Below are 230686 nucleotides of genomic sequence, written 5' to 3'. Positions count from 1 at the left end.
CTGGGACAGTCCATGCCTCCTTTGGAAAAATTATATCGCAACTTTATGGAAGCGTGCGAGTTTATGCAAAAACTACAGATTATCGACACGGAAATTTTTCTTAACCAAGCGCTCAGCACAAATAAAAAGGTACTGGCTGAAGGTGCCCAGGCTACATTTTTGGATATTGATCATGGTACCTATCCATATGTCACCTCCTCCAACACGATAGCATCCGCTGCTTGCGTTAGTCTTGGTGTCTCTCCGAAGCTGGTGAACCGAATTTATGGTATCACAAAGGCGTATTGTACCCGTGTGGGCAACGGTATCTTTCCGACAGAAATTAGCGATCCAGCAGCTTCAGACTTACGCGAAAAGGGAAATGAGTTTGGCTCTAACACCAAGCGGCCGCGCCGTGTGGGTTGGCTCGACCTTCCTGCGCTGCGATATGCTGTGATGTTAAATGGTGTAACCGATCTGGTACTGACCAAAGCGGATATCCTAAATGGGATGGCAACAGTGCCCGTTTGCACCGATTACGACATTCAAGGTAACAAAACGGCATTGGCCTCTCTTGCATTTGCCGGAGCGGATGTACAGCCGATATGGAAATTTCTTCCGGGATGGAATGATACAAAGTGTGAGATCAGCGATCCTACCACTCTCCCTGAAGAACTGAGGGCCTTTGTTTCATATTTGGAGGAAGACTTAAATGTTCCCGTGAAATACCTTTCCGTAGGACCGCTACGCGAACAATTGATTACCTTAGCACATTAGATTGCCGATATGGAACAACTACTGCAATATATCCGAAAATTTGGTTCCCTCGACGGAAGAGAAGAAAGCCTGATCAGGGGTGCCTTCAAAAAAAAGACTATCAGCAAATCAGCGTATTTCGTCACCAATGGCAAAGTAACCAATAGTATTGCGTTTGTAGAAGATGGTGTATTTCGATCGCTATATTATAATCATAAAGGCGACGATTTTACGCGATACTTTATTTATGAAGGTCGTTTTATTGGCGACCTACAAAGTTTTCTGGACCGCACACCGTCGAGCGATTATATCGAAGCATTAACTGATGCAACTATCTGGCATCTTGATATCCAAGAATTTAGGTTACTGGAAAAAGAAATCAAAATTTGGCCTCTTCTGATCTCGAAATTGTATGCTTTCGTTATCGAAAGCAAATTAAAAACGGCAAACACAATGATGAACCTTGATGCCAAAGAGCGGTATCTGTTATTCCTGAAACTATACCCCGGACTTGCCAACCGCGTGCCCTTAGCTATGCTGGCATCTTATCTGGGTATTACGGCATCGTCTTTAAGCCGTATTCGGAGGAATACCTGAACGGATTTTTTTTCCAAGGTAGCGCCCATCGGTTTAAGCAGATCATATATATTAAAAGGCAAACTCGCCTAAAGAGTACATGACATCATTATCCACAGCTCCTAAATCACCCCTTCCGTCGACAGCACTTGGGCTACTACCAACGATACAGCAACCGTGTCGTGAATACATTGTCTCGGATGTCGTCGGCAAAGTTAGCCAAACTCGTTGATTCATTGGTTACATGTTCGTTGTATACCGTAAGCTTTAGCCTATTGCTGATCTGATAAGCCACGCCATAACCCAGTGTACTGAATTTAACATCGCCATCAGCTGTAAAATTATCTGGCGCACCGATAGTCATACCGCTTGCTTTTGTATTCGGGTCATAGACGTCATAAGCCAACAAAGCTGTGATACCCGTCTCGGCAATTTCTTGTGTAAACCAGAGGTAGTAGCCGTTGAACTTACGTTGATATAGATCAGTCGTTGGCTGCGTGGTGAAACTTCTGCTCGCGTAAGGGCCCTTAATATCCGTTCCCCCAGCTACTCCGGGCTGCTCCCCAGCCACATATTCCGTTTTGAAGCTGGACTTTCCGAAGCTATTGTCGAGCTCAACCTGCAAGTTGGCACCGTAGTAGTTGCGACCTATTCCCTTGCCTTCAATATCATCGCCCGTGTGTGCGATGTAGCCCCCGTCTATAGGTGTATAATATGTCTTGGTATCGTTGCGTACAGATCCTTTATAGAAAGAACCTCCGAACCCAAGGTGCAGCTTCTTGTCTGCTAGGCTATCAAATTTAAAAGCTAAATTGCCTATTAGATCTTTCTTCGAATCGTAGTCTTTGGCCGAATGCCCACTACCGTTGACCATCGCTAAGTCCAGGTTCAAGAATTTCAGCTTTCCGCCCGGGTGATAGCTCACCATACCACCAAGATCACGTTCGCGGGGCATTATAGTTTGAAAGACGCGTGCTCGTTCAGGAAAATCACGGTAACCGGAGGAATAGACAATCGAATAACCGAATGGCCGATTAAAAAGGCCGGCTGTCAGGCTCAGTCCCTTTTGGCTGGGATGCCGCAATTGGATAAATGCATCCATCAGCTGTACCCCATCCTGTGTTGCGTCCAGCTGAAATACGATACTTGAGTAGGTGTCCACGCGGTCGATTTTGAGACGTCCACGGCGGATCATAAAGCGGTTATCGGAATTTTTAGAGAAATCGCCACCTGAAAAAGATGTTATCCCCGGCGACTGGGCCTTTTGAAATTGTGTCTGTAGATATCCGGTGATCTTGATATCATGCGGATCATAACTCGAAGGAGCGTTATTATTCTGGGCCACAGCTACACCGGGACCAGCTAACGCTAGCAGTAAAAATATTTTTCTCATTGAAAGTAACCCCTTTTTGCAGCAATGAATTTTGTGAATTAGCACTTGTCATATAAACGGTTTTAAGTCCTAAATGGTTTCACTGCAACAATAATCTCTAATTTATACGAAGAAGTTTAGACAGGCTCGGCTGCTAACTTCTACGATGTAAAAATAGAGTCTCAATGTTAATTCAATATTAACAAATTGTTAGTATATCAATTTATACACATAAAGTTAATGATTTGGTAATATTTAAGAAAACGAAGGCCGGAAATATAATTTCCGGCCTAATAGTTTAAATAGCATTTTATTCCAATCCAGTGTTATAATTAACATCAGACAATGAAATCTCAAATCCTCAACAATGTCCTTTTATTAATATCCAGGATTTTGGATTAAATTTGAATTTTTCTGCATATCATCAAATGGGATAGGTAATACGACAAAATCGGATCCATATGCTTGTTCAGATATCGTACCATGCGATGGAACATCTCTTTTTGTTCTAAGATATTCGAATATACCATGCCCTTCGAATGCCAACTCAATTCGCTTTTCTTTCCAAATAGCTTCAATCAGAGCTGTTTTAGATGTCGCAACGATATTCTCTGTGGGTGCAGAACGGTGCCTTACGACATTTACCAACGCTAATGCTTCTGCGCTAACCCCACTTGCTTGATTTGCCAAGGCCTCTGCTTTAATCAATAGGACCTCACTATATCTCAAAATCGGGGCCCAGTCAGAAACAGAAGTGTATTTTAAATTAAAAAATGCTCCGTTCTTCTCCGTAATCAGCTCTGTCCTCCGTTTATCAGTGGTTCCTATTAAGGATACAAAAGTTGGCAGCACTTGAATATCAGCCCTTAGGTTTGGAGAGTAATGTTGACCTAACGAATGATTCGTATTTGGGTTGTCGCCTCCATTATGAGCTACTGAAAAAATGCTCTCTGCAGTGGTTGTATTTCTAAAAGCTTCCAAAGGACTAGGATTTAAAGAATAGATGTTAGAATTTATAACTTTATTAGCAAACTCGACCGCTTTAGCATAATTCCCTTCATATAGATATACGCGTGCAAGAAGTGCTTGTGCGGCAGACTTCGTCGCCCTTGCAACAGTTGAGAATTCAGCCCCCCCAGAAACAGGAAGAGAAGCTTCCGCAGCCAATAAATCACTTTCAATTTGATCATATACTTGTTTTACAGAAGCTCTGGGAACATTATTATCCTCCGCAAAAGGCGTAGTTGTCGTTTTCAATATAAGAGGTACACCTGCATGTGTAGCACCAGAGGAAAAATTGTACGGCTGTGCCCATAAATTAACTAAATAAAAATAGCTCAACGCTCTTATAAATTTGGCTTCGCCAAAATATTGCGCCTCTTCAATTGCACTTACAACCCCAGGCTTTGCAGACAGATTTTCAATAAACAAATTTGCCTCGTTTATCGTTCGATAAGCACCCTGATATGCTAACCCTACCGTGGCGTCTGTAGATAATAAGGTACTAAATTGCGGCATGTTGCCAAAAAATATATTCGTCCCACAATCAGCTCCGCGGATATCAGCATAAATTAAAGCTCTTCCACCTAAAAACTCTCGGTTCTGTAAAGCATCATAAAGTCCAGTAGCACTTTTCGCAATCCTGTCTGGCGTTGAAAAAGCTTGCTCGGGAGATAAATATGCATATGGGTCCTCAAAGAGCTGTTTCCCACAAGATGCTGCAGAGAGAACTATTCCTAGCAACACCATTTTATATAGTAAATTGATTCTTTTCATTGACTTAAATTTATTGAAGTGAAAGACTTACACCAAAAGTATAAGTTCTTGGTTGTGGAACTGCACGGCTATCTACGCCAACTGCAATATTTGAATTATTCCTATTTGAATTTACTTCAGGATCTTGCCCACTATAGCCTGTAATTACAAACGCGTTATATACCTGTCCATAAACCCTCAAAGATCTGATTCCAACATTATTGAGTTTATTTCCATCAAACGTATACCCTAAACTAATAGTTCTAGCGCGCAAGAAATCCCCTTTTTCCAAAAACCTATCGGATGCCTGATTTGCTGTATTATCATTTAAAAATAACCTAGGAACATCAGTTTTCTGCCCTGGTGCTGTCCAGCGATCTAAAATTTCAGTACTATTATTTAAAAAACTATTTGTCAACAAATTAGCCCTAGTTGAATTATAAATATAATACCCTCCGGTATAAACTAAAGAAATTCCTAAATCAAATTTTTTATAACGGAAATTATTATCTAACCCACCATAAAATTTTGGAATACCGCTCTTACCTGTATAAACGGCGTCATTAGCTGTGATACCCGAAGTTACGGTGCCATCCTCTAATGTCCATCTTTGAGCTGCCGAAACGGATGGATTATAGATTTTCCTAACACCTTCCTTTGAATACCACATCGGATTACCAGTTTCCTCATCGACACCTGCCCATTGAAGTAATTTAAACTCACCCAATTTACGGCCAACACTCGCAACAGAATTACCAGAAGGGATATCAGAGTTCGCTGTTATTAATTCCGTTACTCGGTTCTTTATGGCAGTGAAATTTAAGGATGTATTCCATGTAAAGTTTTCTCTCCTCATAGTCTCCATATTAAATGTAAACTCTACCCCCCTATTATACATAGACCCGATATTGGTGTAAATCGATCCTCTTGGAACTCCGACTGTGTAGAGTGGAGTCGCATCTAAAACTAAACCTGAAATATCATTATTAAAATAATCAATTACAAAACCATACTTTCCATCAGCAACTTTAAAATCCACCCCAACATCGAATTTCCTTGTTGTCTCCCACTGCAAATCAGCATTTCCTAATTGATACGCGGAGAATCCATTTTGACTGGCGTATGCGCCCCCAGCGTACAAAGTCCTTGCAGCATAGGGGTCAATACCTCTCGAATTTCCAACTTTACCATAACTTCCCTTAACTTTCAAGTATGATAACCAATTGATAGATTTCATAAATTCCTCTTCTGATGCTACCCATCCGGCGGATATTGATGGAAAATATCCCCATTTTGAATTTATTCCAAAGGCTGAATACGCATCTGCTCGAAACGCCGCTTCAAGTAAATATTTGCCATTGTAAGAATACCCTGCTCTACCAAAGTACGATTCTAATCCAGTAGAAAATAAACCTCCGCCAGAAAGCAACATCACTTCTTCAGTTCCAGGCACTGTACCGGTATATGTATTATCGAGTATATCAGTAAAATATGCATCACTAACATTAGATGCTCCCGCGTAAGTTAATTTTTGTTTAGCATAATTATATTCTGCACCAGCAGTTGCAGAAATGCGATGAGAACCATTAATTGTCTTATCGTAATTTACATAATTTTGCCACACCCAGAGATTATTATCTCTATAATAATCTTGAATTAACCCATTATATGCAAAACCTAGCCCTCCAACAGCCGGATGCCCATATTGATGCTCATAATTGCGTAAATAATCTATACCGAACTTTGAAGTGAATTTAAGACCTTCCAACAGAGTTATTTCTCCGTAAATGTTCGCTAAAAATTGTTCTGGGGTATTTTGATTTAATTGAAGATTTGTAGTAGCTAAGGGATTGGCGATATTTCCTGTTATACCTGTCCCATTAAGAACAGTTATGTTGTTACCTAAACCTAAATAGCCTGTTCCGTTTAAATTATAGCCGTAATCATTATTCGCGTTATAGGGTGAAACAGTTGGAAACGCATTAAGACCAGCAACAGTAGCACCGTTTATATAGCGGTCAGTCAGTACACCGTTGTTCTTAGTTTTTGCATAAGACAAAGAAACACCTGTTTTAAACCATTTATTTGCTTTTAAATCGAGATTTATCCTAGCTTGACCAGTTTTAATATCGTTACCAATTAAAATACCTCTTTGGTCATTATAACGAGCTGAAGCAAAATAATTAACATTTTCAGATCCACCGGAAATTGAAACAGAATTATCAAATCCTGTTCCTTGCCTGTAAATCTCATCAAGCCAGTTGGTTCGATCATTCACACCATCCCCATTCAGATCACTTTCCTTTGCAATAACGTTAGTCACACCTCCAAATCGAGGTGCACCATTCGCTGCCTTTTCATTATTTATCTGAATAAATTGATCTCCATCTAATAAAGAAACTAGCTTTGATGCTTTACTGGTAATAAATTTCGAATCAAAAGTAACAGTATTGAATCCCTTTTTCCCACGTTTCGTAGTAATCATCACCACACCGTTAGCAGCACGAGAACCATATAAGACAGATGCACCAGCATCTTTTAGTACTTCGATCGATTCTATGTCGTTACTATTAATCATAGATAGCGGATTGAAACGCGTCCCATCACCGCTATTTAACTCACTCACATTTTCTACTGTGTTCATAGGGACACCATCAATTACATAAAGAGGTAATGAGCTTGATGAGATCGAGTTAACACCACGAATACGAACTGAAATCCCATCTCCTAAAGTTCCACCGGTAGTACCAATCTGTACCCCTGCTACCTTCCCAGACAGAGCTTGGTCAAAGCTGACATTAGACTCGGCCGCTAAGGCGTTCCCTTTCACAGTCGACTGTGAACCGATTACATCTTTGATTTGACGAACGCCGTATCCTGTTACGACCACTTCCTCAAGTGCATTGTCATTACTGTCTAACGAAATGTTAAAGGTGGATTGCCCCTCTTTTACAATTAATGTTTTGTCCGCATAACCGACTGAGCGGAACACGATAACTTTTCCTGTTGGTACAGATAGCGAATAGTTACCATTCGCATCTGTCTGTGTGGCAACGTTAGATCCTTGAACAGCGATCGTTACACCTGCCAACGGTTTACCATCAGCTCCGGTAACACGACCACTCACTTTCTTTTCCTGCGCGAATGCAACAGAAGTCAGGATCATACTACCCACGAAAAAACTGAGTAATTTGTGTTTCATATGTTTACGTTTATTAAAGATGTTTATTTATCTGAAATACCTTGGCTAGTATCAATATTTTACTTTCCAATAATTTTAATATGCGTCTAGTTAGTAATGCATTTTTCTAAAGCATAGCGCTTGTTAAAAAATGTTAAATACAAAATTATAACTTTTTTTATCTTTTACAATGCAAGCATAACTTTCTAATAACAATAAATTCATAATAAAAATTAAGACACTGTAAATCAACAAAATAAAATCAAGCAATAAAAACGTAATTGTAAATTTTATCTTAACCCGATACTCGAAACTAGCTGTTCATTATATGGTTAGAACGGAAGTTGACCACGCCGCTGCCAGCAAAATATAACATGGAAAACGCTTAGATTTCTATTACAATATCGCCTTCCTCAATGAAATTACATTTACGTAAACGCTATGTTTTTTTACGTTGGGAATGTCAAAAAATCTGCCTGATGCAATTCGGGCCACTGTAGAGCCCACTTGGAATATAAGGCCCATTATGATCCGTGAATAAAAAGTCAAGAACTGATGTATACTCTCAAAGAGCTTGGTACATACGGGACACCATTGCCAATACTGATAACACACCATCGTCCTGACTTTGAGATTCAATACCTGAAAAAGCAGATACTTCCTTTAACGGTTCCAAGGGACAACGTCCGATTGCCGAACCCGGTCACATAGGTAATTGACGTAATAAGGCCCTCAAAAAATGGCATTGTAGTTTTTTGTCCACCCGAAAAGTCGCCCGACCTCCTTATGGACAAGTTAAGGCCAAGTTCGCAGTCACTTCGACTTGTAACAAATGTGCACGCACAGTGAAAGCAGCTTAAAAGGTACACCCAACGTGGACTCACTGTGGACTCACTCCTCTTACAGTTCGAATTTGCTAATAAATTGGTCTCAAGTTGGTCCTTATCAATTAAGCCTCGTAAAATTACAAAACGGCCAAAAGTAGCGAATTAGACATGTCACATCATATAAAAATAAAGCGGCCGTTTCGAATGAAACGGCCGCTCCTAAAGTATTATAAAATACAGTGTTATTTCACATCCCACCATACAGGAGTGTAAATGACCACATTGCCTGGGTAGTTTGCATTCGAAGTAGCTTCGCTATTTGCGTACGGCATACGTAAAGGCATTCTTCCTTCACCTAATGTTGAAGCAATTGACGTTGTAAAGAAAGTAGGATACCCTGTTCTTCTCCATTCCGTCCAAGATTCAAAACCTTGGAAGCCACACATTGCATAATATTTCTGTGTAATAATAGCTTTTACCTTAGCTTCTGTATTTCCCTCAAACTTTGCATCGGGAGCTTGCGCGATATATTTTGTGGCATCGTTGGCGTTGCCGGTCGCTGCGAAACTTGTGGTAATACCGGATTCAAATAATACTTTAGCATCACCAGTACCCCAGCCTCTGACTACAGCTTCCGCTTGTAAAAATTTGCTCTCAGCGGCGGAGAACAATTTCACAGGTGCTGTCGCTGATGTTGGATCTACCGCGCGACCTCCAACAAGAGCCGATGGAGATGAAACGAGTTTAGAAGAATTTGCATTAAAATCACCCTGTAGGATATATGCAATTGTGTCTTGCCCACTTAGTTTCTCATAAAAAGAGAATCTCCTTGGATCATTATTTCTCACGAAAGCTTTAACTACAGTTGCGCTTGCGACAACATTTTGAGTTTTTCCCAAACCCACCATTTCATTATAAAATGGATTCTCGTTTCCACCTGTTGTTGTATAACTTATTGAGACATCGTCATCTAAGAAGGTCGCTTTTTTCGCATAAAGGGCTTTTATACCGGCAGCAGCTTTATTTGAATCAACATTTGAAATGCGTAAGTATGCTCTTAACTTTAATGTGTTGGCGAATGCTTTCCATTTTTCCAAATCTCCATTAAAAATCATGTCCTGACTTGAAACAGGTACTGCTTGTGGCGTTGCTAACAAAGCTAACCCTTTATCAATATAATTGAAGATGGAATCATAGACAACTTGCTGTGCCTCATATTTAGGGTTCAGGTTTCCATCTGCCTTTAGTGCTTCGGACAGAGGAATATCTCCGAAGGCATCAGTCGCTACTTGAAATGTATAGGCTTTCAATAAGTAAGCAATCCCTTTATAATTATCGTTTGCTGGCTCATTCGACTTAATAATCAATTCTGCGTTATTCAACGCATTACGATACAAAATCAACCAAGATCTGTCCATTGCAGTATTCAAAATTTGATACCTGTCAATGGAACGGTATTGTGAAGATGTAGGATTTTGTGTCCAATATTGTCCCCAAATATTTCCATACACCTGAAAGCTATTACCTACAACCTGACTAATTGCAGCTTCCACTGTAGGTAGCAATAAGCTTGGTGTAGCTGTTTCCGGATTATTGGGATTCTCGTTGATATCCAAAAATTTGTTACAGCTAGTTAGTCCTAATGCGCCAACCAAGGCTAGAACTAGAAGCTTCTTAGCATTTCTAAAATTTATAGTTTTCATACTTTACTTGCTCTTAAAATGACACTTTAACATTGATACCATAGTTACGTAATGAAGGTTGAGCCGTAAAGTCAAAACCTTGCGCATTACCGGCACCCGAAGAATTCACTTCTGGATCGGCGTATTTATTTTCACTTGGTGTCCAGATAAATAAATTGTTACCAAATACTCCTATAGAAGCCGCACCAAAAGGTGTGTTTTTCAGCATGTCTTTGGAGAACTTATAGGTAAATGTAAGATTACGCAATTTAATATAAGTAGCGTCGACCACATTAACACCAGCTTCCATGTTCGGGTAATAATCAATCTTGTCGTATGTTGCTGTCGTATTAACAACTGAATTTCCAGCATCGTCCAAGTATACCGAATTTGGAAAAATCTGGCCTATACGATCACCTCCTGACTCAGCAGAAGTACCCACAAAGCCCATGATATCCTTAGTTCTGGAGTAGAATACACCACCTTGTTTAGTATCGAATAAAGCGCTCATCGACCAATTTTTATAGTTCAAACTTGTACCCAACGAAGCCTGAAAATCTGGATTATAAGTCCCTAAATATTCCGGTTTAGAAGAAGCTATCGGCAACCCTGTTTTTTGGTCGACAATTGTACGACCTTGTGCATCGGTAGCATTGGTAACTGCATAAAACTCTCCGTACGGACGGCCGACAGCTGCTACAATGCTCATTCCTGAGAACCCGCCTATAGTAACCTGTTGAACACCATCCATCAATTCAACAACTTTGCTGTTGTTTTTTGTGAATGTTCCAAATAGCTCCCATGAGAAGTTTTCAGTCTTAACAGGCGTTCCTCTCAAGGTTAATTCCACACCACTATTTTGAACTTTACCTGCATTTACCAAACTAAGACCGTATCCTGTCGATAACGGGATAGGAATACTTAGGATTTGGTTCTTTGAATTATTTTTATAATAGGTAAAGTCAGCAGACAAGCGGTTGTTTAAAAATCCTAATTCTGTACCCACTTCGAACGACGTCGTAATTTCAGGTTTCAAATTTAAATTTCCGATGGTATTACCAGACATCAATGCAGATACATTACCGAAGGGAAATGTAGTAGACCCGAAACCTCCGGCAATCGCACTTCTAGAGAAGGTTGAAATCAATTGATATGGATCTGTGTCTGATCCGACCTGAGCCCAGTTCGCGCGAATTTTTGCGTAACTAAATTTACTTTTCAACTCCGGAGAGAATAGCTCCGAAGCAACGAATGATCCGCTTACACTTGGATAGAAAAACGAATTGTTTTTCTTAGGTAAAGTAGAAGACCAATCGTTACGAGCCGTTGCTTGCAAATAAGCAATGTTCTTATAAGACACGTTTAAATCTCCATAAACACCGACCAAACGACGGTTAGTCCAAGTATCCTCGATCAAGTCCAACGGACCATTGGAGTTTGCAAGGTTATACCATCCAGGGACGACAAGTCCGCCACTTGCATTGGTTGCAGTACTGTTAGAAGTCGTTTTACGCTGACGAATATTATTCCCAACCATTAACGACGCTTCCCAATCTTCATTGAAAGTGTGCTTCGCTGTTGCCATGAAATCGTGAACAATTTCATTCACGTTAAATTGATCAATACGATATTGGCCTGGATCAGTCTGGATATTGCCTTCAGAATAATTCCCTGAAGTATTGTCAATTGGCAAGAAGCTATATTTTGGAGACTCTGAACGTCTACGATCACTGTAATTGTCTAGACCGATTCTTTCTTGGAAGGTTAACCATTCCGTTGGCTTATAATTTATATTGAAGTTCCCCATAATACGGTTCACATCATTGAAATTATTGTAATTTTCCAACACCCAATATGGATTCATCGTATATGCGCCATAATAACCGTAAACGTCATTGTGGGCGACACCATTAGCATCTGTATAACCGTAACCGTTATAGGGATTAGACAAGTCCTTTAATCCGACAACATCAATATCTCTCGGCGTCTGCAACAAATTATTATAAACTGAGCCGCCACCTTGACCACCACCAACATTATTACTGTTGATGCGACTATAGTTTACTGAAATACCAGCGCTGAATTTATTCGAAAACTCTGTTGTCCCATTAAATCTAACACCATATTTATTAAAGTTGTCTTTTTTTCCTGGGTAAACTCCGTTAGAGTTCAAAGAATTCAAGCCTAAATAAAACGTCGATTTTTCAGATCCACCCGAAAAGCTAAGGTTGTTATCAGAAGCTATCCCTAAATCAAAAAAGTCTTTGACATTGTCTTTTACTGCAGAATATGCTTTTTTCTGACGCACGCCATTAATCGCTTGGCCCCATTCTTGAATTTCTCCTGTAAAAGGAGCTCCCCAAGACCAGTTTTCTTTAGGATCATTGGTATAGATTAACTCACCAGCTTTATTGTAACCTGATGCACCTTGGCCGTACTGATTTTGAAACTCTGGTAACTTTAGGATAGACGAAAGTGTATTTGTTGAACTAAATGTGATTTCGTTCTTGGATCCTTTTTTACCACTCTTAGTGGTAATAATCAAGGCACCATTTGACGCTCTAGATCCATATAAAGCTGCTGCAGCAGGTCCCTTTAGGACAGTAACGGAAGCAATATCATCTGGGTTGATGTCGTTACCCCTGTTTCCAAAGTCTACGCTTGCTAGATCACTACTTCCGCCCATTTTACTTGTATTATCAATTGGGGTACCATCAACAACGATTAATGCTTGGTTGTTTCCAGAAATAGACGAACCACCACGTAAAACAACACGAGAAGAACTACCTGGTGAGTTTGAAGTAGAGGTAATATTCACCCCTGCTACTTTACCTGCAAGAGAATTGATCGCACTTGAATTACGTCCTTCTGTCAGCTCATCAGCTTTGATCGTCGGCGCTGAGTATCCCAGAGAACGTTTCTCACGCTTAATCGCATTTGCTGTTACAACAACCTCTTCCAGTGCATTATCATGACTCTCCAAGGACACATTAAACACTGTGCTGTTGTTGTTTACAATAATCGTCTTATCGTCAAAACCAACTGAACGGAATACGACAACTTTACCTGCTGGTACGTTTAATGAATAATTTCCATTGGTATCTGTCTGTGTCGCCTGATTAGTGCCTTGCACTACTACCGTCACCCCCGGTATAGCTTTGCCATCAGCAGATGTCACACGACCACTAATCTTTTTTTCTTGTGCGAATGCGACCGAAGTCAGAATCATACCGCCAACAAGAAAACTTAGTAATGTTTGTTTCATGTTTTAGTTAGTTAATTTTATTATTTTTCTAATCCTCTATATTGATATTAAACTATATCCATTATGTAATCGTCTAAACATATATTGCATAGACAATAGACAGCAGCTAGTTAAGCATACCATCACTCATTATTGATAACAGTTGAAGATATTAGTAGAAGTTAACTCCCGGTAGATGTAGAGTCAATCCATTGAAAATACTCAGCTGTAAATTTACCTTTTCAGTATTTACAGTATATAATAGTTAGTGCGATTTCTATTAGCGGTTCCAAATATAGAAAGCCAAAGTTGTTTTTACAAGTTTTTTAACATACCGTCTCAAAAATGAAAAATACTGCAATAAAGACCTCAGTATTTTACAAATTCAGACAAAAGAAACAATTTAGAATAAAAAACCAACAAACAAATATACAACAGAATATTATACGGCTACATCATTATTTAACAAAACATTAACAATGATATAAGAAATTAGTAATAGCAGCATCTTTTCATTTTTTTGATTAAAAAAAATGTAATTTATAAACATTCTAAAGTAACTAGTGGGGTACTACACAAAGAGGCTCTATCCGTGAAGGTAGAGCCTCTTAGCGAATAAGCCAGTCAGTGAAGTTCTTAGTACACAGTCTACTTAGTCAATGTATTCAAACTTGGTATATGGAACCAAAACTTCAGGTATCTTGATACCTCTATCCGTCTGGTTATTTTCCAATATTGCAGCTACAATGCGAGGCAGCGCCAATGCCGAACCGTTTAACGTGTGAGCCAGCTGCATTTTGCCTTCTGCATTTTTGAAACGTACTTTTAAGCGGTTTGCCTGATAAGTTTCAAAGTTAGAAACAGATGATACTTCGAGCCAGCGCTTTTGCGCCGAACTGTACACCTCCATATCGTAGGTTAATGCTGCGGTAAAACTCATATCTCCACCACATAAACGCAATACGCGATACGGAAGGCCCAATTTTTGCAACAGCCCCTGCACGTACAAGCTCATCTCTTCAATCACCTCGTAAGACTTGTCCGGATGGACAATCTGCACAGCTTCGACCTTATCAAACTGATGGAGGCGGTTGAGTCCGCGTACATGTGCGCCATAGGAACCTGCCTCGCGACGGAAACAAGGGGTATAAGCGCAGTGTTTAATCGGAAATTGCCCTTCTTTTACGATCACATCCCGATAGATATTGGTCACTGGGACTTCCGCGGTGGGAATCAGATACAAATTGTCAGTATTAACAAAATACATTTGTCCCTCTTTATCAGGCAACTGACCTGTTGCAAAGGCGGAGTCTTCATTAACCACAATCGGCACCTGAACCTCCTCATAACCTTGCTCTGCGGCCTGATCCAAAAAGAAATTGATCAAAGCACGCTGCAGCTTGGCGCCTTTTCCCTTATATACGGGGAAGCCGGCCCCAGAAACTTTCACACCCAGTTCCAAATCCACAATATCGTATTTGGTCAGCAGTTCCCAATGTGGAAGAGCTTCTTCTGATAAAGCAGGAATATCACCGTTGGTCAGCACCACTTCATTATCTTCGGCACCCGTACCGACAGGTACGGAATGATGCGGCAGATTGGGCAGTTGTACAATCTTTTCATTCAATGCCGTTTCTATCGTTGCCAATTTATCCAAAAGCTGCCTGACCTGTTCCTTATATCCCGATGACTTGGATTTAACGGCTTCAGCTTCTTCTTTTTTGTCCTGGCGCATCAGATCTCCAATCTGTTTTGCTGCCGCATTAGCCTCTCCCGAAAGCGCGTCCGATTCAGCCTGGATCTTACGGCGGTCTTCATCCAGACGGATGATTTCGTCGACCAACCCAATTTCCTTGAAATGCTTGACAGCCAATCTTTCGATAACCGTATCCCTGTTTTCACGGATATAATTCAATTGCAACATAATGTGATATATTATTAAAATAGTGAACAAAGATAGTGAAAACTGATTTTAACCGAAAGGGAATCGTAGATTATTCATCAGCTACCCTATTCGAGAGAAAGAAAATGTTTTTCGGAGAAGTTATTCCCGAAAAACACTTCCGTCGGTACCCTCTTAACAAACTAGGTAAAGGCAAAATTCGCGGGCCACCCCCAGCCAATATTCGATCGAACTTCTGTTATCCACTTGCTTGCTTAGGCGATAGTAACCTCGTTACATAGGTACACATCCTGAATGGCATGCAGGAGCTCTACGCCCTCCTTCATAGGTTTCTGAAAAGCCTTACGGCCCGATATCAATCCCGTTCCTCCTGCTCTTTTATTGATGACAGCTGTCTTCACAGCTTCCTGGATATCATTTTGTCCGGAGGCCCCACCGGAATTAATAAGTCCTGCCCGGCCGGAAAAACAGTTAAGAACCTGATAACGACACAGATCGATTGGATGGTCAGTAGATAGCTGGCTATACATGCGTTCATCCAATTTTCCATAGGCACTCTTGCCCATATTCAGCGCTTTAAATCCGCCATTTAGCTCGGGCAGCTTTTGTTTGATGATGTCAGCCTTGATGGTTACCCCGAGGTGGTTGGCCTGCCCTGTCAGATCTGCGGACAGATGGTAATCCTGTCCGTCTACCTTAAATGCAGTATTGCGTAAATAGCACCACAATACAGTTGCCATGCCAAGAGCATGTGCTTCCTCAAAAGCTCTCGCTACTTCAATAATCTGACGGTCAGATTCTGCTGAGCCAAAATAGATGGTTGCTCCGACAGCTACAGCTCCCATGTTCCAGGCTTCGCGTATCGTACCATATAAAATCTGGTCGGCCCGATTGGGGTAAGTCAGCAGTTCGTTGTGATTGATTTTTACCAAAAACGGTATCTTGTGGGCATACTTCCGGGACACAGCTCCCAGTACACCAAAAGTAGAAGCTACAGCGTTACAGTTTCCTTCCAATGCCAGTTTAACAATATTTTCGGGGTCAAAATATTGTGGGTTGGGAGCAAATGAGGCTCCTGCACTATGTTCTATGCCTTGGTCTACGGGTAATATAGAAAGATACCCGGTGTTGGCCAGGCGTCCTGTACCAAACAATTGTCCCAGACTGCGCAGCACCTGCGGGCTGCGATCACTCCTTCCGTATACCTGATCGATAAAAGCGGCATCTGGAAGATGAAGCATATCTCTGGATACTGCGGGTTTATCAAACTCCAGCAAATCACTCGATTCGGCACCTAGATATGCCTGAATTTTTTCAATGTACTGCATAATTTATCCTTGCATTTATATAGAAAATAACCCGAAAACGGATAGAATGTTTTAGCTCCTATTATCTAGCAAAAAAAACTTAACTTTGACCATGTTATATTTAGTCCCAACACCTATTGGCAATCTGGAAGACATGACCTTTCGTGCGGTCAATGTCCTGAAAGAAGTTGATATCATTTTAGCAGAGGATACCCGGACCAGTGCTCCTCTGTTAAAACATTTTGGTATTGAAAAGAAAGTATTTGCGCATCATCAGCATAATGAACATAAAGCTGTTTCCGAAATCATCAAGTTTCTGAAAGAAGGACAGCGAATTGCCCTGATTTCAGATGCTGGGACACCCGCAATTTCGGACCCGGGCTTTTTACTGGTACGGGAGGCTATCAAGGAAGGGCTTGAGGTTCAGTGCTTGCCCGGAGCCACGGCATTCGTCCCTGCATTGGTCAATTCGGGACTTCCGAATGACCGCTTCTGTTTTGAAGGCTTTCTCCCCGTCAAAAAAGGTAGACAGACGCGATTAAAGGCCTTGGCAGAGGAAAAAAGGACGATGATTTTCTATGAATCACCGCATCGCATTCTGAAAACCATTGATGAATTTATCTCTATTTTTGGCCCGGAAAGACAGGCTTCAATTTCAAGGGAATTGAGCAAATTATATGAAGAGAATGTACGTGGCACATTGACGGATTTAAAATTACACTTCGAAAACAATCCAATTAAAGGAGAATTTGTATTTTGTGTAGGTGGATTGGAATAAACTTTGACAATCTTTAATTACTTTAAAACGCATCTAACATGAACATGGAACAATTTGCACAGGACGGACAGGATATCAAGATCATTGAAAAACTGATCACCAAAGTCCGGGACATGCTTACTCCAGGAGAAAAAATAGATTATATTGCTGTTCAGAAGAAGCCAGCAGTAACCATCTTGCCCGATAGCATCACGATCAGCAACAAGCGCATTTTTATGTGCGAATTCACCAAATTGGGACTGGCAACGGATTTCGAAATCTTTGGCTGGCAAGATATCAAAGATATTGCATTCAAAGAAGAAATTTTCGGCTCTAAAGTTACGGTGATTCCTTTTACAGGCGAAAACCTGAGCATCGACTATATTCCAAAAGTACAGGCAAGAAAGCTCTACCAGTACATCAAAGCGGCACTGGAGAATTATAAAAAAGCGGAACTGGCTGCTGAAAAGGAGAAAATTGTAATCGCTCCCGCAGCCAAAGAAATCGTCCCGGAAAAAACGGAACATGTGACTCCGGCTCCTGCTCCGCCATCCACACCGCTTTCGCAGCCTACACCGGTAATTGCTCCAGCTCCAGCACCCCCCGCAGCCGTCTCCAGTACGCCTGTCAAAGAGGAAGAAGAGGATGAAATTACGCTGAAGCTTAAGAAGTTAAAAACGCTCTTTGATAAGCAACTGATTACACAGGAAGAATACGAAAACAAGAAAAGGGAAGTTTTGTCGAGTTTATAAATACAAGCGGGAGAAAAACGATTGTGAAAAATAATTATCTATTGGCACTTTTTAGTGCCTTTTTACTGTGGCTAGGCTGGCCACCTATCCCCTATTCCAGTGTATTGCTCTTTATCGGGTTTATTCCCTTGCTTCTTGCGCTGGAAAACATCATACAGCATGATTCCATGACGAAGAAAGGAAGAAAAATCTTTCTTGTTGCAGGACTCACCGCACTAATCTGGAATACAGCCTCGATTTATTGGGTATACAACTCGATTTCGTCGGTTATGCCGGCCTTCGCAGCGGTGCTGATCAGTTTGATCCCCTTCTGTCTTGGCGCCCTCTTGATGGCTGCTGCCTTCTGGTTATACTATCGATTGAGGCGTAAAGCCAACCTCACTCTGTCGCTTTTTGGTCTAATGGGGTTCTGGATAAGTTACGAACTGCTGCACGCTTCCTGGGACCTTGCCTTTCCCTGGATGACGCTGGGAAATGGTTTCGCCACTTTTCATCAGTTGGTCCAATGGTACGATATCACTGGCGTGTACGGCGGTTCCATCTGGATCTGGGCGGTCAATATTTTAATTTTCACACTTTATCTCCACTACAAAGGCCGATATACCCTCAAAAACAAAGTAATTCACGCTATAAGTCTTGGGCTGGTCATGATCGTGCCAGCAACATACTCGCTGCTGCGCTATTCGAATTATGAAGAGCACCAAAATCCTGCGCAGCTCGTGGTCGTACAACCTAATATCGATCCTTATATCAAGTTTCAGCTCAGTCCGGAAGAGCAGCTAAGGACGCTGTTTGCATTATCCAGTTCTGTAGCTAAACCAAATACAGAGTTCTTTATCTGGCCCGAAACGGCTCTTTCGCAAAATGGCTATTTTGATGAAGAAAGCTTTCGGGACACTTATTCTTATAAACAAATCTTAAAATTTCTGGACGCTTATAAAAATGGTAACGTGCTGTCGGGCATAGAGAGCTACCAGCTGTACAATTATCCCAAAACACCGACAGCCCGCCAACTCGCTCCGCACGTCTATCAGGACAATTTCAATGCGGCAACGCTGATCGATTTCTCGTCCAAATTACAATTTTACCACAAGTCTAAACTGGTCCCGGGAGTGGAACAGATGCCTTTTGGTGCGGCAATGGAATTTTTAAAACCCTTATTTAAAGCATTTGGTGGTACAACTGGGGGATATGGCAAGCAGGCCGAACCCTCTGTATTCTATTCGCAAAGTGGCATTGGTGCAGCTCCTGTAATCTGCTATGAATCTATTTGGGGTGACTATGTGGCTAAATATGTAAAAAAAGGCGCGCAATTCATTGCCATCATCACTAACGACGGCTGGTGGGGCAACACCTCGGGCAAAGATCAGCATATGCAATATGCCAAACTCCGCGCCATTGAAAATAGAAGATGGGTTGCGCGGTCTGCCAATACCGGCATCTCCGGATTTATCAATCAACGGGGCGATATCGTCCAGCAAACAACATGGTGGCAGCCGGCTGCTTTAAACCAGGAGATCAACTTAAACGAAGAAATCACTGTTTATACGAAAACAGGAGATATTGCAGCCTATCTGGGGCTCGCTATAGGATTGGGCGGATTGTTGATTATTTTGTTGAGAAAAAAACAGTAGCGGCAGGAATCTACAGATAACATACACAGGCCGTTGGCGTTTGCGCTGTATTCATCAATAATTCTTATGTAAATAAGTTATTTAATGCATCTGATTTACTTTTTAGATTTGTAATTTTGCGCCATGCAAGTATATTTTGACAATGCTGCGACTACAGCTTTGGATCCTGAAGTGATAAAAGTCATGGTCGATGTCATGGACCACAATTTCGGAAATCCATCTTCCATCCATAGTCACGGAAGACAAGTGAAAACTATCGTCGAGAAAGCCCGAAAGACAATCGCCAGTCTTCTCCACGTATCTCCAGCGGAGATCTTCTTCACCTCCGGTGGAACAGAAGCGGACAATATGGCTATCGTTCGGTCCATAGCCGATTTTGGCATAACGCATGCCATTACATCGCCGATCGAACATCATGCGGTGCTGCATACCCTGGAGGAGCTCAAGAAAGAAGGGAAGATACAGCTTGACCTCCTGGAGGTCGACGCGAAAGGCAATTTAAATCTTGATCAGCTTGAAGTGCTTCTGAGTAACAATCCGCGCACCTTTGTTTCGATCATGCATGCCAACAATGAAATCGGAAATCTCAACGACATCGAACGCATCGCTGCTCTATGCCAGCAATATCATGCGATATTCCATTCGGATACGGTACAGACAATGGGACATTACCCGCACGACCTTAGCAAACTCAAAATAGATTTTATTACAGGTGCCGCCCATAAGTTTCACGGACCAAAGGGGGTTGGTTTTCTTTATATCAACGCCAACAATAAAATCAAACCCTTAATCTATGGCGGTGCCCAGGAACGTAATATGCGCGGCGGTACAGAAAATGTCTATGGTATTGCCGGACTTGCCAAAGCTTTGGAAATAGCATATGAGCACATGGAAGAGCACCATGCTTATATCCAGGGCATTAAATCCTACATGATCAGCGAACTTCAAAAAGCGATTCCAGATGTGACATTCAATGGTATTATCGATCCTGACAAGTCTCTATACACGGTATTGAACGTATCCTTTCCCTGCAGCGAGCTGGCCGATATGCTGCTGTTTAACCTGGACATTGCCGGCATCTCCTGTTCGGGCGGAAGCGCCTGCAGTTCAGGCACAGACATTGGCTCGCATGTACTAGGAGCTATCCGTGTAGATGCCGACCGCCCGTCGGTACGCTTCTCATTCTGCAAACATAATACAAAAGAAGAAGTGGACTTTGTGGTTTCTACCTTAAAAGAACTTTGCGCGAAAAAAAGATAACTAGATTCATTTAAGAGAAAAAGCCGAAGGTATCCCCTCCGGCTTTTTTTATTGCTCCGAATCTTGCCTCGCGGTAAGCTTCAGTTTTTTGTTAGCACATAGTATTTGGAAATATCACCGGTAATATCGTTACCCGATAAATCCAATTGACTTAATACATGGTTGCCTAGTTTGAATTTGTAATCTACCCCGTCCAATGTAATGATATTGCCGTCGAGTTTCCATTTACCCTCACGAACAAAGACATCTTCGCTCTTGTTTAGATATTTGGATGAATATTTATAGGTATTGTCTGGGTGCAGCGAGATCAGGGTTTCTATTCCATCGCAATCCGCACAGGGCATTACTCCCCTATATTCTCCAATGACAATCTCGGCCTTATCTCTTCCTTTCAGTTCCTGTAAATTATCTTTATAAGCAGCCACACTCTGTTTGGGATTGTCACATCCCCCCAAAACAAGCGTTACCAACACTCCCACTGTCCAAACAAACGTTTTCATCGCATTCCAAATTCAAAAAAATCAGCATCTAATATATTCTCTCGGAATTTACATAACAAATTAAATACCAAAATTTTAGAATCTGCTAAAAATCATCCTCATCCTCGTCTGTCAAAAAGGACAACGCGCCCTGTAATTCACCTAATGCATGAAAATTACGGCTCTTTCGAGCAATTTCAATTCCTTTTTTGTATGTAGAAATAGCAGAATCGGGTTGTCCCAGTTTTTCATACAGCTTAGCCAGATGGTAATAGGTGCCCACATAATCGGGATTGCTGTCTATTAATTGTTCAAAACGCCGGCGTGCCTCCTGCTCGTCATTCAGTTTTAGGTATTCGGCGGCAATGGCATATTTTAAAAAAGGATCTTCTGGTGTCTCCTTTAGAAATTCGTTAAGCTGATCCAATCGTGTTGACATAGTGTTTTTATTTCAAACTTAGCAATTTTGCGAGGATAAGCAATGATCTTGAAAAGCGTCCTTTTTCTATAATACTATGCTAGCATATAAAATGACATTTTACTGACTCACCCTCCGCATTGGAAAAGTATACAGACTCCGTTTAAAATATTATCAATTACACAACGGAAACACTAATAAAATAAAAATTTTATATATTTTAAAAGAAATTCCGAGTAAAAATTTAAAAAACAACAATATAGTAACGATCTTTTCATACAGAATTTTAGACTGATTACCTCTTTTTATTTGGGAGAAAATATGGTAAGTTTGGGTAAAAACCAATCGCATATGAAAATATTAGTTTGTATAAGTAATGTCCCAGACACTACATCCAAGATCACTTTTACAAATGACAACACCGCTTTTAACACCGCTGCGGTGCAATTTATTATAAATCCTTATGATGAAATTGCTTTATCCAAAGCCGTGGAATTAGCTGAAGGCGGAAAAGGTGCCGTTACTGTCATTAATGTGGGGGACGCCTCTACTGAAGCCACGATCCGTAAAGCATTGGCAATTGGTGCGGACAATGCCGTACGTATCAATGCGACACCACGGGACGCTTGGTTTGTTGCTCATCAGATCGCAGCATACGCCAAAGACAAAACCTTTGATCTGATCCTCACAGGACGGGAATCCATCGATTATAATGGTGCTCAGGTGGGGGCTATCGTCGCTGAACTGTTAAATATTCCGTCAGTCTCGATCGCGAAAAAGATTGACCTGTCTGCCGACAGTGTGAGCATCGAGCGGGAAATTGAAGGTGGCAAGGAAGTTTTGACCGCCAAACTACCGATTGTTGTCGGTACCGCGGAGGGCGTTGCTGAACCCAAGATCCCCAATATGCGGGGAATCATGAGCGCGCGCACCAAACCATTGGAAGTTCTGGAGCCTATATCAGTGGATTCATTATCCCATATCGTCAAGTACGAGAGTCCAGCACCACGTGGCACGGTCAAGCTGGTCGATGCTGCCGAAGTGGAAAAACTGGTTTCCCTTCTTCATGATGAAGCCAAAGTTATTTAATTACTAAATCTGAAAACATTATGTCTATATTAGTATATGTAGAAAATACGGATGGCAAATTCAAAAAATCGGCTTTCGAGGTCGTTTCTTATGCTAAAGCCATCGCTGATAACATCCATACCGACCTTACGGCTCTTTCCATCGGCCATGTTTCTCAAGACGAACTTGCCCGATTAGGTAATTATGGGGCATCGAAAATACTCACCGTCGACAATGAACAACTATCCACTTTCGTCAACCAAGCGTATGCGAGCATCATCGCTGAAGCAGTGCGGAGTACAGGTGCACAGCTACTGGTGCTTTCCAATTCATTTTCCGGCAAAGGGCTCGCACCACGGGTGGCCACAAAGCTGCAAGCTGCGCTTGCCGACGGCGTCCTGGAGCTGCCATCCATCGAAGGTGATAAACTGACGGTCAGGAAAACAGCATTCTCGAACAAAGCATTTGCCACGCTCGAACTGACCGCAGCCATTAAAATCATTGCGTTAAATCCAAACGCCTACGAGGCAAAAGAAACCGGCGGTACCGCTACCGTGGAGCAATTTAAGGCAAACTTAAACGCCAGCGATCTATCGACTGTCGTGAAAGAGATTGTGCGCGCCACAGACAAAGTCTCTTTACCGGAAGCGGAAATCGTTGTGTCTGCAGGACGTGGACTGAAAGGACCTGAAAATTGGGGCATGATTGAGGAACTTGCAGAGGTCCTCGGGGCTGCTACCGCCTGCTCCAAACCGGTATCCGACGCAGGCTGGCGCCCGCATGCTGAACACGTTGGCCAAACTGGTATTGTTGTGAGCCCCAATCTCTATATCGCAATCGGAATCTCAGGAGCGATTCAGCATCTAGCAGGTGTCAGCTCTTCCAAAACAATAGTCGTTATCAATAAGGATCCCGAAGCGCCATTTTTTAAGGTTGCAGACTATGGAATTGTGGGCGATGCGTTCGAGATTGTCCCTAAGCTGACGCAAGCTTTGAAAGCATATAAAGGGAATTAAACTGCTTATTCACACTTTATTTTCCCCATTTATCCTCGAGATAAATGGGGAATTTTATTTCATCATTGAATATTTGCTTTCGACCGCTATAAAAGGTGCCTAACAGCTGATGGAGGTCGGGAAATTTGTTCACCGCTAACGCAATTTATAATTGCATATAAAAGCAAATTTATCTAAGTTTGTAGACCGCTTTGGAATTAAAATGAAGAAAATCAGATTAGATATCGTTGGTTTATCCTATAGTCAAACGCAGTCTGGGGCCTATGCCCTTGTATTGGGAGAAGTGGAGGGCAACAGAAGATTGCCCATCATCATTGGCAGCCATGAAGCCCAGGCCATTGCTATCCGGATAGAAAAAATGATTCCTAGCCGCCCACTTACCCACGACCTATTTCAGTCTTTTGCAGAATCTTTCGGCATTAAACTTATTGAGGTATTGATCTACAATCTGATTGAGGGTATCTTTTATGCCAAAATCATCTGTTCTGACGGCAACAAAATTGTGGAAATTGATGCACGTACCTCCGATGCGGTTGCATTAGCCGTCCGCTTTGAAGCGCCTATTTATGCGTATGAATTTATCATGTCCTCTGCCGGAATTATTATTGAAGGCCATGAATTTGCATTTTTGGAAAATTTAGACAAAGCCAGCAAATCACAGGATCCCAATGTTATGGAAGTCGAAGAAAAGACTCCATCGAAATCACCCACCAACCCATTTTCTTCATTGACAGACGAACAATTGGAGCAAGCGCTCAACCAGGCTCTGGCTGATGAGAACTATGAGCAGGCAGCGCTGATTAGGGACGAAATTTCCAAAAGAAAGTAATTCCTTTCGTCATTGCGAAACAAAAACTCTAAATAATATCGTTTTATGTCTATTAAACTAAGATTGACCATTATGAGCTTCTTTCAGTTTTTCGTCTGGGGAGCATGGTTGATTACAATAGCCAATTATTGGTTCGGCACGAAGCAATGGGATGGTACGCAATTTGGTGCCATCTTTGCTACCATGGGCATCGCTTCGCTGTTTATGCCGACATTAATGGGTATCATCGCTGATCGCTGGATAAATGCGGAAAGGTTATATTTTATTCTGCATTTATGTTACGCAGGTGTTTTGTTCTATTTACCCCAGGTGAATGATCCAAACACCTTTTTTTATGCGATGCTGGCAGCAATGTGTTTCTATATGCCTACATTGGCGCTTTCCAATGCAATCGCCTACACAGCATTGAATCAGAACAACTATGACCTGGTCAAAGCCTTTCCGCCCATTCGTGTGTTTGGCACAATCGGATTTATCGTCGCTATGTGGATGACCAATCTAACCGGAAATAAAGCAACAGCTTATCAGTTTTACATTGCTGGTGCAGCGGCTTTGGCCTTAGCGCTGTATGCTTTTACGCTGCCGAAATGTCCTCCAAGAAAATTACAGCAGGACAACGCCTCCTGGACGCAGCTATTGGGTCTGGAAGCATTTAAACTCTTCGGCAACTACAAGATGGCGCTGTTCTTTATTTTCTCTATGTTTTTGGGAGCAGCCTTACAGCTGACCAACGCCTACGGCGATGTATTTTTGGATGAATTTAAATTTTTCCCAAAGTTCGTGGACTCTTTCGTAGTGAAATACTCCACTATTATCATGTCCATTTCGCAGATTTCAGAAACACTTTTCATTTTGGCCATTCCTTTTTTCTTGAAGCGATTTGGCATTAAGAAGGTGATGTTAATCTCCATGTTGGCCTGGGTACTCCGTTTCGGTCTTTTTGCTTTTGGCGATCCTGCAGGCGGGCTCTGGATGATCATCCTATCTTGTATCGTTTATGGAATGGCATTTGATTTCTTCAATATCTCCGGTTCATTATTTGTTGAAACATCGACGACCTCAAGCATACGCAGTTCGGCTCAAGGTTTATTTATGATGATGACCAATGGTATTGGCGCTGTATTTGGTAGTTTTGTATCAGGATGGGTCATCGACCACTATTTTACCAAAAGCTTCCAAAACGGACAGGACCTTGCACAGTATCTGGATACCTCGGTCAATGATGCCCATTTTCTGAATTTCATAAAGGAAAAAAGTGTTTCATTGCTGCCTGATGGCACGTTGAGCAACAGCCTTATGCTCAAAGACTGGCACCATATCTGGCTGGCATTCGCGATCTATACGCTTGTTATTGCGATACTTTTCGCAGTATTCTTCAGACATAAGCATGAGCGTGAACCGCAATATTCGAAATAACAAAAAGCCGCAAATGCGGCTTTTTGTATATTTGTAAGATGCAAAACACAACAACAGCATTATTAAAAGATCCGCAATCTCAAATCTACAACTGGACATTTCAATGGATTAAAGGCCTCGGTCTGGACAATCAGACCAGCCATTTTCTCAACTCCATTGTATTATTACTTGCCGTCATCCTTTTTCTAGTCATTGTCGACTATTTTAGCAAAAGAACTCTTCTGCTATTAACCATTAAAGCAATCAGGAAAAGTACCAACCGTTTTGATGATCTTCTGATCAGGAATAAGACCCTTAAACTCATTGCCCATTTCGTTCCCATCCTGGCAGCACAATATATCATCCCCATGATCTTTATGGGTTTTCCGACCTGGAAAGAGAACATCAATAAGGTGCTCGCCATTGCAACAACGATTGTGAGTTTAATGATCATCCATTCGCTGTTGAAAAGCGTGCGCGATATTCTTCGCACGCGTAAATCCTTTGCCGACAAACCGCTGGAAAGTTATCTTCAGGTCTGCCAGATCATCCTCTTATTCATCGGGGGAACCATCTGTTTCTCGATCCTGACGGGCAACTCTCCATGGTCATTTCTGCTGTCTCTAGGAGCGGCTTCAGCTATCCTCATGCTGGTTTTCAAAGACACGATCTTAGGTTTCGTCGCAAGCATACAGGTCTCAGCCAATGACTCTATACGCGTGGGAGACTGGATCGAAATGCCCAAATACGGGGCAGATGGAACGGTCAGGGAAATCAACCTCAACAATGTGAAGGTACAGAACTTCGATAAAACGATAACCACCATCCCCACACATACCTTGCTATCGGACTCCTTTAAAAACTACAGAGGTATGCAACAGTCGGGCGGACGCCGACTCAAACGGGCAATACATATCAAGATTTCTACTATCCGATTTCTGGAAAACGAAGAAATCGATAAGCTAAAGAATATTCAGATCCTACGTCCTTATATTGAGGAGCGGGCGGCCACGATTGATGCCTACAATCTGAAGCACCACATCGATCCCTCCACTCCGATCAATGGTCGCAAAATGACGAATCTAGGCCTATTTAGAGCCTACGCACTCACGTATTTACGGCAAAATCCGCAGATCCACAAAACAATGCCTCTGATGGTACGCCAGCTTGCATCAACAGAACACGGCGTTCCGCTGGAACTATATTTCTTTGTCAGCGATATTCGGTGGGAATTTTATGAAGGTATCGTATCCGATGTCTTTGACCACTTATTTGCTGCAATAAAATACTTCGATCTTGAGGTGTTTGAAAATCCTGCTTCAGACGATTTCAGGCATTTCGTAAAGGGACAACACTTCAGTGTACTGCACTGAGCCGGCTAAACGGTCTGCCCTAAAAGAGTGAAAGGTAATCCGGGGAGATTACCTTTTCACTTTAAAAACAAACTAAATTTTCAGACGTGTTTCACAACAGATCTACACATTAACCCTAACTCTTTATGAATCAAAAATTACTCTATACAAATATAGTTCTACTATGTTAAGTGCATCTTAAGTTAACTTTAAACTTAAAATTATTCGACCACAACATCTTTTGTGGCAAAATGTTCACGGTTAAACATATCGACAGCTTTAATTTGAACCTGGTATTTCCCTGCTTTCAGCTTTGGAAGGTTCGTCATCCATAAGTGACTTGATTTTTCGGGGTTGGATGGCCGGCGGGTCGTAAGCAGCTGCTTCGCCGTGTCGTACTTTGCCAAGGTTCCCAAAAAAGCAGGATCGTGTTCATTGACGTAGCTCATTTCTTTCCACTCCCCCTGATTAATACGCCACATCACCTTATCGCCTTCTTTTCCGATAAAGAAATTGGCATAAATCGGATAACGTCTGCTATACTTTTCGGGTATTATTGACGCTCCGTAAAGCTCGATCTGGTGACTTGCAGGCTTGCCGACAACGCGATAATCAAAGCTATATTGATTACCATCAATCTTTAAAATCGCATAGCCTTTTGGCGTACCGTCGCGCATGGTGGAAACCGGAATTCCTTTGTCATTCAGTTCACCCGAATACCAGTCGCCCGAAGTCGTGCCTACATTGTATTCATGATGCGGTTTTTCCTGCTTCCAGCCATCCTGTTTTCTATAGAAATACTGCCGTTGAAAATGTGTGTGCGCGGACAGCGACAGCGTATATTTAAAAGGAGCCAAAATATCAAATAGGCGCTGCCGGTCTTCATCGCGGAACACATCTGAATTTTGGTGGTACAGAGGAATGTGAAATGCCAGCACAACGAGTTTATCCTTATCGACATGCTTCAGATCATTTTCAACAAAGTCCAGTTGGTCCCTTCGAAAACCGCCCAAGTATCCCTTTCCTGTGCGTGGATTTGGATAAATAATATCATCCAGTACAATGAAATGTGCGTTGCCATAGTTGAACGCATAATTGTTTGGTCCAAATGTTTTTTCAAAAGATTCGTCCGAGAGACTGTCCGCTTTAGCATCATAATTCATATCATGATTGCCCATAACATTGTACCAAGGCAGTCCCATAGCAGATATAACCGATTTATATTTGGGCTGCAACGACAGATCGTCTCCTACCAGGTCGCCCAAGCTAATCCCAAATCGGGCAACCGATTTATCCGTAATTTCGTTGATTATACCATTCTTGAAAAACGCTAGCTCTTCCTCCGTATAAGCCTGGGGGTCGCCGAAGATAAAAGCTGAAAACCCAGGGCTTTCCTCTTGCTCATACAACGCAAAATCAATGGCTGCCGGAATTTTTCCAGTTGCGGCGACACCTGAGTATTTGGATTGTGGACTTCCCTTTGTTTTGTGGATGTAATAGAATTTTGGATGGTTATCAGTGTCCAGCGACAAGTTGTATCCACTCGGTTTAATCACAAAAATGATATTGTCGGCACCGACAGGTAGCTTATAACGGCCATCTTGATCGGTGATGACGACTTCGCGGCCGTTGCTAACGGAAACGCCAGCTAATCCTTTTTCATTTTTATCTAATTTTCCATTCTTGTTTATATCCAGATAAACCTTACCCTTTGCGAGTTCCTGAGCCTGCATTGACTGGGTCAATACGCAGGCGGCGGCGATTGCTAAAAATGCTTTCATGTGAAATGTAGTTTTGCCGCTAAAGTACCCTATTGGGATTAAAAGAAAATAAAGGGAATATAAAGTAATTATAAAACACCCATATTTTTACTATCGCGCCTGCGCAGTCGCCAGCATACGGTTGACTTCGTCAATCATTGATTTGGCCGCATCATGCATCCGGGGATTGCCAGCAAAGTCTGCATCAAGCGTAACCGCTTTTGACTTCTCTTGATAAGTATATTTCAAATAAAAACGCGGCACGGTAGAGTGTGTAGAATCTTCTTTCCACTGCGGGCCAGTCATGTCCGTATCTAAATTCCAGAAGCCTAATTCCATCGCTTTACGATGCAGGTATAATAGGTCATCTTTGGTGAATTTTACGGTATCGGTGATCAGCGAATCCTGTTTGTTCAAATATTTATAGATGCGTGTTTTTGAGTTGTATTCATTGACCATGTGGTTGGGTTCACCGTATTTGAATTCAATCGATTCAAAATCCGCAAAACGGAAAGGTGCGTTCTTGATCATATTGCTATAATAATAGACACAATACATCAAAAATGGCACAATAACACATAGGCCCAAAAAAATCTTTTTACTTTTTATTGTCATTTCTATAAAATTTTGACAAAAATAAGGATTTATATACCGTATAAAAGATTATATAAACATATGACATAAAACCTACATGTCTTCAGCTTCAAATCTTTGGTGATCCAGCATCAACAAAGGTTTTGGCATACCAGCTGTCCGAAAGATCCGATATGATGACACCCTTACGTGTGGAGACATGCACAAACTTGTTATTATGTAAGTATACGCCGACGTGGTCGATTCCTTTTCGACCAAAAGAGAAGAAGACCAGATCTCCTTCTTCCAGCTTTTCGGGTTTCTTTTTTTTGACGATGCCCTCCATATCCCTTGATGTACGCGGCAGGCTTCCTTTGTACACTTCTATATAAAGGAGGTTTACAAAACCTGAGCAGTCCACTCCGGCTTTCGTCTGTCCGCCCATGCGGTGCGGTATACCCATCCAGTCATCGATAAAGGAATATAATTGGGGATTAAGCTTTTTGGGACTCACGTCGAGTAATGCCGCGTAATTGTCGAGCCTTGACCCGGAAAACGTCTTTCCACGCGCAGTACTGGCATCGGTCAATACCGAACCCGAAGCGTGGGAATTGGAACTGAGTATTTTTCTCTTCGTTGAACAGCTAGTCAACAACAATAACGTGCTCAAAAAGAAAATGTAATAAGATCTAGCAATCATCATAGCCGATATCATTCCGGTAAAACAAACATAGAAAAATTGCTTTTTTTCCACAAGTTTTATTTCAGTGTCTCACCGCCGAACAGACGATGATGCAGAGATACATGTACTTCCTAAAAAAAGCGGCAAGTAGAAAGTCCTTTTTCTGTCAACAAGAAGGTCTGGGCGAGGAAAGAATTGTTCAGAATCGTAACTTTGCCGGCTAATTTATTTGTGAATGGAAAAATTAAAAGGTGCATTAGCCGTCTTTTTAGGTGCAAGCAGTTTCGGGATATTATCTACTTTTGTAAAAAAAGCCTATGGTCAGGGGCTTACGCTGGGGCAGGTAACAGGAATCCAGGTATTGTTTGGCATGCTGATTCTATGGATTATCTTGATCCTGATGGACGTATTTTCGGCCGGTCCAACAACTTCGGAAGCTCGAAAGTCATCCTGGGTCAAAATTCTGGTCAGTGGCACATCCACCGGCTTAGTCAGTGTATTATATTACAAATGTGTACAGCTTGTTCCAGCTTCATTGGCTATTGTATTGCTGATGCAGTATATCTGGATTGGTGTGGTCATTGAATTTATTTTTTTCAGGACCAAGCCGTCCAAAAACAATTTGATCGGGATCGGAATCGTCCTAATGGCCACGTTGTTGGCGACCGGACTGATTGAAAAGGGACTCAGCCAGCTTAATCTCACTGGAATTGTATTTGGCTTGCTTGCTGCCACGGCATACTCGGTGTTTATGATTGTAAATGGCCGCGTGGGCAATGATTATCACCCAGTACAAAAAAGTGCAATCATGGTAACAGGTTCCTGTGTGCTCATCTTTACCCTATTTCCCCCTGTTTACTTATTCAATGGACAATTTGATCATCACTATCTATATTTTGGGCTTATCCTTTCGCTATTCGGCACCGTGATCCCACCGTTACTATTCGCCTACGGCTTACCCAAAACGGGGTTCTCATTGGGCGGAATATTAAGTTCTGCCGAACTTCCGGTGGCGACGTGCATGTCATATTTCATCCTGCATGAGTCTGTGACATGGCTGCAATGGCTCGGCGTATTGTTGATCCTCGGCACAGTCATCTGGCTGAACGCCGCCAAAGAGGAAGCACATTAACGGTCTTTAATTCCGTAAAAAAGAAGCTGTTCCAGACTCAATAAAGGGAAACCTCTGAATACAACATTTTGAAAGGCTGAGAAAGGTATAGGCGTTAATGTGCCAAGGTTTCAGGAATTTCTTCCACCTCAACTTCACAGCTATCTGTTACTTCCATAAACTTCACAGGAATAACCTCATTGACCAACAATGGATCATAAAGAGAGCGTACTTTGACGTAATTTTTGGAAAAGCCATGCATATAACCGTCTTTTTCGTCCGCTTCAAACAGCACATCACCAATAGCCCCCAACTGCGATTCATAAAAAGCACGGCGTTTCTTCTCAGAAAGGATATGCAGCATCTTGCTCCGGTCACTCCGCTGTGCCCCCGGAACTGCTCCTTCCATCTGAGCCGCAATGGTATTTTCACGTTCCGAATACGTAAACACATGCAGATAAGATATATCCAGTTCGTTCAGAAAATTATAGGTGTCGATAAAGTCCTCACGGGTCTCTCCCGGAAATCCTACAATCACGTCCACGCCAATACAACAGTTTGGCATCAGATTTTTGATAAATTCTACACGTTCAGTGTACAGCTCACGTCGATATCTCCTGCGCATCAGGCCCAGGATTTTATTGCTCCCCGATTGCAAAGGCATATGAAAGTGTGGTACAAAACGTTTGGACTGGGCCACAAATTCAATGATGTCATTGGACAGGAGGTTGGGCTCAATGGAAGAGATGCGGATGCGGTCAATTCCTTCTATTTCATCCAAGGCTTTTACCAGATCCAGAAACCGGTCTTCGCGTTTACCGTTGCGAATCCCAAAATCACCGATATTGACTCCTGTGAGTACGATTTCTTTCACTCCGGAAGCAGCAATTTCTTCTGCCTGACGTACGATATCATCAATTTTGCCCGAGCGGCTGCTGCCCCGTGCCAGCGGGATAGTACAAAAAGTACAGGAATAATCACATCCATCCTGAACCTTTAAAAAGGTACGGGTACGATCACCTATCGAGTAAGCCGACACAAACTGGTTGGTCTCATCAATCGGGCCATTATAAACAATCGTTTTCTCCTGCTTGGTCAGGTCATTGATATGTTCGATAATATTAAACTTTTCAGCCGCTCCTAGCACCATATCGACCCCCGGAATCTCCGCGATTTCCTTCGGTTTTAATTGTGCATAGCAGCCTACGATCGTAATATAGGCGTTTGGGGAGTGCTTTAATGCCTCCTTGACCACCTTTCTACACTTCTTGTCTGCATTGTCAGTGACAGAACAGGTATTGATCACATAAACATCTGCCCGGCTGTTGAACGCAGTGGTCTCATAGCCCGCATCCTTAAACAAGCGGCCTATGGATGATGTTTCTGAATAATTCAGCTTACATCCAAGTGTATAGAAAGCTACCTTTTTATTCTCCATAATATTTTGCAAAATTACATTTTTTTTCAGTAACCCCTCCTATCAATTTAAGTTTTGACTTTCTCGTTATAGGGATTTTCCTTAGTTTTGACTGTCCCGGTAGAAATCAGCAACCAGCCCTGCAGGCGGCTGGCCCGCATGTTGCAAATCAGGGAGATTAAATTCACGTTATAGAAATGTAATCCATGAAACAATATTTAGATTTACTCAGGCATGTTTATACAAACGGTGTAGTAAAGACAGACCGTACCGGTACTGGTACCAAAAGTGTCTTTGGATATCAGATGCGTTTCGATCTCCGGGAAGGCTTCCCTTTGGTGACGACAAAAAAATTACATTTACGATCAATTATCCATGAGCTGATCTGGTTTTTGAAAGGTGAAACCAATATCAAGTACCTCAAAGAAAACGGGGTAAGCATTTGGGACGAATGGGCAGACGAACAGGGCAACCTAGGCCCAGTGTATGGCTCACAATGGCGCTCCTGGCCAACGCCGGATGGCCGTCATATTGACCAGATCGCGCAGGTCATAAACCAGTTAAAAAAATCTCCTGACTCCCGTCGTATCATTGTGTCGGCATGGAATGTCGCTGAAATCGAACATATGGCACTCCCGCCCTGCCATGCCTTTTTCCAATTTTATGTTGCCCCAGCGCAACCTGAAAAAGGCATATTGAAGCCACAGTTGTCTTGCCAGCTTTATCAGCGGAGCGCGGATATCTTCCTGGGGGTTCCCTTTAATATCGCCTCTTATGCCCTATTGACGATGATGGTCGCACAGGTCTGCGACATGGAAGCGGCAGAATTTATTCATACATTAGGTGATGCCCACATCTACAGCAATCATTTCGAACAGACCGAACTGCAGCTGAGTCGCGCACCAATGTCACTTCCGCAGATGAAAATAAATCCGGAGGTCAGGGACATTTTCGATTTCAAATTTGAGGACTTTGAATTGTTAAATTACCAATCGCACCCGCATATTAAGGCACCAGTCGCCGTATAATATTATCGGAGGATAACATACATTTGCCAGCAAGATTCCGCTTATTCATAGCATTTTGCGCACCACAATTTAATACAGATAAAACGATGAGTAACCCAACGATAACATTAATTGTAGCTGCATCAGAGAACAATGCCATAGGTATCAATAACCAAATGCCATGGCATTTACCCAATGATTTCAAATATTTCAAGAAGAACACGCTGGACCATTCGGTGCTGATGGGGAGAAAAACATTTGACGCTATCGGCAAAGCATTGCCCGGACGAAGGAATATCGTTATTACCCGAAACGCCGAATTTCAGGCCGATGAAGTGGATGTGGCCAACAGCATCCAGGAAGCGCTACTCTATTGCCGTGATGAACGTGAGGTATTCATCATCGGGGGAGCGAATATTTATCAGCAAGCGCTGCCTTTGGCAAGTAAAGTATTGCTGACCCGTGTTCATACAACGATACCCGGCGATGCTTTCTTTCCTTCCCTATCGTCAGAAGACTGGGAACTCGTTTCCTCAGAATTGCATGCTGCCGATGATAGGCATGCCTTTGCCTACACTTTTGAAGTGTATATAAAAAAGTAAGAGCTTTGACATAATATGCATAAGTGTTTTTTCTTATTCCTTGTCTTTTTTATGACACACAGCTATGCGCAGCAGATCGATACGGTCTATTTAGAAAAGCTGCTCCGGAGCCGGCCCGATCTTTTTCAGCCTATATTGGATCATCCAACAAAAAAAGAGGTTCAGATCCTCTACACGCAGATAGATCGTGACGAATCCAACATCCCGCATTTTAGATCATATAGTTATAGGCTGAATCCAAACTGGTACTTCTATCCAGCGAGCACGGTTAAACTTCCGACGGCCATTTTTGCCCTTGAGAAACTCAACGACCTGAACCTAGCCGAATTGACCAAAGACACTCCGCTACGCATTGATACGGCATTCGAAAGACAAACAGCAGTTGCAAAAGATGAGTCCGCCAAAAACGGCCTCCCTTCCATAGCACAGTATATAAAAAAAATATTATTGACCAGCGATAACGATGCTCAAAACAGGTTGTTTGAATTTATTGGCCGTGCGCCACTAAATGCGAAGCTCCAAAAACATGGGGCTATGCACAGCAGAATTGTCAATCGCCTGGCCATCGGCGACAAGGGAATATGGTCCAGACACACCAACCCCATTACATTCTATAAGGGCAATCAGGTCATCTATCAGCAGCCAGCGCAATATGATCCAAAAGATTATGACATTAAACTTGAAAATACACTTCAGGGAAAAGGTTATATAAACGACCGGGAACAGCTGGTACACGAACCCTGGAGTTTCGAGGGGTTAAATGCATATGCGCTGGAAGATCAACAGCTCATCTTAAAAAAACTGCTGTTTCCCGAAGCTTTTAAACGTAATGAACGTTTTAACCTACATCCGGATGATTACGCGTTACTTTACGATTATATGTCGCGTTACCCGTTTGAATCCGATTTTCCCAAATATGATACCACGGAGTTCTGGCCAACATACAGCAAATTACTTTTCTATGGCAGGGACAAAAATGCGTTTTTAAATCCAGATATCCGGATCTTCAATAAGTACGGAGATTCGTATGGATATAATATCGACAATGCTTACATTGTTGATTTCAAACATGGTGTCGAGTTTTTGCTTGCGGTCGTGGTACAATCGAATGAAAATGGCATCTACAACGACGGTATCTATGAATACGAAACGGTCACCTATCCTTTCCTGAAAAATATCGGGCAATTGATCTATCAAGAAGAATTGAAAAGAACAAAGACAATCAGACCGGATCTATCCAGATTTGATTTTAGAAAATAATATAAAGGCATTCAGTTCATGAAAGCCTTTATATTATTTTCTGCTATATTTTTTTGCAGAGGCAATCGCTTAGACCGGACGCTTCAAGGCACTTTCGATGAGCTCGGCGTAAAACTCCCCTTCCTTCATACCATAAGCACGGACTTGTTGTGGAATAAAACTCTGTGCTGTCTGTCCCGGGATGGTATTGATTTCGATGAAATAAAACTTATCGGTACCGCTTTCCAAAAAGAAATCTACACGGACCATCCCTTTGCAGTTCAGACGTACATAAATCTCCTTCAGAATACGTGCAGCGCGTTGCTGCTGCTCTACAGTTAGATCTGCCGGTGTTATTTCTTCTGTCAGCCCGGGTACATATTTGGCTTCATAGTCAAAAAATTCGCGTGTGGTACGTACCTCTGTTGCCGGTAAGACTATCAGCTCGCCCGCAGCATTGCGAAAAATCCCTTCTGAAAACTCCCGCCCCGTCACAAATTCCTCAACAATCACCTGTTTTCCCGTATTTTCAGCATCGAAGGCTTTATCAATGGCTTGCTGCAGCTGGGAAGCTTCTTTCACTTTGGTCATTCCGATGCTGCTTCCACCAGCATTGGGCTTCACAAAATAAGGAAGGGACAATTTACTTTCCACGATACGGATAGCATCCACCCGTTGCGACTCGAACAACAACACGGACTTGGCGAGAAATAACTCGGGAATACCGCTTAATACCGCTTTGGTGTACCCTTTATTCATTGTCAGTGCCGACGTCAGCGCATCACATGAGGTATACGGTATGTTCAGCAGATCAAAATAACTTTGCAGCCTGCCGTCTTCCCCGGGTACGCCATGGACCATGATAAAGGCCAGATCAAAGGTGATGGTTTCCTCTTGTAGTGGAAGTGTAAAATCTTCCTTAGCAACGGAATGGCGTTCACCATTCGGATCTTCATAAAACCAAGCCTCCTTACTGATCGTAATCCGATAAACATCGTATTTTTCGTGATCTAGCTGAGTGTATACAAAGGCTGCACTTTTGAAAGAAACTGCCGCCTCCTCCGTGTAACCTCCGGTTATTAATGCTATTTTTGCTTTCATAAATTTTAGCGATTCGAATAGCAAATATAATTTGCTATACACGGAAAAACGAATAATTTTGTGACGAATAATTTTAATTTAACCATTCTGCTAAACTGGCGTCAATATTGCGGTCTTATGCAGAATTCATCTTTAATATTATATATAGAAAATGTCCAAAATCGTACAATATCTTCAGACGCCCACATTCAGGAAGAATCTTATTGCCGCATTTATCGCGATAATCTGTCTATTTCTGGCTATATATGTTGGACTGAAAATATATACTAAACATGATGAATCGATAGCGGTTCCAAAAGTAAAAGGTCTACATATCAATGCTGCGCTGCAGGCATTGGAAAATGCAGGACTAGAGTACCAGATCGACTCTGTTTATCAGATGGATGCCAAACCCGGCCTGGTGATCGAACAAGATCCCGAACAGGGATTTCACGTGAAATCGGGTCGGACAATATACCTTACGATTATCACACAGGTGGCTCCCGAAGTTGCTTTTCCAAATATTAAAGACAAAACACTCATTGAAGCAACAGCCATTCTAAAAAATCATAACCTTAAAATAGGTGATACATCCTATGTGGCAGACATCGCCCGCGATATCGTTTTAGATGCCCAGTTTGCCGGTCAGTCGATCCGAAATGGCCGAATGATACCGAAAGGTTCGCGTATTGACCTGGTGCTGGGCAATGGCCTTGGGGCAAACGAAGTGGAAATTCCGAACCTGATCGGTCTGCCGCTGAATGAAGCTAAATTTGCGCTTTCGGGTGCAGGCCTTGGCTTAGGTACTGTCACGTACGACCCCAATGTCACCGATACAACGACTGCCGTGATCAGTGCGCAGTCACCGGGAATAGAAAAGGGATTAACGAGCCTCGGGGCTAAAATTGATGTCACGCTTTCTCTTACGGCTCCCGCTCCTACGGCAACTGGAACACCGGGGACGACAGGTATGTCCAAGCCGCAAACTAATCCGTCACAGACAAACCTTCCGGTTAAGTCTACAGTCCCAGCAAAACCGACGACAACAGGCTCACCGGCAAAATCAACAAATCCACCAGGGGCAACACAAAAAAAGGAAAATAAAAGCAATAGTCTGGGCTTCTGATGCTACGGGAAAGGATTTGACCGGCAGCCTACGAACTATAGCGCAGGAAAATACCGTTAATACATAAAAACAATAAGCTGATGAAGCAAAACAGTGATAATCTTGGCTCTGGGCAATTATCGGACTAGCGTACCTGAGTTTCTTGCAACTGAAAATATAAATGAATGAAAAATAAAAAAGGAATACCAAGCTGGCTAAAAATTGGGTTAGTCATCGTTATCGTGATCGGCGGCTATTTTGCCTGGATCTTTTACCGTGCATTTTTTGCTTCCAACGTATCTGGAGAAAAGAAATACCTTTACATCCATGAGGGTGAAAAATATGAAGACGTCCTGAAATCAATCCGGGATTCCAATCTGCTGGATGATATCGCATCTTTTGAACGGGCAGCACAGTATAAAAAATATGCCCAAAGTATTAAATCAGGCCGATATTTGTTAAGCCCCGGTATGAACAACAGGCGTCTGATCGGAAATCTGATGGGCGGCTATCAGGAACCCGTTAAATTTAGGTTCGCCAACGTTCGCCTAAAAGAGAATATGGCTGCATTGCTCGGCAAAAATTTCGAAGCTGATTCAGCAGCGTTTATCGCGATATTGAATGATGAAACTATTGCACAGAAATTTGGTTTTACCAAAGAAAATTTTATTTCAATATTTATTCCCAATACCTACGAGATTTATTGGAACACAAGTCCGGAGAAGATCATCGCCCGCTTTGACGACGAATGGAAAAAGTTCTGGAACGCTGAACGGATGACCAAAGCAAAAGCCCTTAACCTGACTCAACAGCAGGTCAGTACCTTGGCGTCCATTGTAAAAGGCGAAGCCCTGCACCAGGACGAGATGCCTATGATCGCAGGGTTATATCTGAACCGTCTGAAAAAAGGCATGTTGCTTCAGGCCGACCCGACTGTGATCTTCGCCAACAACGACTTTTCCATCAGAAGGGTACTCAACAAGCATCTGAGAATGGATAATCCTTATAACACATACATTTATAGAGGATTGCCTCCGGGGCCTATTTCCATCCCCAGCATAGCTGCTATAGATGCCGTACTAAACTTTAAACAGCATGACTATATTTATATGTGTGCCAAAGATGACTTCTCGGGCTATCATAACTTTGCCACAACAGAAGCCGAGCATTTAGTCAATGCCCGTAAATTCCAACAGGCGCTAGACGCAAGAAATATCAAAAAGTAATGTTTGTATTTGATCATCAGATTCGTGTGCGCTATGCTGAGACGGACCAAATGGGTTATGTCTATTATGGGAATTATGCTGCATTTTACGAAATTGCACGGACCGAAATGCTCAGGAGCACAGGCATATCCTATAAAGAGCTGGAAGAGATGGGCGTCATGCTTCCTGTCACGGAGATGAAAACAAAATATCTCAAGCCGGGAAAGTATGACGACCTGATTACAATACGAGTTACGATACGCAAAAAGCCTGCTGTACGCATTGTTTTTGAATATGAGCTTTTCAATGAGAGCGGTGAACTGCTCAACCAAGGGGAGACTACACTGGTATTTGTGAATATGGAGAAAAACAAACCCTGTATGCCACCACAGGTCTTCCTCGATAAAATGAGTAAATATTTTAATTGATATGGGGAAATTCCACCAATGGCTATTAAGATTTGAACCTTATTTTAGACTGATCGAATGGAGTAAGCACATCATACTGCCGGGATTTGGATCACTCCCCTTATACACCGTTGCGGTATTTTTTTTTCAGGAGCTTTCCAGAGACTCTATCGTGAGCAAGGCATCTTCCTTATCTTATAGTTTTTTGCTGGCTATATTCCCCGGTATTATTTTTCTGTTTACTTTGATTCCCTATATTCCAATCGACAACTTTCAGGAGCAGCTACTGGATTTTCTCGCAGTAGTAATCCCGAAAAATGCGTTCCTTGTCGTCGAGACCACATTGGAAGATATTATCAAAAACCAGAACGGTGGGTTACTTTCCTTTGGTTTTTTGTTTGCAACATATTTTGCCACCAACGGAATGGCTTCATTGATGAATGCCTTTAACAAGGCTTCTTTAATGACAGAAAAAAGACCGTGGGCAAAAAAACGTGTCATTGCCTTGGCCCTGGCCTTCCTGATTATCTTTGCGCTGACTGTGGGCATGACCATATTCACTATTGCTGGTATCACCATCGACTACCTGAAGGAAACAACAGGTATCAAATCCAGCATGTGGGCTATATTATTAAAAATCGCACGCTGGATGATCATTTTCGCCATTTATTTTTTTACGGTAAGCTGCATCTATAAATTTGGTCCATCTACCTCCAACAGATGGAAGTTATTTAGTCCGGGAGCATCCATGGCAACTATCCTCGCCATTCTGACATTCTCTATATTTACTTTTTATATCAACCACTTTGGCGCATATAATAAATTGTACGGGTCTATCGGGACTTTGATTGTGATCATGCTCTGGATCTATTTAAACACACTTATCTTATTACTGGGATATGAATTAAATGCTGCCATTGCCCTCTCCAAACAAACCATAGTCATCGCCAAACCTCGGATTTTCAACTCATTCAAGAAAGATGCACGCTAGCATCTTTCGTAACTATTCAAGATGTTCTGGTCTTTGCAACGGTGTGCCAATCGACTTTATAACGAGGGCTGCGACTATATGGATACCTTTCCTTTGGGATAAGTGGAAGTCTTTCAATAAAATATAGAAAAATAAAGTTTTGGAATAAAAGATTTTTTGTACCTTTGCAACTCCTACAACGTAGGAAAAAGGAGAAAATTAATTAATGGCAAAAAAACAAGAAGCAGAAAAAGAATTAGCAGCGAAAAACGCGGAGCTACAAGGTGCTGACACTAAAGTAGTGAAAGACACTGAAAAAATTGAATCAGAAGCTGATTCAAACTTAATCGACGAAATCAAATCAAACACTTGGATCACACCGGAAGGTGAATTTGACTGGGATGCGAATGATAAAGGTTTCGGAAATTATAGCGAAGCTGAACGCGCTAAACTTGAAGCACAATACGCTGATACTTTCAACCAGGTTAATCAAGGTGAAATTATCGAAGGTACTGTAGTTTCTATCAACAACAAAGACGTTGTCTTAAATGTTGGTTTCAAATCTGACGGTTTAGTCTCTTTATCAGAATTCCGTGACTTACCAGAATTAAAAGTTGGTGACAAAGTTGACGTATTTGTTGAATCTCAAGAAGATGCTAACGGTCAATTAGTACTTTCTCGTAAACGTGCTAAAACTCAAAAATCTTGGGAAGCTATCAATGAAGCATTGGAAAACGATGCTATCATTACTGGTTTCGTTAAGAGCCGTACTAAAGGTGGTCTTATCGTTGACATCAAAGGTGTTGAAGCATTCTTACCTGGATCTCAAATCGATATCAAACCTATCCGTGACTACGATGTATACGTAGGTAAAACAATGGAATTCAAAGTTGTTAAAATCAACCACGAATTCAAAAACGTTGTTGTATCACACAAAGTATTAATCGAAAACGACTTAGAAAACCAAAAATCTGAGATCGTAGCTAAATTAGAAAAAGGTCAAGTATTAGAAGGAACAGTTAAAAATATCACTGACTTCGGTGTGTTCATCGACTTGGGTGGTGTTGACGGTTTGTTACATATCACAGATATCTCTTGGGGCCGTATCGAGCATCCAAAAGAAGTTTTGTCTCTAGATCAAACAATCAACGTTGTTGTATTAGACTTTGATGATGAGAAGAAACGTATCGCTTTAGGCTTGAAACAATTGTCTGAGCATCCTTGGGAATCTTTAGATACCGCGTTGGAAGTTGGTTCTAAAGTTAAAGGTAAAATCGTAACAGTTGCTGATTACGGTGCTTTCCTAGAAATCATCCCTGGTGTTGAAGGTCTGATCCACGTTTCAGAAATGTCTTGGTCACAAAACCTACGTTCTCCTCAAGAGTTCTTGAAAGTGGGTGATGAGATCGAAGCTCAAATCTTAACTTTGGACCGTGATGAGCGTAAAATGAGCTTAGGTATCAAACAATTGACTCCAGATCCTTGGAAAAATATTACTGAGCGTTACCCTGTAGGTTCTAAACAAACTGCTGTAGTTAAGAATATGACTAACTTCGGTGTATTTGTTGAACTAGAAGAAGGTATCGACGGTCTGATCCACATCTCTGATTTATCTTGGTCTAAGAAAATCAATCACCCGAACGAATTTACTAAAGTTGGTGAAACATTAGACGTCGTTGTTTTAGAGCTAGACGAAGAAAACCGCAAATTATCTTTAGGTCACAAACAATTGGAAGAAAACCCTTGGGATACTTTCGAAACAATCTTTACTGAAGGTTCTATCCACGAAGGTACTGTGATCAAAGTGGGTGATAAAGGTGACATCGTAGCTTTACAGTATGGTGTTGAAGGTTTCTGTCCTTCTAAACACTCAGTTAAAGAAGACGGTTCTTCATTGAAAGTTGATGAAGTTGCTTCATTCAAAATCATCGAATTCAACAAAGAAAACAAACGTCTAGTAATCTCTCACTCTCGTATCTGGGAAGAAGAGAAAGAAGAAGCTCGCAAAGAAGAGTCCAACAATCGTAAAAAAGACGCTAAAGCTGAATCTTCAGCTGTGAAAAAAGTAAAAGATTCTGTTGAAAAATCTACTTTAGGCGACTTAGACGTGTTAGCTCAATTGAAAGAGCAAATGGAAAATGATAAAAACGCTAAGTAATTAGCTATTTAAATCCATAAAAAGAGGCGGTCCACATATGGACCGCCTCTTTGTTTTTAACGGTCTGCTTTGTAAATTTGTGTCTATAAGTGTTATTGTTATGTCATTCAAATCAGCCTTAATTAGCCCTGCGGAACTTCAGGAGGCACTAACAAAAAACGACCACCTCATCCTACTCGACTGCACGATCGATAAGGTTGGCCAATCGTTACAAGATGCTCCATTAGAATTACTTCCCAATTCACTATTTTTCGACATTGAAGGAAAATTTTCCGATCCTGCCTCTAAATTGCCACATACTTTGGTTTCCGAACAGGTTTTTCAACGCGGTGTGCGAGCCCTAGGCGTTGATCAAGATAGCACAGTGGTTTTATACGACCGATGGGGTATCTATTCCAGTCCAAGAGGCTGGTGGATGTTTAAGGTAATGGGATTCAATCAGGTATATATTCTAAACGGTGGTCTTCCTGCCTGGAAAGAAACAAAGTATCCATTGGTAAATGGCTATCAAGAGAACATCAAAAACGGTAATTTTGAAGCGCATTTTCAAAAAAACTTATATGCCGATAAAGAGTACATTTTAGCACATTATAGATCATCGGAAGTCAGTATCTTCGATGCCCGCAGCAAAGGACGCTTTAATGGTTTAGTAGCTGAGCCGCGTAAGGGGCTCAATGGTGGGCATATCCCCCATTCCAGAAACCTACCCTTTGAAGAAGTACTTGACGGTGTTTGCTATAAGGATGTCGCTGAATTAAAACGACAATTCGAGCATTTTAAAACAATGGAAAAAGAACATGTGTTCACCTGTGGCTCTGGGATCACCGCCTCCATACTGGCTTTCGCCTGCTATCTTTCGGGGCAGCACAACATTCGCGTTTACGATGGATCATGGTCTGAATGGGGCCGTGAGGAACTAAACCTTCCTACAGAGAAATAATCAGAATAACGTGTTCCAGGAATAGAGATTTGCCTCCAGACGGATGACCTCAGCGTCAAGTAGCTCACGAATAATCTCTATTCTTCTTTTTTCCGAGCCAACCGTCAGACCACCGACAAGATCATGCAGGCTTTTGGGTCCGGCCAATAAGCTGACTTTAACTTCTTGCTTGATTTTTGCTCGCTGGTTTTCCTGATGATTCCGGATCAGGCACAGGTCACAAACCTGACAAAATCCTGCATTCTTTTCTCCGAAATAAAGCAGCAAAGACTGACTACGGCAATGTGACTTTTCGATATAACCAATCATTCCATTGACCTGATCTTCTTTTACCTGATGGCGTTCGCGGATAAAAATATGATCGATATGCAAGTGTTTATAGTCAACGCGATTCTGTAAAAAAGTTAGCTGTGGAGCGTCAGTAGACGGCAGATAGCTTGCTATCTCCAATCCTTCCAAGGACTTTAACAGTTCGACAACCTTTGCATAAGGTATCCCAAGCTTGTTGGCAAACTCATATTCATTGATCAGAATATAATTTTCAAATACACCACCATAGGTACGCAAAATTGCCTTGATCAATTTATCATATTTTGCATATTGTACCTGCACCTTGTACAGTTCGGTATGATCTATCTCAAATTTAAACCGTGAAGGTATTGTTACTGCTTCGGACAACGTGAGCCAGCCATCACGTTCCAGAAACTTCAGCGCGTTCATCACCGGAACCAACGGCAGCTGATACTTCTTCGCAAATGTAACTACATCAAAATCCACGGTAATCCCTGCTCCAGCCCCATAGGGAATCTGGAAGTGGTTACATAGGTAATGATAACTCTGCTGGATAAAAGGAATATCCGGAAAACTTGCCTGCAGCGTGTCAAGCAATTTTTGTTCATCATTTTTCTGGTAGAGAATGACCGGATAAGCTTTTTTTCCGTCCCGTCCTGCCCTACCAGCCTCTTGATAATAGGCTTCTAAGGAGTCAGGTAGATCCAGATGGATCACAAATCGCACATCAGGCTTATCGATCCCCATTCCAAAGGCGTTGGTCGCAACAATAACACGAATATTGTTATTCATCCAGGCATCTTGTTTTTGGTCCCGTTCCGGTCCGGGTAGGCCCGCATGATAATAATCTGACGAGATACCATTGTTGATTAATATTCGGGCGATTTCCAGTGTCTCTCTGCGATTTCTGACATAAACGATACCAGAGCCGCCCAGCTTATGGATAATACGCACCATGCGTCCCATCTTATCTTCCTCCTCGATTGCCATATAAGCCAAATTGTCCCGCAAGAAACTTTTGACAAATACATTCGACGCCGGAAAACCTAACTTGCGCTGTATATCAGCAATAACCCGCTCTGTTGCTGTTGCCGTCAGGGCCAAGAAGGGGACGTCGGGATGCAGTTCTCTGAGCCTGGCCAATTCCAGATACGGTGGGCGGAAATCATAGCCCCATTGGGAGATGCAATGTGCTTCATCAACAGCAAAGAGATTAACCTTCATATAACGTATACGCTCCCTGACCAAATCACTATAAAGCCGTTCGGGCGAAAGATACAAAAACTTGATCTGCCCGTAGACACAATTGTCTAAGGTAATATCGACTTCCCGTTTTTTCATTCCGGAATAAATCGCCACTGCCTGAATACCATTTTTTTGCAGATGTTCGACCTGGTCTTTCATCAGGGCAATAAGTGGGGTAACAACAATGCATATCCCTTCTTTCATCAGAGCCGGCACCTGAAAACAAATAGACTTTCCCCCGCCAGTTGGCAAAAGGGCCAGGGTATCTTTACCCGACATGACCGATTGGATGATTTCCTCCTGTAAAGGTCGGAAGGATTCAAATCCCCAATATTGTCTTAAGATGGATAGACTATCTAATGTCATAAGTTCTCCTTATTCCAAACATACGCAAAATTATCTTTTAAGATATAATAGGATACACCCAAACTGTCAAGTTCAGTCTTTGTCTGCTGTACATACCTCAAGGAATTGGATCCATCAACGATAATCAGTTTGGGTCTGATTTGCCCAATGAGAATGGATAGCTCTTTGACGGCGTTCTTTCGGACAATGGCCAAATCAGCCTGCGGAAGCCGATCACTGCGCTGCTCGATAACGGCTATTTTACCTATAGGAAGGGAGATCAAATAATTTTTTCGCCTATCGTTGGTCAAAGGGATAAACTGGACTTGATCGCCCGCTGTCAGCGCAGAAATCTCCCGTCCGCAAGCATATTGCAGGGCAGTATGCTGTAAAGAATCAAAGGTACTATAGATCAGCCCTCTCCGGTGCCTGAAGTAGGCTATGGTCAGCTCATTTCGGGTATTATAAACCCGAAATTGTTCACTATCGATCTTCGTTGTACGATCATGGAGATCGATCAGTAGCATTGCGACTATACAAAAAAGGCCTAGATAAGCGTATTTCTTATCTCTCCATTGATACGCATATAGCAGCAAAAAGATAGCGAAGTAGGAAAGCAGTAGAAAACCGATATCGATGATATCATACCTGACTGTCGAAAATGCTAAGCGCTCAATATACTTTAAACAAGATAATATTACCGCAATCAGATACTCTAAAACATCACCCAGCATATGGTTGAGCCACTCCAATGGGCTGACGGTCATCACGAAACCGAGGTACATAATCAGGCTGGACGGAAAGTCGACAAGCAGGTTGGCAAATAGAAAATAGGTGGGAAACTGACCAAAATAATAGAGACTGAGTGGTGTTGTCAGCAGCTGGGCAGCGATGGAAATACTGAATGTGTCCCTTAGAAAGCGGAACACAGGACTTGTGACCACTATGACCCGTTCGAAAATCGGAATAAGCAGGGTCATACCGAGTACGGCTAGAAAAGAGAGCTGAAAGCCAACATCCATGATGGAACGGGGGGCACAGATCAGAATAAGTAGTGCAGCCGCTATCAAGGTATTGAACGTAGAACGGCTTCGTCTAAAGTGTTCGGCACATACGATGAAACTGATCATGATGGCCGCTCTGGCTATGGGGGGATCCAATCCAGCAATAAATGCATAAGACCAGATAATCAAGAGAGTCAGTAGAAAGGGCAGCCATGAGGCTGGCCCCCGCCAGCTGATCCGTTTAAAAATTAGCGATAGAAATCCGAAAAGTATAGCCACATGCATACCCGAAACGCTCAGCACGTGAATGGTGCCTGTATTGGTAAACGCACGGATATTATCTTCGCTGATATCGCTACGGAAACCGTACAACAATGCTGCGGCTATTGAAAAATACTGTTCCTCGGAGAAATAAGGATACAACTTCATCAGAAAGTGCTGGCGGATCCGCAACGCCATTCCCCTGATATCAAAATAGCTGGGCAAAGCTGACCCAACAATTCTATATTGTCCGGATTTCAGAAAAAGTTGATGATGGATATCCGATTTTTTTAAATAGCCACGATAATCAAACTGCATAGGATTATAAGGGGGATCTACAACTTTTGCACGGCCTTGTAACCATAGCTTGTCTCCATATTGCAGTAAGTTTTTGGATGTGTCGCGGAGGCTCACCATCATCTTACCCTTTAAAGCGATAAAATTGCCCTGCATATATCCACCGGTAACTTGTGCGGAGAACCGGATGAAGTCAGATTTCACTTTCGGTTCCTCATTCACCTCGACGACATAGCTATCGAGATTAAAATGCGAAAAATGATCTTTGACATAACGAGGGTCATTACGCCAATATTGCCAGACTCCAAACAGTAGAATAACGATATAATAAAATATCGGATAACAGCGTCCCAGCGGTCGACTACCTAGAAAATAACAGCACACTGTCAGCAGCGCCATGACCTGCAGCCCAGACTTCAGATATGAAAAGGATACCACATCAAACCCAAACAGCGGCGCCACAAGCAGCGCCATAACGTATACAATCGCGATCTTCAGTAATGGAACCCGCTCCAGCGTTTGATCGAAACTTAAATCACTCATAGCTGCCACCTTAACTGTATCTTGATTTCCGATTTTCGGCCGCCATTGATCTCATCTAGCCCTGATCCGATCGTCTCCATCCCCGGGTAAAAGTATACCCCATATTTTGCCCATATATCCAGACGATTACCGACGCGGTACCGTACGTTCATGTAGGTCCGCCAGCCCGTTGCGGTATACATGCCAAAGCTAGATCCGTAAAGTACGTCATTCTCGTATGCATACATGCGGTTGTCGTAGCTGTCTGTCTGAAAATACGCCACCCTTGAATTCAGCTGAATTTTGCCAGCGGAGGGCTTCCAGAAAATGTCCTGGTAAAATAAGTATCCGAAGGTGTTTTCTTCGTGTTCTTTTTGATACAGATTGGCCTCTGCGCGTGTACGGATGGTCCATACACGGTCCAATTTATACTGAAATTCGAGTCTCACTTGTTGTTTTGCCGTATTCACCAGCCCTGTTTCGGTATTTCCTTCTCCGGAGTAATTTACCTGTTTCAGCCGGTTGCGGTACCGGAGAGAAAGCTGGCCTTTTTTATACCACATATATGTGAGCTGACTAAAAATATCAGCTCCTAACGAGCTTGTATCTGCTTGATATCTGGCCTCGGGAAATCTGAATATGTCCACATAGTTGGACCAGAGGAGTTTTCTTGCAAGCTGATAAGTAAGCCCGAGGTAAGCGCCCTGCTCATTTGCAGTATTACTCGATTCACCAAATCCCTGTCCATAGAACGTATGGAAATTCCTCTTGTAATCGCGGATCAGCAACACGGAGGATAGACGTTGATGTAAGCTCATAATCGTTCCGAACAACCAGGCGGTCCCTCCATCGAGACTACTTGCGAACTCGCCAAATAGATGTAAGTTGCGAAACGTATAGTTTGTATATAAAGAAACATTCCGCAATAAGTCTCCTTCAAAATCGTATTGTTGCCTTAGACCACTCCCTTTTACTTTAATGGCATCCAATTGGGATTGATTGACATTGACACCGATTTTCATGCGGTTGTAGCGCCACAGTATATTTATTCCGTAAGTCATCTGATGGGCAGCATTCCGGTAGCGAAGTTCTGTAGGCGTGCGGTGCAATCCTGACACCGCGATAGTCTTAAGGATACGCTCCCCATCCTGATCCGTAACATTGCCATCAATAGATCGATAAGAAAAGTAAGGAGTGATCTCCAATGGCTGTAGCTGTATAGTTGCTGTCAAGCCACGCATAAAATTGGTTTCATTCAGTGAGGTATACTGTTTGGCGCCTATGCCCTGTCGGGCGGTGTTCTGTACAAGCCCGCCCTTGCCGAAGCTTAGACCGTTCCACATGCTGATACCCTGTCCGAATTGCAAGGCATAATCTCCGATAATGAGATTGTTTATCCGGCCGGCTTTCTTTACGGCTAAACTCACACTGTAGAAATCGAATCCCAATTTTTGCCTACCCGAAAAAAAAGGTTCGCCAGCATCTTTTTCCATATTGATCGCCAGTCGGATCTTGTCTTTAAGCGCCGCCCGGTACCGGACCGCATATTTATTGGCATCGCCAAGGTAGCGGGACCTGCTCGTATCGGTGATCTGGTATCCTTTTGCTTTTTCGAGAAGCTTCCCATAGCGGATCATCAGCTCATGGGAAAAATCTCTTAATTTAGCGTCTTTCAGTGGGCTCGTTTCTCCCACACGGACAAACGGAAGCAATAGATTTACCAACCTCGCATCAAAGCCCTCAATCGACTGCAGTTCCAGTACGTGAATAAAATTGCCGGAAACCTGACGATGCTCCAGGATACGCTGCAACAGCAAAGGGTTGAGAAACTGCAACTCGTTTAATGCTGTTCCATCGGTCTTATTGAGATCAATAGGATGTTTTAGATAGTAATACCATTTTTCGCTGATTTCGCTTAAGTCGGTATCTTCAGGAAGTTCTTCCGACAAGCTTTCAAATAACTCTTCAGGATTGATGTTCTCTTGTGCTTGCGCCATACAGGTTGATCCAACAAAACAACCTATGATGAGCAAAGTTTTGCTGCAATAGTTCATAACAGGTCTTATTCATATTGGCTACGTGTTGGCTTAAATAAGAAGCATATATCTCGGCATGATAATGATTCTTCACTATGAAGTTAGAAAATTAAACACAATAAAAAAAGGCTTGATGAAAAATTTCTCAAGCCTTTTTATTTTATTTAAGAAACGATACTAGATATCGATCTTCGCGTAACGCGCATTTTTTTCTATAAATTCACGTCGGGGAGCAACCTCATCGCCCATCAGCATGGAGAAAATACGGTCACATTCAGCTGCATTTTCAATGGTGACCTGACGCAGGGTACGTGTTTCAGGATTCATCGTGGTTTCCCAGAGCTGTTCTGCATTCATCTCTCCCAGACCTTTATAACGCTGTACATGAACGCTGTCTTCTTTACCTGTACCTTTTAACCGTTGAATAGCATTGATGCGCTGATCTTCATTCCAGGCATACTCATGTTCTTTTCCTTTTTTCACCAAGTACAGCGGAGGTGTTGCGATGTATACATACCCTCTTTCGATTAGCTCTTTCATATACCTAAAATAGAAAGTCAAAATCAGTGTAGTAATGTGCGAACCATCCACGTCCGCATCGGTCATAATAATGATGCGGTGATAACGTAATTTTTCCAGATTCAGCGCTTTTGCATCTTCTGGCGTCCCGACACTCACTCCTAAAGCGGTAAACATATTTTTGATCTCTTCATTTTCGTAGATCTTATGTTCCATTGCTTTCTCCACGTTCAGGATCTTACCGCGCAATGGCATAATGGCTTGATGTTTTCTATCGCGCCCGGACTTGGCAGTACCACCGGCGGAATCTCCCTCGACAAAATAAATTTCACATTTTGTGGGGTCGTTATCTTGGCAGTCTGCCAATTTACCGGGTAATCCAGATCCTCCCATCACGGTTTTGCGCTGTACGAGGTCGCGGGCTTTGCGAGCAGCCGCGCGCGCCTGAGCGGCAATCACCACCTTTTGGACAATGGCTTTCGCTTCACGGGGGTTTTCTTCCAGATAGACACCCAAAATTTCTCCTACAGCGACATCAACCGCTCCCATTACTTCAGAGTTACCCAATTTGGTCTTCGTTTGACCTTCAAATTGAGGTTCGGCAACTTTAACAGAAATAACAGCGGTCAATCCCTCACGGAAATCATCCCCAGTGATTTCAACCTTTAAGTTCTTAAGCAAACCTGACTTATCCGCATATGCTTTTAAAGTCCGTGTCAGACCACGGCGGAAACCCGCCACGTGTGATCCTCCCTCAATGGTGTTGATATTATTAACATAAGAGTGCACATTCTCCGAATAGGTATCGTTATACTGTAGCGCTAGTTCCACAGGAATCCCCTGTTTAATGCCTTCTACATAGATTGGTTCTGGTATGAGGGCCTGACGAGTGCCATCTAGAAACTTGACAAATTCTTTAAGACCGCCCTCAGAATAAAATGTTTCTTTCTTTTCGGAGCCGTCATCATTGGCTTCACGTTCGTCTTCCAGCGTTAAGCTGACGCCTTTATTCAAAAAGGCCAGTTCACGAAGACGGTTGGCCAAGGTGTCATAATTGTATACCGTGGTTTGCGTAAAGATAGTAGGATCAGGATGAAATGTTACAATAGTACCTGTTTTATCAGATACGCCGACTTCTTTCACATCGTACATCGGCTTACCGATTTCGTATTCCTGCTGGAATATCTTTCCTTCGCGATGTACTTCAGCTTTTAAATGAGTGGATAATGCGTTGACACAAGACACCCCTACACCATGCAGACCGCCCGAAACTTTGTAGGTATCTTTATCAAATTTACCACCAGCGTGCAATACCGTCATCACAAGCTCCAGAGCTGATTTGTTTTCTTTTTTGTTAATTCCTGTAGGGATACCACGACCGTTGTCCCGTACTGAAATGGAGTTGTCTTTATGAATCGTAACAAAAATCTCTGTACAATACCCTGCTACAGCTTCGTCGATTGAATTGTCTACTACCTCGTATACCAAATGGTGCAGTCCTTTGACACCGGTATCACCAATATACATGGATGGACGCTTACGAACCGCCTCTAAACCCTCTAATACCTGAATATTATCGGCCGAGTAGGTGGATGCATTTTTCTTTTCTTCGCTCATTGAAAACCTCTTAAATGTAATATTCAAAAATACGAAATTTAGCCCGATTTAACAAGCCTCCGGCTAAGTTTAAGCACATAAACGGAATCACTAAAATAGAGGGTAATTTCACTTTTTTGATACGAAAAATTAGAATTTCAATTTTTTTATGTTAGGTTTGTTTCAATAATTATCTGCAAATAACAAAAAGATGAACACTATAATCTCCGTTGTATCGAAAGTTTCCTTCGGCCTCTTGCTGGCCGGAGCCATTGTATCATGCAATCAGCAGGGAACAAAAACTTCCAGTGAACCTGCTAAAAATGACGCGAATGCAGTAAGCAAAGAAAGTCAGGACGGCAATAAAGATAAAATCGTTTATATAAATTCAGATTCTCTCTCAGAAAAATACCAGTATTTTAAAGACATCAAATCGAAGCTCGAAGGAAAGGTAAAAAAAGCACAAGCTGATTTACAGTCAAAAAGCACAGCATTTCAACGCGAGGTTGCTGAATACCAAAAAAATGCAGCCACAATGTCTGCTGCTGACAGACAGGCTACCGAACAAAAATTGGCCCGTAAACAAGACGAACTTGCCCGCCTGGATCAGACAGCCTCTTCTTCCATCGCAAAAGATGAATCGGATGAATTTAACAATGTTTATAACAAGATCACTGAATTCCTGAAAAAACATGCTACGGAAAATGGGTATAAACTGGTGTTAACTTACTCGAAGACTAATCCGACGGTACTCTACGCTGACCCTTCCTTGGAAATCACCAATGAAGTGATCAAGCAGTTAAACGAAGAATACAAATCTTCCAAAAAATAGAAATCACGGTTAGATAGAAGATATCACATAACCGAATAAAATAGGGCTGTTCAATATTTGTGAACAGCCCATTTTTTTAAAGGACCGCTGCATTTTTACGAACTCTCCCTGCCGACCCTTGAATGGATTGGAGCAAACAAAATTGTTTCTTATCTTGTCTTTGCAAAAATCAGATTTATGGTCAGAACAATTGTTGAAAAAGATATTGCCAGTTACGAGTGGATCGATATCTCCGAACCCACTACGGAAGATTTCGCATTCATCAAGGAACGATATGATCTCAATGAAGCATCGATAAAAGACTCCAGAGAACCTGAACATCTGCCTAAAATAGAAGAATTTGAGAATTATACATTTATTATTCTTCGGGTAATGTCTGATAATTTTAAAGAGAATTCTGACAGCATAGGCGAAGTTACAGACCGATTGACTATTTTTTATGGCAACGACTTTGTCATTACTGTCCATAAACGGCGTATTGAATTTCTGGAAAAACTTAAAAATATAGAGTTCACTTCCATCAAAACAAAAAATAGCCGGAAGCTTGCCGTCTTTATTACGACCGCTGCCGTCTTTACGTTCAGCAAGACGCTTGAACAGCTTTCCACACGAATCGATTCCTATGAGGAACTCATCTTTCTGAAGCGCATGAAGCAACAGCCCGTTCTAAAAAATCTGTATTTTATAAAAAGGCAGATTGATGTCGCCAGGAAAGTCATTTTTCTTTATAAAGAAGTTGTCGAACATTTTCATTCCTCATCCAAAAAAGATGTATATACACGTGACCTGAAGGATCTACAGATACGTACTTCGACCTTATATGAAAACCTATCGGAAAATATTACGCAGCTGCTGAATGTATTTTTTAATATATCATCGAATCATACCAATGAAATCATGCGCATCCTCACCATATTTTCTGTGTTCTTTATGCCGATCACTTTTGTGGCTGGGATCTATGGGATGAATTTTAAAAATATGCCAGAACTGGAGTGGTATTACGGCTATCCCATAGCCTTAGGAATAATGGTCGGGATATCATTAGCTATCTACCTCTGGTTTAAACGGAAAGGCTGGCTATAAGCCAACCTTTTTCTTTGCCGCTGTTACGATAAAGTCTTTAAGATAGAAGGGTTCAAAGTAGGCGACATCCTCAAACTGTTTAAGCCGAAACTTATTAGAAGCCAGCTCGGATAGGAAAGCCGCAGAATTTTTAAATTCCTTGTGCACGACAATATGATCCATCCCCCGAAATAGCTCGTCAAATTTATCTGCCCCCGAACCAAATAAATGGATACGTTGGTATGTATTCAAGAGTGCATCATAATGACTTTCATTAATGATTTCGGCTGAAGTATGTTTTATAAGTTCAGCTCTATCGTTGTAAACAGCTCCGTACACCTCCATTCGGCGTGCATCAATCATCGGAATATAAACTTCATTATCAAGCAGACCAAATTGCTCTCTATATCCCCAAAACAAGGCCTCTAGCGTGTTTACCGCTACCAAAGGTATGTCTAAACCGTAGCAGAGACCTTTCGCTGTAGATACGCCTATACGCAGCCCTGTATAAGAGCCTGGCCCCATGCTTACCGCAATTGCTGAGAGTTGACTAAAAGCACAGCCCGCTTCGTGCATCAACCGCTCCATTAAAACGGTAAGCTTTGCAGCATGGGCATTAGGCTCGTCAAGGTTTATGACTTCCAGTGTCCGCCCGTTTTCACTTAGGGCTACCGAACACACAGGAGTGGAAGTATCGATCTGTAATATTAAATTATTCATGGTTCTCTTTAAATCAAGGGACGGGATCATGTCCATGGCCACCCCAGGGATTGCAGCGTACGATTCGTTTTAAAGCCATTAAACCACCTTTAAATGGGCCGTATTTAACAATAGCTTCCTTACCGTATTGGGAGCAAGTAGGCGTATACCTGCAATTGGCACCCAAAAAAGGTGATAGAAACAGTTGATAGAAACGAATAATGGTCAGGAAAATAAAACTAAAAAAAGGTTTAATTCCTTTTATCCAAATAAGCTTGAGCACACTCATCCTGCAATTTTTTCAGCGTTTTATTCATTGCGGCATAAAACACATCAAAGGCTAAGATCTGTTTGCCGACGTATTGAATCGCCAGATACAAAGTTACATTATGTTCTATCAAAAAGGGAATTAAATCGTTTGATTTTTGTAAGCGATAGCTCTCTCGCAACATGCGTTTAATTGCATTTCGGTCGACCGCTCTTTTAAATCTACGCTTGGAAACGGAAATAATAGACTGACAGGGGGGATTTTTTTCAGTCTGCTGGCTGGTTTCAAAAATAAAAACTACTCTAAACGGATACAAAACAAAAGAAGAACCGCATTTAAAAAGCATATCGATACGCTTTTTCGCACACAACCGTTCTTCTTTTGTAAATGTATTTCTCATACGATGACTTAATCTTATCAGAAAAAGTTCCTATAAGCGGCCACCGATCCTTGTCAAAGACTAGCCTTTGTGACGGTATTCGTCAGACACTGTAAGACGTTTTCTACCTTTAGCTCTACGTGAAGCTAATACTCTTCTACCGTTTGCAGAGCTCATGCGCTCTCTAAAACCGTGTTTGTTTCTTCTTTTTCTTTGCGATGGCTGAAATGTTCTTTTCATGACGCTATTATGCTAATTTGTTCTTACTTCAATTAAATACAAAACTCCCCAAGAGGAATGCAAAAGTAAAGTTTATTTTAGATAAAAACAAACAATATTAAGAACATTTAAACTTTCAGTGAAAGAGGCGACCTAAAGCATTCAGCAATAAGACACTAACCGACGCAAACCAAAATAAAAAACAGGGGAATTAAGTTCCCCTGCGCGGATCGTAAATTCAGGACGACTCTGTTATTTGTTTTTCAGAATGTCTCTGATTTCAGTCAACAAGGTCTCTTCTTTCGTTGGTGCAGGAGGAGCTGCAGGTGCGGCTTCTTCCTTACGTTTCAAGGAATTCAAGGCTTTGATAACACAAAAAATACAAAATGCAACAATCAAAAACTGAATAACCACATTAATAAAGTTACCGTAATTAATGGATACCTCTGCCTGTTTGGCCGCTTCGTCTGCAGCTTTCAGGACAATTTTCTTCGACGAGAAATCAACTCCACCTGTTAAATATCCTATGGGCGGCATGATAATATCGTCAACCAATGATGTAACAATTTTACCAAATGCCCCACCGATCACAACACCGACAGCCAGATCAACAACGCTCCCGCGCATTGCGAACTCTTTAAACTCTTTTAAAAATCCCATATTAAACCATTTAATCTGTTAAAACTTAGTCAAAACTACTAATTGTCATATAAATCTAATCAAAATATAACAACTTTTATAATGCATTCATAATTGTCCTAAATTTTTATTTCTTAAGTCTTAGTTTCAAAAATAGAATCTAAAACGATATTCTTCAGTTTTTTATAAACTTAATTTGTTATATTTGCACGTTAACTAGGGCAAAATATCAGGATATATTGTATATTGATAGTACTTTAAATTTAAACGGTAACTAAAAAGCCCAGAATAAGATAAAGTATCTATGAAAAAGATTCTTATTGCAGACGACCATGGCATTGTACGATTAGGAGCTTCTGTCATCATCAAAGAAACCCTTAGACAAGCCGAAATCTTTCAGGCCGAAGATTTTGATGAAGTACTGGAAAAAATAACAGCAGAAGATTTCGATCTGTTATTATTGGACATTAACATGCCCGGAGGAAATAACATTAAGGTGGTTGAAGAGATTCTACAAATCAGACCGGGCATCAAAATTTTGGTTTTTTCTTCCTATGATGAATCGCTTTATGCATTACGTTATATTGAAGCAGGGGCCGCTGGCTATCTGAACAAAACGACGGCCATGGCCGAATTGAGCCACGCCATTTTGGCTATTCAGGAAAGGGGCAAATATATGTCCAGCAATGTGCAGGATCTGTACGTGCAGAAACTTACTCAAAGTAAATCTGAGTTAACCAAATTAAATCCTTTGGCCCGTCTATCTAATAGAGAAGTGGATGTGGCCAAGCAGTTGATCAAAGGCTTGGGAATTATCGAAGTATCGAGCTTACTGGAATTGAGCCCATCAACCGTAAGTACGTATAAGAGCAGGATATTTGAGAAATTAAATGTTTCCAATATACCCGAGCTCATCGAGTTATTCAGAATACACTCCAACAATTAAGAAGATCGTGTTGGAGTGCATTTTATGTTAAACCAGGTCATCCATAGTGACTACTGGGATATCCTTCACATTAAAATCTTTCAATGGCTCGGACTTTCGGTACGCATACCCCACCTCAGCTTCGAGATCCCATAACATCGGCGCCAAAAAGTTCAGACAAGTTGTGAAGCCCTGTACCGTCGCTGAAAAATCACCTGTGTCTTTCGAATTTTTAGCCTCATTTTCAATCTCAAAAGGACCATCGAAACCACGTTCCTGCAACAGGTCCACAAATCCACGCCAGTCCATGCTGTCTGACCCACCGAATCCGGGAAGCATCGCTTCATAATGGTGTCTGTCCCAGTCGTGCACGGGAATACTTACATTTGCTTTCTTCGCAAGTTCGGCATCGACGTGCTGCATGGGATACATGCCCCCCCAGTCTACACGGGCAGCCGTTTCCAGATTGCGCGTAGTCTTTACGTGGATTCGTTGCAAACGCTTGATATCCGTATTCCGGATCACCTCAATCGGATTCGTATTTTGCCACACATCATGTGAGGGATCGTAGATTTCACCGTGGGCCTGACTTGGTATCATTGCATACATCAATTTACGGGCAGCCAAAACAGCAGGCAGGTTATTATAAGTTGAACTGTAACGCGATGAACGCCAGCCTTCCATAGGGCAATTTTCATAAAGGATGGTCACTCCCAACCCTTCCGCATAGCGGACAATAGGTTCAAATATACGCTTGTACTCATCCAGATTCTTCTGAAATCCATCGATCTGATTACCAAGCTCGTGGTTATAACCGACAAAAGTACCCACTTTAACATTATTTTCATCTCCCCCAAGCAAATGGGCAATACGAATTAACTTTAATAGATGGTTTTGGTTTTTCACACGTTGCTCAGGATCTCCACCGATCATATTTTCAAAGGCTCCAAGAGAAAGCTTCAAGTCAGCTTGATTAAATAGTTCCAATGTTTCTTTCGCCTTTGCCGGTGTAAATCCATCGTAATCTAAATGTGTAGCTGTATGATCTTCTCGCGTACCATCTTTTCTAAACACGCAAAGATCTATCCCACCAGCACCGATCCGTTTTGTCGTTTGAATCAATTCAGGCAGGGACAATTTGTCAAAGGCAGAACTCATTACCCATACAGGGTTATTTAATTTTGTAGTCATAGCTTATATAATTGTATTGTATCGGTTTCTAAAGATACTAAAAAAGCCATCCGATCGAATGGCTTTTTTTGTTTTATGTCAATTACATTAATCTACATTGTCATGGAGAAAGGAATTATTTGGCCGGATTTCCGTGTTACCATCTTCAAAAGAAAGTGTAAAGCGGGACACCTGCGATTGCGAAGAATGAGGTGTATCTTCTAATGACATTTGCTTCCTTTTATATGCAGGCTCGTTTTCGAGTTCATGTAAACCGTTTGAAGACTTCAATTTCATGCTCAGCTCTTTCAAACGTAAAATACGTTCTTTGGTACGCACCAGCTGGTCCTCAAAGGAAACCTGTTCTTCTTCTACTTGTGGTAGTCCTACGTGTTCATTGGTTGTGCTGGAAGAAAAACTTGTCTTTTCTTCGTAGTCCGAAGCTGATGGAGTCGTGTACGAATCAAAGACAGTAGGCATTTGAAACTGAAAAACTGAGGGCGAGGTTTTTAACTGAAATTCGTTTTCATCAAATGACGCTTCCTCCTCGTATGCACTATCATGGCCTAGATCGTGGCGTATTACCTGCGGTTCTTCAACAGCCACTTGTTGCTGTACCGCATTTTTCGGAGCAGTGAACAGGTCAGATTGCAATGTATTGTTTGGGGTCGACGGATTATTTGTCGAAGGAGCTGCAGTTTCCACGCGGTGTACCGGAGTCACAAAACTATTTGTAGCAGGTGTTTCCTTTGGAGCAACCTGAGATACAGGCTTCACAAAAGAATTAACGGGCTCCGGTGTCAAGGGCATAGACACCTTTGTATTTTCACGTTCTTTGTCACGCTCTTCCGATGTCTGGAAACCTGTCGCGATGATGGTTACCGATAGCTCGTCCTCAAAGTTTTCGTCGATACAGTTACCCCAGATTAAATCCGCTGACAAACCCGCTTTCTCCTGGATGTAATCCGTAATGATGGCGACCTCATCCATCGTCACCTCTTTAGTTCCGGAAGTGATGTTCAACAAAATATAACGCGCGCCTTCGATTTCATTATCTTTCAATAATGGCGATGCCAAAGCACCTTCTACAGCTCTAAGCGCACGGTCTTCACCTTCAGCAACGGCATTACCCATAATGGCAACTCCGCTATCATTCATTACAGTACGAACATCCTTGAAATCGACGTTGACATAACCGGGGATAGTGATGATTTCGGCAATACCTTTCGCTGCAGTAGTTAAGATATCATCTGCTTTCGCAAAAGCGGCAGTCATGGTTAAGTTTCCAAAAATTTCGCGCAGACGGTCATTCGAGATCACCAGATAGGAATCCACATATTTACGCAGTTCAGAAAGCCCTTCTTCAGCCTGAGAGCGACGGCGCTTTCCTTCAAATGTAAAAGGAGTTGTGACAATAGCGACAGTGAGAATGCCCAGTTCTTTGGCTGCTTTGGCTAATACAGGACTTGCTCCAGTACCGGTACCGCCCCCCATACCTGCTGTGATAAATAACATCTTAGTATTGGTGCCCAACATACGTTTGATCTCTTCAATACTTTCGATCGCCGAATTTTCACCTACATCAGGATCTGCACCAGCGCCCATACCTTCGGTCAGACTTATCCCCAATTGAACTTTATTGGGAATCGGGCTCAATTCCAACGCTTGCGCATCGGTATTGCACACGATAAAATCTACCCCGCTAATCCCTTGTTTATACATATGGTTGACCGCATTGCCGCCACCACCGCCGACTCCAATAACCTTAATTATTGAAGATTGCTCTTTTAACATTTCAAACTGTATTGACATAACTTATCCCTATTTAACTTATAATGAACACGATACCGAAGTACGCCAAGCCCACTATATGTAATGTAATAATAATATAATTTCAACAAAAGTTTTCCACATTTGTGAAATTGTGGAAAACTTCAATCATTGTGGAAAACTTACTTTTTATCTAAAAAACTTGCATCATCAATCTCATTTCCATCCTTAATAAACCGTTTGAACCAAGATAGCAGTCCCTGCTCCTTTTGTTGCTGTTCGGACACTTCCTTTGTGGTCGCTGTAGGTTGTGACTTCTTTACCGGAGCAAGCATTTCCCTACGGCTATCTTCTTCCTCTTCGTGGGATTGAATACCTTTGATCAGCAAACCAATACTGGTCGCATACAAGGGGCTCTTGAGCTCTTCAAAAAGAGGCTTGGGCAGTACTTCGTTCTTGGATAGATATTCATTTGGGAACCCCACCCGACAATCGATTCCTGTGATATATTCGACAAGCTGCACAAGATGTTTTAGTTGTGCCCCACCTCCGGTGATAACGATACCACCAATAAGTTTATTCTCGTAACCGGACGATTTAATCTCATAGTATACGTGTTCGATAATTTCCTCCATACGGGCTTGTATGATATAAGCGAGGTTTTTGACGGAAATTTCCTTCGGTTCACGGCCTTTTAGTCCGGGTACACAGATCACTTCATTTTCTTTGTTCTCATCAGCCAGAGCAGATCCGAACCGTGTCTTTAACAATTCGGCTTGGGAGCGCAATACAGAGCAACCTTGACGGATGTCTTCGGTCACAATATTACCCCCAAGAGGAATAACGGCCGTATGACGGATAATACCCTCATGGAAGATGGCCACATCTGTCGTTCCACCACCAATATCAACTAATACAACACCAGCATTCTTTTCATCTTCATCCAATACAGCTTCAGAAGATGCCAACGGTTCCAGGATCAATTCAGCAACTTCCAAATTGGAATTATCAATACATTTCTTAATATTTTTGATATCGGTAACTCGTCCCGAAATAATATGGAAATTTGCTTCTATGCGACGACCGGCCATGCCGATGGGTTCCCGTATACCGGGTTCATTATCTACCGTAAACTCTTGAGGCAACACATGTATAATTTCTTCTCCTGGAGGCAGTACCAGTTTATACATATCCGAAATCAAGCGTTCGATATCTCTCCGAACGATTTCATCATCACCATCAGTCTTGGTAAATATTCCACGATGCTGAATACTCTTAATGTGCTGACCGGCGATCCCCACATTAACCACTTTAATATCCACATTAGACTGTGCCTCGGCTATTTCAACCGCCTCCAGAATACTTCCCACAGTTTTCTGGATGTTGGCGACAACTCCTCTGCTCACACCGGCAGATTCGGCTTTGCCCACACCTAATAGTTCAATTTTGTTTCCTGAGCTACGTCTCCCAACCGTAACACAAATTTTGGTAGTACCAATATCGAGTCCCACGATAATTGGGTTTTCTCTTTCAATTTCTGCTGCCTTTGAGTTCATAATTTCCTGTATTGTTGCTGTATTACTATAATGTATTATTTGCTATTTTTTTTGTTTGGTCATCCGAAAAACTCCAGTTTCCACGTTTTTCACAGATGATCTGACCCCCATATTTTACATTCACCACTCCATAAGCATTTACTCCGACTTTAGGCATTATCTGCGTATAGAATGTTTTTAATAATTCAAATTTCTGTTCCAAAGAATCCGCTGAGCCGACAATTAACTGCTGCGATCCCACACGGGGCACGAGCTCAATGTCCTGATCCGCGTTGACATAGATCTGCACAACCTGATTGCTCCACAATTCATCTTTCCCTATAAATTCAGCTACTTTCACCAGATCTTTTACCAATGGTGTCGATATGGTGTCCAGCGCTTCATTGTATCCTTCGGCGATGTTACCTGTTGCGACCATAATGTGCGGAATATACTTTAATGTGGTTGGTATCTTTAGTCCTTTTGGATCGACATAAAACTCTCGCCCATTTTTGTTGATAACCCGCATCACAGCCTCGCGCTGATCAATATGTATGCTTACAGTACCGTCCATATCCGAATGGACGCTGGCGTCCGCCACATAGGGCAGCTTTTTCAGGGTCTCCTCGACCCGATGAAAGGGAATATCATTGACTTTTTTCCCGACAAAGTTTCCATAATTCTGTTTGATCATCTTGGAAATATCTGCTTGGTCAATAAAAGCTTCTGTCCCCTCAATAACAATTTTCACTTCTTTACAAGGCTGCTGTTCGTCACGTTTCCCCACAATTGTCATAATCACGACCACAACGATCACCCCAATAAAAAATAGGGTAAAGTAGAGGACACGATTCCATTGTATGTCACGCAATTTTTTAAGCATGCTCAAAAATCTCCTGTAACGGTTTTACCAATTTATCAATATCGCCAGCGCCGACTGTAACGAGAAGTTCCGGCTTTTCATTCCTTGCAAAGTCAAGAACCTCTGCCGCAGTTGCAATCCGCTTTTGCGGCGCCGTAATTTTCTCCAGCAGCCAGCTTGAGTTAACGCCCTCAATCGGAAGTTCCCGTGCGGGATATATTTCCATCAACAACAGATTGTCTGCCATGGACAGCACCTCGGCAAACCCGTCCACGAAATCCCGTGTACGGGTAAACAAATGGGGCTGAAAGACCACATTTAGTTTCTTTGCTGGATACAGCTTTCTCATTGATGTCAGAAACGCACGCAGCTCTTCGGGGTGATGGGCATAGTCATCAATATAAATGGCTTCGGGCCTACGAACGATATATTCAAATCTTCTTTTAACTCCTTTGAAAGTCGTCAACGCTTTTTTGATGGCCGCGTCAGAAATATCCAATAACCTTGCGACCGTGATAGCAGCGACGGCATTTTCCACGTTGTGAATTCCAGGAATACCCAAATGAATGTCTTCGATTTTTCCTTTAGCATCCTGATAGTCAAAGAAGAACTCGCCATCACGGACGTGCACATTAGATGCATAAGCATCGGCAGCCTCCTGGCCAGAATAGCTGATCTGTCCTTTAAATTCAAGCCCTTTCTTTATGATCCGGGTACCATCTTCCACCACTTTATCCAAAAACAGCTGAAAAGATTCGAGCAAATGGCTCTTATCACCGTAAATATCCAAATGATCGGCATCCGAAGACGTCACAATGGCTATATTGGGATGCAGCGTCAGAAACGAACGGTCAAATTCGTCTGCCTCGACTACCACGGTATTGTTGTTACCATAGAGTACATTCGTTTCATAATTCGAGCTGATACCACCTAAAAAGGCCGAGCAATCGTAACCAGAGTCTTTTAGCACATGAGCAACCATCGTTGAGGTGGTCGTCTTGCCGTGGGTACCTGCAACGGCAATGGTATATCTGCTCTCACTTATGATACCCAGTACTTGGGATCTTTTATAAAGTATATGTCCCCGCCCCTCAAAAAAAGCCTTGATCTTGGAATCTTTTGGAATCGCTGGGGTGAAGATGACCAGTGTAGCCTCGCTCACGTTGTGAAAAATGGGATCAATAGTCTCCACATCATCTTGGTAAACAATTGGAATCCCTTCCTTGACCAGCGTCCTGGTCAGTTCTGTCTCCGTCCGATCATATCCACACACCACACAGCCCAAATGCTTAAAATAGCGTGCCAGGCCACTCATGCCTATTCCGCCTATTCCAATCAAGTATACTTGTTTTATTGCATCCAGATTCATACCTATCCTCGATTTTTATTTGCTAATTGATAAACTTCGGCAGCTATCTGCTTATCTGCATCCAACTTTCCTAGCTTCTTTATCTGCTCGCCTAACCCCGCAGCCTGTTGATGATCCTTTAATAATTCCAGGGCAGCCGGAATCAAATCTTTCTCCGCATCCCCATCCTTAATCAACACGGCTGCCTGCTTGTTGACCAAGGCCATCGCATTCTTAGTCTGATGATCTTCGGCAACATTCGGTGAGGGGACCAAAATCACCGGCTTACCAATTACACACAACTCAGAAATAGTTCCAGCACCTGCCCTGCTAATAATTAAATCGGCTGCTGCATAGGCGTAATCCATCTTCTGAAGGAAGGCCATCATCTTGACATTACCTGGAATTTTTCCTTCCAATTGAGCACGCAGCCCTTCTATATAAAAACTGCCACATTGCCAGATAAGCTGTACGTCTTCATCACGCAATAAGTCCAAATAGGCGACAACGCTTTCATTTAATGTTCTCGCGCCTAAACTACCACCAAGAACCAGAATTGTTTTTCTGCTCTGCTCGAGACCAAAGAAGGCTATCGCCTCTTCTCTTTTCCCCGCGATATCAACAGACTCTCTTCGTATCGGATTACCTGTCAGCAACACTTTGTCCGCTGGAAAAAATTGATCCATTCCTTCATAGGCAACACAGATGCGGGCGGCCTTAGCACCTACTTTTTTGTTGGTGACACCGGCGTATGAATTCTGTTCTTGTACCAGAGTCGGAACACCGACTTTATTTGCTGTCATCAATAACGGTCCTGAAGCAAAACCGCCCACACCGACAGCAACATCCGGTTTAAACTCCCGGATCACTTTTTTGGCCTTATTCAGACTCTTCATCAATTTAAATGGCAAAAGGATATTTTTCCAGAGCTGCTTTCTATTGATACCCTGAATATCCAGTCCAACAATGTCATACCCCGCAGCAGGCACTTTATCCATTTCCATACGGCCATTGGCACCCACAAATAAAATCTCATTTGCAGGATCCATCGCTTTCAACGCATTTGCAATTGAAATCGCCGGAAAGATATGTCCTCCGGTTCCACCCCCACTTATGATTACACGAATTGCCATGCTTACTCTATTAGGCCGGAATTGAGCCGATCACCACTTTCTTGGGTTTCGCTTTTTCTTCCAACTGTTCTTTTCCTTTTAATTCTTCAATATTTCTGCTCACACTTAGGATAATCCCTAGTGCTACACTAGTGAATAAGATTGATGTACCGCCCATACTCACCAAAGGAAGCGGTACACCGGTCACAGGCCCCAGACCAACCGCTACAGCCATATTGGCCAGCGCCTGTATAGTCAAACTAAACCCCAGCCCTGCAGCCAAAAACGTCCCAAACGCTTTAGGGCTCATGGTCACAATACGGATGCAACGATACATAAACGCCAAGTATAGGAAGAGCAGAATAACACCACCAATAGTACCATATTCTTCAATAATAATGGCGTAAATGAAATCTGAATATGGATGGGGCAACACATTACGCTGCACACTATTGCCCGGCCCCTTACCCAGCAAACCGCCTGTTGCAATCGCTATTTTCGCATTGTTCGCCTGATAATTTTTGTCATCTTGGAAGGATACTGTTTTCTCTACTTTTTCGGTCTGGAAAAATGATTTCACCCGACTGATATAGGTCGCCCGGCGCGGACCGAAAAAAATAACCATCAACAGCAGCACTCCGCCACCACAGCAGACAATCGCAATCTGCTTAAACGAAATCCGGCCGATCAGCAATAAAAGTACACTCACACCAAACAACATTAATGCTGTCGAAAGATTCGCCAAGGCGATCAGAATAAAAACGCCACATACAGAGCCCATGATTGGTAGAAAGGATTTTTTAACATCCTTTATCTCTTCCTGCTTACGGGACAACATGCGTGCGAGAAAAACAATAAGCGATAGCTTAGCTAAATCCGAAGTCTGGAACGTCAATCCAATACCGGGTATGGTCAGCCAGCGGCTGGCTTCGTTCACTTTACTTCCAAAAAGTAAAGTGAACAAAAGCAAAGGGATCGTTATTCCCATCATTATTTTTGAAATACCCGCATAATAGCGGTAGTCCAGCTTGTGAGAAAGATACATCAGCACAAAGCCTATGGCAATGATGGAAAAATGCTTTAACAGATACATTTCCGTACCCTTACCTTCCTTATAGGCCAAGGTGCCGACCGAACTATATACAGCCAAAAGAGACCATCCCGAGAGGATAATCACTATGATCCATATCCATCGATCACCTTTCAATTTAGACATTATGTTCTGTAGCATATCCTTATTCCTGTGGGTTATACTTTTATAATTCCATTACTGCCGCTTTAAACTTGTCCCCCCGGTCTTCATAATTTTTAAACCAGTCAAAACTTGCACAAGCCGGAGACAATAATACCGTATCTCCTTTTTGCGCCAGATGAGAAGACAGTACCACTGCGTCCTGCATAGAGGTACTATTGACAATAATCTCCACATCCTGCTCAAAAGCCTCGTGTATAGCTGCAGTATCTTTGCCTAAGCAGACAATCGCACGTACTTTCTGTTTTACCAGATCAGCTAGCATGCTATAATCGTTCCCTTTGTCAACCCCCCCCAGCAACAACACAATTGGCGTGGAAAAACTTTCCAGTGCATACCACACTGAATTGACATTGGTAGCCTTTGAATCATTGATATAATTTACACCACCGATACAGGCCACATGCTCCAGACGGTGCGGAATATTCACATATGAACCCATGCTCTCCTTCATCGCTTGATTCCTCAACTCCTGCACTTTTGCAATCAATCCAGAAGCCATGCTATTATAAATATTGTGCTTCCCCTGCAATGACAATTCCTCAGTTTTCATAGTGAACGTATCGTTATTTGGTGTATTAATAATCATTGTTTTATTGGCGGCCAAATAAGCACCCAATTCAACAATCTGCTCTTGTGTAAAAGGCAAATAAATCCCCTTACTATGATGCCTATCCAATCCCTTGACGGTCTCAGGATCGTCCAGACAATATATAAAGTAATCTTTCTCCGTCTGATTCCGGATTATTCTGAATTTTGAATCGACATAATTTGTCATTTTATGATCATAACGATCCAGATGATCCGGGGTAATATTTAGTATCACAGCAATATCTGCCCTAAAATGATACATATCATCCAGCATGAAGCTGGATATTTCCAGCACATAACAGTCAAAATTCTCTCTAGCAACCTGCAGGGCAAAGCTTTTTCCGATGTTACCTGCCAAACCGACGTTAAGCCCGCCATGTTTGAGCATTTCGTAGGTCAGCATGGTTGTTGTCGATTTCCCATTGGAGCCTGTTATACAAATCAATTTAGCTTCAGTAAATTGTGCTGCAAACTCGATCTCGGCTACTACAGGAATATTTTTTTCCTTCAGTGCGACAATCAGCGGTACAGTTTCCGGAATTCCGGGACTTTTTACCACAAGAGCTGCATTCAATATTCGTGATTCTGTGTGACTGCCTTCCTCGAATGCAATTCCCTCAGCCACCAATTGGGCCTTATAATGATCCGCAATAAGCCCTTTATCTGACACAAATACGTCATACCCCTTCTCTTTTCCAAGGATAGCGGTACCAACACCGCTCTCACCTGCCCCTAAGACGACGAGATTCCCAGACTGTGGATAATATGTGGTTGCGATATTTGGCATCGTTATCTAATTTTCAATGTTACAATAGTCAAAATGGCCAGTATAATACCAACAATGACAAAGCGCGTTACAATTTTCGCCTCGTGGTAGCCTTTTTTCTGAAAATGATGGTGCAAGGGCGACATTAAAAAAATTCTTCTCCCCTCGCCATATTTCTTTTTGGTGTATTTGAAGTAGGAAACCTGCAGGATAACGGAAAGATTTTCCAATAAAAAGACACCACATAAAATTGGAATCAATAACTCCTTACGGATCAGAATGGCGAAAGCAGCAATGATGCCGCCAATAGCCAAACTACCTGTATCCCCCATAAACACCTGTGCCGGATAGGTATTATACCACAAAAAACCCACGCAGGCACCTACAAATGCTCCGGCAAAGATCACAAGCTCGCCCGAGTTGGGGATATACATGATGTTCAGGTAATCCGAAAAAATCACGTTACCCGACACATAAGCCAAGATCGCCAGGGTCACCCCGATGATAGCCGAAGTACTCGTAGCCAAACCATCAATTCCGTCTGTGATATTGGCACCATTGGAAACCGCCGTTACAATAAAGATCACGACCACCAAAAAAACTACAAACGTCAGGTAATCGCTCTGCAAGCCAAATACTTTGAACACTTTCGCATAGTCAAACTCATTATTTTTGTAGAACGGGATATTTGTTTTGGACGATTTTACATTTTCTGCATATGTTTTTTCACCGGTCCCCTCATTAATAACTACCTCCACTGGCTTGGTGGAAGTAGGCTTATCCACACCCTTACGTACGACGATATCCGGATGAAAGTACATGGTACACGCAATGATCGCTCCCAGCCCCACCTGGCCAACAACTTTAAACTTTCCGGCCAGACCTTCCTTATTATGCTTGAACACTTTGATATAATCATCCAAAAAACCGATAGCACCCATCCAAAGTGTGGTTATGATCATGATAATGACATATACATTGGTAAGTTTGGCAAATAGCAATGTGGGAATCAATATTCCGGCAATAATGATAATTCCACCCATAGTCGGTGTACCAGCTTTCTTTTTCTCTCCTTCCAGTCCCAGATCACGAATTGTCTCCCCCACTTGTCTATTGTGCAGGAACTGGATCAATCTCCCCCCAAAAACCGTGGTAATAATCAAAGAGACAATTACAGCCATGGACGTCCGAAATGAGATGTACTGAAACAATCCCCCTCCGGGTATATGAATGTATTCGCTCAACCACGTAAATAGATGGTACAACATATTTCTATTTTTCGTTAAATGTATTCTCTAAAACTTCTTTATCGTCAAAATGATGCTTCACTCCGTTCACATCCTGATACTTTTCATGACCTTTTCCGGCGACCAGAATAATATCACCCGGATTGGCCAGCTGAAAAGCAACTCTTATCGCTTCTTTGCGGTCGGCGATAGATAACGTTTTCACCTTTTGATCCGCCTCTACCCCTGCCTCGATATCTTTGATAATCTGATAGGGATCTTCTGTGCGCGGATTATCGGAGGTAATCAAAAAGCGGTCACTATAGCGCAGCGCCGCCTGCGCCATCTCCGGTCGTTTGGTCTTATCACGGTCCCCGCCACAGCCCAATACCGTAATGATTTTTTGCTCCGGCCTACGCAGCGAACTAATGGTTTTTAGCACATTTTCCACAGCATCAGGTGTGTGCGCGTAATCAACGATTCCAAATACACCATTGGCTGATTTTACCGTTTCAAACCGGCCTTCAGCCCCTGTCAGAGTACTCAGCGCAGTCAATACCTTGACCGTTTCCTGCTCCAGCAAGATAGCTGTCGCATAGGCTGCCAACAGGTTATACGCATTAAAATCACCGATCAGTTTTACCCATACCTCCTGCCCGTCTATGCTCATCAGCATACCATCAAAATGACTTTCAATCACTTTCGCTTTAAAGTCAGCCCCTGAACGCAAACCGTAACTCTTTTTATGAGCCACCGTATTCTGTAACATCACACGTCCATTCCGGTCGTCGGCATTTGTCAGAGCAAACGCATGCGCATCTAAATCATCAAAGAACTTCTTTTTCGCTTTGATATAATTATCAAAGGTTTTATGAAAATCGAGATGATCGTGTGTGATATTCGTAAATATGCCGCCGGCAAATACCAATCCTGCGACCCGTTCCTGCACTACAGCATGTGAACTGACTTCCATAAAAGCATAATCACAACCATCATCGACCATTTCCCGCAAAAGACCGTTGAGCTGGATCGGATCCGGTGTTGTATGTGTTGCCGGTATTATTCTCGTACCGATCTGATTTTGTACAGTCGACAATAAACCTACGTGATAGCCCAATTCCGTAAACAGCTGAAATAACAGTGTCGCCACAGTAGTCTTGCCATTGGTTCCCGTTACGCCGACCAGTTTAAGCTGTTCAGATGGATTACCATAATAATTGGCAGATGCAATACCTAGGGCATACGCAGAATCCGCCACCAGGATATAGACAACCGAGTCCAGTGTTTCTACTGGCAGCTCCTCCACAATCACTGCGCGGGCACCGGAAGTGATCGCTTTATCAATGAATAAATGACCGTCAGTTTGGACACCTCGAACAGCGATAAACAAACTCCCCAGCTCCACCTTCCTGGAATCAAAGCACAAAGAGTGCACGTTAACCTCTTCGAGGTTACCCACCACCTGTTGCACAGGGATAGCATGCAATACCTTTTTTAAATCCATCGTTACTTAAGTTCTAAATTTACCGTTGTCCCAAATGGCAACCGCTGCCCGACTGTTAATGATTGCGTTATTACTCTACCTTTCCCTGAAACATGCGTTTTAAATCCTGCATTCTCCATCACATATAAGGCGTCCATCAGCCCCATTCCCAAAACATTAGGAACAACCCCTTCTTTATATTTCAAATCCATAAAAGGCACCCCTCTGTTGGACGTATCTATCGATCCTCTTGCAATCATATTCCAGTTTACCGTACCGATCCCAAGTTTTTCGTATACCTTTTTACTCGCTTCCCGCGAACCTTGCAAGGTTAACGGCAATCGACCACCTACATTAACCGCTTTAAACGTTTTTTTCCCTTGCATCTCCATATCATTGGCATAGACCATATCTGCGAGTTCTTTAAAAACAGGCCCTGCTACCGAACCACCATAGTAACCATTCCGCGGATTTCGGATCACCACAATAATGGAGTACTTCGGATCCTCGGCTGGGAAATACCCTGCAAACGAGGATTGATACCGTCTGGCACCATAACCCCGTGCACCGTCCGCCATCTGCGCCGTCCCCGTCTTACCACCGGAGGTATATAACGGACTCGCAACACTTCGTCCTGTACCCTCAGTCATTACACCTTCCATCATCCCTCTCACTTGAGCCAGTGCCTGATCGGAAGCGATCTTGTCGTTAAGCACTCTGGCCTTGAATGTCTGAATCGTATTGCCTAGATGCCTAATCTCCTTCACGAATAAAGGTGCAATCAGCTTACCGTTATTCGCTACTGCATTGTAAAACGTTAATGTCTGCAATGGCGTAATCTTCATTTCATAGCCATAAGCCATCTGCACCAAAGAAAGTCCGCTCCAGCTTTTGCTTTTAGAGGTCTTCACTAGCGGAACCCCTTCTCCAGGAATCTGTAGACCCAAAGTTTTTCCAAATCCAAAGGAATACAGTTTCGAGGTAAACTGATCAGGATTATCCTTATAAGCCTGGTAGACAAATTTCGTAACCCCGACGTTCGACGATTCCTCAAAAGCTCTCTTTGCACTGATCACAGACTTTTTAGGCGCATGCGAATCTCTAATAGTATGCTTATAAATCGGCCACGTACCATTTCCGATATTAACCGTTGTACTGGAGTCAATTTTTTTATCATCTATCAATGCTAGATAGGAAGCTAATTTGAATGTTGACCCCGGATCAGCACTCTGAGCAATAGCCAGGTTGAACTTCTCCCGATAGACCCCATCCTTATCACGCATGAAATTTGCAACTGCCCGCACCTCACCAGTTTTGACCTCCATCATCACCACACAACCTTCATCTGCATTGCTGATGATCATCTGCTTCTCCAATGCCCGTTGCGCCATATCCTGCATATTCACATCGATTGTAGAGATGATATCCGACCCATCAACCGGTGCTACCTCAATATCTCTGTTAACCGGAATCCAGACCCCACCAGCAATACGCTGCATCAATCGCTTACCGCTTTTTCCGTCAATATACTCACCGTAAGCACCCTCCAGCCCCACATGTATATTTTCCTTTACATTTTTATAGCCTATGGTCCGTGCCGCAAGATTCACAAAGGGCAAAATCCGCTTATTGTTCCTTTCTGTAATCAGTGCAGCCGGATACCGGTCTTTACCGACACGGGCAGCCTTAAATAGTGGAAACTGCTTCACTTTTTTCAAATCCTGATGCGACACATTACGTTTAATCAGTACATAACGCTGCTTTTTATTGCGTGCCTGTTTTAATAATGTCAAATATTGCCGCGATGATTTATCCTTAAAAAATTCAGCGAGCTTAATAGCTAACGAATCCACTTTTAGATTGAAGTAATCACTATCCTCTTCCGGAACAGCCATGGCATCAAAACGAAGCTCATATTCCGGAACAGAAGTAGCCAATAAGCTGCCGTCGTTGGAATAAATATTCCCACGTGCCGCTTCCACCTCACGCTCCTGAATAGAAAGACTATCTGCCAGAGCTCTCCAATGCTGCCCATCTACATACTGCAACTTCAGCATTTTTCCAAACACCAGAAATGCAAGCAGCACAATAAGTCCAAAGGCAAAATAGACGCGTACAAGAATCGTATTTCTGATGCTCATAATTCTCTATTTATCTTCTTTTTTCTCTATTACTTCGATCTTGATCGGTGGCTCCAATCGTTCTTTCAGCCCCAAAGAATCCACCCGTTTCGCAATCTCCGTCTGGGTAGACATTTTCATGAGTTCGGCAGAAAGCGACTTATGGTCCCAGCCCAGTTCTTTGACCTCTTTGCTCACTTTATCGATGCTTCGAATGGTCCGCTCCGCAAAATGACGATTTGAGATATACAACAGCATAAGAAAGGCGATAAAAGCTCCGAAAGGCAGATACTCCAATATTTTGTTTAAGGAAAGGTCTCCAACGGTAAAAAGCGTTTTAATAAACGCTTCTGTTTCCTCTGCCTTTTCCTCAACAGTTTCTTGTAGTTCATCCTGAACTTCTTCGCTCAATTCTTTCTGTCTTATTGTATTCCTGCTCATCTTTCACCCACTTTAAGACAAATCCAACTTTTCAGCAATACGCAGTTTCGCACTGCGCGATCTATTATTCACCGCCAGCTCATGCGGCGAAGCCGTAATCGCTTTACGACTCAATACATGAAATGGCTTGATCTCATTTCCATAAAAATCTTTGTCCACCTCTCCTTTAAATTTCCCTTTGGCCATAAAATTTTTGACCAAACGATCTTCCAACGAGTGATATGACATCACTGCAAGACGACCTCCGGCACGCAAGCACCCCACTGACTGCAGTAGAAATTCCTGTAAAGCCTCCAGCTCACGATTGACTTCTATCCGCAATGCCTGAAACACCTGCGCGTGGTATTTATGCTCCTTCCCTTTCGGAACCAGACGACGGATCACCTCCTTCAGCTCCGCTACTGTATGTATTGACTGCACCAGCCGTGCGGTAACAATCGTCTTAGCCAGCGACTTGGCATTCATAATCTCCCCATACATCCCGAAAATACGGTGCAGCTCCTCCTCCGGATAAGTTGCCAGCACTGTTTTTGCATCCAGATCACCAACCTGATCCATACGCATATCCAGATCTGCATCAAAGCGGATTGAAAATCCACGATCCGCCGCATCAAATTGATGTGACGAGACACCCAGATCAGCCAAAATACCATCCACATAACGCACACCATACAAACGGAGACTATTTTTTAAAAACCTAAAATTCTGATGAATCAAGGTAAAACGAGGATCATCAATCACGTTCGCTAACGCATCCGGATCCTGATCGAATGCAAAGAGCTTACCCTCAGGCCCAAGCCGGTTTAAAATTTCACGGGAATGGCCACCCCCACCGAAAGTCACGTCCACATAAATACCGCTGGGCTTGATAGCCAGCGCATCCATGCACTCTTGCAACATTACCGGAACATGATACACACTCTCCATATTCTTACATTCCAAAATCAATATCTCCCATGACTTCTGCTGCCAAAGCCGAAATATCTTCTATTCCGCCATCACCCATCAGATCATCATAACCTTGTTTAGACCATACCTCAATTTTATTAAACTGACAAGCCAGCACCAGCTCGGTTGTGATACCCGCAAACTCCAACAAACTCTTTGGCAGTAGCACCCTTCCGGCGGCATCCAATGTCAGTTCGTTCGCTCCACGCGTAAAAGCACGTACAAATGCCCGCACTTTCGGATCAAACTGATTTAACTTAGCCAATTTAGCAGTCATTAAATCCCATTCCTCCCGTGGATAAAAAACCAAATGTTTCTCAAAACCGCGATTCACTACAAGCCCATCTCGCTCAACATGAGGCATCTGCCTCTTGAGCGCAGCCGGCAACACCATCCTTCCTTTGGCGTCTAGCTTGCATTCGAATTCTCCGATCAACTGAGTCATGTCGTCAATTATCCTATTCTAATTCAAATGTAAAAGTATACACTTTCTCCCACTTTCCCCCACTTTGCTACATAAAAAAGTTTTCCACATCGAAAAATAGCTACATAACAAAAAAAAGAACAGCGGCAAAAGAACGAATAAAACCTTATTTACAAGCAGTTAAACCGCATTTTTAATCACTTCTTTCTGACAAAACTGTAGCATATTATTTTTCTGCTTTTTTTTAATAAGTGCACGTGAATTGTAAAATCTTCGGCTGCAAAGATTCGCTTTTAAGTCTTATCTCGTAAAAAAGGGGGAGAAAGTGGGAGATCATAATCACGGGACGAAATGAGTGGAGTAAAGTGGGAGTCCGAGATCAAATAAGCTAACCTTAATTCGTTATTGTCGACTAAAACCAATAATTTTGCGTAAATTTTTATTACATTAAGATATGCACAGAACACACACTTGTGGAGAATTAACGCTAGCTGACTTGGGGAAAACGGTTACCCTAAGTGGATGGGTTCAAAAATCCCGCGATTTAGGCGGTATGACTTTCATCGATGTTAGAGACCGCTATGGTATCACACAATTAACGTTCAATGCAGATGATGATGCGTCATTGCGGGCCAGTGCTCGTGAACTGGGCAGAGAATATGTCATTAAGGTAACTGGAGAAGTCATTGAGCGATCCAGTAAAAACCCAAAGATTCCAACAGGCGACATTGAAATTAAGGTGTCAGACCTTGAAATATTAAATGCAGCAAAACTACCACCTTTTACGATAGAAGACGACACAGATGGTGGTGATGATATCCGGATGAAATTCCGATATCTTGATCTACGTCGCAATCCCGTGCGCGAAAACCTTATTTTGCGTCATAGGACTTCGCAGGAAGTGCGCCGATATCTTGATTCACAGAACTTTTTAGAGGTAGAGACACCCTACCTGATTAAATCCACACCTGAAGGAGCACGGGACTTTGTCGTGCCTTCGCGCATGAACCCCGGTGAGTTTTACGCCCTGCCCCAATCACCGCAAACCTTTAAACAATTGTTGATGGTTTCCGGATTTGATCGCTATTTTCAGATTGTCAAATGTTTCCGGGACGAAGACCTACGTGCCGACCGGCAACCGGAATTCACGCAGATAGACTGTGAAATGTCTTTTGTCGAGCAGGAAGACGTACTTAATATTTTCGAAGGGCTTGCAAAGCATATCTTTAAAACCATCAAAGGCATAGATTTGGGTGCGGTTCCACGTATGACTTACGCCGATGCTATGCGCTTGTACGGTTCGGACAAACCGGATATTCGTTTCGGTATGCAGTTTGTCGAGTTAAACGATGTTGCGAAAGACAAAGGTTTCCCCGTGTTTGACAGTGCAGAATTAGTTGTTGGTATCAATGCAGAAAACTGCGCACATTATACCAGAAAGCAGATCGATGCCTTGACAGACTTTATCAGACGACCGCAGATAGGTGCTACAGGACTGGTCTACGCACGTATCAATGAAGACGGTTCCGTCAAATCTTCAGTGGACAAATTTTTCAATTCCGAACAATTGACAGCGATCGCAGAAAAGTTCCACGCGAAACCGGGGGACCTATTACTGATCATGGCTGGCAGCAAAGATAAAGTGCGTAAGCAACTCAATGAATTACGTTTAGAAGTAGCCTCGCAGCTTGGACTCCGCAACAAAGACACCTTCGCGCCATTATGGGTCGTCGACTTTCCATTGCTCGAATGGGATGAAGAAAGTGGAAGATACCATGCGATGCACCATCCATTTACCTCTCCAAAGCCTGAAGACATACCACTTTTGGACAGCAATCCGGGGCAGGTAAGGGCGAACGCGTATGACTTTGTCCTCAATGGTGTCGAAGTGGGAGGAGGATCCATCCGTATCCACGACAGAGAATTGCAGTCGTTGATGTTTAAACATTTGGGCTTCACTCCTGAAGAGGCAAAAAAACAATTTGGCTTCCTCATGGAGGCTTTCACCTATGGCGCGCCGCCGCATGGCGGACTGGCATTTGGCTTTGACCGTTTGGTTTCGCTATTAGCAGGTTTGGACACGATCCGCGATGTGATCGCCTTCCCTAAAAATAATTCGGGGAGGGATGTCATGATCGACGCTCCGGCAACCATCCATCAGGAGCAACTGGATGAATTGAGCTTAAATATTGATATAAAAGAATAAATTTTAAACTCGGCTTTCGAGAAACAATTTATTAACAGTATATTTAAAAGTTGGTTGGAAATGACCAACTTTTTTTTGTGAAAAAGCAGCAGATTAGATGTCAGAGAGTACCGCTAATACGTTTTTAAAGGAAAGTGCACAGAAAGCATTTGATATCCGGCACCGCGATATTATCAATTACAATATCGACAAATACAGCATGGCTTTCGAGAAAGGAAAAACCAAATTTGCGGATCTTGAAAACACGAAGATTAAAGCAAATTTGCTCAAGTGGAAGGTGATGGAAAACCTGGATCGATATCTGCTACAATTTGAGGCAAATTTCACTGCACGCGGCGGTAAGGTGATCTGGGCCAACCATGCTGAGGAAGCACTTGAAGAAATTCATAAAATTCTCGAAAGAAAAAAAGCGCGGTCGGTTGTCAAATCAAAATCAATGGCCACTGAAGAAATCGGGTTAAATCATTTTTTGGATTCGAAGAATATTAAAGCTATAGAAACCGATCTTGGCGAATATATTATACAACTGCTCGACCAAAGGCCTTATCATTTTGTGACACCGGCTATGCATTTAAGCCTGGAAGATATTGCGAAGCTTTTTCACGAAAAATTTGGCACACCGCTGGATGCCTCCGCTGAAGAGCTGACATTAAAAGCCAGGGAATTACTCAGAGAAAAGTATCTAGCAGCAGAAGTCGGCATTACAGGCGCCAATTTCTTAATCGCTGACACGGGCAGCATTGCCATTACGGAAAATGAGGGTAATGCCCGACTGACTTCCACATTTCCAAAGACACATATCGCTGTTGTCGGCATTGAGAAGATTATTCCAGAACTTCAGGATCTGGAAATATTTTGGCCACTTTTGTCTACACATGGCACGGGGCAAAACCTGACTGTCTATAACACTCTACTGACAGGTCCCAGACAGCCCTATGAGTCTGATGGTCCCGAAGAAATGTATGTTATCCTGCTGGATAATGGTCGCAGCAATTTATTAGCTCAAAAAGAGCAGCGTCAAGGCTTATATTGCATTCGTTGTGGAGCCTGTCTAAACGTATGTCCTATTTATCAAAATATTGGCGGACATACCTATGAAACAACGTATCAAGGCCCGATCGGATCATTGATAACTCCGCATTTAAATGGAATGAAGGAGTTTAAGCATTTAAGCTATGCCTCTACCCTATGTGGCAAATGTACCGAGGTCTGTCCTGTCGGCATTGACATACAGCGAATGCTGCTTATAAACCGAAAAGATGCGGTCGAAGGGGGAATAGCCTCCAAAACAGAAAAAAAAGCCTGGAGCTGGTACACATATGCTATCCAACGGAGAAAATTAATCGATTTTTTTGGAGGAAAATTCAAGAACTTCTTTCTTAGAAAGTTTTTTGGAAAAACCTGGGGCGACCAACGGGAACTGCCTAAAATCGCTGAAAAATCTTTCTCCCGTCAGTGGAAGGAACAGCAAAAGAATAGGGACTGACAACAAGTGTGCTGCGTTAAAAAAAGAGAGGACCTATGGTCCCCTCCTCTTACTAACACTCACCAATTATTAATATGAAAACTATTCTATTCTTGTGCACTAGCTTGCTTTTTGCTCTGTCTCACTGTCCCTTACGGCATCTTGTTTTTTAAACTCCTGTTTCCGCATTTCTCGCCCTTTTTTCCATTGAAATCTGTGCGTTTTACGGTTCTCAGCATAAGCATCTTTCAATGTTTGTTGCTGCTCAGGTGTCAACAGGCTCATCATCTTTTCATGATCCGCTTTACGCTGCTTCCGCATCTTCTCCCGGTACAATTTACGCTCGGCCGCGATCTTCTTATGATCCTGCGCCTGTCTTAGATGAAAGGCATAAATCTCTTCCCTTTGTTTATCCGTAAATTTCAGTTTCTGATCCATGCGGTCGGTTTTGATCTTGGCCACCTCCTCAGGCGTTTTGTTTTTTAAGCTATCATGTTTCCGATCCCGATGCTTATGCGCAGCAACATTGATTCCCTTTGCTTCTGCCTTAGTATCCTTTTTTTCCTGTGCGAAACCTGTTAACATTAATCCAGATAGCGCCAAACTTAACATCAATCTTTTCATCGTTTTACTTTCTTTTATAAGTTCAACTCTTACTTTATTAAGGGCTGCTTTTTCAACCTATTTATCTATAAGAGTGTTGACGACTATAGAAAGTTTAATGCGGCATTTGTTAAATAACGTTAAGAGGACTTTATTGCGACACAGCGCTCAGGCGGATGGGCAAGGTATAGGCAACACGCACTGCACGGCCGTTTTGTACACCGGGTTTCCATTTTTTTGCCTTCTTCAACAAATCTATTGCTGCCTGTCCAGTTCCAAAGTCCATGTCCCGTTTGATGGCAATATCAGTCAACGTCCCATCCCGTTCGACCACAAAAGAAATTTCAATGACCCCCGATAATCCTTGATCCAAAGCATGCTGCGGAAAGCTATAGTTTTCAGAAACCCACTTCATAAAAGCTTGCATGCCTCCCACTGGGCTTGGCATGACTTCTACGGTAATAAAAGGCTCGTCCAGATTCGCTTCCTCACTTCCCCCCGAAACAATGCCTTTTGTATATCCAGTGATCGCACCATCTTTTTTTGACGGGCCGAACTCTCCACTCGCCACATATGTACCTGCAGCATTTGCTTTCAATGTTATACGCGCTGTCATCGTATTGGGTTTGTTCAGTTCTTCCTGGCTAGCAACATCTTCAGTAACCCTATGCGCCTGCGCTACTTTTGGTTCTGACATACGTACCAAATCAAACTTCGAAACATCCTGTGCAATTTGCTGCGGTGCTTTGTCCGGCATCATTACCGGCTCTTCTTTCTTGTCGGCTTCCCTTGGGATTTCATTTAAGTCCTCCGGTTCCAACACGGCAGATGTCAATTTTACGGCAGGTAACTCCTGCTTAAAATATTTATTGTAGCTATAAGATCCAACAATAAAAACCAATGCAAAGGCAACTACAATTCCTAGACCGATATTGGTCGCCCGATCAGACAAGTTCCGTAATTCATATGCACCATACATTTTGTTGCGGCCAGCAAAGACAACATCTAACCACTCCTTACGGTAGATATTCAATTTTGAGTTCATCATCATATTAAAGTTTAAATGTTTTCATTATGATGCACGAAAGCCTTATATTACATAAAATTTTTGAACACACCTATGAAATCACTTTTATTAGCTATTCTACTATTTACCGTATATGCTTGTGATAATGCTCAAAACCAATCCCGGACTGCGGTAACCAAGGCGGAAAACAACGAAAAACTGGTTTCGCCTTATTTCGGTTTTTTAAATGAACAAAAAGATTCGTTAATAGCTCTTCCAATGGATCAGATGATGGAAAGTCCGGAAAAATACAACTATGTCATCGTTGAACATCAGGTCAGTCCCCTGGAATTTATACAGACCAGACCGGACAATAAAGATAGCAACGGTAGACAAACGGCGCAGAATTTCGCCAACAGTGAAGGCTCTCTGTTCAAAATAAAAAACGTGATCACATCTGGCGATTTTGGTATGTTGGTTGACAAGGCTTTCTTAGAACATTATAAGCCTGAGCCTTTTAGCAGGATCCAATCGGCAACCAGTGCCGATATCAGGGACAAGTTAGAAAAAAAATATAAAAGAAAAATCAATAAAAGTACCGCAGTCGCCATGCTGAATGACAAATCCCAGTTTCACCTCACCGTATTTGAACATCAGCAGGACTCCGCTCTTGCTGTATTTTCATACATAAAAGATGAGCAGTTGGTCAGCCTGGATTTTCCGGCCACTTACGATGATATCAGCACCTGGCGGGTAGATGATGGTGGAGAGTTTGACAACGATGCATTCCAGGTTTTAACCGTGCTGCGTTCTACAGAAGGCATCAGTTTCATCAGCATCTTTTGGGGGGCCGAAGGTTATGAATTAAATTTCTATCAACCGCATAAAGACAGGTTCAGTTCAGGTGCCCAGGCGTACGGTTACAGCTCACCCCTGTAGCCCCAATCGTTATTTTCCCGGTAGGTGCCGGGAAAATAACGAGATCCCTATCTTCGAAGGCATCGGCTATAAATGCATGCGTGCCAATGGAGCAACATCCTGTCCGACGAAATCTCCGGCTAGATATTTATAATAACCTGCAATAGCAATCATGGCTGCATTATCTGTACAGTACTCAAATTTGGGGATAAAAACGTTCCAACGATACTTATTTCCCATTTCCATCAACTCTTTTCTTAGTCCTGAATTCGCGGATACCCCGCCGGCAATGGCAATATCTTTTACGCCAGTCTGCTTCGCTGCCTTTTTCAATTTGTTCAGCAGAATAGATACAATACGCGATTGGACGCTTGCACATAAATCAGCAATATTTTCCTTCAGGAAGTCAGGATTTAACCTTATCTGGTCCTGTACAAGATAAAGTATTGCGGTCTTTAATCCTGAAAAACTGAAATCGAGCCCAGGGATTTGAGGCTCAGGTAACTTAAACGCTCCTGCATTACCCTCATGGGCTAATTTGTCAATAAGAGGCCCTCCTGGGTAGGGAAGATCTAGTATTTTCGCGGTCTTATCAAAAGCTTCCCCAGCAGCATCGTCCAGCGTCTCCCCTAATAGTTCCATCTCAAAGTAATCCTTTACAAGTACGATTTGCGTATGTCCCCCCGAAACAGTAAGACATAAAAAAGGAAAACTGGGTGTTGGATCATCAATAAAATGTGCCAAAATATGTGCTTGCATATGGTTTATATCAATCAAAGGGATGTTTCGGGCGAGAGCAAATGATTTTGCAAAAGAGGTTCCGACTAAAAGTGCACCTAATAATCCCGGACCCCGCGTAAAACTCACTGCATCTATCTGATTTTTGTTTATTTTTGCCTGACGAATGGCTTCTTCCACAGTAGGGATAATATTCTGTTGATGAGCACGCGAAGCCAATTCAGGCACAACACCACCATATTTTGCGTGGATAGCTTGGGTGGCAATAACATTTGAACGAATTTCACCGTTTATACAGATAGAAGCGGATGTTTCATCACAAGAAGATTCAATTCCTAAAATAATCGCCATAGCTAAAGGGTAAAAAATTTAGATTACAAAAGTATCAAAAAAATAATTAAAATAATGTCAATAGTACTAGGCAGTGTATTCGTTATACTGCTCGCATTGACTTTATCCTTACAGTTGAAGCCTGTCCAGAATTTTGCCGCACAACGTGCCATAAAATATTTGTGCAATGAGCTGGATACAAAAATCAATCTCAAGAGCATCTATTTCAAGCCTTTTAAATCAATTGTAATTGAAGGTTTTGAAATCTATACACCGCAAGGTAAAGAAATTATAAAATCTGGAAAGATAGAGGCGGCGGTTAATTTATCACAGCTATTTGAGCTCAACAAAATCGTCATCAATAAATTGACGATTGAAAACACTGAAAGCCAATTTGAGCAGTTTAAGGATAGCAGTAACATCTCCTTCCTGATCCGTTATTTTAATCCACCCAAGAAAGAAAAGAAGAAGAGTTCCAATAAGATTGCCTTCGAACTCAAGGAGCTGCTTATCAAAAACAATTCCCTTCGGTATGTCAACCATAATCAGAAACATTATGACAAGGTTGTTGATTTCGGCGATCTGGGTATTTCCAAATTCAATGCTCATTTTGAAAACATTAAAATAGATTCTAACCGCGTCTCGGCAACAATCAAGACCTTTAACCTTCGTGAGAAGAAAGGACTGATCATCAAGGGGCTGCTCGCTCGGGCTTCGGTAAGTAACAGGAGTATCGAAATGCATGACCTTATGCTTGCCACCAACCGCTCCACTCTCAAGAATTACCTGAGATTAGACTATAATCGCTTCGACGATTTTTCGGATTTCATCCATAAAGTCGATGTGAAAATACGCGCACGAGATTCGCGTATTCATTCCGAAGATATCGCCTACTTTTCCTCACCGATGCACCAGGTAAAATTCGATGCAACGATTAAAAAGGGCAACTTAAAAGGTACGGTAGCAGCCATTGATGCCTCGGAAATTGATCTTACCATTGGGAAGAACACCAAATTAACAGGCGATCTGAGGATCGTGGGACTACCCTATATGGATAAAACAAATTTTATAATTCCTGATGTATTTATTTCCACTGACTATCAGGATCTCCAGACTGTTGTTAGCAATTTAGGAAATTTAAAAAACTTCAAACTCCCACAGATCGTCGCTACCTTTAACACGTTTGCCTTTAACGGCAGTTTACATGGTCGGTACAATAATTTCAAAACTGAAGGAACCTTAAAAAGCGATATTGGCAGCATTGATATCGACGGTACCTTTGACATGCGTAAAGAGATCATCTACGCAGGCCATTTCCGGTCTAAACACTTCGATCTCGGAGCCGTTACCAAACGGAAAGATCTGGGAAGCTCGGGCTTTGACCTGCAGCTCAATGGAACTGGCACAGCCCCCAAACACTTAAAACTTGATGTAAAAGGTAATCTTATCAATTTTAATTTTAAACATTATACCTATCAACGCCTCGAGATCGAGGGCCATATAGACAATCAGTTATTTCTTGGATCCGGATCGGTATACGATCCGAATCTCAGGGTGGAGTTTACGACCGACATCGATTGGTCCGCCCAGCCCAGTTATCACCTGGACGCAGCAATTGAGCAGGCTAATTTAAAAAAGCTTCAACTTTTTCAGGGTGACTCCATCACTATTATGGATACAAAACTCCATACCAGCCTGATCGGTGACAACATCAACAATATCACGGGCGAGTTTAAATCGGATAGTGTAAGTTTCACTTCTTCCAAAGGCAGGTTCACGATTAAAAATATCCACTTTTTGGCAGAAGGGGATCAGGAGGCCCGCTCACTCACGCTACAGTCGGCTATCGGACATATCGATCTCAAGGGAAGAATAGACTTAAATACAATTGTTCCCTATTTTAAGTCACTTGCCATGCGTTATGCACCTGCCATAGGTTTCGAAAACAGCAGCTTCAACCGACAGGACTTTGACCTGAATATCAATATCACCTCCTTCCGCCCTATCGCCACCTTTTTTCGGAAAGACGTTTCGCTAGATAGCGGAGCGACATTAAATGCCAAATTTGCAAGCGAAAAACAAACTGCGAGTTTCAATTTCTATGCCCCCGAGTTTAAATATAATGGCATCCGGCTGAGACATTTGATTATTGACCAGAATGCCAGTCTCAAAAATATGGAGCTACAAACCTCCATTGACCAGATCAACTTCACGGACAGCACCTATATTAAGAATGTTAACATTTCCAATACCCTAGTCAATGACAGCCTGCAGTTCAATATTAAGATGTCAGAACTGGAAGCCAGCAATAGCCTTGATTTAAACGGTGTTATCCGCTTTGCCCATGCAAAACCTGCCTTTATCAACTTCTATCCATCCAATATCTTGATCAACAGAGAACAATGGCTTGTCAATAATGATGCCCAGCTGAAAATTTCCAAAGGTAAATGGTATTTCGAGAAACTAACCCTAAGCCATGCCGAACAGAAGGTGCATATAAACGGTATACTGTCCAATGATATTTCTGATCGGATCAATCTGAAATTTGAGGACTTTAACCTTACCTCTTTAAATGGTATTACAAAACCACACGGCATCAACCTTTCGGGCAACCTCAACGGAAGCATTGAGATTAACTCTGTTTTTAAATCCCCTTTTGTTGTGGCCAATATCAAGACCTCCCCCATTCTGTACAACAATATTCCGATCGGCTCACTGTACCTCGACGCCAACTACGACCCTGAAAACCAATTGGTAAAACTGGACAGTAAGATCCAGGAGGGCGATAAATTAATGCAGTTGAGGGGCTTTTATAATCATTTAAGTGAAAATAATAAATTAAACCTGCAGGCATCGCTCTTAAATACCGACGTTTTTGTCTTTCAACCCTTTTTACGTAATCTCGTATCGGACATCAAAGGTAAAATCAATGCGGATCTGGATATTGAAGGTGATATATTAAACCCTAAATTCAGTGGCACGGGGAAACTGCAGAATGCTTCCATGGTGATAAATTACCTGAAAACTCCTTATCGCCTATCGGATGAAATCAACGTATCAAACAACAGGATTTTCCTAACAGGACTCAAAATTTACGACCCGAAAGACAATGTAGCTACTATCGACGGGGTTGTGGACCTCAATAAATTAAGCGATCCAGATATTGATGTGACAGCTGAAGCAAAAAATTTCATGGTATTAAATACTACCATCAAGGACAACAGTATTTACTACGGCACAGCCTATGCTTCGGGCAATTTTGAATTCAAAGGGCTGACCTCCGCCATGAACATCAACATACGCGCCAAGTCCGAAGAAAATACCGTCATCAATATACCGTTTAATAATGCCAGCACCATCTCCGATAGTGATTTTATCTATTTCATCGATAAAGACTCGACCAAAACGAAAAACAAACAGAAGAAACGGGATTTCGACGGCCTGACAATGAATATGGACCTGTTAATCACCCCCAATGCTGAGATCAACCTATTTTCCAGCATGGGTGAACTTTCGGGAAAAGGCAATAGCAATCTTAATATGCGGATATCGTCATTAGGTGACTTTGAGATGTTCGGCGACTTCATTATCAATAGTGGTAAGTTTAATTTTACGGCTCAGGATTATATCAATAAAATTTTCGACCTAAAAGAAGGCGGCACAATACGATGGGCCGGAAATCCGGCGGAAGCAAATATCAATATCAATGCAATTTACCAACAAAGAACTAGCTTGGCCCCATTGTATAATGCGGCGGGAAGAGAAGAAAACCCCGAACGCGTGCTTGCACAGGCCGATATGATTTTAAAGGGACAACTGAGCCAGCCTGATATTACCTTTGATATTAACTTCCCTCAGAATCCCGGTGTCAAAGATGAACTTCAGGGCTACTTTTCCGATGCCAATAACGTCAATCAGCAGGCCCTGAGCTTAATTGTGCGGCGCAGCTTCACACCGGGGACACAAAGTGATTTTGGCAAAGAGGTGAACAACACCTTACTTTCAGCGGGAACTGAAATTGCATTTAATCAAATAAATAACATCATTGCGCAATCACTGAACATCAACTTCTTTGATCTCAATATCAAGTCGCTCAACGATGCCTCTGCATCGCTCCGTCTGTTCAATGACCGCCTCGTCCTTACGGGGGGCATCTCAGACCGCCGCAATCAGGCACTGACAGATTTAAACGTTTTCTCAGACCGCGTATCAACGGACGCAGAAGCCTTATTTTATCTTCGAAAAGATGGACGGCTCGTACTCCGGGCTTCCAATCGTCTTAATACCAGAAATTTTCTGCTCAGCCCAAATGATGGCGAATATATCAGCGCATTTGGCTTACTGTACCGCCAGGAGTTCAATACATTTTCAGAATTTTTAAGACGACTATTTCCAATAGGAAAAAAGAACAGCATCGTTCCGGCCCAGAAAGCAACAGATAAAAATAAACCCCACTAGTTCATCAGGGAGCTGAAGTGCGTGAACACCTTCATTTGGTTATAATAGGAATGAGAGGTGTGCTCAACTATCCGGCCCCACCGTATTGCTCTGCTCAATTATGCAACCAGAAGTGGATAAGGTCAATATTCATAACATAAAAAAGGCCTCTCAATTGTATTGAAAGGCCTTTCTCTAATCATTGGCTTGCTATTTATGCCAATTTTTCGAACTCTTTATACTCAATTTCGCTACTGTTTAATTTTACCAAGCCTTTTAAGTGATCAAATACTTTCAATGCTTTAGCTTCCTCAAACAGACGGTTTCCTTGCTCTCTGTCCTGTAACAACTGGATGGCAAATTGATTCAGTTGTTCATCAGAAGGTTCTTCGTTAATATTGTACATCTTGATCTGCGCATAAATGCGTTCTTTCGCTAAATTGATCACCTCATCATATTTAACTTCAAGACCATTTTCAGTAACAACACGGTTTTCAATGATTGTCCATTTCAGGTTGTTCAGAAAATCCGCAAAACCTTCATTTAATTCTTCGTCAGAAATACTTGGGTTTGTTGCTTTCAACCATTTTTTCAAGAATTCCTCAGGGAAAGTTACGTCAACTTTTTCCATACCAAAAGTATACATATCATTACGTAATTTCTGATCTGAATTCTGTTTAAATAAGTTTTCTACCTCTTCTTTTACTTTCTCAGTGAACTGTGCCTCTTCTGTCACTTCACCTTCTGCAAATAATTTATCGAAAAACTCCTGATTAAGATCAGCTTCCTCTAAACGGTTGATGTTTTTAACAGTCAATTCAAATTTCGTGACATCCAAAGCAGCAGCTTCTTCTTCACTGATACCTAAGATACGTGCCAGATCTTCAGTTTTGAAAGCTTTTTTCACATCAATCTTTACCGTATCATCTTTTTTAAGACCTACTAAAGATTTTTTGATTTTTGCATCTTCAACAATATCAGTACGGATAGAAGTCGTTTTTTCTAAACCATCTTCCTTATCTTGCTTTAATGTAGCATACAATACGTCGCCCTCTTCCGAGACTTCGGGATTCGTCATTTTTCCGTAGCTACGACGTAAATTTTTGATACGGTCTGCCAAAGTTTCTTCATCAGCTTTGATTTCGTAAGCAGTGAATTCCGTCTCAGCAGTAAATGGCAACTCAAACGCAGGAGCCAGACCAATCTCATATTTAAAGTTGAAATTGTCTTTAAAATCCCAGTTATATTGAGCATCGTCTTCCAAAGGAAGAGGTTGACCTAATACTTCCAGTTTATTCTCAGCGATATAATTCGTGATTTTTTCATTCACCAATTTATTGATCTCATCAAATAAAATAGACTTACCATACGTACGTCTAATATGTCCCGGAGGAACCTGACCCGGACGGAAACCCGGCAACTTTGCTTTCTTAGCTTGTGCCTTAATCTCTTTGTCGACTTGAGGATTATAATCTTCAGGTGCTAATGCGACATTGATTACCGCATTGATTGCATCTACATTCTCGTGTGAAATATTCATACTCTTTTTAGCTATATCGCATTCATAAAAAAATCCTCCCGAGGTTTTAAGTTCGGGAGGACATCAAGTGCGGAAGAAGGGACTCGAACCCCCACGCCTTGCGGCGCCAGATCCTAAGTCTGGTGCGGCTACCAATTACGCCACTTCCGCATTAGGATTTCTTTTGATGCCACAAAGATAGAAATGAAAGCGATATCATGCAAGTATTTTTTACTCTTTTTTTGTTTTTTTTCAATATTTTATTTTGCTCTTGCATAATACATTATTATTCATTTACTTTGAATATCAAAGTACTTTTATGGAACAGAAAGATTTATTTAAAGAGCTTGGCCAGATCAGATCACTAATGGAGAAGTCGTCCAAATTTGTTTCGATAAGTGGATTGTCCGGCGTACTCATTGGCTGTTATGCTTTAATCGGAACCGCCTTTGCCGGCTATAGTCTATACAATCCATACCACATCATGGGCATGGTGCGAGGCAATATCAGCATGGTAGATCTGCTGCTAGGCACGGCGATACTTATCTTATTGCTGTCTTTAGTCACCGGCTGGCTTATGGCTCGTAAAAAAGCGAGGAAAAACAGACAGTCCATTTGGAATATTACCAGCAAATCCCTTTTATTTGCAGTTTCAATCCCACTATTAACGGGAGGTATCGTATCTTTGGTACTCCTTGCTGGGGACTATTATCATCTGATTGCAGCCATGCTCCTCATTTTCTATGGACTGGCTCTGTCTGCCGGAAGCATATATACGTTTGCGGAAGTTAAATGGCTGGGCATATTGGAGATCACTTTGGGCTTGGTCGCTTTATGCTTTCCTGATTACGGGTTGCTGCTGTGGGGATTGGGATTCGGTGTGCTACACATCATCTATGGTTTTATCGTTTACAAAAAGTATGAATCGTGAAATTGGACCTCTCTTTATATGACAAAATATTTGAAAACAGAGTACGCCTTCAGATTATGAGCATCCTCGCCGCAAATGAAGAATATGACTTCAGTTCACTAAAAGAGTTACTCGATGTGACTGACGGCAACCTGGCTTCTAACCTCAAAACACTGGAAAAAGAGGAATATATTATCGTAGAAAAGAGCTTTGTTGACCGTAAGCCCAATACAAGATATAAAAGAACAGCCAAAGGATTAAAAGCGTTTGAAAACCATCTTATCGCTCTGGAAAACTTAATAAAACAACAGTATAAATAATTTTTTTTACTCAATTACTTTGAAATACAAAGTACTTTTAAAACAATAAACATGAAAGAAATCCGGTTAAGTCTTATGCTACACCTCTATGATTGGTCATCCAAGGTGTATGCCTCCATTTTTAAATGGAACAAAAAAGCCTGGGGGATTAGCAAAGAGGAATTTTTAGCCTACCCAGCAGGTAGCATTGGCCACCGTCTGGGACTGTTTTATGAGAGCAAAGGCTTCGACGTGATGCCCAAACTGGAAAACCACGATGTTTTCCATATCCTGACAGAGACCGGAACGGAGATTCAGGACGAAATAGCCATGCAGTATTTATTATTGGGCAATGGAAAAATCAGTCTTTATTTGTTCGGAATGATTGTCGTCGGAGGTATACTGTATCCCGAGTATACCAATGATTATAAAAGAGCATTCCGAAAAGGCCGGTCATTACAAAAATTCTATCACATCGACTTTAAAGAAATACTCCATTATCAGCTCAGCGAACTACAGATTGCTCTTTACAGCAACAATGTGCAAATAAACTTAAATAACTGAAATCATGGATAACAATAATTCATTTCATAACGGTCAATATTCGTTATTCGACAAAATCACGAACTCAACAGTCTTAAAATTATTTGTGATTTTATTTCTTTCCCTGATATTGCTCATACCGTTATCTTTGATCGAAGATTTGATCGAAGAACGCAAAACAAGGGAACAGGAAGTATCTGACGGAATCGCACTCAACTGGGGACAGGACCAGGTTGTCTCCGGACCTATTCTTGCTATCCCATATCAGCAAACAATCCGCGAATCCTCAGAGAAAAACCAAAATACCATTGTACAGGAGCACCAAGAAATGAAGTGGATATTCATCCTGCCACGAACCTGCAATATCATGGCCAAGGTCAATCCTCAGCACCTGTCGAGGGGCATTTATGAATCCGTGGTCTACGGCAGCCATATTAAACTCGAAGGTACCTTTAGCAAAATAGATCCAAAGAACCTCGAAATCCCAGAAGAAAATATTGACTGGAAGGGCAGTAAAATCATCTTAGGTCTTGAGGACTTTAAAGGTCTCGGAAAGCGTCCTACTTTATCTTGGAACAACAGTCAATTTACTTTTGATCCTGGCTTGCATAGTTTCAAATTATTTCACCAAAATCTGGTTAGCAACATCCCCCTCGCCGCCGGTCAGAACGAGCAACATTTTACGATCGAACTCGACCTGAAGGGATCTCGATCTTTGAACTTTTTGCCCCTCGGCGAACAGACCAACATTCAGGCAGAGGGCAACTGGGCAAACCCGAGTTTTACCGGCGCATTTTTGCCGGACAAACGAAATACGCAGACATCCAGCTTTTCGGCGTCATGGGAAATCCCTTCCTTTAGCCGGAAGATTCCGCAACAATGGACAGGCGACATCCAGCCTATTTACCATTTCGACGAAAACAACAGAATTGGGGACGGGTTCAATGCGCAACGTACAGATCAGACGGCCCCTGCTGCAAAAGTCGCTGCCGACGAACGGCTAACCAACAGTGATATGATAAGCATCCATTTCCTACCCGATGTCAACAACTATCAAAAAACAACGCGGGTCACAAAATATGGCATTTTAGTCATCGTTCTGACGTTCACATCCTTGCTATTCACCGAAGTCATCAAGAAAAAACGTGTGCACATTATTCAATACATCTTAATTGGTGTGGCCATGGTTCTTTTTTATACATTATTATTGGCGCTATCCGAACATCTCGGGTTTAACCCAGCCTATCTTATAGCCTCAATGGCCACGGTATTGTTGATTGGCAGTTTTATTAGGTCGATTACAAAAGACGGGAAATCAGCTTTATTGCTCAGTGCTATTTTAGCTATTTTCTACCTGTTTATTTATATCCTCATGCAGCTCAGAGATTATTCACTCATTGCCGGTACCATTGGGATTTTCATTATCCTTGCCATCCTTATGCGCGTATCAACTAAAATCAACTGGTATCAATTTGACAATAATCATGCAGATCAATAGGCATCATCTGAGGATGTACTGGATATTATTCCGTATTTTGCTAAAAAAATCATAACGCAATGACAAGTAGCCGACTTCTTTCAACAGAAAACGGCTATTTCTTTACTTCACTTAGCATTTAGTGGCAAAATCTGTAACTTGCGGGGATATTTTTCAGGAATATAGATATGAAAAAACTGACAATACTTACATTAGCAATTATGGCATGCAACCTTAGCAATGCACAAGAACAGAAACAACCCATTTCACCAAGCGGCCTTTGGGATCTTGGCCGTGTGTCGGCTGAAGGACTTTCTGCTGACGGCAAAACGTTAATTTATGGTGTTTCCAATTATAATTTGGAAAACAACAGCAGTGAAAAGAACTTATATACGGTTTCGCTGAGCAACGGAAGCGATACCCAATTTACCGATCAAAAAGGCGGTGAGACTGTCGTGCATATTGAACCCAACGGCGATGTCATTTACTTGCTGAAGGGTCAGCTCTGGAAAAAAAATCTAACGGAGGGTGAGCCAGCTCAATTAACCAGCGGCGAAACTGCACTGGACAATGTAAAATTCTCTCCCGATGGAAAATATATTCTCTTTAGCCAACCCGTACTCGTTAAAAAGTATCATAGCAAGGATAAGTACCCAGAGCTGCCAAAATCAGACGTTTATATCTATGACAACCTGGATTATCGGCATTGGGATACGTTCAATGACGGCAAGTTCAATCATCCATTTATAGCCAGTTACAGCGACGGAAAGCTCGGCGAGCCGATAGATCTTTTAAAAGACCAGCCTTTTTATAGCCCGCAGGCTCCCTTTGGTGGTGCAGAGGATTTTACTTGGTCCCCTGACAGCAAAGCGGTACTGTATGTCTGCAAGAAAAAATTTGGAACAGATTATGCCGTCAGTACCAACACCGATATTTATCGGTATGATATCGCTACCGGAGCAACTACTAATCTCACAGAAGGGATGAACGGTTATGATACCGCTCCAGCATATTCCCCGAACGGAAAAAACCTTGCATGGCTTAGCATGAAAACAGATGGATATGAATCGGATAAAAACGATATCATTCTGTTTGATAAGAATAGCTCCGTACGTTTAAACTTAACAGCGCACTGGGACGGTACGGTAAACGCCTTCCACTGGAGCAGCGACAGCCGAAAAATTTACTTCACGGCGGCGATCAAGGGGACTGTGCAGCTATTTGAACTGGAAGTACCTTCCAACGTTAAATCCCGGAGTCTGCCGCAAATAGAGCAGATCTCCTCAGGCGATTTTGATATTACTGGGATTGTTGGCCAAACTAAGGACAAGCTTATTGTCACCTTGACAAAGTTTACGCGTGCAACTGAAATCTACAGTTTTGACCTCAAAAGCAAAACTCTTTCGCCGATAACCAAAGTGAATGCTTCCAAATACGCAAAAATCGCTGATAACAAGATTGAAAGCCGCATAACAAAAGCCTCCGATGGCGCAGATCTGTTTTCGTGGGTTATCTATCCTCCTAACTTTGATCCTGCAAAAAAATACCCGACTATACTTTACTGTGAAGGCGGCCCACAATCGGCACTCACACAATTTTATTCCTTCCGCTGGAACCTGCAACTTATCGCTTCCCAAGGCTACATTGTGATTGCACCAAACCGCAGGGGTATGCCCGGCTGGGGGGTGAAATGGAACGAAGCTATCTCGCAAGATTGGGGCGGCCAGCCAATCCGGGATTATCTTGCAGCGATCGATGATATATCCAAAGAATCCTATGTCGATACCGCGCGGCGGGCAGCAATTGGGGCCAGTTATGGTGGATATTCAGTCTATCAGCTCGCCGGCGTACATCAAAACCGGTTTAAAACATTTATTGCACATAATGGGCTTTTTGACATGCGTAGCTGGTATGGCACGACCGAGGAGTTATTTTTCGCCAACCATGAACTTGGTGGTCCTTACTGGGAAATGAAAAACGAAAAATCCTACACTCAATTCAACCCCATTGAAAAGGCCAACAATTGGAATACCCCCATTTTAATCTTTCAGGGTGGAAAAGACTATCGCGTTCCTATAGGACAAGGGTTAGCCGCGTTTCAATTAGCCCAGCTCAAAAAGATCAAGAGCAGACTTGTCTACCTACCAGACGAAAACCATTGGGTGTTATCCGGACAAAACGCACAAGTTTGGCAAAGAGAGTTCTTTACCTGGCTGCAAGAAACTTTATAAAGAGAAATCATTTTAACGAAATAAAGCCTGCAATAGCAGGCTTTATTTCGTTAAAATGATAACAGGAGTCTATTGTTCACCCTTTTTACCAAAAATAGAAAGTCGAATATATTTACCCGGTTTCTCTTTCACATCCTTCATCAAATTATCCATTTCCTTGGACGCATTGTTCAGGTTATTGTACAATTGTTCATCATTCAGAAGCAGGCCGATTGAGCCCTGTCCGCTATTGATTTTGTTGGTGATACTCTGAAAATCAGACATCGCTGCATTCACTTTATTCATGGTCTGCTCAAAGTCCAGTCGCGCAGCTTTGTCGGTTATATTATTCAGATTGGCCATGATCGCGTTGATCTTGTCTCCGTTTTGTGAAAAATTGGAACTTATGGACTCCAGATTGGCCATGATGCGGTTCAATCGTCCCTTCTCATTGCCCACCAAGCCTTCTACATCTTTCGTAATCCCCTCAACATTCTTTAACGAGGTCGAAATGCTATGAATACTATTTTTAAAATCGTCCTGGAATTGCTTATCCAAAACCGTATTGACTACAGATAAGGTAGAGTCGAGCTTGATCGTAATGGTTTCAATGCGCTTCTGGATAGGCTCTACTTTGTCCATAATATTTGCCTGTACACCCGAAGTAAGGTAATCACCGTCCTTGGCCATCTCCGTACTGTTTCCCATATCAAAAACGATAGCTTTGCTACCCAGAAGATCCGTACTCGAAATACGTGCGACGGTATTTTTCGGTATTTGATAGTGCGAATGAATCTTAAACTCAGTTTTGATCTTGCCATCAGGCTGCAGAATCATTTTGGAAACCCGCCCTATCTGATAACCGTTAACCAGAACCGGCTTTGACGGAGTCAGCCCATCGACCGCATCATAGGTCGTGTAAAATGTATTATCGCTGCTGAATACGTCGTTGCCCTTCAGAAAGCTATAACCAATAAATAATAAAACTATTGCAACTGTTGCTAATATGCCGACTTTTGTTTCGTTTGATATTTTCACAAATTATTCCTTTTGTAATGCATCCTTAATTTAAGTTTAAAACAGCACAAAAGCAAATCTGTTTAACGCTCGACAGAATTTTTATAGATTTTAATTGCTGAAACCAGATTATTAACGACTTCCTGTTGCCCTTCCTCCGACAGCAGATAGCTCTCCTCCTCCCGGTTGCTGATAAATCCAATCTCAGTCAATACCGCTGGCATGCCTGCTTCTGCCAATACGGCTAAACCCTTTTCCCAGAATCCACGGCTATATCTACCGGCTTTTACATATTCTCCTTCAATCATCTGCGCCAGGCGGATGCTTTTCTCGCGGAATCTATTTTTCATCAGGGAAAAGATAATTGCACTTTCCGGATCCTTTGGATCAAAGCCCTGGTAGTTTTCCTTATAATTTGCTTCCAGTAACAGCGAGGCATTTTCACGTACAGCCGCATCCTGCTGACCTAAACGATGAGATCCCGACACCAGAGTTTCGGTACCATGTGCACTAGCGCCACTGGAATTACAGTGAATAGAAATAAACAAATCGGCTTTGTTGGCATTCGCCAAGCGAATACGCTTATAAAGTTCGACAAATTCGTCAGTCGTACGTGTATAAATCACCTTGATGCCGGGTATATCCTTTTGGATCTGGCGGCCCAGTTTCAAAGCGACGTCCAGGGCGATATTTTTTTCCAGGGAACGACGTCCCTGTGCTCCGGTATCTTTACCGCCGTGCCCCGCGTCGATGACAATAGTTTTAATCTGATAGTCAGGCGGCTGAGGTTGGCCGTTGTTCAATTGGAAAGAATTCAATAAAAAAAATCCCAAAGTAGCACACATGACGCTACACCATTTTCTAATTCTTAAATCTGATTTCATTGAATAATTATTTGCTCTACTATAAACGCAACAAAATGAGTCAATATTATTTCTTCAATAGATAACGATATTTAACATTTTTTCTATTTGTTTTTTGACTAATTTTGTCCTTCGAAGTTTAACATTATTTCACAAAAATAACATTTGTCTTTAATTTTGAAGTCGTTAATCAACATTTTAACACTATTTATCATTCTTGCAATGAGCAATTCAGCCTTTGCTCAAAGTAACATTCCTTTAAAGCAGAACGGACTTCAAAGCAAAGATCCTGTCCCGACAACCCGTCCTCTCCAAGATACATCCAAAATAAAAGCTGTTGATTCAACGGGAAGCAAGGCGGACTCTACGAAGAAAAAAGGCGGTGGCCTTCAAGCCGAGGTCAGCATTATCGCTGTTGACTCCCAGAAATCTGAAGTCGCCAAAAATATTAGCCACTTATACCGGGGTGCAAAAGTAAAATATCAGGATTTCGAATTATCGGCTGATTACATCCGTCTCGATCGCAACCAGAAAAAAATATTTGCTTCGGGGATTTATGACAAAAACGGCAAGTACGTTGGCCGACCAATTGTCATTATGGGTAATGGCGAATCCCCAAAAACGGTCGATTCCCTCTATTACGATTATGAGAAACAGGAGGGCAATACCTATGGCATCATGACCGAGGTAGACGGGGGATATATCCAGGCGAATATCGTGCGTAAAAACATCTATGATGAAATGTCCATCTATAAAGGTCTATACAGTACCTGTAATCTACCACAGCCGCACACACACTTCGGTATACATATTACCAAAGGGATTGTAACCAAAAACCAGATTATCTCCGGTCCTGCCTATCTGGTTGTCATGGGTGTACCAATGCCTGTAGCCTTCCCTTTCGCTTTCTTTCCAAAACCGGACAAAAGAGCATCAGGCTTCCTGTTCCCCTCCTTTGGAGAAGATTATACCCGCGGGTTTTCAATGCGCGATATTGGCTGGTACTTGGCGTTCAACGATTACTGGGATAGCGAAATCCGAGGGTCCCTATATTCGAAAGGTTCGTGGGAAGCATCCATCAGCACCCGATATACAGTAAACTACAAGTTCAACGGTGGTTTCAACATTCGTTATGCCAACACCAAAACGGGGGTAGAAGGTACAGACAACTATGGTTCCAACAAAGATTTCAATGTAACCTGGAATCACACCCAGCGCCAGGAAGCCAATCCGGGCACCTCTTTTTCAGCCAGCGTGAATTTTGGTACCACCTCATTCTTCCAAAATACCGGTACGGGAAGCGTTCAAAACACCTATGAAAATCTTGCCCGCAACCGCATGGGCTCATCAATAAGTTATGGTAAAGTGTTTGCGGACGGAAAAGTGAATCTGACAGCGAGTTTGACGCACAATCAGGATATGGCAACCAGAAGCATTCAGCTCAGCCTGCCAAATGTCAGTTTGAACGTGTCATCGTTCAATCCTTTCGACAGTAAGGACCGCGTAGGTGAGCAAAAGTGGTATCAGCGCATCAATGTAGGCTATAGCTTCCAGGCACAGAACTCTGTAAGTACAACAGACAGTTTATTATTTAAACCCGGAGGCTTCAAAAAATTCCAGAACGGTTTCCAGCACAATATTCCTGTCAGTTTGTCGCTCAATGCGTTCAAATATTTCCAGTTTAACACCAGCGTAAACTATACCGAACGCTGGTATCTACAGAGCACGCGGCAGCGTATCGACAACACAGCAGCCGGCTACACACAACGTATTGATACCTTGCAGGGATTTAACCGGGCTTACGACTATTCGATATCTACTGGTCTTTCGACGAAAATATACGGTATGTATCCTAAAATTGGAAAGATCCAGGCCATCCGACATGTCGTCACTCCATCGATTAACTTTAACTATAGACCTGATTTTTCAGATCCAAGATATGGTTTCTATCAGCACTATATTGATCAGTACGGTAACCAAAATGTCTATTCCATCTTCTCACAGGGAATATATGGATCGCCCTCCGCTGGAAGATCGGCGGGTATCGGATTCTCCATTGATAATAACATTGAAGCCAAGGTCAAAAGCAAATCCGACACCACAGATGGTGGTTTTAAAAAGATACCTATTCTTCAGGGGTTGACCTTTAGCGGCAACTACAATTTTGTTGCCGACTCACTTAAACTATCTCCGATAACATTTTCCGGCCGGACCGCTTTTTTCGACCAAAAGATGAACGTCAACTTTAATGGTGCATTTGATCCCTACACGGTCAACGAAAATGGTGTACGTATCGATAGATTTGCGATTAAAGATGGAAGCCTGGCGCGGCTCACGAATTTTGGTCTATCCTTTGACTACAGTTTAAATCCGAAGGCTGCGCAATCGCGCAACAACAATATAGACTCCTTAAGGAAACAGATGGCAGGCGGCGGAATGACACCGGAGCAGGCACAGGCCTTATCAAGAATCAGTTCCGACCCCAATGCCTTTGTGGACTTCAACATCCCTTGGAACCTCGCAGCCTCGTTTAGCTTTAATATGTCCAAATTTTTTAACACGAGCACGCGAAAAATGGACAATCAGATCACGAGTACGCTAAACTTACATGGCGATTTTAGCGTCACCCCCAAATGGAAAGTGACCTTCCAATCGGGTTACGACTTCAAGCAGAAGGAAGTGGTTATGACTTCTTTCAATATCTATCGGGATCTACACTGCTGGGACATGTCGTTTGGCTGGATGCCTTTTGGACGCTATCGAAGTTACAATGTGACGATACGTGCCAAAGCGTCTATCTTGCAGGATCTCAAGTTAACAAAAAGAGCAAGTTCTGGGGGCGGTTATTTTTAATAACCGCTTTCTTTTTTTGTTCTTTTCCGATGAACGATCCATGCAGCGGCGTCAGCATGAAAACAGATTATTACACGACACAACAACAGCAATTCATAGGAGTTGGGCGTAATTTTAGTAAGTTTATACCATGAAAGCAGAGATCATTACCATCGGAGATGAAATTCTTATCGGTCAGATTGTTGACACCAATTCAAGCTGGATAGCGCAGCAGCTGGGTAAATTAGACGTGGATGTCGTGCAGATGACATCCATTTCTGATACGGAGGCCGCGATCATGGCGACCTTGAACACTGCATCCTCACGGGCAGACTTGATCATTATTACCGGCGGCCTCGGCCCGACGCAGGACGATGTCACCAAAAGGACGGCGGCCAAATATTTTGGCACAACCCTCATCCGCGATCAGAAGGTACTGCAGCACGTGACCGGATTTTTTGAGGCCCGCGGATTGCCCATGCTGGAGATCAATCGGCAACAGGCGGATGTCCTCGCCAACTGCGAAGTGCTGTTCAATGACTACGGCACTGCTCCGGGCATGCTCGTTCGCCATGCACAAAAACAATATGTATTTATGCCGGGTGTACCATTTGAAATGAAGCACCTGATGGTACAGCGTGTGCTCCCAATTCTTGAGCAGCAAAACTCCGACACCTTTATTCATCACGAAACCATTCTCGTGGGTGGTATAGGAGAATCTTATCTCGCGGAGGAAATAAAAGACATCGAAGATGAACTGCCACCAAATATTAAATTAGCTTATCTACCCACATTGGCTTTTATACGTTTGAGACTTTCGGGAAAAAGTAAAAACAAGGTAGATATCTTACAACAGGTAAAGCTTTTTAAAACCAAATTACTCCATCGGTTAAAAGACTATGTGATTGCCGATCAGGATACCAGCATTGAACAGCATTTGATAAAGTCCTTAACCCGTGCTGGATTAAGCTTGACGACGGCAGAAAGTTGTACCGGAGGAAGTCTAGCGGCGTCACTCACAGCAATCCCTGGGAGCAGCGAAATATTTGTTGGCGGCACCATTCCGTACTCCAATAGGCTCAAACAGCTTCTCCTTGGTGTACATGAACACACCCTAAGTCAATTTGGCGCAGTAAGTGAACAAACTGCACTTGAAATGGCCCAGGGTGCAAAAATAAAATTTGAGACGGATTACGCGATTGCCACAACAGGTATTGCAGGTCCCGGTGGCGGCTCCATTGAAAAACCCGTGGGAACCGTTTGGATTGCGGTTGCGGGAAGAAAAAAAAGCATTTCCAGGAAATTTCAATTTAACAACGATCGGCTTATTAATATCGAGCGGACACGCATGAACGCACTTCTCCTCCTATGGAAACTGCTTTCAGAAGAAGAGGCATAAGTTTTTCAAGATTATAAAATATAATTTCATCAAAGAATGCATGTAAAGAATAATATTTTAATTTGTTGAAATTAAACCATAATTTAATTAACTTCGTTTTTCTATACTGATATTGCTAAAAATATGGCTCTATATAAACTTTTACTTCCAAAAATGGGGGAAAGTGTATCGGAAGCGACAATTACCAAGTGGATAAAACAGCCGGGTGATCTGATTGAAGAAGATGACACTTTATTGGAAATTGCAACCGACAAAGTTGATTCAGAAGTACCTTCTCCAGTAAGAGGAATTCTCAAAGAACAACTGTATGCTGCCGATCAGGTCGTCCAGGTCGGTGATGTCGTTGCCCTAATAGAAATAGAGGGAGAAACCGAAACCGCTGAGGCCAGTACTCAGGCAGCGGAAACTGCCGGCGACAGACCGGCTCTATCCGATGAGGCAGAAACAGCTCATCTAGACATCCCCGGAATCAGCCAATTATCCGCTTATGAACCCACTGTTCAGAGTTCGTCCAACGAGGGCGAAATACGTTTTTACTCGCCTTTGGTAAAGAATATTGCCCGTCATGAAGGGCTATCGCAAGAGGAGCTTGACCGCATTCAGGGTACTGGGGCTGAGGGTCGGGTGACCAAAGAAGACATTTTATCTTATGTAGCCAAACGATCGGCAAAAACAGCCGATACGGTTATTCCGGTCTCCCCGTCGATCCCCCAGAAAGAAAGCGCTCCATCCGTAACTCCGACTACCCACACTGTGGTCAGTGGGCATGATGAAATCATCGAAATGGACCGGATGCGAAGACTGATAGCTGACCACATGGTTAAAAGTGTACAGATATCGCCGCATGTGTGTTCTTTTGTAGAGGCAGATGTTACCAACCTCGTCTTGTGGCGCAACCGTGTTAAAGATGCATACAAAAAGCGGGAAGGCGAAAATATCACCTTTACACCATTATTTATAGAAGCGATCAGCAAAGCTCTCAAAGACTTCCCTCTGGTCAATATTTCTATTGATGGGCATAACATCATCAAAAAGAAAAACATCAACATCGGCATGGCCGCAGCACTGCCTAACGGTAACCTGATTGTCCCCGTCATTAAAAATGCCGATCAACTAAGTCTGGTAGGACTTAGCAAAGCGGTCAATGACCTTGCACAGCGCTCGCGGGCAAATAAATTAAAGCCCGACGATACACAGGACGGCACTTTTACATTCACCAATATTGGCGCCTTTGGCAATATTATGGGAACCCCCATTATCAACCAGCCTCAGGCAGCCATTTTAGCGGTAGGCACTATTACCAAGAAGCCGGCAGTCATTGAGACCGAATACGGTGATATGATCGGCATTAGACATATGATGTACCTGTCTCTTTCGTATGACCACCGTGCCATTGATGGTGCTCTCGGCGGAACTTTTCTAAAAAGGGTAGCTGATTATCTGGAAAACTGGGATAGCAACAGAGAGGTTTAACATTGTCAAACATACTGAAAATCAATAGGGCTAACCAAAAATTTTGGATAGCCCTATTTTTATGCACCTCTACACGTGTTCACTACAGCATCATCTCGATATTTGATCTCAAAGGGCTCAGATTGCCCTGTGGACAATGATTATTTTATGTGGCTGTACTGAGATTTGGCATACTCCTACTAAAATTTAGCTCGTTCAAAATGAAGCTTTTTCTTTTTGATCACCAAGTGGAAGCGTAAGTAAAGAAGCAACGAAGAGGTCAGCAGCCCTAAAGTAAGTCCATACCAGATGCCCTCGATCCCCCAGTCAAACATTATACCCATGACATAGCCGCTGGGCAGGCCGATCACCCAATAAGCAATAAACGTGATAATCGTAGGAATATTGACATCCCCCATCCCCCGCAATACGCCAAGTCCCACCACCTGCGTGCCGTCAAATAACTGAAAGAGACCGGCTATAATCAATAGCTGCGAGGCGATGACGACCACTGCTGTGTCGGAGGTGAAAATATAAGGCAGATAATTGTTGAAGAGAGCAAACAGCGAAGCCGTAATCGCCATAAAGAGCAAAACGAGCTGATAGGAAGATACAGCAAAGCGCTCCAGGCGAAACAGATTGCGGTTTCCGTAACTATTGCCCACCTTGATCGTTGCTGCCGCAGCAATACCACTGGCCATCATATAGGTCATTGCCGCCAGCTGTATAGCCACTTGGTGTGAAGCCTGCGCCGTTGCGCTGATGGTCCCAGCCAATAAAGAAGCACCGGCGAATGCGCCGATCTCAAATACATATTGCATGGCCACGGGAGCACCGATCTGTAATATCTTCCGTAATCGGATCCGGTCGATTACCGTAATCCTAAAATGCTGGATATAACTTTTAAATTTCTGCGCGCGCAAGACATAGGCCATCATGACAGACATCATCAGTACACGGTCGATCAAGGTACTATAACCGACGCCCTTGACCCCCATGGGAGCTATCCCGAACATCCCCTTCACAAAGATTATTGCCAAAATGATATTTAGAACATTACCCCATATTGTTACATTCATAGCCTGCTTTGTAAACCCTAATCCTTCGGCAAACTGTTTGAAAGTACTGAACACCATTAACGGCAGCATGGACAAACTTAGGATAAACAGATAAGGTTTTGCCTCTTTCACCACCGCAGGGTCCTGATCCAAATGGTCAATTGCCAGCATCGATCCAAAATAGACTAGGCAGAACAAGAGTATGCCGGTAATGATATTGAGCCAGAAGCTGTTTGACAATAAAGTTCCACACTCCTGCTTATTGTCGCGGCCATTCTCCTGTGCGATCAAAGGAGTGATTCCATAAGCGATTCCTAACCCGACGACCATAACGATCATGAACACAGCATTTACCAGCGAAACCGCTGCCAGCGGAATCGTTCCGGCAAAATGCCCCACGATAACGCTGTCGGCAGTATGTACCAGAGTATGTCCCAATTGTGAGATGACCACCGGTCCGGCGAGCACAATGGTGCTTTTGTAATACGGCTTGTAAGATTTGAATTTTCCCAACATGATCAATACGAAAAAAAATAGGCACAAAAATACAAAGATATTTCTGCTCTATCGTCATATTATAAAATATTTAGCAAATAAATAACCAAAACTTCACGCTACGCAGCACGGTGCCATTAAGTAATTTTTATGTTTCAAATGCCTTAAAATTGTCTTAATTTTACGCACTGGGCTAAAAACTATAGAAATATAAACGTAACTTAGCACTTAGTTAGAAATCAAAAGAAGAGGAAAAGAGTATGTACAATCCAGTAATAGCATTCCTAAACATCGGAACACAAGAAATGATTTTAATCGTGTTTGCCATCCTGTTGCTTTTTGGTGGTAAAAAACTTCCCGAGCTGGCAAGAGGACTAGGAAGAGGGATACGGGAGTTTAAAGATGCATCCGAGGGAATCAAAAGGGAAATCTCCGATCAGATCAATAATTTCGAAAAGGACATAGAAGTTAAACCGGAAGTCAAAGAAGAGACTTTGCCAAACGATGTAAAAGCTGCTGAAGAGAAAGCCAAAGCTGAAACGGAACAGTCTGCGGACACCGAGAACGGTTCTGAGTCAGAACAGCCAAAGAAAAAATATGAGTTTACCACTCCGGCCGGTGTCGTAGAACATAATCCACACAAGCAGCCCGACTATGGAGAAGAGCCCGCCCATATCACTTACGGCTACAACGACCACTTTGCGGAAAATAAAGGCAGTGAAACAGCCGATACAAAGGCTCCTGAACAAGAAGGCACCAATAAACCGGCTTAGTTTTCATTACATTCATTTACAATAAGATATATACAAAAGCTGTTGAATACACTATTCAGCAGCTTTCCTTTTTAACATAACCTATAATGAGCTTATTATCCCACGAAACGATTATAGCTAATGAACTTTCCATTAGCGAAAAACAAGTTCGTACCACTATTGAACTGCTGGAGGAAGGAGCAACTGTTCCTTTTATCTCCCGGTACCGGAAGGAAATGACAGGCAGCCTGGATGAAGTGCAAATCACCGCGATCCGGGACCGCTCACAGCAATTGAAGGATCTCGACAAGCGTAAAGATGCGGTATTAAAATCCATTACTGATCAAGGTAAGTTAACGCCTGAGCTGGAACTACAGGTGCTGGCTGCGGAGACAATGGCTAATCTGGAAGACATTTATCTACCCTACAAGCCAAAAAGAAAGACAAGAGCGAGTGCCGCCCGCGAAAAAGGACTGCAGCCTTTGGCCGATATACTTTTGGCGCAGCAAAACACTGATTTTTTGGCTCTGGCGGAATCATTGGTGGATGAAGAAAAAGGTGTTAAGAACAGCGAGGAGGCATTGGCGGGGGCGAGAGATATCATTGCCGAAATGATCGCCGAAGATGCCACTGTCAGATCCAGAGCTAGAGCTATATTTCTCGAAAAAGGCGAATTTGTGTCCAGAGTCGTACCTGGTAAAGAAGAGGCTGCACTTAAATATAAAGATTACTACGAATGGTCTGAACCGCTGAAAGATGCCCCTTCACACCGGGTACTCGCGATGCGTAGAGGAGAAAAAGAAGAATTGCTATACCTTGATATCGATATTCAGGAAGAAGACATTCTTCCAGCCATTGAGTCTATTTACATCAAAGCTGTCAATGAAGCAGCTTCACAGGTGAAACTAGCCCTAACAGATAGCTACAAGCGTCTTTTAAAGCCTTCTATGGAAACCGAAATCCGTGTATTGACACGTCAGAAAGCAGACGAAGAAGCTATCAAGGTTTTTGCCGACAACGTCCGTCAATTGCTTTTGGCTGCCCCCCTGGGCCAGAAAAGGCTGCTCGCAATAGATCCCGGATTTCGCACAGGCTGTAAGACAGTCGTCCTGGACGAACAAGGTCAGCTAAAAGAAAATACCACCATATTTCCACATAATGGCGCCAATGGGCTCGCTGAAGCACAGAAAACAATTAAATACCTGGTATCAAAATACGATATTCAGGCCATTGCAATCGGGAATGGTACAGCGGGGCGTGAAACGGAAGATTTTGTACGCAAACTAGCGCTCAGTGAGGTGATCGTCGTCATGGTCAACGAAAGTGGAGCATCCATTTATTCGGCTTCTGAAACCGCCCGCGAAGAATTCCCAGATTTCGACATTACTGTGCGCGGCGCTGTATCCATTGGCAGGAGACTCATGGATCCGTTGGCCGAACTTGTCAAGATTGACCCGAAATCAATAGGTGTTGGCCAATATCAGCACGATGTCGATCAAAGCAAACTCCAGACTTCCTTGGACGACACAGTTATCAGCTGTGTGAATGCCGTAGGTGTGGAACTGAATACAGCGTCCAAACAGATTCTGTCTTATGTATCCGGATTGGGTCCGGCATTGGCTCAGCAGATTATTAAATACAGGAATGAAAACGGTCCTTTTGCATCACGCCGTGAGCTCAAGAAAGTACCCCGTCTAGGAGATAAGGCGTTCGAACAAGCGGCAGGCTTCCTCCGTATACGTAATGCTGCCAATCCATTGGACTCCTCAGCTGTACACCCCGAACGCTATGCTCTCGTCGAACAGATGGCCAAAGATCTTGGTAAAAATGTGGAGGATTTGCTAAAAGATGCCGAGTTAAGAAAATCAATACCGCTGAAAAACTATATTTCGGAGGAAGTTGGTTTACCCACATTAAATGATATTATAAATGAGCTGGCCAAGCCTGGATTGGATCCACGTGAAAAATTCGAAGCTTTCTCTTTTACCGAGGGCGTCAACAGCATTTCAGATTTACGCGTGGGAATGAAGCTTCCGGGCATCGTCACAAATATTACTAACTTTGGAGCTTTTGTTGACATCGGCGTCCATCAAGACGGTCTGGTGCATTTAAGCCAACTATCAAACCGATATATCGCTGATCCTCATGAAGTCGTCAAAGTGCAGCAGCAAGTCACCGTCACCGTCACAGAAGTAGACGAAAAACGTAACCGGATCGCCCTGTCCATGAAAACAGATGAAAAAAATGCAGCTCCTAAACATAAAAAAAACGAGAACAGGCGGAATCAGGAGCCCGAAACCGATATGGCAAGTAAGCTAGCTGCGCTGGCCAGCAAATTTAAATAACACAGATCGGCAATACATTTTATTTGACAATTACCCATCCCCCTGAGATAGAACTCAGGGGGCTTTTCTTTGACGCCTTTTTATTTGTATCTTTAATGGACAATATAAGCTGAATTGATATGAAAAATTGTTTAATACTACTAGTCATATTCTCTTTCGTCGCTCATTTTGAGACAAAGGCGCAACTTGCTGACGGTGTTTATTTATCCCAAACAGGCAAAAGCAAAAATCTTATTCTGATCAAAGATCATTACCTGTCCTTTATCAGTTATGACGATATAGATAAACATTTCGGCTATACCTGGGGAGGTCCGATTCAACAACAGAACAACCAACTTACTGTGTTAGCAGAATATAATAGCACGGATAGCACCACTATTGGCAGCAAAATCAATTTAAGTTACAAAAAAGACAGTGATAAGGTGCTGATTAAGGTACATGGCTCCGACCTGCTGTTCACAAAGCAAAAAGTACAGCCCCAGCCATTGGATGCTTTATGGAGAATAACTGGACGGCAACAAAATACAAAAATACACGAAATTCCACGCTCCGATCGCAAAACGATAAAGATCCTAGTCGATGGTTATTTCCAGTGGATTGCTATTAATCCGGCACAAAAAGGATTTTACGGAACAGGTGGCGGCCGTTACACCTACCGGGACAAAGAATACAAAGAGAAAATCCTCTTTTTCTCGAGAGATAATAGCCGCGTCGGACAAGAACTTCGTTTCGAAGGGAAAATCCTGGACAACAAATGGCACCATAGCGGAAAAAGCTCTAACGGTGATGATATTTATGAAATCTGGAGTAAGGAAATTGATAAATGACAAAATGACAATACAAGAATTTCGATTATTGGAAGAGCCTAAAGACGATTGGTCACCGATACAGAAGGCCTTATGGTTTGACAAAAAAGGGGACTGGAAAACTGCCCACGATCTTGTTGATCGGCTGGATGGTACAGCAGCTGCACATGTGCACGCTTATCTCCATCGCAAGGAGGGCGATCTTTGGAATGCGGATTACTGGTATAACCGTGCCAAACAGCCTGTATTTACAGGGCCCCTAGAAAGCGAATGGGAAGAGTTGTTCAGGCGATTCTTTGCGCAATGATCTGCGGGATACGATTGTCTCAATAGATGGTACTCATCGCTTTCTCTGAACGTAGCCAGCCGCCAATGGTTTATCAATCGTAAAAAATACCATGCAAAGAACCGTGTAGTATACAGAGGAATAAAATGGCATGAATATTGATTATCATTTAGTATACTTTTCATAAATTTAGGTTAATAATTGGTTAGGTTAAAACACCTGAAGTTCCCCGCTTCAGGTGTTTTTGTGTTAAAAATCTATGCTTTTTCAAACAAGTGACCTATCTGCGCATTTATCACGCACGAGATAGATGTAGGAATTAAAGCGTCACTATTTTAAACTCACCGGCACAAATACAATTTTTTTATAACTGTCTTTTTCATACAGGACACCTATGGCCTTTTTATTTAAGAGCACCAGATCAGAATAGGCGGCATAGTCTCCTTCCACCTGCTCCGGCGCTTTTGCAATAATACGGCTGAAATACCATGTTTTGCCCTTATCCTTGCTTAAGCGCAGTGTCAAATTGTCCCTTCTGTTGGTCATTGCGGCGTTACACACCGCCAAGATATACTTCCCTTTTTTCTGCCAGGAAAGTACAGATCCCTGATTGACTGGATCGGGCAAGTTTTTGTCGTAATAGGTCGTATCCCAGGTCACCCCGCCGTCACTTGAATAAGAAACAATCCTGGATCTAACATTCCCCTGTTGGTTACGGGAATTCATATATAATCCCGTTGAGGATATCTGGGCTGCCATTGTCTCGTTTGACCCTTCAAATCCTATGCTCTCGCCCAGTTTAAATGTTTTCCCATGATCATCTGAGTAATAAGAGTGGGCAAAATAGTCCTTGCCATTCACTTTCGGGTTCCCTTCCGAATGATTTGCCGGAATATAAATACGCCCTTTAAACTTACCTGAGTCAAATTGCAGCCCATGTCCGGGCGTATTGGCATACGCACGCCAGTCTTCCTTAAAGGTATATTGCGCATGTACAGAAGGTTGATTGGGACGATGTGTTTCCAGAGTTATATTTCTAGGTTGAGACCAAGTTTTGCCACCATCAGTAGAACTGATCGACCAGCATTCACGTAAACCGTTGCCCTTACGCACCTCACCTTCATGATTATTTCCCGTATTATAAAAAAGCAGCAGACGCCCGTTTGGGTAGGCAGGGTCGAGTAAATCGACTACCGGAGCAGGGTTACCTACCTGCAAATTATCATTATCTACGGCCACCTTCAGCGGTCCCCAGGTCCGACCATTATCCTGACTGATTTTATAAACAATGTCCACATTGCCAAAGTCCCCAGCATGATCCACCCTTCCTTCTGCGAAAGCGATCAACTGACCTGATTTATCTTTTACAATGGCTGGAATACGATAGCTCTTATAACCATCTTGTCCCGAAATAAATACATCAACCTCCTGTGCCTGAATCATGCCCGCCAGCATGACAAATGCGAGCACTATGCTTATTTTTTTCATATGTTTTTCTATTAAATTGCTTGTTTATAACTGAATGTAAGACACATGTTTCCTAAGGATTTTCTGCTATTCAATCGTAGATCGGAATGCAGGTAAACATCCACTTCAGGGGATTTTGCCAGTCTTTTCCCTCCAACTTTCCTACAGGAAGTTTAATCACGACCTTATTCAAACCTTTTTTTAACCAGATAATTGTAGGTTGACGATAACTGTAACCTTCATCAACCAAGGCAATTTCCAAACTTCCTTTTTGACCAGCGTTCTGCCATTTTGGAGGACGAACCTCGTTTTCATTTATCCAAATTCTACTCATCCTGTCATCCCAGGTTCCGAGAGCCGGTGAATCGCTTGCGTACGAACGGGAAAGATCATTAAATCCGATCCAGAACTTCTGATTGCCCTCCCTGTCACTCCAGAACTCGCTGACAGCATATACAGTTGTATTTTCCAATGGCCGATCGATAGCCCCTTTTATGACATCTGACCACCAATGTCTCAGGACGACCGTACCGCCGTAAAACTCGCCAATTTTTTTCAAAAATTTGAAATCACCCTTCTTTTCATTTTCCAGCGACATCGCGAGATTTCCATGATTTGCGACAGGACCATATATTGTCCATTGCTGTGTACTCTGTCGGTAATAGGGAAAGATCAGTTTATTAAAATATAAATTTTTATGCTGCAGCAACCGCGTTTCAAATTCAGTAAATTCAGCATGCCCCTGCGCATCAGTTTTTATGTTACTACGCCATTCAAACTCGCCCCCTCCCCGCCAACTACGTTCAGCAAACGTCAATAAAGCAGGATAGACTGCATTCTGGCGAAAGATATCGCGTTCATTATTGACTGCCCGATCCGGCCACGAACACAAGATTGCTCCGTGTAATTTTCGGTTCCCTTTTGCGCTTCCGCCCAATTGCCTATAGAATAAGGTGGTAACCGCTTCCAATGGATCCATATGGTTAATATAAAGGTGCTTTGAATCCACAGCTTCAAAAGAATAATCTGCTGTGATCTCCTGTGGCCCACCCATCCAAAGCTGGCGGATAGTCTGTGGCAACAGGTTGCCTCCGGGATCCCAGCCTATTGTTTGCAGTCCCAGGCACTCTGCCCATTTTGTCATCGTTGGCAGAAATGCTCGATTATATATTTTGACCTCATCCCCTCCTATATGTAAAAAGGGTAATCCCGGATACGTATCGACAAATTCTTTTACCAAGTTCTTAATCACAGCCATACCGCTGTCACTTTGCATATCCGTTTTAAAGTACCGGCGAAATGCTGCCGAATGCCCAGGCATATCTATCTCCGGAACCAGCTGAATATGCCGTTCTCTGCAATATCCGATCAGTTCCTGCATGTCGGTGACGGTATAGAACTTACCTTTCCAACGTTCCATATTGGTAGAGTCAGTTAGACCGGGATACTTTCTACTCTCCAATCTCCAGGCAATATCTTCCGTAAAATGAAAATGGAAAATATTCAGTTTATACCTGGCCATCATGTCGATCTGTTCTTTCAACAGCGGGATACTTTGGTAATTCCGGCCTACATCAACCATATAACCCCGCCACCGAAAAGCCGGGTAGTCGACGATAGAGCAGTAAGGTATCTCACCATTGAGGTCGCCCAACTGCCTCAGGGTCTGCAGGGCGTAAAATATCCCTGTTTTATTTTTAGCTTTTATCCGTACACCGGATTGGGTCACATCAATCTGATAAGCTTCAGCTGCTGTGGGCAAGTCTATGAAATCGCCACATACCAGCGCAATATCAGGTTTCTCCTTAGCGTCTATTATTCCCGTCTGTCGCCCCCAGTCTTGCAGCAACTTCAGGAGCAATCGTCTTTCTTCCCTCAACGTATCCTGGGGAACTGCTACTCCAACGTTTTTGTGGAGGCGGTAGACGCCTTCCTTCCAGCTCACCGACCGAGGCATTGGAAGCAATGGCCTGGCTAACTGCCCCATACAGATATACGGGATGACTAGACACGCAAAACAAACGAAGTTAATTATTAAACCACGCAAGCCGATCGATAACTTCATGTGTTCTATCTCAGTGTTTTTAGAATCTGCATACAGTACCATTCCTGTCTCGGGAGATGAAAAGGTCCTTTAAAGAGGTTCCCTTTGGCCGTCTGCGCTAACGTTCCGTCGCGGTGGAGATAACCAAACCACTCCCCATTAACTTTATCATGAAAATGATCATAAGCATAATCGTGGATTTGTTGGTGCCATTTCTTATATTTTTCGTTGCCGGTCAAGAGGTAAGCCAGCAAGGTTGCAATAATAGCTTCATTCTGGGGCCACCAGAATTTCATGTCCTGCCAATATTCCTGTACAGGTTTACCATACACATCCCTAAAATAAAGGATTCCACCATATTCCTTGTCCCAGCCACGTTCCCACATATAGTCCAGCATTCGGCAACCGAGATTAATCAGGTCAGGATCATTATCCCGGTGTCTGGCTTCATGCAAAATAAACCAGGCACCTTCGATTGCATGTCCGGGATTGAGCGTCCGTCCATCAATATGGTCGATAATTTCTCCTGCCGCACCGACCTGCTCCATAACGCATTGAATATCATCCTTCACGAAATCCCCCTGTATCTGAGCGATAAAATCCGTAATGGCCTGATCACAACGGGGATCGCCAATGGTTTCCCTAATCTGTTGGGCCGTATTGATCATAATCATAGGTACACCGATACCCTTCATTGGCCTGGTGGGCTCGTATTTGGGCGCGATTAACTTCTCGCCGTTAGCATAGGCCAAGCATTCACCAAACAAAAATCTGGCTTCTGCTGCGATATCTTGGTCACCAGTGGCTTTGGCAAAGGCAGCAAAGGCAATGGCAGCAAAAGTCTCTGAGAAGAAATAACGTCGCATCCGAATGGGTCTTCCTTGTTGATCCACATGGAAATACATTTTTCCATTGCTATCGAAGCAATGCTTTTTTAAGAATTCATAGCCTGAGCGTGCCCAGACCAACCATTCATCTCTAGCCTCTACGGTGTTGTAGAGAGTAGACAATAACCAGCAGGCCCGGCCCTGTATCCATACCGCTTTGTCCGAATCAATCAAGGTACCGTCATGGTCACGCATCAGCAAATACCCTCCATATGTACTGTCAATAGATTTTGGGAACCAAAATGGAACAGTATCATTTAATAACTGATTCTGGTAAAACTTTTCCATTTGATCCAAATAGGAAGTGTCCAGTTTTTTTTCGATTTCTGTGAGATTCATATCTTATTTCTTTGATTTTGCGTTAGTTTTATTCTACTATTATATCAAAAGTTGAAACTGGCGTTCCAATTTCATTTTGAAGATTGGCTCTATTGAAAGGTTCATAAGCATACACGATCTTTTTGATACTGAAGCCCGGTTTTTCGATCGCTATTTTATTCGCTGCAACGATGTATGCATTGATACTGTGGATTCTACCTTTTTCATCAATAGCCTGGAACCCCGCTAGCGGATAACCATTTTTCGTCTTCAGTTCCTTACAGTTGTTAAAGATTAAGTAAAGGCAGCAATCGGCATGGAGCTGTTTAACGACCTGAGGATGGTCGGCATTGACCGATTGCCCATATTCATATTTTTTAACCAAATTAGCCAGACGGTGGCCAATGGTTATTTTTTCACGCGGATGGACATCCAATGAGTCACCCAGATCAAACGCAACCGCCATGTGGACACGCTCTATTTGTTTTTCCAGGCACCGTTGCGAATTTCTAAAATCGCCCCATGATGGCCTGTTCAGTCCCGGCAATTGAACAAAATAAAAAGGTAAGGTCTGATGAAACATTTTTCGCCAGGAAGAAACTAAAGTTTTAAACAGATGTTCATGAAGCTCTATGTGATGTGCATTGCTTTCGCCCTGATACCAGAGCACTGCCCTAAGACCAGTTTCCAGCCATTTACTGACTCCTGCCTCAAAGTTATACGCCGGTTGATAAGGGTGGCGTTGATTTTTTACTTTTGAGAGCGCTAGATTCTGGCTGGCACGTTTCCTGCAAAAGTCCTGTATGAAATCTGAAGTCCGCCATTGGTGAATATAAGTTGCCAATAGATCATCATTTTCCAGAGACTTCCTATCTATCCACGATTCTGTGTTTGAGCCGCCTACCGACAGGTCGATGATACCAATAGGAATTTGTTCTTCCTTTGTGATCTGTTCTGCAAACGCATACGCTACTGCTGAAAAATGAGCAGCTTGATCTTCTGTCACCGAACTCCATGAGCCTGTAAAATAGGTGAGATCGTTTACTTTTTGCAAGGCGATAGTATCCCATACTGTCGCGTTGGTTTCCATCAAGTTCCGACATTTGAAGAGACGTAGATTTTTAAGATGATCTGCTCCCTTGATGAGTTCTTCCCCTCTCATTGCATGCCGAAGCTGAAAAGCCATGTTGGACTGACCCGATGCCAAGTAAACGTCACCAAAGAGGACATTGTTTAACACGATCTTGTCCTTGCCGGCGCTTATCGAGATTCGGTATGGCCCTCCCGCCTCCATCTTCGGCAGCTTTACCTGCCAAGAGCCGTCACGGTCTGCAAAGACAATATAGCGGATTTTATTAAACATAACCTTTACCTTGATATGGGGTGTTGCTTTGCCATATATCTTATTTTCCCAGTTACGCTGAAGCACCATATTTGAACCTAGGGTCTCAGCAACCTGTAAACCGTGTTGTACCGGTGCCAGTACCCGGGCAATCTGCGTCGCGATGATATAAGCTCCCTGCTGGTTTGGATGTAAATAATCATCAAACAAATCGATACGGAACTGTAGCGGACTGTTCAGATCAATCAGCTCTACATGATTGTTCTCTGCAATTTGAGGAATCGATTTCTGTATTTGGCCGTACCAGTCACGGGTACCGGACAAAAAACGAGGATGCCCACTAAAAATAGGTGTCAAGCGACATATATAGATCTTCATCTGCCTGTTAACTGCGCGGATACCGTCAATCAATGTGGCATAATCCGACGCAAATGAATTTCTATAATTGGGCCAGTTCCTCGGGTCTGTATCATTGAGGCCAAGATGTATAATGACAATATCGGGTTGGTAGTTGAGCAGTCTTTTATATTCAGCGGTCTTATGATATGGCTTATGTCCACTTCGTAAAAGGGTGGCACCTGAATGTCCAAAATTGGCCACTTCATAAGCGTTTCCCAACAACAACTGAAGCTGAGAAGGATAAGATTCATGAGCAGGGTCTCCAAGTCCATAGCCAAAGGTGACCGAATTACCGACACAGGCTACGCGGATACGATTTTGTCCAACAGCCGATGCCGCCAGCTGGAAAAAGAGCAACAGTAACCAACTTTTCTCAAAAAGAGAACGGAATGACTTCATAAAGGATATCATATACATAACCATTGATCTGTTAAGAAATTCCTTCCGTCTCTCCGGTCGGTTTAGGTTTAAGAAATAGCAGCTGGAGCAAGAGAGCGATTAACACAGCTACTCCTAACGCAGCGAAACCGAGGCCAAAGTGTCCTTCATCCTTGAACCTGCCTAACCATTGCGTTATGGCGGCCCCCGCAAATACGCCAACCATATTCATAAATCCATAAGCGGAAGCGCGTAGATTCCTCGGTACGATCTGACACAGGATAGGCATATTGTTGGCGTCGAACATACCGAAGCCAATTCCAAAACAGATTGCTGCTCCCAGCACTGCTGTCAATGTCTGTCCTAACCCCAAAAACAACAACGCTGGTATTGTCAATCCAAGGCCAATTGCACTGGTATAAATTCTACCAAGAATTTGTTTCCTCACCCAACGGTCGCTCACCATACCGCCTACTATTACACCTACAAAGGAGGAGATTGCAATCGTTATCGTAGACAGAGGCCCTGCACTGGACATAGGGATGTGCAAGTTGTCCGCAAATAACGTTGGCAGCCAATTTTTTATAGCCCAACCCGGTAAACTGGGAGCTGCGAAATAAAACAGCAGAATCCAGAACGCCACATTGGAAAAAATCAGCATCAGGCTTTTCAGCAAGGAACATTGTCCTTCCTGGCCGTTTTCCTCTGCCGCTGGCTCAGGCCTTTTTTCGGAAAGCAAGACGGCAAGTATCACTGCATAGACTATACCGACTATTCCGAACCAGTGAAAAGCAGTATGCCAACCTTTTGAAGCCGCCAGTGTTGCGCCAAAACCACCCAGTGCCTGACCGGTATATAATCCAGTCATATGTAAACCAATGGCTAGGGATCTATTTTTTCCTATATGATAATCTGCGATCAACGAAAGCGCCGTCGGAATGTACAGCGCCTCGCTAAAACCCATAATAGCGCGAAGTATCAACAAGGTAGGGTAGTCATTTGCCATACCCATTCCATAAGTGACCGCTGACCAAACAAACAAACTTCCGACGATCAGCCATTTTCTATTACCACGATCCGCGACGATGCCAGCTATTGGGCTCATGATACCATAGATGTACAAAAAAATAGCCATCAGCGCGCCAAAGGCCTCCGCACTTTGTAATACGGGTATATCGATCTGCATCGCGTCACGCATTGTGGAAAGCATTTGCCGGTCCATATAGTTCAGTAACGCAACACCCCAAAGTAGCGCCACGACGAGCCATGGATAAAAGGATTGATGTCGTAATGAAGAAATCATTTCAGGTTCCTATTGTTGTTTATTATTCTATTTCTTGAAAAATGTAGCCAGTAAAATCTGTGCACTTCGCACACCCGCTTTGATTTCACCTGACGGTAAAACCAACATATCCCCCCATAAAACAGCTGTTGTTGTTACCGGCCCATTGGAGGGCAGATCCCCCGCTCGGCTCCATCTCCCTGATTTCAGGTCGTAACGCCAGATCTCCCTGCCAAATCCGGGATGATTGGCCTGAAGCATGTTTTTAGCGCGAATCAGCTCCTGCTTTTTTTCCGTATCTGGCTCTTTCTCAGCCTCGGAGAGTATCGTTTCCACCCGATGAAAAGTAGTCCCCCGATCCGCACTAAATAACCATAGCCCATGATCCGGTAGTACACAGGCTGTCCCAGCAGCAGCTTTAAAAGGAATATCCGTCAGTTCCAACCAGCGCTGCCCACCGTCAACAGATTTCAATAGCCCTTGATATAAAGTCGAGGCAGCACTCCGGTTTCCTTTTCTCCCCCCCACTAAGTATAAATGGTGCATATCGTCCACCAGCAGCTGCAAATGCGATACTGGGTAAGGAAGCGTTCCGACTTTCTTCCATCCGCTGCCGAGATCTTCGAGATCCAGCTGCAGCACTTGGTCCGACACTCCATCATGGCGTTCGCCACCAGCAACCAGCAGCTTGTTCCCTAAGCATACGGCCCCCATATTGGAGAGCGAAAACGGAAGCTGGGGATAGACAAACGTTTCTATTTTTCTGTTGCTAACGTCATACCTGATCAGTCGACAGGCATTTGTCTTTCCTTCCGTATTCTCTCCGCCTATAACACACAGTCCGTTGGCTACACTCAGGCTGGCGCTATAAGCAACAGCGTCCGGTAGGCTATCTTGCCCTATCAGACTGAGGCCGGCGCTATCTTTTGCATATATATAGACATCTTTCTGTATCTTTTTTTTGCCGCCTTCCCACGGTGGCAGATCCGGAAAGTTAGCTCCACCACCAATCAGCAAAAAGTCCTTGGCAAGTCCGGCTATTGGTCCTGCCAGACCAATATGTGCCTTTCCATTCTGCCTTGCGGGCAGGTCAATAGAACGATGCCATTCCAAACGGCCGGTCTGCCCGTAAACACTGCTTACCATCAATATTCCTGCTACAATCGTCATCCAATTTTGTTTTGTCATAATGATCTATTTTTGGCCAGCTTGGCCAGCCGTTTGTTCTCCTGCTGCATGAGCGCCTGTATTACCTACCATCCTCCGGTTTATCACACCCATGTGCAGCAAAGTCCTGAAAGCCAAGCTTCATAACATCTGCTTTAAAAAGTGCGAACTGCTCTATGGACATATTTTTCACGGGTAGCCGGAATTCGCCACAATTTAAGCTAATCAACTTCATAAAAGCCTTTCCAACAGCAATGCCACCATATTTGCCCAACAACGATATCATGTCAATTGATTGTTGCTGCAGTGCATTTGCTTTTTCGAGATCACCTGCTTCAAAAGCCTCCATCAGCCGTAGATACAACGGCGCCGCGTAGTTATACGTACTTCCGACGGCACCTTTGACACCCAATACTAATGCCGACAGCATGTTTTCATCCCTTCCCCAAAGCATATCATATTTCCGCTCCGCGAAATTCATACAACTTAAGAAATCCATGAAATCTTCGTGTGTATACTTAATGCCTCTGAAATTGGGTATTACACCATCAATTTTTTTTAATAATTCGATCATCGGGAAATTTCCCCCGGTCAGCACCGGAATATGATAATAATAGAAAGCTGTCCGAGGGGAGGCGCCCGCTATTTCGACACAACATTTTGCCAGCTGATCCACATTTGCCGGCTTGAAATAAGATGGTGAAGTAAACGAAACAGCATCCACTCCTACCTGTTCTGCCAGTCGGGCTAACTGCTGGCATTCTTTGATATTGGTTCCGCCTAAGAGCATCATTAATGTAAATTCCGCGTCAGTGCTTGTGAGGCTTGCCCAAGCTGTCATTACAGCGACCTTCTCGTCAAACGTCAACGATACCCCTTCCCCCGTAGAGCCGCAGATGAAAGCACCTGTTACCTTATTTTTTTTTAGCATATCGTAATATGCTGGAATCAGCGCAAGATTGAGTTCTCCCGACTCATCGAAAGGAGTAAATGGTGCAGCTATTAATCCCGATATTTTTTGCATTAGCATGATATATGTTTTGATTTGATAAATAATTCTATGTATTTGCTTCCCGTCTGATATCATCCGAGGCGGGATTGCTGTATTATGTACCTGAATAACCCGGATTTTGATGGCCAGTCAGCTTTGGATCAGCCGTCAGTGTACCTAAATCTATTGGCCACAAGACCTTGTGTTTTTGACCGTCTGTTTGTTCTAAGACACCGACCAGATTCAGGTCTTTACGAAACACTAAAGACTTTCCCTGACCATCTTGCATCCGTCTTAAATCAAACCATCGTTTACCTTCAGAGACAAATTCCTTTGTACGTTCATAAAAAATTGCCAGTTCGTTTGCTTCGAAGCTCCCCTTAGTAAACACGGGGGCTTTACCAGCGTAAGCACGGTTTCTGACGGCCATAATTTCAGCGGTCGGATCTTCTCCCAGTTTATTTTTGATTTCTGCCAACAGCAGATACGCTTCGGCCAAGCGATAAATAGGATAATCATCCGAATAGCTACGGACACCATCGATCAACGTACCCAAAAACTTTTTAAATACAATAGCAGATGTGTTCCCTTTATTAAAATTGAGAAAGGTTGCGTTCGCTCTTGTATCCTCCTTATCAAATAGGCGGTAAAGATCGATTTTGTATTCATAACGAATTATTCCCGTAGACCCGGCTTGCAGAGGATCTTTAGGAATACTCTGCCCTTTGTCGTCCACGTAGCCTGTCAGATCATCGCTTGCGGCATAAATAAAGTTATTGAAGAAAGAAGTAGCCTCACCATTCAAATAGCGAATCGTGAAAATTATTTCTGAATTACCCTTCATCGATGGCATGCTAGCAGACTGAAACAGCTCGGAGAAGCTGCTGGCCAACGCATATCTCGACATCACGCTTTCTACTGCTGCCTTCGCCAGTTTCAAATCACCGGCAACATTTTCTGGAGCCATTCCATCCACTCCTACTTTAGCCGACCATAGGTAGACTTCCGTTTTTAACATTAACGTGGCAGCCAGTGACCATTGCGCTTTCTGGTTCTTTGTTTCATAACTTCCAGCAAACGATTTTTCTGATCTGTCCACTTCCGACTTTATGAAATCTAAGGTCACTTTTTCAGTTTCGGTTCTGGCCTTATAGGCTTCTTCTGCCGACGAGGGCGTGTTTACTGCTGCCTGTGGTTCCGTAACTAAAGGGACGCGACCATATGTACGAAACAGATAAAAATAATAGAAAGCCCGTAGTCCGTAAGCTTGCCCCAGATAATACCCCTTTTGTGTATCGGTCAGATAGTCGGCCTTCTCCACTTGATAAATAAAGTTATTAACCTGGAATATTGGGCCATAAAGACCCGCCCAACTGGAGATTCCCGGCGAACTTTCACGGATATCCTGTGTGATTATCCCCGCAGCGTTCAACGACGCTGTCCCCGTAAAACTAGTACCATCTCGCAAAGTTCCACCACGCAATTCACCCAGATTCCATAAATTTTGCTGCTGTCCACGAAGCTGGTTATGAAGTCCAAGCATTGCTCCAGCTACCTGCTCATTGTTTTTCCAAAAGCTTCCGCTGGCGAAATAATCCTCTGGAATGAGATCCAAATCAATTTCTTTGCATGAGGAAAACAAAGAAATTGCGAAGCCTATGTATATAAGTATCTTTTTCATCCGTTTAATTTTTTCTATCAGATTTACTCGTCTCTGAACTTTGTACTAAATAAACTTATTGTTAAAATTGAAAATCAAAAGGTTAGCTGAAGACCAAGGATAAAGGTCCGTGGAAGAGGATAACCTCCGCCATTTTGCCCTACACTCCCACTCTCTGGTGAAAATAAGGTGTTTTTTGACCAATAATGTAAATTTTGCCCCGTCACGGATACGCTAAGATCCTCCATCTTTATTCGTTGAGCGATAGACTTAGGTAAACGATAGGAGAGATTGACCTCCCGAAATGCCAAATAGTTCCCTTTATTATAAAACATACTGCTCTCTCTGCTGGTATTATTTTTAAAAAGTTGATCTGCCCAATAATAGGTGGGGTATTGAGCATTCGGGTTGTCCGGAGTCCATGTATCAAATACACTTGTGGTGGTGTTAAATGTTCCCTGCATCATCCCTAAAAACCAAGCTTTCGGTCCATCATAGGCGACATAGCCCAATGCATAGTCAAAGCGGGTGCTAAAACTGATATCTTTCCAGCGCAAGGCCGCTCCAAAACCTCCGGTCCACCTTGGAAGAGTATTTCCCATATATACCCTGTCATAGGAATTGATAATCCCATCTTCATTTACGTCTTTCCACATAACATCTCCCAAGGCCAACGGGTAGTGTAAGTTTTTCTCACTGCTCGACATTGCATTATAAACATCCGGATGCACCAACGTCCTTGCCCCAATAAGATCTTTCAACTGCAATGCATAATTATCTAGTTGCTCCTGTGTACGAATGATCCCAATGGCCTCATAAGCAAAAGCTACGTTAGGGTCTTGTCCTTCTTGATAACCACCTACCCAAACTAGCTCTCTGGTTTTCGGATCGTAAACTTGCAAACCGCCCTGCCTATTGTTTTCAACACCGTTAAATGGCAATTTCAATATCTTATTTTTGTTATAGGCTGTATTCCAGTTAAAACTCAGGTCCCAGTCATTTTTCCGTAGCACCTGATAATTCAATCCGATTTCGATCCCTTGATTCTGCATGTCACCATTATTGGTCGTAATCGTTGTAAAACCTGCTGAAGCGGGTAGGGTTAAGTTTGCTATTTTATCTTTTGTAGTTCTGTGATAATAAGCAAAACTGAAGTCCATTCTGTTTAACATCCTCGCCTCTAGTCCTACTTCTTTTGTGATCAGACTTTCCCATTTTAAATTGGGAATAGATAGCGTTGACATGGTATACCCTACCTGACCGTCGTATTTATTCGTGCCATAGGAACCTTGGAGCGTATATGAACCTATCCCGCTGACATTACCATTTCCCCCATAACTCGCCCGCAATTTTAAGGTGTTTAACAATTTTGTTGAGCCTAAATACTCCTTCAAGAAATCCTCATTGTGCAAAGCCCAGCCTATTGAGACACCAGGAAAAGTTCCCCATCTGTTATTTAATAGTGTTGAATAACCGTCGCGACGGGCCGTTAGCGTCAAAAGATATTTTTCTTTATAATCATAGTTTACACGTCCAAAATAAGACATAATACGCTGGCGATCGTGGTAAGAATCAATACTTCGTTTATTTGCCTCAGGGCTCGTTAATCCTAGATCCATAAAATCGTCCGTAGGAGCCCCACTTCCAGCTGCCGAAAATCCATTATTATACGTATCGAAAAATTCCGAGCCCAGCATCACGTCAATGTGATGAGAGTTATCGATAACCGGTTTGTAATTCAAGACCGCATTGTAAGTTTGGTTATATATCTTGTCATAAGAGGCCGAAGAGTTGCGTGTCCGCACATAATTGCCCGGGCTCGCGAGATAATCCTTATTAAAAGACTCTACGGTTGATTGATTAAAAAACCAGTTTCCGCTTATACGCAAATTAAGGTCTCTTGCAAAATCAATAGTAAACGCCTGAGTAAGTGTAAGTTTTTGATTTAGGTTTTTCCGGATAAATTTATCATCATTTACCAGTGGGTTTCCATCTAGATAATCACGGCCAACAAGCAGATCTCCGTTAGCATTAGTGCCGCGCATTGTTGGCGGAGCTCCCAATGCGCGGGTCATATAATTACCTTCACCGTTAATGGCATCCCGCCATTTTGTGTACGCGAAATTTACACTCGAAAGAGAATGCAGCCAAGGTTTAATCCTATACTCGCCGTTCAGTATGAAAGTCGTCCGGTCATAAAAGGTATTGATTGGCATTCCCTTTTCGTTGTATTTTCCGACGCTTCCATAGTATTTACCTTTGTCATTCCCTCCTTGTAATGCTATACTATAATCTTGTGTCAGACTTGCATTGCGGAGCGCATACTTTGCGTAATCAAAATCCTTAAATAACAGCTCCTTTCCCGTAACCGGATCAACCATTGTTTGCCAGCCGTGCTGAAGTAATTCACGATTGGTATCATCAAGGAACATTGTACTCCATACGGCATTGCTCGTCATATTACCGTCGAGGATGTTTCCTTTATCGTCTTTATATTTATTACCTGTACCGAAGGGACCAACGCTAGTCAGTTGATTCAATTGAGATGGTTGATATTGTCCAGACACCTGAACGCCTTTTCGGCTCCAGTACAGATAGTCTTTTGCATCTAGGAAATCAAAAGGCATATTCAATTTATTGACACCCACTTTAGACGAAATAGTAATGTTGGAAATCCCCTCTTTTCCTCTTTTCGTAGTTATCAATATGACACCGTTTGCTGCCCTTGCACCATATATTGCTGTGGCCGAAGCATCTTTTAATACGTCGATAGATTCAATATCATTTTGATTGATATCATTAAATCCATTTCGAATTAACCCATCAACAATGACCAATGGTGCACCTCCTCCCCCATATGTTGTTCCACCTCGGAGTACAACTGTGGGAACAGCCCCCGGTCTTCCCGAAGTCTGTTGAACCCGAATGCCGGGTACAGTACCAGCTAAGGCAGAAGCTGGATTAGAACGGACTCCAGTTTCAAGCACTTTCTTATCCAGACGGCTAACGGAGCCTGTCAAATTGGATTTCTTCATCTTCCCGTATCCCACCACCACAACCTCATCCATTTGTTCGACTTTTGATTCAAGTTTAATATCCAATTGTCGGAGCTGTCCAATAGCTATTTCAAAAGGCTTATAGCCCGTTGAAGTAATGACCAAGGTCGTATTTGGATTGGTCGTGATTATAAAGGTTCCATCAGCATGCGTTTTTAACGATTGGTTGGTTCCCTTGATTCTGATGTTCACATTGCTAAGCGATTCCCCCGTCTTTGCATCTGTGATTTTCCCTTTAAATGAATGATCCTGAGCCTGGGCCAATAACATATGGCCTGCCAGAACAGACAGCGTTAACAGGGATCGTAATTTTAGGTTTGAATACATATTGGTTTGTATTAAGTATTACATATATGCAAATATATAAAATCATAAACGCAAAAAACAAATTATATTTACATTATGTATAACATATTTTTGATTTTAATTAATTATCTTTGTATTACAGTGCCTAATGCGCTACATGTAACATATATGGAATTAAATCCTTCTTTAACTGAACACCTAAAAACCATTGATACTTCTTCACTAGTAGACCGTGCGGAGAAAGAAATCATTAATCTCTTTGTCAGTCAAGGGCTAAAAGTCGGGGATGCTCTACCAAAGGAGATGGAGCTGGCGCAAACGCTTGGCGTAAGCCGCACCGTTGTCCGTGAGGCGATGCTGAGATTACGTATGGTCGGACTGGTCGAATCCAAAAAACACAGAGGAGCAGTGCTAACCAGTCCGGATCTTATCAAACCCTTACGCAAATCCCTTTATCCGACCATTATGGAAAACAAGACCCTGCAGGATCTTTTTGAGATGCGTATGGTACTGGAGGTCGGTATGGCTGATATATTGTTTGAGCATATACAGGAAAAAGATATTGAAGAGCTGGAGGCTATTGTGGCTAAAGAGCCATTAAACACCGATAACACAATTTTCGACATTGAAACCGAGGTTGCTTTTCACGGAAAACTTTATGAAATCACAGGGAACACGATTTTAAAAGATTTTCAGAACATGTTACTACCTGTTTTTCAATATGTTCACAGTAGCGGTTTATTGACAAGCCCAAGCACGTCAAAGAGCTTTATCTCTCATCGGGGCCTTGTAGATATATTGAAAGTAGGCAATGCGGAAGTTTTTCGCAATGCCATGCGAAAACATTTAGACAATCACTATCAACGTCTTTTTGCATATAAGAAATCCGTTGGATAAAGTCTTATTAATGCTTATCCACACAAGTAATGTTATTGCACAACATGTAAGATAACCTACCGACAACAGTTTATTTCCCGATCTTCCAACAGTTTTCCAGAATAGCTCACACTCTTGTTTGGTATCGCTGCGGTGAGGTTTCGAATGAACAGGGTAGGCCTATCGGAGCTAAAGACGAACTGCTCGGGAGTATGTCCGTCTTCTAACAGATGAGCAACTAGAGCTATTATTATTTGCGCGCTAGCAATTTTGTTTATTAGTCGTTTTATGTAATACATATATTTGTTACTTTAGCATGATAAACTGACCTTTTAAAATCCGGGTAATGAAACTGAAATCGTTTTTATTTGTATTACTTACACTGCCGATCGTAAAAAACGCTTCTGCACAAAAAAGACCAAATATCGTCATCATCATTTCCGATGACCATGCTTACCAGACAATTGGTGCCTATGGCTCAACATACGGAAAAACACCACAAATTGACCGTATTGCTGCGGGTGGTGCAATATTCAAAAACACCTTTGTCAACAACTCCATCTGCGGCCCAGCACGGGCGACATTGTTGACCGGTAAATACAGCCATAAAAATGGTTTTAAGGATAATGAAAACTCCGAATTCGACTTCCGTCAGGATCTTTTTGTGAAACAGCTCCAAAACGTCGGTTATCAAACGGCATGGGTAGGCAAGATTCACCTGGGGGACAAACTACAGGGTTTCAATTATTATGATATTCTTGTCGGTCAAGGAACATATTTCAATCCAGATTTTATCAGCAAACAGGGCCGTAAACGCACCGAAGGGTATGTCTCAGATATTGTTACTGAAAAAGCAATCCGATGGATGGACACGGTAGATGCGAACCGGCCGTTCTGCCTGGTCATCGGCCATAAGGCTACACATCGAACCTGGATGCCCGATCCAAAAGACTTTGGCACGTATGATTCTGTCCATTTTAGCTTACCGACAAGCTTCCATGATAATTACCAAAGTAGGCAGGCAGCAGCGCTACAGGAAATGTCCATAGACAAGGATTTGCAGATGGGCTATGATCTGAAAATGTTCAAATCACTGGAAGACATGATGGCTGATGGTAATTTCAAACGGATGAACCAAGCCCAGAAAGACAGCTATATAGCGTATTACCGTCCGATATTTGAACAACTGAAGCAAGATAAACTAACAGGAAAACAGCTGGCGGAATGGAAATTCAGACGCTATATGGTCGATTATCTTAATACGGCACAGTCTATGGACCGCAACATTGGCAAAGTGCTTGATTATCTGGATAAAAGATCTCTCACTGAAAATACAATTGTGATCTACCTCTCGGACCAAGGATTTTATATGGGCGAACATGGTTGGTTTGATAAACGCTGGATGTACGAAGAGTCTTTTCGTACGCCAATGGTAATGCGGTATCCTGCCCTGTTGCCTCCGTATTCAGTCATTGATGCGAAAATTGTCAACGCCGACATTGCCCCCACACTTCTAGAACTGGCCGCTGTCAAAAAGCCGAAAGACATGCAAGGCGAATCGTTCGTTCACGTCCTAAAAAATAACAAAGAGGAACATCGCAAAGTTCTGTTCTATCACTATTTTGAGAACGGGGAACATGCCGTGAGTCCACATTTTGGGGTCAGGGATGATCGTTACAAGCTGATTAGGTATTATAAACGCGTTGAAAACTGGGAACTTTTTGATCTGAAGAAAGATCCTCATGAACTCCAAAATGTATACAAAGACCCAGCCTACTCGGATGTTGTCAAAATGATGAAAAAGAAACTTGCCGCGCAAATACAAAAATTTGACGATAAAGAAGCTGAAGGTATTTATCGAGTCAATATCGACCGCTGATCAAAATGAAGGATGGCCAAGACGGTTTTTTCCGATTATTTTCGGACCAACTTCCGACCAACTTCTACCTTTCATCGGGATTTCATCGGGACGGCATCGGGATTTCATCGAGCCAACCCGATGAAATCCCGATGAAAAAACGATGGCCACCCGATGTCAGCACGAAGAAAGTCAGAGTTTGATGCGGCCTTGACCAAAATAAAACTGTTCATCTAGGTCTGATTTCGTCAACATAGTATTGCAGAAGTTCTTATAAAATCCTTTTTATCATTGTCCGTTTTGTGCAATTGCTGTTGAAGCCTATTCTGACCTAAATATTACAAAAAAAACAAAAACAAAGTATAGTTATCAGGTAGATTTAATATATTTGCATTAACATTTTTTAACACATGGAACTATATACACTACTTATGTTTGAAAAACGAATGTCCAAAGGAGATGTTTTGCAGGTAAACATTTAAATATCTCCGACAACCTTTCCGCACATATAATAGCAATTCATTATTCATAATTAACTATGGCAAAAAATAACATAAATTTTGTCGTAATGGCTGCGCTATGCCTAAGTTCAAGCGCGCTATACGCGCAATCTACCATAAAAGGAAAAGTGGTTGACAACAACAACAGTCCTATTCAGGGTGCAACCGTCACCGAAACGGTCAGTAAAAAACAAGTTCAGACAGATGCAAACGGTTTATTCGAATTTCCTTCCAATGGGAGCTCATTGAATATACAGGTCCAATATGTGGGTTTTGAGTCTAAAATTGTACAGACCAATCCCAATGGGCTGACGACAGTTCAGTTACTACCGACCAATGCCCAATTAGATGAAGTAGTGGTAACCGCCTTAGGAATCTCCCGCGAGAAAAAATCATTGGGATATGCAGTTCAGGAAGTGAAATCGGTTGAATTGCAAACGAGACCAACAAATGCCCTTAGCTCGTTATCGGGAAAAGTAGCTGGTCTTCAGATAACCACTTCTGGCGGTAATATGGGAGGATCTTCCTCTGTGTTGCTCCGGGGTATTACATCCATCTCGGGAAACAATCAGCCATTATATGTCGTTGACGGAACTCCTATAGATAATACAGATTTCAACTCCAGCTCAACGATCAACGGTAGTGCCGGAAAAGATGTTGGTAATATGATTCAGGACATCAACCCCGACGACATAGACAATATATCTGTGCTAAAAGGCGCTACAGCTGCAGCGCTTTATGGTTCGAGAGCTGCCAATGGCGTTATCATGATTACAACCAAACGTGCGTCAAAAGGCGAAAAAGTAGAAATCGCACTGAATACAGGTATAGACTTTGAAAACGTTGTTCGGCTGCCCAAAAGACAACATCTCTATGGACAAGGCTATTCCACGTCTTTCCAGACCCAAACTATAAATGGTACCGATTTCAAGCTAGTAGATTATGCCGCAGACGAGAGTTGGGGGCCCAAGCTTGATGGTACGCCAGTCCTTCATTGGTATAATCTGAATCCTGAAGATGAGGCTAACTATCTCAAACCATCACCTTGGCTTTATCCAAAAAATGACGTCAGTTATTTTTTCCGCACTGGTATAGCTAATACAAATAATATTGCCATTGCAGGTAACAGTGGGAACACGAATTATCGGTTTTCATACACAAATAAAAATGTCAAAGGGACTACCCCAAATTCGCACTTGTCCCGAAATTCACTCAATTTCTCCGGGGGGACGCAGTTAGGCCGATTGAAAGTGACTTCCAATTTGAATTATATCCGCAACTCGTCTTTAGGCCGGCCGTGGACAGGTGCGTCTAATAGAAATATTATCCTAGAAGCATTCCAATGGGGGGCCGTGCAAGTGGATTACAAAATATTAGAGAATTACAAGAGAGCCGATGGAACGCCTTTAGCCTGGAATCGTACCGGTTGGCAAAATACACCAGCAGCAGAGGCAACCCGTTTTATTGACAACCCATATTGGTCAGCTTATGAATCTTATTTGGAGGACAAGAGAGATCGTTTTTATGGAAATATTGGTTTAGAATACGATGTAAATAGCTGGCTAAAACTTGGCGCCAAGGTACATGGCGATATTTATTCATTTCAGGCACAGGATCGTATCGCTGTTTACTCCCGTAGTGCCTCTCAATATGAGGAAACTAATAATAAACTGAATGAATATAATTATGAGTTTATGGCGACGGCAAAAAAGAATTGGAACAAATTCTCACTCGTCGCTTTCGCTGGAGCTAACATCAGAGACAAAAGCTGGCAAAATAATTATGCTATTACACAAGGTGGCCTGATTATCCCGAACTACTATAATTTGAAAAATGCAAATTCTGTTCGAATAGATAACTATAAATATCACAAACGCATTGCATCTGTTTTCGGCAGTGCTTCATTAGGTTATAATGACCTACTGTATGTTGATGCGACAATTCGAAACGACTGGTCTTCCACTTTGCCAGCTACAGCCTGGTCTTATGCATATCCATCATTAGCAGGTAGTTTTGTATTCAGTAATTTAGATGCATTAAAAGAACTTTCTTGGTTGAGTTTCGGTAAATTAAGACTGGGCTGGTCAGATGTTGGAAACGACACAGAACCTTACCAGCTTACGAAAGTATATGAGGCAGAACAATCTTACGAAGGCAACCCGTCGTATACCTTGCCTGCACAAAAACCCAACGATAAGCTACGTCCAGAACGTACACGTTCCTTGGAGACTGGACTCAACGTTCAACTGCTGAAAAACAGACTAGGACTGGATATCACCTATTATAACAACAATTCGAGAAATCAGATCCTTCCAGTTCCGGTATCATCCTCCTTTGGCTATGAATACAAATGGTTAAATGCGGGTAAAGTTAATAACAAAGGAATTGAAATCGTACTCAATGGAACTCCGATTAAACATGAAAATTTCTCGTGGGATGCAACCATTAACTGGGCAAAAAACAGAAATAAAGTCGTTAAGCTAGACGATCAAGTCAATACATTGAATCTCAGTAGCTCATTAGTTCAATTGGTTGCTCGCGAAGGAGAATCCTACGGCCAGTTTTTAGGTTACGACTTTGTATATGCGCCGGACGGCCAACGCGTCGTACAAGCAGATGGTACTTACATGAAAACTTCCCAATTAGTACCCTTGGGAACGATCATGCCCGACTTTACCTTTGGCTTCCAAAATACGTTCCATTATAAAAACTTCAATCTTGGCTTTCTAGTTTCTGGCCGTGTCGGAGGTAAATTTTTCTCACAAACATATAAAGTTGGTATGTATGCGGGTATACTAGACAAAACAGCCGCAAACAATATTCGCGAAACGGGGGTCGTGCTCGATGGTGTAAAAGGGAATGTCGTCTTCCACAGCGACGGCAGCTATGACGTAACAGACATTCAGCCAAATACAACAAATATCACCGCACAGCAATGGGCGCGCAACGAGTACAATGGTCCGACAACGTTTTCTATTTTCGACGCGACTTATGTGAAGCTTAGAGAAGTTACACTGGGTTATAATTTTAATTTCGCAAACTCCAAGGTCGTTAAAAATATGGGTGTTAATGTATACGGTCGTAACCTTTGGAACATCTATACCAAAAGCAAGTATATAGACCCTGAATTCACCTCTAGTGGTGGCAATGTTCAGGGCATTGAAGGAGGTAATATCCCCCTACCGATTACTTATGGTTTTAATGTAAACTTTAAATTCTAAAAAAATGAAACTGTCCAATATAATATATATTTCTTTCCTCAGCTTGGCATCTGTTGCAGCCTCCTGCTCCAAAGAGACCTTTGCGGATATCAATACCGATCCCAATCGTCCGGCAATTGTAACTACACCAACGCTTTTAGTGACTGCTGAAAAACAATTAGTTAATGCCTTGCGTAGTGAAGAGATCAGCTTAAGGGGAGCCCAACTATTTGCTCAGTACTTCAGCCAGAATATCTATACTGATCAATCGCGCTACCAGATCCCCACTAGCTATTCTGACAATTACTGGACAGCCACTTACAGGGCTCTCAACAATTTAAATGAGATCGTTAAACTCAATTCCAACGAGAGCACTAAAGCAATTGCAGCTGCCGGTACCGCTGGCACCAACGCTAATCAGATTGCTATTGCCAGAATTCTTAAAGCATATGCCTTTCAATCCTTAACAGACGTGTTTGGCAACATTCCCTACGAATCGTACGGCAATAAAGATGCTGACTTTGAAGCGCTGCAGCAAGAACCAGATAATTTAACTCCAAAATACGCTAGGCAGGAGAAAATTTATAAAGATATCCTCAACGAACTACAGCAAGCTGCTGATACCTTGCTTAAATACCCAACAGGCAATACTTTTGGATCGGCAGATATTCTCTATAAGGGATCCAATGAACGTTGGGCAAAATTTGCAAACTCTTTGCGTTTACGTGTTGCCAACCGCATCAAAGGTAAAGACGCAGCCTTGGCGACAACACATATGGCAGACGCTATAAAAAAAGGTATATTTACTTCGAATGATGATAATGCGGTATTTAAATATTCGAAAACATCACCTCATGAAGCACCTTTATTCCGTGCTACAGTAACAGCTAATCGAAAGGATTTTGCGATTTCCAATGTTCTTGTGGAGACATTGCAGGGTATCCGCGGTCCGTTTAAGATTGCAGATCCAAGGCTATCTAAATTCGCTAAACCTGCTGCAGACGGAAAATTCATCGGGCAGCCCTATGGATTACCTTTGTCTGCAGGTAATCTCTTCCCTGTTGATAAAATATCGCTACCAAGCGATGCTATTAATGCTGCGGACTATGGCGAGGTACTTTTGGAATACGCAGAAATCGCATTTATTCTAGCTGAAAATAACAGTTGGGATCAAACTAACTATGAAAATGGCGTTCGTGCTTCTTTGGAAAAATGGGGCGTATCACAAGAGGATGTAGACACTTATATAAGTAAATTACCCTCCGCCAATAAAGAAAATGTACTTTCGCAAAAATATCTGGCACTTTTCAATCAGAGTATAGAAGCTTGGTCGGAGATAAGAAGAACAGGCTACCCATTATTCCTGATCAAAAAGGGTGATGTGACCTGGAGCGGCACGGTGGAAGGCAAACCCGTTACTTATACATTTGAGCCTGAAGTCGGCAATACGATCCCTAGCCGTCTAGTCTATCCGCTCAAAGAGCAAAGCACCAATAAAACAAATTATCAGGCTTCTTTAGCCCAACAAGGAGACGACGTTATAAACACCAAAATCTGGTGGAATACCGCAAATAATTAAATCCGCTTTAAGTGCAAACCCCTGAATTTAATATTTTCAGGGGTTTGTTTATTACTATATTTTCATAACTTCGTATAATACCCCAAAGTATATATTATGGACGATCAAATACTCGACAAAATCGATCAGCTCAGCGAAGATGGCAACGCATTTTGTGATCAGGGTAATTATCAGGAAGCCATCCGTATCTGGAACGAAGCTTTAAATCTAATACCCCAACCCCAGCATTTGCATGCCGAAAGCCTTTGGCTAGAGGCCTCCATTGGCGATGCTTTTTTCCTACAGGGCGATTTCCAAAATGCCCTCCAGCACTTTGAGAATGCCAAAAGGAATATTATCGAAAATGCCTACGAAAACCCGTTTATTATGTTGCGTCTAGGACAGTGTTACCTCGAATCCGCAGATACGGAAGCGGCTCAGGAATATTTACTTCGCGCCTATATGATGGAAGGAAAAGAGATTTTTGAAGAAGAGCCGCCCAAATATTTCGATTTTCTGGCCGACAATATAGACCTTGACTGACTTGTGTCTTCTATTTCCTGCCAGCTTCAAAGTAATGCCCGGGACTAACCATCCTAGGCCTACTCCTTAACATAAAACAGGAGTACGGCGGACTGATCCGGTGGCGAATACCGTCCGGGCCACTGCAGCAGTTATTTTCATTAATTTCCTTCCGTTGAAAGAGTTGTCTAAAAAAAAATCATTTTTTAGATGTTAAAACATAAATGTTCTATATTTGCATCAATTTATAATTGATCTAAATAAACTGCTATGAAAAACAGAACATGCATTAAGATGTTCACCGGTAGTATGCTTGTCTTGCTGAATACGCAGGTAATTGCACAAGAATTATCACTGATTGTAAAAAATACCGATAATCAACCTGTCGCTCAGGCCAACATCAGACTAAATGGGAAAAATATCGGCTATTCCAATCAAAATGGCCAATTCAAATTAAACAAGCTGCCATCTGGGGAATACTTGCAATTCCGTGTTTCTTATGCAGGATATTCTCCAGTGGAGAAAACCGTACTACTGGATACGGTCAAAAGCCCCATTTTATTTCAATTAGACGGGAGACAAACCTTGGATGAAATCATCGTTACAGCCGGTCGTAAACCGGAAAGCATTTCTACGGTTCCCTCGTCTGTTTCAATCCTGACCACCAAGGAAATTGAAGCACAAAGTCAGATCAGCACCAATCTTTCGAGCATCTTGGGCAATACGGTTCCAGGCTTGGGAACTTCAACCAATAAAGCGACCAACTCGGGGCAGACGCTGAGAGGCCGATCTGTTTTGGTACTAATCGATGGTATCCCGCAGTCTACACCGCTGATGAACGGACAGCGCGATCTACGAACGATAGACCCCAGTGTTATTGAACGCGTCGAAGTGATCAAAGGTGCAACGTCCATCTATGGCAATGGCTCGGCCGGCGGAATCATCAATTACATCACCCGCAAGCCCGCTAAAGATGCTGCGCCGATACAGGGCATCACCAGCTTAAGGACGACCTTCAATCCGGTCAACAGCGCCGGAACCATGGGATATCGCGCTGCACAGACCTTATTTGGCCGCAAAAACAGATGGGATTATACCGTCAGCGCATCTGCCGATTATGTGGGGCTTCAGCGCGATGGCGATGGCGTACCACTCGGTCAGACTGACGCGCTTTCCAATACCTATCAGTACAACGCATTCCTCAAAGCCGGTTACAATATTGACAGCAGCTCCAACATTTCTGCGGTTTATAACTTTTACCGGAGTAACCAGCACAATCGATACATTAGCCAGACCGGTATATATGGGCAAAAGCCAACGATCGGTGTGAGAGGCGACGATCCCGGAAAGCCCGCCGGAACGCCATACAACCACAACGCTATGCTGACCTATGCGAAAAACAACCTACTTGGTTCTACGTCACTGGTTGCGTCCGCCTATTACAATACATTCCGGTCCATGAATCGTTATGTAGAGAAAGCGTCCGCCTGGTACGGCCCTGGGCAGACGCAGATCAACTCGGAGAAAAAGGGTCTACGCCTCAACCTCAATACCCCCTTTAACCTATTGGGATATGCTGCTGACGTCACTTATGGACTGGACCTTTTAAACGATGTCACTGATCAGAACCTGACCGACGGCCGTGTCTATATTCCCCATATGAATATGCTTAACGTGGCCCCCTATGCGCAGGTCAAGATTGACTTTATTGAAAACCTGATTTTCAAAGGTGGCGTCCGTTATGAAAACGCCACTGTCAAGATCAAAGATTTCAACACAATCGCAACAGGCCCCAACAATGAAGGAAGCATAGCTGTAAAAGGCGGTAAAATTCCCTACAAAGGTGCCACCTTCAATGCTGGACTCCGTTACAATAAGTATGCGTTTTTTAATCCCTTCATCAGTTTTTCGCAGGGTTTTGCGATCAATGAGCTCGGCCGTATCGTGCGCAGAGCAACGGATAACGATCTCGACAGCCTGAAAACAGACCCCATAATTACCAATAACTACGAAGTAGGATTCTCGAGCAACTACAGTATTTTCCAGTTGGCTGCATCTTATTTCTACAGCACCTCAAAGATGGGCGTAGAACTTGTGGACATTGGCGGATACCTGATGCCCCAACGTCTTCCAGAAGATGTTTATGGATATGAGATTGCGCTCAGTGCAACCATCAGCCCCCAACTTACTGTCGGTGGTACCTATGCTTATGTAGAAGGAAAGTCCAAAAAAGAAGACGGCACTAAATCCTACCTCAACGGCTCACGAATATCACCTGTCAAAGCAACAGGATATATCTATTTTACGCCCATAAAACCTTTGAATGTCCAGCTATTTTGGGTACACACAGGCTCCCGTGACCGTTTCTTGCCCAATGACAAAGGTGTATATAAAAACAGTGAAGGTCCAGTAAAGCAGGTCGACCTCTTTAATCTCAATGCAAACTACCAGCTCAACAGACAATGGTCGTTAGGAATGGGAATAGAAAACCTCTTCAACAAGAACTACTACCCTGTCGTTAGCCAATACCGTGCATTAAATGAAGAATACGTAAAAGGACAGGGTATGCTGGCATCATTCAACGTTAACTATAAGTTTTAGATGATAAAATCAAGCATCCTCTGGTTACATAAATGGCTGGGCATTATTACCGGAATTATTGTGCTTATTTTAAGCCTTTCGGGATGTGTATACACTTTTCAGGATGAGCTCAAATTATGGGCTTACCCTGAAAAGTATTTTATAAAGGATACTGTGCAGACAGCGTCTCCTCTGCCACTTAGCACCCTCCTTTCCAGCGCGCAACATAGTCTTGAAAAGGGACAGAAAATAACGCGGGTGGATCTATACCCAGCCAAAGATCGTACCTGGGTCTTCCGCGCCATGAAAACAGATGACAGCGCCTTTGGCCATTGGAACTACTACATCTACTACAAACGCGTCTTCGTTAATCCTTATACCGGCAGCGTACAACAGGTGGAAGATGCCAAGACAGAGTTCTTTCAGCTGGTGTTACAACTTCATCTCAACCTATTGCTCGGCAAAAAATATGGACATACTCTAGTCAGCTGGTCGGTAGCACTATTTGTGCTTATTCTGTTGAGTGGAGTTGTACTTTGGTGGCCGAAGAAATGGAAAGGCAAAAATTTACGCCGAAGCTTCTGGATTGACACCAAGATCAAATGGAAACGCCTCAACCATGACCTCCATAATGTTGTAGGTTTTTATTGTCTGTTTTTTGCTCTGGTTTTCGCAATCACGGGGCTTGTCTTTGCCTTTCCAGCATTCAAAAAAAACTATATTGCAGCATTTAATGTGCTACAACCGAAAGAACGCGTACAACAAAAGCACACTTCAACCGCGCTGCCAGCGCCGTACCTAAACGTTCAGGACAATGCTCTCGTATACAGTCTACAGCAATATCCACAAGCTGAAATGCTCTCTATCCGACTAAAAAAAGATACCGTACGGGAAATGGACATTCAGGTCAGAAGATATGAAACACGAAGTGGCGTATTTGACTGGCTGTATTTTGACAAAAAGGAAGGCAGTCTTAAGGAGATCAAATCAAGTTCGCAATTACGGTATGGGGACAAGCTTAGCGCACTTAACTTTGACATCCATACCGGAAGTATAGGTGGTATGGGAACTAAGATCATCGCATTTGTGGCAAGCCTTTGTTGTGCTTCCTTGCCGATAACCGGTTATATCATCTGGTGCAACAAGAACAAGAAGAGGAAAAAGAAGGCAAAAAAGAAAAGTTATCAACATCATGTTGATAAGTGCTGTGAATAACCCATATTTTGTTTTAAACATAGTTGTTAACATCATGTGGAAAACTAGGAATCCGCAAATACCAATCGAAACTGCGCGATACTATTCGTATAGCACGCTTATTGATCTAACCAAGGTTGGAAGCTTGGCGACCTCTCTTCACTGACGCCGGCCTCCACTCCAGCCGGCACTGAGGGATAGACTTTTAAACACAAATTTCGCTGGGCAAAATATACTTTTTTTTAAGCGTTGCGAAAACAACCTTACCAGTAAAGAGACTGCAGATGTCAGTAAAAATCGACATATATGAAAGTCGCCTGAAAATAATACGCTAACTGATGCTTGTTTATCGATAAATTTATGATTTTTGCATTCACAAAAACAACACTGTGTCAAAAGCGAAATTTCTTAAGCTTGCAAAACGCCTCTCGATCGGTATGGCAAGCATCATTCTACTTTTTATTATTTGCTTACTATCCGTACCTTATATCTTCAAAGAGCAAGTAAACGCGAAGGTAAAATCGTTGGTTAATGAACATATTAACGGTGAGCTAAACTATAAAAAGGTCCGCTTAACCTTCTTTGATCAATTTCCGCTTTTGACGGCCTCCATGGACCAGGTGCTATTAAAAGGGGCCGCTCCTTTCCATAAGGATACCTTGCTATCAGCTCAACAAGTGAGTTTTGGTCTTGACGTCCTTAGTCTGCTTAAATCCAAAATCATCATCGACAAGTTTATCGTCAGCAATGGGACCGTGAACATATTGGTGGACTCTTTGGGCAACAGCAATTACACGATCTACAAGTCGACGTCGGCTGACTCTTCTAAAACGGGCGACAATTCTGAAAGCAACGCGCTGGCATTCCAACTGATCAGATTGGAGAAGACACATGTACATTATGAAGACCGGTCCATTCCGCTATGGTTTGACGCCAAAGATCTTGACTATGAAGGCAAGGGCGATCTTATGTCCAGCATATTCGATTTAAATACGCGTGCTAAAATTGCTACTTTTTCATTTTCTTTTAACAATGAGCTGTACGTGGATAGAAAATCTATCGACGCAACCTTATTGACAAAGATCAATACAGACAACCTGTCTTTCCTTTTTGAGCGCAATGATATCCGCATTAATAAGCTTCCGGTACAGTTCAAGGGTCTATTGTCTTTTATTTCACGTGGATATCATTTGGATTTCAGGCTCAGATCCCAGAAGAGCACATTAAGCGAATTGCTTTCTTTGGTGCCAAACAGTTATGCCGCATGGGTAGATAATCTGTCTGTCAAAGGCACCTCGGAAGTGTTTGTCAACCTGACCGGTGATTATATTGTCGACGAAAATAAAATGCCTGATTTATCACTCGGGTTAACGATCAATAATGGCTATCTCGCCTACAAACAGTCCAGGAACCCATTGACAGATTGGAATGCGCGGCTAAAAATTAATCTCCCTTCTTTAAATACAGATTCCCTTCAGGTTACGCTTGACCAGTTCGATTTTAAGGTGGCTTCGGGTTATTTTAAAGCGAAAGGGGCGGCTGCCGGGCGGTCTCCCTTTAGGCTGCACGCTGATATCAAAAGTAGTCTTGATCTGGACTTGCTGTCGAATTCCTTACAGTTTCCGACGTTTTCCTTTGGCGGCAGATGGGACCTCGATGCAAAAATCAATGGAACCTATGCCAAAGGAATCCGCAAAGTCGGCCTTCAAAAACGTGAAGAGGAGTATATTGCTTCCATACCCTCTTTTGACATCAAGAATACTCTCGCCGACGGACATTTCAAACTGTCGGGTCTTCCTAAGGGACTCGACAAGATCGCATACCATCTGGAAGCAAAGAACTCCGACGGAAACATGAAAAATGCAGCTATAGCAGTGCGGGATATTTCTATACAGGCGCTTCACAATTATATAAAGGGTTATATTTCGATTTCGGATTTCAACAAGATCGCGATACAGTCTGACTTACAGGCTCTTTTCAACCTTACGGACATCAAGAGTTTCTTCCCAATTGAAGATGTCGAGCTAGCGGGGCTCGTGGACGTCAGCCTACATGCAAAAGGGCATGTTGATCTCAAGCGAAATATTTTTCCGGAAACCCACACTTCTTTTGTGATGAAAAATGGACGGATCAAATCGAAAGAATATCCCGTTCCAATGGAAGATATACACATCGAAGCCTTGGTACGCAGCGAGAAAGGTTCACTACGCGATTTAAGTGTTAAGATCCTACCCGTATCTTTTACTTTTGCAGGTGAACCATTTTTTCTGAATGCAGACCTACGCAATTTCAACAACATCAGATACGATATCCAGTCCAAAGGCAAACTCAATCTAGGCCCGCTCTACAAGTTTTTCGCTCTAGACGGTGCCAACGTAGATGGATTTATACACACGGATTTCAGTCTCAAAGGTCTTCAGAGCGATGCTGCCGCGGGCCGCTATATGCAGCTTCAAAACCGCGGACATCTCCGTGTGGGCAATATTCAGGTGCATACAGATATGTTGTCTCAGCCCATTTCGATCAAAAGGGGGGATTTCCGCTTTCATCAGGAAAAAATGAACTTTGACCGGTTCCTGGTTAGCTATGGTCATAATGCCATTTCGATCAAGGGTTATCTCAACAATATCATAAATTACCTAACCCGCAGTAATGAAAACCTGAAAGGACAATTTACCCTCAACAGTAACAGGATTAACGTGGACGATTTTATGGTTTTTGCAGATCGGCCCATACCCATAACAGTGTCGTCTCCGTCAGAATCAGGCGTTGTTCTATTACCTAAAAACCTGGATATTCAGGTGCTGGGATCCGCCAGCAATATTCTTTACAAGAAGATGAGCATCCAGGATTTTAACGGCTCCCTTCTACTAAAAGAGGGTAATCTGGCTCTCCATAACACAACGTTTGAGCTTGCCGGACTAAAGGTGAATATGAACGGCAATTACAAGCCTTTAAATCCACATCGTGCCGTATTTGATTATCAGGTAAAAGCGGACAGCTTTAACATCCAGCGTGCCTATAAAGAGATTCCCATCTTCCGTGAGATGGTGACCTCCGCAAAGAACGCCTACGGCCTCGTGTCCTTGGATTACCGTCTGGGGGGATTACTCAATGGACAGATGCAACCTATTATGCCGTCCATCACGGGTGAAGGCGCATTGATTCTGGAACAAATAAAATTTCGCGGATTTAAACTTCTCAATGGCATAAGCGCGTCGACTTCAAAAGAAAAACTCAAGGATGGTGAGGTGAAAAAGGTAACCATCAGATCACATATCAAGAATAATGTCATGACGATCCAAAGGACCAAGATGAAGATGATGGGATTCAGACCGCGGTTTGAAGGACAGGTTACCCTCGATGGCCATATGAACCTTGGATTCCGGCTAGGTCTGCCTCCTTTCGGGATTTTCGGAATACCGATGCGAATTACGGGTACTGCTGATAATTTCAAACTCAAAATGGGTAAATACAGGGAAGAAGATTTAGATATGGATATGGACAATGAAGACGCTGAAATGTATAAAGAGTTACAAAAAGAAAAGTCCGAGGCAATACAATAAACAAAATATAACAAAACACTAATCCCATATTATGCTTTAAAACATATTATTTTTCTATCTTTATTAGGAACAAATTTTTGGACAATGAGATATTTTGCAATTCTACTACTTGCGGGGCTGTCGATCTGCAGCTGGTCCAGTTTCAACGCCATTCAGCAGGATAAAAATCCACTTTATGGAAAAATTTTCCGTGATATCGATGAAATCCCTTCACTACGTCATTATACAGAAGCTTTTGGTACTGTGCTCCAAACGGGCAAACGCGCCAATGGAGATTATCGCTTTGCTGTTGGCTATTATACCAGTGACGAAAACGGCGTATGTATCCTGGAGGAACTAATGAAAGATAGCGGTAATGAGGTTAGGTATAAAATACTGGACACCATCAATATTCCGAAACTTTCAGCCAACCACAATTTTGGCACTTGCGAATACCACCCAACAGGCAAGTCAGCCGCTGATGTAATCGCTATCAGCGTCATCGACGAAAATAAGGAGTATTTCGACAACATCAAGCAGGCTTGGCGTATTGACACCAAAACTCAGAAGTTTATTCCGATAAGAGATTTAAGCGGTATCCGATGTATAAATGAGGGATATGGTCTGTAGTTTAGATCAGACCATCGCCCTCTAATCGCTCAAAAACTTGCAGGACGCCGACAACCTGAATGGGTTCCCGTAGGTAGTCTTCCTGCGAAAAGTATTTCACATCGGCTATTTCGTTACCCGGCGCTATCGTTTCCGTCAACGGATACAGAAAACAGTCCTGTTCCATGATGACCTCGGGCACAATACCATAAGCCGGAGCACTGATGTGACAATAATATGTGATTTTCTGTGGATCAAGGTCAATATTCAGCTCTTCCGAAATTTCGCGCCGTAACGATTGTAGGGCAGTTTCCCCAGCATCAATTTTTCCGCCGGGAAGATACCATGCGTTTCTGTTATTACTGTACGCCAGCAATAGTTTGCGATCTTTAATACTGATTAATCCGGCCGTTGGCAGACCTTGTGTCGTAGTAGGCATATATCTCTTATTAGTCTGGGTTGTGAAAATACTCTTTTTTACTTATCCGTCAAAATACAGTGTTGTCTTTTTCCCCTAAAGGCATGACTGGTAAGCAGTCGGTAAAACCGCTTTGGAACATGCTGCTCATGGGATCACTTCCCGCGTAGCAGTTTCTTTAAGCTGGACAGGAAGATCTCGGCGTATTCCATGGTAAAACAGAGCGGCGGCAGCAACCTTAGGGTATAAGCGCCAGCATAGCCGGTGAAAATTTTTTCATGGAATATTAATTGGTGCCGAAGAGTGGCTATATTGTCCTCAAATTCCACGCCGATCATCAGTCCACGTCCCCGAACTTCGGTAACAGCGTCTATCGACTTCAATTCGTCAATTAAAAATGTACCTACCCGGGCAGCATTTTCAATCAGCTTTTCATTTTCCATGACGTCGAGAACGGCAATTGCAGCCGCACAGCCCAAGTGGTTGCCTCCAAAAGTAGTTCCAAGTTGTCCGCTAATGGCCTTTATCCGCGGAGAGATCATCGTCGCCGCCATTGGATACCCATTCGCGATACCTTTTGCTACCGTAACAAAATCAGCCTGCACTCCGGCATGCTGATGTGCAAAAAAATGACCGGTACGTCCATACCCCGACTGTACTTCATCCATAATGAGCATGGTACCCGTCTGTGTGCAGCTTACGCTCAGCTGTCTCAAAAACTGATCCGATGCTACGTGAATCCCGCCGACACCTTGTATCGGCTCAATGATTACCGCACAGTATGCTCCTGTTTCCAGCTGCTTTCTTACACTGGAAATGTCGTTGAACGGCGTGAAAAAGTAGTGGCTGCTTTCATTTACCGGCGCCCGGTTACACGCGATGTCGGTCGCTGCAGCTGCAGCTGAAGTACGACCGTGAAATGCATTGGACATGCATAGCACCTTTTTCCTCCCTGTAAAAAAAGATGCCAGCTTCAGGGCATTCTCGTTTGCTTCGGCACCAGAGTTTGATAAAAACAGGCTGTAATCCGGATATCCACTCATTTCTCCCAACCTCTTTGCCAAGCTTGTCTGTAGTTCATTTTGGACTGTATTGGAGTAAAATGCGAGCTGTTGCAGCTGCTTTACCATTCGGTGCACAACCTCGGGATGCGTGTGCCCCACGGAAATAACCGCATGTCCTCCGTACAGATCTAAATAGGGCTGTTGTTTTTCATCATACACAAAGCATCCGGCGGCACGCTCAAGCTGGATGTTGATCTTTTCAAATATCGGAAACGGTTTCATCGAAGGGTAGTTTTAGTACAAAGCTAATATGGGCTTAAATTTGCCTATTTTTCCAGTCCAGGATGATTTTAAATAACCAGTCCAAGACAGCAGAAAAGACGAAATCGTCTTTAATCGTAAAGAACAATTGTATATTTGGAACAGTAACCCAAAAGAACGACCCATGCTTAGACCTTGGAATTTGACCATAACCATTGACCGACACTCCGCAAAGGCAATTTATTTACAGATAGCAGCGAGCATTTCTGCTGATATACAATCTGGCCGGCTGAGCAGCGGCACCGCTCTTCCGAGTAGCCGGGCACTAGCCACTCAGTTGGGTGTAAACCGTAACACAGTGGTCGAAGCCCTACAATTGCTTCTTAGCGAAGGCTGGCTGGAGAGTCAGCAGCGGCGTGGCATTTTTGTCGCCAAAGAGCTGCCCCCCCTGTACTCAGGCTCAACAGTGGACGGAACGGCGGATACTCCGCAGTCTCACCTACGTATTGTGTTCGATGATGGCAATCCGGACACCAGAATTGCGCCTATAGACCAGCTTGCGCGCGCATATCGCCAGATCTTCAAACGAAGTGCCCGCTGGAAAATGATGGGCTACGCCGAACCATGCGGGCATGCTGATTTCCGTCAGGCCATTGCCGATATGCTGAACCAGGAACGCGATATGCGTGTTACCAAAGACCATCTTTGTGTCACCCGGGGTAGCCAGATGGCCATGTACCTTATTGCCCAGTGTCTGCTTGAGCCCGGAGATAGCATCTTGGTCGAATCGCCGGGATACTGTACGGCCTGGAAGATCTTTGAGCATCGGGGCGCCCGGCTCATTGAAATCCCTGTTGATGCAGACGGCATCATTGTAGACGAGATCCTTCCTCATCTCACCGCGGCAACAAATGTCAAAGCCTTATATCTGACTCCCCATCGCCAGTATCCAACGACCGTAACCCTCAGCTCACATCGGCGGTCGCAACTCATCCAGCTCTCCAACGCTTTTGGATTTACGATTATCGAAGATGACTACGACTATGAATTTAATTTTGAGCAGCCCCCCGTATTCCCCTTGGCTGCTTCACCCGTTCTACAGCATTCTATCTATATCGGGACTTTGAGCAAAGTGGTAGCTCCTGCGCTCCGTATCGGTTATCTCGTCAGTAAGAGCGAACAATTATTACGCAATATAGCTGCTTTACGTTACCTTATTGACATACAAGGCGATAATATTATGGAGCAGGCTATACTGGAACTTATTCGGGACGGAACAATACGACGGCATATACGAAAAGCGACAGATCATTATCGGCAAAAGCGCGATCTTATGGTTCGCTTGCTCGAAGAACATCTGCAGGATCATGTCCACGTCCATATTCCTGAAGGTGGACTCGCAGTATGGCTATCCTTCAAACATCAGGTAGATTGGACATTACTATTTAAAAAGCTAAAGCGGAAATCGATACAGATTCCACACCCCGACAACTATGGTAAAAGCGATAGCTACAGAGGACTGCGTTTGGGCTATGGATCACTTTCAGAAGAACTGATCGAAGAAGGCATCACGGAATTGGCACAGATTCTAAAACATGCCCGGATTAGTTAGGTCCTGACGGGGAAGCTTGGTCAAATCTCGTAGACCGTTTCTCCATTATGACTAGACCCTAAAAATTAAAATTTCGAAATAAAGACAACGAACCATATATAATTTTGGTATCATATGACCAATTGAAAGAATAGTATAGTCAAGAAACCCAATTCAGTCAAAAATAATGCAGTAACGTAATTATTTTGTAAAAAACGGCTGTTTTTAGCTTTTTGTTCATCAAATTAACCGTAGTTTTACGGCGCAAAAATTGAAGCCCGCTACTTTTTTTTAGATTGGGCTGTATAAAAGAGAGAAAAGAGTACATTATTTTATGATTGAAAGAATACCGAGCAGGCCGTATGCCGCAATAACTGCTATCGGTGGATATATCCCACCGAACAAAAGATCCAATACCGATTTAGAGCAGTTTTGTGACACGTCCGATGAGTGGATCATCAAACGTACAGGAATTAAGGAGCGGAGGATCTTAGATGAAAATCTTGCCACATCGGATATGGCGGTCAGGGCCATTCAGGATTTAGCACAAAAATATAACAAGGATTTACGGGACGTAGATGCACTTATTGTCGCTACTTCAACCCCGGATATGCCTATGCCGGCTACGGCCAATATTATTTTAGAGAAATTAGGTCTAAACAATGTATGGGCTTTTGACGTCAATGCAGCTTGTTCTGGATTTTTGTATGCCCTGGACATGGCTTCATCCCTTGTCGAAACACAGCGCTACAAAAATGTGCTGGTCGTTGGTGCCGACAATATAAGTACATATGTGGATCTGAAGGATCGCACGACAAATATCCTGTTTGGCGATGGGGCCGGCGTCATTTGGCTCGAGCCTTCAATTGAAGGCGGTATTATGGATGCTTATCTCTGCAGTAACGGTGCAGGACGCGAATTTTTAAAGATTGAAGCAGGAGGATCCCTATACCCTATCGACAGCACACTTCCTGTCAATAGTAATCGCTTTCTTAAGCAGGACGGAAAAACGGTGTTCAAACATGCGGTCCAGTCGATGAGTGATGCCTGCACGACGGTACTGCAGCGCAACAATCTGCAAATTGAAGATATCAACTGGTTAATTCCACATCAGGCCAATCAGCGGATCATTGATGCTGTGGGTCGCAGCCTGAATATCCCCGAAGATCGTGCGTTGAGCAATATCGAATACCTGGGAAATACGATTGCCGCTACCATACCGCTTTGTATCTGGCAAAATATAAAAAAATTGAATACTGGTGATTTGGTTATGCTGACCGCTTTCGGAGCAGGCTTTTCCTGGGGAGCCAGCCTATTTAAATGGATGATTTAAGCGGCTCTAGGTATAAGATAAATAGTTCATCAGTTAAAGAGCAGGGCATCCCACTACGGAATACCCTGCTTTTTTTTAGCTGCTATTAGTAATTTAGGGACAGCCCCACACCAAATCCCATATCGCTGTCATAGTGGGTTCTAAAAGCCATATTCTTTGTCAGCACATAGTTCAGTCCGGCCATATATTCCAGATCTGAATTTACCATAAAGTCCGCCCGGATTCTTCTGGAGATAGGAATATCCTCCCGCATCAGCTGCAGGCGCGCAATACCGTCGTGATACACCTCAGCCTGAAAATTAATCAACATCGGCAGAGTATACATAAACCCTAAGCTCACCGCTTTGCGACTGTCTTTTTTATTGGTCTGACCAAAAATATTCTTTTCGTGTGTGTCCTCTCCCATCCGGCGGTAACGGTAATCAAAACCAACAAAAGGCATAAACCACTGCATCTTTCCGAGGAAACGTCCCAGATGCGTCTCTACTTCATACCCATGCATGTCGTTGTAGCCCAGCCGCCACTCCGAACCCAGCTGCCAGCGCGCATTTTGGAACATAGCCTGACCGTCATTTCCGTTCGTAGCAAAGTCGTTCTGCGCCATAAAGTGGAGCATATTGCTCTCGCGCTGCAATTCCTTATACGCTTTTGCCTTATCGGGCAGATTGGGATTTTGGTAATCGCCCACGGCGAACACACGGTTCATACCCGCCATCATATGATACAGGATATGACAGTGGAAAAACCAGTCGCCTTCCTCATTGGCTAAGAACTCGATAGTGTCAGTCTCCATCGGCATGATATCGACCACATTTTTGAGAGGCGCCTTAGCTCCTTTACCGTTTAACAGTCTAAAATCGAAGCCATGCAAGTGGATCGGATGCCGCATCATCGAGTTGTTGTAGAGTGTGATCCGCAGCACTTCACCCTTCTTAACCGGAATTTTGTCGGTTTCGGAAAGAATTTTGTTGTCCATGCTCCAGACATAACGGTTCATATTACCCGTCAGCTCAAACCTAAGCTCACGCACAGGAGATGACTTGGGAAGTTCTGTAACCTGCGGAGATTCCAACATCGCATAGTTCAATGTGACGATATCACTCTGCGCATTTGCATCATACCGGTTAGCGTCTGCATTCTTATCCATTTTACCGTGATCCATTCCCATATGCTGAGCATGCTCTTTGTTGTTCCCGCCTCCTGTAATTTCGGGATACATGACGACGTTCATATCCATCTGGTTGAGACTCATCTTCATGCCCATATCGTTGAGATCCCCATTCATTTTCATCATGTCATTCATCATCTTCATCCCTTCAAAATACTTGAGACGTGGGAGGGGCGAAATCAGCTGCTTGATTCCATTGCCGACAAAATAGCTGGCGGACTGCGTACGGTCTTCCGTCGTCGCCATAAACTCGTAGGCCACGTCGTCATCAGGAATAGTAAGCACCACGTCATAGGTTTCGGATACGGCTATCAGTAACCGGTCTACCTCCACCGGTACGACATCGTTGCCATCATTGGCCACAACTGTTATTTTCCCTCCGGCATACCGCAACCAAAAATAAGAAGAGGCACCACCATTGGAAATCTGTAAGCGTACCTTGTCTCCAGCCTTCAGTTTCCTTCCGTCAACTTCCCGTAGGTCGCTGGTGTGCGCACCATTTATCAATACCCGGTCATAATATACATCGCTCACATCCATGGCCAGCTGGCGCTTCCATTCGTTGGTGATTTTGGTCTTGAACTTTCCTGCTTTTATGGCTTCGGCATAGGACTGCGTCGCTCCCTTTTTGATGGCAGACCAGTCGTTGGCGGTATGTAGCATACGCTGGATATGATGGGGATTATAATTTGTCCACTCACTTAAAATAATTGGAATAGCCGGCAGATCGTCTATTCCTTTCCGGAAAGATTTATCATCGGACCGTTTTTTAAGAATCAGGCTACCGTACATACCGATCTGTTCCTGCCATCCGGAATGTGAATGGTACCAATGCGTCCCATGCTGGATCACAGGGAACCTATACGTGTACGTCGATTGTGGTTTTATCGGCTCCTGCGTCAGATGTGGCACACCATCCTCCTTATTTGGCAAAAAGATACCATGCCAGTGTAAAGACGTACTCTCTTTCAGTTCGTTGTGGACCACGATTTCGGCTGTGTCACCTTCCGTAAACGTCAACGTAGGCATTGGAATCTGCCCATTGACCGCAATAGCACGTTTTGCTTTCCCGGCATAGTTGACAATGGTATCACGCACATAAAGCTCATGCCGCACCACTTTCTGAGCCAAGGCGGTCATCTGCAAGGCAAACAGAAAAACCAGGATTAATAGATTGTTTCTTTTACTCATCTTATCTTTTCTTACTGCTAAAACAGCTGTTTGAAACGCAGCGATTTAAAAATAAACACTTATATAAGTAGACTGTTTTAATCAGTTTGTATGTTTAAAATAACTCCTATAATTTGCTTCGTTCTCAAAATAGGATACTTCCCCCCGGTCACCTGTAATAGCGATAATAGCTTCTGCTTTATCAACGGTTTTTCCGGAGAAGGGGTCTGTAGCTATGCGTACGGCCTGCTCCCTGGGGATCCTATCTTTGCACATTTGACAACAACCGTAGTATATTTTACCATTGTGTTCTACCAGCAGTTGTTTCTTTGCCATAAAGGCATCATTAACCATGCAGACCTCGGCAGCAGGAACAAGATCACCTTTTCTATACTGGGCAGGCTGGATAGTGTTCATGGCCGCAACGTCTTCCCTATTGCCCGCTTTCGGTAGCTGAGGGTTATGCTGAGAACGGGTGCAGGCCATTAATGAAGCGACCAGCACCGTAAGGATAAGCATTAAATAATTCATCAGTTGCCACTAATTAAGTGTCTCTACTGTGCTTCCACAACTCATCATCTGCGATCCAAAGAATGGATTTTTCACGGCCTTTTCCTTACTCAACCAGTTCCCCCCTTTTCCGTCGTTAAACATGGGGCAATGCTGATAATAAACAGGAGCCTGAAGATGGCTTACTTTCAGCAGCTGATACATCGCCTGGGACAGGGTAGCAAAAGCCATGCGCTGCTTGGCCACATCTTTTGTCTTTGCAATCGCAGCCGCATCAGCTGCCAGACTGTTCATCACCTTCATCCAGACAGTATGCTCCTCTCGAGAGAGCTTGTTCATGTCGACAGCTTTGACTGCTTGCTGCAGGGCCACGGCCTGAGCAGCTGCAGTTTGTGCATCAGTCTTTACCAGACCATCTTTTAGGGCAAAGTAGTGACTAGCCAGTTGGGACATTGTCGTACGCTGGTCTACAGCAAAGACTGCTTCCGTCTTTTCAGCATGGCCGGAATGGTTTGCCGTCGATTGCATACTATGTCCCGAATGTTGATCATGTTGGGTGGATACCGGTTTGAATACGCGGAGATATTGTTCTTCTTTAGGTAAATTGGCATACGCGTCATCTGGCGCTAAAAATCGCTCGTTATCGAAACCCGCGAGCGCAATGCGCTTGAGCACATCATCGGCATCTGTTTTTGAAGCATCATACGTAATGGTAGCCATTTTTGTAGCTTGGTTCCAGTCGACTTTTGCTACTTTTCTTTCCCCGCCCTCCCGTTCTATAACGGTCTTTACCGACGGGCTGTTTCCAGATATCTTTACTGTTTCTGTCTTTGCATGCTTAATCTGCGCTTGTGTATACGTATCGGATAATACACCCAGTATGACTAAACCGATAAATGATATTGATTTCATGATATATTTTATTAAAATTAAGTGAATACAGAAGGAAATGCCACAGGCTGTCACCGCCAACTAGAACATAATAGCGGATGTCATCCAGGTGAATTCCTATATTTATACAAATTGTGGATCGGAACAAAGGTTCCGAAAAGAGATAGCACCGGCTATCGCCAATCTCTAGGCAAGCTTGGGCGGTTGCCAGATAGAGAAATAGGCGTCCGGACAAAAAGGAGGCTTATACAATCCATAGGATTGCAGACCATCTATTGTGATGGGTGCTGAAAGTCCCTCCTCGTGAGGGGAAATAATAGGATTATACTGCAGCGCAGTGCGGCAGGTTTTCTCATTGCACTGCTTGTTACAGTCTGAATCGTGCTGATCAGATTTCGAAGGCTGGCCACCGGATTTTTTAGGATCCGACTTTTCTTCTTTGCAACAGCTTTCTGCTGCGGTATCACTTGTGTTCTGTTCGTTTTCTGCGCAGCAGGATTTTTCTACCTGGGGTTTTTCAGAATTTCCGTGGCAGGCAAATGTCCGGCCCGGCACTAAAAATAGCGCTAGAATACACAGAATTAAAACAATATTGCCTTTTGTCCACATACAAAAAAACGAACTTATTACAGTCTATCACTACAACAACAGTATTCGTGATGTTTTTACATAATAAAGGTCGTTACTATTTTTCAGTTTACTGTTATAATATTTTTTATTTTTTTTATAGAATTTCCATTCCTATTTTTCCTGCTCTTTGATCCATTTGAGCATCAACAGGCAGCCGGGTGCATAAACGCCGCCATGATCAAAGCCCTGCAACTTATACAACACTGTGTTCGTATGCCCCGTCTGTTTTAAGATCGCTGCCAAATGGGCGTTTTCTTCATATCGTGCCGGTAGTTCCAGCCGTTCATCACCAGTAATCAGTAAAATGGGTGGCGCATTCTTCCGCGCATGAGATATCGGCGCATATTCGTCGATCTGAGGTATGACCATCGACTGTCCTCGCTCTTTCTTAATGGTATAATGTGTATTCGTCTGTCCGCTGATAGGTGCCAGTCCTTTTATACGGCTATTAGCGATTCCATAAGGTTGCAAGTAGCTGCTATCCAAACCAACCATCAACGCCAGATAACCACCAGCCGAATGACCCGAAATATAGATCTTACCGGGATCACCCCCATAAGAAGATATATGAGAAAAGGTCCATGCAACAGCTTCTGCTGCATCTTCTATATAGCTTGGCGCCTTGGCTCGGGGACTTAGCCTATAATTGACCGCCACAACAGCTACGCCCTTTTCCTTTAATTCAAGCGGGATAAACTTATTGCCCTCTTCCAGCCCCCCGCCATGGAACCATACAATTGTTGAAAACCCTTTTTTTCCCTTAGGGATATATAGATCAAGCTTACACCGCTCCTTTTTATAAGCATCCGTATCAGCATTTTTACAATAGCTGATATTTTCTATTGTCTGATAGTTCTGAGCAAGAGCACAGCCTTGCGAAATCAGTAAAAAGAGGATAAAAAACAACCTGATAGACATCGTATAATGGGTTTAAGTATTCAGATTCATAAAGTTAGCAAAAACTGCTTAAATTTCTTTATCGAAATTACAAAAGCATTACACAAATACCTGCTGTTCCTAAACGAGCTGTGTCGTGCTTACTTTTCGAGCAGTGGGCATAATTATCTTCGATCCGATATAACAAATAGCCAAAAAACCTGTTATTAGAGATAACAAGAGGTTACATCAGAAAACAATCGACATAAGCATGGAAAAAATAAACATACAAACATCGATTAACGTGCGTGTGGAGACCATATGGAATGCATACACTTCTGCGGAGGACATTATGCAATGGAATCATGCTGCTGAGGACTGGCATTGTACAAGTTCGACCAACGATCTCCGTATAGGGGGTAAATTTAAAAACCACATGGAGGCTAAAGATGGATCTGCTGGTTTTGATTTCGTGGGGACATATACAGCACTTGATCCTTTTAAACGGATTGCCTATGACATGGCCGACGGTCGTCATGTCGAAATTCATTTTGATTCCAAAAAATCCTCTACAGATGTCAGCATAATTTTTGATGCAGAGTCTGAGAATCCTATTGAAATGCAGCGTGAGGGCTGGCGGGCCATATTGAATAATTTTAAATCATATGTGGAAAAAACATATGGCATACTTCCCTGACAGGACCTGCCAATCAATATGATACCGAATCAGGGGTCTTCGGACAGGTACAAAAAGGGATACTTGGATTGCTCCTGACAATGGTTATCTTTGGCTAAAATTTGACACTCGATCAAATTGCCCGGAAGCAATTTCCAGCAGAAAATTGATAAAGACATACAATATGACAATAATTAACAATTATGAAGAGTATAAGGCCTTTGAGGGCAAGTCATTAGGCGAATCTCAATGGCATAAAATCGATCAAAGACAGATTAATCAGTTCGCGGACGCAACTTTAGACCATCAATGGATCCATCTCGACAGTGAAAAAGCAAAAACAGAAAGCCCATTTAAGTCAACTATCGCACATGGCTACCTGACCTTGTCACTCATTCCTTATTTGTGGAAGCAGATTGCCGATGTTCGGAACGTCAAAATGGAAATTAATTATGGCATCGAAAATTTGCGGTTTGCCCAGCCGGTCCTGGTCGACAACGAAGTGCAGCTGCACACCCATGTTAAAAGTGTCGTCAACTTGAGGGGTGTGGTCAAGGTTACCATTGAAGCGACATTGAAAATAAAAGACAATACCAAACCCGCCTATGTCGGAGATGTGATTTTTTTATACCACTTCAATTGACGCCAACTGCACAAATTGAACCAACTTTTGAATATGCTGGATGGTTTAACAATAAAACAAGTTACGGATCATAAGGACTATCCTTATGATCTGTTGCTTTTGGCGGATGAAACTATAGCCGCAATTGAGAAATATCTTTTCAAGTCTACTGTCTATGTTGTGCAGGTACAGGATCGCGTCGTCGCCGTATTCTGTCTATGTCCAATAGACGATACGACCTTAGAAATAAAAAATATAGCTGTTTCTCCTCCCTTTCAGAACAGTGGACTAGGAAGCGGCATTTTGCGCTATATACAGCAAACATACGCAGATCAATACCCTAATCTCATTGTGGGAACAGCCGATTGTGGTACGGATCAGATCCGCTTTTACGAACGCAACGGTTTCGTGAAATACGCCGTCCGTAAGAATTTTTTTATTGAGAACTACGAACAGCCTATCTACGAAAATGGTCAATTGTTGAAGGATATGGTTCTGTTGAAGTATTGTCGACCTGAATCGCAATAAAATGACGATGTCGTTTCCGGATTTCCTAAAGACATATACTAAATAATGAAACTAACAGCGATACATCCAAAATTGCCGATGCGTGACAAGGCAGTCACAAGCGATTTCTATTTAAACCAGCTTGGTTTCTCAAACTGTAACAGCGAAGATTATCCCGATTACCTGATGATCCGAAAAGATCAGGTTGAAATCCATTTTTTCGAGTACAGGGAACTCCCACCAGAAGATAACTATGGTATGATCTACATTCGCACAGACGATATTCAACAACTCTATCAATCCTTCCTGAAGAAGAACATTGCCATTCACCCCAATGGCGGATTAACGCGTAAACCTTGGGGACAATGGGAATTTTCCATCTTGGACCCCGATAATAATCTACTGACTTTTGGGCAGGCAGAATAGTATGACTTTACCAAGCGAGGCAAATTCCACAACGTCTACGTCTGCTTATTGTCAGCGGATCAAGAAGCTCAGCGAACCTTGAACAATCAGCATAGGATTTACCTCACCCCTAACCAAATAAGTCCGAACTCAAATAGCGGTCGCCGCGGTCGCAAGCGATAAACACGATAACGCCCCGGTCGATTTCATTGGCAATTTTTAACGCTCCGGCAAATGCGCCACCTGTACTCATACCAGCAAATATACCTTCCCGCCGTACGAGCTCACGCGCGAGTTCCGTTGCTTCCTGCTGGGAGATATCGATCACCCGGTCCACACGGCTTGGATCAAATATTTTGGGCAGGTAGGCTTCTGGCCAGCGTCTGATACCCGGGATGGAAGACTCCGGCGTAGGTTGACAACCCACGATCTGTATTGCAGGGTTCTTCTCTTTTAGATATATCGAATTACCCATGATAGTTCCCGTAGTGCCCATGGCGCTGACAAAATGGGTTATTTCTCCAGCTGTATCGCGCCAGATTTCCGGCCCAGTGGTTTTGATATGGGCCTTATAGTTATCTGGATTGGCAAATTGATTTAGAATGAAATAGCCTTCCTGAGCTGCCTTTTGCTCTGCATAGTCGCGACATATTTCCATGGATTCCAGTAATGTGACCTTTGCTCCATAGGCTTCCATCGTCAGGGTTCGCTCCCTTGTGGAAGAGGCAGGCATCACCAGTTCAAGGCTTAAGCCATAGATTCCAGCAATCATGGCCAGAGCAATCCCTGTATTGCCGCTGGTCGCTTCGATCAGCTTGCTTTCTTTTGTAATTTCGCCCCTTTCCATAGCCGAACGGATCATATTTAATGCCGCCCGATCTTTGACCGACCCCGCAGGATTGTTACCTTCCATCTTCGCAAAGATCTTGACCTCTGGATTTGCGTGAAATTGGGTAATCTCTACCAATGGCGTATTCCCGATGGTATCTATAATATTTCCCATAAATATCTATATGATTGGTTTTGAATCAATAAATTTCGATGTAGCCTGATGGTAAACGGTCGTATACGGCTCCACTGAACTGGTCAGCCAAACATTGCCACCAATGACTGAATGGTGGCCAATATGCGTTTCACCCCCCAAAATAGTGGCACCCGAATAAATGATCACGTGGTCTCCAATAGTGGGATGACGTTTCACATTCGAATACACCTTGTCCACGCTGAGCGCTCCAAGCGTTACCCCTTGATAGAGTTTGACATAATTACCGATTGTACAGGTCTCACCGATCACCAGCCCCGTCCCGTGATCAATGTGCAAATGATGACCGATGGTTGCAGCGGGATGAATATCGATCCCTGTCTTGGAATGTGCATGCTCGGTCAGAATCCGTGGAATTAACGGGATCCCCAGACGATGCAGTTCATTAGCCATGCGGAAAATACAGATCGCAAAAAAACCGGGATAGGTACGAATTACTTCCCTTTTGTTCTGCGCGGCCGGATCGCCGTCCATCAGCGCATCCGCATCCCAGCACATCAGTTCATAAAGCTCAGGGATACGTTCAAAAAATTTTCGGGCTACTTCCGCATGATTACAGCTACCACAAGCTTTTGATTTGCTCAAAAGCTGCTCAAGCTCTAGTTCAAACTGTTCAAAAGCGAGCTTTACATCATCCACAGATCTCATTTCGCCAGAGTTGCGCTCCGGAAAAAGCAGATCCAGAATCCTTGTCGCCCAGCCACAGATCTTCTTGTTGGACGGCATTTCTAAAACAGCCAGCTGCTGCTCGTAGATATGTTGATAAAAATCATGCATCTTCAAAAGTAAATATGACAACAAATATACTATAATATTGATAGATTAACCCTTTTTATCAAAAAGACAGGCTATCAAAGCGGACAATCAGAGAACCAGGCGCTCAAACAGCTGCTGTAGTGTAACGTCAGGATCCTCACATAATCCCGGATGCGAGGCTGAACACTGGATGACGGTGCTCCGTTTGGCTGTAAGCCAGCGGAAACGTTCTGTCATGTCCAGTGTAGCCAGCATGCCGGCACCTTTATCTCCCTGACATATCCGCTGAAAAGACGAAAGATGGTTCTCAATCAGCTCCAGTTCAATAGTTGGGCACAACGCTCTAACTTTTTGTTCGTCCACAGCATAGACCATCTTAGCAAAGCGGTATTTACGGCAATATAACGCAATACCAACGTTGATAAATTCCTCACGTTCCACACGCGGCACAAGCCGTACCACAGCATACTCATACAAGGTTTTTTCGGGCATCTTCAATCTGTTTTACAAAAATGGATGAATTGGCAACACGCTGTTTTAAAAAGGAAACATACACCTCTCTTGCATCCGCTGCCGACAGTTCGCGTTCGGGATCTTCCAGCCACCCGTCGGGCACAACTGCCATTATTTTTCGGAAAACTTCCTCGGTGAATAACGGGCGGTATGCCGCTTCGACCGCCGCCACGCTTGTCGCGTTTTTTAAAAGTACATGGTCTCTGATTTGAACAAAAGGTTTGACGGCCTGTTCTTCCCAATTGTCCCAGCTGTGGTGAAAATATAATGATGCTCCGTGATCAATCAACCAAAGCTCCTTATGCCAGATGAGCATATTGGTATTGCGGACCGTGCGGTCAACATTCATCAACAGGGCATCCAGCCAGACAATTTTTGAGGCTTCCTCAGCACCGATCACATCAACATTGGCATCGAATGTAATTGCACCACTCAAGAAATGTAATCCCAGATTTCTGCCCACACTAAATTTAAGGAGATCCTGAATCTCCTCATCGGGTTCTGTACGGCCAAAAGATTCATCGAGGTTGGCAAACACAATTTCCGGCACCCTTAACTGGAGTAGCCTGGCAAGTTCACCGCCAATCAATTCAGCAATCAGTGCCTTACGCCCCTGACCTGCGCCTCTAAATTTGATCACATAACTAAAACCATCATCGGCATCCACTAGGGCAGGTAAAGACCCGCCTTCGCGAAAAGGCTGTACATACCGGATAATCTCCACTTCGCGAATAATAGGTTGTTGAAAACTCATGAATATCTTTTTACTTTTATATACCAAAGGCAGTCACTGCCCCGGGAACCGTTCAATGAAACTAAATTGTATTTATTTTCGTATCCTGATCCGTTCGATAGATCAAATTTACCGAACTCCGCTTTACCTACGAACTTTTACCTGACAAAATATCTTGATAATTGTAATTTATTTTGTGAATTAGCGTAAATCATACATTAATTTGACCTTCAGAAGTATTATTTTCTAATTATATTTGTCATATAATCTCGACTTGTCTCATCAAGTTCTTCAAACGCAATATGGATACTATGCAGGAATATAACAGTGTGATCAAGCACTGTCAGGATTTATTTATAAAAAAAACAAAAGATTATGGTACGGCCTGGCGAATTATGCGTCTGTCCTCCATTACAGACCAAATTTACATTAAAGCACAGCGTATACGGACCTTAGAAATCAAAAAAGTATCCAAAGTCGGCGAAGGCGTAGTGGATGAGTATATTGGGATTATCAACTATTGTATCATGGCACTGATTCAGATCGATCTTGGTGAAGATGGCGATGACAACCTGGATCCTGCTTTTGTTAATCAAAAATATACAGAAAAAGTCACCCAGACGCGTGACCTCATGTTAGCGAAAAATCATGATTATGGTGAAGCGTGGCGTGATATGCGCGTATCTTCTATGACCGATCTGATTTTGATGAAAATTCATCGGGTGAAGCAGATTGAGGATAACGACGGGCAGACGATCGTTTCCGAAGGCATCCAGGCCAATTACCAGGACATGCTCAACTACGCCGTTTTTGCATTAATTAAGTTAGGATTAGCACAACAATAAGCAGATGATGACAGCAGCAAAGCAGCATACAAAAACAAATTACCTACTGGGATTTTGTCGAATTTTCACAGGACTTCTTTTTATTTTTTCTGGATTGATAAAGGCTAACGATCCGACAGGGTTTGGTTATAAGCTTCAGGAATATTTTGAAGTTTTTCACCTGACCGTTTTCAATGATTACGCTACTGCTATTGCTGTTGTGATCTGTGGATTTGAAATTCTTTTAGGAGCTTTATTACTGTTTGGTGTTTATGCCAATACTGTAGCCTGGGGTCTGCTGCTGCTAATTTTATTTTTTACGTTTCTGACCTTCTATTCGGCATTTTTTGAAGTTGTCACTTCCTGCGGGTGTTTTGGCGATGCCATTCCTTTGACGCCTTGGCAATCGTTTTCAAAAGATCTGATCCTGCTAGCCCTTATTTTAATTATATTTTTTAATCGCAGGCATATCCGGTCGATTATTAAAGGTTCGGGCAATCAGTTTTTCGTCACGCTGATCACTGTCATCGTCTCATTGGGCATTGGTATCTATACGGTCAATTATCTCCCGTTTATCGACTTCCTACCGTATAAAGTCGGCAACAATATCCCCTCATTGATGGTATTGCCCGAAGGCAAAGAGGGCGATGTGTTCGAACAGCTCTACACAATGAAGAATAAAAAGACTGGAGAAACAAAACAGGTGAATGACAAAGTGTATATGGCGGATAAACTGTGGGAAGATGAAACTTGGGAAATAGTGGGTGAACCAGAAAGCAGATTAATCAAAAAAGGCTATGATATCCCCATTCCAGATCTGTTGATTACGGATGCAGACGGTGCTGACCATACCCAGGAGATTATCAATAATCCATATTATAACCTGCTGATTGTAGCAAAGGATCTTTCTACAGCAAATCTCGACGCTATACAAAAGATCAATCAAACCGCCACTCAGCTCTCAAAAGACTATAATGGTCTTCGGATTGTCCTGTTGACTGCTTCCGCATCTAAAGACGCGCAATACCTCAGCGATAAAATGCAGCTGATAGCCGAAATTTACTATGCGGATTTGATCCCTCTGAAAAGTATGGTAAGAGCTAATCCGGGTGTACTCCTGTTGAAGGGCGGAAATGTCATGGGCAAATGGCATTACCATAATTTTCCTGAAGCAAAAACGATTGAAGAGAATTTTTTAAGTAAAGACAAGTAATAACATATGCCAAAACCTATTTTTTTGATTGGTTATATGGGCAGCGGAAAGACGACGCTGGGAAAAAAACTAGCCAATAGATTAGGCCTTCCTTTTATTGACACCGACGAGGAAATAGTCAAAGAGATCGGTATGACGATCACCGAATATTTCGGCCAGTTTGGGGAGGATGAATTTCGGAAGCTTGAGCGTGCACAGCTACGCAGGTTTGCCGACAACTATGCAGTCATTTCTACAGGAGGTGGTGCACCCTGCTTTTTTGACAATATGGAATGGATCAAAGCCAATGGCTATGCGATTTATTTATATATGACACCAAAGGCTTTGTTCGACCGGCTTTCCCAGTCAAAGCTGCACAAGCGCCCTATTCTCATTGGAAAATCCCCCGAAGAACTCAGGGCTTTTATAGAAGAGAAGCTGACAGAAAGAGAACCCTATTATACCCAAGCCCATTTGACCATCGATCAGCTCAATACGACAGTGGAGGATTTGGTAAGCATGATCAATCAGCATAATAGATAATATGACAAAGGTGCTACGCTATTTATTGCTCTTATGGGTCTTTACGCTGGCAAGCTGCTTTCGCCATAGCGGTGACACCGAAGGGCTGCCTGTGGGCAAGCGTATTCAGCTGACCTCGGCTGAGGACCTTTATCAGTTCCTCACCTATGACGACAATAGATACCCGCTGGTCAGTCTGCATCGAGGTGGCCCGAGTTCAGGATATCCTGAAAATGCGCTTGAAACATTTGCCTATAACGCCAGCCTACAGCCGGTAATTGTCGAATGTGACGTTCGCCTAAGCAAAGATTCAGCTTTGGTGCTTATGCATGACAACACGCTGGACCGTACAACCACAGGACATGGAGCAGTTAAAAGCCTTACCTTGGCCGAACTCAAAAAGCTACGTCTCGTGGATAATAATAAAAAAATAACACCTTATAAAATACCGACGCTAGACGAAGCGCTCGCTTGGGGAAAAGGAAAAGTTATTTTTACTTTGGACATCAAAAATGACGTACCTTACGAATCTGTGATCAATGCCATCCGCAAACAGCGCGCTGAATCGAGTGTGGTCATTATCACCTACAGCGCAGGCCAAGCCAGCAAAGTACATAACCTAGCGGGAGACCTGATGATTTCTGCCTCCGTCAAAAACCTTGATGACCTTGTCCGGCTCAGCGAAAAGGACATTCCTGATAATCGCCTGTTGGCTTTCGTCGGCAGCCGAGAAGCGGATCCCCAATTAACCAAAATATTGCACGATCATGGAATTATGTGCATATTGGGCACTCAGGGAAATCTCGATAGACAAGCGACGAAAAAAGGCTTTCAGATATATGCAGGTTTTATCGATCGTGGCGCTGACATACTAAGTACCGACCGCCCCACCGAAGCCGGACGGGCTCTGAATTTTTATATCAAAAAACGCGGAATAACTTCGAAGTTTGTGCAATAAACCGTGCCTATGGTCTACCACACCTGTCGGTTGGAGGCAGCCAGACTGTCACGCACAAAGTTTGTCACTTCATCATCGTCACCGGCGTCTGTTAGGCGTTTCCGCAACATTCTCAGCCAGTCCTCCAGCGCATCGGGCACTGTTTCGCCACTGCCAAAAATCCCGCGCTGTGGATCTGGGCCAAGAAGACACCAGTAGGAAGTCTCTTCCTGAAACACGACCGGACGCAATTCCCTTATTTCCACAGGCAGGTCTGCCGCATTATAGTCGATCGGAACAATCTTCTCTGTCGCAATTTTCATCTGTTCCATAGCATATCTACAATTTTTTGAGTTCTTCTTCGGGCCAGGTGATCAGTTCCTGAAGCAAATAAGTTTTTGGCTCCTCCTCATCCGCAAATTGTGCCAGAAACTCCTGCAGGTTTCCGTCTACTTTTAACAGCTTTCCATCCTGAATCACGTCGTAGCCTTCACTGATCCACTGCTCAATCTTTTTTCTGTCAATCTGAATATCTTCCATGTTATTTACGATCATGTACGGTTACATGACAAGAACAATACTTTTCCAAATATCGTTTCCTTTTTTTGTATGACACAAGTACTGAAGATCAACATTAAGGAAAGAGGGATTTAGTAACAACAAAAATCAAACTCCTCAATACAAACATTTTACACAACAAAACACAATTAGAGTCATATTTTCATTTTTTTTGGCAAACTATTTGTTGTAACAGCGAAAGTTTTCATTTCAGAAACACAACGCTAACATTATTTTAATATCATGAAAAAAGTAATTCTACCTATTCTAACACTTTTTGCATTTATTTTTGCTGTCAATCAACAGGCGAATGCCCAGACACCTTACCGCACTGCGATTGGTCTCGGAATCGACCTTGGTGACGGCCAGTCATTATTCGGACCGCAGATCAAGCATAATTTTGGCGGCAACGATGCAGGAAACGCGCAAGTATTGTTTGGAGACAATATCACGGTTGTGGGAGTAGACTATTCGTATAACCAACGTATTGCTGGCACCCGCGGTTTATCTTGGTATATTGGTGTTGGTCCACAAGTCTCTTTTATTGACTATGGAAAATGGCACGATGACTGGGACGACGATTATCATTGGAAAGATGGCGATACCCATACAGACTTTGCTATCCGTCCAGCATTAGGGTTAGAGTTCCGCATTCCTTCTGCGCCGTTGGCGATGCACTTCGACTGGAAACCATGGTGGAATCTGTCTCATGGCTCTAACTTCGAACCTTCGCGTTTCTCATTGGGATTCAAATTTGTTCTAAAATAAAAGAAAATAGAGTGTTAAAAATCCTGCAGACGTCAAGTCGCAGGATTTTTTTATAATTACACAAATTGTTAATGCGCAGAACAGGTTTCTCCAAACATATCGGAACTTCGGGCGTTACCTTTGCGATGACGTCTGGTTGTCACTCCACAAAGTCGTTTTCTGAATACCATCTGGATGCCGAACGCCAAACTATTACCTCAGGGGCTGTATACGCAGAAGAAACAATTCGTTGATGATCATGGTCAGTCACCAATCAGTACTTGAAATATCGCCTCCGGGATGGGTGACAACAAAAAAAAGCCTTTGAAAAAATCCAAAGGCCTTCTATAATGTTTAAGACAAAAGCACAATTAGGCTTTCTCTTCTTTTAATTTCGATGTTTCATTTTTCGGTTCTTTCTCTTCAAAGCCTGAGCGTAAGATAGCATCCCATAAGGAAGAGCTCACCCCAAAACCTTTTTCTGGATCAGAATAATGATGTAACATATGATGCTGTTTAATCCGTTTGAAGATACCGCTCTTAAAATTAGCATGGTGCATGGCGTAATGGCATTCATCATAGATCAGATAACCCACCATGAATCCCGAAAAAAAGCAAGCTAGAATAAATTCGTTCGAAAAAAACAGGGTAAAGCCCAAATAGACCAATATGGCCAAAGGAATACTGGCAGATAGTGGCATCACCAGACGCATACGGTCTCTTGGGTAATCATGATGTACACCATGAAAAATAAAAGCTATGCGTTTGCCCCACTCGGTGGTTGGATGATAATGGAATACCCAACGATGCAATGCGTATTCGAAAGCAGTCCAGAAGGCCAGACCGAATAGAAAGTACCCGATATATGTCAACAACGGCACATCGCCCCAAACGAGAGCTTTATACGAAAAGAAAATTACTACAGGTACATAGAAAATCAAAGGTACACTCCAATGCACTTTCGTCAAAGACTCCAAAAAGTCATTTTTGAACATGCGCGTAGATTCCGTAGAATTTGAAACATAATTACGCTTTGCCATAATACTATTTTATTATTCCCTCACAAAAATACGTATTTTAAGCACAAATGAAGAAGGCTGCGTAAGAGAAAAACAAAATATTTGACCTTTTTAATAAAAAAGTTAAACACCTAATAGAATAACATCGCTAAAAAAACCTTTTAACCGATATCTTAGCTCAAATTTCACGATAAGCCAGACCAGGTTCTTTCGTATGACAACGCTGCAAAATTGACAAAATCAAGACAGTTTGCTACTTGAAGCTGACTGTTCCACCGACCATTTTCTTTTCTACGCGTTGTTCGGGCTTTCCATACACATCGATGACGCCGCCACCGCGTGTCTTTGTTTCAATTGTATCCAATGCATATACCTCCGCTTTTCCTCCTCCGTTTACGGTCACTGTAGTCGTTGCTGTCTTAAAATCTTTCCCTTCATATTTACCGCCAAAATTGGAGATCACCTCCTGCTTGTCTGCCTTTCCATAAAGCGCAACTGTTGCGCCGGAGGTTACCTTCACTTCGGTGGTTTTCGCGTTGGCATGCAGGTCAACCAGGCCGCCTTCAGATGCATAAACTTTCAGGTGATCTGCGACAACTGGGTCATTGGCTGTTGCGAATACCTTCGCCCCCTTCTTGGCCTCCACATTCTTCAGGCTCTTATAGTACACCTTTACCGATATATTGCCGCCTTGTAACATGTTTAACGTGTTCATCTTTAATGCGAGCGCACCGTTTGTATTGACTACCTTGATGTTTTCATAATTCTGTCCTTCAAATGTCACTAATGACTCATTGGATTTGATTAGTTCCACCTGTATTTTGTCCGTCGCCATGACCGAACTGAAATCACCAACATTTTGTTTCGCTTGGCCAAACGCAATCTGACCCATCAATAAGAAAACTGCACTAATTCCTAAAAATTTCATTTTTATACCATCTATTTTAAATTCCCATACCTGATTTAAGAATGTTATTGTATCGATATCCCACCCTCCAGGTTTCCCCCTGCTGCTTCAAAAAATACGCCAATCCCGTTTTTGAATTCCGTTTTTAACCTATTTTGACAAAAGATTGTCTTAAACTTCGGCACAAAAAAAACGTCCCATAATTACTTATGGGACGACTTCCTAATCATTCATTCAAGCAAACTACAATTTGCTGTTGACGTCTACCGCATTCAGATCGGCGAATGCTTCTTTCAGACGGGCAACAAATGCTTCCTCACCCTTGCGTAACCATACGCGGGGATCGTAGTATTTTTTGTTCGGAGAATCAGCTCCTTCAGGATTTCCGATCTGCCCTTGCAGATAGTCATGGTTTTTAGCTTCATAACCTCTAACCCCATCCCAGAAAGCCCATTGCATATCCGTATCGATATTCATTTTGATCGCACCATAAGAAATCGCCTCGGCAATTTCCTCAGGCGAGGAACCAGAACCGCCATGGAAGACAAAATTCACAGGTTTTTCAGCAGTGAGATTATATTTCTCGCGGATATATTCCTGAGAATTATGCAAAATTACGGGTTGCAATTTCACATTACCAGGTTTATATACGCCGTGCACGTTACCAAAGGCAGCAGCAACCGTAAATTTGTCAGATACTTTCGACAATTCTTCATAAGCGTAAGCCACTTCTTCTGGCTGTGTGTATAATTTTGAACTGTCTACATCTGAGTTGTCAACACCGTCTTCTTCCCCACCGGTTACCCCCAATTCAATTTCCACAGTCATGCCAAGCGGCTTCATGCGTTCCAGATATTTTTTTGAAATTTCAATATTTTCTTCAATCGGTTCTTCGGACAGATCCAACATATGCGAAGAGAATAAAGGCTTACCATGTTGTGCGAAGAACTTTTCACCAGCGTCCAACAAGCCATCGATCCAAGGTAAAAGCTTCTTAGCAGCGTGGTCAGTATGCAAGATAACCGCTACACCATAATGCTCCGCTAATAAATGTACGTGCTGTGCTGCAGACACCGCTCCCAATACACAAGCTTTCAAGTTATCATTGTTCAATGATTTACCTGCATAAAATTGTGCACCGCCATTTGACAATTGAATAATTACTGGAGAGTTTACTGCTTTGGCAGTTTCCATCACCGCATTGATAGAATTAGTTCCGATAATGTTTACTGCAGGCAAAGCAAATTTGTGCTTTTTAGCAACTTCAAACAACTCTTGTACTTGATCTCCTGTCAATACACCTTTAAAATCTTTTAGGCTCATATTACTGTTATTGATTTATTTAAATCTTATTAATTCTTAAAGCTACTAAATTATTAAAAATAATTATTACTTCCTAATTTTTATAGTGTACTAAATACACTATCATTTGAAAACTGTAAAAGGGGCCAGTTGAATTGCATGTTATGCCGAAAGAACAGGATGCATATGCTGGCTACCGTCGTACAATATTCGATCAAAAAAATAAATAGACTAGATCACATCTTGCGAAAAGATTCGGGGAATCATTAAATTTGGGCTCACTAATTTGTTACTATTATGCTACAGGTATACGGGATCAAAAACTGCAATACGGTAAAAAAAGCCCTGACATGGCTTGAGGACAACCAGATAGCTTTCCAATTTCACGATTTCAAAAAGGAAGGTGTCAGTGACGAAAAGCTAAAAGCATGGGAAAAGTCGGTTGATTGGCAGGCTCTGCTTAATAAGAAGGGAACCACCTGGAAAAAACTGTCACCCGAACAGCAAGCTCGGGTAGTGGACGTCAAGAGTGCCAATGAGGTATTAAAAGAGCATACCAGTATGATCAAACGTCCTGTGATTGAATATAATAAGGGTATTTTGCTCGGATTTAACGAAGAAGAATATCAGAACAATTTAAAATAGTTGTTACAAGCTCCTTTGAAAAGGAGCTTTTTTTTGCCTTATGCACTTTTCATTGTATATTGGAGCGATTAACGTAATTAAAATTCTAAGAAATATGATGAAAAGTGTTGCCCTAGCTTCCTTAAGTCTAATTGCACTAAGCTATTCTTTGCCGTCCTTTTCCCAGGATCAAAATTCCAAATACAGCTATACAGAGGCCTTTGCGCCATTATTTTTCAATAATAACGGCAACGATTATCGTTCTGCAGCAGGAAAACCGGGTGCTGCCTACTGGCAGAATGCGGCAGATTATAAAATACAGGCATCGCTCAACGACCAGAATGATCAAGTAACTGGCACTGTTGAAATCACCTACAGCAACAACAGTCCGGACAATATGGATTATCTCTGGCTACAACTGGACCAAAATATGTTTTCCCAGCAGGGCCGCGGACAGCTTATTTCACCACTAACAAATAGCCGGTATGGTGATGCCAATTCCACCTTTGATGGTGGCTACAAAATCCAGTCCGTGACCGATGTGAGTGGCCATGCGATTGAGCATATCATTGACGATACTCGCATGCAGCTTCGACTACCAGCGCCATTGAAAAGTAAAGGCGGAAAAATTTCCTTCAAAATAGCCTACCAATATACAGTACCACAATATGGCGCTGACCGTACGGGTATCCTTGACACCAAGAATGGTAAAATATATGCTATAGCGCAATGGTTTCCCCGACTCTGTGTTTACGATGATATCCGTGGCTGGAATACGCTACCTTATACAGGGCCGGGAGAATTTTACCGCGAATTCGGAAATTACCAAGTAGAGATTACGGCGCCGGCCAACCATATCGTCGTCCTCGGAGGGGAGCTGCTAAACCCGCAGGAAGTTTTTACTGCAGAGCAGTTCAAAAGGTACCAGCAAGCACAGCGTAGCGACGAAACTGTATTGATACGCTCTGCCGAGGAAGTCACTGTAAAGCGTTCCAGACCGGACAAAAAAACGCTTACCTGGAAGTACCAGTTAAATAACGCACAGGATATTGCCTGGGCTTCTTCAACGGCTTTTATTCTGGACGGTGCCAGGATAAATCTGCCCAGTGGCCGAACGGCTTTGGCTCTATCTGCCTACCCTGTGGAAAGTAATACTAACAATGCCTGGGAACGCTCTACAGAATACACCAAAGCTGCTATTGAAATTTATTCCAAAAAATGGTTTGAATACCCTTATCCCGTTGCTGTCAATGTAGCCTCCAACGTTGGTGGAATGGAATATCCCGCCCTTTCATTCTGTGGTAACCAAGCGAGAGCAGGATCCCTCTGGGGCGTGACCAACCACGAATTTGGGCACAACTGGTTTCCCATGATCGTCGGATCCAATGAACGCGAGCACGGCTGGATGGACGAAGGGTTCAACACGTTTATCAACGAACTGGCTACAGAAGAGTTCAATAACGGTGAATATTACCGTTCTCAAGCCAGCCGATCGTATATTTTTACGGCTCAGAACCTTGAACCCATCATGAGTACGCCACAAAATATGAAAGAACGTAATATCGGCGCGCTCGTATATTACAAGCCAGCTTATGGCCTAAAACTATTGCGCAACGTTATCGTCGGCAAGGAGCGTTTCGATTATGCCTTTAAAAAGTATATACAGGAGTGGGCCTATAAACATCCGACACCCGAAGATTTCTTCCGTGCTATGGAAAACGGTACCGGCGAAAGCCTCAACTGGTTTTGGCGAGGCTGGTTTGTCCACAATTGGCAAATGGACCAAGGCATCAAATCCGTGTCTTATGCCAACAATAATCCAATGCATGGTGCACTCGTAACTGTCGAGAATCTCGAAAAACTTCCTATGCCGATCATCGTGGAGGCCACTACCGTATCAGGCAAAAAAATCCGGAAAAAACTGCCGGTGGAAATCTGGGAACGGAATCAGGTCTGGCAGTTTAAAATGCCGACAACCGAAGCGCTGCAATCCGTAGAACTGGATCCAGAGCATGTGATGCCTGACAAGAATCCCGACAATAATATATGGAAGGCAAATTAGCACAATAATTCAAAATCTATTCGTTATTTTTAGGATACGCAATCCAGCCGGGCGGCGGTAGCCGAGATGTATGGCCGCCCAGTGGGGATTGAACCATAAACACTATGCCTGCATGATACAAAACGCCTTTGCGGATATCTGATGCCAGGAATGTAAAAAACAAAGCTTAAAACCAAATTTATACGGATGAAAGTCATACACACTATTGTTACCTGCTTATTGATCACGTTGACCAGTGGACAGCTATTTGCCCAGGAAAAAACTAAAGGCATTATTATGGAACTTGTCAGTGGTGAAAAAATCGAAGCTGCCCAGATTCAGAACCTTCGGAACAAAGAGGAGGTGCAGACCAACAAAGATGGTTCTTTTGTCATCAATGCCAACATAAACGACCTTTTATTGATCAAAGCACCTGGATACGAACAGGATACTGTCTTCATATACGACAACAGCTTACGCAGAATCTATCTGAACCGACTGAACAATACAATCGAACTGAATCAGGTCATTGTCGAGCGGATGACTGATAGTCGCCTGGCAGCAGAAATCCAGCGCGAAAAAACCGCTGGAAAATATTCGGACGCCAGTCAGAATCGCGGCGGTATCCGTATTTCCCCAAGTCGGATATTCAGCAAAGAAGGAAAACGAGCCCGCTCTAACTACAAACTCCTAGTCGCCGAACTGGAGAAAAGAACTGTCGACCGTCGATTTACTGACAACCTAATCAAGGAGCTGACACCATTGGACGGCGCTGAACTTGCCTTATTTAAAGAACAATTCAGACCCTCTTACAAGTTCATACAAAACAGCAGTCAGGAGTCACTAAAAGTCTATATTATGGACAGTTACAAAAAATTTAACGAGAAAAAATAAAAAACCATCCATTATCACCTTAGTGTCAGAAGATTTAAACTGTAATAATTTTTATTTCAGTTTAAAACCTTATGCATTATCTTTGTGTTATTAAAACAAATCAGCAATAGGATGTTACACAATCTTAGATTCGCAACAGCACTACATATTATGGTATTGGCGCAATTGGACGAAACCCTCCGATGGCTCCCGTCCGAATATATTGCTTCCAGCATTCAGATCAATGCCAGTGTAGTGCGGAAAGAAATCGCCTCTTTGAAAGCAGCATCCTTATTGGTCAGCAAAGAAGGTAAAGGCGGGGGGATTCGAATAAACACTGAACTCGAAGACATCACCTTGGCAGACATTTACCTCAGTACCAAACAAAATGAGCTACCGGGCAAATTCAACAACCCGAATCCGGCTTGTATTGTAGGTAAAAATATCAATTCCAAATTGCAGGTGCTCTATCAGGAAGTCGACACTGATATCATTCGGCATTTGGAAAAGATAAAGCTGAGAGATTTTAGTAACACATTTAATACGTAAAGACATGAAAGTAGCAGTCATTGGATCCACTGGCTATGTTGGATCACACCTTGTAAAAGAATTAGCCGAGCGCAACTACGACGTCATCGCGATCGCGCGTCATATTGACAACATTCCTTCCGGCCAACGGATCGTTAGGGCCGAGATCGACATTCACAATCACCAACAGCTTGTGAATGCATTGAAGGGAGCAGACGTAGTGGTCTCGGCTTTCAATGCCGGCTGGTCAAACCCTAACCTTTATGAAGACTTTACCAAAGGTGCATTGGCCATCCAGCAAGCTGTTAAAGACGCCGGAGTGAAACGTTTTATCGTTGTCGGCGGAGCAGGGAGTCTAGTAGTCGATGGTAAACGTCTTGTGGATTCACCAGACTTTCCAAAAGAAATTAAACCAGGTGCGCTCGCTGCCGCCGATTATCTTGACACGATACGCAAAGAGCAGGAGCTAAACTGGACAATGATCAGCCCCGCCATTGAGATGAATTCCCAGGCGGGTGGCATCCGCACTGGCAAATACCGGACTGGCCTGGACCATCCTGTATTTGATGCCGAAGGCAGGTCGAGGCTTTCGGTTGAAGACCTTGCGGTCGCTATCGCCGACGAAATCGAGCAAAAACAGTTCATTAACCAACGCTTTACGGCGGCATACTAATACAAATAGGCAACTGAATCAGATTTAATACAAAATTTTATCACAAAAGGGAAGCGCGATCTTCCCTTTTGTCGTTGATATCATTTATATTTGACATTAATTAAACAATTAAAAGGCTAAATAATCGTAAAGAATTAATCCTATGCTATTTAAGAAATCGATTCCTCAGCTGATCGCGGAGGCAAATGAAAATGGTGAACATACGCTCAAAAGGACGTTGTCGAGCACAGGCCTGATCGCGTTGGGTGTAGGCGCCATCATTGGGGCAGGACTATTTTCCTTAACTGGAATTGCCGCTGCTGAAAATGCTGGCCCAGCTGTCATCTTATCTTTCATTATTGCAGCCGTAGGCTGTGCTTTTGCCGGTCTCTGCTACGCCGAATTTGCTTCCATGATTCCAGTGGCGGGAAGCGCCTATACCTATTCCTATGCCACCATGGGTGAATTTGTTGCCTGGATCATCGGCTGGGATCTTGTCCTGGAATACGCTCTGGCCGGAGCCACAGTAGCCGTCAGTTGGTCGCAGTATTTTAATCAGCTGTTAATGATATTCCATATCCATTTGCCAGACATGCTACTCAAGGGCCCCTGGGAAGGTGGCGTAGTCAATCTGCCCGCTATTATCATCGTCTGCCTGCTTTCTCTCCTATTGATGCGGGGGACGCAGGAATCCTCTACAGTAAATAATATATTAGTTATTTTAAAAGTAGGTGTAGTCCTGATTTTTATCGCCTTGGGCTGGAGCTTCATTAATCCGGCCAATCACGATCCTTTTATTCCCGTGAATCCAGGCGAAGAAATGGTTAAGAGCGGTCAACAGAGTCTCATGGCCTTCCTCAAAAGCGACGATTTTGGGCATTTTGGAATCAGTGGGGTATTGCGCGCAGCTGGTGTCGTATTCTTTGCATTTATTGGTTTTGACGCGGTAAGCACAGCAGCCCAAGAAGCCAAAAATCCGAAAAAGGGCATGCCTATCGGTATCATCGGCTCTCTCGTCATCTGTACCTTGCTGTATGTGCTCTTTTCCTATGTAATGACCGGTATCGAAAACTATACCATGTTTAAAGGTGACGCCAAACCCGTCGCCACTGCATTTGCTAAAACAGGTTACCATTTCTTGAATACAGCTTTGATTATTACGATTATTGCAGGTTATACATCGGTCATCCTTGTTATGCTACTTGGCCAGAGCCGTGTATTCTATTCGATGAGCAAGGATGGCCTTCTTCCCAAAGTATTTTCAGATCTTTCCAAAAGGCAGACACCTTGGAAAACAAACGCAATCTTTATGGTATTTGTGAGCATCTTTGCAGGATTTGTACCAGTATCAGATCTTGGCCATATGGTTAGTATAGGTACTCTGTTTGCCTTTACGCTAGTTTGTGTCGGCATATTGGTACTGCGCAAAACCGATCCAAAATTGGAGCGCCCCTTCAAAACACCACTTGTTCCTTTTGTGCCTGTTATGGGTATCCTCGTATGTGTACTGATGATGGCATCTTTACCGATCGAGAGCTGGGAACGTCTCGCGATCTGGTTAGCCCTCGGCTTATTGATTTACTTTGTGTATGGCAAAAAGCATAGCGTTATCCGTAAGCAGCACCAAAATCAACAGTCTGTCGAATAAGTATAGCATACAATAAAAGCATTCCTGATTCTGCTTTCAGCAGGTGCTGTCCAAAACATTGGACAGCACCTTTTCTTTTTCAGCTTTCTATCTCCTACACCAGCCACTTCGTCGTTCAAGATGCCAAACTACTTATGACAAGTATAAGATTAGAAGATTTAGCGACCGAACTTATTCCTGGACTGAGCCAGCATTTATTTACAACGCACTCAGCTTAAAATAGCCATTGGCAATCAAGTCATCATCTAATCCCGCCCTGGCCGAGATCTGGATAGCGAACTTCTCTTTGTCCTGAGCCGTTAGCAGGTCCTCTATTTCATAAATATCATCCACATCCAATCCATATTTATCATCAATGTGGGCCGAACTGTGGTGTTTCCAAAAAACGGTGCGTTTAGCCTTCTCTGTGGCTTTGGCCAAATTGGCTGCGACGATCAGCTCTTTATAATGGAATTCATCAAACTCATTCGGCTTATAGCCCCCAAGGTTAACGAAGAATAATTTCAACGGTTGCTCCTGATTGACTGCTTGCCCTTTGTCAATAACGTTGATTTCATATTCGCCTATCTTATGAACCACACGATAGGCATCAATATGTATCTTGCCATCAGCTTCAGGCCAGAACTCCCGAATAGGCTCCACAAAGTCCTTCAGCTCATTTCCAATTCCAAAAAAAATATCGTGCTGTTCCGTACGTCTGTTTTTCGGCTTGCAGCCGATCAAAATCATAAATAATTTCATATCCAAATATTCTGTCTGATCAACACCTAAAATGAAATATCAAGTTATTTTCACAGATACTATGCTCGCTAATCGGGGATATTTCATAACTTAAGCCCATTAAATATTAAAAATAATTAATATTCACCACATTTGACAATGATAAAACCCTGACTATGCGTAAAATTTTCCTTTCATTTACCTTCCTACTTATATCCGTATGTTTATTTGGACAAAAACGCTACACAGATAAAAGACTTGAATCACAAATCAAACAGCTTATTCAGGGCTTTCAGGGCGATGTAGGTATCTATGTACACCATTTGAAAAAACATAAAGAAGTCAGTATTCAGGCGGACAGCATATTCCCGACTGCCAGTGTGGTTAAGATCCCCATTCTCGTCGGTGTTTTTGATAAAATTGAGCAGGGGCAGCTTCAACTGGATCAAGAATTTATATACCGCGAAAGCCAAAAATACGGTGGTTCGGGCCTGATGCAATTTTTCAAGGACAGTACAAAAGTCGACCTCAAAACCTTGGTCGGTCTTATGCTTTCCTACAGTGACAATGTCACGAGTATCTGGAACCAGAAACTTGCTGGTGGTGGTGTGGCGATCAATTCATTAATGGAGGGATTGCAGCTCACTCATACACGTGTCAATTCACAGACAGAAGGCAGAAAAGCAGACTGGGAAAAATATGGCTGGGGGCAGACGACGCCAAAAGAAATGGCAGATTTAGTAACACTAATTCGTGAGGGCCGTGTGATCTCGGCCAAAGCTTCAGATCGTATGTACCGCTTTTTGGGTAATATGTTTTATGACGAACGTGGACTATCCCAGATTCCGGCAACGGTCAAAGCGGCCTCCAAAACAGGGTCTTTAGATGATGTCCGCAATGAAGTTATTCTGGTCAATGCTCCCAAAGGAGATTATGTTTTCAGCATCTTCACCAAAAACAATAAGGACCGGAGCTGGGGGAAAAATAATGAGGCAGAAGAATTGACCCGCAAACTATCGAAACTGCTTTGGGAATATTATAAGTAAAGGCCAAGTATACCACATCAGTCCTTCTGGCCAAAAATTCTGCTAGAACCTTCCTAATAAAAAAATAAGGGATTCAAAAAAATCCCTTATTTTTTCCCTGTAAACCGAGGTCGTTATGATTTTAGTTTTTTAAGGCTTCACCGACATTCTTGGCTTTACGGCTAATGTCATCAGCAGCTTTTTTGGACGCATCTTTAACATCATTGGCAGCATCCTTTGTACCCTCAGCCACATCCTTTGCTACTTCTTTTGTTTTGTCAGCTGCTGTATTCGCAGCATCGACAGTTGCATCTTTGGCATCATTTAATCCTTCTTTAACATCTTCCCCAGCATTGCGCAGCGCTTCTTTAGTTTTTTCCCAAGCGGTGTTGGCTTCTTCAGAAGCTGCACGTGCTTTTTCCTCAGCCGCTTTATCGCCTTTGGCAATTGCTTCATCCAAATCTTTTTTGGCTTGTTCGGCTTTTAAACGCGCATTTTCTTCAGCGTTTTTTAAATCTGCAATAGCCGCATCCACATGCTCACCTACTGTCTGGGCTGAATCTGTACTTGTCGAAGCCTTTTTTTCCGAATTGTTGCAAGAAGACATAACCAATGCTCCCGCTACTACCGCTAAAAGTGCAATTTTTTTCATTAGATTATCTTGTTTTTTGATGGCTAAAAACAATCAGGAACCGTGTATATTAACTTAACAGTTTAACACCCTGATGCTTTCACATAAGTTTGTAATTAATGATTAACTGTTCAATAGTTACAACTTCTATGCCAAATAACGAAAATTATGCCTTAGGGTAAATTGTTCCTTTGGCTGCTTCCAACGTATTTTTAAGCAATCCAACGATGGTCATCAAGCCGACTCCACCCGGCACCGGAGTGATCCATGATGCTTTCGGGGCCACATGTTCAAAGTCCACATCACCATATAATTTAAAACCTGATTTAGTTTCGGTAGACGTTTCTCTATTGATACCTACATCAATGATTACAGCCCCTTCTTTGACCATATCTGCTGTCACAAAATTCTTTTTGCCGATAGCCGCAACCACAATATCGCCACGTAGGACTTCCGCCTTGAGGTCCTTGGTACGGCTATGAGTCAAGGTGACCGTACAGTTTCCGGGGTTGGAATTGCGTGCCAGCAATATACTCATTGGCGATCCGACAATATTGCTTCTTCCGACCACAACGGCATGTTTGCCCGCGGTATCGATCTTGTAATAATCCAACATCAACATAATACCATAGGGTGTAGCTGGAATAAAACAAGGCAGATTGCGCTGCATACGTCCCAAATTGACCGGGTGAAAGCCATCGACATCTTTTCGGTAATCAATCGCTTCGGTAACTTTATCCGGATCGATATGTTTGGGCAACGGCAACTGAACAATCAATCCGTCGATCGTATCATCCTTATTGATTTCTTTGACCTTTGCGATTAATTCTTCTTCAGTGATTGACTCATCATAACGGATATTCGTTGATTCAAAGCCAACAAGCTGGCAATTGCGCATTTTACTGGCCACATAGGTTTCACTGCCCCCATCATTACCAACTAGGATAGCCACCAAATGCGGTTTACGCCCAGTCTGTGTTGTAAATGCAGCCGCATCCAGCGCAATTTGCTCTTTAATTTTTTCGGAAACTAATTTACCATCTAAAAGATTCATGTTTAGGAGATTTTATTGTATTTAAAAGGAGCCCAAGAGCTCCTTTATTTAGATAATGTTCTAGTCTAATTTCAATACTGCCATAAATGCCGACTGCGGAATTTCAACATTCCCAACCTGGCGCATGCGTTTTTTACCTTTTTTCTGTTTCTCCAGCAATTTACGTTTACGCGAGATATCACCACCATAACATTTAGCCGTTACGTCCTTACGCAGTGCCGAAATCGTCTCCCTGGCAATAATCTTAGCGCCAATAGACGCTTGGATACGAATTTCAAATTGTTGGCGTGGAAGAAGCTCTTTCAACTTCTCACATATTTTCTTTCCAAAATCGTAGGCATTACTGCGGTGTATCAACGAAGACAGCGCATCTACAGGCTCATCATTTAAACGAATATCCAGTTTTACCAGATCCGATGTACGGTAGCCAATCTGGTGATAGTCAAAAGAGGCGTAGCCTTTTGAAATCGTCTTCAGTTTATCATAGAAATCAAATACGATCTCTCCCATTGGCATTTCAAACACCAGCTCCACCCTGTCCGAAGTCAAGTATTGCTGATTCACTATAGTGCCACGTTTTTGAATACAAAGAGACATTATCGGTCCAACGAAGTCCGATTTGGTAATGATATTTGCTTTAATGTAAGGCTCTTCAATGGTATCCAGCTTGCTTGGATCAGGCAGATCAGAAGGATTGTGAACAATCACCTCGGTTTTATCTTTCGTCAGATAAGCTTTATAAGACACGTTCGGTACTGTCGTGATGACCGTCATATCAAACTCACGTTCCAAACGCTCTTGAATGATCTCCATATGGAGCATCCCCAGAAAGCCACAGCGGAAGCCAAAGCCTAAAGCAGCAGAAGATTCTGGCTCAAAAACCAGAGATGCATCGTTGAGCTGTAGGCGGTGCATGGATTCACGCAGCTCCTCATAATCCTCAGTATCTACAGGGTATATACCCGCAAATACCATGGGTTTTACCTCTTCAAATCCTTGAATAGCTTCTGCACAAGGTCGGTCCCTATGCGTAATCGTGTCCCCTACTTTTACCTCACGGGCTTCCTTGATACCCGAAATGATGTAACCTACATCGCCTGTGCTGATGACATCTTTGGGTACCTGATTGAGCTTCAAAGTCCCAATTTCATCCGCAAAATACTCTTTGCCTGTCGCAACAAATTTAACCCTGTCTCCTTTTCGGATTTGGCCATTCTCCACTTTAAAATAGGCCATAATGCCGCGGAAGGAATTGAATACGGAGTCAAAGATCAATGCCTGTAGCGGGGCATCAGGATCGCCCACCGGGTGTGGAATACGTTCAACGATAGCTTCCAATATATCTGGCACTCCCAAACCTGTCTTCCCTGATGCAGGAATAATCGCATCTCTGTCACCGCCAATCAGATCGATGATCTGGTCCTTTACCTCTTCAGGCATAGCGCCGGGCAGATCCATTTTGTTCAAAATTGGAATAATCTCAAGATCATGTTCCAGAGCGAGATACAAATTTGAAATTGTCTGCGCCTGAATTCCTTGAGATGCATCCACGATCAATAATGCACCTTCACAAGCTGCTATTGAGCGGGATACTTCGTAAGAAAAATCAACGTGTCCCGGGGTATCGATCAGATTGAGGATATATTCCTGACCATCTTTTTTATAATTCATTTGGATCGCGTGACTCTTGATCGTGATACCACGTTCACGTTCCAAATCCATATTATCAAGTAATTGTGCCTGTGCTTCGCGCTGACTAATGGTATTGGTATACTCTAAAAGGCGATCTGCCAAAGTACTTTTGCCATGGTCAATATGCGCAATAATACAGAAATTACGAATGTGCTTCATATAGGATTTTTAAACTCTTTTGCTAAAAGGCAAAGATACCTTTTTTTATACATATTTATATACTCAAGAACATTTTTCGTCCGCCCCCGCCCCGTCCTCAGTAAGACTGTGTATAAACATGACTTTCAAGTGGAAAGCCCAGAAATTCTAATCGGCTGTTGTGTAAAAGAAATGCTTTTGATTGCGGATAACCTTATCCATATCCCAGCTGATTTTATGTTCGAAGTGTTCTGACCGGACCGGACAATCCTTCACTTGGCAATAGCGGCAACATTCAGGAAGGCAAGGGTCAGCGTGGACAAAAAACTCCGTTCGGACCGACATTTCCTTATTCACGATCTTATCAACAGCTGATATTTCGTCGTGCACCCTCACCAGATCAAAATAGCGGGGCAGTGTGAGATGACAGTCAACATGCAACTCATTTCCGTATCGTTGTACCCGAAGGTTATGGACATCAATCCAGGCAGCTTTACGGTTGCGTTCTAGAATCTCGACTACATCCTGTACCAATGCCGTATCTGATTCATCCATCAGTCCTCCAATAGACTGACGAAGCAATTTGTAACCATTGAACAAGATAAAAAGCCCCAGAATAATGGAAATCACAATATCTATCCACTGAAATCCAGTTAGCTTCATCAACAATAAGCCGAGTATTAGCCCAATGGTACTATAGGCATCCACCTGCAGGTGTTTGCCATCCGCCACTAAAGTGATCGACCCCAGTGCACGGCCTCTCTTCATAATGTAAAACCCAATGGCAAAATTGACCAATGATGTTACAGCGATTAAATAGATACCCTGCTCAAGATGAGTAATATTCGCAGGAAAAAAGATATTGTAACAGGCTTTCGCTAAAATAATGGCGCCGGCAATAAAAATCAGCCCGCCCTCTAGAAATACGGAGAAAAACTCGACCTTCCCATGTCCGTAAGGGTGATTTTCATCCTTGGGCTGAGCCGCCAGGTAGATACTATAAAAAGCAAAACCTGACGCAATGACATTGACGATGCTCTCGGCAGCATCGGTAAAGATCGCACTCGAATCGGTCAAAAAGTACGCGATAAACTTGATGATCATCAAACCTATTCCCGTAAACAACGATAGTAAAACCAATCTTCTTTGTTTGGACATGACAATAATGTTGTAGGGCAAAGGTAAAGATATAACGGCAAATGTGGCTGATTAGTTTTTAACAGCTTGGTCAAAAAGTGTCAATTCATGCAAGTGTGGCTATCGCCCCCCGCTTTTGTTAGCAAAGCCCCAATAAAAACACGGCTTTTCTTTGTAAATTTTCAAAAATAAAGAAGATTATTTGCAACGTATATAATATCTTTGTCTTACCATGAGCACATCATCATACTTATCAGACAGGATAAATAATTTGTCCGAATCGGCCACACTTAAAATGACCAAGTTGGGCCGCGAATTAGCAGCGAAAGGCGTAAATGTTATTAGCCTTAGCGTAGGTGAACCTGACTTTAATACGCCTGAACATGTAAAGGATGCCGCAAAGAAGGCCTTGGACGAAAACTGGACGCGCTACTCTCCAGTTCCGGGTTACCCTGAATTGCGCCAGGCAATTGTAAATAAACTGAAGACCGAAAACAACCTAGATTATGACATATCGCAGATTGTTGTTTCAACAGGTGCAAAGCAGTCCTTGTCTAACGTCATCTTAACCTTGATCAACCCGGGTGATGAGGTCATTATCCCTACGCCGTATTGGGTATCTTACTCCGAAATGGTCGTTTTGGCAGAAGGTAAGTCGGTATTTATCAATACCGAAATTGATAATAACTTTAAGATTACACCAGAGCAGTTGGAGGCCGCCATTACACCAAAGACCAAGCTGTTTATGTTTTCTTCGCCGAACAACCCGACCGGAACTGTTTATAGTAAAGATGAGCTGGCGGCGTTAGCGAAAGTTTTTGAAAAGTATCCACAGGTTTTCATTCTATCGGATGAGATTTACGAACATATCAACTTTGTCGATAAACATGAATCTATCGCACAGTTTGACAGCATCAAAGACCGCGTTATCATCGTCAATGGCTTCTCTAAAGCCTTCGCAATGACTGGATGGCGTCTTGGCTACATCGCTGCAAATAAAACTATCGCTGCAGCCAACGATAAATTGCAGGGACAGACCACTTCAGGCACCTGCTCTATTTCACAGCGTGCAGGTATTGTTGCTTACGAGCAGGGATTGGAAACTGTCAACAAGATGAAAGAAGCATTTGCCCGCCGCCGCCAATTAGTTTATGATCTTTTGAGCGACATCCCCGGTGTAAGAACAAACTTACCTGAAGGCGCGTTCTACTTCTTCCCTGAGATTTCATCATTCTTTGGCAAAAAAGATCAGCAAGGCAATGTCATCAACAATTCCGCGGACCTGGCCCTGTACCTGCTAAATGTAGGACACGTCGCTACCGTAGGAGGAGATTCATTTGGCAATGATAACTATATCCGCTTATCCTATGCTGCGTCTGACGAAAGTCTCATCGAGGCATTAAAGAGAATCAAAGAAGCATTAGGCAAACTAGCGTAAACGCTACTACATAAAAATGGGTTGCTCCATACAATTGGACAATCCATTTTTTTGTATATCCCCGCTAGATCATAATAATATCTGTCCTGTCTAGCTTCGCTTATGAATCCGTCACCTCTAGGATTTTTTTCTTTATTCTTCGGATCAGAAACGCACTTCTTCTATCTTAGCAAGTCTTAGAGTCTCCAATTACTATATCCATCCAATCAGCATAGATAACAATTGTTGCTTTCTCAGTTTGCCGGTCTAAAGTTTTTTGACAAGCTCATAACACATAATTCACGTTGTTTTTAGCGCTTCAGACAAATATTTATTACATTTACTCCTATGAGTATTTTAACAGAAAAGTTCAAAACGAAGCACGATACTGCTCCGTTTTCTGAAATAAAGAATGAAGATTATATCCCTGCATTTGACGAAGCTATTCAAATGACCAAAGACGAAGTCAATGCAATCATTAACAATCCCGAACCGGCAACATTCGACAATACGGTTGCAGCAATGTCCTATGCCGGACAGACACTCGATAGATTATCCAACATCTTTTTCAATCTGCACTCGGCAGAAACCAACGATGAGCTGGAAAAAATTGCCCAGGATGTCGCACCCAAATTGTCCGCATTGGCCAACGATATTACATTGAACTTCGACCTGTTCAAACGGGTCAAGGCTGTTTATGATCAAAAAGAGCAGCTGACGCTGACGGCCGAACAGACGACGTTATTGGAAAAGTCATACAAAGATTTTGTTCGCAATGGAGCGCTTTTAAACGAAGAGCAAAAAGAAAAGCTGCGTGAGATCGATTCCGAACTAGCGCTTTTAAAATTAAAATTTGGCGAGAATGTCCTTGCTGAGACCAATGCTTATGAGCTATTGATTACCGACGAGAAAGACCTGAGCGGCCTGCCAGAGGGAGCTATTGAAGCTGCCCATGCATCAGCCAAAGCCAACGATAAAGAAGGCTGGCTTTTTACACTGGATTTTCCCAGCTACCTGCCTTTCGTCACATATGCTGACAACCGCGAGTTACGCAAAGAAATAACCTTGGCCGCAGGACGTAAAGCTTTTCAGAACAACCCATACAACAACGTGGAAAATGTTCTAAAAATCGTCAGACTGCGTTTCGAACGTGCCAAACTATTAGGATATGCAACACATGCGGATTTTGTGCTAGCAGAACGAATGGCACAGAGCCCAGCAAAAGTCATCGAATTCCTGAATAACCTCCTCGATAAAGCAAAACCTGCGGCACAGCGGGAATTTAAAGAACTGTGCGAATTTGCTCAAGAGTTACATGGCATCGAACGGCTCGAAAAATGGGATGGAGCCTATTATGCGGAAAAGCTCAAACAACAACGTTTTAATCTAGACGATGAAAAATTAAAACCTTACTTTAAGCTTGAAAATGTCCTACAAGGTGCCTTCGAGGTCGCACGTCGTTTGTTTGGTATCCATTTTAGGCAGGTAAGTGATATCGACACTTACCATGACGAGGTCCAGACCTATGAAGTCACTGGAGATGATGGTGAACTCGTCGCCATCTTCTATGCAGATTTCTTTCCACGTAAAGGAAAACGTAATGGCGCCTGGATGACCTCCTTCAAACCCCAATATATTCAAAATGGTAAACAGGAGCGTCCACATGTGTCTATCGTCTGTAATTTCACGCGCCCGACCGCCACAAAGCCATCGTTGCTGACTTTTCAGGAAGTTACTACCTTATTTCATGAATTCGGCCATGCCCTGCATGGCATGCTGGCAAACAGTACCTACCCCACTCTTTCTGGAACATCCGTATATTGGGATTTCGTCGAATTACCAAGTCAGATCATGGAAAATTGGTGCTATGAGAAAGAAACCCTGGAACTGTTTGCCAGACATTACGAAACAGGTGAGGTGATTCCCATGGAACTTGTGGAAAAGATCCGCGAAAGCGCTTCTTTCCTTGAAGGTATGGCAACGATGCGGCAGCTCAGCTTCGGCCTGCTTGACATGGGCTGGCATGGACAAGATCCAACAGGCATCACAGATTTAAAAACTTTTGAAAATAAGCAGTTTGAATCCACAAAATTATATCCTGATGTGAAAGAGAACGCGATGAGCACCTCCTTCTCCCATATTTTTAACGGTGGATATTCTTCAGGCTATTATAGCTACAAATGGGCCGAAGTGTTGGATGCGGACGCCTTTGACTATTTCAAGCAAAACGGCATTTTTAACACCGAGATTGCCAGAAAATTTAAGGACAATATCTTATCAAAAGGTGGCACCGAACATCCAATGGTACTCTACAAACGTTTCAGAGGCCAGGAACCTGCAGTGGAGCCACTGCTTAAACGTGCTGGACTAATCAAATAAAAATACAATACGGAGGATATGCCGCGACATGTGGCATATCCTTGGTATGTCGTCCCCTTTTCCTGCTAACCGAGACAACATTGGTCTTCGCATATTGCGGATTAATTTAAAAAATCGTACCTTTGTAATACATAATTGGGGTTGACCGGATTTGACAGGATGGAGACGGTTATGTAAGCATGTAGTGCGTTGTTAGTAGAGCACTTTAATCTGAACTTTCAAAATTATAACTGGCGAAGAAAACTACGCCTTAGCTGCTTAATTTAGAATTAAGACTAGCTTTTGTCTCGTTAAGCCTTGCTCTATCGCTTAACATCAGAGGCATCGATTCATAGAGCTGGTCAGTGTGATGTTGCTAAACACTGACGAGATTTAGCAAATACGGAGTCCGGTATAGGTAAGCTTCTCACCTTCCCTCTCCCGACAATCAAAGAGAAGCTAAACATGTAGAAAGCGTATACAGTACCATGACTGGACGAGGGTTCGAATCCCTCCAGCTCCACTAAACGGGATAATTTTTCAATTATCCCGTTTTTTTTACTCCCCCTTTCATCTCATTTTCAACTCATTACAAAGAAAAAAAAAAAAAAAAACATAATAGAGGGGCTTCGATAGATGCCGTTTTGATAGCAAAAATGTCAACGAACACCATTTTTTAAATTTGTATTTCTATGTGTCTCGCTTCACAACACGTAGTATGTAGCGAAAGCACCGTGGAACACGTTCTATAAGCAACCAATAAAACTAGCTGTGAAAAAATACGTAAAGCTTTTTATACTGCCGATTATCCTGCTCAGTGTTGGATCATGCAAGGATAATGACGGAATTATTGCCTGTCCAGAAATTTACGTTCCTTTGATCGCTAATATAAAATATCTTGATAACGATGGAAAGGACCTAATATTTGCTGACACTCCGGTATACCCGCCTGAGTCTATTAAAATATATAAAACAAGACCTGATGACCAACCTGTACCACTGATGTTTACGATAAACAAAAATGCTAAGTTCCTTGCTGTAAATTTAGAAAAAGTAGAAAACGGCACGTTTTATATTGAGTTAAAAACAGGTATAAAAGACAAAATCACATACTCTGCTAAAATTGACGGAAGCATCCCATGTAGCGATTTTAAATTAATTGATATTCATCAAAATGACGTCCCTGCCCAATATGATGACAAAAATCAGGTTTGGATATTGCAAAAATAACTTTGCATCCAGAATGAATCACATAACAATCAGTCCAATCAAAAAGATAGGGATATGTCTTACTCTTCTAATTCTATTTGACTGTAAAAGATGAACAAACGTTCAATTTTGTTGTTGACCACAATGAAATGGAATCCCGTATAAACATGTCCGGATATGCCACCATTACTAGTGGAAACGGAGACTATACCATCCAACATTATATAAGATCAACAAGTTCTCTGGATTATATTCCAAATGGCCATTTGGATTAAATTTTCAACAATCACGATAGGGCATCATTTTCCTAACCTTAATTGAAGGGGTAATAAATATCGGATTGTCTTCGGATCTTTTTCGGAATGTTCGCGTTGCTGAGCGATACTTAAACGGCTATAGATCAGTCTCCGACCAGACATTTACTGCTTGGGGTCTGGTCGAGGTCTGGCTCTAGTTTGGCTGTTGTCTGCCAAGCATCCGAACATGGTGCGAATTTGATACGAATTTGTTTGATACAATTTGTTGAAAGAATCTAATTTAAATACAAAATCCCGTGTCAATACAAAATCCCGTATCGAAACAGCAATCCGTAAGCTACTGCCCACGAAACTGCTTTCGATACTTTAGCGGTGACACCTTTGTCACCACTTTAAATTGTTTGCTAAAATGAGCCCAGCTATTATATCCACTATTATAGCAAATATCAAGAATAGGTCGATCTGTCTCCCGCAATAATTTGCAAGCGTGACCAATCCGGAGCTCTTTGATAAAATCAAAGTAACTTTTTTTAATATTTTTTTTGAAGAAGCGGCAAAATGCAGAAACAGACATGTTAGTGCTTGAAGCGACATTTTCGAGTGATATTGGATTGAGAAAATTTTTAAAAGAATAGTCTATTATTGCCTCTATAAGACCGTTTTCCTCTCTTCCTGAAAACGTGTCAAACACCATAGTAATCACCTCCTGCTCCTCGGATGAGCCAATCCTTTCCAGACACTTTAGCAATTGCATGAGGCGAGCGACACCTTCGGCATTTTCTATTCGTCTAACCAATCGGCTGATTTCCTGTGCTAGCTGTCCATGAAGTCTAATCCCCACATTGTCGTTTTTGACCAATGTGGCTATTGTATGCATCTCCGGCAAAGCCAATAAATCTGCGCCCCAGAAATCTTTTAAAAAATGAACAACAATAGCGCTTCCAACGGCGTCATGTCTAGATTTCCGGAACCAATGTGGCAGATTCGAACCAAGAAAAAATACGTCTCCTTTCTGGTAATCTCCGATATAGTCGCCAATGAGCGCAGTGCCATTCCCCTCTGTCATGACGATCAATTCACACTCCGGATGCCTATGCCACGCCGTTTCAAAATTGGGCGTACTATACCTCCGGCAGGCAAATGAACAATGTTCTTCGACATGTATTTTCTGAATTAGCGTTTTCATCTCAAAAAAAGTTGTAGCAGACATCTGCTATCTAAACACATAATATACAACAATAAACGCAACAAACGACAAGATAGCATATTTTTTTACTCAAATAGCAGTTGAATAGACCTATAACTATGCTGTAAATTTAAGCTACGATAAAGGGAACCTCGTTTAAACGCTACCCAGGGAGCATTGGGTGCGATAAACCTAAAACTAAATTATGGATACAATTTCAATAATGACCAGGTATGGAAACAAACACGTATGATGCCATTGTGGTGGGCTCTGGGATCAGCGGCGGATGGGCAGCAAAAGAGCTTTGTGAAAAGGGCTTAAAAGTCTTGATGCTGGAACGTGGTGGTCCTTACGAGCATATCAAAGATTATAAATCCGCCCTACGAGAACCATGGGATTTGCCGCACCGCGGATATACAACAGTCGAACAAAAAAGAAAATATCCAGTCATTCATCGTGGCTGGGCTGCGTCAGAAGCCGTCATGGATGGCTGGGTAAATGAAGAGGACTGTCCTTATACCGAACTGAAGCCCTTCACCTGGTGGCGCAGCTACCGTATGGGGGGACGCTCGACCTTATGGGGACGGCAGTCCTACCGGTTCAGCCAGATGGACTTTGAAGCCAATGAACGGGATGGAATAGCTGTTCCTTGGCCTATTGACTATAATGACGTTGCCCCCTGGTATGACTATGTAGAAAAGTTTGCAGGAATCAGTGGGTCAATCGAAAATATTGCGCATCTTCCAGACGGACACTTCTTACCCCCCATGGAATTAAATTGTGTAGAAAAAGAGGTAGCCAAACGAATAAAACACGTATACGGGGAGCAGCGGCGTCTGATCATTGGAAGAACAGCGAATTTAACAGCACTGATTCCAGGACGGTCCAAATGTCAATTTAGAAACCGATGCTGGGAAGGTTGCCCTTTTGGGGGCTATTTTAGCACCCAATCCTCCACCTTGCCTGCTGCAATGAAAACCGGTAACTTGACTATTCGACCTTATTCGTTGGTCACCCAGGTGCTCTATGACAAAAACACCAAAAAATCGAGTGGTGTCGAGATCCTCGACACCGAGACCAATCAAACTTATATATTTAAGAGCAAAGTAGTTTTCCTATGTGCCTCTTCGCTCAACAGCACCTGGATTCTGTTTAATTCAGCAACGGACATCTGGCCGGAAGGTTTGGGCAGTAGCAGCGGCGAGCTTGGGCATAATGTGATGGACCATCATTACAACATCGGTGCTTCTGGCGACGTGGAGGGTTATGAAGATAGGTACATATTTGGCAAAAGAGCGAACGGATTTTATATTCCTCGATTTGTCAATATTGGCGACGACAAAAGAGACTATCTACGTGGCTTTGGGTACCAGGGATCAGCTAACCGCGAAGGCTGGCGTAGAGATATTGCCGAACTAAATATTGGTGGCGATTTTAAAGATGCCCTTACAGAGCCCGGCCAGTGGACCATCGGAGCGACAGCTTTTGGAGAAATACTCCCCTACCACGAGAATAAAATCTCATTGGATAAAGACCGAAAAGACAAATGGGGATTACCTGTATTAGCAATGGATGCAGAGCTTAAGGAGAATGAGCTGAATATGCGGAAAGATATGCAGGAAGAAATGAAAGCCATGCTTACCGTCGCAGGGATAAAAAACGTTAAGACCTGGGACAGCGGACATGCCATGGGACATGGTATTCATGAAATGGGAACTGCAAGAATGGGATTGGACCCCAAAACGTCGGTGCTCAACAAATGGAATCAAGTATGGGACTGCCCCAATGTATTTGTCACCGACGGTGCCTGTATGACCTCTTCGGGTTGCCAAAATCCGTCGTTAACTTATATGGCACTGACAGCGAGAGCTGTAGATCACGCCGTCAATGAGCTCAAGAAAAATAATATCTAGGTCAATGGAAAGAAGAACACTTTTAAAAATGATAACCCTACTCACTGGCGGAGCAGTGATTGGAGGCCACGCTTTTTTGACGGGTTGTAGCGGCGGCAGAGTACGGAAGCTAAAGGAACAACTCACCTTTACTCCCGAACAGCTGGCATTTCTGGATGAAGTAGCAGATACTATACTTCCGACGACGCAAAAAAGTCCGGGAGCTAAAGCAGCCAAAGTCGGCGCCTTTATGACGGTCATCGTCCGCGACTGCTACGAAGTGGCCGATCAGGAGGTCTTCCTCGAGGGGATAGACAAGTTAGATACCGCGTGTAAAAAAATGCACAATTTCCCGTTCGTGAAGGCAACACCTGAGCAAAGGCTCGCATTATTGACTTCCATCGATCAAGAGGCAAAAGAATATATGTCCCAAAAGCAAGAATTGCCCAATCATTATTACACGATGTTTAAACAATTGACACTATTGGGTTATTTCTCCTCCGAAATTGGCGCCAAACAAGCATTGCGGTACAACCAGGCACCTGGCCGATATGAAGGGGATGTGCCTTATAAAAAAGGCGATCGCGCATGGGCTTAAACATCAATAAAAACGAAAACCAATGACAACAATTAAAGGACCAGCTATTTTTTTAGCACAATTTGTAGGTACGGAAGCACCGTTTAATACCTTGGAAAGTATATGTGAATGGGCTGCTTCCATCGGTTACAAAGGAATTCAGATTCCCACTTGGGACAGCAGATTGATAAACCTTCAAAAAGCTGCCGAAGATCTGGAATACGTACAGCGGCTTCAGGACACCGTACGCTCCCATGGCCTGGAGATTACCGAATTATCAACCCATTTACAGGGACAACTGATCGCTGTCAATCCTTCTTTTGACAGTTTATTTGACGGCTTCGCACCACAGCAACTGCATGGCAAACCTAATGAACGTCAACAATGGGCTGTACAGCAACTGCACTACGCGATCAAAGCCAGCCATAATCTAGGGTTAAAGGCCTTGGCAACGTTTAGCGGTGCTTTTCTATGGCCTTATGTATATCCTTGGCCACAACGTCCACAAAATCTGACCCAAACGGGATTTGATGAGCTCGCCAAGCGCTGGCTGCCTATATTGGATGCCTGCGAAGAGTATGACGTGGACCTCTGCTATGAACTTCATCCCGGAGAGGATCTACATGATGGAGTTACTTTCGAGCTATTCCTGGAAAAAGTGAACTTTCATAAGCGCGCAAATATTCTGTATGATCCTTCACATTTTGTTCTGCAATGTCTCGATTATCTGCAGTTTATAGATCTATACCACGAACGGATTAAAATGTTCCATGTGAAAGACGCCGAATTTAATCCATCTGGCCGTCAGGGTGTATATGGAGGATATCAGGATTGGCAGGCCCGAGCAGGGCGTTTTCGTTCTATAGGTGATGGGCAGGTAAATTTCAAAGCTATTTTTACCAAATTGACCCAATACAACTTTCAGGGTTGGGCAGTGCTGGAGTGGGAATGTGCTTTTAAGAACTCCGAAGACGGAGCTCGGGAAGGGGCCGCCTATATAAAGGACTACATTATCCGGGTGGGCGACCGGGCATTCGACAATTTTGCCGGATCCGATGGCGACAGTGAGCTAAACAAAAAATTGATAGGAATAGCAGAAGAATAACAGTTTTAAACACAGCTATTATGGAAATTAGAAAACTTCGAATGGGAATGGTGGGTGGAGGTAAGAATGCATTTATTGGCACTGTACATCGCATGGCCGCAAGTATGGACGGGCAGATCGAACTATGCTGCGGTGCTTTGAGTTCTGATCCGGTCAAAGCGAAAGAATCTGGAGAACTCCTTTCGCTTCCACAGCATAGGATCTATTCAAATTTTCAGGAAATGATGGTACATGAAAGTGAGTTGCCAGCTGACGAACGAATGCATTTTGTGAGTATTGTGACGCCAAATGTAGCTCATTTTGAGCCGGCAATGCTTGCCCTGGAACATGGATTCCACGTTATACTGGAAAAACCTATGACGTTTTCAGTAAAAGAAGCCGAATTATTGCAAAAAAAAGTCAACGAGACTGGCTTACTTCTGGGCGTTACCTATACTTACTCGGCATATCCTATGGTAAAACAGGCACGCCAACTGGTCCAAGACGGCAAACTGGGCCATATCCGTAAAATTATGGTCGAATATCCGCAGGGCTGGCTCAGTACCCTAATCGAAGAAAAATCTGCTCTTGCCGCCTGGAGAACAGACCCCGAAAGAGGCGGCCTCAGTAGCTGCATGGGTGACATCGGCACCCATGCAGCCCACTTGGCTGAGTATATCTCAGGTATAAAAATCACAAAGGTATGTGCCGATCTCCGTATCGTCGTGGAAGGAAGACGGCTAGAAGATGACGGCAATGTTCTGCTGGGATTTGAAAATGGTGCGACAGGCGTACTGTCAGCTTCGCAGGTAGCCGCAGGGGAAGAAAATGCGTTAAAAATAAGGGTCTATGGCGAAAAAGCCGGATTGGAATGGAACCAGCAGGATCCGAATACGCTCCTACTGAAATGGCTAAATGAACCAGCACAAACATACCGTGCAGGCCAGTCCTACCTCTGCCCCATGGCTCAGCACAATACCCGCTTGCCGGCCGGACATCCAGAAGGCTATATAGAAGCGTTTGCTAATATCTACAAAAATTTTGCATCGACAATACGGGCGAAATTAAATGGTGTTCAACCATCTGAAGCTATATTGGATTTTCCTACCGTAAATGATGGAATGCGCGGCATGAAATTTATCGAAACCGTAATCGCTTCAGGACAATCCGATCAGAAATGGACGATGATGTAAATCACTGACGCCAATAGATACGATCGATAGTAAGGCTACTCCTGGCTCGTAATAGCTTAATATAACGGCCTTCTATCGATCGAAAGAAAAGAGCTCATACTTGTACGATGCATTTCAGGGCTGTCGAATGGACTATTACGACAATTTGCAAAAGTGAAAAACTTTTGCAGACCATGCCAACTATCGCCCAAAAACTGATATTTTTGAACATAATTCCAGAATACATACATGAGTTCACTAATATTTCGTGACGCATTACAAGAAGATTTACCCCGTATTGTCGCTATTTACAATACGACTATTGCATCGAGAATGGTCACCGCGGATACAAGTCCAGTTTCTGTGGCTAGCAGACAAAAATGGTTTGACGACCACAACCCTTCAAAGCGCCCTCTCTGGATGGTTGAGGACGAAACTGGTCATATCCTTGGATGGGCTAGTTTTCAGTCTTTTTACGGCCGTCCTGCGTACGATGCAACTGTAGAAATCAGTATCTATATCGACGAACACTATCGCGGTAAAGGATTGGGCCGCCAAATACTCCAACACTGTATTGACCGTGCACCGGCCTTCGGAGTCCACACCCTTTTGGGGTTTATCTTTGCGCACAATGTACCCAGTATCGCACTGTTTAAGAAAATGGGATTTCAGGAATGGGCTCACCTACCTAATATTGCTATCTTGGATGAGCAGGAACGGAGTTTGAAGATTCTAGGCAAACGGGTGAATTGACAAGTAGAGCTCGGTGCCAACGCTGAACATCAACAAAATCTACGGCAGAATTTGTCTTCTTGGTGTCCGGATCGGGGATGATGCCGCCACCACCCATACGAAAATAAAGCAACTCTATCAGTCACAAGATTTCGCTTCGTTTAGCTTCAGCCTATCGGATAAACCGCTGCACAAATTGTATGATCCTATCATGGAAAAATACACAGAATGGGCATTTTCCTTTAATGAAGATACAGAGCAGGCAAATCCTAAGAATACAGATGTACGGTTGTGTTTTAACAACAATAAATTGGACAAAATGCAAATCACGTATAGGACATTCGATATGCCGGTCAATTAAATAGACACGTCACAAGAGGCTGCTGTCTACCCCGTACGAAACAGTCCCTATATGGATATGGTGAGTAACGGCACATCAAGGCCAGACGCCATCATCCGTGTTTTGCTGCGGTGGGTAAGGGAGCTCCAGAAACCGTATTTATAAGGAATCATCACCAGCAGGTCGGTATGACTTACTTTAACTTCATCGCGAATAGCTTTAACGACTTCATTGGAGGTAACATTTTTATAATAATAGCTGACTATACCCATGACGTTATTGATTGCTTCACGGGTTTCCTTACCTTTTTCTTCATTTAATTGCTCAACGGTCTTGCGGATATTGAGAACCTCCAATGTGGCGTCAAACTCTGCAGCAAAGTTCTTCACTTTTTCGAGGATTTCTTTCTGTACACCACGCACGATATCACAGGCGAAGAGGATATGTTTTAATCCGGTAAATTCAGCCCCCAGCGGCACCGAAAGAATCGGAATCTTCAGTTTACTGATTGCAGCGGTAGTCGTATTGCCCAGCATATCCTGGTCAAATGAGCGTTTGGCCATTCCCATGACCAACAAATCAGCGTTAGTTTCCTGAATACACTTGGTAATCTGGTCATAAAACAATCCCGTCGCTAAATACGGAATAGTGGTAATTCCATGCTGCGCCGTCACTGCTTCTGCTTTGCGCTGTAAGATTTTATTCTGATGTTCAAACATCTTGAACAAGGTGTCGGGAGAAAGACGTGCGTTCATGGCATGAATGGAAGGGTTCTGAAGCGAAAATAAGACGAGCTCATATTCCTTCCCATCAAAGACCTCCAATATAAAATTCAAGGCATGTTCAGCCTCTGCAGCATAATCTGTAGCAACAATTATCCGTTTCATCTGGTGTGAAATTATACGATTTAAAAATCTTTCTTTACACCATTCAAGTTAACGAAAAATAATAAATTTATAACTGGACAATTGTCTCAGCATCGTCAATTTTCTCCCGATTCCCGATTTATTTTGAATAACTGTTTTTTACAAAAGGTGCTTTTTTCAAGTAATCAATACTTTGTTCCAGGCCCGTGTAAATGTCGTTGTTTGTTTCTTCCAGCTCAACGAAAAGATACTTTAGTCCAGCAGTCTGCACGTTGTTAAAAATAGCATCAAATCCTACCATACCGCTCTGACCGATCTCACGATGATCTTTAATATGCAAAGCTTTAAATCTTCCTGAGTATTTATTGAAGTAGTCAACCGGACTAACATCACCAATCACAGCCCAATATACATCCATCTCAAAAAATACATTTTCTGGGTTGGTATGTTCCAGCATGTAATCGTACATGACTTGGTCTTCTACTTTCTTGAACTCATGCGCGTGATTGTGATAGCCATATAAAATTCCCTGCTCACGGCACTTTGCGCCTACCGCATCCAGATAACGGCACTGGGTCTCCAGATCCTTAAGTGTTTTGGGTACCTCCATCCATGGCGTCACGATATATTTCATACCAGCAGCTTTGTGGGTGGCGATACACTCGTCCCACCATTTTAGAGATTCTGAAAAATCACCTGAAGCCAGCTCCTGTGCTGATAATGTTTTCGTTGCATGTGAAGACAAGACCTTCATCCCCGCTTTTTCAACTTTAGCTTTAAATTCTTCCGGACTTAAATTATACAGCTTCCCATCTTTATAGCCAGCAGCTTCCACACCGGTATAACCAAGCGCTGCTATCTTTTGCAAAATCTGATCAAAATTAGGATTTTTTGCAATCTCCTCACGTACAGAATACAACTGTAGACCAATTTCCTTTTTTGCTGCCTTCTGTGCAAAAGTTGGATTGACAGCCAAAAGCATACAGCCGGCCAGCAATGTACCAATAAGGGTTCTCCTCTTCATATGTTTTTATTTTTCAGTAAAGACCTATCCAACACGAAAGCGATGGTAAACATACGTTTACGGGCTGTTTAGGTTTGTTCGTGTTTATGTGAAGTGCAATGTATACAAATACTGGAAAAAACACAATGCTTTGCCATTTTATTTATTCACATTCCAAGTTTTAAACGGACCAACCGATACATTATTACACAGCAATTCCCCAGTTTGTAAACGATTTCATAAACAAAACTGTTCTATTGTCAACGAACAACACTAAGAAAAATGGAAGAACAATTTAAAAATCCCGAATATAGCCACGAGAAGCAGGATGAGAAATTACCTGAGGTGGCGACAGAAGAAAAAGATGATGCTCCAGCAGGACGCAATATTAAGCGTACAATCATTATAGCTGTTTGTGTACTGATTGTATTTTACTTGATTTATTATTTCATGAGCGATCATTAACGTATTAAAATGCATATTGCAGCCATATTGTAGTAGACCTATGTCTGGTGCGCCAGTCCAAGTTTGTCTGACCATCCAGGAATAGACAGTTTGGCCGGGTGCCTAGTGCAGCCCGCTGACACGACTTCTTTTGCGGGTATGCGGGCTGCGCAGTTGGCTGTCTATATGTTTTTCATGATGGTCCAATAACAAACCTATCGGACAGGTGATATAGGGTTGAAATTACAAAGTGCATAATACGCTAGATATTGTCAACAACTCGATAAACGGGTTTACTGACATCTCACCCGAAAATAAAAATAAATTCTCATATAAGCAATTTTTAAAACAAAATTATAGACATATTTTTGCGCAAATTGTCACTCAATTCGTTGTATGACGGACAACGACAAACAAAAACTAGCGTCAATTGGTCTGCGATTTCGCGCCAGACGCAATGAACTCTATTATTCTATACGGGATGTTTCCAATCTGACCGGTATTTCAGTAGGTACTCTTAATGGGATAGAAAGGGGCAAAGACCTCACGTTGAGCAATTTTCTCCTTTTATGTAGCAGCCTTCAGATTCAACCCAAGACATTTTTTCAGGAAGATATTAAGTTCGGAGCCCCCTATTCATTGCCGCCCGATGTTCAGGAGCGCATTACCATCAACAAAAAGTTAGACAAACTCATCTATGATTCCGACTTTTTCGATAAGCCCAAACGGGTTTCTGAGGTATTGAAAGAACTGGATATAGACAGTGTTCACAGCAATAAGTTCTCCGTTCAGCTTACCGCTTATTGCGAAAAGGGCGCACTCGAATCAGAACAACGAGGTAACTTTAAATTTTATAGAAAAAGAACCTAACCCTCAAAACACGATCCCCTCCCAGACGGCTGAAGTGTCCTTCGAGTAGAACGCATTGTTCACCGTGCCGGTAATCTGAATTATTTTTGTATAAACTGTAACAACGGCTACCTTACTTATACTAATCCAGAAAATCAACATATAAACAGTTATGAAAACGAAATCTATTTACAACTGGAAAACTAACCTATTGGGAACTAAATTTAAATTGTATGCCAACGAGAATGTTATCGGCTCACTCGAATCAAGTAACTGGAATTTGGATGCACGAGCTACGATACAGTCCAATCAGTATAACTTCAAAAATAAGGGATTCTTCAACCCTTACACCGAAATCCGAGATAAGCATGGTTACTTGGTGGCTGATATTGAATACAGTCCTTGGACAGGCAATGCTACGATTAGCTTAATCGGTAAAAAATATTTTTGGAGTGCGAAAGGTATATGGATGTCGAGCTGGAAAATAGAAGATGCAAATGGTCAGGTTATCGAAGTAAAACCAGGTGTGTTAGGCGATAGCGGCACGATAGAAAGCATGGACAACAGCGAAATGTTGCTTTCAATCTGCCTTTACCTCCAGCGGCGTGCCGTACTTCTCTATTCAATGATTGCCTTCTTACCTATTTTCATCTTACTCCTGCTTTGCATCTAGTTAAACAGCGGACAGAACCTATACAAAAATAGGTACCACAGGCCCTTACGGACCTGTTTTTTTTTGCACAGACGGAACGCTGAAGAATCTAGACGCTATAAACGTCAGTGCCAATTATACCGCACGACAGACTATCCCATATTTTGTCCCAAGCTAAAATTACTTACTTTCCCCGTTCCATCAAAAACAATTCTTGTTCCAACGATTTTACCTATTCCCCTTATAAAGGGACCCGAATAGACCGTTTGATGATCAAATTGGATTTCAATCCTTCTCGCATGGACAAGACAACGGAGGTTAACCACATTGGAAAAATCCACCCCAAATTTCGATAAATCATGTGAATGCCCTTCAAATAATTGTTCGCCGACTCTCAATTTGAGATTCGCAACACAACCTGCAAGGGCTAAAGGGATACTAATTACTCCTTCAGTCCCAAGAATCATGACACGGGTTTGCTTACATGGAGCGTTTGAATGATTTAACGTATGCTGAATATCCATTTCATACCGGAAGTTTTCGCTGTTTATCATGAGTTGCTTACTGACATTGGTCAAAACAAATTCCGGTATATTGAGACTGAGATCTGCTGTATCCAGCTTTAAATCGTCGGGCCCCACTCCGATCATGTCGCCCCGATGTAGTAAACCCGACGGCAAATAAGTGGGAATAGGCTGTTTCATCAATACTCCCAACCAACCATTCGACTCTATAAAGACATCATGTTCCTTCACTATAGAATCATTCAGTATTAGTTTTGCACGATAATACCCCGGCATATAGTAAATACTTCCGTATTCATGTCCTCCCTTGTCTACTCGTGCCCGACGTTTGGGGTCCCAGCTCTGCTGAATAAAAACAGAATCAGCATTGGATCGGCTAGCATCGTACTTAAACATGACCGTATTGGGTACGCCCACAGCGATGGTTTTACTACTGAAGGCAATCGTGTCGAAAGACAACTTTTTGGAAAAAGATAGGTATATAACGCTTCCTGCGGATAACGCTGTTATCAGCAACAAACTGACAAGGATGTATATCAGCTTTTTATTCACTTTTAGGCGCGGTTCAGAAGCTTGTTGCATTCCAGAATTGGAACCGCAGAATGAACGCCAGCTGCTATATCCGATAAACTTCGCCAAAGTATCGAGAGTACTTAGGTTCGGAGAGCTTTTGTAATGCACTTTTCCCCATATCCTTTTTAATGTACTGGGACTCAACACAGTCTTTGTCTCATTAAAAATCTGCTCACTTAAATTTTCAAAATCTCTTGCCTGCCATTGATCACTATCTCCCCAATGGAGTTTGTTTTCAATCAGCTTTTTGATCACGGTTATATCATCTTGTCTATCAAACATTTAAAACTTGAATAAAATTTGAACTTATTTGAACAGGTGCTGAACATATCATCCGTTTCAAACATAATATTTTCGGATCAGATTCTTTATCAATCGAAATAATAATATCATAATTTATGAATAGCATTAAAATCATTAGCAGCGTACTCTTTTTCCTCCCTACATTATTGGTATTTGGTCAGGACACCATAACACCCGCTTTAGCCCCCAAACAGATTAAACCATACAACCGGGCTTTCGAAATTCTCCACGAACAGTATCGGGGTAACCCGATCATTCGGATCAAAGGCAAACCCGACGCGGGAATAGCCTGGATCGAGGGTCTTACTTTCGAAAACGGAATAATAGAATTCGATGTCAAAGGAAAGGATATAGTACAACAGAGCTTCGTGGGGGTAGCATTTCATGGCCTGGACGACAATACTTATCAAGCAATATATTTCCGTCCATTTAACTTTAGATCGAAAGACCCCATCAGAAAAATGCATGCAGTACAATATATTGCCCTCCCCGATAACGACTGGCCCTACCTCAGGGAAACTTATCCCCAAAAATATGAGGCATCTGTACCTTCCACGGTAGATCCCAACGAATGGTTTCATGTCAAATTAATAATTGGCCAGCAAACGATAGCAGTATTTATCAATTCATATCCCCAGCCAATTCTCAGCGTAAAATCGCTTATGTCAAACGGAAAAGGCAAGGTTGGATTTTGGACTGGAAATGGTTCTGACGGTGATTTTTCCGGCCTTGTTGTGATTAAACATTAAGCCTCCCACAATATATAAGGCATACAGCGCCCACAAAATTTTGAAAGCCTCGAGCAGGAAAAAAAGCATATCCGCTTAAATGTTAATTCACAATAAGATAATATCAGCTTAACACAAAATCATTCTTTCCGTGTTTAACTTAGTAAGAATGAATAACATGGCTTCTAATCGTTTTGTTCCGACTATAGCTTTATGCTCCGCTGTTTTGTTCTGTTGCTGCGGCAATAACGATCATACGATCAAAATGAAAGGATCGGATACTGAAGTAAATCTCGCTGTCAATCTGGCCGAGGCATACAATAAAACCGACCCTACTTTCAGCATGGCCATCTCTGGAGGCGGATCAGGACTGGGGATTACTTCTTTGCTGAATGGGCAGGCCGATATCGCCAACTCCTCTCGCCCGCTGACGGAAGAAGAGCAGTCTTTATTCAAAAAGAAAAATATCTACCTAAAAACCGTAGTATTTGCTGAAGATGCCACCGCATTTGTCGTACATAGCGACAATCCCATAGACGAAATCGACATCCATACCTTAGCCAAAATCATGAGCGGAGCAGAGGAAAACTGGGAGTCCATTTCGGGATCAGCCATGCCGATCACCATCTATGGTCGGCAAAGCAGTTCAGGAACCTACTCGTTTATCCGCAAAAAATTAAAGATCGCTTATAGTCAAAGGGCTAAGGAGATGACCGGAAACGCACAGATTCTCGAAGCTATCAAGATTGACAAGTCAGGCATCGGCTATGTAGGAGCTGGGTATATTTCAAAAAAGATACAGGACAATCAAGGTATTAAAGTACTAAAAATCAAACATGATGCAGCACAGCCAGCTGTGTCGCCACTGGATCCCGCCGCCATTAAAAACAGAGTCTATTTCTTTCAGCGGCCACTTTATCAGTTTATTCCCGAAAAATCCTGGGCTAAAGTACAGCATTTCATTCAGTTTGAAACACAGGGAGAAGGAACTCAGATCATCGAAAATTCGGGGTATTACCTTATACAATAAGTTACCATGCAGTACAAAAAAAGAATAGCCATCGACAAGATCGCCAGAATCGTATTCAAGTCCACCGGTTACTTGGTACTCCTGTTATTGGGCGGTATTTTCTTTATGCTGCTCTATAATGCCATAGCCTTCTTTCTGGATGTGTCACCATTGGATTTTATTACTGGAAGCCAGTGGAATCCAACAGCAGCTGAACCCGTCTATGGGATTTTACCTTTAATTGTCAGCACCTCGATTGTGTCTTTCGGAGCCATGTTGCTGGCCGTTCCACTGGGAGTGGGAACCGCTGCATTTATTTCCGAATATGCCACTCCAAAGCTAAAAAATATTTTAAAACCCGCCATCGAGATGCTTGCTGCCATTCCCTCTGTAGTGATTGGCTTTCTAGGAATCGTACTTGTCGGACCTGGGATTGCGGATTTCAACAATTTACCCAACGGTCTGAACGCACTCAACGGAGCCATCTTATTGGCGATCATGGCACTTCCCACTATTATCACCATCTCAGAAGATGCCATCCATGCTGTGCCACAGACATACCGCGAGGCTAGTTACGGTCTTGGAGCTTCCCGGTGGCAGACACTTCGCAAGATTACCATTCCAGCCGCCGCACCGGGGATTATCGCAGCAATCATGCTGGGGCTGGGCAGAGCAATAGGTGAGACGATGACCGTATTAATGGCCACAGGCAATGCTGCAGTTTTTCCAAAGGGCTTCTTCGACTCCGTCAAAACCATAACAGCGACCATTGCAATAGAAATGGGTGAAGTACCCTACCAGACCACACATTACTATGCCCTGTTTGCCATTGCCATTGTCCTTTTTTTTATGACCTTGGTAGCCAATCTGATTGGCGAGTATTTTATCAACCGTTTTAGGAAATATCATGCGGCATAAATTCAGAAAAATAGGTTTTATCATGGAGTGGAGTACACTCCTGCTATCCACCGGACTGGTTTGCTTCTTCCTATGCGTCATTTTATATGACATTTTCAGCAAAGGCTCGGCCATACTCTCCTGGGATTTTGTCACTAAACTGCCGACCAACGGCATGACCCAGGGCGGTATACTCACACCGATGATCGGAACGGTATTTTTAACCCTGATCACTGCACTATTTTCTATCCCTTTCGGAGTTTGCTGTGCGATTTATCTGAACGAATATGCAGAGAATACATGGCTCACGCGTACCATACGAGCTTCCATCCGCAACCTTTCAGGCGTCCCTTCAATCATATATGGACTGTTTGGTCTGGCCTTATTTGTTCAGGCGCTCAGCCTAGGGACTTCTATTTTAGCTGCAGGACTGACGCTCGGCCTGCTATCACTGCCATATATTATTACCACAACCGAAGAAGCCCTGCTTCGTATCCCCCGAAGTATGCGAGAAGCGGCATTGGCTGTGGGCGCGACGAAGTTTGAGTCGATTAAAGATGTGGTGCTCCCCGCCGCACTGCCCGGTATCCTGACGGGGATAGTACTGACACTTTCCAGGGCTGCCGGCGAAACCGCCCCAATATTATTTACTGGAGCCGCATTTTATATCACCAATTCCTTTGGCAGTCTCAGTCAGGAATTTATGGCACTCCCCTATCACCTATATATGCTGTCTACACAGCATCAGTCGATCGAGGAGGTCAGACCAATAGCCTATGGAACGGCATTGGTCCTTATTATCGTCGTCTTCCTCATGAATTTAACAGCTTTCTATATTCGGTATAAGTTTAGAAATAATGAAAAGTAAATTGGTCGCTGAACATCTCAACCTTTGGTTTGGGAACAAACAGGTGTTAAAAGATATTAATATCGAATTTGAGGAAAATAAGGTTACCGCATTGATCGGCCCTTCAGGTTGTGGCAAAAGTACGCTGTTACGAAGCTTCAACCGCATGCATGATCTATATCCAGAAGCCAAAATCGAGGGCCGTATCAAACTGGATGGACAAGACATCTATCGAAAAGAGATCGAAGTAACGGACCTTCGAAAGCGTGTCGGCATGGTCTTCCAGAAAGCAAACCCTTTTCCCAAGAGTATTTATGAAAATATTACCTATGGATTGAAGATCAATAATCTTACTGCAGACAAAACCACCGTCCAGAAGGCTTTGCAAGAAGCGTATATCTGGGAAGAAGTTAAAGACGATCTGAAAAAACCGGCCACACGCCTCTCGGGCGGGCAGCAACAAAGGCTCTGCATCGCACGTACAGTAGCGCTGCGGCCCGAAATTATTCTGATGGATGAACCTTGTTCTGCACTGGATCCTGTAAGTACCCTTAAGATTGAGGAATTGATACACCATCTCAAAAAGGATTACACAATTGTCATCGTTACCCATAATATGCAGCAAGCTCAGCGTGTCGCCGACAAAACCGTATTTATGTACCTGGGCGAGATTATTGAACAGGGCGATACTGACCAGATCTTTAACCATCCGCAGCACGAGACCACCCGTAATTATATCAGTGGGCACTTTGGTTAACACCGCAGCAATCCGTAGCACACTTCCGATGTGCCTGCCTACTGCTTTCTCTTATGTTCGACAAGGCCCTTCCTTGTCGGACATCCTTGAAACTCCCTAGAATTATCAGGCAATGACAGAACTTAGGTTCCAAAAGGATCATTTTTTTTCTCCCTTTTTAATAGAAAGGTCAGATGTTCCACGGCATTTTTTAAACGCTTCGCGTCATCCTCCGTCTGAATGGCCCATAGTATCTCCTCAGTAACAGGTGCCGATCGATAACGGATTTGATAACCTGCCTTTACACGGGCAACAAGGAGCGGTTCAGATTTTGAAATATCACTACGAAAATGCTGGCCAGTAGATAAAAAGACAGTCAACGTTTTACCGTCAACTGTCACGGTATCTACCTTTGTATCTTTATAACGGTAAGCAAGTTTGTATAGCTTATTGATGTAAGCTAGGGTCTGCTGTTTGTTGAGCGCGGCATGTTGCCCTTGTAAGGCTGTGCTTATTCCCAGAAAAAAACAACAGTATAAAAGGATTTTTTTCATTCGAAAGAAGATTTGTTCATCGTCCGGTGGATTTGCCAATGCTTATCTGCACAGGCAATTATCCCAATAAAAATATCTATTTATTTAGGATTTTCCTACTGGCCTGCCATCAAAAAGCGGACCAATGGCAAATATTGAGGTCAGCACAATGCATCCCATCCTGAGCAGGAGCGAATTTTTATTGCCGTCCCTGCAAGACACAAGTATTAAACGTCCAAACGACGATCATTGGCGACCGTCGTTTGGAAACTTATTGCGGGAACCAGCTCAGCTGTGCAAGGTCCGACTAATTCGATTTCAACAGATCCCTGGCATTTTCAGCAAGCCGTATAAACTCGGCCCGGTAACCCTCCTCATCGGATCCTTTTGCAGCTTTAGCCCGGGCGATCAAGCTTTCAAAGCTAGCTCTTTGCTTGAAATCAGAATCCCTGAGCAGCATGCCCAATTCTGCAACTGCACTCGCAAATCGAAGGTCTTCGCTGGCCTTTTCGATCTCAACAGCTTTCGCCTCAACGGTCTTCTGCTGCAGTTTGCTCTTGCTGCCTTCAGGTTCTTTGTAGCGGAACTTCACTGTCGCCAGTTCACCATTCATTTTTCCCACACTTGCCTTTTGTTCCGCTTGGTACTTCAACGGATCCACGTTACCTGCTATGGCCGAAGACACCCCGACAGGAACAATCTCGTACAAGGCAGTCACCATATGCCCCACGCCCATATCGCCACCCATCTTTTGATCGTTGTTAAAATCTTCGGCTTCCAGCAACCGGTTTTCATACCCCACCAGACGGTAGGCCTGTACATAACTCGGATTAAATTCGACCTGGATTTTAACATCCTTCGCTACCGTGAACAGTGTACCGCCAAATTCAGTGACCATCGCTTTGCGTGCTTCGGAAATATTATCAATATAGGCATAGTTGCCATGCCCCTTATCAGCAAGGATTTCCATTTTGCTATCTTTCAGGTTCCCCATGCCATAACCTAGCACAGTCAGAAAAACACCAGACTTGCTCTCGCTGCTAATAAGTTCTTCCATAGATTCATCGCTGCTCTGGCCGACATTAAAATCCCCGTCACTGGCCAGGATAATCCTATTGTTGCCCCCTTGTATAAAATTTTGTCTGGCTATTTCGTAAGCTTTCTTAATTCCAGCCGCGCCCGCTGTACTTCCTCCGGCTTCCAGTTCATCAATCGCTGTTTTAATTTTCATTTTCTGACTACCGGCCGTACTTTCCAGCTTTACGCCCGCCGAACCAGCATAGGTTACGATCGCCACCCGGTCAATATCACGCAGTTGATCCACCAGCATTTTCAGTGAGGACTTTACCAGGGGCAACCGCCCCGGTCCCATCATGGATCCAGACACATCAATCAAAAAAACCAGATTGGAAGCCTTCAGCTGATCGGTTGGGATATCCTTCGCTTTAAGTGTTACGCGCATCAGCTGATGGGTGCTGTTCCATGGTGCTTTACTCAATTCGGTCAGGATGTTTACCGGTTCACCATTTTTAGGTCCGGCTACCCGATACTGAAAATAATTGATCATTTCTTCGACTCGCACAGCATCCTTTTCGGGGAGACTACCTGAATTTATAAACCGACGCACATTGCTATAAGACGCCGCATCCACATCAGCAGCAAAGGTGGATAGCGGTTCCTTCAACGGATTGATAAATTTGTTCTCTTTAATTTTTTGGTAGGACTCCTGAGAGGACTGCTGTCCACGGATGAATATTCCACTTCCCCCAAAGTAAGTCTGTTTTGCGCTTAGCGCCATCACAGGGCTACTATTCGTTTTAACCGCCGTACCGTACCCCAACACTACCACCTCCTCCAAGGTATGCAGGTCAGCGGCCATAACCGCATCTACTTTTGATTTTCCATTTACCGAAACCCGTCGTGTGAGATAGCCAAGGGCGCGAAATTCCAGAACATCTTTACCCGTGGCCACATGGATCTGATAATTCCCCTCACGATCGGTCACCTTGCTTTCTTTGGTCTGCAAGTTCGTCACGGTAGCGCCGCTCAGACCTCGTCCAGACTGCCCATCGGTTACTCTACCCTTTACACGATATCCTTGACTCGCATAGCTCCCGAAAGACATCAGGACTGTCATTAAAAAAAGTATTGTTCTCATAATATTCCGTTTTTGGACAAGGGATGCAGCAAATATTAAATTTCCATAAACCAGAAAAAAAAAATATTTTTAACAAAATAATGTTTGCATTCAGGTCGTCAAAAATGGATTCAACGCGAGAGCAGGATCTCTTGCATCAATATCAGGAAACAGCAGATCTCCAGGTATTGGGCGAGCTCTATCAGCGACATACCGAAATGGTATATTATGTTTGCTTACGTTATTTCCAGGATCCCGAACGAAGTAAGGACGCCGTGATGAATATCTTTGAAGAACTCATATATAAAGTTAACAAACAAGAAATCAAAGACTTTCCGAGATGGCTTTATGTACTGAGCAAAAATCACTGCTTAATGTATTTACGGTCACAAAAAAATAAATCCCAGATTTCTCTGGATGAGTTTGTGAAATTTCCCGAAGCGCTGCATCAGTATGAGGAGCAGGACGAAAAAGAGTTGCAGCTGGCAGCGATGGAAAGTTGTCTGGAAAAGCTTCCCGAGCGGCAGCAACAGTCGGTCAGGCTCTTTTTTCTCGAAGAAAAATGTTACAAAGAGATCAGTGACACGACAGGATATAGCTTGAATGAGGTCAAAAGCTACATCCAGAATGGGAAACGAAATTTAAGAAACTGCATGGAGGCATGGAATGAGCAACAGTAATTACGACATAGCATACTTAAGGAAATACCTCAACGGCGAACTTTCTCCAAAAGAGATGTATGCTGTCGAGCGCGAAGCTCAGCGTGACCCAATGCTGGCAGATATTCTTATGGGTATGGAAATAGCTCCGGGACAACCCGACCTCTCCGATCTTAGACTCCGTATCCTAGAACGTACTGCTGCCTCCCAAAAAAATAAAAAGACGACTGTGTTCGACTGGAAGCGATTAGCCGTTGCCGCCAGTGTTGTCGCTATTCTGGGTGCCGGTATTCTATACGTTCAACACAAGAAAAATCCGGCCGATTCCCAACGGACGGCCAACATTTCCTCCGCTGCTCATGAGCAAGGATCCCCCATACCAAACGATTCGCCATCCGCCTCTCCGACAGGCGGCAAGACACAACAGACTGAAGCTACACGGCCCCAAGAAAGCAACACAACGTCTACTCCTCGCCAATATGAGGTAGACGACAAGCGCCTCGCGCTCAACAAACGATCCTCGCCGACCGCCCCGTCCGAAAAAAGAGATAGCCATACGCTGTCGGGACGCCCCGTACTGAGCCTGAAGCCGGCCGATACGGCGATGATTACCGGTTATGCTGCACAGGCAAAAAAGAGCCCAACGACAAACAGCGAACGGATAATGATCAGAGGCTATGGCAATGCTCTGGCAAGTCAGGTTGCGGGTGTAAACGGAGCTACGGTGCAGGGCTCAGGATCGCCTTTTCAGGTTACCGTCAAAGATAAAGAGACTGGACTACCCATATCGGGAGTAACCATTATACAACCCAATAGCAAGATAGCCACAAATACAGATGCTCAGGGCAAGGCTACTATACAACCAAGTTCAATTGATTCCCTAGTAGATATTATGGCCTTAGGTTATAATACGGTTGCACTCAATATGCGACGAACTAAAAATTTAAACGTGAAACTACAGCCCTCGAACGGTGCATTGGAAGAAGTCGTCGTCACCACGATGTCTTCACGAAAAACCAAAGCTGCAGAACCGGTGTGGGGCTGGAAAGCATTTAATCGCTATGTCAAGAAAAAAACCGCCAATAGCCGGTATGAAGGAACTGTACGTCTGAGCTTCTATATTGATAAGGATGGAGTTCCGACGAATATCAATATTTTACAGGGTGCCAACGAATATCTGAATGGCAAGGCTTCAGAAATTCTGCTCTCGGGGCCCAAATGGAAAGTTGAAGACAATCGATACGTAACGGTCACCTTCGAATTTAGTTACGACTGACATGATACAAATGACAATCTGTCAAAACGAAAATCTCAAAAAATAGCAGCTTAATTATCATTTCCATTTAAAATTATTTCATACATTAGCACTATAATACTTAACCATATAGTGACTATTTATGAAAGCTTTTTTCAGCAGCCTGCTCGTTCTTAGCAGTCTTTGGCTCAACGCTCAGGATTTTTCGTTTGGCAAGGTAAAAAAGGAGGATTTCGCTATCGACATTAGCGCACTGGATACCGCAGCCAATGCTTTTGTCATCCGTGAATATGGCTCTAGCCAGGTCAGTTATAACAATCAAAAGGGATTGTTTGTCGAATTCGCCAAACATGTTCGGATCAAGATACTAAAAAAAGAAGGCTATGAATATGCAAACTTCAGCGTTCCGCTTTATAAAAGCGGTAATGAGCGCGAAGTTCTTGTCGATATCAAGGCATCTTCTTTTCACCTCGATGGAGATAAAGTAATCGAGACTGAGATAACTAAAGCGAATGTTTTCAACGAAAATTCCTCTGAGAATCTTTCGGTGACAAAAGTTGCTATTCCAAGGGTTCAGGAGGGAACGATTATTGAATACCGATATCGGACAGAGTCACCGTTTATTTTTAATCTCAATGCTTGGGAGTTTCAGGAAGAGCTTCCCAAAATCTATAGTGAGTATACAACCCGCATACCCGAAATCTGCCAATATAAAGCTAACCTAAAAGGCAGTTTGCCCATAAGGGATAGAAAGAGTGAAAATTATAATACAGAACTGCACACTGATGTGGGAGAGATTTTGGGCCAGAAGACAACCTACATCATGGAAAATATCCCTGCCTTTCAATCCGAAGATTATATGACCTCGTCCAAGAATTTTAGATCCATCATTTTTTTCGAGCTCGGCCGTTACAGTGTACCATTCGGCGTGACCAAGGACTTCTCCCTCACTTGGGAGAATGTAAGAGAAAAGCTGATGGCCGACGAAAATTTCGGCGGTCAGGTCAAAAAAAAGACATCGTTAAAGCAATTTATTGACCCTGTACTGCAGGGAACTACAACTGACCTCGCAAAGGCCACCCGTCTGTATGCCTACTTTCAGAAGCAGATTAAATGGAACAACCGCCATTCCATCTATGCAAAAAATATTAAGGAAGCCCTGGAAAAGAGATCCGGCAACAGTGCAGATATCAACCTTGGATTGGTCAACGCATTGCGTTACGCCCAATTGGAAGCCATTCCTATCATTTTATCTACCCGCGATAATGGCTACGCCGGATTGTACTCGCCAGCCATTTCGGAGTTTAACCATGTTATTGCGCAGGTCAAGATCGGCGATGATTACTATTTGCTTGATCCCACCTCTCCTTACGAACCTTTCGGCAATCTCCCTTTGAAATGCGTCAACTATCAAGGGCGCAGTATTCCATTAACCGGCGAGTCGGATTGGGTAAAGTTAGAATCTAGGCTCCCCGCCTCCCAAAGCAGCTTTTTCTATGGCGAACTTTTGGAAAACGGCACCTTGAAAGGAAAATGGGTAACCTCTAGGGGCGGCTACCTTGCCTCAAAAATGCGAGAGCGGCTACAGGGCAGTAACTCGGAAGAAGAATTTTACGAAAAATTGGACGAAGAGAATAGCCGTATAAAAATCAATAGCTTCAAAGTATTCAACCGTGACTCACTGGAAAAACCATTATCGGAGGAGTTTGAGATAGAAATTGAGCACTTTGCCTCCTTACAAAATGGACAACTCGCTTTCAACCCGTATATTGACAGCAAAACCACAAAAAATCCCTTCAATCTGACAGAAAGAAACTATCCTATCGATTTTGGCTCTTTGATTCATGAAGAAAACTATATGGAAATAAAGCTGCCCAAAGGCTATGTTTACGCTCCTGAGACAAGGCTGAAAAACATCAGCATGGCGTTACCAGAACGTGCTGCCCGCTATATTTTTAAAGTCAGTGATACAGCACCTGACACACTGCTGATTGAATCGGCGACACAATTCAATAAACCACTGTTTCTGCCTGAAGAATATTTCGATCTAAAAGAGTTTTTCAGCCGCATCATACAGGCGCAGAAGCTGGATATCACCCTCAAAAAAATTTAAAGCAGACTTTAACACAAAGTTCATATTATCTTGATGATAAGCTTAAATAAGTGGAATAAATTTGAATATCAAAAAAAGAGAATGAATATGATTAAAGATTCAGAATTATTCGAACTAGAGCATACCTTTCTTGGTGAAGGTTTTGATCTGGATGGTGATGACATCGTCATCGAGGAAGACTAGGTCTTCTTTTAATTCAGCAAGTATTATTCCCCTTATATAATCTCTAAGCCCGGTCTATTCTTAGCCGGGTTTTTCCTTTTCGTCAAAATACAAATCCTTTAGTACCCCTTAGATAGGGCTCTCCATTATGACATGCACATAAGCCTCATACAATAAGCGGACGGCCTCTGGCATATCTTGTTCATCCAAATGCGCAAATCCCAGCCTGAGGGCGGTGACTGTCTTATTTTGATAGAGACAGACGCCGGGGAGCAAAAGGCCTCTTTTTTTAGCTTGCTGTTGCAGACGCATCAGTGAAAAGGAGCGGTTAAAGCGGATCCAGAAGGCCAGCCCCGATACAGGTGGCTCAAACGTAAGCTCCTGCTTAAAATACGCATGCAGCAACTGGGCAAAACGTTCTTTCCGTTCGGCGACGATCTTCTGGAATTTCCGCTGATAACGGAAGATATCTCCCTGATGAATAATTTCTCCCAGAGTTTTTTCCAGCATGAAATTGGGTTTACCAAAAATATTCAGATACTTTTTTCCTTCTTCCAAAAAGTCTTTCGGGGCGATCAGAAAGTTCATCTGGAAGCCCGGAGCAAAAAAGTGTCCGAAAGAGCCGATATACAGTACCCTTGCACCTCCGTTTTTCCTGAACAACGATTCTGCCTTCCCCCTTATAGGTGCCGTTTCAAAGTCAGCATCATCCTCGATTACAATAAACTGGTAGTGTTCGGCGAGCTGCAGTAACTGTACTTTCCTTTTCTCCGAAAGAGCAGCTGTCGTCGGATACTGACACTTTGTATTGACATATACGCACCTGATCTCTCCAGGACTGAAATGCGCAGCAATATAGTCGATGTCCATCCCCTCTGCATCTACAGGAACTGTTTTTAGTCTGGCACCGGCCTGGCTAAAGATCATGTTGGGCAAAAAATAGCTCAGGTCCTCTATGATGACAATATCCCCCATACGGATCAACAGACGTGTCAAAATCGAGAAGATCTGCTCCCTGCTGACGATCGGCAGCAGAAAGTTTCTGGAAATATGAAATCCTCGGGTCAGGTTGAGGTAATAACTCAGCTGATCCCTGAAAAACAGATTTCCTTCAGCTGTCTCCGGCAGCTGGTCGGTTTTCCGTTTCCTTTTTATCATCGATGCATAGAAACGGACCAGCTCATCGGCTTCAATGATACGGTAATCAGGGGTTCCGTCGGTAAAATAATAGTTTTCAGGAACCTCCAGATGTGGCGTATCCAAAATCAGTTCTTTCCGAAAATGGAAGGGAGCCCGTTCCGGAGGCTGACGGAATGCATCTTTCACCCCTTGGGAAGCTGTCTGTTCGGGGTTCTGCACAAAAGTACCAATGTTGGGCAGCACCTTAACCCAACCCTGCTCGTGCAGTTCATTTATCGCCGCAACAACGGTCTTACGATGCACCTGCAGATCAGACGCTATCTTCCTGCTCCCGGGCAACAGGTCTCCATCTTCCAGCAGATGGCGCTTTACGGCGTTGATAAACTGGTATACAATCTGCAAATAAACGGGATCTTCCTTGCGACGGTCGATCTTGACGATCGTCTGGAAATGGGCATGAACCGGACTACTCATTTTCTTTATTTCGGACTACCAAAGTTAATATTTAAACGCCAATCTTTGCAATTCTGACACACAAATTAGGTCTGGCTCCGAAGCAAGGGCCTGCATATAATTTAATGACAAGAATATGAGCGAAGCAAAAAAATGGACACAGAAGGAGGTTGTCGCACTATACAACAAACCGATCATGGAATTGCTCTATGAAGCTGCGGGAGTCCATCGAACTTATCATAATCCCAATAAAATACAAGTATCCACATTGATTTCAATAAAAACCGGAGGTTGCCCGGAAGACTGCGCTTATTGTCCACAGGCAGCACGTTACCACACCGACGTGAAAGCTCAAGCCCTCATGAGCGTGGAGCAGGTCAAAGCTCAGGCATTGGCGGCTAAGGCCAACGGCAGCTCACGTATCTGTATGGGCGCCGCCTGGCGCAACGTCAAGGACGGCCCCGAATTTGACCAGGTACTGGAGATGGTACGCACACTCAACCAAATGGACATGGAAGTATGCTGCACCTTAGGTATGCTCACCGAAAATCAGGCACAAAGACTTTCAGAAGCTGGCCTTTACGCGTACAATCATAATTTGGACTCTTCTGCCGAATACTATGGGGAAATCATTACGACCAGAAGTTATGCAGACCGGCTGCAGACAATCGAGAATGTCCGGAAAACCAATATCACGATCTGCAGTGGGGGCATTATCGGCATGGGTGAAAGTGTTGCCCAACGCGCCGATATGCTGCTCACCCTCGCTTCGCTGGTCCCTCAGCCCGAGTCGGTACCGATCAATGCCCTGGTTCCGGTAGCAGGTACACCAATGGAGAGTCAACAAACGGTTTCCATCTGGGAAATGGTACGCATGGTCGCCACGGCGCGTATTTTATTACCACAAACGCAGGTACGCTTATCTGCCGGACGTACAGGCATGAGCCGCGAAGGACAAGCCCTGTGTTTCTTTGCCGGTGCCAACTCCATATTTACTGGTGACAAATTGCTGACTACGCCTAATCCCGATGTCAGCGAAGACATGCAAATGTTTCGCGAACTGGGGTTGATCCCGCAGCAAGCTTTTGAAAAACGAAGCCAGCCCAAAACAGTAGCAGCGGCCGATGCTCATTTTAAGGCACAAGGCGAAAAGCCCAAATGGTCACGTCCGCCCCGTAAGCGGAAGCCCTCCTGATACAGCATCAAGCGAGCAGGGGATCTGTTGTAGTCTCTACACCTGTTTCGAGTCTGCCTGCCAGCTGTATGGCAAAGTTGGCACTCCCCTGTCCCATGACCAACAGATCATACCAGTTGCCCTGTGTGGCAATGTCCAAAGACAGCACAATCTCCTTGCCTGCCCCAATGTCCATTATAGATTTATAGTTTTGGTAATTTAAGCTTTTAATTTCAACTTTCACCGGCTGGCTTTCCCGATTTCTAACAACAAGCCGCAACTTGCCTGTCGGTGTCTTAGTCAGCGGCTTCAGTTCCGGCGAGATGGCTGCTGAGACAGCAGGCGCATTTTTTTGACCTGTAAAGCGTCGGTAAAAACCATTTGGGCCATGTAGCTCAAAAGCATAATCTGAACCTTCAAACCTGCTGAGATCCCACTGGTAAAGCAACTGATCTCCTGCACTGACTGCGAAATTCCAGTTCCGATAGCGCTCTGTCCTCCCCTCGCTGTCACGGTACGTTTTTGGGCTATAAACATTAAAGGGCACTCCGCTGGTCCGTTTGCCGAAGATTGCTGTATCTACCTGCATCATTAGCTTAAATTTTCCATTGCTTACATAAGCCTCCGCATCGTGCGCATAGGGCAACGTCGGTGATTTACGGATGCCGGATTCCTGCACACGGTTGAATTTTGCCGTCCATACTTCTTTTTTTACCTTATTGAGATCATCGATTTCAACAAAACCTGCGGGGTTGCCCTTAAATTGTGCATTGTAAATGGTTTCGATATAAGAATTCCGGTTTAAGAAAGGAAGGTTTTCTTCCTTCTCGGTAAATGGAGTGAATGCAGCAGTCAAATCGCCACAGATCGTCCTTCGCCAGCTACTGATGTTTTCCAGACGGAGGTCTTTTTTGTACTTGTTGCTAAAAAAAGATTCGAGAAACTGCAATGTCGAAGTGTGGTCAAAGAGCTGTGAACACACCTTGCCACCCCTTGACCAGGGCGAGACAATATACATTGGCACGCGAAACCCGAGTCCAATCGCCGCCTCGCGAGCCTGTTTCTTCGGAATTCCCTGTTGGAGTTCGTTGGTCAGACGTACCATCTCGACCTCCGTATCAATCCCCGCTGAACAGGCACCCGTGTCTGCCTTTTTGAGGTCAGGAACCACAAAAGGCTTCACATGATCATAATAACCATCATTCTCGTCGTAGGTGATAATAAAGATTGTTTTCTTCCATACTTCTGGATTTTTTGTGAGGATATCCAGCACCTCCGAAACATACCAGGCACCGTACCATGGAGCACTGGGATGATCTGAAAAATTCTTAGGGCCGGCCAGCCAGGATACTGCGGGCAGTGTACCGTTGTCAACATCCTTTCTAAACTGATAGAGCACATCTCCTTTAGGTACTTCCAGCGTCCGCTTTTTACCCTTTTCGCCAAATCCGAGTGTATCCAGTTTACGATAATTATTATCTCCCTTATTGACCGTAAAGGCCCGCTGATTTAGCGATTTAGTGAAGTCGCTCAGCTTTTTGTAATTTGCAGCATTATACGATTTCAGCTCTGCTTCCGCTCGGCCGAGCACCTCACTTTTCTTCCGGATATCCGCACGGATTTTTTCTGCCTGCGACTCCGATTCGGGCGAACGTTCCTCCAGGGCAGCGATTTGTCCGGGCAGATCACGCACCTGTGCCTCGAGGTTACTGATATAGGTATCCTTGAATTTCACCTGATAAGCTTGGAAAAACTCAAGCAGGTTGCAGCCAAAATTCGACAACCATGCCCGCTCTTCGCCCGTCAGACCACCCCCGCAACTCGTTTCGTTCTGATAAAAACGCCAGCTGATACTGTTCTTTTCAAGCAGTTCCGGAAAGGTCTCCCAAGTCATTTTTCCATAGCTGTAATCATCATTCCGGATATTGACTTTCTGCAGCCCATCTTTCATCTCGGTGATCTTGCCCGTCCAGAAAAACGAACGGTTGGGGGTCGTGCTGGTCATGCCCGAACAAAAATTCTGGTCACATACCGTAAAAGCATCTGCGAGAGCATAGTGGAAAGGCAGATCCTCCCTGGTGAAATAACCCAAAGTAAGCGGCATCGCAGCATATTGTTTATTTCCCGACTGCTTGGCTGGCAGCCACTGATCATATCGCCCCTGATTAAAGGCATCTACCTGACTCGCGCGGCTGTGCGGAAGAGACCCCATCCAAGTCACTTTACTTTCTTTAAGATTCAAGCGGAAAGGGGCAAATACCCTCCCCTCCCTGTCGGTCTGATACCATACTGGCAGACCATTCGGCAACCGTACCGAACGCGGATCATTAAAACCACGTACCCCTGCCAGGCTACCCAATGTATGATCAAAAGACCGATTCTCCTGCATCAGGATAACGATATGCTCGGCATCCAGAAAACTACTCCCCGGTTCCGGATTTATAGCAAAGGCTTTCTGGATGGAGGCGGGCATGAAACTAGCGATACCTGCGGCTCCTGAAAATAGCAAAGTCTTTCTTAGAAACTCTCTTCTGCTTTCCATAATGTTTAGTTATAATTTCGATTTGAATCTACTTACATTTCTTTTTGTTTCATATTTCTTCGTGTAAATCTTATGTTACAGCGTACTCAGTTTCTCAAGCAAGTCCCCGAAACATAGCAGGATGCACCTTTAGGGCGCGCAAACTGCATTCAGCATGTAACATTTGTATCTATTCCTGTTGAAAGTTTCAGAAAACAACAAAAAGCCTGTAAGTTTACAGCAAATTTCTTCCACGGGCTATCATTGCTCCTGGATCAACAAACAAACAGATATGACTATTCTCACCTTCACACTCATCCTCCTTTTAGGTGCTTTTATCGCAGGACTTTTGGGATCACTGACGGGCCTTGGTGGAGGAGTCGTTGTCATTCCGCTGCTGACACTTCTCTTCCACGTGGATATCCGCTACGCAATAGGAGCCGCCTTACTGGCATCCATAGCCACATCGTCGGGTGCCGCTACAGCCTACGTCAAAGAGGGGATCACCAATATTCGTCTGGGGATGTTTCTGGAGATTGCAACCACAGTGGGCGCCGTGATTGGCGCTATTATCGCTATCTATATGCCGACCAATACCATCGCTATTATTTTCGGTGTGGTATTGATATTTTCGGCAGCTATGACTGTTCGCAAGAAAAATGAACACGCCCTTTCAGGTGGTTCGGCCTTAGCCGAAAAATTAAAACTCAACAGCACCTATCCTGCCGGTGGTAAACTGGTTCCTTACAAATTGACAAACGTGGTCGGCGGATTTTCACTCATGGGTGTGGCGGGTATTCTTTCCGGCCTGTTGGGTATAGGCTCGGGATCGCTTAAGGTACTTGCGATGGACAGTATGATGAAAATTCCGTTCAAAGTCAGTACGACAACGAGCAACTTTATGATCGGAGTCACCGCTGCCGCATCCGCTGTCGTGTATCTTCAAAGGGGATATATGGACCCGGGCATTGCCTTTCCCGTCATACTCGGGGTACTCTGCGGAGCTATTACCGGTTCGAAGCTGCTGAAGCGAATGAATCCCAAAACACTACGGATTATTTTTGCCATTGCCATCACCCTGGTTGCTCTGGAAATGATTTTCAACGGATTTCAACAAAAGTTCTAACCACACAGAAGTGTGCCACTTATGCAATACGATACGGTCAGCCGAACAGACCGCGAATCCGGAAAAAGAGAGGTATTCACAAACTCATGACCATAAAAAAATAAAACAAAGAGATGAAACAGGTATTTTCAAAACATTATTGGGGCGACAAAGATATCTCATTGCTGGTTGGACAGATCTTACGGACAGGCGTTATCCTAGCCTCATCCCTATTGGTCATCAGCGGCGTTTTATATCTGATTGTACATGGTCAGGAACAGGTGCCGGATTATAAGGATTTTATCGGCGAGAGCAATGCCAACACAACGATCACAGGTATCCTTACCGGAGCATTTGCGGGAAGTGTTCCACAGTTGATCCAACTCGGTGTGCTCCTATTGATCTGCACACCTATCGTCCGGGTTATCGGATCACTGTTCGGCTTTGTCATCGAAAAGGACCGGCTCTATATCATCATCACGCTGATTGTACTGGCAGTAATTATCGGGAGCATACTTAGTGGAGTGAAAGGTTAATCTGTATTCCGTCTGCGCCGCAGCCAGGTGTTTTTCTGCAGTGCATATTCAACGTTTCGCCGTTCAGGTTCGTTGGCATAAGCCACAATCCGCTCAGCGACCCTGTGGGCACCGAGGCGTTCCACAGCCTTTTGCGAGCGATAATTTTCAGCACCCACATGTAGCAAAATCGTATCCACAAAGTTGAAAGCAAAATCAAACATCATTTCTTTAACCAGGGGGTTGATTCCGCTTCCCCAATAAGCACGGGCATAAAACGTGAAGCCGACAAAGATGGATCTTTCGGTCTCATTCAACCCGTAATACCGCGTGCTCCCAATACATTCTCCCGTCGCCTTGTCCAATATGAGATAAGCAGCCTTGCTGTCCAGAGCCGATTCAAAAAAAGTACGGAATACCTCCTTCTTCCAGCGGTCTTTATTGGGATGCTGCTCCCATATCAATGGGTCTTGGGCAACTTGATAAAGCCGGTCAAAGTCCTTGGGGCCAATCAATCTCAAGGTGACCTTTTCATTTTCAAGTGTATTCGGTGCTACAAATTTCATGCGAATGTTTACTATTAGATAGCTTTGAAAAGCTGGTGAATCGATCAATTTTCAACAAAAGATACCAATTATTGATGAAACTCAGTTTAATTCTCTTCATTCCGGTCAAATATTACACCAAAATGTTTGTCCATCCTACATCCGAACCATACGGTTGCCTCCGTAGCAGACTATCCCCGTCCGTTGAACAAAATTTTTCGTGATGCCACGATGTTCTTTTGGTCAAAATAAGCTTACTCTTCTTTCACATAACAAAATTTCGTATTTTACGCTATCTATGGAACAATTCAAAGAATTTGTAAAACAGCGCATCAAAGTTAACGAAGAAGAGCTCAATGATATCATTTCCCGTTATCAGGTCAGAACGTTCAAGAAAAAGGAATACTTTCTACGCGCAGGCGAAATCTGCCATCATGAAGCCTATGTTGTCAACGGCCTCTTTAAATCATTCTACGTCACTGCCGACGGTATAGAGCATATCCTACAATTTGCCATCGAAGATTGGTGGATCGGGGATATCGCCAGCTTCAATTATCAGGAGCCGGCATTGCAGAATATTCAGGCCCTGGAAGACTCAGTCGTGCTCACCCTTTCTAAACAGGATAAAGACAAGCTTTATGAGGACCACCCGATCTTCGAAAAGCTTTCCCGGATTATGGCCCAGCGCGCACAAGTCGCTGCTCAGCACCGAATCATTTCCAGCATCGGTTTTACGGCACAGGAGCGCTATCTGGACTTTATCCAACGCTATCCTAAGATCTACCCGCGTATATCCAATATGCAGTTGGCTTCTTATCTCGGCGTCACGCAAGAATTCCTAAGCCGCTTAAAAAGACAGATATTAAAGCCCAACCGAAATTCTTGACCTACATCAATGTTTTCCCGCTCCGTTTATCTCACCTTTGCAAAAGCTTGTTCAAACAAACATTTTGAACAATTAACGGTTTGATAAATAAATAGAAAACAACATGAATAGATTTTTCCAATTTTTAGCCCTGTCGGTATTAATGGTTAATGTCGCTGTGGCGCAAGTAAAATGGTCTGCAGACCCTGCACATACCAATGCCCGCTTTGATGTGAAACACTTGGGAATAAGCTTTGTTGACGGCGAGTTCACCAAAGTTGAAGGAAGCGTAGAAACAGCTACCGGAACAAGCTTCAACAATGCAAAAGTTAACTTTTCCATTGATGTCAACAGCATCAATACCCGTATTGAAGCACGTGACAACCATTTAAAAACGGATGATTTTTTTGCTGCGGATAAATTCCCCAAAATGACATTGAAGTCCGTTACATTCAAAAGTGCCAAACTGAAAGGCCAATATATTATGGTCGCTGATCTGACCATCCGCGACGTGACTAAGCGCGTGACCTTCGACGTGACCCAAAATGGCGGTATCATTACCGACCCCTGGGGAAAAACACGTGCTGGGTTTACCGCCAGGACAAAAATTAACCGCCAGGACTTCGGAATAAAATATAATGACAAGTTACCATCAGGTGCAGAAGCCGTTGCTTCAGACGTAGACATCGTCGTCAATACGGAATTGGTGTTAAACTAGTCAACGAATTCTAAATCACACAAACTGGGACGGCTCTTCCTCAACAATGGAAGAGCCGTTTTTTATTAAAAACCTTTTAACATGCCGCCATCCAGCGGGATATTGGTCCCCGTCAGATAATTCGCATACTCCGAACAGATGAAGGCTACCAGATAACCATACTCTTCGGGTTTGCCCAAACGTCCGGCAGGCACCTGTTGGAGCCGTTGCTGCAAGGCTTCCCCGTAGGATATGCCCAGGCGCTGCGCATCAAGATTCGTCAACGACTGAATTCTTTCCGTATCAAACAGGCCAGTGAGGATACTATTCACCGTAACGCCATCTTTAGCGACATCAGCCGACAGCGACTTGCTCCAGCTCATCAGTGCTGTCCGCACTGTGTTGGATAAGACCAGATTAGATACCGGTTCTTTGACAGTCGAAGACGACACATTGATAATACGACCGTAACCGCTGGCAAGCATATAAGGCAATGCGCATGAGGTCGTATAGCAATGATTCTGGAACAGCAGTTCGAAAGCATGCTGGTAATCGGCGAGATTCTTCTCATCAATTTTTCCTGCTTTAGGACCGTTGGAATTATTGACCAGGATATCGACCTTATTCCCCTCAAAATAACGATCTACCTGTGCCTTATAAGCTTCGTGATCGTTATAATCGACAATAATATACTGATGTCGCTGTCCCTTTGAAGCGTCAAGGCTTTCACAGGTACGTTGTAATTTCTCTTCATTGCGTGAGGCCAGCGTGACAGAAGCTCCGCAGGAAGCCAACACACGGGCAATCCCTGCCCCGATGCCCGTTGAGCTGGCGCCAATCAGCGCCTTTTTTCCGATAAGATTAATTTCCATATTATAATTGTCCTACATTTACGTTCCAAATAATGCGACCTTCCTGGCGACATCGCTGCTCTACGCATACGCAAATTGGAGCAATATGCTCACCTGCAGCCCTGCATCTTTTCATTAATCATGATCCTTGGCCCGGATCATGGCGACAAACAGATACACGGCAAAAACCCAGGCTGATCCCAAACATATCCAGGCAAACACCGGAATTCCCCACCATTTGGGCTCAATCCGGGCAACAATAACCATCCCTCCCAAGAGATTAAGGGACATAAACATAATACCAATTACGATCCGGTTAACACCTTTACGAAAAATGGCATTAAAGGAACGGGCGCTGATCAGCCGGTGGTTTAACGTGAAATTTCCGGTCCGGAACAATCGAACCAAAGCCCGCATATCTTCCGGAAGTTTTTCGACATCACGGGCAAAAGATTCCACCTTATGTTTTCCTTTTTTGAACATGGCTTCAGGCGAGAGCCGTTCCCTCATAATCCGCCGCGCGAAAGGTCTGATGCTCTCCATGATATTGAGATCCGGATACAGTTGCCGGCCGATACCCTCCATCAGGGAAATACCGCGCATTAACTGATAAATATACTCGGGAAAATACAGACGGTTATCGCCAATGACCTTCCACAGCTTGTTGAATAAAATATCGAGGCTGAGATCACCCAAGGAAACATTGTCAATCAAATCGAATATTTCATACAAAGCGCGCTCAAACTGGCTCCGGTCGGGTATATGGCTGACCACAGCGACATCTTCGATCACGTCAGCCAGCCGTACAGCATCTTCGGAGATTGCAGACTGTATAAATTCTTCCAGCTGCCGGCGGTCTATGCCCAGCAGTTTACCCATATTTCCGAAATCCAGAAAGGCAATACGTCCATCAGGCATGACCATCATATTGCCCGGATGCGGATCACCATGAAAGAAACCATGGATAATAACCTGCTCCAGATACAGGTCAATACCATTCTTGACCAGAGTCTGCACATCCATGCCGCGACGTTTGATTTCCTCCAAGTCGGTCACTTTAAACCCATCAAGAAATTCCATACACAGCACACGGTCCGAAGACAGATCGGCATATACCCGCGGCACCTTGACCAGTTTGTTACCCTTAAAATTTTTGCTGAAACGTTCAATATTATGACGCTCAATGACCAGCGACATTTCCTCCTGCAAGGTCATCGCGAATGACTCGACAATAAGCGACAGATTTAGATTTTCCAACACCTCATTATACATTGTCAATATCTTGGCAATATCGCGCATCAGGGCAAGGTCGCAGCGCATCACCTCATCTATCCCAGGCCGGCGCACCTTCAGTACGACCTTACTGCCATCGACCAAGGTAGCCCTGTATACCTGCGCTATAGATGCTGCGGCGAAAGGTTTGGACTCAATGTCCCGGAAAGTTGATTCAACGTCCAGATCAAGCTCTTCCGCCAGATAAGACCTGATATCTACATCAAAGGCAGGCACATGGTCTTCAAGACGTTTGAGCTCCTCCACAAGATCCTTGGGCAATAGTCCTTCGCGCGTTGAAGCAGACTGTCCCAGTTTAACAAATGCAGGCCCCAGCTCTTCCAAAGCCATGCGAATACGCGCATAAACACTGATGTTGTCGACATCAATATTACGTTCAATACTTGCCCGCGGTCCTTTCCAGGGCAATCTGGCAATTGCATCCTTAAAGCCATACTTGGCCAATATACTTAAGATCTGGGAACTGCGCTGTAGTTTCTTGGTCGGATTATACATAGTGGACACGGATTTTCTCCAAACAAGATACGAAACAAAAACCTTACCTTTTTCGCATCATAGTAGGCAGAAAGTAAAAATTCCGGGGTTAGCTGCCTCTTATCGAGAAGATAGACTAATCGGATTCCATCTGATCCAGATTCTCTTTAATCTGTTTAACATAATCGCCGTAGTAATAGCGGATCATCAGCTCGGTAATCACGGCAATGATAGCAATAGACGCAATGGCCGAAAGAATCATCCATAAAATAAAATCAGGATCCTGCTGGTAGGTTTCCTTAAAGTGATACAATTTTTCAAACCACTCTATTGCTTTGTTCCGTCCAATCATGATCAGATATAAAAACAATGCCTGCGGAATCATCACATAAGCTACTATGCGATAGGTTTCAACCGCGTACTTTAAATCATAGTATAACTTGAGCAAATGTTCCCTGGACGCCAGCAGTTCGATCTGCCCGGCACTTTTGATTAGGTAATAAAACCGGCGGTAGTACAGCAGACTCGATAAACATATCTGTACGATAAAAAAATAATAAGCAAAGGCAGCATAGCCCTGGATCTTGTAAAATGGCAACATCGGCACCGCAATCAGGAAAATCACACATAGCAGCCAGGAAATAAATTCCCGCTTAATATTCCTTCGCAGTTTGGCCATGATATTACCGACTTCCTTATATTGCTGAAGATTGGGATTATGCAGGTCCTCTTCTGTAGACTGTTCTTGCCAAGATTTTTTTAATTCATCAAAATTCATAGCTGTATTTTTTAATGATCTGTTGAATCCGTTCTTTTGTACGATTTAATTTTACCCGGGCGTTCACTTCCGAAATCCCTAAATGGGCTGCAATCTCACGATGGCTCTGTCCTTCGAGAAATAGGAAGATCAGGGCTTTCTCCACAGCATTAAGTTCATGCACTGCCTGATAGAACAGCCGTAGCTGCTCATCTTTATCGGTGTTGTACGCCTCCTCCGCATAGTCGTGTCGTTCTTCGAGCGGATCATGTTGCTGATGTTTCTTTTCTTTCTTCAGAAAGACCATCGCGGTATTTAACGCCACGCGGTACATCCATGTTGAAAATTTACTCTGCTGCCTGAATGTCCCGAATGACTTCCACAATTGATAAACAATTTCCTGATAAAGGTCCTGCCGCCCTTCGTGATCATCCATATACATACGGGTCACCTTGACGATTATTCCTTTATTTTCATCAATCAATCTAAGAAATTCTATTTCCGGTTGGTTCACTTAGCAAATTTTCTTTATACGATGTTACTGGCAATAAGTATCGCAAACAAACAAAGTGTTACAGCTTCGCTTAAAATTATGTAAATTGTTCCTAAAAAGGAGGCAAATCAAGTTAATATGGAAAATATATTTTACGAAGGACAGGTCATCTGGGCACAGATTGATGCCAATCGGCACATGCGCCATTCCGCATATGCCGATATCTGCGCACAGGCGCGCAGCAACATGCTCCATAAAATGGGATTTTCACTCGATAATTTTGCTGCTTATCAGATTGGGCCTATTTTATTCCGGGAAGAGCTGATCTACTCCAAAGAAGTACATCTCGACGAATATGTAAAAGTCAAAGTCGAAATGACGAAGTACAATAAATCAAATAGCCGTTTTTCCTTTACCCACAAGGTTTATCGTCAGGACGGCACATTGTGCTGTACGGTGCATGTCGACGGCGCCTGGCTCGACCTAAAACAGCGCAAATTGACAAAGTTGCCGGAGGAAATGGAGCCCTACTTGGCGAAAGTACCGCGGGCACCCGAATACGAAGAGTTGGGATAAAAAAAATCCCTCGGTACCTAAAGAAGTTCCGAGGGATCAAAACATAAACTAAACCTAAAAACTATTTTTCTTATGATCGCTGCCACTGCTGGGACATAGCCGCGCTGCTACAATATTATTTTACTTCGATCAGACGTTTTGCAATAATCGCGTCTTCTTTCTTACCTAGGGTCAACACCAGAATACCACCCTCATAAGCTGCTTCGATATTGCTATAATCTACTGTATCTGGTAAAGTAAATGATCTTGAAAATGATGTATAGTTGAACTCTTTTTTGCTATACAATTTTTCCTCGCTGGTCTGCTCTTCTTTCTTCTCTGCTGAAATCGTAATCAGATTCTTATCCACATTGATTTTGAAATCTGACTTATCTAAGCCCGGAGCAGCCATCTCGATTTTAAATGACTTTTCAGTTTCGGAAATATTCACCGCCGGAACACGCGACACCAAACGGTCCGAAATAAAGTTATCATTGAACAGATTATCAAATACAGTATTTACAAATGGATTTACTGCATCAGTATTCAAACTTTTTGTTGGGAATTTAATTAATGCCATTTTTTTGTCCTCCTAATTTTGATATTGTTAAGCTTTTATTTTTCTAACTTGTTTTCTAGGAGGTATTCAATTTGCATACCAGCAACAAAACAAAGACAAAATGACACAAAAATATAATTTAAACTGTCATTTTGTCTTTGTTTCGCTATAAAGAACGTCTATATTGGCCGGTATTATATGATGAAGCACATAAACCCTCCCTTGATGAATAACGTTTTAGACAATAAACTGTTTCGAGGGTCCTCCAAAATTTGACATTGTATCCGTTGCATCCCGTCACTCGCCCACCTGCTCCAATTCTGCTATAAGCAGCGACTTGACCGCATCATAACTATAGTCTTTTGCCTCTGCAAACGAAACGCCGTAAATTCTTGGCACCACACTGGCGTAATGCGGAAACGGCGCAAATAGACGATTATAATAGGCATCAAGCTGCGCATCGTCGGGTAGTTCGAAGGCTAAACGCAACTGAAAGCGTCTGACAACAGCGGCATCCAGAATCTCGGGATGATTGGTCGCAGCGACCAGCACGGCTTCGGCGGGAAAATAATCCATCAGCTGAATAATGGTATTCACGAGACGCCGCATTTCGCCCACGTCTTTTTCTTCGCTGATGCGCGCTTTGCCGATCTGGTCAAATTCGTCCAGAAAAAGCACCGCTTTTTCACGCCCCGCTTTGTCAAACGCCTGCTTGATATGCTGAGAAGTCTCTCCTATCCGCGAGGAAACCAGATTACTCAGATTCAGCACGTATATAGGCTTATCCAGTGCTGTAGCAAGAGCTTTTGCCGTCGTTGTTTTACCGCAGCCGGAGTACCCGTGCAGCAGAACCTTGTTGCTGACCGGCAGTCCATACCGGGCAAGTTCGCGGACGTAGCGATGCTCCTTTATGAGCTGTCCAAGCTTCTCCCGGCTTTCAGCTTCGAGAAAGACATCTTCTAGCGAAATCTTTTCCTTATCCGCTATAACAAGATCGTAAATATTCATTTCTATTTCGTATAATATGGGGTCCGTCTTACTGACGCTGGGCAAATGATTAACGATTATACCTCAGGCTCACTTGCGAGCTGGACAGATCGCCACCAAACGGCGGATTTGACTTCCGGATCACAACTTCAATCATTTCAGCATAGCCTACCGACTGACGGATCTCCTCGAGTATCTCAGCCGCAGCCGATTCCAGCAACCTCCTTCTCGGCGCCATGATCTTGGCCGCGATGCGATAGAGTTCCTCATAGTTGAGGGTATTGCCCAAATCGTCTGTCTCGCCAGCGTGAAATGCAAAACACACATCGATGGACACGTAGAATTCATTGCCGACAATCTGCTCTTCCTCATAATAACCGATTGGAGCGAAAAATCGCGCTTCTTTAAGTGATACAGTCTGTAAAATGCTTGCCATGCACAAACCTAAGCAAATTGTTTGATACCTGAAAACATCGCACTGACTACCTGGACTACGGAAAAAGTCATTCACATCCATCTGAAATTATAATTGCATTTAAAAACATTTTTTTCTAAGTTTAACCATACCAAAAACCAAACAGATGAATTTTTCACGACCATCAACATTAGCAGTTGTCCTAGTATGTGCCACAGTATCGCTGCAGGCTCAGACCAATATGAAGCCCAGCGATACAGAATATTATACTCCTGTCCCACCGACCGTAAGGATCGATCACGGCATACCGAGCGATGCCCTCGTGCTTTTCGACGGAAAAGATCTTAGCAAATGGAAAAGTGAAAAGGGCAAAGCAAACTGGACTGTGGCCAACAATGTCCTCGAAGTAAAGCCGGGCACCGGAAACATTGAGACGACTGAACATTTTACCGATTTCCAGTTACACATCGAATGGAAAAGCCCAGCGGTGATCAAAGGTGAAGGCCAGGGCCGTGGCAATAGTGGCATCTTCCTTCAGGGCCTTTACGAGATTCAGGTACTGGACAATGACAACAATCCGACCTATGTCAATGGCGGCGCAGGCAGCATTTATAAGCAGCGTCCTCCGCTGGCACAGGTCATCGCTCCGGACAAATGGCATGTCTACGATATTATCTACAAAGCTCCCCAATTCAATAAGGACAGCCTGCTCGTCAGCAAAGGAACAGTCACCGTTCTGCATAATGGTGTCGTTGTACAGAACAACACACAGATAGATGGCACTACCGAATACATCGGGCTGCCCAGGCAAGTGGCTCATGGCGCAGGTCCCATTATCCTTCAGGATCACGGCGACCTCGTTCAATTTAGAAACATCTGGATCCGAAAACTATAAGCCTGCACAACAATTTCAGTTAGACAAGCAACAATTCTGTACTAGGTTTTACAGGGCCATTTCCCTAATTTAGCCCTGTAAAATTTAATAACAGATGAAAAGAATTGCGCTATTCTTCTTGTTGGCCAGCGCGCTGACAAGCCAGGCCCAACGAAACCTGAATTTGGAGGAAACTGTATATGGTTCCCGTACCTATGCACCGGCTTCGATAGCTTCCCCATCCTGGATACCAAGCACCAACAAGCTTTCCTATCTTGATAAATCGTATCAGAACCTACTCTTCAAAGGCGCTGCAGACAATTGGAACGAAAACAGTCTAGCCTCCAAGTCGGATCTCGAAGCAGCTTTGAAAACAGCAATTCCGGACGAAACATTCCGTTTAAGCATATTCCCCTACGACTACAAGTGGCGCGATGCCAATACTTTACTTCTGCAAGTGGACGGTAAAAGCAAAGCATATACTGTCGCCTATAACACCAAATCCAAAACTATTGAAAGTTTTATCGGCAATGACAGCCAGGGTGCTAACCGCGAAGTAGCACCTGACCTCTCCAAAATAGCTTATCTGATAGACAACAACATCTCTATAGTTGATAAAAACGGGAAAGTAACGACTGTAACCAACGACACAGACAAAGGGATTGTCAATGGCAGCGACTACACGCACCGTCAGGAATTTGGCATAAAAAAAGGAATGTGGTGGAGTGCCCAAAATGACAAACTGCTCTATTACCGCAAGGATGAAACCATGGTAGCCAATTATCCACTTCCCCAGTGGGCCCCCAAAATCGCCGGGATTAAGTGGATTAAATATCCAATGGCCGGGCAAAAATCCGAGGAAGTCTCTTTAGTAGTTTACAACACCACGACAGGGCAGAAAGTAACGTTGCAGACCGGCGATCGCTCGGAACAATACCTGACCGCGGTCACCTGGGATCCTTCCGGAAAATATGTTTACGTCGGCGTACTCAACCGTGGCCAGAACGATCTCAAATTCAACAAATACGACGCGGCAACAGGCGACCTCATCAAAACACTGTTTGAAGAAACCGCAACAACATGGGTGGAACCTGAAACCCCATTGACCTTCCTACCCAACAAAACAGATCAATTTCTCTATCAGTCCGACCGGGACGGATACAATCAGTTATACCTCTACAACACAGAGGGGAAGCTGGTTAAAAAACTTGGACACAAGGACATTGTACTCGAAACGCTACTGGATTTCTCTGCCGACGGTAATAAAATAAGTTACATAGGTGTCACCAATAATGGACTTGACCGTCAGTTATTTGAAGTGGACCTCAAATCCGGAAAAACCATACAACTAACCAACGAACCGGGGATGCACCTGGCCTCCGTGAGCAGCGATGGAAAATACCTGTATGACCAGTACAGTAATTTAAATACGCCAAACAATATACAGATCAAAGAACTTAAATCGGGTAAGGCAACGCAGCTACTCAAGGCAGAGAACCCTTTCAGCGGCAAAATCCACAATCCTAGAATTGAATTCGTCCAGCTGACCTCCGCGGATGGAAAATATCCGTTGACAGGCCGTATTATTTATCCGAACGACTTCGACCCAGCAAAAAAGTACCCTGTGATGTACTACCTATACGGCGGTTCACATTCACAGCTGGTATCTAACAGGTGGCTGGGTGGCGCCGGTTATTTCGACATGTACATGGCGCAGCAAGGCTATATTGTGTTTACCATGGACAACCGTGGCACCAACTACCGAGGCCGCGATTTTTACACGGCCACGCACCGCAAGCATGGCCAGAACGAAATGGCCGACCAGCTTAAAGGTATAGAATTCCTCAAATCCAAACCCTTCGTTGACCAGGGACGGATGGGTATCTTTGGATGGAGTTTTGGCGGCTTTATGACAACTTCATTTATGCTGCATCACAATGATATCTTCAAGGCCGCAGTCGCAGGAGGACCCGTCATTGACTGGAAGTTTTATGAAGTCATGTACGGTGAACGCTACATGGACACGCCACAGGAAAATCCTGAAGGCTACAAATTAACTTCTCTACTCAACAAAGCAGATCAGCTGAAAGGAAGACTGCTGATTATCCATGGCGCGCAAGATCCTGTCGTAGTGCAGCAAAACAGCATGGAATTCATTGAGGCGTGTATTAAGGCAGGCAAGCAGGTCGATTATTTCCTATATCCTACCCACGAACACAATGTAATGGGCCGCGACCGTATTCACATGTACGAAAAAATTGCCGATTACTTTAATCAGCACCTCAAAAAATAGATAAGCAACTAAATAAACAAGCACGGCTTCTTTCAAAGTAGCCGTGCTTGTTTGTTAGTTGCCACTTGTGCGCTTCGCCTTCAGGTTGCCGGGCCAAGCCATCGGTTTCCCATCGCTACCCAAAGGCAGCACCATTTTATCCCGCGATACTAATTCGGGTTCCTCGCAGGCAAGATAAGTCAGCACAGCAACGATAACCGCATTTTGCCTAACTTCATCAAACACAATTTTATCATAGGTATCTCGATTCGTATGCCAGGTCACCTTGCCGTAATCCCAGGATGTGGACGAAAGTCCAAAAGCCGGGATTCCACGCTGCACAAAGGAGGAGTGATCACTCCCACCCGTCCCCGGCATCCCGGGAAAGGAGGTCTGTATTTCATTACGTATTTCCTCCGGCAGGTATTGCAGCCAGCGACCTATATATTCATAAGCCTTCTCAAAACCACTTCCTCCGATACGCACAATCCGGCCGGTTCCATTATCCTGATTCCAGACGACCTGAATATTCTTAACAATTTCAGGATGATCTTCGACAAAGGCCGACGAACCGTTTAAACCCTGCTCTTCACTCCCCCAATTGCCCACCAAAATTGTCCTTTTATTATCTGGATATACTTTTCGCAGGATACGTACGGCTTCCATCATCGTGATTACACCGGTCGCGTTGTCGGTTGCGCCCGAAGCCCCGTCCCATGAGTCAAGATGAGCGGACAGCACTACATATTCATCCGGTTTACTCTTACCTTTGATTTCCGCTATACTATTATATGTTTTTGCGACACCTAGCTCTTTCGATTTACCCTGCAACAGCACACGGGGCTTAACGCCGCGTTCGGCCATACGGTATAGCAACCCATAATCCTCCAGGGCAATATTAAATACCGGAATCTGCCTTGACTTCGCGTCAAAAACCCGGGTGATTCCCGGCAGTTCAGTCCAATAAGAATCGATTACGCCAACAGCTCCCGCAGCCTCCAGCGCCAAGGGCAACGTGCGTCGCGTGTTCCCCGTGTAAGCCATACTCTGCTCCCAGGCGCTGAGCTGCCGCGTTTTCAGGGATTGATACTTTTCGTAACTTTTGGGCGACGCGGACTCCTTCCAGTTGGCATCAGACCTACCCGAGATCGGATTCATTCCGATAAGCACGATCTTACCTTTTACGGTCTGAAGCCAAGCCTGATAATCCGGCTGTGAGTGGAATATGGGCATCGCGATGACTTCAGCTTCCACACCTTTTTCTTTTGTCATCGGACTAAAAGCCAATTGGGTACCTTCCAAAGACTTCAGTCTCGGAAAAGTCATCGTAGCCTGAGAAGTACCACGCTCCCAAGAGCGCCATTCACCATAAGCTTCATTGCGAGCATGGGTACCCAAAGCTGTATATTGTCTGACGACCCAATCGTGCGCCTGTTGCATCTGTGGACTTCCCACCAGCCGCGGACCGATCATATCGACCAGCTCAAAAGCATAGTTCTCAAGCTGGGAGTTCGCATTGGCTTCCTGAACAATCGCCGCAACGACGGCCTCTTTGCTTTGTGCAACTATTATCGGACTGCTGAAAAGTAGCAAAGCAACTCCGATCAACTTTAAATTTCGTTGTTTCGTTCGTATTTTCATTTCTATTTTCTTTTTACGACACCTAGGCTTGGCTTCGTCTGGTTTTTCACGAAAATTACTAAAAATATTCAATAATCTACATCATCTTGCCTACCGCACAGCTGCTCCCTCGAAAGTCCACGGAGCGGATATGTGCGCCGCAAGGAGCAGAACTAAAAAAGCCTAAGGAGATTTCCTTAGGCTTTGCAAATAAAAGTTGGTTGGGTTGATTGTTTACACTGCTTCTACTTTTGACTTCTCGTAACTCTCCTGGTGCACTGAAGCCACTGCCCTGCCCGATGGATCGTTCAGGTTTTGGAACGAGGCATCCCAAGCCAGTGCTTCCGGCGTACTGCAGGCCACGGATTTCACCGAAGGTACTGTAGCTGCCGCAGCGGCAGAAGGAAAGTGGGATTCAAAGATTGTTCGATATAGGAATTCCTCCTTGTTCTTCGGCGTATTGACCGGAAACCGCTCAGACGCAGCTGCAAATTCCTGATCGGAAACCTTACTTTCAGCCTGTTCTTTAAGAGTATCTATCCAACTATAGCCCACACCGTCAGAAAACTGCTCCTTTTGACGCCAGGCAATGCTCTCGGGGAGATAGTCCTCAAAAGCTTTACGGACGACCCATTTTTCCATTCTTCCATCGCGGATCATCTTGTCTGACGGGTTGATGCGCATCGCTATATCCATAAACTCCTTGTCCAGAAAAGGAACCCGACCTTCTACTCCCCAAGCTGCCAGCGATTTGTTTGCCCGCAAACAGTCATAGAGGTACAATTTTTTCAGTTTACGTACGGTTTCCTCATGAAATTCCTGCGCATTGGGTGCTTTATGAAAATACAGATATCCACCAAAAAGTTCGTCAGAACCCTCTCCCGACAGCACCATCTTAATCCCCATAGATTTGATGACGCGGGCCAGTAAATACATCGGAGTTGACGCCCGTACGGTCGTCACATCGTAAGTCTCCAGGTGATAGATGACGTCACGGATGGCATCCAGTCCTTCCTGGATCGTAAAGTTAATTTCATGATGAATAGTACCAATATGCTCTGCGGCTTTCTGTGCAGCGACCAGATCAGGCGCACCTTTGAGACCAACAGCAAAAGAATGCAGCTGTGGATACCAAGCGTCTTCCTGATCATCAGTCTCAATACGTTTGGATGCAAATTTTTTGGTGATCGCGGCAATCACAGAGGAATCCAGTCCCCCGGAAAGCAAGACACCGTAGGGTACATCTGACATCAACTGACGGTGTACCGCATCTTCCAGTCCCTTGCGCAATGCAGCAATGTCCGTTTCATTATCCTTCACTGCTTCATAGCTTTCCCAGTCGCGCTGATACCAGCGCTTGGGCTCTGTACCTGATTTGCTGTACAGATGATGTCCCGGAGGAAATTGTGCTATGCTATCGCAAAAACCTTCCAGTGACTTCAACTCTGAAGCAACGAATAACTGCCCCTGATCATCTTTTCCATAATAAAGCGGAATAATCCCCATATGATCGCGGGCCACAAAGAAGGAGTCATCCCTTGAATCATAGAGCGCAAAACCAAATATACCGTTCAGTTCATCGACAAAAGATGGCCCCTTGGCCAGGTACAATGCCAATATCACTTCAGAATCACTCTGTGTGGCAAACTCATAGTCGGGAAGGCTATTGCGCAATTCATGGTGGTTATAAATCTCACCATTAACAGCCAACACAACTTTGCCGTCAGGACTGTACAAAGGCTGGCTGCCCGACTTAGGATCTACTATGGCCAACCGCTCGTGAGCCAATAACGCTTTCTCACCGGTAAAAATACCAGACCAGTCCGGACCGCGGTGGCGAATACGTTTGGACATCTCCAAAACTTGGGGTCTCAATACGTCTGCAGGTTGCTTTAATTCAAAAGCGCCGATAATTCCACACATATTATGAAAATTTTAAATATTTCGTTTCTACATTTTGTTATTGACACAAAGTAAAACAATTAAAAACTAAATTCATAATAATTTTTAATTTTTATTGTATTTTTATTAAAAAACACAATTAAACCAAATGAAATTAACAATGAAATACCAATTTATTTACAATAATCACATGCTACATCACAAAATGGTTTGAAGATTTATAGTAAATTCACATGATAATCAGACAACAACCCGTATGGATCTAATAGGAACTTTTTATCGTGACCTTGCACTCCGCCCCGACGAGCTGAATGCCATAAAAGAAAAGCATCAGGCGATAACGGTCAAAAAAGGAGAGTTTATATTGACGAAAGGTCAGGTTGCTAACGCATATTACCTGATTGAATATGGTTTGACGCGTTCATTCCTGCACGATTATGAAGGCAATGAAGTGACGATAGATTTTTGCTGTGACCACGAAGTTGTCATCGAAGTAGCATCTTTTTTTCAGCGCAGCCCGACGGTTGAAAACATTCAGGCACTCACAGAGACCAAGCTATGGAAAATACGATTTGACGATTTTCAGGAGCTCTTTCACCAGATTCCTGAATTCAGGGAATGGGGGCGTTCGTGGATGGCAAAAGAACTGGTGCACACCAAAAACAGGGCGGTCGCGATGATCACTGAACCTGCAACTACGAGATATCTGCGGCTGATCAAAGAAAAGCCCATTCTGATTCAGCAAGCGCCGTTAAAGCACATTGCCTCTTATCTCGGGATCACCGACACCTCGTTGAGCCGTATCCGAAAAGAAATTGTACACAGCAGTTAGCGGAAAAACCGCGATCAGCTGCAGGTATTTTCAATTCTTGCCCTGAGACAAGTTTTCCGTTTATATTGACCGTTATTTTTGTGCTCAGCGCGTCTTTGATACCGCGCAAGCAAATACAGCTGAAATAATAATCAATATATTCAAATTAGAAATCATGGCAAAATTACACGCTTACTTAAATTTCGATGGCAACTGTGAAGAAGCATTCACATTCTATGAAAAGGTTTTTAATACCACAAATCCGGGTTTTATGCGTTATGGTGATGTTCCTGCAGACCCCGCGATGCCACCTATACCTGATGAAGCAAAGAACAAGATCTGCCATACCGCAATTTCAATCAACGGAGAGAGCATGCTTATGGGGGCAGACGTCATTTCAGCCTTCGGCCAGCAATATGCACAGGGCAACAATACCTATGTGATGCTCATGTGTGACGATGGCGAGGAAGCCCGGTCGCTATATGAAGCATTAAGCGTCAATGCAAAAGTTATAGAAATGCCCTTGGGCGAAACGTTCTTTGCGGAGCTGTACAGCTCTTTTCAGGATCAGTTTGGCATCTGCTGGATGGTCTATTTTGGCGGAAGCAAAGACGAAGATTGTAGCAATAAAGACTAGACGTTTGCAGCTACGCCGTCTATCAGTTACGATATAAGGGTACTGCTGCAGCACCCTTATATCGTAGCTATATTTCGGACGCCATGTAACCATGTAGCGCCACTTGACAAACTATTATTTGCTGATCAGCACATCCTGTTCAAAAACCACCCCATCCCAACCGTTTACCATAAATTGCCGGATATTCTGATGACCCTCGCCTGCAGGATTATCCAATACATTTTGATAATGTTCGGCAAACAGCCTCAAGGTGTCTTCTTCCGTCAGATGATTTAATCTGGCAAAATAAAAAAGTTTGGCGCTCCCCTGATTTTCAGCTTCTGAGTTTTTTAAGCTTCCATTCTGAAACGCCGCTGGGCGGTACTCGTAGTTCAGGGCAATATGGTCGAGGACTTCCTGAAACCGTAATTGCCCCCTTTTGGATCTTTCAATGAGTTCTTCTGTTTTCATTCGGGTTGATTAAGTATTGTCAATTATATAATTCCATGCAATGAACCGCCTTTGGCCCCCAGTTGGTCTACCCGCCTTTCGACCGCAGCATCTTTAATCAAAGCTGGAGCATGGTGAGGTTTGGTACGCGCGTCGATGATGATCGGCCCTTCACAACCCCAGTGCTTGAATGCGGTAAAACTTTTAATTCCATAGATGTCAAATGCCGGATTGCTCCTTGTAAAGGTGGTCCATACAAAATTATTCACCGTCGCTGCAGTAAAATCGGCATCATCACACAGCACGATCAGCGGAAGTCCTTCCCACGGAAGGTCAGCAGCAGCACGACACCACTCCGCAATCACCTTTTCCTCCTCTTCATAGCTCGTGAACGCCTGTCCCTCTATCGCCAGAATACCGGGCATCACCATTTTGGACCGGCTGAACGGCCTTGGCAGATCGAGATTAGCCGGCAGCTCCCGCTGTAGCTCCCGCTTTTTGCTTCCCGCAGCAGCAAACACCACTTTTGACCCTGTGTTAAGTCCGTCACCCGAATAATCGAGGGTATCGATGGTGGTGTTGGTCTGAAAATGCAGATCGCGTGTAGGGTCTATCCGTTCAAGAATATGCTTCAGAAAAGCAGGGATATCATCGATATCCAATGTTGGATTATCTTCATGAGCGGATATAAATAAATATTTGGCTAAGCTCAGCTGATTTTTTCCAAGAATTTGATTGGCAATGGTCAGAATCTCCTGGGGTCGGTCGACCTTTTGATAAGGTGTATAGCGTTCGGAACCAATAGCAAATAACAGCGGATGCACTCCAGCAGCATCTACGGCGTTGACAGCATGCAGCCCGGAAATCTCCTTGGGAATGGCGGTTCCTGTAATTTCGTGGATCAGTGCTCCAAAGCTAGTATCCTCCTGCGGAGGGCGTCCCACTACGGTAAACGACCAGATGGGATTTTTTTTATGATATACATTGTGCACCTTCATCAGCGGAAAAGGGTGTGTCAGGCTGTAATAGCCAATATGATCCCCAAAAGGACCTTCAGGTTTATTCTCATTGGGATATACCGTTCCGGTAATCACAAAATCGGCATCGGCTGAGATACAGAATCCCTCATCATCGTAAAAATAGCGAAATCTGCGGTTGCCAAGCGCTCCTGCAAAAATCATTTCTGAGAGTCCTTCCGGCAGCGGCATGACCGCCGACAACGGGTGAGCTGGCGGACCTCCGACGAAAATACTCACCTTAAGCGGTCTGCCCAACGCATTTGCTTTGGTCTGATGGATACCGATGCCCCGATGCAACTGATAATGCAGCCCGATCTCACGGTCCTTCACATAATCATTGCCGGACAGCTGAATACGGTACATACCAAGATTAGCGTGCAGGATACCGGGTTTATCTACATCTTCTGTATAAACTTGTGGCATAGTGACAAAAGCGCCGCCATCCATGGGCCAGTTGACAATCTGCGGAAGCTTGCTGATCTTCGTCCTGCCATATAGAATCGGAGCACCCGATTTCTTTTTCCAGGGCAAGGCACCGAGTGCAGTCATGGATGAGCCGATGTACTGAAAGGGATTTTTCAGCACGGCAGCAGGATTCATCTTGACATCCACGAGCTTCTTGAGGTGGTCCAGCGAATCTCTGAACATAAACTTTGAACGCTCAAGCGTCCCAAAAAGATTCGATACCGCAGGGAATTCCGAACCTTTGATATTTTCAAAGTAAAGCGCGGGCCCGGCCACATCAAATACCCGCATATGAATAGCCGCCATCTCCAGGTAAGGATCTACCTCTTCTTTGATTCTGATTAAATGACCATGTTTTTCAAGATCACCAACACATGCTTCTAAACTATTGTATCCCATATATTATTCTGCACCAACCGTTAATCCACAAATTTAACAGAATAATCCATATGTAAACAATTATTCCTGTGTGTTTACATGTAATTATCCTCATGCAGGCTTCGCATTTTGCGTTTCAAGAATACAAATCAACGACCACTGGCGGGACCGACGGCGGACAGTTACCAAAGGATCATGTATCCTGACAGACATAAGCTTTGAGCGGTGTAAACTGAAAGGGCTGAATTTTCTGCCAGGCAGAATTATCCACATTTTTTTCATAATACAGAACGCGCCTAAATTCGTCGATGTCTTCCTTATTGATATCATTAAAACGGCTCAGCAGAAGTTTCGCAAAAAACTTATTGACACCGATCTCCCGCTTCTGGGTTTCGGACGTGCAGTTCAGATATTGGTAAAACAGGCTTCTAAAAGTGATTTCCTCATTCCCGCCCAAGTAAATGACTTCCGAAAAAAAGTGATCTTCCCAAGGCATCTCACGCAGCCAACGATAAACATCCAGCAAAGGAAGAGGATGGAATTTTAAGGATGCCACCCAGTTCCAGTAGAATACCGTCTGCCGTTTTGCCAGTTTGGCAAACACGCGGTTGAGTATACTTTCTCTGCCGATGGCACTGCTTTTGATCACGATGGTATACCGTACCCGTAGCACTTCCAGTAGATTGCGCACAGGCTCCAAAAAATGCTCATCCATCAGCCGGGCAACATAAATAATACGGTTGTTGCCCCCTCTTTTGCAGATTTCTATAAAGTTACGCAGCCCCAGCAGCTCAAGCTGCAGCTGTATATCGTTGTCCAGTGAAGGCACCTGGGTAAAATAGATACCGAAATTGACATCACTGACCTCAAAGTTATCATAGGCTTCGCCCTTCCGCAAAAGATCAAGCTCAAAAAGCTTGGCTGTCACCCTTTCTTTCACAATTTTATTGAAAATGGACAGATTCCGTACCAGCCCCGTGACATCGAAATCTTTGGCCTGCAAATGACATGATGCCCGTCGTCCCAAATAAGTATTAAGACCGCTGATTAAAACCTTTTTCATCCCTAGTAATATTTCTGCGTATTCGCTTTTAAATGGCAGCAGCGAGTTCAGGCATCCGGCCTGTCGGCACCACAGCAGAGCAGCTTCTACCCTGTTGTTCCTGTACGTTATATGTTCTTCAGGCGCGGTGGTTTTTATCTCCAAATATGCTGACTAAAAAATATCATAATTCTCTGATTTTAGAACAGAGAAAGGTCAAATAAGTTTAAGACTATTTTGACTTTTTGGACAAATTTATCCCATCCTTCGCTTCAGCACCAATTTCTTTGTCCTTTTTATGTCAATTCGTGTCTAAAAGCTTTGAGGAACACAATATCCTTATATATTTGTAATTCTTCTGAAAATAGACTGCACTAAAAAGTATTTATCTTCACCTCTATGGACAAAAGGGCAATAATGATCTGGTTTAGGAATGATTTAAGACTTCATGACAATGAAGTGTTTTATCAGGCTTCCGAGAGGAGCTCTTTTATTATTCCCGTCTATTGTTTTGATCCCCGATACTTTGACCGCAATCCATTTGGCACGTTAAACACGGGTGTACTGCGGGCAGCGTTTATCATTGAGGCAGTCACTGCCCTAAAAGAAAAACTGCGTAGCCACGGAAGCGACCTACTGACATACATTGGCAGACCGGAAGATATTATTCCGCGGATCGCACAAAAGTACCAGGTCAACGAGGTGTATCACCATCGTGAAGTTGCCCTGCGCGAAACGTCGATCTCCGAAAAGGTTGAAAGCGAACTATGGAATAGCAAAATTAACCTCCGCCATTTTATCGGACACACCCTCTACCACAAAGAGGATCTTCCTTTTCCGATCAAAGATATTCCTAACGGATTTTCTGTTTTCAAGAAAAAAGTAGAACGGGAAAGCACTGTCCGGCAACCGATTCCATTCCCTTCGAATTTTCTGACCCCCCCGCATCTGGAGGACACCAAAATCCCAACCTTGAAGGATCTGGGGTACAGCGACGAAGAAATCCGTTCCGTAGACGATATTTATATTCTGGGCGGCGAGGACACGGCATTGAGCATCATGCATTCCCTGCTGTCGACTTATCCAGAAGCTGAGCAGGACCCCTTGATTTTAGGCCCTTTTATCGCTTCCGGAGCTCTTTCCCCTATCTTGCTGTACAACAATATCAAAAAATTGGGCGAGGGCAAAAAAGACAAGCGCTTCGAGAAAATCATTGAGATATTGCTCTGGAGGGATTATTTCCGTTTTATGCTCAAAAAGTACCCGAACATCTTCTTTAAGGCACAAGGGACAAAGGTTGGTACAGGGATGACCATCCCGGCCCTGACGGTAAATGAAGAAGAGTTTGAAAAATGGAAATCCGGCCATACCGAACATGACTTTATCAACAGCACCATGACGCAGCTGCAAAAAACCGGCTATATTCCCTATCAGGCCCGGCTTATTGCTGCCAGCTATCTGGTACATGAATATCAAGTCAACTGGCTACGGGGAGCCTCCTGGTTTGAAGAGCACCTGCTGGACTACTCGCCAGCTACGGTATATGGTCAATGGTCACATATTGCGGGCGTGGGCACAAGCGAAAAAGACAACAAAGCCCTCGACTGGCAAAAATTGATCAAAACGCACTTTCCAAACGGCCTTCCTAAAGAGGATGAATGGCTCGCCAAATAAATCGCTGGCTGGAATAAATAACGCTACTCGAAATGAAATCTACAGTGCGTTACAGGCCCCTTTTAAATCATGCTAAAAATGTT

194 protein-coding genes, 1 tRNA gene and 1 other RNA gene (1 of these 196 only partly in view) are annotated in these 230686 nt (G+C 43.3%); 100 read left to right on the top strand and 96 right to left on the bottom strand.

What is annotated here, in order from left to right:
* Both K7A41_RS17350 and K7A41_RS17345 read left to right on the top strand, forming a co-directional pair.
* Positions 1-756, top strand: the 3' portion of a protein-coding gene (locus tag K7A41_RS17350) for an adenylosuccinate synthase (protein WP_265714673.1). Its footprint begins 516 nt before the window's first position; only the last 756 of its 1272 coding nucleotides appear in the window; its start codon lies off the left edge, out of view; it ends in the stop codon at positions 754-756.
* A gap of 9 nt (positions 757-765) precedes the next feature.
* Complete coding sequence (locus K7A41_RS17345) at positions 766-1332, top strand: Crp/Fnr family transcriptional regulator (protein ID WP_028072277.1); 567 nt, start codon at positions 766-768, stop codon at positions 1330-1332.
* A 136-nt stretch (positions 1333-1468) separates the two neighbouring features.
* Here K7A41_RS17345 and K7A41_RS17340 read toward each other — a convergent pair whose 3' ends face one another.
* From K7A41_RS17340 to K7A41_RS17310, 7 genes are all read right to left on the bottom strand, one after another.
* A complete protein-coding gene (locus tag K7A41_RS17340) occupies positions 1469-2704 on the bottom strand; it encodes a porin (RefSeq protein WP_265714672.1) in 1236 nt (411 codons plus the stop codon).
* 357 nt (positions 2705-3061) lie between these two features.
* Complete coding sequence (locus K7A41_RS17335; RefSeq protein WP_265714671.1) at positions 3062-4459, bottom strand: RagB/SusD family nutrient uptake outer membrane protein; 1398 nt, start codon at positions 4457-4459, stop codon at positions 3062-3064.
* Positions 4460-4469: 10 nt separating this feature from the next.
* Positions 4470-7640 (bottom strand): SusC/RagA family TonB-linked outer membrane protein, encoded by a 3171-nt coding sequence (locus tag K7A41_RS17330; protein ID WP_265714670.1) that lies wholly within the window; start codon positions 7638-7640, stop codon positions 4470-4472.
* A gap of 1048 nt (positions 7641-8688) precedes the next feature.
* A complete protein-coding gene (locus K7A41_RS17325) occupies positions 8689-10149 on the bottom strand; it encodes a SusD/RagB family nutrient-binding outer membrane lipoprotein (protein ID WP_265714669.1) in 1461 nt (486 codons plus the stop codon).
* Between the two features lie 13 nt (positions 10150-10162).
* Complete coding sequence (locus K7A41_RS17320) at positions 10163-13393, bottom strand: SusC/RagA family TonB-linked outer membrane protein (RefSeq protein WP_265714668.1); 3231 nt, start codon at positions 13391-13393, stop codon at positions 10163-10165.
* Positions 13394-14024: 631 nt separating this feature from the next.
* On the bottom strand, positions 14025-15296 hold the full coding sequence (gene serS, locus K7A41_RS17315; protein WP_265714667.1) for a serine--tRNA ligase: 1272 nt from the start codon (positions 15294-15296) through the stop codon (positions 14025-14027).
* Between the two features lie 233 nt (positions 15297-15529).
* On the bottom strand, positions 15530-16603 hold the full coding sequence (locus K7A41_RS17310; RefSeq protein ID WP_265714666.1) for a class I fructose-bisphosphate aldolase: 1074 nt from the start codon (positions 16601-16603) through the stop codon (positions 15530-15532).
* A 91-nt stretch (positions 16604-16694) separates the two neighbouring features.
* On the opposite strand from K7A41_RS17310, the gene rsmI reads away from it, so the two are divergent.
* The 4 genes from rsmI (at position 16695) to K7A41_RS17290 (ending at position 20985) form a co-directional block, all read left to right on the top strand.
* Positions 16695-17360 (top strand): 16S rRNA (cytidine(1402)-2'-O)-methyltransferase, encoded by a 666-nt coding sequence (gene rsmI / locus K7A41_RS17305; RefSeq protein WP_028072287.1) that lies wholly within the window; start codon positions 16695-16697, stop codon positions 17358-17360.
* 38 nt (positions 17361-17398) lie between these two features.
* Complete coding sequence (locus K7A41_RS17300; RefSeq protein WP_265714665.1) at positions 17399-18091, top strand: PH domain-containing protein; 693 nt, start codon at positions 17399-17401, stop codon at positions 18089-18091.
* A 23-nt stretch (positions 18092-18114) separates the two neighbouring features.
* Positions 18115-19725 (top strand): apolipoprotein N-acyltransferase, encoded by a 1611-nt coding sequence (lnt, locus tag K7A41_RS17295; RefSeq protein WP_265714664.1) that lies wholly within the window; start codon positions 18115-18117, stop codon positions 19723-19725.
* Positions 19726-19848: 123 nt separating this feature from the next.
* Complete coding sequence (locus tag K7A41_RS17290; RefSeq protein WP_265714663.1) at positions 19849-20985, top strand: cysteine desulfurase family protein; 1137 nt, start codon at positions 19849-19851, stop codon at positions 20983-20985.
* A gap of 80 nt (positions 20986-21065) precedes the next feature.
* Here K7A41_RS17290 and K7A41_RS17285 read toward each other — a convergent pair whose 3' ends face one another.
* Positions 21066-21485, bottom strand: coding sequence for a copper resistance protein NlpE (locus K7A41_RS17285; RefSeq protein WP_265714662.1), 420 nt, complete (start codon positions 21483-21485; stop codon positions 21066-21068).
* An 85-nt stretch (positions 21486-21570) separates the two neighbouring features.
* Positions 21571-21903 carry a tetratricopeptide repeat protein gene (locus tag K7A41_RS17280; protein WP_028072292.1) on the bottom strand — a complete coding sequence of 111 codons (333 nt, stop codon included), beginning with the start codon at positions 21901-21903 and terminating at the stop codon, positions 21571-21573.
* A gap of 330 nt (positions 21904-22233) precedes the next feature.
* Between K7A41_RS17280 and K7A41_RS17275 the strand changes: the two genes are divergently transcribed.
* The 5 genes from K7A41_RS17275 (at position 22234) to K7A41_RS17255 (ending at position 27563) form a co-directional block, all read left to right on the top strand.
* A complete protein-coding gene (locus K7A41_RS17275; RefSeq protein ID WP_265714661.1) occupies positions 22234-22971 on the top strand; it encodes an electron transfer flavoprotein subunit beta/FixA family protein in 738 nt (245 codons plus the stop codon).
* Positions 22972-22991: 20 nt separating this feature from the next.
* Entirely contained in the window at positions 22992-23966 is a 975-nt protein-coding gene (locus K7A41_RS17270; RefSeq protein WP_028072294.1) for an electron transfer flavoprotein subunit alpha/FixB family protein, read from the top strand.
* A 202-nt stretch (positions 23967-24168) separates the two neighbouring features.
* Positions 24169-24795: a bifunctional nuclease family protein gene (locus K7A41_RS17265; protein ID WP_028072295.1), complete on the top strand. Its 627-nt coding sequence runs from the start codon at positions 24169-24171 to the stop codon at positions 24793-24795.
* 45 nt (positions 24796-24840) lie between these two features.
* Entirely contained in the window at positions 24841-26211 is a 1371-nt protein-coding gene (locus K7A41_RS17260; protein ID WP_028072296.1) for a nucleoside permease, read from the top strand.
* A 38-nt stretch (positions 26212-26249) separates the two neighbouring features.
* The gene (locus K7A41_RS17255; protein WP_265714660.1) at positions 26250-27563 is read left to right on the top strand and encodes a mechanosensitive ion channel family protein; all 1314 of its coding nucleotides are present in this window, start codon (positions 26250-26252) and stop codon (positions 27561-27563) included.
* A gap of 200 nt (positions 27564-27763) precedes the next feature.
* On the opposite strand, the gene K7A41_RS17250 is transcribed toward K7A41_RS17255, so the two are convergent.
* The 3 genes from K7A41_RS17250 to K7A41_RS17240 form a co-directional block, all read right to left on the bottom strand.
* Positions 27764-29323 carry a calcineurin-like phosphoesterase C-terminal domain-containing protein gene (locus K7A41_RS17250; RefSeq protein ID WP_265714659.1) on the bottom strand — a complete coding sequence of 520 codons (1560 nt, stop codon included), beginning with the start codon at positions 29321-29323 and terminating at the stop codon, positions 27764-27766.
* Between the two features lie 90 nt (positions 29324-29413).
* Complete coding sequence (locus K7A41_RS17245; RefSeq protein ID WP_265714658.1) at positions 29414-29833, bottom strand: hypothetical protein; 420 nt, start codon at positions 29831-29833, stop codon at positions 29414-29416.
* Between the two features lie 172 nt (positions 29834-30005).
* Complete coding sequence (locus tag K7A41_RS17240) at positions 30006-30578, bottom strand: C40 family peptidase (RefSeq protein WP_265714657.1); 573 nt, start codon at positions 30576-30578, stop codon at positions 30006-30008.
* A 214-nt stretch (positions 30579-30792) separates the two neighbouring features.
* Here K7A41_RS17240 and K7A41_RS17235 point away from each other — a divergent pair, with 214 nt between their 5' ends.
* On the top strand, positions 30793-31689 hold the full coding sequence (locus K7A41_RS17235; RefSeq protein WP_265714656.1) for an EamA family transporter: 897 nt from the start codon (positions 30793-30795) through the stop codon (positions 31687-31689).
* Positions 31690-31783: 94 nt separating this feature from the next.
* Here K7A41_RS17235 and mtaB read toward each other — a convergent pair whose 3' ends face one another.
* Positions 31784-33106, bottom strand: coding sequence for a tRNA (N(6)-L-threonylcarbamoyladenosine(37)-C(2))-methylthiotransferase MtaB (gene mtaB, locus K7A41_RS17230; RefSeq protein WP_265714655.1), 1323 nt, complete (start codon positions 33104-33106; stop codon positions 31784-31786).
* Between the two features lie 185 nt (positions 33107-33291).
* Here mtaB and K7A41_RS17225 point away from each other — a divergent pair, with 185 nt between their 5' ends.
* From K7A41_RS17225 to K7A41_RS17215, 3 genes are all read left to right on the top strand, one after another.
* Positions 33292-34113 carry a thymidylate synthase gene (locus tag K7A41_RS17225; protein ID WP_028072302.1) on the top strand — a complete coding sequence of 274 codons (822 nt, stop codon included), beginning with the start codon at positions 33292-33294 and terminating at the stop codon, positions 34111-34113.
* 86 nt (positions 34114-34199) lie between these two features.
* The gene (locus K7A41_RS17220; protein ID WP_265714654.1) at positions 34200-34694 is read left to right on the top strand and encodes a dihydrofolate reductase; all 495 of its coding nucleotides are present in this window, start codon (positions 34200-34202) and stop codon (positions 34692-34694) included.
* 51 nt (positions 34695-34745) lie between these two features.
* Positions 34746-35954, top strand: a complete 1209-nt coding sequence (locus K7A41_RS17215; RefSeq protein ID WP_265714653.1) for a serine hydrolase — start codon at positions 34746-34748, stop codon at positions 35952-35954.
* A gap of 69 nt (positions 35955-36023) precedes the next feature.
* Here the strand turns inward: K7A41_RS17215 and K7A41_RS17210 are convergent, their stop codons facing one another.
* Positions 36024-37034, bottom strand: coding sequence for a D-alanine--D-alanine ligase (locus K7A41_RS17210; protein WP_265714652.1), 1011 nt, complete (start codon positions 37032-37034; stop codon positions 36024-36026).
* 151 nt (positions 37035-37185) lie between these two features.
* Here K7A41_RS17210 and K7A41_RS17205 point away from each other — a divergent pair, with 151 nt between their 5' ends.
* The 6 genes from K7A41_RS17205 (at position 37186) to K7A41_RS17180 (ending at position 43798) form a co-directional block, all read left to right on the top strand.
* Positions 37186-38139, top strand: coding sequence for a PASTA domain-containing protein (locus tag K7A41_RS17205; protein ID WP_081818025.1), 954 nt, complete (start codon positions 37186-37188; stop codon positions 38137-38139).
* A 164-nt stretch (positions 38140-38303) separates the two neighbouring features.
* Complete coding sequence (gene mltG / locus K7A41_RS17200) at positions 38304-39344, top strand: endolytic transglycosylase MltG (protein WP_265714651.1); 1041 nt, start codon at positions 38304-38306, stop codon at positions 39342-39344.
* The gene (locus tag K7A41_RS17195; RefSeq protein ID WP_028072307.1) at positions 39344-39751 is read left to right on the top strand and encodes an acyl-CoA thioesterase; all 408 of its coding nucleotides are present in this window, start codon (positions 39344-39346) and stop codon (positions 39749-39751) included. The genes mltG and K7A41_RS17195 overlap by 1 nt, the downstream gene beginning before the upstream one ends.
* 1 nt (position 39752) lies before the next feature.
* Positions 39753-40721, top strand: coding sequence for a YihY/virulence factor BrkB family protein (locus tag K7A41_RS17190; protein WP_265714650.1), 969 nt, complete (start codon positions 39753-39755; stop codon positions 40719-40721).
* Positions 40722-40926: 205 nt separating this feature from the next.
* Positions 40927-42858, top strand: a complete 1932-nt coding sequence (rpsA, locus tag K7A41_RS17185; RefSeq protein ID WP_028072309.1) for a 30S ribosomal protein S1 — start codon at positions 40927-40929, stop codon at positions 42856-42858.
* A 100-nt stretch (positions 42859-42958) separates the two neighbouring features.
* The gene (locus K7A41_RS17180; RefSeq protein ID WP_265714649.1) at positions 42959-43798 is read left to right on the top strand and encodes a sulfurtransferase; all 840 of its coding nucleotides are present in this window, start codon (positions 42959-42961) and stop codon (positions 43796-43798) included.
* Here K7A41_RS17180 and K7A41_RS17175 read toward each other — a convergent pair whose 3' ends face one another.
* The 4 genes from K7A41_RS17175 to gyrB all read right to left on the bottom strand — a co-directional run bounded on the left by K7A41_RS17175 (position 43799) and on the right by gyrB (position 51935).
* A complete protein-coding gene (locus K7A41_RS17175; RefSeq protein WP_265714648.1) occupies positions 43799-45700 on the bottom strand; it encodes a RecQ family ATP-dependent DNA helicase in 1902 nt (633 codons plus the stop codon).
* A complete protein-coding gene (locus K7A41_RS17170) occupies positions 45697-47784 on the bottom strand; it encodes a ComEC/Rec2 family competence protein (protein ID WP_265714647.1) in 2088 nt (695 codons plus the stop codon). The genes K7A41_RS17175 and K7A41_RS17170 overlap by 4 nt, the downstream gene beginning before the upstream one ends.
* A complete protein-coding gene (locus tag K7A41_RS17165) occupies positions 47781-49760 on the bottom strand; it encodes a helix-hairpin-helix domain-containing protein (RefSeq protein WP_265714646.1) in 1980 nt (659 codons plus the stop codon). The genes K7A41_RS17170 and K7A41_RS17165 overlap by 4 nt, the downstream gene beginning before the upstream one ends.
* Before the next feature lie 216 nt (positions 49761-49976).
* Positions 49977-51935: a DNA topoisomerase (ATP-hydrolyzing) subunit B gene (gyrB, locus tag K7A41_RS17160; protein ID WP_028072314.1), complete on the bottom strand. Its 1959-nt coding sequence runs from the start codon at positions 51933-51935 to the stop codon at positions 49977-49979.
* Positions 51936-52125: 190 nt separating this feature from the next.
* On the opposite strand from gyrB, the gene K7A41_RS17155 reads away from it, so the two are divergent.
* The gene (locus tag K7A41_RS17155) at positions 52126-52746 is read left to right on the top strand and encodes an OmpH family outer membrane protein (protein ID WP_265714645.1); all 621 of its coding nucleotides are present in this window, start codon (positions 52126-52128) and stop codon (positions 52744-52746) included.
* A 177-nt stretch (positions 52747-52923) separates the two neighbouring features.
* Positions 52924-53829 carry a CorA family divalent cation transporter gene (locus K7A41_RS17150; RefSeq protein WP_265714644.1) on the top strand — a complete coding sequence of 302 codons (906 nt, stop codon included), beginning with the start codon at positions 52924-52926 and terminating at the stop codon, positions 53827-53829.
* Here the strand turns inward: K7A41_RS17150 and tsaB are convergent.
* The 5 genes from tsaB to mscL form a co-directional block, all read right to left on the bottom strand.
* Positions 53824-54528 (bottom strand): tRNA (adenosine(37)-N6)-threonylcarbamoyltransferase complex dimerization subunit type 1 TsaB, encoded by a 705-nt coding sequence (gene tsaB, locus K7A41_RS17145; protein WP_265714643.1) that lies wholly within the window; start codon positions 54526-54528, stop codon positions 53824-53826. The genes K7A41_RS17150 and tsaB overlap by 6 nt on opposite strands.
* Before the next feature lie 13 nt (positions 54529-54541).
* Positions 54542-54796, bottom strand: coding sequence for a membrane protein insertion efficiency factor YidD (yidD, locus tag K7A41_RS17140; protein ID WP_265714642.1), 255 nt, complete (start codon positions 54794-54796; stop codon positions 54542-54544).
* A complete protein-coding gene (locus K7A41_RS17135; protein WP_265714641.1) occupies positions 54759-55175 on the bottom strand; it encodes a ribonuclease P protein component in 417 nt (138 codons plus the stop codon). The genes yidD and K7A41_RS17135 overlap by 38 nt, the downstream gene beginning before the upstream one ends.
* Positions 55176-55235: 60 nt before the next feature.
* The gene (gene rpmH / locus K7A41_RS17130; RefSeq protein ID WP_075991291.1) at positions 55236-55394 is read right to left on the bottom strand and encodes a 50S ribosomal protein L34; all 159 of its coding nucleotides are present in this window, start codon (positions 55392-55394) and stop codon (positions 55236-55238) included.
* Between the two features lie 231 nt (positions 55395-55625).
* Positions 55626-56033 (bottom strand): large-conductance mechanosensitive channel protein MscL, encoded by a 408-nt coding sequence (gene mscL, locus K7A41_RS17125; protein ID WP_028072319.1) that lies wholly within the window; start codon positions 56031-56033, stop codon positions 55626-55628.
* Between the two features lie 283 nt (positions 56034-56316).
* Here mscL and K7A41_RS17120 point away from each other — a divergent pair, with 283 nt between their 5' ends.
* Positions 56317-56958: a response regulator transcription factor gene (locus tag K7A41_RS17120; protein WP_028072320.1), complete on the top strand. Its 642-nt coding sequence runs from the start codon at positions 56317-56319 to the stop codon at positions 56956-56958.
* Between the two features lie 27 nt (positions 56959-56985).
* On the opposite strand, the gene K7A41_RS17115 is transcribed toward K7A41_RS17120, so the two are convergent.
* The 14 genes from K7A41_RS17115 to mraZ all read right to left on the bottom strand — a co-directional run bounded on the left by K7A41_RS17115 (position 56986) and on the right by mraZ (position 74006).
* Positions 56986-58128 (bottom strand): sugar phosphate isomerase/epimerase family protein, encoded by a 1143-nt coding sequence (locus K7A41_RS17115; protein ID WP_265714640.1) that lies wholly within the window; start codon positions 58126-58128, stop codon positions 56986-56988.
* An 87-nt stretch (positions 58129-58215) separates the two neighbouring features.
* Positions 58216-59919, bottom strand: a complete 1704-nt coding sequence (ftsZ, locus tag K7A41_RS17110) for a cell division protein FtsZ (RefSeq protein WP_265714639.1) — start codon at positions 59917-59919, stop codon at positions 58216-58218.
* 140 nt (positions 59920-60059) lie between these two features.
* Positions 60060-61433: a cell division protein FtsA gene (gene ftsA, locus K7A41_RS17105; RefSeq protein WP_028072323.1), complete on the bottom strand. Its 1374-nt coding sequence runs from the start codon at positions 61431-61433 to the stop codon at positions 60060-60062.
* Between the two features lie 25 nt (positions 61434-61458).
* Positions 61459-62295, bottom strand: a complete 837-nt coding sequence (locus K7A41_RS17100) for a cell division protein FtsQ/DivIB (RefSeq protein WP_051607363.1) — start codon at positions 62293-62295, stop codon at positions 61459-61461.
* Positions 62288-63643 carry a UDP-N-acetylmuramate--L-alanine ligase gene (gene murC / locus K7A41_RS17095; RefSeq protein WP_265714638.1) on the bottom strand — a complete coding sequence of 452 codons (1356 nt, stop codon included), beginning with the start codon at positions 63641-63643 and terminating at the stop codon, positions 62288-62290. Before murC ends, K7A41_RS17100 begins: the two co-directional genes overlap by 8 nt.
* A 2-nt stretch (positions 63644-63645) precedes the next feature.
* On the bottom strand, positions 63646-64755 hold the full coding sequence (murG, locus tag K7A41_RS17090; protein WP_265714637.1) for an undecaprenyldiphospho-muramoylpentapeptide beta-N-acetylglucosaminyltransferase: 1110 nt from the start codon (positions 64753-64755) through the stop codon (positions 63646-63648).
* 10 nt (positions 64756-64765) lie between these two features.
* Positions 64766-65965 carry an FtsW/RodA/SpoVE family cell cycle protein gene (locus tag K7A41_RS17085; RefSeq protein WP_028072326.1) on the bottom strand — a complete coding sequence of 400 codons (1200 nt, stop codon included), beginning with the start codon at positions 65963-65965 and terminating at the stop codon, positions 64766-64768.
* 25 nt (positions 65966-65990) lie between these two features.
* Positions 65991-67364, bottom strand: coding sequence for a UDP-N-acetylmuramoyl-L-alanine--D-glutamate ligase (gene murD / locus K7A41_RS17080; protein ID WP_265714636.1), 1374 nt, complete (start codon positions 67362-67364; stop codon positions 65991-65993).
* A gap of 2 nt (positions 67365-67366) precedes the next feature.
* Positions 67367-68611 carry a phospho-N-acetylmuramoyl-pentapeptide-transferase gene (mraY, locus tag K7A41_RS17075; protein ID WP_028072328.1) on the bottom strand — a complete coding sequence of 415 codons (1245 nt, stop codon included), beginning with the start codon at positions 68609-68611 and terminating at the stop codon, positions 67367-67369.
* A 4-nt stretch (positions 68612-68615) separates the two neighbouring features.
* Complete coding sequence (locus K7A41_RS17070; protein WP_265714635.1) at positions 68616-70073, bottom strand: UDP-N-acetylmuramoyl-L-alanyl-D-glutamate--2,6-diaminopimelate ligase; 1458 nt, start codon at positions 70071-70073, stop codon at positions 68616-68618.
* A 2-nt stretch (positions 70074-70075) separates the two neighbouring features.
* Positions 70076-72193 (bottom strand): penicillin-binding protein, encoded by a 2118-nt coding sequence (locus K7A41_RS17065; RefSeq protein WP_028072330.1) that lies wholly within the window; start codon positions 72191-72193, stop codon positions 70076-70078.
* A gap of 6 nt (positions 72194-72199) precedes the next feature.
* Entirely contained in the window at positions 72200-72613 is a 414-nt protein-coding gene (locus tag K7A41_RS17060) for an FtsL-like putative cell division protein (RefSeq protein ID WP_028072331.1), read from the bottom strand.
* Between the two features lie 12 nt (positions 72614-72625).
* Positions 72626-73540, bottom strand: coding sequence for a 16S rRNA (cytosine(1402)-N(4))-methyltransferase RsmH (rsmH, locus tag K7A41_RS17055; RefSeq protein ID WP_265714634.1), 915 nt, complete (start codon positions 73538-73540; stop codon positions 72626-72628).
* A gap of 4 nt (positions 73541-73544) precedes the next feature.
* Positions 73545-74006, bottom strand: a complete 462-nt coding sequence (gene mraZ, locus K7A41_RS17050) for a division/cell wall cluster transcriptional repressor MraZ (protein ID WP_265714633.1) — start codon at positions 74004-74006, stop codon at positions 73545-73547.
* A 433-nt stretch (positions 74007-74439) separates the two neighbouring features.
* Between mraZ and aspS the strand changes: the two genes are divergently transcribed.
* Positions 74440-76191 (top strand): aspartate--tRNA ligase, encoded by a 1752-nt coding sequence (aspS, locus tag K7A41_RS17045; RefSeq protein WP_265714632.1) that lies wholly within the window; start codon positions 74440-74442, stop codon positions 76189-76191.
* A 97-nt stretch (positions 76192-76288) separates the two neighbouring features.
* Positions 76289-77677 (top strand): LutB/LldF family L-lactate oxidation iron-sulfur protein, encoded by a 1389-nt coding sequence (locus K7A41_RS17040; protein WP_265714631.1) that lies wholly within the window; start codon positions 76289-76291, stop codon positions 77675-77677.
* A 99-nt stretch (positions 77678-77776) separates the two neighbouring features.
* On the opposite strand, the gene K7A41_RS17035 is transcribed toward K7A41_RS17040, so the two are convergent.
* Together K7A41_RS17035 and K7A41_RS17030 are read right to left on the bottom strand one after the other, a co-directional pair.
* Positions 77777-78280: a hypothetical protein gene (locus tag K7A41_RS17035; protein WP_265714630.1), complete on the bottom strand. Its 504-nt coding sequence runs from the start codon at positions 78278-78280 to the stop codon at positions 77777-77779.
* A 130-nt stretch (positions 78281-78410) separates the two neighbouring features.
* Positions 78411-79310 carry an energy transducer TonB gene (locus K7A41_RS17030; protein WP_265714629.1) on the bottom strand — a complete coding sequence of 300 codons (900 nt, stop codon included), beginning with the start codon at positions 79308-79310 and terminating at the stop codon, positions 78411-78413.
* 69 nt (positions 79311-79379) lie between these two features.
* Between K7A41_RS17030 and K7A41_RS17025 the strand changes: the two genes are divergently transcribed.
* Positions 79380-80204, top strand: a complete 825-nt coding sequence (locus K7A41_RS17025) for a hypothetical protein (protein WP_265714628.1) — start codon at positions 79380-79382, stop codon at positions 80202-80204.
* Positions 80205-80270: 66 nt separating this feature from the next.
* Here K7A41_RS17025 and tsaD read toward each other — a convergent pair whose 3' ends face one another.
* Positions 80271-81272: a tRNA (adenosine(37)-N6)-threonylcarbamoyltransferase complex transferase subunit TsaD gene (gene tsaD, locus K7A41_RS17020; RefSeq protein WP_265714627.1), complete on the bottom strand. Its 1002-nt coding sequence runs from the start codon at positions 81270-81272 to the stop codon at positions 80271-80273.
* A 54-nt stretch (positions 81273-81326) separates the two neighbouring features.
* Here tsaD and K7A41_RS17015 point away from each other — a divergent pair, with 54 nt between their 5' ends.
* Positions 81327-85709 (top strand): translocation/assembly module TamB domain-containing protein, encoded by a 4383-nt coding sequence (locus tag K7A41_RS17015; protein ID WP_265714626.1) that lies wholly within the window; start codon positions 81327-81329, stop codon positions 85707-85709.
* Positions 85710-85902: 193 nt separating this feature from the next.
* On the opposite strand, the gene K7A41_RS17010 is transcribed toward K7A41_RS17015, so the two are convergent.
* Both K7A41_RS17010 and K7A41_RS17005 read right to left on the bottom strand, forming a co-directional pair.
* Positions 85903-87228 carry a trigger factor gene (locus K7A41_RS17010; RefSeq protein WP_028072340.1) on the bottom strand — a complete coding sequence of 442 codons (1326 nt, stop codon included), beginning with the start codon at positions 87226-87228 and terminating at the stop codon, positions 85903-85905.
* A gap of 68 nt (positions 87229-87296) precedes the next feature.
* Positions 87297-87378, bottom strand: a tRNA-Leu gene (locus K7A41_RS17005).
* Between the two features lie 148 nt (positions 87379-87526).
* Between K7A41_RS17005 and K7A41_RS17000 the strand changes: the two genes are divergently transcribed.
* The 5 genes from K7A41_RS17000 (at position 87527) to K7A41_RS16980 (ending at position 92667) form a co-directional block, all read left to right on the top strand.
* The gene (locus K7A41_RS17000; RefSeq protein ID WP_265714625.1) at positions 87527-88138 is read left to right on the top strand and encodes a hypothetical protein; all 612 of its coding nucleotides are present in this window, start codon (positions 87527-87529) and stop codon (positions 88136-88138) included.
* Positions 88135-88437 carry a winged helix-turn-helix domain-containing protein gene (locus tag K7A41_RS16995; RefSeq protein WP_028072342.1) on the top strand — a complete coding sequence of 101 codons (303 nt, stop codon included), beginning with the start codon at positions 88135-88137 and terminating at the stop codon, positions 88435-88437. Before K7A41_RS17000 ends, K7A41_RS16995 begins: the two co-directional genes overlap by 4 nt.
* 51 nt (positions 88438-88488) lie before the next feature.
* Positions 88489-88980 (top strand): Coq4 family protein, encoded by a 492-nt coding sequence (locus K7A41_RS16990; protein WP_051607365.1) that lies wholly within the window; start codon positions 88489-88491, stop codon positions 88978-88980.
* A gap of 4 nt (positions 88981-88984) precedes the next feature.
* Positions 88985-90457, top strand: coding sequence for a cell envelope integrity protein CreD (gene creD / locus K7A41_RS16985; RefSeq protein WP_265714624.1), 1473 nt, complete (start codon positions 88985-88987; stop codon positions 90455-90457).
* A 200-nt stretch (positions 90458-90657) separates the two neighbouring features.
* Entirely contained in the window at positions 90658-92667 is a 2010-nt protein-coding gene (locus tag K7A41_RS16980; protein WP_322784033.1) for a S9 family peptidase, read from the top strand.
* A gap of 69 nt (positions 92668-92736) precedes the next feature.
* Here the strand turns inward: K7A41_RS16980 and K7A41_RS16975 are convergent, their stop codons facing one another.
* Positions 92737-93684 carry an MlaD family protein gene (locus tag K7A41_RS16975; RefSeq protein ID WP_028072345.1) on the bottom strand — a complete coding sequence of 316 codons (948 nt, stop codon included), beginning with the start codon at positions 93682-93684 and terminating at the stop codon, positions 92737-92739.
* Between the two features lie 62 nt (positions 93685-93746).
* Complete coding sequence (locus tag K7A41_RS16970; protein WP_265714622.1) at positions 93747-94547, bottom strand: N-acetylmuramoyl-L-alanine amidase family protein; 801 nt, start codon at positions 94545-94547, stop codon at positions 93747-93749.
* Between the two features lie 201 nt (positions 94548-94748).
* On the opposite strand from K7A41_RS16970, the gene K7A41_RS16965 reads away from it, so the two are divergent.
* The 3 genes from K7A41_RS16965 to K7A41_RS16955 all read left to right on the top strand — a co-directional run bounded on the left by K7A41_RS16965 (position 94749) and on the right by K7A41_RS16955 (position 100230).
* Positions 94749-97379: a putative LPS assembly protein LptD gene (locus K7A41_RS16965; protein WP_037534553.1), complete on the top strand. Its 2631-nt coding sequence runs from the start codon at positions 94749-94751 to the stop codon at positions 97377-97379.
* A gap of 130 nt (positions 97380-97509) precedes the next feature.
* On the top strand, positions 97510-98757 hold the full coding sequence (locus tag K7A41_RS16960) for a competence/damage-inducible protein A (RefSeq protein WP_265714621.1): 1248 nt from the start codon (positions 97510-97512) through the stop codon (positions 98755-98757).
* A gap of 123 nt (positions 98758-98880) precedes the next feature.
* Positions 98881-100230 (top strand): dihydrolipoamide acetyltransferase family protein, encoded by a 1350-nt coding sequence (locus K7A41_RS16955; RefSeq protein ID WP_265714620.1) that lies wholly within the window; start codon positions 98881-98883, stop codon positions 100228-100230.
* Between the two features lie 179 nt (positions 100231-100409).
* On the opposite strand, the gene K7A41_RS16950 is transcribed toward K7A41_RS16955, so the two are convergent.
* On the bottom strand, positions 100410-101783 hold the full coding sequence (locus K7A41_RS16950; protein ID WP_028072350.1) for an MATE family efflux transporter: 1374 nt from the start codon (positions 101781-101783) through the stop codon (positions 100410-100412).
* Positions 101784-102022: 239 nt separating this feature from the next.
* On the opposite strand from K7A41_RS16950, the gene K7A41_RS23645 reads away from it, so the two are divergent.
* The 4 genes from K7A41_RS23645 (at position 102023) to K7A41_RS16930 (ending at position 105972) form a co-directional block, all read left to right on the top strand.
* The gene (locus tag K7A41_RS23645) at positions 102023-102535 is read left to right on the top strand and encodes a Sec-independent protein translocase subunit TatA/TatB (protein ID WP_081818027.1); all 513 of its coding nucleotides are present in this window, start codon (positions 102023-102025) and stop codon (positions 102533-102535) included.
* 86 nt (positions 102536-102621) lie between these two features.
* Positions 102622-104859, top strand: coding sequence for a Tex family protein (locus tag K7A41_RS16940; RefSeq protein WP_265714619.1), 2238 nt, complete (start codon positions 102622-102624; stop codon positions 104857-104859).
* Positions 104860-104978: 119 nt separating this feature from the next.
* Positions 104979-105686 carry a hypothetical protein gene (locus K7A41_RS16935; RefSeq protein WP_265714618.1) on the top strand — a complete coding sequence of 236 codons (708 nt, stop codon included), beginning with the start codon at positions 104979-104981 and terminating at the stop codon, positions 105684-105686.
* A gap of 4 nt (positions 105687-105690) precedes the next feature.
* Positions 105691-105972: a hypothetical protein gene (locus tag K7A41_RS16930; protein ID WP_265714617.1), complete on the top strand. Its 282-nt coding sequence runs from the start codon at positions 105691-105693 to the stop codon at positions 105970-105972.
* A 309-nt stretch (positions 105973-106281) separates the two neighbouring features.
* Here K7A41_RS16930 and K7A41_RS16925 read toward each other — a convergent pair whose 3' ends face one another.
* The 9 genes from K7A41_RS16925 to K7A41_RS16885 form a co-directional block, all read right to left on the bottom strand.
* Positions 106282-107439 carry a sialidase family protein gene (locus K7A41_RS16925; protein ID WP_028072354.1) on the bottom strand — a complete coding sequence of 386 codons (1158 nt, stop codon included), beginning with the start codon at positions 107437-107439 and terminating at the stop codon, positions 106282-106284.
* A 70-nt stretch (positions 107440-107509) separates the two neighbouring features.
* Complete coding sequence (locus K7A41_RS16920; protein ID WP_265714616.1) at positions 107510-109483, bottom strand: family 20 glycosylhydrolase; 1974 nt, start codon at positions 109481-109483, stop codon at positions 107510-107512.
* 5 nt (positions 109484-109488) lie between these two features.
* Positions 109489-110688, bottom strand: a complete 1200-nt coding sequence (locus K7A41_RS16915) for an AGE family epimerase/isomerase (protein ID WP_265714615.1) — start codon at positions 110686-110688, stop codon at positions 109489-109491.
* A gap of 28 nt (positions 110689-110716) precedes the next feature.
* Positions 110717-112807, bottom strand: coding sequence for a GDSL-type esterase/lipase family protein (locus tag K7A41_RS16910; RefSeq protein WP_265714614.1), 2091 nt, complete (start codon positions 112805-112807; stop codon positions 110717-110719).
* Between the two features lie 31 nt (positions 112808-112838).
* Positions 112839-114089 carry an MFS transporter gene (locus K7A41_RS16905; RefSeq protein WP_265714613.1) on the bottom strand — a complete coding sequence of 417 codons (1251 nt, stop codon included), beginning with the start codon at positions 114087-114089 and terminating at the stop codon, positions 112839-112841.
* Positions 114090-114116: 27 nt separating this feature from the next.
* Complete coding sequence (locus tag K7A41_RS16900; protein ID WP_265714612.1) at positions 114117-115256, bottom strand: hypothetical protein; 1140 nt, start codon at positions 115254-115256, stop codon at positions 114117-114119.
* A gap of 61 nt (positions 115257-115317) precedes the next feature.
* On the bottom strand, positions 115318-116259 hold the full coding sequence (locus K7A41_RS16895) for a dihydrodipicolinate synthase family protein (protein WP_232048689.1): 942 nt from the start codon (positions 116257-116259) through the stop codon (positions 115318-115320).
* An 82-nt stretch (positions 116260-116341) separates the two neighbouring features.
* Positions 116342-117907 (bottom strand): RagB/SusD family nutrient uptake outer membrane protein, encoded by a 1566-nt coding sequence (locus K7A41_RS16890; RefSeq protein ID WP_265714611.1) that lies wholly within the window; start codon positions 117905-117907, stop codon positions 116342-116344.
* 74 nt (positions 117908-117981) lie between these two features.
* Positions 117982-121269 carry a SusC/RagA family TonB-linked outer membrane protein gene (locus K7A41_RS16885; protein WP_265714610.1) on the bottom strand — a complete coding sequence of 1096 codons (3288 nt, stop codon included), beginning with the start codon at positions 121267-121269 and terminating at the stop codon, positions 117982-117984.
* A gap of 147 nt (positions 121270-121416) precedes the next feature.
* Between K7A41_RS16885 and K7A41_RS16880 the strand changes: the two genes are divergently transcribed.
* From K7A41_RS16880 to K7A41_RS16840, 9 genes are all read left to right on the top strand, one after another.
* Complete coding sequence (locus tag K7A41_RS16880) at positions 121417-122145, top strand: FadR/GntR family transcriptional regulator (protein ID WP_265714609.1); 729 nt, start codon at positions 121417-121419, stop codon at positions 122143-122145.
* A gap of 325 nt (positions 122146-122470) precedes the next feature.
* Positions 122471-124003 carry a sulfatase gene (locus K7A41_RS16875; RefSeq protein WP_265714608.1) on the top strand — a complete coding sequence of 511 codons (1533 nt, stop codon included), beginning with the start codon at positions 122471-122473 and terminating at the stop codon, positions 124001-124003.
* A 517-nt stretch (positions 124004-124520) separates the two neighbouring features.
* Positions 124521-127703, top strand: a complete 3183-nt coding sequence (locus tag K7A41_RS16870; protein ID WP_265714607.1) for a SusC/RagA family TonB-linked outer membrane protein — start codon at positions 124521-124523, stop codon at positions 127701-127703.
* 4 nt (positions 127704-127707) lie between these two features.
* A complete protein-coding gene (locus K7A41_RS16865; RefSeq protein ID WP_265714606.1) occupies positions 127708-129261 on the top strand; it encodes a SusD/RagB family nutrient-binding outer membrane lipoprotein in 1554 nt (517 codons plus the stop codon).
* 96 nt (positions 129262-129357) lie between these two features.
* Positions 129358-129783: a tetratricopeptide repeat protein gene (locus K7A41_RS16860; protein ID WP_028072367.1), complete on the top strand. Its 426-nt coding sequence runs from the start codon at positions 129358-129360 to the stop codon at positions 129781-129783.
* A gap of 249 nt (positions 129784-130032) precedes the next feature.
* Entirely contained in the window at positions 130033-132363 is a 2331-nt protein-coding gene (locus tag K7A41_RS16855; RefSeq protein WP_265714605.1) for a TonB-dependent receptor, read from the top strand.
* Positions 132364-133557: a PepSY-associated TM helix domain-containing protein gene (locus K7A41_RS16850; RefSeq protein ID WP_265714604.1), complete on the top strand. Its 1194-nt coding sequence runs from the start codon at positions 132364-132366 to the stop codon at positions 133555-133557.
* Positions 133558-133925: 368 nt separating this feature from the next.
* On the top strand, positions 133926-137102 hold the full coding sequence (locus K7A41_RS16845; RefSeq protein ID WP_265714603.1) for an AsmA-like C-terminal region-containing protein: 3177 nt from the start codon (positions 133926-133928) through the stop codon (positions 137100-137102).
* A gap of 84 nt (positions 137103-137186) precedes the next feature.
* Positions 137187-137711, top strand: coding sequence for a hypothetical protein (locus K7A41_RS16840; RefSeq protein WP_265714602.1), 525 nt, complete (start codon positions 137187-137189; stop codon positions 137709-137711).
* A 1-nt stretch (position 137712) separates the two neighbouring features.
* Here K7A41_RS16840 and K7A41_RS16835 read toward each other — a convergent pair whose 3' ends face one another.
* Both K7A41_RS16835 and K7A41_RS16830 read right to left on the bottom strand, forming a co-directional pair.
* Entirely contained in the window at positions 137713-138129 is a 417-nt protein-coding gene (locus K7A41_RS16835; protein WP_265714601.1) for an NUDIX hydrolase, read from the bottom strand.
* Positions 138130-138263: 134 nt separating this feature from the next.
* Entirely contained in the window at positions 138264-139394 is a 1131-nt protein-coding gene (locus tag K7A41_RS16830) for an aspartate aminotransferase family protein (protein ID WP_265714600.1), read from the bottom strand.
* Between the two features lie 163 nt (positions 139395-139557).
* On the opposite strand from K7A41_RS16830, the gene K7A41_RS16825 reads away from it, so the two are divergent.
* Positions 139558-140985: a PLP-dependent aminotransferase family protein gene (locus K7A41_RS16825; protein ID WP_265714599.1), complete on the top strand. Its 1428-nt coding sequence runs from the start codon at positions 139558-139560 to the stop codon at positions 140983-140985.
* Between the two features lie 313 nt (positions 140986-141298).
* Positions 141299-142297 carry a beta-ketoacyl-ACP synthase III gene (locus K7A41_RS16820; protein WP_028072375.1) on the top strand — a complete coding sequence of 333 codons (999 nt, stop codon included), beginning with the start codon at positions 141299-141301 and terminating at the stop codon, positions 142295-142297.
* 85 nt (positions 142298-142382) lie between these two features.
* Here K7A41_RS16820 and K7A41_RS16815 read toward each other — a convergent pair whose 3' ends face one another.
* The 5 genes from K7A41_RS16815 to K7A41_RS16795 all read right to left on the bottom strand — a co-directional run bounded on the left by K7A41_RS16815 (position 142383) and on the right by K7A41_RS16795 (position 147584).
* On the bottom strand, positions 142383-144656 hold the full coding sequence (locus K7A41_RS16815; protein WP_265714598.1) for a multicopper oxidase family protein: 2274 nt from the start codon (positions 144654-144656) through the stop codon (positions 142383-142385).
* 81 nt (positions 144657-144737) lie between these two features.
* The gene (locus tag K7A41_RS16810; RefSeq protein ID WP_265714597.1) at positions 144738-145166 is read right to left on the bottom strand and encodes a hypothetical protein; all 429 of its coding nucleotides are present in this window, start codon (positions 145164-145166) and stop codon (positions 144738-144740) included.
* Between the two features lie 9 nt (positions 145167-145175).
* Positions 145176-146057, bottom strand: coding sequence for a DUF3347 domain-containing protein (locus tag K7A41_RS16805; protein ID WP_265714596.1), 882 nt, complete (start codon positions 146055-146057; stop codon positions 145176-145178).
* A 165-nt stretch (positions 146058-146222) separates the two neighbouring features.
* Positions 146223-146645: a hypothetical protein gene (locus K7A41_RS16800; RefSeq protein WP_265714595.1), complete on the bottom strand. Its 423-nt coding sequence runs from the start codon at positions 146643-146645 to the stop codon at positions 146223-146225.
* Between the two features lie 132 nt (positions 146646-146777).
* Entirely contained in the window at positions 146778-147584 is an 807-nt protein-coding gene (locus tag K7A41_RS16795; protein WP_028072380.1) for an alpha/beta hydrolase, read from the bottom strand.
* Positions 147585-147813: 229 nt separating this feature from the next.
* On the opposite strand from K7A41_RS16795, the gene K7A41_RS16790 reads away from it, so the two are divergent.
* From K7A41_RS16790 to K7A41_RS16775, 4 genes are all read left to right on the top strand, one after another.
* Positions 147814-148239, top strand: a complete 426-nt coding sequence (locus tag K7A41_RS16790) for an SRPBCC domain-containing protein (RefSeq protein WP_028072381.1) — start codon at positions 147814-147816, stop codon at positions 148237-148239.
* 163 nt (positions 148240-148402) lie between these two features.
* On the top strand, positions 148403-148861 hold the full coding sequence (locus K7A41_RS16785; protein ID WP_028072382.1) for a MaoC family dehydratase: 459 nt from the start codon (positions 148403-148405) through the stop codon (positions 148859-148861).
* Between the two features lie 33 nt (positions 148862-148894).
* A complete protein-coding gene (locus K7A41_RS16780; protein ID WP_037534561.1) occupies positions 148895-149368 on the top strand; it encodes a GNAT family N-acetyltransferase in 474 nt (157 codons plus the stop codon).
* 45 nt (positions 149369-149413) lie between these two features.
* Positions 149414-149773, top strand: a complete 360-nt coding sequence (locus tag K7A41_RS16775; protein ID WP_037534563.1) for a bleomycin resistance protein — start codon at positions 149414-149416, stop codon at positions 149771-149773.
* A gap of 109 nt (positions 149774-149882) precedes the next feature.
* Here the strand turns inward: K7A41_RS16775 and cysM are convergent, their stop codons facing one another.
* The 4 genes from cysM to K7A41_RS16755 all read right to left on the bottom strand — a co-directional run bounded on the left by cysM (position 149883) and on the right by K7A41_RS16755 (position 152817).
* Complete coding sequence (cysM, locus tag K7A41_RS16770; RefSeq protein WP_265714594.1) at positions 149883-150755, bottom strand: cysteine synthase CysM; 873 nt, start codon at positions 150753-150755, stop codon at positions 149883-149885.
* A 6-nt stretch (positions 150756-150761) separates the two neighbouring features.
* Entirely contained in the window at positions 150762-151571 is an 810-nt protein-coding gene (locus K7A41_RS16765) for a serine O-acetyltransferase (protein WP_037534565.1), read from the bottom strand.
* An 87-nt stretch (positions 151572-151658) separates the two neighbouring features.
* Positions 151659-152042 (bottom strand): DUF3037 domain-containing protein, encoded by a 384-nt coding sequence (locus K7A41_RS16760; protein ID WP_265714593.1) that lies wholly within the window; start codon positions 152040-152042, stop codon positions 151659-151661.
* The gene (locus K7A41_RS16755; protein ID WP_265714592.1) at positions 152020-152817 is read right to left on the bottom strand and encodes a HipA family kinase; all 798 of its coding nucleotides are present in this window, start codon (positions 152815-152817) and stop codon (positions 152020-152022) included. The genes K7A41_RS16760 and K7A41_RS16755 overlap by 23 nt, the downstream gene beginning before the upstream one ends.
* A 281-nt stretch (positions 152818-153098) precedes the next feature.
* Between K7A41_RS16755 and K7A41_RS16750 the strand changes: the two genes are divergently transcribed.
* From K7A41_RS16750 to K7A41_RS16735, 4 genes are read left to right on the top strand one after another with little or no spacing between them, the layout of a single operon-like run.
* Positions 153099-153641, top strand: coding sequence for a DUF1599 domain-containing protein (locus tag K7A41_RS16750; protein WP_265714591.1), 543 nt, complete (start codon positions 153099-153101; stop codon positions 153639-153641).
* Positions 153642-153645: 4 nt separating this feature from the next.
* Positions 153646-154833 (top strand): BT_3928 family protein, encoded by a 1188-nt coding sequence (locus K7A41_RS16745; protein WP_265714590.1) that lies wholly within the window; start codon positions 153646-153648, stop codon positions 154831-154833.
* A gap of 6 nt (positions 154834-154839) precedes the next feature.
* The gene (locus K7A41_RS16740; protein WP_028072391.1) at positions 154840-155355 is read left to right on the top strand and encodes a shikimate kinase; all 516 of its coding nucleotides are present in this window, start codon (positions 154840-154842) and stop codon (positions 155353-155355) included.
* A 1-nt stretch (position 155356) separates the two neighbouring features.
* Positions 155357-156292 carry a glycerophosphodiester phosphodiesterase family protein gene (locus tag K7A41_RS16735; RefSeq protein ID WP_265714589.1) on the top strand — a complete coding sequence of 312 codons (936 nt, stop codon included), beginning with the start codon at positions 155357-155359 and terminating at the stop codon, positions 156290-156292.
* 14 nt (positions 156293-156306) lie between these two features.
* Here K7A41_RS16735 and K7A41_RS16730 read toward each other — a convergent pair whose 3' ends face one another.
* Both K7A41_RS16730 and K7A41_RS16725 read right to left on the bottom strand, forming a co-directional pair.
* Positions 156307-156603: a hypothetical protein gene (locus tag K7A41_RS16730; protein ID WP_265714588.1), complete on the bottom strand. Its 297-nt coding sequence runs from the start codon at positions 156601-156603 to the stop codon at positions 156307-156309.
* A 7-nt stretch (positions 156604-156610) separates the two neighbouring features.
* Entirely contained in the window at positions 156611-156826 is a 216-nt protein-coding gene (locus tag K7A41_RS16725; protein WP_265714587.1) for a hypothetical protein, read from the bottom strand.
* Between the two features lie 246 nt (positions 156827-157072).
* Between K7A41_RS16725 and K7A41_RS16720 the strand changes: the two genes are divergently transcribed.
* A complete protein-coding gene (locus K7A41_RS16720) occupies positions 157073-157597 on the top strand; it encodes a hypothetical protein (protein ID WP_265714586.1) in 525 nt (174 codons plus the stop codon).
* A 71-nt stretch (positions 157598-157668) separates the two neighbouring features.
* Entirely contained in the window at positions 157669-157830 is a 162-nt protein-coding gene (locus K7A41_RS16715; RefSeq protein WP_265714585.1) for a hypothetical protein, read from the top strand.
* 117 nt (positions 157831-157947) lie between these two features.
* Here K7A41_RS16715 and K7A41_RS16710 read toward each other — a convergent pair whose 3' ends face one another.
* From K7A41_RS16710 to fbaA, 3 genes are all read right to left on the bottom strand, one after another.
* A complete protein-coding gene (locus tag K7A41_RS16710; protein WP_232048688.1) occupies positions 157948-158616 on the bottom strand; it encodes a sterol desaturase family protein in 669 nt (222 codons plus the stop codon).
* A gap of 232 nt (positions 158617-158848) precedes the next feature.
* Positions 158849-159523: a head GIN domain-containing protein gene (locus K7A41_RS16705; RefSeq protein WP_265714584.1), complete on the bottom strand. Its 675-nt coding sequence runs from the start codon at positions 159521-159523 to the stop codon at positions 158849-158851.
* Positions 159524-159745: 222 nt separating this feature from the next.
* Positions 159746-160825, bottom strand: coding sequence for a class II fructose-bisphosphate aldolase (gene fbaA, locus K7A41_RS16700; RefSeq protein ID WP_265714583.1), 1080 nt, complete (start codon positions 160823-160825; stop codon positions 159746-159748).
* A 276-nt stretch (positions 160826-161101) separates the two neighbouring features.
* On the opposite strand from fbaA, the gene K7A41_RS16695 reads away from it, so the two are divergent.
* The 6 genes from K7A41_RS16695 (at position 161102) to K7A41_RS16670 (ending at position 167170) form a co-directional block, all read left to right on the top strand.
* The gene (locus tag K7A41_RS16695; protein ID WP_265714582.1) at positions 161102-161449 is read left to right on the top strand and encodes an ArsC family reductase; all 348 of its coding nucleotides are present in this window, start codon (positions 161102-161104) and stop codon (positions 161447-161449) included.
* A gap of 94 nt (positions 161450-161543) precedes the next feature.
* On the top strand, positions 161544-163490 hold the full coding sequence (locus K7A41_RS16690) for a M1 family metallopeptidase (protein WP_265714581.1): 1947 nt from the start codon (positions 161544-161546) through the stop codon (positions 163488-163490).
* Positions 163491-163676: 186 nt separating this feature from the next.
* Complete coding sequence (locus K7A41_RS16685; RefSeq protein WP_265714580.1) at positions 163677-164363, top strand: hypothetical protein; 687 nt, start codon at positions 163677-163679, stop codon at positions 164361-164363.
* Positions 164364-164474: 111 nt separating this feature from the next.
* Complete coding sequence (locus K7A41_RS16680; protein WP_265714579.1) at positions 164475-164891, top strand: RrF2 family transcriptional regulator; 417 nt, start codon at positions 164475-164477, stop codon at positions 164889-164891.
* Between the two features lie 4 nt (positions 164892-164895).
* Positions 164896-165543 (top strand): NAD(P)-dependent oxidoreductase, encoded by a 648-nt coding sequence (locus K7A41_RS16675; protein WP_265714578.1) that lies wholly within the window; start codon positions 164896-164898, stop codon positions 165541-165543.
* A 142-nt stretch (positions 165544-165685) separates the two neighbouring features.
* On the top strand, positions 165686-167170 hold the full coding sequence (locus K7A41_RS16670) for an amino acid permease (RefSeq protein ID WP_028072404.1): 1485 nt from the start codon (positions 165686-165688) through the stop codon (positions 167168-167170).
* A gap of 198 nt (positions 167171-167368) precedes the next feature.
* Here the strand turns inward: K7A41_RS16670 and K7A41_RS16665 are convergent, their stop codons facing one another.
* On the bottom strand, positions 167369-167911 hold the full coding sequence (locus K7A41_RS16665) for a DUF1543 domain-containing protein (protein WP_265714577.1): 543 nt from the start codon (positions 167909-167911) through the stop codon (positions 167369-167371).
* A gap of 155 nt (positions 167912-168066) precedes the next feature.
* Here K7A41_RS16665 and K7A41_RS16660 point away from each other — a divergent pair, with 155 nt between their 5' ends.
* A complete protein-coding gene (locus K7A41_RS16660) occupies positions 168067-168936 on the top strand; it encodes a serine hydrolase (protein WP_265714576.1) in 870 nt (289 codons plus the stop codon).
* 121 nt (positions 168937-169057) lie between these two features.
* Here the strand turns inward: K7A41_RS16660 and K7A41_RS16655 are convergent, their stop codons facing one another.
* The 4 genes from K7A41_RS16655 to K7A41_RS16640 all read right to left on the bottom strand — a co-directional run bounded on the left by K7A41_RS16655 (position 169058) and on the right by K7A41_RS16640 (position 173588).
* Positions 169058-169567 (bottom strand): hypothetical protein, encoded by a 510-nt coding sequence (locus K7A41_RS16655; RefSeq protein WP_028072407.1) that lies wholly within the window; start codon positions 169565-169567, stop codon positions 169058-169060.
* 145 nt (positions 169568-169712) lie between these two features.
* A complete protein-coding gene (locus K7A41_RS16650; protein ID WP_028072408.1) occupies positions 169713-170600 on the bottom strand; it encodes a bifunctional 5,10-methylenetetrahydrofolate dehydrogenase/5,10-methenyltetrahydrofolate cyclohydrolase in 888 nt (295 codons plus the stop codon).
* 60 nt (positions 170601-170660) lie between these two features.
* Positions 170661-172451: a translation elongation factor 4 gene (gene lepA / locus K7A41_RS16645; protein WP_028072409.1), complete on the bottom strand. Its 1791-nt coding sequence runs from the start codon at positions 172449-172451 to the stop codon at positions 170661-170663.
* Between the two features lie 147 nt (positions 172452-172598).
* Positions 172599-173588: a cation diffusion facilitator family transporter gene (locus K7A41_RS16640; protein WP_028072410.1), complete on the bottom strand. Its 990-nt coding sequence runs from the start codon at positions 173586-173588 to the stop codon at positions 172599-172601.
* A 211-nt stretch (positions 173589-173799) separates the two neighbouring features.
* Here K7A41_RS16640 and K7A41_RS16635 point away from each other — a divergent pair, with 211 nt between their 5' ends.
* The 4 genes from K7A41_RS16635 (at position 173800) to K7A41_RS16620 (ending at position 178572) form a co-directional block, all read left to right on the top strand.
* Positions 173800-175005 (top strand): pyridoxal phosphate-dependent aminotransferase, encoded by a 1206-nt coding sequence (locus K7A41_RS16635; RefSeq protein WP_232048687.1) that lies wholly within the window; start codon positions 173800-173802, stop codon positions 175003-175005.
* A gap of 327 nt (positions 175006-175332) precedes the next feature.
* Positions 175333-177363: a M3 family metallopeptidase gene (locus K7A41_RS16630; RefSeq protein ID WP_265714575.1), complete on the top strand. Its 2031-nt coding sequence runs from the start codon at positions 175333-175335 to the stop codon at positions 177361-177363.
* A gap of 137 nt (positions 177364-177500) precedes the next feature.
* Positions 177501-177868: a transfer-messenger RNA gene (gene ssrA, locus K7A41_RS16625) on the top strand.
* Between the two features lie 245 nt (positions 177869-178113).
* Positions 178114-178572, top strand: coding sequence for a hypothetical protein (locus K7A41_RS16620; RefSeq protein ID WP_028072413.1), 459 nt, complete (start codon positions 178114-178116; stop codon positions 178570-178572).
* A 573-nt stretch (positions 178573-179145) separates the two neighbouring features.
* Here K7A41_RS16620 and K7A41_RS16615 read toward each other — a convergent pair.
* Positions 179146-179994 (bottom strand): AraC family transcriptional regulator, encoded by an 849-nt coding sequence (locus K7A41_RS16615; protein ID WP_265714574.1) that lies wholly within the window; start codon positions 179992-179994, stop codon positions 179146-179148.
* A gap of 233 nt (positions 179995-180227) precedes the next feature.
* On the opposite strand from K7A41_RS16615, the gene K7A41_RS16610 reads away from it, so the two are divergent.
* The 6 genes from K7A41_RS16610 to K7A41_RS16585 all read left to right on the top strand — a co-directional run bounded on the left by K7A41_RS16610 (position 180228) and on the right by K7A41_RS16585 (position 185812).
* Positions 180228-181907 carry a GMC oxidoreductase gene (locus K7A41_RS16610; RefSeq protein ID WP_265714573.1) on the top strand — a complete coding sequence of 560 codons (1680 nt, stop codon included), beginning with the start codon at positions 180228-180230 and terminating at the stop codon, positions 181905-181907.
* Positions 181908-181911: 4 nt separating this feature from the next.
* The gene (locus tag K7A41_RS16605) at positions 181912-182484 is read left to right on the top strand and encodes a gluconate 2-dehydrogenase subunit 3 family protein (protein ID WP_265714572.1); all 573 of its coding nucleotides are present in this window, start codon (positions 181912-181914) and stop codon (positions 182482-182484) included.
* A gap of 22 nt (positions 182485-182506) precedes the next feature.
* Positions 182507-183568, top strand: coding sequence for a sugar phosphate isomerase/epimerase family protein (locus K7A41_RS16600; RefSeq protein ID WP_265714571.1), 1062 nt, complete (start codon positions 182507-182509; stop codon positions 183566-183568).
* A gap of 20 nt (positions 183569-183588) precedes the next feature.
* On the top strand, positions 183589-184740 hold the full coding sequence (locus tag K7A41_RS16595) for a Gfo/Idh/MocA family protein (RefSeq protein WP_265714570.1): 1152 nt from the start codon (positions 183589-183591) through the stop codon (positions 184738-184740).
* 228 nt (positions 184741-184968) lie between these two features.
* Positions 184969-185472: a GNAT family N-acetyltransferase gene (locus K7A41_RS16590; RefSeq protein ID WP_028070438.1), complete on the top strand. Its 504-nt coding sequence runs from the start codon at positions 184969-184971 to the stop codon at positions 185470-185472.
* Between the two features lie 13 nt (positions 185473-185485).
* Entirely contained in the window at positions 185486-185812 is a 327-nt protein-coding gene (locus K7A41_RS16585) for a hypothetical protein (protein WP_265714569.1), read from the top strand.
* A 47-nt stretch (positions 185813-185859) separates the two neighbouring features.
* On the opposite strand, the gene K7A41_RS16580 is transcribed toward K7A41_RS16585, so the two are convergent.
* Positions 185860-186678, bottom strand: a complete 819-nt coding sequence (locus K7A41_RS16580) for a universal stress protein (protein WP_028070439.1) — start codon at positions 186676-186678, stop codon at positions 185860-185862.
* Positions 186679-186796: 118 nt separating this feature from the next.
* Positions 186797-187681, bottom strand: a complete 885-nt coding sequence (locus K7A41_RS16575; RefSeq protein ID WP_265714568.1) for a sugar phosphate isomerase/epimerase family protein — start codon at positions 187679-187681, stop codon at positions 186797-186799.
* A 261-nt stretch (positions 187682-187942) separates the two neighbouring features.
* Here K7A41_RS16575 and K7A41_RS16570 point away from each other — a divergent pair, with 261 nt between their 5' ends.
* The 3 genes from K7A41_RS16570 to K7A41_RS16560 all read left to right on the top strand — a co-directional run bounded on the left by K7A41_RS16570 (position 187943) and on the right by K7A41_RS16560 (position 189626).
* On the top strand, positions 187943-188125 hold the full coding sequence (locus K7A41_RS16570; protein ID WP_028070441.1) for a hypothetical protein: 183 nt from the start codon (positions 187943-187945) through the stop codon (positions 188123-188125).
* A 375-nt stretch (positions 188126-188500) separates the two neighbouring features.
* Positions 188501-188974: a helix-turn-helix domain-containing protein gene (locus K7A41_RS16565; protein ID WP_028070442.1), complete on the top strand. Its 474-nt coding sequence runs from the start codon at positions 188501-188503 to the stop codon at positions 188972-188974.
* Positions 188975-189125: 151 nt separating this feature from the next.
* Entirely contained in the window at positions 189126-189626 is a 501-nt protein-coding gene (locus K7A41_RS16560) for a hypothetical protein (RefSeq protein ID WP_028070443.1), read from the top strand.
* A gap of 131 nt (positions 189627-189757) precedes the next feature.
* On the opposite strand, the gene K7A41_RS16555 is transcribed toward K7A41_RS16560, so the two are convergent.
* Positions 189758-190984 (bottom strand): hypothetical protein, encoded by a 1227-nt coding sequence (locus tag K7A41_RS16555; protein WP_265714567.1) that lies wholly within the window; start codon positions 190982-190984, stop codon positions 189758-189760.
* Positions 190985-191100: 116 nt separating this feature from the next.
* Between K7A41_RS16555 and K7A41_RS16550 the strand changes: the two genes are divergently transcribed.
* The 5 genes from K7A41_RS16550 (at position 191101) to pstB (ending at position 195243) form a co-directional block, all read left to right on the top strand.
* Positions 191101-191754: a hypothetical protein gene (locus tag K7A41_RS16550; RefSeq protein WP_265714566.1), complete on the top strand. Its 654-nt coding sequence runs from the start codon at positions 191101-191103 to the stop codon at positions 191752-191754.
* Positions 191755-191911: 157 nt separating this feature from the next.
* Complete coding sequence (locus K7A41_RS16545) at positions 191912-192763, top strand: substrate-binding domain-containing protein (protein ID WP_037533688.1); 852 nt, start codon at positions 191912-191914, stop codon at positions 192761-192763.
* 6 nt (positions 192764-192769) lie between these two features.
* A complete protein-coding gene (gene pstC, locus K7A41_RS16540) occupies positions 192770-193660 on the top strand; it encodes a phosphate ABC transporter permease subunit PstC (protein WP_028070447.1) in 891 nt (296 codons plus the stop codon).
* A gap of 22 nt (positions 193661-193682) precedes the next feature.
* A complete protein-coding gene (gene pstA, locus K7A41_RS16535) occupies positions 193683-194507 on the top strand; it encodes a phosphate ABC transporter permease PstA (RefSeq protein WP_232048686.1) in 825 nt (274 codons plus the stop codon).
* Positions 194497-195243, top strand: coding sequence for a phosphate ABC transporter ATP-binding protein PstB (pstB, locus tag K7A41_RS16530; protein ID WP_028070449.1), 747 nt, complete (start codon positions 194497-194499; stop codon positions 195241-195243). The genes pstA and pstB overlap by 11 nt, the downstream gene beginning before the upstream one ends.
* 122 nt (positions 195244-195365) lie before the next feature.
* Here the strand turns inward: pstB and K7A41_RS16525 are convergent, their stop codons facing one another.
* Positions 195366-195776: a hypothetical protein gene (locus tag K7A41_RS16525; protein WP_138096810.1), complete on the bottom strand. Its 411-nt coding sequence runs from the start codon at positions 195774-195776 to the stop codon at positions 195366-195368.
* A gap of 286 nt (positions 195777-196062) precedes the next feature.
* Entirely contained in the window at positions 196063-197913 is a 1851-nt protein-coding gene (locus tag K7A41_RS16520; RefSeq protein WP_037533652.1) for a vWA domain-containing protein, read from the bottom strand.
* Positions 197914-198017: 104 nt separating this feature from the next.
* Here K7A41_RS16520 and K7A41_RS16515 point away from each other — a divergent pair, with 104 nt between their 5' ends.
* The 3 genes from K7A41_RS16515 to K7A41_RS16505 all read left to right on the top strand — a co-directional run bounded on the left by K7A41_RS16515 (position 198018) and on the right by K7A41_RS16505 (position 201919).
* Positions 198018-198572, top strand: coding sequence for an RNA polymerase sigma factor (locus tag K7A41_RS16515; protein WP_028070452.1), 555 nt, complete (start codon positions 198018-198020; stop codon positions 198570-198572).
* The gene (locus K7A41_RS16510; RefSeq protein WP_265714565.1) at positions 198559-199827 is read left to right on the top strand and encodes a carboxypeptidase-like regulatory domain-containing protein; all 1269 of its coding nucleotides are present in this window, start codon (positions 198559-198561) and stop codon (positions 199825-199827) included. Before K7A41_RS16515 ends, K7A41_RS16510 begins: the two co-directional genes overlap by 14 nt.
* Before the next feature lie 121 nt (positions 199828-199948).
* Entirely contained in the window at positions 199949-201919 is a 1971-nt protein-coding gene (locus K7A41_RS16505; RefSeq protein WP_265714564.1) for a transglutaminase domain-containing protein, read from the top strand.
* 291 nt (positions 201920-202210) lie between these two features.
* Here the strand turns inward: K7A41_RS16505 and K7A41_RS16500 are convergent, their stop codons facing one another.
* On the bottom strand, positions 202211-203695 hold the full coding sequence (locus tag K7A41_RS16500; RefSeq protein ID WP_265714563.1) for a PLP-dependent aminotransferase family protein: 1485 nt from the start codon (positions 203693-203695) through the stop codon (positions 202211-202213).
* A 115-nt stretch (positions 203696-203810) separates the two neighbouring features.
* Here K7A41_RS16500 and bioB point away from each other — a divergent pair, with 115 nt between their 5' ends.
* Entirely contained in the window at positions 203811-204869 is a 1059-nt protein-coding gene (gene bioB / locus K7A41_RS16495; RefSeq protein ID WP_265714562.1) for a biotin synthase BioB, read from the top strand.
* Between the two features lie 7 nt (positions 204870-204876).
* On the opposite strand, the gene K7A41_RS16490 is transcribed toward bioB, so the two are convergent.
* Positions 204877-207390: a phosphocholine-specific phospholipase C gene (locus K7A41_RS16490; protein WP_265714561.1), complete on the bottom strand. Its 2514-nt coding sequence runs from the start codon at positions 207388-207390 to the stop codon at positions 204877-204879.
* Positions 207391-207661: 271 nt separating this feature from the next.
* Here K7A41_RS16490 and K7A41_RS16485 point away from each other — a divergent pair, with 271 nt between their 5' ends.
* Positions 207662-208495, top strand: coding sequence for a sulfite exporter TauE/SafE family protein (locus K7A41_RS16485; RefSeq protein ID WP_028070458.1), 834 nt, complete (start codon positions 207662-207664; stop codon positions 208493-208495).
* 113 nt (positions 208496-208608) lie between these two features.
* The gene (locus tag K7A41_RS16480) at positions 208609-209010 is read left to right on the top strand and encodes a DUF1634 domain-containing protein (protein ID WP_028070459.1); all 402 of its coding nucleotides are present in this window, start codon (positions 208609-208611) and stop codon (positions 209008-209010) included.
* Here K7A41_RS16480 and K7A41_RS16475 read toward each other — a convergent pair.
* Positions 209007-209555, bottom strand: a complete 549-nt coding sequence (locus tag K7A41_RS16475; RefSeq protein ID WP_028070460.1) for a GNAT family N-acetyltransferase — start codon at positions 209553-209555, stop codon at positions 209007-209009. The two genes, K7A41_RS16480 and K7A41_RS16475, sit on opposite strands and share 4 nt — an antisense overlap.
* A 277-nt stretch (positions 209556-209832) precedes the next feature.
* Here K7A41_RS16475 and K7A41_RS16470 point away from each other — a divergent pair, with 277 nt between their 5' ends.
* Together K7A41_RS16470 and K7A41_RS16465 are read left to right on the top strand one after the other, a co-directional pair.
* Entirely contained in the window at positions 209833-210420 is a 588-nt protein-coding gene (locus tag K7A41_RS16470; RefSeq protein ID WP_265714560.1) for a Crp/Fnr family transcriptional regulator, read from the top strand.
* 103 nt (positions 210421-210523) lie between these two features.
* Positions 210524-211117: a YceI family protein gene (locus K7A41_RS16465; RefSeq protein WP_265714559.1), complete on the top strand. Its 594-nt coding sequence runs from the start codon at positions 210524-210526 to the stop codon at positions 211115-211117.
* 65 nt (positions 211118-211182) lie between these two features.
* Here the strand turns inward: K7A41_RS16465 and K7A41_RS16460 are convergent, their stop codons facing one another.
* From K7A41_RS16460 to K7A41_RS16445, 4 genes are all read right to left on the bottom strand, one after another.
* Positions 211183-211968, bottom strand: coding sequence for an SDR family oxidoreductase (locus K7A41_RS16460; RefSeq protein WP_028070463.1), 786 nt, complete (start codon positions 211966-211968; stop codon positions 211183-211185).
* 114 nt (positions 211969-212082) lie between these two features.
* The gene (locus K7A41_RS16455) at positions 212083-213735 is read right to left on the bottom strand and encodes an ABC1 kinase family protein (protein WP_265714558.1); all 1653 of its coding nucleotides are present in this window, start codon (positions 213733-213735) and stop codon (positions 212083-212085) included.
* Positions 213736-213850: 115 nt separating this feature from the next.
* On the bottom strand, positions 213851-214492 hold the full coding sequence (locus K7A41_RS16450; protein ID WP_265714557.1) for a hypothetical protein: 642 nt from the start codon (positions 214490-214492) through the stop codon (positions 213851-213853).
* The gene (locus K7A41_RS16445; protein WP_028070465.1) at positions 214482-214985 is read right to left on the bottom strand and encodes an RNA polymerase sigma factor; all 504 of its coding nucleotides are present in this window, start codon (positions 214983-214985) and stop codon (positions 214482-214484) included. The genes K7A41_RS16450 and K7A41_RS16445 overlap by 11 nt, the downstream gene beginning before the upstream one ends.
* Before the next feature lie 117 nt (positions 214986-215102).
* Between K7A41_RS16445 and K7A41_RS16440 the strand changes: the two genes are divergently transcribed.
* A complete protein-coding gene (locus K7A41_RS16440; protein ID WP_028070466.1) occupies positions 215103-215540 on the top strand; it encodes an acyl-CoA thioesterase in 438 nt (145 codons plus the stop codon).
* 115 nt (positions 215541-215655) lie between these two features.
* On the opposite strand, the gene K7A41_RS16435 is transcribed toward K7A41_RS16440, so the two are convergent.
* From K7A41_RS16435 to folB, 3 genes are all read right to left on the bottom strand, one after another.
* Complete coding sequence (locus K7A41_RS16435) at positions 215656-216099, bottom strand: Hsp20/alpha crystallin family protein (RefSeq protein ID WP_028070467.1); 444 nt, start codon at positions 216097-216099, stop codon at positions 215656-215658.
* 276 nt (positions 216100-216375) lie between these two features.
* Positions 216376-217086 (bottom strand): AAA family ATPase, encoded by a 711-nt coding sequence (locus K7A41_RS16430; protein ID WP_265714556.1) that lies wholly within the window; start codon positions 217084-217086, stop codon positions 216376-216378.
* Between the two features lie 49 nt (positions 217087-217135).
* Entirely contained in the window at positions 217136-217501 is a 366-nt protein-coding gene (folB, locus tag K7A41_RS16425; RefSeq protein ID WP_028070469.1) for a dihydroneopterin aldolase, read from the bottom strand.
* A 145-nt stretch (positions 217502-217646) separates the two neighbouring features.
* Between folB and K7A41_RS16420 the strand changes: the two genes are divergently transcribed.
* Together K7A41_RS16420 and K7A41_RS16415 are read left to right on the top strand one after the other, a co-directional pair.
* Positions 217647-218375, top strand: a complete 729-nt coding sequence (locus tag K7A41_RS16420; protein ID WP_265714555.1) for a 3-keto-disaccharide hydrolase — start codon at positions 217647-217649, stop codon at positions 218373-218375.
* A 94-nt stretch (positions 218376-218469) separates the two neighbouring features.
* Positions 218470-220647 (top strand): S9 family peptidase, encoded by a 2178-nt coding sequence (locus tag K7A41_RS16415; protein ID WP_265714554.1) that lies wholly within the window; start codon positions 218470-218472, stop codon positions 220645-220647.
* Positions 220648-220701: 54 nt separating this feature from the next.
* Here K7A41_RS16415 and K7A41_RS16410 read toward each other — a convergent pair whose 3' ends face one another.
* Both K7A41_RS16410 and asnB read right to left on the bottom strand, forming a co-directional pair.
* Positions 220702-222267 carry a M20/M25/M40 family metallo-hydrolase gene (locus K7A41_RS16410; protein WP_265714553.1) on the bottom strand — a complete coding sequence of 522 codons (1566 nt, stop codon included), beginning with the start codon at positions 222265-222267 and terminating at the stop codon, positions 220702-220704.
* Positions 222268-222480: 213 nt separating this feature from the next.
* A complete protein-coding gene (gene asnB, locus K7A41_RS16405) occupies positions 222481-224169 on the bottom strand; it encodes an asparagine synthase B (protein ID WP_265714552.1) in 1689 nt (562 codons plus the stop codon).
* Between the two features lie 235 nt (positions 224170-224404).
* On the opposite strand from asnB, the gene K7A41_RS16400 reads away from it, so the two are divergent.
* A complete protein-coding gene (locus K7A41_RS16400; protein ID WP_265714551.1) occupies positions 224405-224980 on the top strand; it encodes a Crp/Fnr family transcriptional regulator in 576 nt (191 codons plus the stop codon).
* A gap of 154 nt (positions 224981-225134) precedes the next feature.
* The gene (locus K7A41_RS16395; protein WP_028070475.1) at positions 225135-225596 is read left to right on the top strand and encodes a VOC family protein; all 462 of its coding nucleotides are present in this window, start codon (positions 225135-225137) and stop codon (positions 225594-225596) included.
* A gap of 114 nt (positions 225597-225710) precedes the next feature.
* Here the strand turns inward: K7A41_RS16395 and K7A41_RS16390 are convergent, their stop codons facing one another.
* The 3 genes from K7A41_RS16390 to K7A41_RS16380 all read right to left on the bottom strand — a co-directional run bounded on the left by K7A41_RS16390 (position 225711) and on the right by K7A41_RS16380 (position 228950).
* Entirely contained in the window at positions 225711-226046 is a 336-nt protein-coding gene (locus K7A41_RS16390; RefSeq protein ID WP_028070476.1) for a HopJ type III effector protein, read from the bottom strand.
* Between the two features lie 23 nt (positions 226047-226069).
* Positions 226070-227908: a UbiD family decarboxylase gene (locus tag K7A41_RS16385; RefSeq protein ID WP_265714550.1), complete on the bottom strand. Its 1839-nt coding sequence runs from the start codon at positions 227906-227908 to the stop codon at positions 226070-226072.
* Positions 227909-228080: 172 nt separating this feature from the next.
* On the bottom strand, positions 228081-228950 hold the full coding sequence (locus K7A41_RS16380) for a hypothetical protein (protein ID WP_265714549.1): 870 nt from the start codon (positions 228948-228950) through the stop codon (positions 228081-228083).
* Between the two features lie 396 nt (positions 228951-229346).
* On the opposite strand from K7A41_RS16380, the gene K7A41_RS16375 reads away from it, so the two are divergent.
* Entirely contained in the window at positions 229347-230603 is a 1257-nt protein-coding gene (locus tag K7A41_RS16375) for a deoxyribodipyrimidine photo-lyase (protein WP_232048685.1), read from the top strand.
* Positions 230604-230686 lie beyond the last annotated feature (83 nt).

The sequence above is a fragment of the Sphingobacterium sp. InxBP1 genome (assembly GCF_026191775.1).
Lineage (GTDB): Bacteria > Bacteroidota > Bacteroidia > Sphingobacteriales > Sphingobacteriaceae > Sphingobacterium > Sphingobacterium thalpophilum.
This window is presented reverse-complemented; position numbering and strand designations above follow the sequence as displayed.

Coding starts and splice junctions, on each gene's coding strand:
- K7A41_RS17010 (WP_028072340.1), bottom strand. CDS start 87,228: ATGAATATTTCACACGAGAATGTAGATGCAATCAATGCGGTAATCAAT.
- K7A41_RS16840 (WP_265714602.1), top strand. CDS start 137,187: ATGAGATATTTTGCAATTCTACTACTTGCGGGGCTGTCGATCTGCAGC.
- K7A41_RS17065 (WP_028072330.1), bottom strand. CDS start 72,193: ATGAGCATCAGAAATACGATTCTTGTACGCGTCTATTTTGCCTTTGGA.
- K7A41_RS17035 (WP_265714630.1), bottom strand. CDS start 78,280: ATGAAAAGATTGATGTTAAGTTTGGCGCTATCTGGATTAATGTTAACA.
- K7A41_RS16600 (WP_265714571.1), top strand. CDS start 182,507: ATGACAACAATTAAAGGACCAGCTATTTTTTTAGCACAATTTGTAGGT.
- K7A41_RS16650 (WP_028072408.1), bottom strand. CDS start 170,600: ATGAATCTTTTAGATGGTAAATTAGTTTCCGAAAAAATTAAAGAGCAA.
- K7A41_RS16545 (WP_037533688.1), top strand. CDS start 191,912: ATGGCTTCTAATCGTTTTGTTCCGACTATAGCTTTATGCTCCGCTGTT.
- aspS (WP_265714632.1), top strand. CDS start 74,440: ATGCACAGAACACACACTTGTGGAGAATTAACGCTAGCTGACTTGGGG.
- K7A41_RS16880 (WP_265714609.1), top strand. CDS start 121,417: ATGGAATTAAATCCTTCTTTAACTGAACACCTAAAAACCATTGATACT.
- K7A41_RS16505 (WP_265714564.1), top strand. CDS start 199,949: ATGAAAGCTTTTTTCAGCAGCCTGCTCGTTCTTAGCAGTCTTTGGCTC.
- K7A41_RS16890 (WP_265714611.1), bottom strand. CDS start 117,907: ATGAAAAAGATACTTATATACATAGGCTTCGCAATTTCTTTGTTTTCC.
- K7A41_RS16715 (WP_265714585.1), top strand. CDS start 157,669: ATGCGCAGAACAGGTTTCTCCAAACATATCGGAACTTCGGGCGTTACC.
- K7A41_RS16855 (WP_265714605.1), top strand. CDS start 130,033: ATGAAAAACAGAACATGCATTAAGATGTTCACCGGTAGTATGCTTGTC.
- K7A41_RS16610 (WP_265714573.1), top strand. CDS start 180,228: ATGGAAACAAACACGTATGATGCCATTGTGGTGGGCTCTGGGATCAGC.
- K7A41_RS16905 (WP_265714613.1), bottom strand. CDS start 114,089: ATGATTTCTTCATTACGACATCAATCCTTTTATCCATGGCTCGTCGTG.
- K7A41_RS16705 (WP_265714584.1), bottom strand. CDS start 159,523: ATGAAATTTTTAGGAATTAGTGCAGTTTTCTTATTGATGGGTCAGATT.
- K7A41_RS16510 (WP_265714565.1), top strand. CDS start 198,559: ATGAGCAACAGTAATTACGACATAGCATACTTAAGGAAATACCTCAAC.
- K7A41_RS16435 (WP_028070467.1), bottom strand. CDS start 216,099: ATGGCATTAATTAAATTCCCAACAAAAAGTTTGAATACTGATGCAGTA.
- K7A41_RS16850 (WP_265714604.1), top strand. CDS start 132,364: ATGATAAAATCAAGCATCCTCTGGTTACATAAATGGCTGGGCATTATT.
- K7A41_RS16490 (WP_265714561.1), bottom strand. CDS start 207,390: ATGGAAAGCAGAAGAGAGTTTCTAAGAAAGACTTTGCTATTTTCAGGA.
- K7A41_RS16900 (WP_265714612.1), bottom strand. CDS start 115,256: ATGACAAAACAAAATTGGATGACGATTGTAGCAGGAATATTGATGGTA.
- yidD (WP_265714642.1), bottom strand. CDS start 54,796: ATGAGTGTGCTCAAGCTTATTTGGATAAAAGGAATTAAACCTTTTTTT.
- folB (WP_028070469.1), bottom strand. CDS start 217,501: ATGGCAAGCATTTTACAGACTGTATCACTTAAAGAAGCGCGATTTTTC.
- K7A41_RS16385 (WP_265714550.1), bottom strand. CDS start 227,908: ATGGGATACAATAGTTTAGAAGCATGTGTTGGTGATCTTGAAAAACAT.
- K7A41_RS16820 (WP_028072375.1), top strand. CDS start 141,299: ATGATTGAAAGAATACCGAGCAGGCCGTATGCCGCAATAACTGCTATC.
- K7A41_RS17285 (WP_265714662.1), bottom strand. CDS start 21,485: ATGAAAACGTTTGTTTGGACAGTGGGAGTGTTGGTAACGCTTGTTTTG.
- K7A41_RS16780 (WP_037534561.1), top strand. CDS start 148,895: ATGCTGGATGGTTTAACAATAAAACAAGTTACGGATCATAAGGACTAT.
- K7A41_RS16630 (WP_265714575.1), top strand. CDS start 175,333: ATGAGTATTTTAACAGAAAAGTTCAAAACGAAGCACGATACTGCTCCG.
- K7A41_RS17330 (WP_265714670.1), bottom strand. CDS start 7,640: ATGAAACACAAATTACTCAGTTTTTTCGTGGGTAGTATGATCCTGACT.
- K7A41_RS16430 (WP_265714556.1), bottom strand. CDS start 217,086: ATGAATATTTACGATCTTGTTATAGCGGATAAGGAAAAGATTTCGCTA.
- mraZ (WP_265714633.1), bottom strand. CDS start 74,006: ATGACTCAGTTGATCGGAGAATTCGAATGCAAGCTAGACGCCAAAGGA.
- K7A41_RS17300 (WP_265714665.1), top strand. CDS start 17,399: ATGAACATGGAACAATTTGCACAGGACGGACAGGATATCAAGATCATT.
- K7A41_RS16735 (WP_265714589.1), top strand. CDS start 155,357: ATGACAAAGGTGCTACGCTATTTATTGCTCTTATGGGTCTTTACGCTG.
- K7A41_RS16475 (WP_028070460.1), bottom strand. CDS start 209,555: ATGAAATTTGTAGCACCGAATACACTTGAAAATGAAAAGGTCACCTTG.
- K7A41_RS16575 (WP_265714568.1), bottom strand. CDS start 187,681: ATGAAGAGGAGAACCCTTATTGGTACATTGCTGGCCGGCTGTATGCTT.
- K7A41_RS16615 (WP_265714574.1), bottom strand. CDS start 179,994: ATGAAAACGCTAATTCAGAAAATACATGTCGAAGAACATTGTTCATTT.
- K7A41_RS16580 (WP_028070439.1), bottom strand. CDS start 186,678: ATGAAACGGATAATTGTTGCTACAGATTATGCTGCAGAGGCTGAACAT.
- murG (WP_265714637.1), bottom strand. CDS start 64,755: ATGGCAATTCGTGTAATCATAAGTGGGGGTGGAACCGGAGGACATATC.
- K7A41_RS17215 (WP_265714653.1), top strand. CDS start 34,746: ATGACACACAGCTATGCGCAGCAGATCGATACGGTCTATTTAGAAAAG.
- K7A41_RS16915 (WP_265714615.1), bottom strand. CDS start 110,688: ATGAATCTCACAGAAATCGAAAAAAAACTGGACACTTCCTATTTGGAT.
- K7A41_RS16380 (WP_265714549.1), bottom strand. CDS start 228,950: ATGAAAAAGGTTTTAATCAGCGGTCTTAATACTTATTTGGGACGACGG.
- K7A41_RS16670 (WP_028072404.1), top strand. CDS start 165,686: ATGCTATTTAAGAAATCGATTCCTCAGCTGATCGCGGAGGCAAATGAA.
- K7A41_RS17155 (WP_265714645.1), top strand. CDS start 52,126: ATGAACACTATAATCTCCGTTGTATCGAAAGTTTCCTTCGGCCTCTTG.
- murC (WP_265714638.1), bottom strand. CDS start 63,643: ATGAATCTGGATGCAATAAAACAAGTATACTTGATTGGAATAGGCGGA.
- K7A41_RS16680 (WP_265714579.1), top strand. CDS start 164,475: ATGTTACACAATCTTAGATTCGCAACAGCACTACATATTATGGTATTG.
- K7A41_RS16450 (WP_265714557.1), bottom strand. CDS start 214,492: ATGAATTTTGATGAATTAAAAAAATCTTGGCAAGAACAGTCTACAGAA.
- K7A41_RS17085 (WP_028072326.1), bottom strand. CDS start 65,965: ATGCTACAGAACATAATGTCTAAATTGAAAGGTGATCGATGGATATGG.
- K7A41_RS16950 (WP_028072350.1), bottom strand. CDS start 101,783: ATGTTGGGAAAATTCAAATCTTACAAGCCGTATTACAAAAGCACCATT.
- K7A41_RS17335 (WP_265714671.1), bottom strand. CDS start 4,459: ATGAAAAGAATCAATTTACTATATAAAATGGTGTTGCTAGGAATAGTT.
- K7A41_RS16410 (WP_265714553.1), bottom strand. CDS start 222,267: ATGAAAATACGAACGAAACAACGAAATTTAAAGTTGATCGGAGTTGCT.
- K7A41_RS16685 (WP_265714580.1), top strand. CDS start 163,677: ATGAAAGTCATACACACTATTGTTACCTGCTTATTGATCACGTTGACC.
- K7A41_RS16775 (WP_037534563.1), top strand. CDS start 149,414: ATGAAACTAACAGCGATACATCCAAAATTGCCGATGCGTGACAAGGCA.
- ftsZ (WP_265714639.1), bottom strand. CDS start 59,919: ATGTCAATACAGTTTGAAATGTTAAAAGAGCAATCTTCAATAATTAAG.
- K7A41_RS16765 (WP_037534565.1), bottom strand. CDS start 151,571: ATGCATGATTTTTATCAACATATCTACGAGCAGCAGCTGGCTGTTTTA.
- K7A41_RS16750 (WP_265714591.1), top strand. CDS start 153,099: ATGGATACTATGCAGGAATATAACAGTGTGATCAAGCACTGTCAGGAT.
- K7A41_RS17120 (WP_028072320.1), top strand. CDS start 56,317: ATGAAAAAGATTCTTATTGCAGACGACCATGGCATTGTACGATTAGGA.
- K7A41_RS17190 (WP_265714650.1), top strand. CDS start 39,753: ATGGGGAAATTCCACCAATGGCTATTAAGATTTGAACCTTATTTTAGA.
- K7A41_RS16460 (WP_028070463.1), bottom strand. CDS start 211,968: ATGGAAATTAATCTTATCGGAAAAAAGGCGCTGATTGGCGCCAGCTCA.
- K7A41_RS16865 (WP_265714606.1), top strand. CDS start 127,708: ATGAAACTGTCCAATATAATATATATTTCTTTCCTCAGCTTGGCATCT.
- rsmH (WP_265714634.1), bottom strand. CDS start 73,540: ATGGAGAGTGTGTATCATGTTCCGGTAATGTTGCAAGAGTGCATGGAT.
- K7A41_RS16400 (WP_265714551.1), top strand. CDS start 224,405: ATGGATCTAATAGGAACTTTTTATCGTGACCTTGCACTCCGCCCCGAC.
- K7A41_RS16525 (WP_138096810.1), bottom strand. CDS start 195,776: ATGAAAAAAATCCTTTTATACTGTTGTTTTTTTCTGGGAATAAGCACA.
- mltG (WP_265714651.1), top strand. CDS start 38,304: ATGAAAAATAAAAAAGGAATACCAAGCTGGCTAAAAATTGGGTTAGTC.
- K7A41_RS16860 (WP_028072367.1), top strand. CDS start 129,358: ATGGACGATCAAATACTCGACAAAATCGATCAGCTCAGCGAAGATGGC.
- K7A41_RS16720 (WP_265714586.1), top strand. CDS start 157,073: ATGAAAAAAGTAATTCTACCTATTCTAACACTTTTTGCATTTATTTTT.
- K7A41_RS16640 (WP_028072410.1), bottom strand. CDS start 173,588: ATGTCCAAACAAAGAAGATTGGTTTTACTATCGTTGTTTACGGGAATA.
- K7A41_RS17310 (WP_265714666.1), bottom strand. CDS start 16,603: ATGCAGTACATTGAAAAAATTCAGGCATATCTAGGTGCCGAATCGAGT.
- K7A41_RS16940 (WP_265714619.1), top strand. CDS start 102,622: ATGAGCTTATTATCCCACGAAACGATTATAGCTAATGAACTTTCCATT.
- K7A41_RS17070 (WP_265714635.1), bottom strand. CDS start 70,073: ATGGATTTAAAAAAGGTATTGCATGCTATCCCTGTGCAACAGGTGGTG.
- K7A41_RS16465 (WP_265714559.1), top strand. CDS start 210,524: ATGAATAGATTTTTCCAATTTTTAGCCCTGTCGGTATTAATGGTTAAT.
- K7A41_RS17260 (WP_028072296.1), top strand. CDS start 24,841: ATGTCTATTAAACTAAGATTGACCATTATGAGCTTCTTTCAGTTTTTC.
- K7A41_RS16550 (WP_265714566.1), top strand. CDS start 191,101: ATGAATAGCATTAAAATCATTAGCAGCGTACTCTTTTTCCTCCCTACA.
- bioB (WP_265714562.1), top strand. CDS start 203,811: ATGAGCGAAGCAAAAAAATGGACACAGAAGGAGGTTGTCGCACTATAC.
- K7A41_RS16655 (WP_028072407.1), bottom strand. CDS start 169,567: ATGAAAAAAATTGCACTTTTAGCGGTAGTAGCGGGAGCATTGGTTATG.
- K7A41_RS16955 (WP_265714620.1), top strand. CDS start 98,881: ATGGCTCTATATAAACTTTTACTTCCAAAAATGGGGGAAAGTGTATCG.
- K7A41_RS17225 (WP_028072302.1), top strand. CDS start 33,292: ATGAAACAATATTTAGATTTACTCAGGCATGTTTATACAAACGGTGTA.
- K7A41_RS17180 (WP_265714649.1), top strand. CDS start 42,959: ATGTCATTCAAATCAGCCTTAATTAGCCCTGCGGAACTTCAGGAGGCA.
- rpmH (WP_075991291.1), bottom strand. CDS start 55,394: ATGAAAAGAACATTTCAGCCATCGCAAAGAAAAAGAAGAAACAAACAC.
- K7A41_RS17175 (WP_265714648.1), bottom strand. CDS start 45,700: ATGACATTAGATAGTCTATCCATCTTAAGACAATATTGGGGATTTGAA.
- K7A41_RS17220 (WP_265714654.1), top strand. CDS start 34,200: ATGAGTAACCCAACGATAACATTAATTGTAGCTGCATCAGAGAACAAT.
- K7A41_RS16515 (WP_028070452.1), top strand. CDS start 198,018: ATGGATTCAACGCGAGAGCAGGATCTCTTGCATCAATATCAGGAAACA.
- K7A41_RS16885 (WP_265714610.1), bottom strand. CDS start 121,269: ATGTATTCAAACCTAAAATTACGATCCCTGTTAACGCTGTCTGTTCTG.
- K7A41_RS16660 (WP_265714576.1), top strand. CDS start 168,067: ATGCGTAAAATTTTCCTTTCATTTACCTTCCTACTTATATCCGTATGT.
- K7A41_RS16480 (WP_028070459.1), top strand. CDS start 208,609: ATGAAACAGGTATTTTCAAAACATTATTGGGGCGACAAAGATATCTCA.
- K7A41_RS16755 (WP_265714592.1), bottom strand. CDS start 152,817: ATGAGTTTTCAACAACCTATTATTCGCGAAGTGGAGATTATCCGGTAT.
- K7A41_RS16605 (WP_265714572.1), top strand. CDS start 181,912: ATGGAAAGAAGAACACTTTTAAAAATGATAACCCTACTCACTGGCGGA.
- fbaA (WP_265714583.1), bottom strand. CDS start 160,825: ATGAGCCTAAAAGATTTTAAAGGTGTATTGACAGGAGATCAAGTACAA.
- K7A41_RS16520 (WP_037533652.1), bottom strand. CDS start 197,913: ATGAGAACAATACTTTTTTTAATGACAGTCCTGATGTCTTTCGGGAGC.
- K7A41_RS16925 (WP_028072354.1), bottom strand. CDS start 107,439: ATGAAAAAAATAAGCATAGTGCTCGCATTTGTCATGCTGGCGGGCATG.
- asnB (WP_265714552.1), bottom strand. CDS start 224,169: ATGTGTGGAATTATCGGCGCTTTTGAATTAAAGCAACCTGCAGACGTA.
- K7A41_RS16560 (WP_028070443.1), top strand. CDS start 189,126: ATGAAAACGAAATCTATTTACAACTGGAAAACTAACCTATTGGGAACT.
- K7A41_RS16790 (WP_028072381.1), top strand. CDS start 147,814: ATGGAAAAAATAAACATACAAACATCGATTAACGTGCGTGTGGAGACC.
- K7A41_RS17150 (WP_265714644.1), top strand. CDS start 52,924: ATGGTCAGAACAATTGTTGAAAAAGATATTGCCAGTTACGAGTGGATC.
- K7A41_RS16395 (WP_028070475.1), top strand. CDS start 225,135: ATGGCAAAATTACACGCTTACTTAAATTTCGATGGCAACTGTGAAGAA.
- pstA (WP_232048686.1), top strand. CDS start 193,683: ATGGAGTGGAGTACACTCCTGCTATCCACCGGACTGGTTTGCTTCTTC.
- K7A41_RS16870 (WP_265714607.1), top strand. CDS start 124,521: ATGGCAAAAAATAACATAAATTTTGTCGTAATGGCTGCGCTATGCCTA.
- K7A41_RS16810 (WP_265714597.1), bottom strand. CDS start 145,166: ATGAATTATTTAATGCTTATCCTTACGGTGCTGGTCGCTTCATTAATG.
- K7A41_RS16930 (WP_265714617.1), top strand. CDS start 105,691: ATGACAATACAAGAATTTCGATTATTGGAAGAGCCTAAAGACGATTGG.
- K7A41_RS17280 (WP_028072292.1), bottom strand. CDS start 21,903: ATGTCAACACGATTGGATCAGCTTAACGAATTTCTAAAGGAGACACCA.
- K7A41_RS16960 (WP_265714621.1), top strand. CDS start 97,510: ATGAAAGCAGAGATCATTACCATCGGAGATGAAATTCTTATCGGTCAG.
- K7A41_RS16825 (WP_265714599.1), top strand. CDS start 139,558: ATGCTTAGACCTTGGAATTTGACCATAACCATTGACCGACACTCCGCA.
- murD (WP_265714636.1), bottom strand. CDS start 67,364: ATGCCAAATATCGCAACCACATATTATCCACAGTCTGGGAATCTCGTC.
- K7A41_RS17210 (WP_265714652.1), bottom strand. CDS start 37,034: ATGAAAGCAAAAATAGCATTAATAACCGGAGGTTACACGGAGGAGGCG.
- K7A41_RS17205 (WP_081818025.1), top strand. CDS start 37,186: ATGTCCAAAATCGTACAATATCTTCAGACGCCCACATTCAGGAAGAAT.
- K7A41_RS17060 (WP_028072331.1), bottom strand. CDS start 72,613: ATGAGCAGGAATACAATAAGACAGAAAGAATTGAGCGAAGAAGTTCAG.
- K7A41_RS16835 (WP_265714601.1), bottom strand. CDS start 138,129: ATGCCTACTACGACACAAGGTCTGCCAACGGCCGGATTAATCAGTATT.
- K7A41_RS16795 (WP_028072380.1), bottom strand. CDS start 147,584: ATGTCTATCAGGTTGTTTTTTATCCTCTTTTTACTGATTTCGCAAGGC.
- creD (WP_265714624.1), top strand. CDS start 88,985: ATGGATAACAATAATTCATTTCATAACGGTCAATATTCGTTATTCGAC.
- K7A41_RS17290 (WP_265714663.1), top strand. CDS start 19,849: ATGCAAGTATATTTTGACAATGCTGCGACTACAGCTTTGGATCCTGAA.
- K7A41_RS16760 (WP_265714593.1), bottom strand. CDS start 152,042: ATGCCCGAAAAAACCTTGTATGAGTATGCTGTGGTACGGCTTGTGCCG.
- gyrB (WP_028072314.1), bottom strand. CDS start 51,935: ATGAGCGAAGAAAAGAAAAATGCATCCACCTACTCGGCCGATAATATT.
- K7A41_RS17135 (WP_265714641.1), bottom strand. CDS start 55,175: ATGAGAAATACATTTACAAAAGAAGAACGGTTGTGTGCGAAAAAGCGT.
- serS (WP_265714667.1), bottom strand. CDS start 15,296: ATGTTGCAATTGAATTATATCCGTGAAAACAGGGATACGGTTATCGAA.
- tsaB (WP_265714643.1), bottom strand. CDS start 54,528: ATGAATAATTTAATATTACAGATCGATACTTCCACTCCTGTGTGTTCG.
- K7A41_RS16455 (WP_265714558.1), bottom strand. CDS start 213,735: ATGTATAATCCGACCAAGAAACTACAGCGCAGTTCCCAGATCTTAAGT.
- K7A41_RS16635 (WP_232048687.1), top strand. CDS start 173,800: ATGAGCACATCATCATACTTATCAGACAGGATAAATAATTTGTCCGAA.
- K7A41_RS16375 (WP_232048685.1), top strand. CDS start 229,347: ATGATCTGGTTTAGGAATGATTTAAGACTTCATGACAATGAAGTGTTT.
- K7A41_RS16875 (WP_265714608.1), top strand. CDS start 122,471: ATGAAACTGAAATCGTTTTTATTTGTATTACTTACACTGCCGATCGTA.
- K7A41_RS16690 (WP_265714581.1), top strand. CDS start 161,544: ATGATGAAAAGTGTTGCCCTAGCTTCCTTAAGTCTAATTGCACTAAGC.
- K7A41_RS16830 (WP_265714600.1), bottom strand. CDS start 139,394: ATGAAACCGTTTCCGATATTTGAAAAGATCAACATCCAGCTTGAGCGT.
- K7A41_RS16805 (WP_265714596.1), bottom strand. CDS start 146,057: ATGAAATCAATATCATTTATCGGTTTAGTCATACTGGGTGTATTATCC.
- K7A41_RS16440 (WP_028070466.1), top strand. CDS start 215,103: ATGGAAAATATATTTTACGAAGGACAGGTCATCTGGGCACAGATTGAT.
- K7A41_RS17325 (WP_265714669.1), bottom strand. CDS start 10,149: ATGAAAACTATAAATTTTAGAAATGCTAAGAAGCTTCTAGTTCTAGCC.
- K7A41_RS16730 (WP_265714588.1), bottom strand. CDS start 156,603: ATGGAACAGATGAAAATTGCGACAGAGAAGATTGTTCCGATCGACTAT.
- K7A41_RS16500 (WP_265714563.1), bottom strand. CDS start 203,695: ATGAGTAGTCCGGTTCATGCCCATTTCCAGACGATCGTCAAGATCGAC.
- K7A41_RS17245 (WP_265714658.1), bottom strand. CDS start 29,833: ATGATCAAGAACGCACCTTTCCGTTTTGCGGATTTTGAATCGATTGAA.
- K7A41_RS16815 (WP_265714598.1), bottom strand. CDS start 144,656: ATGAGTAAAAGAAACAATCTATTAATCCTGGTTTTTCTGTTTGCCTTG.
- pstB (WP_028070449.1), top strand. CDS start 194,497: ATGAAAAGTAAATTGGTCGCTGAACATCTCAACCTTTGGTTTGGGAAC.
- K7A41_RS17100 (WP_051607363.1), bottom strand. CDS start 62,295: ATGCTTAAAAAATTGCGTGACATACAATGGAATCGTGTCCTCTACTTT.
- K7A41_RS17250 (WP_265714659.1), bottom strand. CDS start 29,323: ATGAAAGCATTTTTAGCAATCGCCGCCGCCTGCGTATTGACCCAGTCA.
- rpsA (WP_028072309.1), top strand. CDS start 40,927: ATGGCAAAAAAACAAGAAGCAGAAAAAGAATTAGCAGCGAAAAACGCG.
- K7A41_RS23645 (WP_081818027.1), top strand. CDS start 102,023: ATGTACAATCCAGTAATAGCATTCCTAAACATCGGAACACAAGAAATG.
- K7A41_RS17320 (WP_265714668.1), bottom strand. CDS start 13,393: ATGAAACAAACATTACTAAGTTTTCTTGTTGGCGGTATGATTCTGACT.
- K7A41_RS16965 (WP_037534553.1), top strand. CDS start 94,749: ATGAGCAATTCAGCCTTTGCTCAAAGTAACATTCCTTTAAAGCAGAAC.
- K7A41_RS16910 (WP_265714614.1), bottom strand. CDS start 112,807: ATGAAGTCATTCCGTTCTCTTTTTGAGAAAAGTTGGTTACTGTTGCTC.
- K7A41_RS17340 (WP_265714672.1), bottom strand. CDS start 2,704: ATGAGAAAAATATTTTTACTGCTAGCGTTAGCTGGTCCCGGTGTAGCT.
- K7A41_RS16725 (WP_265714587.1), bottom strand. CDS start 156,826: ATGATCGTAAATAACATGGAAGATATTCAGATTGACAGAAAAAAGATT.
- K7A41_RS17015 (WP_265714626.1), top strand. CDS start 81,327: ATGTCAATAGTACTAGGCAGTGTATTCGTTATACTGCTCGCATTGACT.
- K7A41_RS17265 (WP_028072295.1), top strand. CDS start 24,169: ATGAAGAAAATCAGATTAGATATCGTTGGTTTATCCTATAGTCAAACG.
- K7A41_RS16740 (WP_028072391.1), top strand. CDS start 154,840: ATGCCAAAACCTATTTTTTTGATTGGTTATATGGGCAGCGGAAAGACG.
- K7A41_RS17240 (WP_265714657.1), bottom strand. CDS start 30,578: ATGATGATTGCTAGATCTTATTACATTTTCTTTTTGAGCACGTTATTG.
- K7A41_RS16555 (WP_265714567.1), bottom strand. CDS start 190,984: ATGTTTGATAGACAAGATGATATAACCGTGATCAAAAAGCTGATTGAA.
- K7A41_RS17275 (WP_265714661.1), top strand. CDS start 22,234: ATGAAAATATTAGTTTGTATAAGTAATGTCCCAGACACTACATCCAAG.
- K7A41_RS16595 (WP_265714570.1), top strand. CDS start 183,589: ATGGAAATTAGAAAACTTCGAATGGGAATGGTGGGTGGAGGTAAGAAT.
- K7A41_RS17345 (WP_028072277.1), top strand. CDS start 766: ATGGAACAACTACTGCAATATATCCGAAAATTTGGTTCCCTCGACGGA.
- K7A41_RS16590 (WP_028070438.1), top strand. CDS start 184,969: ATGAGTTCACTAATATTTCGTGACGCATTACAAGAAGATTTACCCCGT.
- K7A41_RS17255 (WP_265714660.1), top strand. CDS start 26,250: ATGCAAAACACAACAACAGCATTATTAAAAGATCCGCAATCTCAAATC.
- mscL (WP_028072319.1), bottom strand. CDS start 56,033: ATGGGATTTTTAAAAGAGTTTAAAGAGTTCGCAATGCGCGGGAGCGTT.
- K7A41_RS17025 (WP_265714628.1), top strand. CDS start 79,380: ATGAAATCACTTTTATTAGCTATTCTACTATTTACCGTATATGCTTGT.
- lepA (WP_028072409.1), bottom strand. CDS start 172,451: ATGAAGCACATTCGTAATTTCTGTATTATTGCGCATATTGACCATGGC.
- K7A41_RS16800 (WP_265714595.1), bottom strand. CDS start 146,645: ATGTGGACAAAAGGCAATATTGTTTTAATTCTGTGTATTCTAGCGCTA.
- K7A41_RS16415 (WP_265714554.1), top strand. CDS start 218,470: ATGAAAAGAATTGCGCTATTCTTCTTGTTGGCCAGCGCGCTGACAAGC.
- K7A41_RS16675 (WP_265714578.1), top strand. CDS start 164,896: ATGAAAGTAGCAGTCATTGGATCCACTGGCTATGTTGGATCACACCTT.
- mtaB (WP_265714655.1), bottom strand. CDS start 33,106: ATGGAGAATAAAAAGGTAGCTTTCTATACACTTGGATGTAAGCTGAAT.
- K7A41_RS16745 (WP_265714590.1), top strand. CDS start 153,646: ATGATGACAGCAGCAAAGCAGCATACAAAAACAAATTACCTACTGGGA.
- K7A41_RS17030 (WP_265714629.1), bottom strand. CDS start 79,310: ATGATGATGAACTCAAAATTGAATATCTACCGTAAGGAGTGGTTAGAT.
- tsaD (WP_265714627.1), bottom strand. CDS start 81,272: ATGGCGATTATTTTAGGAATTGAATCTTCTTGTGATGAAACATCCGCT.
- K7A41_RS16470 (WP_265714560.1), top strand. CDS start 209,833: ATGGAACAATTCAAAGAATTTGTAAAACAGCGCATCAAAGTTAACGAA.
- K7A41_RS16895 (WP_232048689.1), bottom strand. CDS start 116,259: ATGCAAAAAATATCGGGATTAATAGCTGCACCATTTACTCCTTTCGAT.
- mraY (WP_028072328.1), bottom strand. CDS start 68,611: ATGTTGTACCATCTATTTACGTGGTTGAGCGAATACATTCATATACCC.
- pstC (WP_028070447.1), top strand. CDS start 192,770: ATGCAGTACAAAAAAAGAATAGCCATCGACAAGATCGCCAGAATCGTA.
- rsmI (WP_028072287.1), top strand. CDS start 16,695: ATGTTATATTTAGTCCCAACACCTATTGGCAATCTGGAAGACATGACC.
- K7A41_RS17040 (WP_265714631.1), top strand. CDS start 76,289: ATGTCAGAGAGTACCGCTAATACGTTTTTAAAGGAAAGTGCACAGAAA.
- K7A41_RS17270 (WP_028072294.1), top strand. CDS start 22,992: ATGTCTATATTAGTATATGTAGAAAATACGGATGGCAAATTCAAAAAA.
- K7A41_RS17235 (WP_265714656.1), top strand. CDS start 30,793: ATGGAAAAATTAAAAGGTGCATTAGCCGTCTTTTTAGGTGCAAGCAGT.
- K7A41_RS16570 (WP_028070441.1), top strand. CDS start 187,943: ATGGAAGAACAATTTAAAAATCCCGAATATAGCCACGAGAAGCAGGAT.
- K7A41_RS16390 (WP_028070476.1), bottom strand. CDS start 226,046: ATGAAAACAGAAGAACTCATTGAAAGATCCAAAAGGGGGCAATTACGG.
- K7A41_RS16565 (WP_028070442.1), top strand. CDS start 188,501: ATGACGGACAACGACAAACAAAAACTAGCGTCAATTGGTCTGCGATTT.
- K7A41_RS16980 (WP_322784033.1), top strand. CDS start 90,658: ATGGCATGCAACCTTAGCAATGCACAAGAACAGAAACAACCCATTTCA.
- K7A41_RS16935 (WP_265714618.1), top strand. CDS start 104,979: ATGAAAAATTGTTTAATACTACTAGTCATATTCTCTTTCGTCGCTCAT.
- K7A41_RS17165 (WP_265714646.1), bottom strand. CDS start 49,760: ATGGCGCAAGCACAAGAGAACATCAATCCTGAAGAGTTATTTGAAAGC.
- K7A41_RS17170 (WP_265714647.1), bottom strand. CDS start 47,784: ATGAGTGATTTAAGTTTCGATCAAACGCTGGAGCGGGTTCCATTACTG.
- K7A41_RS17195 (WP_028072307.1), top strand. CDS start 39,344: ATGTTTGTATTTGATCATCAGATTCGTGTGCGCTATGCTGAGACGGAC.
- cysM (WP_265714594.1), bottom strand. CDS start 150,755: ATGGGAAATATTATAGATACCATCGGGAATACGCCATTGGTAGAGATT.
- K7A41_RS16710 (WP_232048688.1), bottom strand. CDS start 158,616: ATGGCAAAGCGTAATTATGTTTCAAATTCTACGGAATCTACGCGCATG.
- K7A41_RS16695 (WP_265714582.1), top strand. CDS start 161,102: ATGCTACAGGTATACGGGATCAAAAACTGCAATACGGTAAAAAAAGCC.
- K7A41_RS16420 (WP_265714555.1), top strand. CDS start 217,647: ATGAATTTTTCACGACCATCAACATTAGCAGTTGTCCTAGTATGTGCC.
- ftsA (WP_028072323.1), bottom strand. CDS start 61,433: ATGAACTCAAAGGCAGCAGAAATTGAAAGAGAAAACCCAATTATCGTG.
- K7A41_RS17000 (WP_265714625.1), top strand. CDS start 87,527: ATGGAACAGAAAGATTTATTTAAAGAGCTTGGCCAGATCAGATCACTA.
- K7A41_RS16920 (WP_265714616.1), bottom strand. CDS start 109,483: ATGAAGTTATCGATCGGCTTGCGTGGTTTAATAATTAACTTCGTTTGT.
- K7A41_RS16665 (WP_265714577.1), bottom strand. CDS start 167,911: ATGAAATTATTTATGATTTTGATCGGCTGCAAGCCGAAAAACAGACGT.
- K7A41_RS17115 (WP_265714640.1), bottom strand. CDS start 58,128: ATGACTACAAAATTAAATAACCCTGTATGGGTAATGAGTTCTGCCTTT.
- K7A41_RS16970 (WP_265714622.1), bottom strand. CDS start 94,547: ATGAAATCAGATTTAAGAATTAGAAAATGGTGTAGCGTCATGTGTGCT.
- K7A41_RS16785 (WP_028072382.1), top strand. CDS start 148,403: ATGACAATAATTAACAATTATGAAGAGTATAAGGCCTTTGAGGGCAAG.
- K7A41_RS16990 (WP_051607365.1), top strand. CDS start 88,489: ATGAAAGAAATCCGGTTAAGTCTTATGCTACACCTCTATGATTGGTCA.
- K7A41_RS16485 (WP_028070458.1), top strand. CDS start 207,662: ATGACTATTCTCACCTTCACACTCATCCTCCTTTTAGGTGCTTTTATC.